Source organism: Streptomyces sp. NPDC026417 (assembly GCF_055567695.1).
The window spans coordinates 1-227476 of sequence record NZ_JBVHPY010000014.1 but is presented as its reverse complement, the minus strand read 5'-3'; the positions used below and the strand labels follow the sequence as shown (position 1 = coordinate 227476).

Genomic DNA, 227476 nt, shown 5'->3' with positions numbered 1-227476 from the left:
GGTGGATCTTGGACTTGAACATGGTGCGGAACATGGCGAAGCTCCCGGTTTGTCAGCTCCCTGCCTGCCTTTGCAGGTCAAGGGCGGTCTCCGGAGCGTACAACGGTTCGCATGCCCGGTCAGCTGTCCCCAGGTGTTCCGGGGCTCACACCGACCCGTCGGCGGTGGTCCCGCCGCCTGCCGCTGCACCGCACGGGGCAGCCTCTTCGCGCGCGCTCTCGCCGGACCCACTGATCCGGACTGCTCGGCGGGGGCCGGCGGCGTTCGGCCTTGGCTGCGCCCACCGCCGCCAAGCAGTCCGGCGCCAAGTCAGCCGGGTATGGGGTGGTGAGCCCGGGCGAACTGCTCCACGACGGCGGCGCAGAAGGCGGGCAGGTCGGCCGGGCCGCGGCTGGTGACCAGTTGGCCGTCGACGACCACCTCCTCGTCGGCGACCTCCGCGCCGGCGTTGCGCAGGTCGGTGCGGATGCTGGGCCAGGACGTCAGGCGGCGGCCTCGCACGGCGTCGGCTTCCGCCAGGGTCCAGGGGCCGTGGCAGATCGACGCGACCGGTTTCCCGCCGGCCATGAAGTCCTTGACGAACCGCACCGCGTCGCGGTCCATGCGCAATTGGTCGGGGTTCATGGTGCCGCCGGGCAGGAGCAGGGCGTGGTAGTCGTCGACGGAGGCGTCGGCGACCAGCCGGTCCACGGGGAAGGTTCCGGCCGGGTTGAGGTCGAACTGGCGGGCCTGGATCTCGCCGGGGTGGAGCGAGACGATCTCGGTCTCCGCCCCTGCGCCCTGCAGCGCACCGCGCGGCTGGTCCAGTTCCACGCGCTCGACGCCGTCGGTGGCCAGAATCGCCACCCTCATCCCCTGGAGTTCCCGTGTCATGGTCGGGCTCCCTTCACGAGTCGCTGGTCGTGCGATGCGAGCGGCTCCGTGGATCACCACGGTGTCGCCGGGTCGAACGCGGGCGAGCCCGGTGGCGTACCGGCCGGGCCGGATGTCGGAGAGCCTCGCGCAGTCGGTCCGCCGCTCCGGGCGACACGCACGGGGTGCGACTGCTACAGCAGCCGGTCGAACACCGCAGTCACGCCCTCCCACTGGCTGGTCTGCGGGTTCTTTTCATCCGGATACACGATCTTGAACGTCTCGGCGAGGGCGACGCTGAGACCGCCGATGATCTCGGGGTAGCGCTGTTCGGTCTCCTCGGTGGGGGCCCGGTCGAGGGCCGGGTGCGCGGCGAGCTGTTCCAGGATCGGCTTCAGCTCGACCTCCTCGTCGAGCCGACGGAACCGGTGGATGCTCTCCTGGAGGCCCTTGGTGATCGGTAGGTCCCACGGTTCGACGGTGTCCCGGCCGTTGGCCTTGGCCGACGCCTGGCCGACGACCAGGAGGTCGTAGAGCTTGGCGTCGACGAAGTCGCCGTACCGCTTCAGGTCGTTCTTGTCCACGTCGAGGCCCGCGGCGGCGCGGAAGAACCTCTCGAACTTCGACACACCCATCACGGTCATGCCTCTCGCCTCCTCATCGGGAACCGGACGTCGTCGTTCGCTTCTGCCCGTGCCGCGATCGGCTGTTACCCGGTCGAGATTCGCAGAGCCCCCTGCTGAGCGCCTCCCCACCCCAGGCCGAAAAAGGGCTCCCCCTCTTCCCCTGGCAGAGCAGCATGGGTGCGCAGACATCCCGGAGCGGCGTCCGCACGCCCGGCGCCGGCGACGCGCGAGAAGCACGCCGTCCTGCGATGCCTTCAGAGCATCTCCAGGGGCGTGGGCCCGCCGGGCGGCGGGAACGCCTCGTCAAGGGCGTCGAGCGCCTCGGCGGGGAGGTGGAGGTCCGCCGCGCCGCGGTTCTCCCGGACGTGGTCGGGCGATCCGGAACGCGGGATCGCCGCCACCCCCTGTGCCAGCACCCAGGCGAGCGCCACCTGGGTCGGCGTGGCGTCGAGGGCCCGGGCCACGGCGCCCAGGGCCTCGACCTTCAGCAGCCGCCCCTGCTCGATCGGGGAGTAGGCCATGGCCGTCACGCCGGCCTCGCGGCACCAGGGGAGCAGATCCCACTCGATGCCGCGCCGGGAGAGGTTGTACAGCACCTGGTCGACGGCCACGGCGTCGCCGCCGGGGATCGCGGTGAGCTCGACCATGTCGGCGACGTCCAGATTGCTCACCCCCCAGTGCCGGATCTTCTCCGCCTCCATCAGGTCGGTGAATCCCGCGAGGGTCTCCTCGAGTGGCCACCGTCCGCGCCAGTGCAGCAGGTACAGGTCCAGCTGTTCCGCACGGAGCCGCCGCAAGCTGCGCTCGCAGGCGGCGACGGTACCCTTCCGGTCGGCGTGGCCGGGCAGGACCTTGCTGACGAGGAAGACCTCTTCCCGGCGTCCCCGAAGGGCCTCTCCGACGAGCTCCTCGGCTGCGCCGTCGCCGTACATCTCCGCCGTGTCGACGACGGTCATGCCCAGGTCCACGCCCAGCCGCAGCGCGGCGATCTCCTGTTCACGCCGGGCCGGGTCCTCGCCGAGATACCAGGTGCCCTGCCCGAGCGCCGAGATCTCCTCTCCGGAGGGGAGTGCGATCGTTCTGGCCGATTCCGCAGACATCTCGTGCCTCCCGTCGGCCGCGGAGCCGAGTCACGCGGACCCGCGCCGAGTACCCAGGTCCGCGCCGCCCAGACAGGACAACCGGGGTCGCATGCGTCGCAGGGAGTTCAGGAGGAGCGAGCTGACCGCGCCGAGCGCGCGCCGGGAACCGGTGCGCGGTCGCGCAGCGCGACGACGACCGACATGACGGCGCCGCAGGAGAGGACCGCCGCGAAGCCGATCATCGCGGTCTGCACGGCGAAATGCCGCAGGGCGATGCTGAACAGCACGGAGGGCAGGCCCATGCCGAGGTAGGCGACGACGAAGAACACGGCGAGGACCCCCGCGCGTGAGGCGGGCTCGGCCACTGAGACGGCACGTTCGACGCCTCCCTTGAACAGCAGCCCGGAGCCGGCTCCCGACAGGGCCACGGCGACCAGGTAGAGCCAGAGCACCGGGTGGTGGAGCGCGACGGCGCACAGGAGCAGGCCGACCGGGAAGACCACCGCCCCCACGGTCAGGACCCGGGGCAGCGGGAGGCGTCCCAGCACCAGCTGGGCGGCCGCCGCGGAACCGAACATGAGGAAGGCCGCCAGGCCGACCACGAGGTGCGAGTCGGTGTGCAGGGTGCCGTGGAGCACGCTGGCCCCGAGCGAGGAGATCAGGCCGAGGATCGCGAAGGCGAAGGCGCCCAGCGCGCCGGCCGCGCCGAAGGTCCGCCGGCCGCCGGGGCGCAGGGCGAACCTGCGGGGCGGTTCGGCCGCGGGCAGCTCAAGGTCCACGGTCTCCGGGGTGCACAGCACTAGCACCAGGCACACTGCCATGGCGAGCGTGAAGATCGCCTGGGTGGTGATCAAGGGCGTGGGGAGCCATTCGGCGGCGGCTCCGGCGACCAGGGGCCCCGAGGCCAGTCCGCCGAGGTTGGCGGCGGTGGCCACGATGCCGGGCAGCACCGAACCCGTCCGTTCCGGACGGGCCTCGTGGTGGAGGTCGTGCAGGTACGTCGTCGCGGTCGAGGCCATCAGCCCCAGTCCGACACCGTTCAGGACCCTGCCCGTGATCAGTCCCGGCAGGTCGCGCCACACGATCAGTACGACCGAGGCGATGATGCCGATCAGCAGCGCCGGGACGATGATGCGCCGCCGCCCGAGCCGGTCCGACAGGTGTCCCAGCCCGAGGAAGGCGACCGCCGCGCCCACGACCATCGAGGCGTACGCCACCGTGACCGTGGTCGCCCCGAAGTGGTCCCGGGCCTCGTACAGCGGCCACAGCGGGGTGGGCGCGGTACCGAAGGCCATCAGCACGGTGAAGGCCACCGCCACGAGCCAGAACCCGGTCGCGTGCGAGGCACGGCGCCGGGCGGGCGCACGGGGCGGCAGGCAGGCGGGAGCGGGTGCGGGGACCCGGTGGGTCGGGTCGCCGGAAGCCTCGGCTGTGGGACGGCACAACGGCGTCGGAACGGCAGGCAGGGGTACCCCTCCTCAAGTGGAAGTGAACGGCGCCTTCCATTGTCCTCACCAGCCAGAATCAGTGCCAACGAATGCTTTTGCTGGGCTTGAGCAGCATGAGTGATACTTCTCGGGTGGAGCTACGTCAGCTGGAGCACTTCATCACGGTCGCCGAGGAGCTGAGTTTCACCCGCGCCGCCCGTCGGCTGCACGTGGTGCAGTCCGGGGTGTCCGCCGCGATCCGTTCCCTGGAGCGCGACCTCGGCTGCGCGCTGTTCGAGCGCACGTCGCAGCAGGTTCGGCTCACCGGGGCCGGCGCGGCGCTGCTGCCGGAGGCTCGGGCCACTCTGCACGCGGCGCAGGCGGCCCAGGACGCCGTGCGCTCCGCGCAGGGCACGCTTCTCGGCACGGTGAACGTCGGTGCCATGGCCTCGGTGGAGGTGGTGGACCTGCCCGCACTCCTCGGGCAGCTGCACGCGCGGCATCCCGCGATCGACGTCCGGCTGCGGCTGGCGACGACCGGCTCGGCGGGGCTGGCGCACGCACTGCTCAGCGGGGACCTGGACGTGGCCTTCCTGTCGCTGCCCGAGCACAAGCCCGCCGGGATCGACGCACGGGAGCTGGCCACCGTGCCGCTCGTCCTGGTGGTGAGCACCGACCACCCGCTCGCGCAGCGGCAGGACGTGGCACTCGCGGACCTCGCGGCAGAGCCCTTCGTGGACTTCCCGCCGGGCTACGGCAACCGCGAGGTGGTCGACCGGGCATTCGCGGCGGCGGGCGTCGTACGCCGGGTGGCACTGGAAGTGCCCGACATCGACATGGGGGCGGCCCTGGTCCGGCACGGTCTGGGCATCGCCTTCCTGCCCGCGTTCGCCGTCGACCGCACCCCCGGCCTGCACGTCCTGGACGTCCGGGGCACCGTGCTCCGCTGGAGCATGCATCTCGGCACGTCGTCGACCAGGCGGCCCGGCTCGGCCCTGCGGGCGCTGCTCGACCTCGTCGACCTTCACGTCATCGCCCTGTGACGTCCCGGCCTGCCGAACTCCGAGGGCGCCCGGCAGGTCGGGACGCCACGGGACGCCGGCCCGGGTCCCCGGCGACGCTGCGGCGGCGCGGTAGCGCAGATGACGGCTCCCGGTGCCGCGACCCGGGTCCGTGAGCGGACCAGAGGGGCACTCGCCCTTTCCTCGAACGCGTCACCCGGCTCCTCGGCCGCCCGCTCCCCGCCCGCCGGCCCCGTTCCGGTGACGACCGGGGCACGGCCCGCGAGGTCCTCGACCAGCCTCCGCGCCCCGGTGCGCGGCGAGGACGACGGCGCGACGACCGTGCCGACGCCCCGCGGGTGACCGGCCAGCCCGAGTCCGACGACGCCATCGCCGGTTTCCGGGAGGCTCACGCCACCGCCGTCTCCGTCGCGTCCTCGGGGACCCTCTCCGAGGTCTCGGTCCCGGCGTCCCGCGCGCTTCCCGTCCCGGGCGCGAACTGGGTCCGGTACAGCTCGGCGTACCGGCCCCCCGCCGCCAGCAGTTCGTCGTGCGTCCCGCGCTCCACGATCCGGCCGGCCTCGACGACGAGGATGGCGTCGGCGGCACGCACGGTCGACAGGCGGTGCGCGATCACCACGGCGGTCCGTCCCTCCAGCGCCTCGGTCAGCGCCTCCTGGACGGCAGCCTCCGAGGTGTTGTCCAGGTGGGCGGTGGCCTCGTCGAGGATGACGACGCGCTGGCGGGCGAGCAGCAGCCGGGCGATGGTCATCCGCTGGCGCTCACCGCCGGACAGCCGGTAGCCGCGCTCGCCGACCACCGTGTCGAGGCCGTCGGGCAGGGACCGCACGAGGTCCTCCAGGCGGGCGCGGCGCAGGACGTCCCACAGGTCGTCCTCGGTGGCGGAGGGGCGGGCGAGCAGCAGGTTGGCCCGCACCGAGTCGTGGAAGAGGTGCCCGTCCTGGGTGACCATGCCGAGGGTCTCGCGCATCGACTCGGCGCTCAGGTCGCGCACGTCGACGCCGCCGATCCGGACGGTGCCCTCGTCGGTGTCGTACAGCCGCGGAAGCAGCTGGGCGATGGTGGACTTTCCGGCTCCGGACGACCCGACGAGTGCCACCGTCTGGCCGGGTTCGGCGCGGAAGGAGACGCCGTGCAGGACCTCGGCGCCGCCGCGGGTGTCGAGGGCCGCGACCTCCTCCAGCGAGGCGAGGGAGACCTTGTCGGCCGAGGGGTAGGCGAAGCGGACGTTCTCGAATTCCACGGGCACGGGGCCGGCCGGGACGTCCCGGGCGTCCGGCTTCTCCTCGATGAGGGGCCGCAGGTCGAGGACCTCGAAGACACGCTCGAAGCTGACCAGGGCGCTCATGACCTCCACACGCGCCCCGGCGAGCGAGGTGAGCGGCGCGTAGAGGCGGGTCAGCAGCAGGGCCAGGGAGACGACGGCGCCCGGTTCCAGGCTGCCGCGCAGGGCGAACCAGCCGCCGAGTCCGTACACGAGGGCGAGGGCCAGGGCGGAGACGAGGGTCAGCGCGGTGATGAACGCGGACTGCGCCATCGCCGTCCGCACGCCGATGTCCCGCACCCGCCGGGCCCGCACCGCGAACTCCGCGGACTCGTCCCCGGGCCGGCCGAAGAGTTTGACGAGGGTGGCGCCGGGCGCCGAGAAGCGCTCCGTCATCCGGGTGCCCATCGCGGCGTTGAGGTCGGCCGCCTCCCGCTGGAGTCCGGCCATCCGGCGGCCCATGCGGCGGGCGGGGATCACGAACACCGGGAGCAGCACCAGCGCGAGCAGGGTGATCTGCCAGGACAGGGTGAGCATCACGGCGAGCGTGAGCAGCAGCGTCACAACGTTGCCGACGACACCGGACAGGGTGTTGCTGAAGGCCCGCTGGGCACCGATCACGTCGTTGTTGAGCCGACTGACCAGCGCGCCCGTACGGGTACGTGTGAAGAACGCGACCGGCATGCGCTGCACATGATCGAAGACAGCCGTCCGCAGATCGAGGATGAGGCTCTCCCCCAGCGTCGACGACAGCCAGCGGCCGAGGATCCCGAACCCGGCCTCGGCCACCGCGATGACCGCGATGAGGACGGCGAGGCGCACCACCGTGCTCTCGTCGCCGCCGGACACGATGACGTCCACGACGTGTCCCGCGAGCACCGGCGTGGCCACGGCGAGCAGGGCGCTCACGACGCTGAGCAGCACGAAGTAGGCGATGTGGCGGCGGTGCGGGCGCGCGAAGTCCCTGATCCGGCGCAGGGTCGCACGGGAGAAGGGGTGACGCTTTTGCTGCGCGTTCATGACGCTGTGCAGCTGTGTCCAGGCTGTGGTCTCCATGCTCATGGGAGAGACGTTAGGACCTCAAGCAACCTTGAGGTCAACGCTTCGCGGGTTCCGCTCCCGTCCGGGACGGCATGTGCCCACCTCTCCCGCACGCCGGCTGCCCGCCCGGCCGCCCCTCGGACGGCTCGCGGCGGGGCGACGGGAGCCGCTTCCTCCGCCCCTTGCCCCGCGTGTCAGCCGGCGTCCTCGCGCCCGCAACCCCACGTTGGTGCGGTGTGGAAAACCTCTCCGGATGTGACGGCCGTACCCCTTCCCCCCTCCCTTCCCCGCCGCCTGCCGGTCCGCAGGGTCCTGTGCCTGCTCCCGCTCGCCCTGGTGCTGTGGGCCGCGCTGCGCCACCGCTCGGTCCTCCAGGAAGGCTTCGGGCATCTGCGCGGCGCCGCGTGGCCGTGGCTGGCGGCGGCCGCGGGGGCGACATGCCTCACTTGGGTGGCCGCGGCCCTCACCCGTCAGGGAGCCGTCGTCCAGCGGCTGCCCGCGCGCCGGCTGCTGGCCGCGCAGTTCGCGGCCGGCGCGGCCAACCATCTGCTCCCCACCGGGCTCGGCGCGGGCGCGGTCAACCTCCGTTTCATGACGGTGTGCGGTGTGCCGCCGGCCCGTGCGACGGCGGCACTCGCGCTGTATCTGCTGGCCGAGTCGGTGACCCGGGTCGGCCTCCTGGTCGCGCTGCTCCTCGTGTTCCCGGACGCCCTGCGCCCGGGAACGCTCGTGCCGTCGGGTGCGGCCGGCCCGCTGCTCCTCGCCGTGGCCGCGGCCCTCTGCGCCCTCGTCGCGGTGGTGTTCCTGGTCCCGCGACTGCGCTCGGCGGTGGGGGCCTTCCTGCGGACCGCGCTCGGGGAAGCGCGCTCGGTCCACGTACGTCCGGCCCGGGTGTGCGCGCTGTGGGGCGGCTCTCTGGCGTTCCCGGTGCTCCAGGCGGCCGGACTGGCGGCGGTGGGGCAGGCGTTGGGCCTGCCGGTGCCGCCGGCGCACATGGCGGTCGCGTATCTGGCGGCCACGGTCGCCGTCGCGCTGGTACCGGTACCGGGCGGCATCGGTTCCGTAGAGGCCGCGCTGATCGTCACGCTCGTGGCCGCGGGCAGTCCGGCGGCCCTGGCGACGGCCGCGGTCCTCGGGTACCGGATCATCACCGTCTGGCTGCCGCTGCTGCCGGGCGCGCTGACGCTGGGGGCCCTGGTGCGGTTCAAGGTCATCTGAGCACGGGCCGGAGGTCGCGCGGATACGCCTCCCGTAACCCGCGGCCGGACCCGGGAGTAGTCTGCGGGGCCTCTGGGGTGCGGGCACGGACGGAAGAGGGCGGCGGATGCCGGTACGGATCGAACGTCGGGGACACGTCACCACCGTGGTCCTGTCCCGGCCGGAGGCGCGCAACGCCGTGGACGGTCCCACCGCCGCCGCCCTCGCCGACGCCTTCAGGGAGTTCGAGGCGGACGAATCGGCCCGGGCCGCGGTGCTGTGGGGCGAGGGCGGGACGTTCTGCGCGGGCGCCGACCTGAAGGCGATCGGAACCGGACGGGGCAACCGGGTGGCGGAGGACGGTGACGGCCCCATGGGGCCGACCCGGCTGCGGCTGTCGAAGCCGGTCGTCGCGGCCGTCGCGGGGCACGCCGTCGCCGGCGGCCTGGAGCTGGCCCTCTGGTGCGACCTCCGGGTGGCCGAACAGGACGCGGTCTTCGGCGTGTTCTGCCGCCGCTGGGGTGTGCCGCTCATCGACGGCGGCACGGTACGGCTCCCCCGGCTGATCGGCACGAGCCGGGCCATGGACATGATCCTGACCGGGCGTCCGGTGCCCGCCGCTGAGGCGTACGAGATGGGCCTCGCCAACCGACTCGTGCCGCCCGGGCGGGCCCGCGAGGAGGCCGAGTCCCTGGCCGCGGCGATCGCCCGCTTCCCGCAGTCCTGCCTGCGGGGCGACCGCGCGTCCGTGCTCGACCAGGAGGGCCTGGACGAGGCGGCGGCCCTGCGCGGCGAACTCCGGTACGGCATGGGCGTCCTGGACGAGAGCCTGGAGGGCGCCGCCCGTTTCGCGGCGGGCGCGGGGCGGGGCGGCTCGTTCACCGAGCTGTGAGCCCCGCCGGGCGCCGGAGGAACCGGAAGCCGTGACGTTCGCGTCCTGCCCCGGCGTGCCCACCGCGTCGTCGCCGGAGGAGCCGGTGAGCGTGACGCTCCCCTCCCGGCGCGCGGCGCCCGCCCCTCGTCGCCGGAGGAACCGGAGGGCGTGACGCTCCCCTCCCGCCCCGAGGGCGCCCGCCCCAGCACCGCCGGAGGAACCGGGGGCATGACGCTCGCATCCCGCCCCGGAATGCCCGCCCCGGGGCGCCCGCCCCGTCATCCCCGGCGCGCGTCCGGCGCCGCCGCACGGAAACGTCGTACGAGGTCAGCCGCCTGACGGCCGCTCGCCGGGACCGTACACGCCGCGGCGGGGGCAATGGCCGTTTTCCACAGGCCTGGTGACGGAGGGACACCCGGATGCGGCAGGATGAGCGGTCGTCCCGGACGGCGCACATCCGTCCGGCGTGATCGTGCATTCCCGGATTCGAGCAGGTGGCAAGTGACGACACATCACATCGGGCCCACGAGCCCTTCCCTCGGCCGCACGGGAGGCGACCGGTGAACCGCGCTCTCACCCTGGACGATCTGGTCGTCGCGGGCATCGCCCTGGCCGCGGGTCTCGCGACGGCCGTCCTGCTGCGCATGCTGCTGCGCTGGCTCGGCAAGCACGCGCTGCGCACCCGCTGGAGCGGGGACGACGTCATCGTCGACGCGCTGCGCACCCTGGTGCCGTGGGCGGCGGTGTCCGCGGGCGTCGCGGCGGCGGCCACGGCGCTGCCCCTGACCGCGCCGGTCGGGCGGAACGTGAACCGGGTCCTGACCGTGGTGCTCATCCTGGTCGCGACCGTCACCGCCGCCCGGGTCGTCACCGGTCTGGTCCGCAGTCTCGCCCAGTCCCGGTCGGGGGTCGCCGGCTCCGCCACGATCTTCGTCAACATCACGCGGGTCGTGGTGCTGGCCATGGGCTTCCTGGTCATGCTGCAGACGCTGGGCATCTCGATAGCCCCGCTGCTCACGGCCCTCGGCGTGGGCGGCCTCGCGGTCGCGCTGGCTCTGCAGGACACCCTCGCCAACCTCTTCGCCGGCGTCCACATCCTCGCCTCGAAGACGATCCAGCCCGGCGACTACATCCGTCTCAGCAGCGGTGAGGAGGGTTACGTCGTCGACATCAACTGGCGCAACACGACCGTGCGCCAGCTCTCCAACAACCTGGTCATCATCCCGAACGCCCAGCTCGCGGGCACGAACATGACCAACTTCACCCGGCCCGAGCAGGAGATGACGCTCCTCGTGCAGGTCGGCGTGGGGTACGACAGCGACCTGGAGCACGTGGAGCGGGTGACCACCGAGGTTGTCGCCGAGGTGATGACGGAGATCACGGGCGCGGTTCCGGAGCACGAGCCCGCCGTCCGCTTCCACACCTTCGGCGACTCCCGGATCGGCTTCACCGTGATCCTCGGTGTGGGCGAGTTCAGCGACCAGTACCGGATCAAGCACGAGTTCATCAAGCGGCTGCACCGGCGCTACCGGGACGAGGGCATCCGCATCCCGGCGCCCACCCGGACGGTGGCGCTCCAGCAGGGCGCGACGGCCCTGCCCGACGCCGTGACGCCCGACACCGTCCTTCCCGAGCCCGGCATCCCGCACCAGCGGGAGGCCCGGACGCGGCTGCCGTAGGTCCCGACGCCCCGGGCGGACGGGGCCGGGCGGCCCACCGGAGGGGGAGGGCCCGCTCGCCCGTCCGTCCGGGCGGTGCCGGAGGGGGCGGGGTCCGGCCGGATCGGGGTACCGGCGGCGGGCAGGGTCCTGTCGAGTGGGGGTCGGTCACGAGATATCTTGATGTCGAGCAATGTTGCAGACGTGGAGCGGAGCACCGGTGACTGACTCGACCATCATCTATACGCACACTGACGAGGCCCCGGCCCTGGCGACCCATTCGTTCTTGCCGGTGGTCCAGGCATACGCGTCGCAGGCCGGTGTCACTGTGGAAACCCGTGACATCTCGCTTGCCGGGCGGATCATCGCCCTCTTCCCGGAGTACCTGGAGGAGGGCCAGCGCATCCCCGACGCCCTGGCGGAGCTCGGTGAGCTGGCCAAGACGCCCGAGGCCAACATCATCAAGCTGCCGAACATCTCGGCCTCGATCCCGCAGCTGAAGGCCGCGATCGCCGAGCTCCAGGAGCAGGGCTACGCGCTGCCGGCCTACCCGGACGACCCCAAGAGCGACGAGGAGCGGGAGATCCGCGCCCGTTACGACAAGGTCAAGGGCTCCGCCGTGAACCCGGTGCTCCGCGAGGGCAACTCCGACCGGCGTGCCCCCGCCTCGGTGAAGAACTACGCCAAGGCCCACCCCCACCGCATGGGCGCCTGGTCCGCCGACTCGAAGACGAACGTCGCCACCATGGGCGTCGACGACTTCCGCTCCACCGAGAAGTCCACCGTCATCACCGAGCCGACCGCCCTGCGGATCGAGCTGGTGGGCGACGACGGCTCCACCACCGTGCTGCGCGAGTCCGTACCGGTCCTCGCCGGCGAGGTCGTGGACGCGTCCGTGATGCACGTGGCGCCGCTGCGCGAGTTCCTCACCGCGCAGATCGCCCGCGCCAAGGCCGAGGGCGTCCTGTTCTCGGTGCACCTCAAGGCCACGATGATGAAGGTCTCGGACCCGATCGTCTTCGGTCACGTGGTGCGCGCCTTCTTCCCGAAGACGTTCGCGAAGTACGGCGAGACCCTCGCCGCGGCGGGCCTGTCCCCCAACGACGGTCTCGGCGGCCTCTACAAGGGCCTGGAAGCGCTGCCCGAGGGTGCCGAGATCAAGGCCTCCTTCGACGCCGAGCTCGCCGAGGGCCCGGAGCTGGCGATGGTCGACTCCGACAAGGGCATCACCAACCTGCACGTCCCCTCGGACGTGATCGTCGACGCCTCCATGCCGGCGATGATCCGCACCTCCGGCCACATGTGGGGTCCGGACGGCCAGGAGGCCGACACCCTCGCCGTCCTCCCGGACAGCAGCTACGCCGGCGTGTACCAGGTCGTCATCGACGACTGCCGGGCCAACGGCGCCTTCGACCCGTCGACGATGGGCTCGGTCCCGAACGTCGGCCTGATGGCGCAGAAGGCCGAGGAGTACGGCAGCCACGACAAGACCTTCGAGATCCCGGCCACCGGCACGGTCCGCCTGGTCGACGAGGCCGGGAACGTCGTCCTGGAGCAGACCGTCTCGGCCGGCGACATCTTCCGCGCCTGCCAGACCAAGGACGCGCCGATCAAGGACTGGGTCAAGCTCGCCGTCACCCGTGCCCGCGCGACCGGCGACCCGGCCGTGTTCTGGCTCGACGAGACCCGTGCGCACGACGCCCAGCTGATCGAGAAGGTCAAGCGGTACCTGCCCGAGCACGACACCGAGGGCCTGGACATCAAGATCCTGTCCCCGGTCGAGGCGACCGCGTTCTCCCTGGAGCGGATCCGCCGCGGCGAGAACACGATCTCGGTCACCGGCAACGTCCTGCGTGACTACCTGACCGACCTGTTCCCGATCCTGGAGCTGGGCACCAGCGCCAAGATGCTCTCGATCGTGCCGCTCATGAACGGCGGCGGCCTCTTCGAGACGGGTGCCGGCGGTTCCGCGCCGAAGCACGTGCAGCAGCTCGTCAAGGAGAACTACCTGCGCTGGGACAGCCTCGGCGAGTTCCTCGCGCTGGCGTCCAGCTTCGAGCACCTCGCGACCACCACGGGCAATGCGCGCGCCCAGGTCCTCGCCGACACGCTCGACCGTGCGACGGCCTCGTTCCTGGAGAACGACAAGTCGCCGACCCGTCGCGTCGGCGGCATCGACAACCGCGGCAGCCACTTCTTCCTGTCCCTGTACTGGGCCCAGGAGCTGGCCGCGCAGACCGAGGACGCCGACCTCGCCAAGGCCTTCGGCCCGCTCGCCGAGACCCTCTCCGCCAAGGAGCAGACGATCGTCGACGAGCTGATCGCGGTCCAGGGCAAGCCGGCCGAGATCGGCGGCTACTACCAGCCCGACGTCACCAAGGCCTCGACGGTCATGCGTCCGTCGAAGACGTGGAACGAGGCGCTGGCGATCCTCGCCTGACGCACCACCGCGGACCCGCCGTCCGCGACCGCCGCCCCGGCCGGAGCCTTCCGGCCGGGGCGGCGGCGTTCCCGGGAGCGGGCGGCGGCTCCCCGCGAGCAGGGAGGGGGTCCGGCCCGCCCCTGACCGGGCGGGGCGGCGCCCGGAGGGCCACCGAGCGCCGCCCCGCCCCGCCCCGCGTCGCGGCAGCGGACGGCGCCCGCCGCAGCCCGCGCCGACACTTCCGCGCCGACGGGCGAACGGTGGCCACGAGCGGGCGGGTACGCGTTCGAACGGTCCCTGGCCGGGTAGCGATCGGACCGGGCAGCGGCCCCCCGCGCCGGGCGCGAGGGCGCCGACGGATGCGACGGAGCGGAGACAGACGTGACCACGGAAGCCGGTATCGACGTACGGCCGGCCTCGGGCCACACGGGCGCCGAGATCAGCGGCGTCGATCTGGCCGGGCCCCTGGACGACGCGGTCGTCGCGGCGATCCGGGCGGCGGTCCTGCGCTGGAAGGTGGTGTTCTTCCGGGAGCAGCGCCTCGACCACGCCGCCCACGTGGCGCTGGCCCGCCGCTTCGGCGAGCCGGTCGCCCTGCGCTCCCGGGGCAAGGCATCCCCCGAGGACTTCCCGGAGGTGGAGACCACGGCCGACCGCCTGGAGCTGGCCGGGCGCTACGGCATGGAGCGCGACGAGTGGCTGGAGCGGCGTCACACCCTGCTGCGGGGCTGGCACTGCGACCACGGCGCCCGGATCGATCCACCGGCGGCGACCATCCTGCGCGCGGAGACCGTGCCGCCGTACGGCGGGGACACCACCTGGTCGAATCTGGCCGCCGCCTACGCGGGCCTGTCGGAGCCGGTGAGGCGGTTCGCGGACGCCCTGCGGGCCGAGCACCGGCTCGGCGTCGGCTACCAGGCGCGGCCGGGCCAGGACGCCTACGTCCGGCACCTCCAGGACCACCAGGTCGCGACGGTGCACCCCTTGGTGCGGGTGCACCCGGAGACGGGTGAGCGCCTGCTCTTCGTCAACGGGTACTACGTCGAGCGGATCCTGGACGTGTCCCGGGCGGAGAATCTGCGTCTGCTGGAGATGTTCGTCGAGCAGGCCACCCGCCCCGAGTACACGGTCCGCTTCCGCTGGGAGCCGGGAAGCGTGGCGTTCTGGGACAACCGGGCGACGGTCCACCTGGCCCCGGCCGACACCGGCCACCTCGACTTTCCGCGCGTGATGCACCGCGTGATGCTCGCGGGCGACATTCCCCGCGGCGTGGACGGCGTGCCCTCCGAGGCCCTGACGGGATCCCCGCTGCACGGGTGAGCCCAACCCCCCGTCCCATATGAGGCATTTTTTCACCTCTGGTGCGATTAACGGTTGATCGTTCTATTCTGATGCGGGGAGGGCTCGGACAGTCGACAGCCGGTCCCGTGCCGGTGGGAAGTGGGCTTCCATGGCTGAGCGGTTCAAGAGGCTGGGGCTGGTCGGCGAGATGTCGGCCGAATTCCTCGGCACCATGATTCTCATTCTTTTCGGTTGCGGTGTGGTGGCCCAGGTGGTCGCCGGCGGAGCGCTCACCACGCCTGCGGGCGGTCTGGGAAACCATGACAGCATCGCCTGGGCCTGGGGTCTCGGCGTCACCCTCGGCGTCTATGTCGCGGCCCGTCTGAGCGGCGCGCACCTCAACCCCGCGGTGACCGTCGCCCTGGCCACGTTCAAGGGCTTCCCGTGGAGCAAGGTGGCACCGTACGCGCTGGCCCAGCTGGCCGGCGCCTTCGTGGCCGCCCTCCTGGTGCGCTGGAACTACTCCGAGGCGCTGGCGAAGGCGGACCCCGGCCACACGATCAAGACCCAGGGCGTGTTCTCGACCCTCCCGGCGAACGGCAACCCGAACCTGCCGGTCCACGAGTGGGGCGCGTTCCGCGACCAGATCATCGGCACCGCCATCCTGCTGCTGCTGATCATGGCCATCACGGACCTCCTGAACACCCCGCCGGGCGCCAACCTGGCCCCGTTCATCATCGGCCTGGTCGTGGTCGCCATCGGTATGGCCTGGGGCACCAACGCCGGTTACGCGATCAACCCGGCACGTGACCTCGGACCCCGCCTCGCCAGCTTCTTCACGGGGTACGGCGGAGCGTGGCGAGATCAATACGGGAATTTGTACTTCTGGGTGCCGATCGTCGGCCCCCTGATCGGCGGCGTGCTCGGTGCGGCGATCTACAAGTTCCTGATCGGCCGGTTCCTGCCGACGGCGGAGCCGGAGCCCCCCGGACGCGTCCCCTCTCCGGACGAGTCCTGACCCCCACGAAGGAGGCGGATCCCCATGGCGGACTTCGTGGGCGCAGTCGACCAGGGAACCACCAGTACCCGTTTCATGATCTTCGACCACTCCGGCAACGAGGTGGCGAAGCACCAGCTGGAGCACGCCCAGATCATGCCGAAGTCGGGCTGGGTCGAGCACGACCCGGTGGAGATCTGGGAGCGCACCAACTCGGTGATGCAGAACGCCCTGCGGCACGGGAATCTGTCTCCCGACGACCTGGCGGCGATCGGTATCACGAACCAGCGGGAGACCACGGTCGTCTGGGACCCGCGCAACGGCCGCCCCTACTACAACGCCATCGTGTGGCAGGACACCCGCACCGACTCCATCGCCGCCGCGCTGGAGCGGTCGGGCCAGGGTGACGTCATCCGCCGGAAGGCGGGCCTGCCGCCGGCGACGTACTTCTCCGGGGGCAAGATCCAGTGGATCCTGGAGAACGTCGACGGTGTCCGTGAGGCCGCCGAGCAGGGCCACGCCCTCTTCGGCAACACGGACGCCTGGGTCCTGTGGAACCTGACGGGCGGTCCCGACGGCGGCATCCACGCCACCGACGTGACCAACGCCAGCCGCACGATGCTGATGAACCTGGAAACCCTCGACTGGGACGACGAGCTGCTGGGCTTCTTCGACATCCCGCGGGCCATGCTGCCCACCATCAACCCCTCGTCCCACCGGGAGGCCTACGGGGTGACCCGCACCTCCCGTCCGCTGCGTGCCGCGATCCCCATCACCGGGGTGCTCGGGGACCAGCAGGCGGCCACCGTCGGACAGGTCTGCTACGCGCCCGGCGAGGCCAAGAACACCTACGGCACCGGCAACTTCCTGGTGCTCAACACCGGTACGGAACTGGTCCGTTCACAGCACGGCCTGCTCACCACCGTGGCGTACCAGTTCGGCGACAGCCCGGCGATCTACGCCCTGGAGGGTTCCATCGCGGTCACCGGGTCCGCGGTGCAGTGGCTGCGCGACCAGCTGAAGATCATCAGTGACGCGGCCGAGAGCGAGACCCTGGCCCGTACCGTCGAGGACAACGGGGGCGTCTACTTCGTCCCCGCGTTCTCGGGCCTGTTCGCCCCCTACTGGCGTTCGGACGCCCGCGGCGCGATCGTCGGCCTCGCCCGGTACAACGACAACGGCCACCTGGCCCGGGCGACCCTGGAGTCGATCTGCTACCAGAGCCGCGACGTCGTGGAGGCGATGGAGCAGGACTCCGGTGTCCACCTGGACGTGCTCAAGGTCGACGGCGGCGTGACCGCCAACGACCTGTGCATGCAGATCCAGGCCGACGTGCTCGGCGTACCGGTCAGCCGTCCCGTGGTCGCGGAGACGACCGCGCTCGGCGCCGCCTACGCGGCGGGACTGGCCACCGGCTTCTGGCGCGACACCGACGAACTGCGCACCCACTGGCAGGAGTCCAAGCGCTGGGAGCCCCAGTGGTCCGACGACCGCCGGGCGCAGGGCTACACGGACTGGAAGCGTGCGGTGGAGCGCACGCTCGACTGGGCCAAGGTCGAGTAGCCGCACCCGGTCGATCACGGCCGAAGGCCGTACCGGATGCTCCGGTACGGCCTTCGGCCTGCGACTCGCAACGTCGGGACGACAGGATTTGAACCTGCGACCCCTTGACCCCCAGTCAAGTGCGCTACCAAGCTGCGCCACGTCCCGCTGCGGTTCCCGTGGTGACCCACGTGATCGCGCAGGTGAACCCTACCGCACGCGCACGGCCGGTCTCGCCTCCGTCCGGTGCCGTCAGGCGTCGGGGTCGAACGGGATGCCCGCCGGCTTGGCCTTGGCGAGGTGCGAGGCGAAGTTGCCGTCCTTGAGGCCGAAGACGGCGCTGCCCCAGTTGGCCTGGCTGAGCTTGTCGCGCAGGCCCGCGGGATAGCCGTTCCAGCCGACGAGGCTCGGGTACTGCCAGGTGTGGCGGTGGTTCTCCGGCGGCTCGTCATTGGTGTTGGCCGGGCGGAAGCAGTGCGTGCTCAGGCCGTCCTTGTGATAGACGATCTTGGGATGAGTCCCGTCCCAGCGGATCCGGTCGCGGCCGTACACGCTGAAGCCGCCGTGGGCGGAGGTGGAGACGTACTGGGCCTGATCGTTCTGCACCCACACCACGACGTGCTCCCAGTCGTGCCGGTGCCCGCCGAGCCCGCTGCCGGCCACGGCCTGGTCCTTCTCGAAGTAGAGCCCGTACAGGATCGCGCACCAGCCGTTGTTGCACTTCTCGCGGGAGTAGCCGTTGGTGCTGTCGAGGTCCCAGGAGTCGCGGCACTGGCCGTTGAGGGCCCCCGACGGGTTGAGGCCGGCGTTCAGCGTTCCGTCGGGGCCTATGGCGGCGGTCGGGTAGCAGCCGTCCGTGTCGTAGTCGTAGGCCGGCTGGAACGTCTGCTCCAGTCCGTCCGCGGCGGCCGGCAGCGCCCGGGGCGGCTCGGCGAGGGCGCTGCCCGGAAGGGCGAGAACCAGGGCGAGCGCGCCGCCGAGGATCACGGGAACTCGGCGGATGCGCGGGGTCGGCTTCACTTGCGTCCTCCTGGTCGACCGCGGCGTGGGGGGTGGAGCGAGCGGTCGTGTTGGCATGCCCAGATCAGCTTTCCGGGCCGTCGCCGAAAACACCAGGGCCGGCGGGTGTCGGAGTGATGAAGGACCAACCAAGGCCGGGAGCGCGGACGTTGGGGCGGTACCCACCGGGCTGCCCGGCCGGAGGCGTCCGACCGGGCGGTGGGGCTCGGCCGGCTACCGCGGGGGAACCGGGCGGTCGTAGATGTTCTTCGGGGTCACGATCTCGGTGATCGCCCGGGCGACGAGGGAGGACGGCTCCTGTCCGTCGACCATGCTGTCGGTGTTGAGCAGGACCACCAGCGTGGCCTTCTTCGACGGCAGGTAGACGGTCACCGTCTCGTAGCCGGGGATGGAACCGTTGTGACCGAGCCATCCACCGGACTTGAAGATGCCGAGCCCGTACGTCGTTCCGGGGTAGCCGGTCGGCAGCGTCTTGAGCCGCTGCGCCTGGGTCTGCGGGCTGAGCAGCTTGCCCGTGGCGACGATCTTCGCCCAGCGGTGCAGGTCGTGCAGGTCGGAGATCATCTGTCCGGCGGCCCAGGCCCAGCTGGGGTTCCAGTCGGTGGAGTCCTCGACGTCACCGCTCAGCGTCTGATCGGTGTACCCGCGCGCGTGCGGCGCGGGGTACTCCTCCTCCTCCGGGAAGAGGGTGTGGCGCAGGTGTGCCGGTCGCAGGACCCGCTTCTCGATGAAGTCGCCGAGGCGGTGGCCGCTGACCTTCTCGATCACCAGGCCGAGGAGGACGAGGTTGCTGTTGGAGTACTGGAATTGCGTTCCCGGCGCGAAGGTGTTGTCGTGCCGGTAGCCGTACTCGAGCAGTTCCTCGGGGCTGAACGACCGGTACGGGTCGCTCATCAGATCGTGGTCGAAGTCCGGGTCCTCGCTGTACGGGAAGAGACCGCTGCGCATCTCGGCCAGGTGCCGCAGAGTGATCCGGTCGCCGTTCGGTACGCCGTCGATGTACTCGGAGATCGGGTCGTCCAGCCCGATCCGGCCGTCGTCGACGAGTTCGAGCAGCGCGGTGACCGTGAAGGTCTTGGTCTCGCTGCCGATCCGGATGAACTGGCGGGTGCGCATCGGTGCGCCGGTGTTCTTGTCGGCGATCCCGGTCGCCCGGACGTAGTCCCCCTTGCCGGGCATCCGCAGGCCGACGACGAGCCCTGGAATGCCGGCCTGTCGGCGGACCTTCTCGATGGCCTTGTCCAGCCGGGCGGTCAGCTTGGGGCCCAGTCCGCCCGGTGGCGTCTTGTCCTCGTCGTGCCGGTCGGCTACCACGGCGTGGTCGGCCGTCGCGGGAATCGCCGTCATCGGGGCCAGGACGGAGGCCACCAGCAGTGATGCGGCGAACAGGCGGCGGGAGGGGATACGTCGCACGGGCACCTCTTCCGGGTCGGGGTTCGAGGGGCAACGTCACCATCCGGATCCGGGGCGGGGCCGCCGGGCCGGTTCGCGTCCCTGAGAGTCCACCCGTTCGGAGCCACGCCGGATCCGGGGGCGGCCGCGGCCCGGATCGGAGCCCGCCGCGGCCCGCTGCGGGTCGGGGCGCGGCCCCCGGACCGCCGGGGCAGGTCGTCCGCGCGGACCGGTTCCGGGCGGACCCGGCCCCCCCCAGGCGGTCCGGGCGCTGCAGCGGGCCATGGAACCCGACCGTGAGCGGCGCCGGCCCACCGCGGGGCGCTGCGCGGACGAGCCGGACCGGCCGGCGGCGCCGCAGCCACGCGGGGGCATCGCCCCTCCGCCACGACACCGGCGCCGGGCGCCGGCCGGGGCCGCGGCCGCGGCGGTCGTCCTCGGCGCGGCCGGTCTCACGGCCGCGCCGGTGGCCCGGCAGTCCCCTCCCGGGAGCGTCCGGGTCGAGGACGCCTCGGGGCGGCTCTCGCCGGAGGTGCCCGCCGGCTGGGACCGGCGGCTCCGCGACGCCGGCTGGAATCCGGGCAGTGTCGGGCTGCGGGACGGCCGCGCGCCCGGCCTGCCGCCGCGGACGACCTCACCGACTGGGCGGACTCGACGCCGGGGTGGACGGGGCGCCGGCGGGCCTCAGCGAGCACGGCGACATGGGGGCCGGGGTCGCCCGGATCGCCGGCCCCGAGTGCCGCTGCGCGGGCAGCCGCGTTCACACCGGCAGGCGCCGGCACGGGGTGCTGCGGACGTGGGACGGCTGTCCGGGGAGGCGGGGGCGCGCTCGCGGAGGCGGGGCCGGCCCCGGCGGGCGGTGGCGGCGGGCCGCAGGTGTACGTGCAGATCCGCCGGCACGCAGCGGAAGCCGACGGCGGCGACGCCGTCGACCGGGTGCTCGACTCCGTACGGGTCGGAGACCGGCTCCCGCGTCCGCCGTTCCCGCGAACTTTTCCGCCTCCCGGTGCATCGGACAGGGGTGACGGGGCACAACGCGCCCTGTGCACGCGTCGGGACGCGTGCGACGACGACCGAGGAGTTGTGGCATGGCGACCTTCCTGCGCGGCGACGCGGACCCGGACGGCACGGCCCCCGCACGGCGCACCCCCTCCCCCGCACGCGGGGTGTCCCTGCTCGCGGGCCTCGCGGTGCTCGGGCTGCTGACCGCCTGCGGCAGCGACGACGGGGCGAGCGGCGCCCCGACGAAGCTCTCCGCCACGGCCGGACCGGCCTCCGGTACGCGCACGACGGACGCCGGCTCCGGGAGCGACACAAGTCCGTCCGGCGGCGCGACACCGACCGGGGCGGCGAAGACCTCGGCGTCCGCCTCGGTCCCGGCCGCCGAGGGGAGCGCTCCCCCGGGCGGCCGGTGCCACACCCCTGAGCTGCGCGCCTCGGTCGGTGACAACGACCCGGGCGCCGGGCAGGAGAACTTCGCGGTCGTCCTCACCAACCGTTCCTCGCGCACCTGCACTGTGCGCGGCTTCCCCGGCGCGGCCTTCGTCGACGCGTCCGGCAAGCAGCTCGGGCCCGATCCGAAGCGGTCCTCGGAGAAGGCGACGACCGTCACCCTGGCTCCGGGACAAAGCGCCTGGGCCGGTCTGACCTTCTCCAACCCCGAGATCAGCGGTGCCGGGACGGCGACTCGGGCCACCCTCCTCGTCACCCCGCCGGACGAGAAGGCGCCGCTCAAGGTGAAGTGGACTCAGGGCGAGGTGCCGGTGTCCGGCAACGCCTCCACGGTCTCCCTGACGGTCCTGCGCGCGGGGTCCGGCACCTGACCGGTCGCCGTGGCCGCGGACCTGCCTCCCGGGGTCAGCGGTCCACCCGCAGCCGCCAGCCGTGGTCGACCGGGCCCAGGCCCGCGCCGAGAGGGAAGCCCGCCGCTATCGCGCCCGTGACGTAGTCCTTGGCGCGGCGCACCGCGTCGGGCACCTCCCGGCCCCGGGCCAGGCCCACGGCGATCGCGGAGGCCAGGGTGCAACCGGTGCCGTGGGTGTGGCGGTTGTCGTGGCGGGGCGCGCGCAGCCAGTGCTCCTCGCTGCCGTCGGTGAGCAGGTCGACGGCTTCGCCGGGCAGATGCCCGCCCTTCACCAGCACCCAGCGCGGCCCGAACGACAGCAGTCGCCGGGCCGCCTCGGCCATGCCCCGGTCGTCCGTGGCGCGGATGCCGGTGAGCTGCGCCGTCTCGTCCAGGTTCGGCGTCGCCACGGTGGCGACCGGCAGCAGCACCGTGCGGACGGCGTCCAGCGCCTCGTCGGCGAGCAGCCGGTCGCCGTGCTTGGACACGCTGACCGGGTCCACGACCGCGGGGGCGGCGGTGTCCGCCAGCAACTCGGCGACGGTCCGCACGAGTTCGGGCGAGGCGAGCATGCCGGTCTTCACCGCCTGCACACCGATGTCGTCCACGACGCTGCGGTACTGCGCCCGGACCGCGTCGGCCGGCAGTTCCCAGGCGCCCTGGACGCCGACGGAGTTCTGGGCGGTGACCGCGGTCAGCACGCTCATCCCGTGCGCGCCCAGCGCGAGCATCGTCTTGAGGTCCGCCTGGATGCCCGCGCCGCCGCCGGAGTCCGATCCGGCGACGGTCAGGACACGGGGCGGCGCGGGGGACGCACCCGCGGGGGTGGTGGACGGTGTCATACCTGGTTCTCCCTGAAGGCGTGGGGACGCGACGGCGGGGTGCGGCGTCAGCGCCGCGTGCGCAGGCGCAGCGGCGCGTAGACCACGAGCGCCGCGACGAAGGCCGCCGGGTAGGCGAGGTCGGCACCGTGCAGGGCCTCGGCGACCGGACCGACGTACAGACCGGTGCTCATGAACGGCACCGCCGCTGCGAAAGCGGCGACGAACGCGACGAGCGCCGGCCACCAGGAGCCCGGCCGGGCGGCCTCCGTGGCCGGGTCGACGGGCGCGCCGCCGCGCGCCCGGGCCCGCCCGATCCAGTCGACCACCACGACGGCGACGAAGCCCGGAATCCAATAGCCGACGAGGAGCAGTACGTTCTGGAAGCGGGTGGTGGTGTCGGCCGCGTGCATCCACAGCACGAGCGGGAAGCCGAGAGCGGCGGCGAGGGCGGCGGCGACCGGGCGGGGCAGCCGGACCCCCATGGTCTGCAGCGCCAGGGAGCCGCTGTAGTCGTTCATGGCGTTGCTGCACAGGGCGGCGAGGGCGACGGAGAGCAGGCCCAGCGCGCCGGGCACGCCGCCGCCGAGCAGCCTGTCCACGCCCCTGGCGGTCTGGTCGGTGAAGACGGCCGCGCCCCACAGGCCGAGCGCCTGGACGGCGACGAAGGAGGCGCCGAGCCCGAGGAGGGTGCACCAGAACATCCGGGTCCGGGACGCGGTGCGCGGCAGATAGCGGCTGAAGTCACTGGCGTACGGGGCCCAGGAGAGGGCGAGGCTGAGCGCGACGGTGCAGGTCAGGACGAAGGCGCCGGCGCGGTCGGCCCCGTGCGCGGTGGCCTCGGCGGTGTGCTGGGCGCCGGTCGCGAGCTTGGCGGTGAGGGCGGCGAAGGCGGCGGCCAGGGCGAAGGTCATCACGGTCTGGAGCCGGTGGATCGCCTCGTACCCGAGGACGCCCAGGGCCCCCTGGGCGGCCATCACGACGAGGACGCCCAGCCAGAACGGCCAGCCGCACAGCCGGGCCAGCGCGTCCCCGCCGAACAGGCCGATGAGCGCGTCCCAGGCGATGGAGGACAGCCACTGGAGGGCGCCCGGCAGCACGACGGCACGTCCGAACGCCAGCCTGGCGAGCGGGAGTTGGCCCGCTCCGGTGAGACTGCCCCAGGTGCCCAGGTACGCGGTGGGCACGGCTCCGAGAAGGGTGCCGAGGACGACGGCGGTGAGCGCGGTGGCGAAGTCGAGGCCGAGCGCGATGCCGAGGGTGCCGGTGAACACGCCGGTCATGGTCAGGTTGGGCGCGAACCACACCGTGAACAGCCGGCCCGGGCCGCCGTACCGGGCGCTCTCGGGAACCGGTGCGATGCCGCGCGCCTCGACGCGCAGGTCACCGGGAGCGGCGGGCATCCGCCCGTCGAAGACGCGCTCGGGGCCGCCGAGGGCCACCTCGCCGCGGGCATGCGGCAACGACATGAGACATCCCTCCGCCAGTGCTAACTGGTTCAGGTTCGACGGGTGTGATCTCAGCCCTCGTGCGGGGCACCCCGTGTCCGGTACGGCGCACAGGATAGCCCGAGCCGTGGAGGCGGTGCCGCGCGGCCCTCAGAGTTCGAAGCCGGCGAACCCGTCCTCGGCACCGGGCGCCGGGACCGTCACCGTGTAGCCGAAGTGGTCGCGGAGTGCGGGGTCGTCCCAAGTGGCCGCGCGGTCACGGTAGTTGAAGACCAGCTCTTTCTCGGCGCCGCCGTGCCGGAGGATCCGGGCGACGGCGGTCTCGTCGGGGTGGTGGTGCCGGGCGCCGCTGGTCGAGATCAGGTAGCGGTCGCAGTCGATCAGCCCGAGCAGGTCGTTCGACAGGTTGTGGCCGCTGCCGTGGTGGGCGACCTTCAGGGCGTCCAGGTGCAGCCGGCCGCCCGCCGCCTCGGCGCGCGGCCGGATCGACTCCACCAGCCGCCCGTCGTCGGCGTCGCCGGTGAGGACGATGCGCCGGTCCTCGAACTCGAAGAGCAGGCCGATGCTGGTGGCGTTCGTGGGCGAGGCGTCGGCGCGGAACGGGGAGGCGGCGAGCTGCTCCACGTTCACGGGGCCGAAGTGCTCGAAGTCCGGCACCGGGGGGTTCTCCTCCGGGTCCCGGCCCGGGATGAGGCCGTGCCTGGCGCATTCCGCGGTCCACAGCGGGGCCAGTCGCTCCAGCCGGCCGCGGTCGGGTGAGAGCACCTCGATCGCGGACCCGTCGTCGAACCAGGCGAGCGGGCGCCCGACCTCGACGCTGCGTCCGCCGAAGGCGTCGTTCCACGGCATGCGCTGCCCGAGCAAAGTACTGGTGAGCCTCTCGCCGTCCCGGGCACCGAATCCCTCGGCGTCGAGGAGGTGGTCGAAGCCGTTGAACCACACGTCCGCGAACTCGACGGTGCGGTCGGGGTCGTCGAGCAGGGCGAGGACTCCCAGGATGTGGTCCTGGTCGACATGGGTGACCACGAGGACGTCGATCAGTCCGTCGAGGCCGGCGAGTGTGGACTTGATGCGCGGATAGGTGCGGGCGCGGCCGCCGTCGACCAGGATCCGGCGGACGAAGGTGTCGTCCCCGTACTCCAGGAGCAGGCAGTCGCCGTCCTCGCCGGGCAGCATGGTGAAGCGGATCACGGCGACCTCCTGCGCAGGGCGACGATCACGAACGGCTCCCGGGTGTCGACCCGCCACGACAGCCGGCGGGCCCGGTCGAGCCGGTCGGCGCACGCGGGGTCGTCCGGGAACTCGGAGAGGCCGTGGATGAGGCGGCTCAGGCCCAGGGTGAAGAGGGGGACGCCGCGGTCGAAGGCCTCCACTAGGGCGCCGCGGGCCGCCGCCCGCTCGGTCTCGCTGTGGGCCCGGCGCAGATGCCGCATCGCCCACAGCACGGAACCGTCGCTCATCCAGTCGAACTCGTGCCGCAGCCGGTCGAGCCACGGGTCCCAGCGGTGCGGCTGGTCCGTCAGCTCACTGCCGACCAGGACGTACGCGCCCGCCACGGCCGCGAGCGGATTGGTGATCCGGTCGTAGAGCATGGCCTCCGCGTCGCGCACGAGCGTCGCCGCCGCGTCGAAGGCTCCGCGTGCCATGTACCCCAGGGCGGGCCCCACCCGGCTGTCGCGGACGGTCACGGAGACGGCGCTGCCGGTGGGACTCTGGCGTTCGTTGACCAGGACCTCGATCTGCGCGGCCCCCCAGGGTGCCGGCAGCGTGACGACGTACTCGTTGCCTGCCAGGCAGACGACGAGGAACTGGCACGGGCCGGTGGGCTCGTCCATGGTGGGGCTGCCGTCCTCGTCGAGCGGGCCGTGCGGTCCGAACCGGTAGAGCCGGGCCGCCTCGTCGCCGAGGTCGAGGCTGGCGACGGAGTGGGGCGAGGAGCGGGCGAGTTCGAACACGGCGGAGCGCCGCACCTGTCCGTCGGCCAGCGGAAGCATGGTCGCGAAGTGCCGGCTCTCCGGTTTCGGGTCGCCGATCCAGGCCGCGTGGCCGGGTTCGACGACGGAGTCCCACTCCCAGACCCCGGACCGCGAGCCCTGGGACCGGGGCACCGGCACCGGCTCGCCGTCGTGGTACGCGCCGTAGGACTCGATGTTGCCCATGAGGTACTGCCAGGAGTGCGACTCGTAGGGCGAACCGGCGGTGCAGAGCGTGACGACGGTGTGGGCGCCCTCCCGGACCTGGGCGTCCTTGGACAGGACGACTCCCGAGGGCAGCCGGGCGGAGACGACGTAGTGGCCCGGAGCGACCTCGTAGCGGGCCGGCGGCCCCGAAGTACCGCAGGGGAACAGCACGTTGCGGTGGGTGGCCCCGCCGTCCGCCGCGAAGATGTTGCCGACGACCCGGGCCCCGTCGGGCAGGTCCGTCTCGTGCAGGCTCAGCGCGACACTCACGCTCAGGCCGGTACTCATTGCTTCACCAGCTGCACACGGCGGAAGACGGGTCGGACGGTGACGGACTTGCGCTGTACGTCCCGGTCGCCCAGCCTGGCCTCGAAGTCGTAGTCGCCGAAGCGCAGTTCGATGGCCCATTCACTCGCCGGGTCCGCTCCGCCGCCCTCCCCCGGGGCGCGCCGCAGACGCTCGCAGCCCGCCTCGCGGCAGACGAACTCCGCGGCGGCGTTGTCCTGGGCGGACGCGCAGCTCACGTACACCGGGACGACCGGCGGGCCGGGAAGTTCGTGCAGGACGAAGACGGGCAGTTCACCGACCGAGGGCACCTGGACGCCGGCGACCGCTCCGGCGAACTGCGGCTGGTGCATGAAGTGGTCGATGGCCTCCAGCAGATGGGAGGTGTTGACGCGCCACTCGCCCTCGGGGTCGTCGCTCGCGGCCCCGGCGAGACTCCGCAGCAGCGCCTCGGTGAACAGGCTGACCTGCCCGGGCCGGGCGTGCGACCGGTCCCCGGACAGGGTGGCGTAGTACGGGATGTGGAACCGCCGGGGCAGGTCGAGCGGGCGGGTACCCGCGCCCAGGGGGAGCCGACCGGCGAACCGGGTGCCCGAACTCTCGATCAGCACGTCGGAGTTGGACCGGCAGGCGTCGACGAAGAACACCTGCTGGGCCGCCTTGCAGCGCTTGAGTCCGTTCATCAGTCCCGCGAAGTCCAGCGCGCCGTTGAGCGGGTTGTGCCGGTCGGCGAAGATGTCGGCGGCGAGCAGCGCCATGTCGTCGCCCTGCGAGACGCCGTGCCCGCAGAAATAGAAGACGAGGCGGTTGTCGACGTGGCTGTCCCCCCGGTCGTACCACCGGGTGACCGCCGCGCAGATGTTGTCGATGGTGGCGACGTCGACGGCGCGGGACTCGCCGGTGCGCGGGTTCACGAACGGCGCGGGCGCGTCCTCGCTCAGGAGCAGGGCCAGACTGCCCAGCGGCCGCTCCCGGTCGTGGTACTCGGCGAGCAGCCAGGTCGCCAGGGCCCGGGCGGACAGCGGCGGTGAGCTGAGCTGCCGCATGCCGTCGGGGTCCGCGACCGGGGTCTCGCCGCCGGCGAGGTGGGGGTACTTCCCGACGCCGACGACCAGGGCGTGGGTGCGCGGGGAGTCGGCACTCGCGTCGAGGTGGATCACCGAACCGGCCATGGATCCTCCGGAACCCCACTGTGCCGGAGCATGCCCGCAGGCAGCATTTCTTTTACTATATTCCTGTACGTCAGATGTGTCCCGGTATGCCCACCGAGGCTTCCCCGACCACCGGCGATCGTCTCCGTCAGGGAACGCGAGGCCCGACATGGCCAAGAATCTCGTCGTCTGCCTGGACGGCACGGGCAACCAGTTGAAGGCGAAAGGGAACACCAACGTCGTCCGGCTCTACGAGATGCTGGACCTCGCCGTCCCCGCCCGGCAGATCGCCTACTACGACCCGGGCGTCGGCACGTTCTCCGCCCCGGGCACCTGGACTCCCGTCGGCCGCCGCCTGTCGAAGCTCCTCGGCCTGGCCTTCGGGGCCGGGATGAGGGACAACCTGGCCGAGGCGTACACGTACTTGATGAGGCATTACGAGCCGGGCGACCGCATCTACGTGTTCGGCTTCAGCCGCGGCGCCTACACCGCCCGTGCGCTCACCGGCATGCTCAGGGCGGTCGGCCTGCTGCGCCCCGGCATGGAGAACCTCGTTCCGTACGCCGTCTCCGTGTACGCGAGGAACAAGGACTGGACCGCCGAGGACTGGGACCAACTGCACCATTTCGCGGGCGCTTTCAGCAACGCGGTCGAGGGCCGGGTCGGCATCCCCGTCGAGTACCTGGGGATCTGGGACTCGGTGAAGGCCGCCGGTGTGCTGCGCTGGAACGTGCGGTGGCCGTACACCCGGCAGGCGCCCGCCGTCCGCCGCGTCCGCCACGCCATGTCCATCGACGAGAAGCGCAGGCCCTACCGCGAATACCTCGTCAGGCCGGGCGAGCGGAGGCGTTCCGCACCCGCGGCGCCGGTCGAGCAGGTGTGGTTCGCCGGCGTGCACTCCGATGTCGGCGGAACCTTCGACGACGATCCCCGGCTCGCCACGGTCGCCCTCAAGTGGGTCGTGGACGGCGCCCTGGAAGCAGGGCTGCGGCTGAGGCCCGGGGCGTACGCCCGCGAAGTGGCGCTGGTGCCGGAGGACGCCCTCGGCACGGTGCACCGGATGGGCTGGGTCTGGGCGCTGCTCACGTACCGGCGCCGCCGGCTGCCCCCGGACGCCCACGTGCACGCGAGCGTCCGGGCGCGGGTCGAGAAGGACCCGGGCTACGCGGGGCGCCTCCCGCCGACCGCGGTCTGGTCCGACGAGGACTGGCTCACGGCACGCACCACCCTCTGAACGGCCGGCACGCCGCGCGTGGGAACAGCCCGCCGCGCCTGTGCACGGCCGCCGCGCGGCATGCCGGGTCCCCGTTGCCGGGCCGGTGCAGGACCGGCGCGGCACGGGGACCCGGTGCCTCAGACGATCTCGACGAGCAGATCGCCGCCCTCCACCTGCTGGATTTTGTTGATGGCCAGCCGCGACACCGTGCCCGTCTTCGAGGCGGTGACGGAGGCCTCCATCTTCATCGCCTCGATGGTGGCCACCGTGGCACCGGCCTCCACCTCGTCGCCCTCGGCGACCGCCAGGGTCACCACTCCGGCGAACGGCGCGGCGACGTGGCCGGCGTTGGCCCGGTCGGCCTTCTCCGTCGCCGGGATGTCGGACGACACGGCGGTGTCGCGCACCTGGATCGGCCGCAACTGGCCGTTCAGGGCGGACATCACGGTGCGCATGCCGCGCTCGTCGGCCTCGCCCACGGCCTCCAGCTCGATGAGCAGGCGGACACCCGGTTCCAGGTCGACGGCGTACTCCTTGCCCGGGCGCAGCCCGTAGAAGAAGTCCTTGCTGTCCAGCACGCTGGTGTCGCCGTAGGTCTGGCGATGCGTCTCGAACTCGCGGGTCGGGCCGGGGAACAGCAGCCGGTTCAGCGTCGAGCGCCGGTCCTTCGCCAGCCCGGTGCGGTCGTCCGCGGTCAGCTCCTGCTGCGGCTTCGGAGCGGCCCGGCCCTCCAGGGCCCGGGTGCGGAACGGCTCCGGCCAGCCGCCGGGCGGGTTGCCCAGCTCGCCGCGGAGGAAGCCGATGACGGAGTCGGGGATGTCGAACCGGTTCGGGGCGGCCTCGAAGTCCTCCGGCGCGACACCGGCGCCCACCAGGTGCAGCGCGAGGTCGCCGACCACCTTCGACGAGGGGGTGACCTTCACCAGGTGCCCGAGGATCCGGTCGGCGGCGGCGTACATCGCCTCGATGTCCTCGAACCGGTCGCCGAGGCCCAGCGCGACGGCCTGCGTGCGCAGGTTGGACAGCTGACCACCGGGGATCTCGTGGTGGTAGACGCGGCCGGTCGGCGAGGCCAGGCCCGCCTCGAAGGGCGCGTAGATCCTGCGGACGCTCTCCCAGTACGGCTCCAGGTCGCCCACGGCCTTCAGGCTCAGCCCGGTGGGCCGCTCGGAGTAGTCGGTCGCGGCGACGATGCCGGACAGCGAGGGCTGCGAGGTGGTCCCCGCCATCGATGCCACCGCGCCGTCGACCGCGTCCGCCCCGGCCTGGACGGCGGCGAGGTAGGTGGCGAGCTGGCCGCCGGCGGTGTCGTGGGTGTGGATGTGCACCGGCAGGTCGAACTCGCGCCGCAGCGCCGACACGAGGGTCGCGGCGGCCGGGGCCCTCAGCAGTCCCGCCATGTCCTTGACCGCCAGGACGTGGGCGCCCGCCTCGACGATCTGCTCGGCCAGGCGGAGGTAGTAGTCCAGGGTGTACAGCCGCTCGGACGGATCGGACAGGTCGGAGGTGTAGCACAGCGCGACCTCGGCGACGGCGGTCCCGGTCTCCCGCACCGCGTCGATGGCGGGCCGCATCTGACCCACGTCGTTCAGCGCGTCGAAGATCCGGAAGATGTCGATGCCGGTGGCGGCGGCCTCCTGCACGAAGGCGTCGGTCACCTCCGTCGGGTACGGCGTGTAGCCGACGGTGTTGCGGCCTCGCAGCAGCATCTGCAGACAGATGTTCGGCACGGCCTCGCGCAGGGCCGCCAACCGCTCCCAGGGGTCCTCGGCGAGGAAGCGGAGCGCGACGTCGTAGGTGGCACCGCCCCAGCACTCCAGGGACAGCAGCTCGGGCAGGGTCCGCGCCACCACGGGGGCGACGGCGAGCATGTCCTTGGTGCGGACGCGGGTGGCGAGCAGCGACTGGTGGGCGTCGCGGAACGTGGTGTCGGTGACGCCGATGGTCGGTGACGCCCGCAGCCACCGGGCGAAGCCCTCCGGGCCCAGTTCGACGAGCCGCTGCCGGGAGCCGGCGGGCGGTTCCGCGGCCGGCACCGGCGGGATCTTGGCCGCGGGGTCGATCAGCTCGGGGCGTTCGCCGTGCGGCTTGTTCACGGTGACGTCGGCGAGGTAGGTGAGCAGCTTGGTGCCGCGGTCGGCGGAGTGGCGTGCCGTGAGCAGGTGCGGCCGCTGCTCGATGAACGACGTGGTGACCCGCCCCGCCCGGAAGTCGGGGTCGTCGAGCACGGCCTGCAGGAACGGGATGTTCGTGGCCACACCGCGGATGCGGAACTCGGCCACGGCCCGCCGGGCCCGGCCGATCGCGGTCGGGAAGTCACGGCCCCGGCAGGTGAGCTTGACCAGCATCGAGTCGAAGTGCGCGCTGATCTCCGTGCCGGCGTGGGTGGTGCCGCCGTCCAGCCGGATGCCGGAGCCGCCGGGCGAGCGGTAGGCGCTGATCCGGCCGGTGTCCGGGCGGAATCCGTTGGCCGGGTCCTCGGTGGTGATACGGCACTGCAGGGCCGCGCCGTGGAGGGTGACGGTCTCCTGGGAGAGACCGAGGTCGGCCAGCGTCTCGCCAGCGGCGATGCGCAGCTGGGCCTGGACGAGGTCGACGTCGGTGACCTCCTCGGTCACCGTGTGCTCGACCTGGATGCGCGGGTTCATCTCGATGAAGACGTGGTTGCCGTCGCGGTCGAGGAGGAACTCCACGGTGCCCGCGTTGCGGTAGCCGATCTCCCGGGCGAACCGGACGGCGTCGGAGCAGATCCGCTCGCGCAGCGCCGGGTCGAGGTTCGGCGCGGGGGCCATCTCGATGACCTTCTGGTGGCGGCGCTGCACCGAGCAGTCACGCTCGAAGAGGTGGATGACGTTGCCCTCGCCGTCGGCGAGGATCTGCACCTCGATGTGACGGGGCTCGACGACGGCCTTCTCCAGGAAGACCGTCGGGTCGCCGAACGCGGAGGCCGCCTCGCGCGATGCCGCCTCGATGGACTCGCGCAGCTGGGCCGGGTCCTCGACGCGGCGCATGCCGCGCCCGCCACCGCCCGCGACGGCCTTGACGAACACCGGGAAGCCGACGTCCTCGGCGGCGCGGACGAGCTCGTCCACGTCGGTGGAGGGCGCCGAGGAGCCGAGCACCGGTACGCCGGCCGCGCGGGCGGCGGCCACGGCGCGGGCCTTGTTGCCGGTCAGTTCGAGCGTCTCGGTGCCCGGGCCGACGAAGGTGATGCCGGCCTCCTCGCACGCGCGCGCCAGGTCGGGGTTCTCGGACAGGAATCCGTAGCCCGGATAGACCGCGTCCGCTCCGGCCCGGCGGGCGGCGCGGACGATCTCCTCGACGGAGAGATACGCCCGCACCGGGTGTCCCGGCTCGCCGATCTCGTAGGCCTCGTCGGCCTTCAACCGGTGCAGTGAATTGCGGTCCTCGTGCGGGAAGACGGCCACGGTCCGCGCGCCCAGCTCATAGCCGGCGCGGAACGCGCGAATCGCGATTTCACCTCGGTTGGCGACCAGCACCTTGCGGAACATTCGGGATCCCTTCAGCCTGCCGGTGACGCGCACCATGGTGTCGGCCCTGCCCGCTCCGCGCCATGTGAAGCGGCCCACTCCCCCGATGTGAGGCGGGCCACTCCCTTGGTGTCCCTCCCGGTCGGGGCCGCGCGGGCGCCGTCCGGCCGGCTCGTGTTCAGAGCAGATCGGCCCCCGCGGGGGTGTCGTCGAGGAACCCGCCCGACTGGTGCTGCCACAGCTTCGCGTAGGTGCCGTCCCCGGCGAGCAGCTCCTGGTGGGTGCCCTGCTCGACGATCCGTCCGCGGTCGAGGACGACGAGCCGGTCCATGCCCGCGACCGTGCTGAGCCGGTGGGCCACCACCAGTGCCGTCCGCCCCTCCATGAGCCGCCACAGCGCCTCCTGCACGAGCAGCTCGCTCTCGGAGTCCAGAGCGCTGGTCGCCTCGTCGAGCAGCAGCACCGGCGCGTCGCGCAGGATCGCCCGGGCCAGCGCGACCCGCTGACGCTGGCCGCCGGAGAGCTTGACGCCCCGCTCGCCGACCATGGTGTCGAAGCCCTCCGGCAGCGCGTCGGCGAACTCGGTGACGTGGGCCGCCTCGGCGGCGCGGCGCACCTCGGCGTCCGTGGCGTCCGGCCGGGCGAAGGCGATGTTGGCCCGCAGCGTGCGGTGGAACATCGCCGGGTCCTGCGGGACATAGGCGATCAGACTGCGCAGGTCGGCCTGGCGCAGCCCGCTGATGTCCTGCCCGCCGATCAGGATGCGGCCGCCGTCGACGTCCGTCATCCGCAGCAGCAGCCGGGTGAGCGTGGTCTTCCCTCCGCCGGACCGGCCGACCAGCCCCACCTTCGTACCGCTGGGCACGGCCAGGTCGAGGCCGTCGAACAGCGGCCCGGCGCCGGCGTGGGCGAACGCCACCCCCTCGAAGCGGACGTCGGCGGGCCCCGGCAGCAGCGGCTCCGGGCAGGGCGGGTCGAGCACGGTGGGTGCCGTGAGCAGCAGCTCGGTGAACTGCGCGGCCTCGGTCATCGAGCTCTCCAGACGCCGGTAGATCTGGTTGAACTCGAACATGATCCGGGTCGCGTTGGTGTAGTACATGAAGGCGACCACCACCGCCTCCACCCCGAGCCTGCCGCCGCCGAGTGCCACCGCGAGCAGCAGGCCGAGCGCGTTCGTCAGGACCGACATCGGCGCGACGAGGGTGTCGATGCGCAGGTTGCCGTAGTCCCACGACCTGAGCGTGAGCCGTCGTGACTCCGCGACCCGGGACCGGTGCTCGGCGGCCTCGCCCTCCTCGGCGGCGAAGGCCCGCACCGTGTCCATGTTCATCAGGCTGTCCGCCACGTGGCCGGAGACCCGGGCGATCGCCTCCTCCCGCTGGTCGACGAGCGCCTGGCGGCGCCGGATGAGGGGCGCCACGCACAGGGCCGTCACCGCGATCATCACGAGGAGGCCGACCACGAGCAGCGGTTCATAGCGCCAGAGCACCACCGACCCGAAGACCAGCGGCACGAGACTGCCCAGGACCGAGAACGTGAGGGTGTCGACCGCCTCCTCGAAGCGGGAGGCGAAGCTCAGCACCCGTTTGGTCAGCGATCCGGCGAAGTTGTCGTGGAAGAAGGCGGCGTCCTTGGCGAACAGCTCGTCCATGCCGACGACGTACAGGTGCTCGATGCCGAGGGCGTCCAGCCGGTTCAGGCAGTGCAGCCCGAGACGCCACAGCAGCTCCGCGAGCAGCAGGATCCCCGCGAAGCCGAGCACGTACGGCAGCGTCGCGCCGAGCCCGGCACCGCTGTCGCCGGCGATGCGGCCCACCAGCTTCGCGACCACGAGCGGCGCGAGGTAGTTGATGCCGATGTTGCCGAGCGCCGGCAGCAGCATGGCGGGTACGGCGAGCCGGCGCAGGCGGGCCAACTCCCGTCCGTAGAAACGGAGTGCGAGGAACACCGCCCCTTTTCCGGGTGGCACCTCGCGTGACTTCGACCGTCCCATCCCACCCCCCGTGTCGGCGTGCGGCCCACCCGGGTCGGCCTCCGGCGGTGCGGGGCGCGACGACGGCATCGCGGTCGGCGTCGTGAGGCCGACACGCGTGCTCGGGCAGGCCGGGAACCGAAGTGTCGCGCGAGGGCGAGGGCGCGGTCCAAGCGTTTTCCCGGCCGGCGGCACCCCACGCACGGTTTCGGGCCACGCCGCGGAAGAGGCGGCGCGGGCGCCCGTCACCGGCTCGTCGCACGCCCCGCAAAAGCAGACCAGCGGGCCTGCCGTATCGGCAAACCCGCTGGTCACAACCGTCGGGACGACAGGATTTGAACCTGCGACCCCTTGACCCCCAGTCAAGTGCGCTACCAAGCTGCGCCACGTCCCGGTGCGCCTTCCGCGATGACCCGCGAGACGGCGCGAACAGAACTTTACCGCACGTCGGGAGCTGGTCCGAAGGGGGCGCGAGGGCGGTGCCGGGTCCCGGGCGGGACAATCGGAGGATGACCGGGACTTCTGCGGGGCGGACGGACGACGGGCGCGACCGGGACACGGAGGGACGGGCCCGCAGTGCCCGGCCCCGGGACGGGCTGGGCCGCCCCCTCCCGTACGGCGCGGACGGGGTCGAGCGGCAGCCGGAGGGGATCGTGCGCGACCCGGCGGAGACGATCGCCGAGGCGCAGGCCCTGCTGGACGCGGGGAAGCCGTTCCACGCGCACGAGGTCTTCGAGGACGCCTGGAAGTCCGGCCCCGAGGACGAGCGTGCCCTGTGGCGCGGGCTGGCCCAGCTCGCGGTGGGGCTCACCCACGCGGCCCGCGGGAACAGGACGGGCGGCGTCCGGCTGCTGCGTCGCGGTGCCGGGGCCGTCGAGCAGTGGGGCGCCGACTCCGGCCGGACCCGGCCATACGGTGTGGACCTGCCGGAACTCGCCGACTGGGCGCGGCGGTTGGCGCAGGCCGTGGAGCGGGACGGGCAGGCGGTGGACGCCGGGGAGTGCGCGCCGCGGCTGGCCGGAACCGCGTAGCGGCGGAGCCGCACCGGCCGGGAGTGAGGCGGAGCCGCCCCGGGGCGGGCAGTGCCCGCGAGGCGGGCGGATCCCGTACCGCGGACGCGGTGCGCCGGGCGCCGGGGGCGTGCGGCAGACTCGGGGCGTGCGAAAGATTCATGTCATCGGTATCGGGGCGGGCGACCCCGAGCAGCTCACCCTGCAGGCGGTCAAGGCGCTGCGGAGCACGGACGTGTTCTTCATCCTGGACAAGGGCGAGGTGAAGTCCGACCTCGTCCAGCTGCGCCGTGACATCCTCGACGCACATGTGCCGGAGGGGACGTACCGGCTGGCCGAGGCACGCGACCCGGACCGCGACCGGACGGCCGGGGGCGCCGCGTACTCCCCCGCCGTGGGTGACTGGCGCAGTGCCCGCGCGGAGATCTACGAGCGCCTGATCGCCGACGAGCTGGACGAGGACGAGAGCGGTGCCTTCCTGGTGTGGGGCGACCCCGCCCTGTACGACAGCACGCTCGGCATCCTGGAGGAGATCCTCGACCGGGGCGCGGTGACGTTCACGTACGACGTGGTGCCCGGCATCAGCAGCGTCTCGGCGCTCGTCGCGAGGCACCGCACCGGACTGAACCGGGTCGCCCGGCCCGTCCAGATCACCACGGGACGGCGGCTTTCGGAGGGCTTCCCCGAGGAGGTCGACGACGTCGTGGTGATGCTCGACGCCCACCAGGCCTTCCGGGCGTACGCCGACCAGGACATCGACATCTACTGGGGCGCCTACATCGGCACCCCGGACGAGATCCTCGCCTCGGGGCCGCTGGCCGAGACGGCACCCCGGATCGAGCGTCTGCGCGCCGAGGCCCGGGAGCGCAAGGGCTGGATCATGGACACCTACCTGCTGCGCAGGCACCCGCGGGAGTAGGCACCCGGGCGGATCGTCCCCGCATGCACCCGTGCCGCCCCGGTGTGAGGGTGGCCTCGTGACGATCACGCAGGAATCCGCGCCGTCCGCCGCCCCGGGGTACCTCACCCGTCACGACTCGCTCTTCTCGCACACCGAGGCGGGGCGCCGCGAGGCGGAGGTCGTCAGCGGAGCGTGGGGCGCGTGGCTGGCCGCGCGGGTGGAACAGGACATCGGCCGTCCTCGGGCGCGGACCTGCGGGCCGCCGTCGACAGCATCGCCAAACGGCTGCTCGCCGAGGACCTGGGGAGCGGTCTGCCCGTGAGGGCCCGGGCCCTCACGGCCGCCCCCGCGCCGGACTGAGCGACCGGCGTCCGGGGTGCGCCCGGGGCGGCCGCCGCACGCCGGGGTCCGTCACCGCGTGCCGAGGTCCAGCCGGTCCAGTACCGCCTCCGCGTCCGGGACGGCCGACACCCCGTCGGGCAGGGCCGGGCGGCGCACGACGACGACCGGAAGGCCCAGTTCGCGGGCGGCCGTGAGCTTCGCCGAGGTCGCCTCTCCCCCGCTGTCCTTCGTCACCAGGACGTCGATGCGGTCTCCGCTCAGCAGGGCCTTCTCGCCGGACACCGTGAACGGGCCGCGGGCCAGCAGCACGCGCGTACGGGGCGGCATCGGCGGCTCCGGGGGCTCGACCGAGCGGACGAGGAAGTCGAGTGCGGTCAGCTCCGCGAAGGCCGCGAGGCCGAGCCGGCCCGTGGTGAGGAAGACCCGGCTGCCGAGCCGGGGCAGCACCTCGGCGGCGGCGTCCAGGGAGGCGACGGGATGCCAGCGGTCGCCGGGGCCGGGCCGCCAGCCGGGGCGGCGCAGGACCACGGCCGGCACCCCGGCCGCGGCGGCCGCCCGCACCGCGTTCGCGGTGATGCCCGCGGCGAAGGGGTGGGTGGCGTCGACCAGGGCGTCCGCCCGGTGCTCGCGCAGCCAGGCGGCAAGACCGTCCGCGCCGCCGAACCCCCCGATGCGCACGTCCCCTTCGAGCGCGCCCGGCCGGGACACGCGCCCGGCGAGCGAGGTGGTCACCCGGACATCAGGGCGCTCCGCCAGGCGGGCGGCGAGCTCGCGCGCCTCGGTCGTACCGCCGAGGACCAGGATGTGCCGGGACATGGCGTCGAGCGTACGGGGACGGCGCGGGCGGCGGTCCGCCAGGTCGGGTGGCGCGGCACGGGCCCGGTGCGGGCCCGTCAGCGCAGCAGCAACTGGACCCCGCCGAGGACCGTCGCGGCGATCACGAGCCGCTCGAACAGGCGCTGGTTGATGCGGTGCACGGCCCAGGTGCCGAGCAGGGCGCCCGGCAGCACGAAGAGCGCGAGCGCCGCGTCGAGCAGCAGCGACGTCCCGTCGATCAGGCCCAGCCCCACGCTGAAGGGCACCTTGGACACGTTGACGACGAGGAAGAAGAAGGCGGAGGTGCCGAGGAAGCCGAGTTTGCGGAAGCCCGCGGACAGCAGGTACATCGACATCACGGGGCCGCCCGCGTTGGCGACCATCGTGGTGAAGCCGCCGAGCACCCCGTACGAGCGCGCCTTGGTCCGCCCCGTCCGCGTGGCGACCGCGTCCGGTTCCTCGTCCGTCCCGGCGGTCCGGCGGCGCCACAGCGTGACCGCCGCCATGAACAGCAGGATCGCGCCGATGGACGTGCGGACGATGCCGTCGTCGGCCCACAGCAGGAACAGCGTGCCGAGGACGACACCCGCGGCGACCGCGGGGAACAGCCGCCACAGCGTGGGCCAGTGGGCGTGCCGCCGGTAGGTGAGGACGGCCAGGACGTCGCCGACGATCAGGACGGGCAGCAGCACGCCGGTGGAGGCGCGGGCCGGCAGGACGGCGGCGAAGACGGCGAGGCTGACCGTGTTGGCCCCGCTCACCGCGGTCTTCGAGAAGCCGACGAGCAGGGCCGCCGCGGCGAGGGCGGCGAACTCCCAGAGGGATATGTGCCAGAGGGTCATCGTGTTCATGCGGGGACCGATGCTAGGCGCACCGATCTTGCCGCGTCAGGACCGTCTCGCCAGGTGGCCCCTGCGGCCTCGCTCAGCCCGCGTACTGCACCCGCAGCTCCCGCTTCAGGACCTTCATGCTGGGCCCGAGCGGCAGTTCGTCGGCGAACTCCACCCGCCGCGGGTACTTGTGGCGACCCAGGTGCTTCTTGGACCACTCGGTGATGTCCGAGGCGTCCGGGGCGGCTCCCGGCGCGCGGACGACGACCGCGCACACCTCCTCGCCGTGCAGTTCGTCCGGCAGGCCGATGACCGCGACCTGGGCGACGCCGGGGTGGCGCATCAGCACCTCCTCGACCTCCCGCGGGTAGACGTTGAAGCCGCCGCGGATGATGACGTCCTTCTTGCGGTCGACGATCCGCAGGAAGCCCTCCTCGTCCTTGGTGCCGAGGTCGCCGGTGCGGAACCAGCCGTCGACGAGGGCCTCGGCGGTCGCCTCGGGCCGCCCCAGGTAGCCGGAGAAGACGTTGTGGCCGCGGATGACGACCTCGCCCAGCTCCCCCGGGGGCAGCAGTTCGACGCGTCCCTCCACCTCGGCCCGGGCGATCTCGACGTCCACACCCCACAGGGGGTGCCCGATGGTGCCGGGCTTGGTGCCGAACAGGGGCTGGTTCACGGTCGCGGTCGGCGAGGTCTCCGACAGCCCGTACCCCTCGTAGACCGTCGCGCCGAAGGCCGCCTCGAAGCGCTCCAGGACGGCGACGGGCAGCGACGCGCCGCCGGAGATGCACACACGCAGGTCGGGGAGGGCGTCCAGGGAGGCCGCGGCCGCGGCCAGCGCGACGAACATCGTCGGCACGCCGTGGAAGGTGTTCACGCCCTCCTTGACCATCAGCTCGACGGCGCGGGCCGCGTCGAAGCGCGGCAGCAGGACGAGGGTCGCGCCCGCGCGCCAGGTGGAGTTCATCGAGACGGTCTGGCCGAAGGCGTGGAACAGCGGGAGTGCGCCGAGGGCGATGTCGTCGGGCCGGATGTCATTGGCGTCGAAGGCGTTGACCGTCGCGTTCATCACCAGGTTGAAGTGGCTCAGCACGGCCCCCTTGGGGACGCCGGTGGTGCCGCTGGTGTAGAAGACGACGGCGGGGTCGTCGGCCTGCCGGGTGACGTACGAGGGCAGCGGCTCGGCGTCCGCTGCGAGCCGCTCGAACTCGGTGCCGAGGGTGACGACCCGGACGTCCGTGGCGTCTGCGGCCGCCGTCCCGGTCTGCGCCTGCGCCGGGTGACACAGCAGCAGGGTCGCGCCGCTGTCCCTGAGGACGTGCTCGACCTCGGTGGCGGACAGCAGCAGATGGACGGGGACGACCACGCCACCCGCCGCCGCGATCGCGTAGTAGGCCTGCGGGAACTCGGCGGTGTTGGGCGCCATCAGCGCCACCCGGTCCCCGGGCCGCACACCGAGTCCGGCCAGGGCGCCGGCCTGGGCGAGGGCGCGCTGCCACACCTCGGCGAAGGTGAGGCGCAGATCGCCCTCGACGAGCGCCGTCCGGTCGGGGCGGCGCCGGGCGTTCTCGGCGAGGATCGCGGCGAGGGACAGGGTTGCCATGGAGGAGTACTCCGTTTCCGTGCTGGTGCGGCTCTGGACCAGGTCGTTCTGCGGTGTCGTCGGCGAAGGCTCTCAGGCCCGCTCGACGAGGACCGCGCTGCCCTGCCCGACGCCGACGCACATCGTGGCCAGGCCGCGTGCCGCGCCGGTGCGTCGCATGCGGTGGAGCAGGGTGGTGAGGATGCGGGCACCCGAGCATCCCAGCGGGTGGCCGAGCGCGATGGCGCCGCCCGTCGGATTGACGAGTTCGGGGTCGATGCCGAGCCGGTCCACGCAGGCGAGGGCCTGGGCGGCGAACGCCTCGTTGAACTCGGCCTCCGCGATGTCGTCGATCGTCCAGCCGACGCGGGCGAGCGCCTTCTCGGTGGCGGGCACGGGTCCGATGCCCATGACGTCGGGGTGGACGCCCGCCGAGGCCCCGGCGACGTACCGCCCGAGGGAGGTGAGCCCCAGCTCGTGGAGTGCGTCCTCGCTGACCAGGAGGAGTCCGGCGGCGCCGTCGTTCATCGGTGAGGCGTTGCCCGCGGTGACCGTGCCGCCGGGACGGAACACCGGCTTGAGCCGGGCGAGCTTCTCGTACGAGGTGTCCTCGCGGACGCATTCGTCGGCGTCGACGACGACGCCGTCCGGCCGGGTCACCGGCAGCAGCTCGGCGTCGAAGTACCCGTTCTTGCGGGCGTCCGCGGCCTGCCGGTGGCTGCGCAGCGCGAAGTCGTCCTGGCGTTCGCGCGGGATGCCGTGGCGCTCGGCGACCTCCTCGGCGGTCTCGCCCATGGACAGCACGCCGTGCAGGTCCTTCATCGCCGGGTTGACCAGGCGCCAGCCGAGCCGGGTGTCGACGGTCTCGATCCGGTGCGGCAGGGCCTCGTCGGGGCGCGGCAGGACGAACGGCGCGCGGCTCATGGATTCCGAGCCGCCGGCGAGCACGATGTCGGCCTCGCCCGCGGCGATCGTCCGGGCCGCCGTGGTGACGGCCTCCAGGCCGGAGGCGCACAGCCGGTTCACGGTGGCGCCGGGCACGCTCTCGGGCAGTCCGGCGAGCAGGGCGGCCATGCGGGCGACGTTGCGGTTGTCCTCGCCCGCCTGGTTGGCGGCGCCCCAGTAGACGTCGTCGATCCGGGCCGGGTCGAGGGCGGGCGTGTCGGCGACGAGGGCACGGAGCACGGCCGCGGCGAGGTCGTCGGGGCGTACGGCGGAGAGGGCTCCGCGCAGCTTGCCGATGGGCGTGCGGCGGGCGGCGGCGAAGTGGACGGGACGCACGACAGGACTCCTGACGGACACCGGACTATGACGGGCACCACATTAATTAGCACTGCTAGTTTTGGACTATAGACCGCCGCCCCGCCCGCTGGGAAGACCTCCCGGGAACGCCCGCGCGGCCGCTCGAGCCCGGTGGCGGCCACCGCCGGTTTCCGCCCATCCGTCCTGGGCACCCGCGCGTGGGGAACGGCACGTACCGCCAGGTCCGACCGGGGACCGGCGGCGGCCGGGACCGCGCACGGAGACGGGCAGCAACGGAAGGACCCGCACATGACCGACGCCCTCGAACTCGACGCCCTGTGGGACGAATTCCATCGCGTGGTGAACATGACGTCGCAGGAGCTGGCAGCGTGGCTGCGGGTCCGCGACGCCGACGAGAACGCCGAGCCGCTGCCGGAGCACGCGGGCACGCCCACCGGACAGCACGTGCTCGCGATCCTGCAGAAGCGGCGCACGGACCTCACCGAGGACGACGTCCGCGTCATGTACGAGGTGGTGGACACCGTCACCGCCGAGACGGACGCGGAGAAGGAGCCCGTGGCCGACGACGAGCGGCGGCGCCACCGGCTGATGACCCTGGGCCACGACTCGCTCAGGCCGCCGCAGTGAGGTGAGCCATGACCAACAGGCAGCGACGCGTGACCGAGGAACTCCTCGCCTCGTACGGCCGCACCTACGCCGACGAGGCGGGCATCGCGCTGCGGAACACCCCGCAGCCGCTGTACCGCACCCTGGTTCTGGCCTGCCTGCTGAGCGCGCGGATCCGCGCCTCCGTCGCCGTGGCGAGTGCCCGTGCGCTGTACGACGCGGGACTGGGCGATGCCCGCCGCATGGCCGACGCGGACTGGCAGGAGCGGGTCGACGCGCTGGGCGCCGGCGGCTACCGGCGGTACGACGAGCGCACGGCCACCCAACTCGGCGACGGGGCGCGGTTGCTGACGGAGCGTTGGGGAGGCGACCTGCGCCGCATGCGGGACGAGGCGGACGGGGATCTCTCCCGACTGCGGGGACTCCTGCGGGAGATACCCGGGATCGGGCCCGCGGGTGCGGACATCTTCCTGCGCGAGGCACAGCGCGTCTGGCCCGAGGCGGCGCCGTATCTCGACGGCAAGGCGCTGTCGGGCGCGCGCCGGCTCGGCCTTCCGGAGGAGCCCGGCCGGCTCGTCGCACTCGCCGGGGACGCCGAACCGGCCGTCCTGGCCGCCGCGTTGGTCCGCTCGGCCCTCGACCGGAAGATCGCCGACGAGGTCCTCGCCGCCGCCTGAGGGCGGCGCCTGCGCCCACGGGCCGGCGTCGCCGTCGGGCGCGGGCGGCGCCTCCGGGGAGCCGGGTGACCGCCGTGAACGCCGCCACGGCGGCCCCCGTGCCCAGGGCGAAGGCGGCACACCGGGCCCAGGCCGAGTCCGCGGGGACCGGATCGGCCACGAGGACCAGCCCCAGGACGGACCACCCGACCGCGAGCCACCGTCACGAGGGCCCACCACCGGAGCCGGACACACTCGACGTCGTCGTCGGCCTTGGCCAACCGCGCGGCGAAGGCCGTCAGCTCGACCGCGTCCCGCAGACCGGGGGCGGCGGCGCCCGCCCCGAAGGCCGGACCGAACAGCCGGACCCGCGCCAGGGGGACGATCGGGCGCGCTCGGCACAGGCACGGCTCACGCCGGTCCGGACCCGCGAACGGAGCGCCGGGTTGTACGTGCCGCGGGTCCCGGCCGCGCGGGGGGGGGCGCGCGGTCGGCCCTGCCGCGCCCGGCTCCTCGCCGGCCCCGTTCTCCCGCAGGTCCGGGGACGACCCGCCTGGGCCCCCGCCCGTGCCCGCGGCTCACGGGGCGCGGCAGGTGCCGGGGCGCGCCCCGGGTCGTCCCGCACGACCCGGGTACCCGTCGCCCATGACCACCAACAGTGCACCCCTGCGCGCCGTCGGCACGGACCGCCGGACCACCCGCACGGACCTGCTCGGCATCTACCTCAACGACCATCTCAGCGGTGCCACCGCGGGGGCCGAGCGCGCCCGGTACATGGTCGCGTCGCTGAAGGGCTCGGCGACCGGCACCGCCGTCGAACCGATCGCGGCGGAGATCGCCGAGGACCGGGCCGCCCTGCTCGGCCTCATGGAGCGGCTCGACGTCCCCGTGCGGCGGTACAAGGTCCTCGCGGGCCGGCTGGGCGAGCGGGTGGGCCGCCTCAAGACCAACGGCCGTCTCGTACGGCGTTCCCCGCTCAGTTCCCTGCTGGAGCTGGAGGTGCTGCGGCTCGGGGTGGAGGGCAAGGCGGCGGCCTGGCGGCTGCTGCGCCTGCTCGCGGAGAGCGACGACCGGCTGGACCCGCGGCAGCTCGACGTGCTGCTGGAGCGCGCGGAGCGGCAGCGGGACACTCTGGAGGCCCTGCGCGTCCAGCAGAGCAGGACGGCGTTCCGGAAGCGCTGAGACGGCCGGGGCCCGGGGAACTCCGGCCCGCACATGCGTCGCCCCCGCGCCTGCCGCCCCGGTCGCCGGCCCCTCCGCCTCGGCCCGCGCGCCCTCCGCCTCTCCTCCGCCCGGACGGTCCCGCCCGCCCGGACGGTCCCGCCCGCCCGGTCGGGCGGGACCGTCGTCGGGTCAGCGGGCCGGGCTCGGGCGGGACGCCGGGCCGGGGGCCGGGGCGTATCCCGCGGGCCGGGTGGTGAAGACCCCGCGGCCCTGCGTCCGGCTGCGCAGCCGCGTCGCGTAGCCGAACAGCTCGGCCAGCGGCACGGTGGCGGTGAGCACCGCCGCTCCCCCGCGCGTGGTGGAGCCCGTGACCCGGCCCCGGCGTGCGGCCAGGTCGCCGAGTACACCGCCCACGGCGTCGCCGGGCACGGTGACCGTGACGTCGGCCACCGGTTCCAGCAGCACCATCGTGCTCGCGCGCAGGGCCTCCCGGAGGGCGAACCGGCCGGCGGCCCGGAACGCCATCTCCGAGGAGTCCTTCGGATGCGTCGCCCCGTCGGTCAGCACCACGCGCAGCCCCGTCACCGGATGGCCGCCCAGCGGTCCCTCCGCGAGCGCGTCCCGGCAGCCGGCCTCCACCGCGCGGACGTACTCCTGCGGCACCCGGCCGCCGACGACGGCCGACCGGAACGCGAAGCCCGTGGCGCCGCCCTCGCCGTCGGGGGCGGCCTCCAGCGGTTCCACGTCGAGGACGACATGGGCGAACTGACCGGCGCCGCCTTCCTGTTTGACGTGCCGGTACACCAGGCCGCCGACCCCGCGTACGACGCTCTCCCTGAGGGCCACCCGCGGCCGGCCCACCCGGACGTCCAGACCGTGCGCCCGGCGGATCTTCTCCACGGCCACCTCCAGATGCAGCTCGCCCATGCCCGACAACGTCGTCTGGCCGGTCTCCGGGTCGGTCCTGAGGACCAGCGAGGGGTCCTCCTCCACCAGCCGCGCCAGCGCCGCCGACAGGCGGTCCGTGTCCGTGCTCGCGCAGGCCTCGACCGCCGTCGAGACCACCGGGTCGGCCACGGCCGGCGGTTCGAGCACCAGCGGAGCCCCGGCCGCGCACAGGGTCGAACCGGCCCGGGCCGACTTCGGGCCGATCACCGCGACGATGTCACCGGCCACCGCGGTGCCCAGCTGGGCATGGCGGTCCGCCTGCACGCGCAGGACCCGGCCGACGCGCTCGGTGCGCCCCGTGCTCGCGTTCCACACCGTCTCTCCCTTCCGGATCGTTCCCGAGTACACACGGATGAAGGTCAGCCGTCCCCGCGCCGTGGCGTCGACCTTGAACGCCAGTGCCGCGAGCGGCGCCTCCGGGTCGGCCGCCCGTTCCTGTTCCGTGCCCTCCCAGGTGCCGCGCGCCGCGGGTACGTCGAGCGGCGAGGGCAGATAGGCCACCACGGCGTCCAGCAGCGGTTCGATCCCGCGGTTGCGGTAGGCCGAGCCGCACAGCACGACCACCCCGTCACCACTGCGGGTCAGGTCGCGCAGCGCGGACCGCATCGTGTCCGCGGAGACCGTGGAGCTCGTGCAGAACTCCTCCAGCGCCCGGGGGTGCAGCTCCGCCACCGCCTCCTCCAGCAGCCGGCGACGGCGCAGCGCCTCGTCGCGCAGCGCGTCCGGCACGGGCCCCTCCTCCACGGCGCCGCCGCCGTCGGGCCAGACCGAGGACCGCATCCGGACGAGATCGACGACACCGGTGAAGCCGTCCTCCGCGCCGATCGGCAACTGGACGACCAGCGGGGCGGGATGGAGCAGTTCGCGGATCGACCCGACCGCCGAGTCGAGGTCGGCACCGGCCCGGTCCAGCTTGTTGACGAAGGCGATCCGCGGCACGCCGTACCGGTCGGCCTGCCGCCACACGGCCTCGCTCTGCGGCTCGACACCCGCGACGGCGTCGAACACGGCGATCGCGCCGTCGAGCACGCGCAGCGAGCGCGTCACCTCGTCGGAGAAGTCGACGTGCCCAGGGGTGTCGATCAGGTTGATGCGGTGGGCGTCCCAGTCACAGCTCACGGACGCGGCGAAGATGGTGATGCCCCGGTCGCGTTCCTGGGAGTCGAAGTCGGTGACGGTCGTCCCGTCGTGGACCTCACCGCGCTTGTGGGTGGTCCCGGTGAGATACAGGATCCGCTCGGTGACGGTGGTCTTGCCGGCGTCGACATGGGCGAGGATGCCCAGATTGCGGACGGCGGCAAGCGGGTTGACGGGATGACGGTGCAGGTCGGTACGCACGGCCCGGGCCTTTCGGAGCGTTGCGGAAGAAGGGCGGGCGCGATTCCCGGACGGCATCACCCGCGGACGGCCCGGGTTCGGGGCCCGGCGAGCCCGGCGCGGGCCCGCGGAGGGTTTCACGCCGAGTGACGCACCGTCAGATGTGCAGGGTTCAGACGTCCTTCGGGAACATCCGGTACCGGCCGCGCAGCGGGCACCGGACGGACGAGGACACGAGGATCACCTCGTAGCGTGACCGGGGGACGACGACAGCGGTGCAGCAACGCACGGCCGGCTCCCCTCGTTCGTCACGGCGTGCTGCGACGGTGTGCCGCGCACGGTGTGGGGCGAGTGTAGGGAACCGGACCCGTCGGGAGCACCGTATTTTCCTCCCCCGCACCCGCGACGGCACGGCGGGCCGAGCGGATGCACGGCCGCGCCCCGCGACCGACCATGGACGGGGAGGTACGGGGGCGGATCAGCGGGAGTTCCGGATCAGGAGGCGTCCATGCCACGCAACGACACCAGCACCGACGTCCTGGTCGTGGGCGCCGGTCCGGTCGGGCTCACCGCGGCGGGTGCGCTGCGGCGGCGCGGCATCGGGGTCCGCCTCGTCGACCGGCTGCCGGCCCGGCTGCCGTACGCCAAGGCCGTGGGCATCCAGCCCCGCACCCTGGAGATCTGGGACCGGATGGGTCTCGTCAGACCGGCGCTGGAGGCGGCGGTCCCGATGCGCGGGCAGCTGCTGTACGTGAACGGCGCCGAGCAGCCCGGCTTCGACCTGGTGCTGCCGCCCGAGGTGCCGTACGGCTTCGCCGCGCTGCCGCAGTACGAGACGGAGCGGATCCTCGAGGAGTTCGCGGCCCGGTTCGGCACCCGCGTCGAGCGGGGCACGGAACTCGTGGGGTTCCGACAGGACGAGGACGGCGTGACCGCCCGCCTCGTCACCGCCTCCGGTCCGGTCGGAGCCGCGGCGGCGGTGACCCACGAGGAGGAGATCCGGTGCCGCTACCTGGTGGGCTGCGACGGGGCGCACAGCGTCGTCCGCAAGGGGCTCGGCCTCACCTTCGAGGGCGGAGCCTTCCCCGACACGTACATGCTGGCCGACGTGGAGGTCGACTGGGACCTGCCGCCCGGCTACGGCGTGCGCGCCGTGCACCGGGGTGCGGACGGCACGATCGACGACCTCCTCGTGTGCATCCCGCTGCCCGGCCGGGGCCGGTACCGGATGTCGACCACGGTCCCGCCGGAGCTCTCCGGGGCCCCGCAGACCGCCGGCGGGGATACCGGCGGGGACGCGGTGCTGCACGGACTGGGCACCGGGCAGGGGCCCGCACTCCCCGACGTCCAGAAGGTGCTCGACCGGCTGTCGCCGCAGCCGGTGACCGCCTCCGCCCTCCGCTGGTCCTCGGTGTTCCGCATCAGCCACCGGATCGTGGACCGGTACGGCGAGGGCCGCGTCTTCGTCGCCGGCGACGCCGCCCACATCCACCCGCCCACCGGCGCCCAGGGCATGAACACCGGCATCCAGGACGCGTACAACCTCGCCTGGAAGATCGCTCTCGCGGTCGAGGGGGCCGCCGGTCCGGCCCTGCTCGCCAGCTACGACGCCGAGCGCCGCCCGGTCGGCGAGGAGGTCGTCGGGCGCACCGTGCGCCATGCCGCCGAGGGCGTCCAGGCCGATCCGGACGACCCGGCGACGCTGATGCTGCGCGAGGCGCAGCTGCTCGTCGGCTACCGCGACAGCCCCGTCGTGGGCCCGCCGGACCCCGCCCTGGACGGTGCCGGTCCGCAGCCCGGCGACCGGGTCCCGGACTGCGGCGGGCTGGTCGGCCGGATCGCGACGACGCCGCAGCGGCTGTACGACGTGCTCCGCGACCGCGCGCACGTCCTGCTGCTGTACGGGGCCGGTGCGCCGGGCGAGGACTTCGAGGAACTCGCCCTGGCGGCGGCCGAGTCGACGCGCGGCAGGGTGGAGACATGTGCCGTCGCCCCGGCGGCCGACGCCGCGGCCGACGCGGGTCCGCTGCCCGTGTACCGGGACGTACGGGGCGAGTTCGCCCGCGGCTTCGCGGCCCAGGCGCCGACCGCCTTCCTCGTACGGCCCGACGGGTACCTCGCAGCCCGGCTCCATCCGCCCACCGCCGAGGCACTCCGCGCCTGCCTCGCACTGGTCTTCCGCAGCTGAGGGACGGCGGCCCCGGCCGTCCGCGGAGCGGCCTGCACGGTGCCGCCTGCCCGAAAGAATGAATCAGCTCCGGATTGCCGCGTGTCCCGAGGGCGCACCCCGCACTGTGCCAAGCGGATATGCCGGACGAGTCGAGGGGTGGGAGTGGGCGGAAAACGGCTGGAGGGGCGGCGGGTGTCCTTGCCGGACCGGGCGCGCTACCGGTTCGACCGGACGCTGGCCAGGAGCACCGGTTCCCTGATGGGCTGGCTGGTCGTCGGCTGTCTGGCCGTCGTCGTCCCGGTGAGCGCGCTGCTGGTGTGGACCGATCCCGGCTCCCCGCGGTCCGTGTCGGGCCGGCTGACGGCGGTGTGGCGGACCAGCGCGGAAACCCTGCGTCTGGGAGCGGTGAGCGGCACGCCGCTGCGCATGCTGCTGTCGGCCGTGCTGGGGCTGGTCGCCCTGCTGTGCGTGTCGACCCTCGTCGGGGTGATCACCACCGGCCTGGCCGAGCGGCTTGCCGAGCTGAGCCGCGGCCGCTCGACGGTGCTGGAACGGGGTCACGCGGTCGTGCTCGGCTGGTCGGACCAGGTGCCCACGGTGGTGGCCGAGCTGGTCGCCGCGCAGGCTCCGCACCGGCCCAGGGCCGTCGTCCTGCTCGCCGACCGGGACAAGACCGAGATGGAGCGGGCGCTGGCCGCGCAGCTCGGCCCGGCCGGCCGCACGAGGCTGGTCTGCCGCAGCGGTCCGGCGAGCGACCCCGGCGTCCTCACGCTGGTCAGTCCCCGGACGGCGAGCACCGTGCTGGTGCTGCCGTCCGGGGAGCCGACGGCCGACGCGGAGGTCCTGCGCACCCTGCTGGCGCTCCGGGCGGTCCTGGGCGAGGGGACCGAAGGACCACCGGTGCTGGCCGCGGTCCGGGACGACCGGTTCCGGGCGGCGGCGCGGCTCGCCGCGGGCCCCCGCGGGACGGTGCTGGAGACCGACACCGTCACGGCCCGGCTGATCGCGCAGTGCGTCGGCCGCCCCGGCCTCTCGCTCGTCCTGCGCGAGCTGCTCGACTTCGCGGGCGACGAGTTCCACCTGGCGGACGCCACGCCGTTCCACGGGGGCCCGTTCGGCGCGGCCCTGCTCGGCCACGCCACCGCCTGTGTGGTCGGACTGCTCACCCCGGCGGGACGGACGCTGCTCAACCCGCCCGCCGGCACCGTCGTGGCTCCGGGGAGCCGCCTGATCGTCCTCGCGCGGGACGAGGGCGCCGCCGAGCCGGAGGACTGCCGTCACCTCGTGGACCCGTCGGCGGTCACGACGGCGGAGCCGCCGCCCGGCGGCGCCGCGCATCTGCTGCTCCTCGGCTGGAACCGGCGGGCGCCGCTGGTCGTGGACCAGTTGCGGCGCACGGCCCGGCCGAGATCGGTGCTGGACGTGGTGACGGACCGGGCCGTACCCGCTCCGGCGCGGGAGCCCGGGCCGGACCCGGCGGTGGCGGCCCGGCTGTCCGTCCGGTTCCAGTCGGCCGCCCTGTCGCGCCCCGAGACCCTGCTCGGCTTCGACCTCACCCCGTACGACGGGACGGTCGTCCTCGGGCCGGACCCGGGGGACGGCCCCGACCGTCCGGACGACCGGACCCTGGTGACGCTGCTGGCCCTGCGGCTGCTTCAGGAACGCACCGGCCGTGAGCTGCGGGTGGTCACCGAACTCACCGACGACCGCAACCGGCCCCTGGCCCCCCTCGATCCGGGCTCCGACGTCATCGTCAGCGGCGAACTGACCGGCCTGCTCATGGCGCAGATCGCCCAGAACCGGCATCTGGCCGCCGTCTTCGACGAGTTGTTCTCGGCCGACGGCAGCACGATCTGCCTGCGGCCGGCCGGGCACTACGTCGGCCCGGACGGTGCGGCCACCTTCGCGACCGTCGTGGCCGCCGCCCGCGACCGCGGCGAGTGCGCCATCGGATACCGCCGCCACGACCGGCGGGCGCTGCCCCCGGACCACGGGGTCCGCCTCAACCCCCACAAGGGCGAGCGGCGCGTGTGGCATCCCGCGGACCAGGTGATCCTCGTGGCGACCGAACCCGCGGGCGACGCCGGTGCCGCCGACGGGCGCCCGCACGCCCTGCCGGAGCCGGCCCCGCACCCCCGGCCGCGCGCACCGCAGTGACCGGCGTCACGGGCTTGCGACGACGGGGCGGCGAGCGGTGCGCCGTCCCGCCGGTGAGACACCCGGGCGCGGGAGCGGGACGCCGGGCTAAGGTCGCCGCATGCGCCTGGCCCTCTTCGACCTGGACGGAACCCTGGTCGACCGACGTTCCGCGTTCGCCGATGCCGTGGCCGAGCTGGCTCGGACCCACGGGTACGGGCCGGACGTCGAGCACTGGATGCTCACGCACCTGGCCGACCGGGGACGCCCGGAGGACTTCGCCCGCCTCCGCGAGGTCTTCAACCTGGACGAGACCGCCGGGGAGCTGTGGCGCGCGTACATCGACCGCATGGCGGCCGCCGTCACGTGCCGGCCGGCCGTGCTCGACAGCCTGGCACGGCTCAGGGCCGCCTCCTGGACCATCGGCGTCGCGACGAACGGGCCCTCCGACATCCAGCGCGCCAAGATCCGCGCCACCGGCCTCGCCGACCTGATCGACGGGATCGCGGCCAGCGGCGACATCGACGTCCGCAAACCGGATCCCCGCCTGTTCGAGCTGGCGGCGGCCCGCTGCGGCACGCAGCTGTCACGCGACGACTGGATGATCGGCGACGACCCGGAGAACGACATCGCCGGCGGCTACAAGGCGGGCCTGCAGCCCGTCTGGGTCCGCGGACGGCCCTGGCCGGACGATCTCGCCGTCCCCCACCACAGCGTGGACGACGTGACCCAGGCGATCGACTACCTGCTCACGCACTCCGCGGGCTGACCCGCACCCCGCGCGGCCTACGGTCCGCCGGTGGAACGCTGCCGGCGCTCCGTCTCGCGCATCCGCCGGGTACGGCGGCCGATGTCACCGACCCGGTCCGCGAGCTCGGGATGCGCGGGACGCAGGTGGGGCCCGGCCGCCGAGAGCGGGTCCAGCAGCCGGGCCGGATCACTGTGGCCGAGGGCCGCCCGCAGCGCACCCAGCGCGTCCGTCGCCGCGGCCGGGAGGTCGGGCAGGGCGGTGATCGTCCCGGCGAGCTGACGCAGGGCGGCGGCGTTGTCGTGGGCCCAGGACGCGACGGAGCGGTCCGCCGCGCGCCGGTCACGGGTGGCCTGCACCCGCTGCTCCTTGGTCGTGCCGGCTTCCCCGGGGCGTACGCGCAGATACCGCCGCTCGGCCGCCTGGCGGCTGGAGACGCCGAGCGGACGGGCGAGGTCCGCCCAGCTGGCGCCCGCCTCCCGCGCCGTCTCGATCAGGCCGGGTTCCCAGTCGGCGAGCTGCTCGCGCACCTCGCGCAGGAGCAGCAGCGCCGCCATCGCCTGCTCGGGGTCGTCGGTCGACGACGCGTCGGCGGTGCGCGCCGTCCGCATGGCCTGCGCAATGGACTCGAGCGCGGCGGCGGCCGCCATGAAGGAGGCCGGGGCCGGTGTGCCGTCGTCGTTCATCGCCTCTCCTTCCTCTCCTTCGCGGGAGGGTCGGGACCCGGTCCCCGGGGTCCGTGCCGGATCGCGGAGCACTCCGGGACCGGTCGTCATCCACTGGATGACATCTCGCTTGTCGTCGAATGGATGACATGCTACAACGGAGTCAGGTGAAGCGCATTGGCAGCAACTGCCTGAACCTTCTGGAGGTGTTTTCCGTGTTGATGCGCACCGACCCGTTCCGTGAACTCGACCGGCTGGCCCAGCACCTGATGGGTCCGGGAACGTGGTCCCGCCCCTCCGCGATGCCGATGGACGCCTACCGCGACGGCGACCAGTACGTGATCGCGTTCGACCTGCCGGGCATCGACCCCGACGCGCTGGACATCGACGTCGAGCGGAACATGCTCACCGTGCGCGCCGAGCGGCGCCCCCTCGCCCGCTCGGAGAACGCGCAGACCGAACTGTCCGAGCGGCCCCTCGGCGTGTTCTCCCGCCAGGTCGTGCTGGCCGACACTCTCGACACCGAGCACATCACGGCCGACTACGAGGCCGGTGTGCTGACCCTGCGCATCCCGATCACCGAGCGCGCCAGGCCCCGCAAGATCAGTGTCCGCGCCGACGGGCAGCGCAAGGAACTCGACAGCTGATCGGCCGGTCGGCCGCCCGCCGTTCCGGCCCGGGGCGGTCCCCCGCGGCGCCCACGAGCCACCGCGGCACGGCCCGCCCCCGCCGGGACGGCGGCCCCGACCGGAACCGGCCACGCCCAGATATCGGTCCTCGCAAGGAAAGACGTCGCAGCTCCCATGACCCTCCTCACCCCCGCCGCACCCCCCGTGCCCGCGCCGGCCGTCACCTACGAGCAGCTGCTGGAGAAGGTGCGCTACGAGGGCGCGTATCCCACCCGCCGCCGGGCGGAAGACGTCGTGCGCCGCGTGCTCCAGGCTCTCGGCCGGCAGTTGACGGGGGACGAGCGCGTCGAGCTCGCCGCCCGCCTCCCCCGGGAGGCCGCGGCCTTCCTCGCCTCGCAGATCCCTTCCGGAGAACCGCTCAGCGGGTGGGGTTTCGTGAAGGACCTCGCCGAACGCACCGGCGGCACCCCGGCGACGACCCGATGGGACACAGGATCGGTCCTCGGCGTCGTCGCCCGCCTCGCCGGTGACGAGCTGATCTCCCGCGTCATCCGCCGACTGCCGGACGGATACGCCCTGTTGTTCGGACGGGCACAGCTCGTGCAGGCCGCCTGACGAACGCCGGCGCTCCGCTCCCGGCCCACCGTTCACGACGGGAGCCCGCTCCCCGAAAACAGCCGTACGCGGTGCCACCCCTGTCGTGGGGGCGGGCACCGCGTACGGCTTCCTGCTGCGGGTCACGCCGGCGGACTCCCGGCGCGGCCGGTCCGGGTCAGCTCACCGGGACCGGGTACGTCGGGTACTCCACGCCGGACACGTGCTGGACGACACGGATCACCTGGCACGAGTAGCCGAACTCGTTGTCGTACCAGAGGTAGAGGATCGCGTCGTCGCCCTCGACCTTGGTGGCACCGGCGTCGACGATCGAGGCGTGGCGCGAGCCGATGAAGTCGCTGGAGACCGCGTCGGGAGCGCTGATGAAGTCGATCTGACGCTTGAGCGGCGAGGTCAGCGACACGTTGCGCAGGTAGTCGAGGACCTCCTCGCGGGTCGTCTCGCGCCCCAGCCGCAGGTTCAGGATCGCGATGGAGACGTCCGGCACGGGCACGCGGATCGAGCTGCCGGTGATCCGCGCCTTGAGGTCGGGCAGCGCCTTGGCGACGGCGGAGGCGGCGCCGGTCTCGGTCAGCACCATGTTCAGCGGCGCCGAGCGGCCACGGCGGTCGGAGTTGTGGTAATTGTCCAGCAGGTTCTGGTCGTTGGTGAACGAGTGGACCGTCTCCACGTGGCCGCGCAGCACGCCGTACTCGTCCGCCATCGCCTTCAGCGGCGGGACGATCGCGTTGGTGGTGCAGGACGCGCAGGACAGGATCTGCTCGTCGGGCTTGATCGTGTCGTGGTTGACGCCGTGGACGATGTTGGGGACGTCGCCCTTGCCCGGAGCCGTCAGGACGACCTTGTCGATGCCCGGGCGCAGGTGCTGCGACAGGCCCTCGCGGTCGCGCCACTTGCCGGTGTTGTCGATGAGGATGGCGTCCTTGATGCCGTACGCCGTGTAGTCGACCTCCGACGGGTCGCTCGCGTAGATCACCTTGATCTCGTTGCCGTTGGCGATGATCGTGCTGTTCGCCTCGTCGACGGTGATCGTGCCCTGGAACTGGCCGTGGATGGAGTCGCGGCGCAGCAGCGAGGCGCGCTTGACGATGTCCTGGGCGCCGCCCTGCCGGACGACGACGGCACGCAGGCGCAGGCCGTTGCCCGAACCGGCCTTCTCGATCAGCAGGCGGGCGACGAGCCGGCCGATGCGGCCGAAGCCGTACAGGACGACGTCGCGGCCCTCGCGGCGCTCGATCTTGTTCGCGCCGGTGGCGCCGGCGACGGCCTCGGCCGTGAAGTCGGCCACGGAGAGGCCGCGGTCGTCCGACTTGTAGGTCGCGGCGAGCATGCCGATGTCGATCTGGGACGGGCCGAGGTCGAGCGTGGTGAGCGTCTGCAGGAAGGGCAGGGTCTCGGTGACCGAGAGCTCCTCGCCGGCCATCTGCCGGGCGAATCGGTGGGTCTTGAGAATGCTGACCACCGACTTGTTCACCAGGGAGCGGCTGTGCAGCAGGACCGTGACGTCCCGCTCACGGTGCAGCTTCCCGATGATCGGGATCATCGACTCCGCGATCTCCTCGCGGTTCTTCCAGTTGGTGAACGAGTCGTCGTTGACAGTCACAGGTTTATCTTTCGAGCTAGGCGGTGCTCAGATGTTAACGCTCCCGTTCGCCGGGTCGAGCAGGGGGTGCCTGTTGGCCCGGATGCCCTGGCCTGACCGGGGAAACGGCGGCCCGTGCCCGGAGCGCGGCTGCCTCCCGGATCTCGCCCGGGCCGAGGAGCGTCCGCGAGGTCAAGGGGAGCGACATCCTGGCGGCGCCGCCGCGCGAGACCCCGCGCCGCTGCACGATCCGGCCGACGACGAGGGCGCCGCGCGCCGCCCGTTCCTGCGCCGCCGCGTTCTGGCGGTCAGGGCGGCGAAGTCCTTCTGCCCGCCGGAGAAGCAGCCGACGAGCACGACCTCCGCGCCCTCGGAGACGAAGGCGGGCGTGCGTCGACGGGCCCGGTGCGGCCCCGCGCGCCGGGGCGGACGCCGTCCGCGTAACGCGGTGCTGGTGCACGACCGGAGGCTGGAGGCGGCGTCCTCCTCGGCGACACGCATTGTCCGGAGGCCGCGCGGGCCGGGGGCGACGGCGTGCCGTGACGCCGTCCCGGCTACTTGGGCGCCTTCTGCCTGCCGTGCGCCGCCCCCTTCTTGGCGGCCTTGTGCTTCGGCGACTTGAGCGGCCGCTCGGCGCGGGCCGACGCGGCGACCTGACGGCCCTCGGGGGCGTGTCCCCGAGCGGCGGGAGCCGAGGAAGAGGACGTGTCGGGGCCGCTCCGCGACGACGGCTCCGCGGAGGCGGACCCGGCGCCCGGGTCCGGGTCCGGGTCCGGGGCGGCCGCGGGGGTGTCCGACGGCTTCACGCGCGGAGCGGCCGAGGCATGACGGTCGGGGGCCGCGGCGGTGTCCGGGCCGTGGCCGGGCAGGCCGGCCATCCCGGTGAGGGTGACGCCGACGAGCGTCGCCAGCGCCGCGCCCGCCGTGGCCAGGGTGCGCCCGCTCGCCCGGCGGGCGGGCGAGGCGTGGTGGGTGCGGAGCGTGCCGGCCGCCCCGAGGGTGGAGTGGGGTGGCGTGTCGTGGCCGCCCGGCACGGGGACGGGGACGGGGCGGGACGGCGGTCCGGTGGGGCTCTCCGCCGCGCTCAGGGCCGCCAGCACGTCCGCACACGTACGGGCGTCGGGACGCCGGTCCTCGTCCCGTGCGGTCATGGCGCCGAGGAGTGCGGCCAGTTCGTCGTCCAGGAAGGGCGGGAGGACCGGGGGGCGGTGGACGCGCGCGATCGCGGCCTCCAACGGCGCGCCGTCGTATTCCAGTTCCCCCTTGAGGCACTCCAGGAGGGTCAGACCGAGGGCGTACACGTCCGCGGCGGGGCCGACCACCCGGCCCAGGACCTGCTCGGGGGCCAGATAGGCGGCGGTGCCCACCAGGGCTCCGGTGGCGGTGTGCGCGGTGCTGTCCATCAGCCGCGAGATGCCGAAGTCGGTGAGATGGGGAGCGCCCGCCTCGTCCATGAGTATGTTCGACGGCTTGACGTCGCGGTGCACCACTCCGGCCGCGTGCACGAAGTCGAGGGCGTCCGCCAGGGCCGCGCCCACCGCGCACACCTCGCCGGGGGTCAGCACACCCGAGGCGACGCGTTCACGGAGCGTCTGCCCCGTGATGAGCCGCATCACGAGGAACGGGCTGCCCGCCTCACGTCCGGAGTCGAAGACCGTGACGAGTCCGGGGTGCTGGAGGCCGGCCAGCGTCACGGCCTCCTCGGTGAACCGTTCCTCCGTCTGCGCGTCCCCGCCCGGCCTGAACACCTTGACCGCCACCGGTCGCCGGAGCCGGAGGTCGAAGCCGCGGTACACGTCGGCGGCGCCGCCCCGGCCGAGGAGGCCTTCGAGGTGGTACCGGCCCGCCAGCACGTCGTTCCTGCCGAAGCGGGTGTCCGTCCGCAACGGCCATTGCTGTACAGGCATGCGCCCTCCTCGGACGGACAGGTGGGGGATTCCCGGTCTCCGGTTCATCCCGCGGCAGCCGTCCGCGTTCCCACAATGCGCCGCGCTATCCCTTTCCGGGCCGAGACCGACGACCCCGCACCGCTCCCGGAAAGCCCGCACGTGTGCCGTTCGCTCCCCGGTGACCAGGGCTTTCCGGGCCGGAGAGGGGGCGGCGGAACGGCCGCGGATGCCGGGGCCGGTGCGGGGTACCTCACCGGACCGGACCGTGCGTCGGTGACCACCGGGGCGCCCCGGCCGGGTCACCCGAACAGCACGGCCCCCGCGGGCCCGCCGCGCGGGCCGGGACAGGCGATGTCACGGTGGGCTCTGCTCCCTGGGCCGAGGAGGATGGTGTGGAAACCGACCTGACGAAGACCGCTCTGGTCGTCATCGACATGATCAACACCTATGAGCACGAGGACGCCGAGGTGCTGGTCGAGTCCGTCCGCGAGGCCCTGCCGGCGATGCGCCGGCTGATCGGGCAGGCGCGGGACCAGGGCGCGGACGTCATCTACGTCAACGACAACTTCGGACGCTGGCGCTCGCACCACGACGAGCTCCTCGACGCCGCCCTGCGCGGACCGCACGCGGATCTCGTCGAGCCGATCCGGCCGGACGGGGAGTCGCTCTTCGTCGTCAAGGCCCGCCACTCGATCTTCTACCAGACGCCCCTGGAGTACCTGCTGGGCGAGCAGGGCATCGGGCACATCGTGCTCTGCGGCCAGGTCACCGAGCAGTGCGTGCTGTACTCGGCCCTCGACGCGCACATCCGGCACTTCCGGGTGACCGTGCCGAGCGACGCGGTGGCACACATCCACGCGGACCTCGCGGAGGCCTCGTTCCGCATGATGGAGCGGAACATGAACGCGGACGTCGTGCCGTCCGACCGGATCGACTTCGCCAAGGGATAGCGGACGGCTCCGCTGCTCGGGGGACGGCGGGCGGATCCGCCGAAGCCCGGGGCGCGTTCAGTCAGTGCGCCTCCACCCAGCCGTGCCGGACCGCATGACCGCCGAGCTGCATCCGGGTCCTGACCCCGGCCAGGTCCATCAGGCGACGCAGGTGCCGGTGCAGCGTGCGCGGCGACAGACCGAGCTGCGTCGCCACCGTCTGGTCCGTCACGCCCGCCAGGAGCAGCGCGAGGATCCTGCGGTCCAGGTCGGTCGGGCCCTGCGCGCCGACCTCGACGCCGGCCTCGGCACCCTTGCCGCGGCCGGACAGCTCCAGCGGGTGGGCGGCGCGCCACACCGCCTCGAACAGCGCGTCCAGCGCGTCCAGCAGTCCGCTGCGGTGCAGCAGTACCGCGCCGGGCTCCCCGGCCGGCGTGACGGCGAGCGGGACGAGGCCGAGGTCGGCGTCGGCCAGTACGAGCTTCATGGGCAACTCGTCGGCGACGCGCAGCTGTACGCCGTTGCGCAGCGAGTCGATCGCGTCGTGGACGATGCCCGGCTCCGCCAGCACGGCCCGGTCCAGGACCGCCCGGAAGCGCACTCCCCTGCCGAGGGCCATGGGTTCGGCCGTGTTCTGGTCGGGGGGCAGGGCGACGAACGGCGCGGTGATGAAGGAGCGGACCTCCGTGCGGGCGGCCTGCTGCACCTGGAGGAAGCGATGGCGGATGGCGTCGACTCCGGTGACGACCTCGATCAGGTCGCTGATGCTGCTGCCGGTCATCGCCGCGCGGTGTTCCTCGGCGAACGTCACCAGGGCCTGCTCGGCCAGGCGCAGCCCGTCCCGGCGCTGGCCGATGAGGGCGCCGAGCGCCATCGCGGGCGGTGCGGCGGTGAACCGCTCGTCCGCCGATCTGGTGGCCAGTCCCCAGTCCGCCAGCCGCGACAGGGCGTTGCCGACGTCGGCTCGCGGCAGGGCGACCACCTCGGCGAGGAGGAGGGCGGTGGAGTCGGGTCTGCCGAGCAGCGCCCGGTAGACGCGCTCCTCGTCGGGTGCGAGGCCCAGTACATCCAGCATCGGCGACCGACTCTCCTCCGCTTGCCGCAGCGGGGCGAGTATGGGCCACGGCGGCAGATCTTGAAAAGTCCCTGGCTGGAGGGCTTGTGCGGGGAAGGGCCCCGGGGAGTCGGCTCCCCGGGGCCCGACGGTGCGGCTCATCGCAGGCCGTACGCCCGGATGATCTCGTTCTCGACGCCGAAGCCGCGGTCGGTCTCGGCGCTCGCGCGGACCGAGAGGAAGCCGCCGGGCTTGCCGGCCGTCCTGAACGAACCGGTCCAGGAGCCGTGGGCGCCCCTGGTCAGGGTCACCTTCTGCCAGGTCCTTCCGTCGTCGTGGGAGACGTCCAGCCGCACCCTGGTGACGGTGCCCGGGACCTTGCCCAGGTCGGACGATACCGGCTTGAGCGTGATCCGCTGCGTCGCCCGGGCCCGCACGTCGCCGTGCAGGTCCGACTCCAGCCCGTAGTCCAGGTTCAGCACCGAGAACGGCTTGAAGAAGTCCGTGTCGGTGGTGTCGGACACGAAGGTCCACTCGGTGTGGGTGCGCGTCGACAGCCGGAAGGCGTCGCCCGGCCGTTCCACGTCGAGGACGGCACGGTAGGGAAGCTTGCCCGCGGGCACCTCCTGCCACTGCATGTCCCCGCTGACCGGGTTGTCGTGGATCAGCGTGTCGCCCTGGAAGACGCGCAGGTGTGACGGGGTCTCACCCCACGGGAGGTAGCCGCCGAGCCGCTGGGTGCCGCTGGCCGAGGCCCACGCCTGGACGTTCCACGTCATGTAGTTCTGCCAGCGGGAGTTGTAGACGCCGAACGACTCGCTCTGGCCCGGGCGGGTCAGCGGGGCGAACCAGTCCTGCCGGGTGGTGCTGCCCCGGGTGTAGGTGTTGTCGCCGGAGACCATCGTCCACGGCAGGGCCGTGTCGACGCCCTGCGTGTGGAACTCCCGCCAGACCTGACCCGGGGTCACGTACTCGATGCGGGTGCCCGGGTGCCGCTCCCGCTCGGGGATGTTGAACGACGGGCTGAGCGTGAAGTCGGAGCGGTAGCCCTCGGCCGCACGATCCCCCGCGGCCGCGTAGTAGCGGGCGTCGATCCGGGCGAGGTCGGCCTTGGCCGGCTCGTAGACCAGGGGCCGGTCGGGCACCCGGCCGGGGTAGTCCCGGGTCAGGTCGTAGACGTACGGCGAGTACTCGGTCTGCTTCACGGTCAGCTTCAGGGTGCCGGACCTGGCCATCGCGGCGAGGGTCCGGCCGGCGTCCCGGTGCACGGCGGCGACGGGGATGGCCGACTCTCCGACGTACTCCATCAGGGACCCGGAACCGTCGTTGACCACGATGAGCGCCTTCGCACCGGCCGCTGCCGCGGCCTCGGCGCGCTCCTGCGGCGAGACCTCGTCGCTGCGGTCGACGACGACGACCTTGCCCTTGGCCCGGATCCTTCCGTAGGCGGTCGCGGCGCCGTCGCCCGCGTGGACGGCCTCCAGCCGGTCCTCGCCGGTGTGCAGGGTGCTGCCCGACTGCACCTGCGTGTCGAAGCGGAGGCGACCGCCGGGCGTGCTCAGACCGAGCTGCGGCTCACCCTTGCGCCAGCGGGTGGTCAGGATGAACTCGCCGTGCTTCATGGGCTCCGTGGGCGCCACGTAGACGTCGTCGTACATGGGCGGCAGCACGTACGCGCTGCGGTAGTCCGTGTACGGGTCCTGGCCGTCGTAGTGGACGTTGAAGTCGACCTTGCGCTGCCGGTCCTCCGTGCGCTGCGGCGCCTCGGTCCGCAGCAGACGCGCCTTGCCCGCGTCCAGCACCACCTCGGCGGAGCCGTCCTCCAGCACGGTCTCCGGGTCGACCAGCACGGCCAGCCCGGAGCGGTCCGCCTTCTCGCCGGAGACGTCGAGGTAGCCCGCGACGGTGTAGACGCCGGGCGCGGTGCGCAGGGTCGTCGAGCCCTCCACGTAGAGCGAGTAGGGCCAGACGTCGCCGGCCAGGTTGACACCGACCCAGCCGGCGGCGGGCTTGCCGTCGCGGCCGACGAGCTTGATGGTCAGGTCGTAGCGCTCCTCCTCCTTGAGCAGCGCCACGGACGTGCGGGTCACCGGCTTGCCGGTGGCCGCGTCGGTGGCGGTCACCCAGCCGACGTGCCGGCCCGGCGGGACGGTCCGCGGGTCACCGGTCACCGGGACGACGGCGGTGCCGCCCGCGGGGACCGTCACCTCGGCGGCTCCCAGGGTGAAGGGGCCGCCGTCGTCGCTCAGCGCCAGGTCGAGCGTGGCGTCGCGGGAACCGGTGTTGGTGAAGGTGAGCTCCTTCGTGACGGCGCCGTCGCTCGGCCGGTGCGGCCACGTGTGGTTGCCGAAGAAGAGCGAGCCGGTGCCGCGGACGGGGGTGCGCACGGCGGCGGCCACGTCGAGCCGGCCGGTCCCCACCTCGTACGGCGAGTAGCCGTCGTCGAGGCGCTTCGCGGTGCTCATCAGGTGTTCCTTGAGCTGCGCGCCGGTCCAGTCCGGGTGCTGCTGCGCGAGGATCGCCGCCGCGCCGGCCACGTGCGGGGTGGCCATCGAGGTGCCGCTGAGGGTCCGGTAGAAGCCCTCGCCGCCGTCGGTCATCGCCTGGGAGCGGGGGGCGGTGATGTCCACGCCCGGCGCCGCGATGTCCGGCTTCATGGCGCCGGAGGAGGCGAGCGGGCCGGTGCTGGAGAAGGACGCGAGACGGTCCTCCTTGTCCGTGGCGGCCACCGTCAGCGCGGCGGCCGCCGCGCCCGGCGCGGAGATGGTCTCCGGGCCCGAGTTGCCCGCGGCGGTGACGAACAGCGTGCCGTACCGCTCGGACAGGGAGTCGACCAGCTGCGACATCGGGTCGCTGCCGTCCGTCGGGTAGGAGTCGCCGAGGCTCATGTTGACGACGTCCGCACCGGACTCGGCGGCCCACTGCATGCCCGCCATGACCCAGGAGTCCTGGCCGTAGCCCTCCGCTCCCCCGAGCACCTTGCCGACGAGCAGGTCGGCGTCCGGTGCGACACCCTTGTGGTCGCCCCCGGAGGCGGCGCCCGAACCGACGATGGTGCCGGCCACGTGCGTGCCGTGCCCGTTCACGTCGGTGACGCCCTCGTCCGGCACGAAGCTGGCGGTGTCGTCGATCAAGCCCGCGAGGTCGGGGTGGCCGGCGTCGACACCGGTGTCGAGGACCGCGACCTTGCTGCCCTTGCCGGTCCAGCCGGCCGCCCAGGCCTCGGGTGCGCCGATCAGCGGCACGCTCTCCTTCAGGTCGGGCTCGACCCGGCCGTCGAGCCACAGCTTGGCGACACCCGCGCCCAGCCCGGCGCTGCCGCGCGGTGCGACGGCGGTCCAGAAGGTGCGGGCCTGCCGCTTCTTCGTGCTGAGCACGGCGGCCCGGATGTCCGTGAGCTTGCGGGTCATCCGGCTGCCGCGGGGCGCCGTCGGCTCGACGGCCTTGCGGGTCTTCGACTCGGCGTACGTCGCGATCAGCGGCACCGTGGCCGACTTCGCGTCGTCGTAGCCCATCTCGATCAGGTCCGTGACGTTGAAGAGCCGCCGGTCCAGCCTGCCCTTCCCGAGCAGCGCCGCCGCCTCGTCGGGGACGACGAACAGGTCCCCCTTGATCTGCTGGAGTTTCACGCCGCCGACGGCGCTGTCGGGCCGGTCGACCTCGGCGGTCTGTCTGCCGTCGGCGGACGTGGTGACCGTGACGACATCGCCGGTGACCAGGGTGACCTGATGGGTCGCCGAGGGCTTGGCGGGTACGGCGGGCTTGCTCGGAGCGGCCTGTGCGGGCACCTGCAGGACCACGAGGACCGACGCCAGCAGCGGCACGGCGGTCGCGGCCGCGGTCAGCCGTCGGCGTCTGCGCCGGGAGGCGGAAGCCTGGGAGGGGGAGGACATGCCATGGGTCTATCGACCGGCGAACACCGCCGTGAAGGCCTGTCGGCGGCAAGTCGCCGCCATGGCAAGCACTTGCCAGTCGTAAACCACGCGAAGCCGTACGAGACCAGGTCAGTCCCCTCGTCGAGGGCCCCCGGTCGCGCACGCCACCGCCGCACCGGTCGCCGCCACCCCGGCGGGGCCGCGGCCCCGCGCACGTCCGGGACGCCGTACGGCGCTGCCGCGCGCGGTCCACGGAATCGCCTTAGTGTGAGATCACGGCGATCCCGTCGGGGGAGCCCGCCGTCCCGTGTGCCCGAAAAGCACCCGACTCCTCCGGTCGAAGGGGGCGTGACGTGGGTGTCCCGACGTCGTGGGCAGCCAGGTTCCGGCTGCGGCAGTACGCCAAGGCCAGCCTGTGGATGGTGCCGACGGCCGGTCTCGTCCTCGGCGCCCTGCTCGCCGAATTCGCCCTGACCGCCGACAGCACGAACGTGCCGCCGAGCGGCTGGCACTACTCCTCGACGACGGCGAGCGGCGTACTCACCGCCATCGTCGGGGCGATGGTGGCCCTGCTCGGATTCGTCGTCACCATCGGCGTCCTGGTGGTGCAGCAGGCCACGGGAACCCTCTCCCCCCGCTACATGCGGCTGTGGTACCGGGACCGGCTGCAGAAGGCGGTGCTGGCGACCTTCACGGGGACGTTCGCGTTCGCCTTCTCCCTGCTGCGCAGCATCGAGTCCGATTCGGTTCCCGACCTGGGCGTCACCCTGGCCGGCGCGGCGGTCGCGGTCAGCCTGGTGCTGCTGCTGATCTACCTCAACCGGTTCACGCACAGTCTCCGGCCGGTGGCCATCGCCGAGTTGGTCACGAACCTGGGAGAGCAGGTCTTCACGAGCGGTGCGTCCGTACTGCGGGGAGCGGCGCCGCGCGGGGACAGGGGCCTGCCGCCCGCGGGAGCGGTGACGCGGATCCGTACCGAGCGCGGCGGGGCGATCCAGGCGTTCAACGTGGCCGGGCTGGTGGCGGAGGCCGCGCGCCACGACTGCGTCTTCGTGGTGACCCGGCTGGTCGGGGACTTCGTGCCGCCGGGCGCCGTCCTGGTCGAGATCCACGGCGGAACGTCCCGGCCGTCCCCGGAGCGGGTGACCGGCCTCATCGCCCTCGGCGCCGAGCGCACGATCGAACAGGACCCCGCCTTCGCGCTGCGGGTCCTCGTCGACATCGCCATCCGGGCCCTGTCCCCGGCGGTGAACGACCCCACGACCGCGGTGCAGGTCATCAACTACATCGAGTGGTTCCTGCACACCGTCGGCGGCGTCCACCTCCCCGGCCGGTACGTGCTGGCCGACCGCGACGGGGATCCCCGGCTCGTGCTCCCGGGACGCGACTGGGACAACTTCCTCGAACTCGCCGTCTGCGAGATCCGCGACTACGGAAGCTCGTCGGTGCAGATCTGCCGCAGGCTGCGCGCCGTGCTGGACGGCCTGCTCGACGCCCTGCCGCCGGAGCAGCACCCCGCGGTGCGGGCCCAACTGGGCCTGCTCCGGGACGCCGTGGAGCGGCAGTTCACCGATCCGGCCCGGCGGGCCGTCGCACAGCAGCCGGACCTCCAGGGCATCGGCGGGCGGAGCCCCTCCTAGCTCTCCCCCGGGTCCGGCGGTAGATCCCCCCTCACAACGGAGCGCCACCATGAGCACACCTCGGTTCGAGGACACCAAGGACTTCGAGAACGCGGACCGTGGGTTCATCGCGGCCCTCACCCCGGGCAGGATCGAGAACGCCGAAGGCCGCGTCGTGTACGACAGCGACAGCTACGCCTTCGTGGACGGCGCGTGCCCGGACACCGCGAACCCGAACCTGTGGCGGCAGGCGCAGTTGGTGTCCAAGCAGGGGCTCTACCGCGTCACGCCGAACATCTACCAGGTCCGGGGCCTCGACCTGTCCAACATGACGCTGGTCGAGGGCGAGCGGGGTGTCGTCGTCATCGACCCGCTGATCTCCACGGAGTGCGCCGCGGCGGCGCTGGCCCTGTACCGCGAGCACCGGGGCGACCGGCCGGTCACGGGCCTGATCTACACCCACTCCCACGCGGACCACTTCGGCGGTTCCCGGGGCGTGCTGCCCGCGGGCACCGAGGACGGCGTCCCGGTCCTCGCGCCGGCGGGCTTCATGGACCACGCCATCAGCGAGAACGTCTACGCGGGCAACGCGATGACCCGGCGGGCCGTGTACATGTACGGCGACCGGCTGCCGCGCGCGGCGGACGGGCAGATCGGCGCCGGGCTGGGCATGGCGATGTCCACCGGCACGATCAGCCTGATCCCGCCCACCGTGGACATCACCGAGACCGGGCAGGAGGAGGTCGTCGACGGCGTACGGATCGTCTTCCAGCTCACCCCCGGCACCGAGGCGCCCGCGGAGATGAACTTCCTCTTCCCCGAACTGCGTGCCCTGTGCCTCGCGGAGAACGTCACGCACACCATGCACAACATCCAGACGCTGCGCGGCGCGATGGTGCGGGACGCACGCAACTGGTCGCGCTACATCGACGAGGCGATCGAGTACTTCGACGGCCGCTACGACGTCGGCTTCGCCTCCCACCACTGGCCGACCTGGGGCCACGACGAGGTGGTCCGCCTGCTGAGCGAACAGCGGGACCTCTACGGCTACCTGCACGACCAGACCCTGCGGATGCTCAACGAGGGGCTGGTGGCCGCGGAGATCGCCGAGGCGATCCAACTCCCGCCCGCCATCGAGTCGGCGTGGAACACGCGCGGCTACTACGGCTCGCTCAGCCACAACGTCAAGGCGGTCTACCACCGTTACCTGGGCTGGTTCGAGGGCAACCCCGCCACCCTCTGGGAGCACCCGCCCACCGAGCAGGCCAGGCGCCACGTCGATCTGGCGGGAGGCCGGGACAGCGCGCTGGCCAAGGCGCGCGCCTACGTCGAGGAGGGCGACCTGCGGTTCGCCGCCACGGTGCTCAACTACCTGGTCTTCGCCGACGCCGGGGACACGGAGGCCAGGGAGCTGCTCGCGTCCGTCTACGACCGGCTCGGGCACGGCTCGGAGAACGGCACCTGGCGGAACTTCTACCTGACCGCCGCTCTCGAACTGCGCTCCGGCGTCGGGGGCGAGGTCGCCGACGTCACCAACCCGGAGATGGTGATGGCACTCTCCACCGAGCAGCTGTTCGACTCCCTCGCCATCAGGATCGACGGGCCGCGGGCGTGGGACGAGGACCTGGTCATCGACGTGAACGTCACCGACGAGGGGCGCAGGCACCGGCTGACCCTGCACAACGGGACGCTCACGCACCGGGTCCCGCGCTCCGAGGGCGCCGGCCGCTCGCTCCCGGAGGCCGGACTCACCCTCACGCTGACCAGGCCCGAGCTGGTCGGCCTCCTCGGCGGCCGGGGCATCGGCGAGGTCGAGCACACCGGCGACCCGGCTCTGCTCGGGCGGCTCTTCGCCCTCGTCACCTCCCCCGACAAGCAGTTTCCCATCGTCACGCCCCGGACTCCGTAGGCCGCGGGCCCCGGCCGTAAGCTCGGGGCATGGTGGGTACGCAGCCGGACGGGTCCGGACGAGGGCCGGGCCGGCCGCGCGAGGAACGGGTCACGGGAGCCGTCCTCAAGGCGGTCGTGGACATGGTCCACGAGCAGGGGATCGGCGCCGTCACGATGGACGCCGTCGCGGCCCGGGCCGGGGTGAGCAAGCCCGCCATCTACCGGCGCTGGCCCACCAAGCAGGATCTGATCATCGCGGCGGCGGAGACCCGAATCGGCATCCTGTCGGTGCCCGACCTGGACGATTTCCGCGCGGAGCTCCGCTTCGTCCTCACCGCCCGCCTGGACGCCTACCGGCTGCCGGGCACGGACCGGCTGATCGCGGGCCTCATCGGCGCGGCGGCCGAGGCGGGTGCGGTGCGCGGGCAGTACGCGGAGTACACCGAGCGGATCACCGGTGAGACGCGGCGCATCCTCGAACGCGGCATCGCCCGGGGCGACGTGGCGCCGGACACCGATGTGCGGGCCGCGGCCACGCTGGTGGCCGCCCCGCTGATCTTCCGGCTGATCGGCGAGCAGGAGCTGCCGGACGCCCGCTTCGTGGACACGCTGGTCGATCTGGTCGCCCGGGCCGTCGCCCCCGTCGGCTGACCTACCTCCCCGCGGCGGCGGTTCACGGCTCCCCATTTTCGTGCCGTCAGGCTCTTGCCTCGCCCCACCCCAATAACGATACTCCGAGTAACGATTTTCGCCGCCTCGTTCCGGAGGACTCATGGACACCGTCGTCTCCGCCCCCGCTCTCGACAAGCCGCTGATGCACTACGGCAAGCGCACGCTCGACCGCATCGCCCCCGACGCGCCCCAGCCCGACTACCGGCTCCTGGGTGTCTCCCCGCTCACGCCGCACATCGGCGCCGAGATCGGGGGCGTCGACCTCTCCCTGCCGATCGGCGAGGACCTCGCGGAGGAGATCAGGCAGGCCCTGCTGGAGTGGAAGGTGCTCTTCTTCCGCGACCAGCACGGCTTCGACCCGCAGTCCCAGCTCGCGTTCTCCGCCCTGTGGGGCCGGCCGGAAGCGAACCCCTTCTTCCCCAAGGGCGACACCGTGGGGGTGTCGCGGCTCGCCAAGGACGCCATGGCGATGGGCACCGAGAACATCTGGCACAGCGACCACTCGTTCATGGCCGCGCCGGCACTCGGCTCCGTCCTGCGCGCAGTCGAGGTCCCGTCCGCGGGCGGCGACACCATGTGGGCCGACATGGGGGCCGCCTACGACAACCTCACCGAGGACATGAAGACCCGGATCGCCGGGCTCACCGCCGTGCACGACTGGGTGCCCAGCTGGGGTGCGCTGATGACCGAGGCCCAGGTCGCGGCACACCGCGAGAACCTGCCGGCCGTGGAGCACCCCGTCGTCGTACGCCACCCGCGCACCGGCCGCCGACTGCTCTACGTCAACGAGCCGTTCACCACCCGCATCGTCGGGCTGCCGGACGCGGAGAGCCGCGAGCTGCTCGGCGAACTCGTCCTGCAGGCGCGGATCCCCGAGTACCAGGTCCGCTTCCGCTGGCAGCCCGGCTCGGTCGCGATCTGGGACAACATCGCCACCCAGCACTACGCGATCAACGACTACTTCCCGCAGCGCCGGGTCATGGAACGCATCGCCATCGCCGGCGTGCCCCTCTCCTGACCGAGCACCCGCCCCCTCCTCCCCCGACCAGTCTCCGCGGAGTCCCTGTGACCGACACCGATGTCGCACCCGCCGTGCCCGCCGGCACCCTGAAGGCGCCGAACGGGACGCGCCGCCGCGCCTGGACCGTCACGGCGCTGCTCGTCGTCTTCATGATGATCAATTTCGCCGACAAGTCCGTGCTCGGTCTCGGCGCGGAGGAGATCCGGAAGGACCTCGGCCTGTCCGCCTCGGCCTTCGGACTCGCCAGCAGCGCCTTCTTCCTGCTCTTCTCGGTCTCCGGGGCCGCGGTCGGGCTCCTCGCGGACCGGGTACGGCCCAGGTGGCTGCTCCTCGGGATGGCCCTGCTCTGGTCCGTCTCCCAGGCGCCGCTGGCCGTGGGCGGCGGGCTGGCGGTGCTCATCACCTCGCGGGTGCTCCTCGGCGCCGCAGAGGGCCCGGCCTTCCCCGTCGCGCAGCAGGCCACCCTGTCCTGGTTCCCCAACCACCGGCGCAATCTGCCCGGGGCGCTGATCGTCCTCGGCATCACGCTCGGAGTCCTGGTCGCCGCCCCGGTCCTGACCTGGGTGATCGAGAACCACGGCTGGCGCTCGGCCGTCGCGGCGGTGGCGCTGGTCGGGGTGCTGTGGGCGCTGCTGTGGATCCCGTTCGGCGGGGAGGGCCCGTACGCCACCGCGTCGGACACCGCCGCGCCGGCCGCCTCCGGGGAAGGGGCGGGCGCGGGGGCGTCGGAAGCCGGACCGGGCTCCGCGCCGACGAGGATGCCGTACCGGCGGATTCTCGCCACCCGCACCTGGATCGGCGCCACGGCCGCCTACTTCGGCACCTACTGGGTGATCGCCTTCTCGCTGGTGTGGCTGCCCTCGTATCTCCAGGACGCGCTCGGCTACTCCTCGGCCGGGACCACCCGGGTGCTCATGCTGGTCTGGGGGCTGGGCGGCGTCGTGGTCGTCGGCCAGGCGGTGCTGAGCGGATGGCTGCTGCGCCGCGGGACGGCGAGCCGGTGGGCCCGCGGCGGGGTCGGGGGCGTCCTGCTGCTCGTCGGCTCCGCGGCCTGCTTCGCGCTGCCGCTCGCTCCGGCCGGTGCCGTCACGGCCCTGCTGCTGGTCGCGGGGTTCGGACTGTCCGGGGCGATGAGCAGCGTCGCCGTCACCACCGTGACCGAACTCGCCCCGGCCGACCGCCGCGGCGGCGCCCTCGGCATCATGAACGCCGTGGTGACCACCGCGGGTCTGATCGCCCCGACGCTGATCGGCCGCCTCGTGGACACCCGGGGGCCGGACGGCTACCAGTACGCGGTCCTCGTCACCGCCGCCGTGCTGCTGCTGAGCGGAGCGGCCGCCCTGACCCTGATCGACCCCGACCGCGACGCCCGCCGGCTGTCCGCGTGACCCCGTGGGCCCGCCCCTCGCGCGTCCCGGATCGGGCCCGCTCTCCCCGCCCCGACCTCTCCCAAGGACCGACGTGAACTCCACCGACCTCGACACCTCCCTCCTCGACCGAGCCGTGGCCGACGTACGCGCCAACGCCGCTTCCTGGTCGGCGACTTCGCTGCCGGACCGCATCGCCCTGCTGGAGCGGCTGCAGCCCAGGGTGGCCTCCCGCGCCGCCGACATGGCCGGAGCGGGGGCCCTGGCGAAGGGGTACGGGCCGGACTCCCCCTGGGCGGCCGAGGACTGGATCGGCGGTCCCTGGGCGCTGGCCCAGAACATCGCGGCGCTGCTGCACGTCCTGCGGCGGCTCGCGGCGGGCCGGGACCCGCTGGACGGCGGACAGGTGCACGAGGACGACGGCCGCACCCGTGTGGACGTCTTCCCGGCCACCGGCTGGGACACCCTGCTGCTCAACGGGTTCAGGGCCCAGGTGTGGATGCGCCCGGGCGTCTCCGCGGCGCAGGCGCGGACGAGCGCCGCGGGCGAGTACCGGGGACGGCGGGGCGGCCCCGCGGTGGCCCTGGTGCTCGGCGCCGGCAACGTCGCCGCCATCACCGCACTGGACATCCTGCACAAGCTGTACGCCGAGGGCCAGGTGGTCGTCGCCAAGATGAACCCCGTCAACGCCTATCTGCGCCCCCACTTCGAGTACGTCTTCGCGGAGTTCGTCGAACGGGGCTGGCTGCGCTTCGTGGACGGCGGGGCGGCCGAGGGCGGCCATCTCACCCGCCACCCGGGCGTCGACACCATCCATGTCACCGGCAGCGACCGCACCCACGACGCCATCGTCTGGGGCACCGGCGAGGACGCCGAGCGGCGCCGCCGGGAGGACCGCCCGCTGACCGACAAGCCGTTCAGCAGCGAACTCGGCGGTGTCAGCCCCTGCATCGTGACGCCGGGCCCGTGGAGCGGCGCCGACTTCCGCTTCCAGGCCGAGCACATCGTCACCAGCAAGATGAACAACTCCGGCCACAACTGCATCGCGACCCAGATCCTGGTCGTGCCCCGCGACTGGGACGGCACGGAGCGGCTGCTCGACGAGATCCGCACCGTTCTGCGCGAACTGCCCGCCCGCGGCGACTACTACCCCGGCGCCGCGGACCGTCTCGCCTCCGTACGAGAGGCCCATCCGGCGGCGGAGTCCCACGGTGACGGCGGCCGGCTGCTGGTGCCCGACATCACCGACCACGGCGACCTGCTCGTCATCGACGAGGTCTTCGGCAGCGCCCTCGGCGTCGTACGGCTGCCCGGTTCGGACCCGGCCGCATTCCTGCGCCGGGCGGTCGACTTCGCGAACGACACCCTGCCCGGCACGCTCGGCGCGACCCTCCTCGTCCACCCGAGGACCGAGAAGGCCCACCGGGAGACCGTGCGCACCGCGATCGCCGACCTGCGCTACGGCACGCTGGGCGTCAACTGCTGGTCGGCGGTGGGCTTCCTGCTCGGCTTCACGCCCTGGGGCGCCTTCCCCGGTCACACCCGCCAGGACATCGGCAGCGGCATCGGCTTCGTGCACAACGCGTTCCTGCTGGAGGACGTCGAGAAGACCGTGCTGCGCGCCCCGTTCACCCCGGCCCCCCGCGGCCTGGTCACGGGTGACCCCTCGCTGTCCCCGCGCCCCCCGTACTTCGTCACCCACCGCACGGCGCTGACCACGGTGGAACGCCTCACGCGCTTCACCGCGGCGCCGGGCCTGACGAAGCTGCCCGCCCTGTTCGCGGCCGCGCTGCGGGGCTGACCCCGCCCCGGGGCCCGTCCGGCCGTTCCCGTATCCACCGCAGACCCACGGAGACCCCATGCTCAATCTCGCCACCCTGCTGGAGAACAGCGCCCGCACCGTGCCCGGGCGGACGGCGGTCGTCCTCGGCGTCCAGCGGATGACGTACGCCGAACTGGACGCCGCCGCCCGCCGCGTGGCCGGCCTGCTGCACGCGCGGGGCATCGGCCCGGGCGACAAGGTCGCGCTGTCGTGTCCGAACGTCCCGTGGTTCCCGATCGTCTACTACGGCATCCTCAAGGCCGGTGCGGTGGTCGTCCCGCTCAACGTGCTGCTCAAGGGCCGGGAGATCGCCTATCACCTGGCCGACTCCGACGCGCGGGCGTACTTCTGCTTCGAGGGCGGCGCGGATCTGCCGATGGGGCAGGAGGGCTGGGCCGCATTCGGCGAGACCCCCGGCTGCCGGGACTTCTTCCTGATGACCGCCGCCCCCGCGGAGGACTCGCCGATCGCGGGTGCCGAGACGCTGACCGCGGCGCTGGCGGGCCGGAGCGCGGACTTCGAGACGGCGGCCACCGGCTCCGACGACACCGCGGTCATCCTGTACACCTCCGGCACCACGGGCCGGCCCAAGGGTGCGGAACTCACCCACTCCAACCTGATGCTCAACGTGCTGACCTGCCACAAGCTGTTCGGTGAGGTCGACCACGACGTCCACCTGATCACCCTGCCGCTCTTCCATTCCTTCGGCCAGGTCGTGCAGATGAACGCGGGCCTCGCCTCCGGGGCGACGCTGGTCCTGCTGCCGCGCTTCGACGCGGCCTCCGCCCTGGCCCTGATGCAGCGTCACGGGGTCACTTTCTTCGCGGGTGTCCCCACGATGTACTGGGCCCTCCTTGAAGCGGAGGCGCCGGAGGTGGATCTGCCGCAGATCGCCGCGAATCTGCGGATGGCGGGGTCGGGCGGTTCGGCGCTGCCGGTCGAGATCCACCGCAGGTTCAGCGAACGCTTCGGGGTCACCATCATGGAGGGGTACGGGCTGTCGGAGACCAGCCCGGTGGCCACCTTCGCGCCGCGCGGCGAGGAGGTCCGCGCGGGCTCGATCGGACGCCCCGTCTGGGGCGTCGAGGTGGACCTGGTGGACGACGACTGGGCGCCCGTCCGGGGCGCCGACGCGATCGGCGAGATCGCCGTCCGCGGCCACAACGTCATGAAGGGGTACCACAACCGGCCCGAGGCCACCGCGGAAGTGATGCGCAACGGCTGGTTCCGCACCGGTGACCTGGCCCGGCGGGACGCCGACGGATGGCTCTACATCGTGGACCGGGCCAAGGACCTGATCATCCGCGGCGGGTTCAACGTCTACCCGCGCGAGATCGAAGAGGTGCTGCTCGCCCACCCCGCCGTGAGCATGGCGGCCGTGGTCGGTGTCCCGCACGACCGCCAGGGCGAGGAGGTCAAGGCCTACGTGGTCCGCGCGCCGGGGGCGGAGCTCACCGGGGAGGAACTGATCGCCTGGTGCAAGGAGCGGATGGCGGGCTACAAGTACCCGCGCCTCGTGGAGTTCCACGCGTCCCTGCCCACCGGCGCCACCGGGAAGATCCTCAAGCGCGAGCTCCGGGACGCGGCGAGCGCGTGACGGGGGCGGGCCGTCGGTCACTCACGCCCGACGCAGTCCGCCGCGCCGTCGCGCCCGCCGCGCCGCGCGCCGTCGCGTCCGACCGGGGCGCGACGGCCGGCCCTCCCCGACCTCCCGCTGTCGGCACTCCCGCGGCCTGCATCACCGCGGCCCGCACTCCCGGGGATACACGAAAGGCCGCCCTCTCGGATGAGAGAACGGCCTCCGACCTGCGTTTCGGCAGAGTCGGGACGACAGGATTTGAACCTGCGACCCCTTGACCCCCAGTCAAGTGCGCTACCAAGCTGCGCCACGTCCCGGTGCCCGTCTGACCTGGGGTTTCCCCGGGCCGAACGTGCACGGAAACAATACCGCACTCGGACCCGTGACCGCGCCCCGCTTTTCGGCGGGCGACGCTCGGCCACGGGCGCGGCGGGACGCGTCGTCCGACGGGACCGGGGCCACCCCGCCGACCGTCCCGTCCGAGTCACTTGACCTCAAGTTTGCTTGAGGTTGCACGATCGACGGCATGACGATCACAGCAGAACGCGCGCACACGCGGTACCGGTACGAGGACCTCCCCGGGCTCATGGGGCTGATGACGGGGGACGAGAAGCACGGACCCGCGGCGACGTCCACCCTGGACGCGCTGTGGGTGCTCTACGACCGGGTCCTGCGCGTGAGCCCGGAGCGGATGGACGATCCGGGGCGGGACCGTTTCCTGCTGTCCAAGGGGCACGGACCGATGGCGTACTACGCCGTCCTCGCCGCCAAGGGCTTCGTGCCCGTCGACTGGCTGCCGGGCTTCGGCTCGTACGCCTCGCCGCTGGGGCACCACCCGGACCGCGTGCTGGTGCCGGGCGCGGAGATCGGCAGCGGCTCGCTCGGACACGGCCTGCCGATCGCCGTCGGCACGGCGCTCGGGCTGCGCGCCCGGGGGCTCGCCGGACCGCGGGTCTGGGTGCTGGTCGGGGACGCCGAGCTGGACGAGGGCAGCAACCACGAGGCCATCGCGTACGCCGGCCCCGCCGGGCTCGACCGGCTGCACACCGTCGTCATCGACAACTCCTCGGCCAGTCACGCCCGGCCGGGCGGCATCGCGGCCCGCTTCGCCGCCGCCGGGTGGTCCACGGAGACCGTGGACGGCCGTGATCACGAGGCGCTGCACGCCGCGTACGTCGCGCCGCACCCGGGACGGCCCCGGGTGGTCGTCGCGCGAGTGGAGCCCAAGGACGCGTGAACCGGCCCGGCCGCACCGCTGACAACCCTCACCTCTCCCCCTCTCCGAGCCCGCACGTCCGACGTCGCGCGGCCCGTCCGGCTTCCTGGAAGGACACCCAGCCCATGGACACCCACACCATGCGTGACCGCTTCGCCCCGGTCGTCTCCCGGCTCCTCGACGAGGAGCCGCGGGTCGCGGTCGTCCTCGCGGAGATCGGCAAGGACGGCTTCGCGGAGGCCCGGCGCAGGCACCCGGACCGGGTGATCAACGTCGGCATCCGCGAGCAGCTCCTCGTGGGAACCGCCGCGGGTCTCGCGCTCACCGGGCTGCGTCCCGTCGTGCACACCTTCGCGAGCTTCCTGGTGGAGCGGCCGTTCGAGCAGATCAAACTCGATCTCGGGCACCAGGACGCCGGCGCGGTCCTCGTCAGCGCCGCCGCCTCCTTCGACTGGCCTGCCGGCGGCTTCACGCACATGTCGCCCGGCGACGTCGCCCTGCTCGACACGCTGGACGGCTGGACCGTGCACGTCCCCGGCCATCCGGACGAGGCGGAGACACTGCTGCGGCACGCGGTCGCCGCCGGGGACGACAAGGTCTACGTCCGGCTGTCCGTGCAGGCGAACGCGGAGCCGCTGGCCGTCGACGGGGCACGGCTCCTCACGCTCAGGGAGGGACGTGCCGGTGTCGTGGTCGCCGTGGGGCCGATGCTCGACGCCGTGCTCGACGCGACGGACGGGCTCGACGTGACGGTGCTGTACGCGGCCACCGTCCGGCCGTTCGACGCGGCGGGACTGCGACGGGCCGTGGGGACGGCGGCCGCCGATGTCGTCCTGGTCGAGCCGTATCTGGCGGGCACGTCGACGGCCGCGGCCAACGACGCACTCGCCGACCTGCCGCACCGGGTCCTCGGCCTGGGTGTCGGACGCCGCGAACTGCGCCGCTACGGCGGCATCGACGAACACGTGGCCGCCCACGGACTCGACGCCGGGGCGTTGCGCGAGCGGATCGACGGGTTCCTGGGTGCGGCCGCCGCGGTGCGCGGGTGAGCGTGCGGGCCCGGGTCAGCCGGTGGCCGGGTGGCTCAACTCCGGGTGGGAGTCGAGGAGTCGGGGCGGGGCCGCCTGGCGCCAGGAGTCGGTGAGGATGTCGCGGAGCTCGTCCTCGTCGTCCAGCGCGGCGAGACGGGCGCGGACCCAGGCGAAGTTCGCCTCGTGGTCGGCGATCCAGAACTTCTCCGGCTCGGCCAGGGCCAGTTCGTCGCGCTCCTCCTTGGGGCAGCGCACGGCGATCGAGGTCTCGTTCTCGGGCAGCGTGGCGAACATCTTGCCCGCGACCCGGAACGTGGGCATGCTCCAGGCGGTCTTCTCCGTCGTGTCCGGCAGGGAGAGGGCGATTCGGCGTACGTCTTCGGCATCCGGCATGGACCGCACCGTAGCCAATGCCACTGACAATCTCCCGCCCGGACGTCAGCCGGGTGAAACGGGAGGTCCCAGGTGTTTGTAGAAGATCGTCGTGCCGTGCAGCACGCCCTGGGGTGTCGCCGCGTAGTCGGGTATCCCGCCGGCCCGGGTCCAACCGGCGGAACGGTAGAGGGACTCGGCCGGGCTGCCGGTCTCGGTGTCGAGGTGGAGCAGTGTCACGCCCGCCTCGGCCGCCGCGTGCTCGGCGGTGGCCAGGAGCCTGCGCCCGAGGCCCTGCCCCCGCCCGTCCCGGTGCACCATCAGCTTCACCAGTTCGGCGCGATGGCGGCCGTTGGGCAGGCCGGGGAAGACGAGACCGACGGTGCCGGTCACCCGGCCCCCGGCCCGTGTCACCCAGACGGCGGCCTCACCGGCGGCGACCGCGTCCGCGCGAGCCTGCCACCAGGCGACGGCCGCGGCACGGCCGAGCGGTGCGAGGAACCCGACGGAGGCCCCGCCGTCCACGGTGTCGACCAGCAGCTCCGCCAATGCGTCCGCGCTCGCGCGCAGTTGCTCCGCGGTCAGGCGGCGGACGGTCACGGCAGCACCACCGCCAGCGCGTACCGCACGTCCTCCGGGCCGGGGCAGCGGAAGCGCGTCGGCCCCCAGACCCGCATCCGGAGGCAGTCACCCGTGGCGAGGCGGTGCTCGACGTCCTGGGCGGTGACGTCGAGGGCGCCGGCCAGGACCCAGATGTGCTGTTCCAGACCGGGCACGGGCGGCCGGTCGTACGCGATGTCGGCGCCGGCCGCGAGCCGGCCCTCGACGAGTTCACCGCGCAGGCCGGCATGCGGCGGGGACACCGAGCGGCGGACGAACCCGGAGGCGGCGTCCTGCCAGACCGCCTGGTCGGCGGCCCGTACGACCGGGTCGGGTGCCGCCTCGACCTCGCTGAGCAGCTGGGACATCGTGCGTCCGTACACCCCGCACAGGCGGTTCAGCAGCGACGCGGTGGGACTGATCTCCGCGCGCTCGGCCCGCGAGAGCGTCGAGCGGCTCACGCCGCTGCGCTCCGCCAGCTCCCCCAGGGACCAGCCGTGTTCGGACCGCAGCTCGGCCAGCCTGGTGGCGAGCCGGGCGTCGGCGGCGTCGCCCGCATGGTCTCTCATATTTGGGATGTTATCCCAAATATGAGAGACGGTCGATGCCCTTCCGGCCGCTACGCCGTCGCGGCCTGCGACAGCGCGTCCAGCACCGGCCGGATCAGCGGGTGGCCCTCCGCGCCGCGGCGGACGGCGGCGAAGACGCGGCGGGTCGGGGCGGTGCCGTCGACGGGGCGCACCACCACGCCCGTGAGGTCCATGCCGCGCAGGGCCGAGCGGGGCACCAGGGCGACCCCGGCGTCGGCCGAGGCGAGGGCGACGACGGCCCGGAAGTCGTCCGAGGAGTGTTCCAGGCGGGGCTGGAACCCGGCGTTCTCGCAGGCCAGGACGACCACGTCGTGGCAGGGGTTGCCGGGGTAGGGGCCGATCCAGGGGTCCTTGGCGAGCTCGGCGAGCGGCACCTCCCGGGCGTCGGCCAGCCGGTGGGCGACCGGGACGACCGCGTCGAAGGGCTCGGCGTACAGCGGGACGTGGGTGAGCCGCGGGTCGTCGGCGGCGGGCGCGCCCCGGTACTCGACGGCCACCGCGACGTCGACCTGCCGGTCCAGGACCATGGGCAGGCTCGCGTCGCCCTCGGCGTCCTGCACCCGGAGGCGGATACCGGGGGCCGTGAGCGCCAGACGGGCCAGCGCCGGGGCCACGACCAGACCGATGCCGGTCGCGAAGGCGGCGACGGTGACCGTGCCCGCGGCGCCCGAGCTGTACGCCGCCAGCTCGGCCTCCGCCCGCTCCAGCTGGGCGAGGACCTCGTTGGTGTGCGTGAGCAGGATCTCGCCGGCGGGAGTCAGGCGCACCCCACGAGCGCCGCGCTCGACGAGCCGGTGGCCCGTCTCCTGTTCCAGGGCCGCCAACTGCTGCGACACGGCCGAAGGGGTCAGGTAGAGCGCGGCGGCAGCCGCCGTGACCGTACGGTGGTCCGCCACCGCACGGAGGATGTGGAGCCGCCGCGCCTCGATCATGCGACCGATTCTCTCAGGTCGAGCGAACCGGTACGTCCCTCGCTCAGACGCCCAGCTCGGCGCGGGCGGCGACGAACGCGTCGACGGCCCGGTTCACGTCCTCGGTCGAGTGGGCGGCGGACAGCTGCACCCGGATCCGGGCCTGGCCCTGCGGGACCACCGGGTACGAGAACCCGATCACATACACCCCCCGCTCCAGCAGCAGCTCGGCCAGCCGTCCGGCGACGGCCGCGTCGCCGATCATGACGGGGGCGATGGCGTGGTCGCCGGGCAGGACGTCGAAGCCCTCGGCCGTCATCCGGGAGCGGAACAGCGCCGTGTTGGCGGCGAGCTTCTCGCGCAGGTCACCGGCCGACTCCAGGAGGTCGAGGACCTTCAGGGAGGCCGCCGCGATCACCGGGGCGAGCGTGTTGGAGAAGAGGTACGGGCGCGAGCGCTGGCGCAGCAGCGCGACGATCTCGGCACGGGCGGCCACGTAACCGCCGGACGCGCCGCCGAGCGCCTTGCCGAGGGTGCCGGTGATGATGTCGACGCGGTCCATGACGCCGTGCAGCTCGGGGGTGCCGCGGCCGCCGGGGCCGACGAAGCCGACGGCGTGCGAGTCGTCGACCATGACCATGGCGTCGTAGCGGTCGGCGAGGTCGCAGATCTCGCGCAGGGGCGCCACGTAGCCGTCCATGGAGAACACGCCGTCGGTGACGACGAGGCGGCGCCGGGCGCCGGACGCCTCCTTGAGCTTCTGCTCCAGGTCGGCGAGGTCGCGGTTGGCGTACCGGAAGCGGCGGGCCTTGGACAGCCGGATGCCGTCGATGATCGACGCGTGGTTCAGGGCGTCGGAGATCACCGCGTCCTCCTCGCCGAGCAGCGTCTCGAAGACACCGCCGTTGGCGTCGAAGCAGGAGGAGTACAGGATCGTGTCCTCCTGGCCGAGGAACGCGGACAGGCGCTGCTCCAGCTCCTTGTGCACCTCCTGCGTACCGCAGATGAAGCGCACGGAGGCCATGCCGTAGCCCCAGCGGTCGAGGGCCTCGTGGGCGGCGGCGACGACCTCGGGGTGGTCGGCGAGGCCGAGGTAGTTGTTCGCACAGAAGTTGAGGACCTCACCGGGGCGGCCGCCCGCGGTGACGGCGACGGTCGCGGACTGCGGGGTGCCGATGACGCGCTCGGGCTTGTGCAGTCCGGCGGCGCGGATCTCGTCGAGGGTGGCGCGGAGGTCGTCGCGTACGGAGGTGAACATGAAGGGCTCCTGAAATGCTTGCGCGGTAAGGGGGTTACGCGGTCCAGTCGAGGATGACCTTGCCGCCGCGGCCGCTTGCCGCGTCCGCGAAGGCCGCCTCGAAGTCGCGGTATCCGTACCGCCCGGTGATGACGGGAGCGAGGTCGAGGCCGCCTTCGAGCAGGACCGACATCGCGTACCAGGTCTCGAACATCTCCCGGCCGTAGATGCCCTTGATGGTGATCATGGACGTCACGATCCGGGACCAGTCGACGGGGAACTCCTCGGCGGGCAGCCCGAGCATGGCGATCCGTCCGCCGTGCGTCATGTTGGCGATCATGTCGCGCATCGCCTCGGGGCGGCCGGACATCTCCAGGCCGATGTCGAAGCCCTCGCGCAGACCGAGCTCGCGCTGGCCGTCGGCGATGGTCGCCTCCCGGACGTTCAGGGCGAGGCTCACGCCGATCTTGCGGGCGAGCTCCAGACGCTCCTCGCTGACGTCCGTGATGACGACGTTGCGGGCGCCGGCGTGCCGGGCGACGGCCGCGGCCATCAGGCCGATCGGTCCGGCACCGGTGACCAGGACGTCCTCGCCGACCAGGGGGAACGAGAGCGCGGTGTGCACGGCGTTGCCGAACGGGTCGAAGATCGCGGCGATGTCGAGGTCCACGGGCACCCGGTGCACCCACACGTTGGCCGCGGGCAGCGCCACGTACTCGGCGAACGCGCCGTCGCGGCCGACACCGAGGCCCACGGTGGCACGGCACAGGTGGCGCCGGCCGGCGAGACAGTTCCGGCACTTGCCGCAGACCAGGTGCCCCTCTCCGCTGACCCGGTCGCCCACCTTGATGTCGGCGACGTCACGGCCGGTCCCGACGACCTCGCCGGCGAATTCGTGGCCGACGACGAGCGGGGTGCGGATGGTCTGCTGCGCCCAGCCGTCCCAGTTGCGGATGTGCAGGTCGGTGCCGCAGATCCCGGTCCTGAGGACCTTGATCAGCACGTCGCCGGGGCCGATGGACGGCTCGGGTACGTCCATGAGCCGCAGGCCCGGCTCCGCCTTGTCCTTGACCAGCGCCTTCAACGCAACGGCTCCCGTATGTGAGGTCCCGGAGCAGGGCACGCCGAAGGAGCCCGTACCGGGGAGAAGGGTGAAATCACCTAGGAATCTGCCGTACGCCGGCGCCGTTGGTCCATCGAGGTTTTCTTAACCGCCGCCGCAGCTTTCCTTCACGCCCTGCGCGGCCCTTCCCCGGAGCGGCCCGGGGTCAGATGCCGTCGGGCTCCCGGCGTTCGATCTGCGCGACCAGTTCCGACGCCATCGACTTGATGGTCTCCAGGCCCGCTCTGCCCCACGGGCGGGGCTCGACGTCGACGACGCAGACCGTGCCCAGCGCGATGCCCGTGCGGTCGATGAGCGGGGCGCCGAGGTAGGAGCGGATGCCGATCTCGTCGACGACCGGGTTGCCGGCGAACCGGGGATAGTCGCAGACGTCCTCCAGCACCAGGGCCTTGCGCCGGACCACCACGTGGGGGCAGAAGCCGTAGTCGCGGGTCAGATGGCGGCCGAGGCCCCGGGTGCCGCCGTCCGCGGTCACGGCGGTGATCAGCCGAGCGCCCGTACCCGTCCCGTCGGGAGTGTGCAGGCCCGCGAAGAACTGCCGTCTCTCGTCGATGAAGTTGACCATCGAGTACGGCACCGCGGCGACCTCGGCGAGCCGGTCCGCGAACGCGTCGAAGGCCGGTTCGGCCCGCTCGCCCAGGCCCAGCCGGCGCAGCCGCCGCACCCTGGTCGGCGCGTCCTTGTCCTCCGGGGTCAGCAGCAGACGACCTGCCGGCCGCGGCGGGTCGTACCTCATGTGTGGGCTCCGTGACTCGGGGCGCGCGTCGGCGCGTGGGCGAGGAGGTGGCGGACCAGCGTGAGGAGGGTCTGCACGCCGGAGCTGGAGATCCGGGCGTCGCAGCGCACCACGGGGACCTCCGGATCGAGGTCGATGGCGGCGCGCACCTCGTCCGGGTCGTAGCGGTACGAGCCGTCGAACTCGTTGATCGCGACGATGAAGCCGAGGCCGCGCTGCTCGAAGAAGTCGACGGCGGCGAAGCAGTCCTCCAGACGGCGGGTGTCGGCCAGGATCACCGCGCCGAGCGCGCCTTCGGACAGCTCGTCCCACATGAACCAGAACCGCTCCTGTCCGGGCGTACCGAACAGGTAGAGCACGTGTTCCGGGTCCAGGGTGATGCGCCCGAAGTCCATCGCCACGGTCGTCTCGACCTTGTTCTCGATCCCGTCGAGGTTGTCGGTCGCGGCACTGACCGTGGTGAGCAGCTCCTCCGTGCTGAGTGGCGCGATCTCGCTCACCGCGCCCACGAAGGTCGTCTTGCCCACCCCGAACCCGCCCGCCACCAGGATCTTCAGCGCGGTGGGGAAGGGGTCAGAGCTGTCGTCGTAGTCCATCGAGCACTGCCTCCAGAAGAGACCGGTCAGTGGGGTTGTGGTGGAACTCGGGCGGCTTCGTGGTCAGGGCCCCGCAGTCGACGAGGTCGGACAGCAGCACCTTGGTGACCGCCGCGGGCAGCTTCAGGTGCGCGGCGATCTCCGCGACCGAGAGCGGCCCCCGGCACAGGTCGAGTACCTGGGTGTGCTCCGGGCCGAGGTAGCCGAGGGGGGTCGCTCCGGTGGTCATCACCTGCGAGAGCAGGTCGAGCGAGGTCGTCGGCCGGGTCCGCCCGTTGCTGACCGTGTAGGGGCGCACCAGCCGCCCGGCCGCGTCGTCGAGCCAGGGCTCGTCGCCGGCCGCGGCCACCCTCAAGGCCTCATCGCCGACGGTTCGACGGCGGCCTGCCGGGGGGCGGTCATCAAGTACGGCCGCACGCTCTTGACCAGCATCGCCATCTCGTATCCGAGCACCGCCGCGTCGGCCTCGCGCCCGGCGAGCACGGCGAGACAGGTGCCGGAACCCGCGGTGGAGACGAACAGCAGCGTCGAGTCGAGTTCGACGACGACCTGGCGTACGTCGCCTCCGTCGCCGAAGCGGTGACCGGCACTGCGGCCGAGGGAGTACAGGCCGGAGGCCAGCGCGGCCATGTGGTCGGCACTGTCCGTGTCGAGGCCGTGGACCGACTTCACGAGGCCGTCGCAGGACAGGAGGACCGCGCTCGTGGTGTGCGGCACGCGCTGGACGAGGCCGCTCATCAGCCAGTCGAGGTCGGATACATGACCGGTCGGCGCATCGCTCGCCATGGTGGATCGACTCCTTGGAATAAGCAGGTCTGCGGGAGCGGTGGGGGTTGGGGTGGTCATCCGGCCGGTGCGCTCCCGTCGTGCCGGGTGGTGAGGTCGTGTCCGGGCGCGGGCGCGATCTCGCGGGCTCCCTGCGGTGCGTGCCGCGCGGACGCGTGAGCCGGGTGCTCCTCGGCTATGTGGGGGGCGTCGGGTGAGGCGTGGGCGTCCATGGGCCGGTCCCCCATGAGGTGTCCGTCCGTGCCGTGCTCCGCGGCGGCCCCCTCCCGGTGGGCGTCGGGACCGGCCGGTACGTACCTCAGGGGGTCCGCGCCGAGCGAGGCGTGCGGTGCGGGAGTGTGTTGTACGCCGGACGCGGAGGGTTCGTCGAAGGGGGAGGCGGGGACGGTGGCCGACGGGCCGGGGTACGGCAGGGCGTGCTGCGGCGCCTCCCCGGCTGGGATGCCGGCGAGCAGCCCGTCGGTGTGCGGCGCGCCCAGGTGCAGGGATTCCAGCATGGGCGGTGCGTCCGTGTGGGCTCCCTCCAGGTGGCCCGTCTCCCGCTGGGCGGCCTCGGCGAGTCCGATGCCGCGCTGGAACGCGGCCATCAGACCGGGGTCGTGGCCGACGAGCGGGTCGCTGTCCGAGCGGGGCGGGGTGACCGGGCCGTCCCGGAGCTGGGGCGCGAGGTGCTCCTGTGCCCTCCGCCGGGGCAGTTGGGGCGGCAGGCCCATCGTGCCGCGTACCGCGCCGTTGCGGGGGGTGGGCGGAGTGTGGGCGTTCTCCGCGACGGTCCGCCGGTCCTCCGGACGGACTCCGGGCACGGCGTCCGCGGGAGTGGGCCGTTCGCGGCGGGCGCTCCGCAGGGGCAGCGGCGCGGGGCCGCCCGCGGCGTCGGGACCGGGCCGGCCGCCCCGGCGCGGCTCTTGGGTTTCCCGCGTCTGCCGCGGGAGGGAGGGCGACGCGGCGTGCCGGGGCGCCTGCGGGTCGGGCGGCGGGGCCGGGGCCGTGAGTTGCTCGGGCCGCTGCGGGGCCGGGGCCGCCGACGGCTGGGTGCGGGGTACGGCCCCGGGGATCTCGGGGTCCCTCCCCAGCAGTGCCTGCGGTACGACGAGGACGGCCTGGACGCCGCCGTAGATGTTGGTCTGGAGCCGTACGTGGATGCCGTGCCGCCGGGCCAGCTGCGAGACCACGAACAGACCGATGCGTCCGTCCTGCAGCAGGCTGGCGACGTTGACCTGGTCGGGGTCGGCGAGCAGGGCGTTCATCTTGTCCTGCTCGGCGACCGGCATGCCGAGGCCGCGGTCCTCGACCTCGACGGCCAGGCCCGAGGTGACGAGGCTGGCGCGCAGCAGCACCTGGGTGTGGGGTGCCGAGAAGACGGTGGCGTTCTCGACGAGTTCGGCGAGCAGGTGGATGACGTCGGCGACCGCGTGCCCGCGCAGGGTGCCGTCGATGGGGGGCACCAGCTTGACCCGTGAGTACTGCTCGACCTCGGCGATCGCGGACCGCAGCACCTCCGTCGTGGAGACGGGGTTGCTCCACTGGCGGCGCGAGACGGCCCCGCCGAGGACGGCGAGGTTCTCGGCGTGGCGCCGGATGCGGGTGGCCAGGTGGTCGACGTGGAAGAGGCCCTTGAGCAGATCGGGGTCCTCGATCTCGTTCTCCAGCTCGTCCAGGATGGAGATCTCCCGGTGCACGAGGGACTGCAGGCGCCGGGCCAGGTTGACGAAGACCTCGACCTTCTGTTCGCTGCCCGCGTGGCTGGAGAGCTGCGCGGCCTGGACGACCGCGGCCGCGGCCCCGTCCTGGGCGCGGACCAGGTCGGCGGCGAGCAGCTCGAACTCGTCGGCGTCCGCGGGAGGCCCGCCGCGCGGCTTGCGCGCGGGCGCCGCCTCGCCGCGGCGCAGGGCCTCGACGAGGGCGCGCAGGTCGGCCTCGCCCCGGGCGCTGGAGCGGCGCAGCGCGCCCACGCGGTCGCGTACGGACCGGGCGGCCCGGTCGGCGGCGACGGCGGCGATCACGATCCCGGCGAGGGCCACGCCGACGGCTCCGGCGAGGACGGCCCACAGGGTCGGGCTCGGCCGGGCTCCGGCGGTGCGGACGATGAACAGCACGGCGGCGCAGGCACTGAGGGCGACCGCGATCGGCGGCAGGACGGCCAGGCGCAGCAGCTGGGACCGTATGTGCGTCTCGGGCAGCGGCGGGGTGGCGCGGGCGGCCGGTCGCCCGTGCCGCCCGCCCTCGCGGCGGTCTGCGCGTGCGGCCGGTGCGCGGAGGTGAGACATCGGCGTCCTCGTACTGGTGCGTCGGGGGTACGGGACCCCCGCGGGTCTGCGCGACTCGGGCGTGCGCCATCGCGATGCCGGCCGGCGAAGCGAAGAAATCGACGCCACGTCGCCCGACGGCCACTCACAGTAGTCGGCAACGCATCAGGTGCGATGGGCAGTTGACAAAGTCCCGCGGAGAGCGTCCCGCTCTGGTATGAGGCGTCGTACGACAGACCGACAAGCACCTCGGACATGCGTTCCCGTCGGCCATGAATCCGATCAGGGCTGGCCGGAAGTGGTCACGAACAAACGGCGAGGGCCGGGGAGCGGTGCGCTCCCCGGCCCTCGCCGTCCGTCGGCCGCGTCCCGCGCGGTCACCCGGCGGAGACGGTCTCCGGCTCGCCGGTGCCCTCCGTGGACTTGGCCGGAGGGTTACTCGGCGTAGTGCTCGTGACGGTGGCTGCCGCCTCGGCCGGAGCGCCCCAGCCGCCTTCGGGCTGCACGGCGACTCCGCGCCACCAGGGCTCGGACGGAACCGTCTCGGCCGTGGGTTCGAACGGCTCCCCGACCTGCGGCACGGCGACGCGGGCACCGGCCGCGCGGCCCGCGCCGATCGTCCCCTCGCCGGGCTCCACCCAGGGGTGGGTCGCCAGGTTGAACGTCGCCCAGTGGATCGGCATGATCACGCCGCCCGGCTCGCCGCCCTGGAGGTCCAGGTGGGCGCGCATGCCCTCCTCCGGCGTCATGTGGATGTCCGGCCAGAACTCGCTGTAGGCGCCGACCTGGATCATCGTCAGGTCGAACGGGCCGTGCTCGGCGCCGATGTCCCGGAAACCCTCGAAGTAGCCGGTGTCGCCGCTGTGGTAGATGCGGTGCTCGTCGCCCGCGACCGCCCAGGAGGCCCAGAGCGTGTGCTGCACGTTGCGCAGGCCGCGGCCGCAGAAGTGCCGCGCCGGGGTGGCGGTCAGGGACAGCCCGCCCACCTTGGCCGACTCGTTCCAGTCCAGCTCGCGCAGGCGGTCGGCGGAGACGCCCCAGCGCTCCAGGTGCGCGCCGACGCCGAGCGGCACCGCGAACACCGTGTCCGTGCCGGCCAGGGCCTTGATGCTGGGCATGTCGAGGTGGTCGTAGTGGTCGTGCGAGATGACGACGACGTCGACCGGGCCGAGGGCGGCCAGCGGCAGGGGCACGGGGTGCAGCCGCTTGGGCCCGGCGAACGCGAACGGGGAGCAGCGCTCGCCCCAGACCGGGTCGAAGAGCACCCGGTGCCCGTCGATCTCGGCCAGCACGCTGGAGTGCCCCATCCAGGTGATCCGCAGTCCGCTCGCCGGCGGCCGGGCGAGGTCCGCGAGGGTCGTGGGGTGCACCGGCACCGCAGCGGCCGGGGAGCGGTGGACGCGCTCCTCCCGGCGGAAGAAGACCTTCGCGAACTCGATCATGGATCCGTCGGGGCGGATCCGGGCGCTCTCCGGGTTCTTGAAGACACCGTCGGCGAAGTTCGGCGATCTGCGGATGCGCGCGAGGCGCTCGCCGCTCGGATCCGCGCCGAAGGCGGCGGGCCGCAACGAGCGGAGCCCGGAGCTCAGGGGACGGGAACCGGTCACGGCAACCTCCAGGTGGAGTCGGTCTGGCTTTCCATTATGGTCCGCCCGTCCGACCGGCCCGGGTCGAACGGGTGACGACGCGGTGTCGGGCACCCGTGGGAGCGGCCCGCCGGAGCCCGCCTGATGCGCGGCCCCGCCCGGCCCACGCGTCGCGGACGGGGCCCGTGGCACCTGGACCGCACGCCCACCGGACTGACCGACCGTTCAGTAGACCGGGTCACGCCGATATCATCCCAGCGGATCCCGGCCGAGGTTTCGGCCCGGCCGGGCCGTCGCCCCTGTGCGCAGCCTCGCCCGTACGCCGTGACCGCCGCGCATCCGCCCGCCCCATGACGACCGCCGCCCCCAGGAGCCCGTATGACCGCCCGCGACGACGCCCCGCTCATCAAGCTGACCTGGACGGACCACGTCACCGGACGCACCGGCCATCTCGTCGTCGACCGGCTGGTCCGGGGCGTCGCCAGCGGCGGGCTGCGGATGCGGGAGGGGTGCACGGCCGACGAGGTCGCGGGGCTCGCACGCGGCATGACCATGAAAGAGGCGCTCCACTACGACCCGACGGGCCGCTACATCCCCCTGGGCGGCGCCAAGGGCGGCATCGACTGCGACCCCCGGCACCCGGAGGCGTACGGCGTGCTCGTGCGGTACCTGCGCGCGATGCGCCCCTACCTGGAGAACGTCTGGGCCACCGGCGAGGACCTCGGGCTCGGCCAGGACGTGATCGACCGGGCGGCGGCCGAGGCGGGGCTCGTCTCCTCCATCCAGGCGGTGTACCCGCTGCTCGACGACGAGACGGCGGCCCGCCGCCGGCTCGCGGAGGCGTTCGCGGTCGAGGTGGACGGCATCGGGCTCGACGAACTGGCCGGCGGCTGCGGTGTCGCCGAGTCCGTGCTCGCGGCGCTGGACCGGGCCGGCGTGCCGTACCCCGGGACCCGGGTGTCCGTGCAGGGCCTGGGCACCATGGGCGGGGCCACGACGCGGTTCCTCGCCCGCGCGGGGCTCACCGTCGTGGCGGTCGCCGACGTCAAGGGCACCATCGCCAACCCCCGGGGACTCGACGTCGACGCCCTGCTGGCCGCGCGGGACGCGCACGGGAGGGTCGACCGCGGTGCGCTGCGTCCGCAGGACCGCGAACTGCCCGGTGACGCCTGGCTGTTCACCGACGCCGAGGTGCTGGTCCCGGCGGCCGTGTCGTATGCGATCGACTGCGTCAACCAGGACCGGGTCACGGCCCGTTGGATCGTGGAGGCCGCCAACATGCCCGTCCTGCCCGAGGCCGAGGAACTGCTCGCCGCGCGCGGGGTCACCGTGCTGCCCGATGTGGTGGTCAACTCCGGTACGAACGCCTGGTGGTGGTGGACGCTGTTCGGCGACATCGGCCCGGACGCGGGCGAGGCGTTCGCGCACACCCGGCGCTCGATGCGCGCCCTCGTCGGGCTGATGCTGGACCGCGCGGAGGCGGACGGCACGACGCCCCGGGCCGCGGCCCACGCCATCGTCGCCGACCGGCTGCCGGTCATCGCGGAACGGTTCGGCTGGTACCGGTGACGGCCGGGCGTTGCGTCCCGGACGGCGGTCCGCCGCCCGCCTCCGGGCCAGGGTCCGTGTCCGCCGTGTCCCGGGCGACGGATTAGGGTTGCCGCGTGGCGAGAGTGCGGTTGAGTGTGGTCCAGCGGCGGGAGGAGCTGCTGCGGGCTGCCATCGGGCAGATCGAGGAGCGCGGCGTGGCGGCGGTGCGCATCGCCGACGTGGCCACGGCGCTCGGCGTCAGCAACGCGCTGGTCCTGTACCACTTCTCGACCAAGGAGAAGCTGGTCGCCGAGGCGTTCACGTTCGCCGCCGAGGACGATCTCGCCCGGCTGCGCAAACTGCTGGGCCGCCGCACCTCGGCGCTGAAGCGGCTGCGCGCGGCGGTCCGCTGGTACGCGCCGACCGGGCAGGCCAAGGGTTGGCGGCTGTGGATCGAGGGCTGGGCCGTGGCCCTGCGCGAGCCGGGTCTGCGGGAGGTCACCCAGGATCTCGACCGGCAGTGGAAGGCCGCGATCGCCGAGGTGATCGCGGAGGGCGTGGCCGCGGGCGAGTTCCGGTGCCCGGACGCCATGGGCGCGGCCCTGCGGCTCACCGCCCTGCTGGACGGTCTCGCCGTGCAGATGACCGCGTACCCCGGTGCGGTGTCGCGGGCGCGCACCCGGGCCTGGGTGGACGAGGCCCTCGCACGCGAACTGGGCCTGGAGCGCGAGGCGCTGACTTCCCCGCCCGGCTGAACCCCGGCAGCCGAGAACACCGGCCCCCCCGTCCCTGCCCGGCCACCTCCGCCCGTCCGACCCCGGACGAGCGGATCGGACGGGACCGGCTCGGACCCGGCTCGGCGCGGTACGGCCCGGCTGGGGCGCTGCTCGGCACGGCTCGGCGCCGCACTGCGAAAGGACCACACCCCGGCCGACCTCGCACACGCCGGGCCGGCACCGGAGTCACCGGGACCCCGGCCCGCCGCCCCTCACACCGCCGGTGCGATCCGCAGCTTGATGTCGTCCGGCGACAGGCTGCCCTTGGCCGCCACGTGGTCCCCGGAGGACTCGCCGCGCAGCCGGCGTCCGATCCACGGCACCAGATACTCCCGGGCCCACTGGATGTTGTCGCGGCGCATCTCGAAGGTGCCCCGCGGCGGCAGCGGCGGCCAGGGCTGGTCGGGGTCCGCCGGGACCTCCAGGCCGAGGACCTGGCCGGCCCGCAGGGCGACCCGGGTGTGGCCCTCGGGCGAGAGATGCAGCCGGTCGCCGTCCCAGGCACGCCGGTCCTGGATGGTCCTCAGGGACCACAGGTCGAGCACCGGGCAGCCGTAGCGGTCGGCGATCGCCCGCACATGCCCGTTGTACGTGGCGATCTTGCCGCGCAGATGCTTGAGCACGGGCACGCCGCGGGTGTCGAACCCGGTGGTCACGAGGACGGTGCCGACGGCCGACGTGAGGTCGGCGACCGCCCGCTCGAAGCGCTCGGCGACCTCGTCGGGGTCGGTGCCCGGCCGGATGATGTCGTTGCCGCCCGCGCAGAAGGAGACCAGGTCCGGGGCCAGCGCCTTGGCCTGCTGGAGCTGGCTCTCGACGATCTGGTCCAGCAGCTTCCCGCGTACGGCGAGATTGGTGTAGCCGAAGTCGCCCTCGGGGCGCCGGTCGGCGAGCAGCACCGCGAACCGGTCGGCCCAGCCGACGAAGGCCCCGTCCGGACCGGGATCGCCGACGCCCTCGGTGAAGCTGTCCCCCACCGCCACGTACGACCCGATCACTGCTCTGTTGTCACTCTTCGAATCGTCTGCCACATCGGCCCATGATTCACCGTGCGATGTGAGCTACGCGACCGTAGGAAGGGGTTGACGGGCGGTGAGATAAGCCACTCGTCAAGTATTGGTCAATCCCGGAATAAGGCGCCGTACAGGGGCGGTTGACGAGCCTCAACGCCCGCGCACGCGTGGCACGCCGAAGGCCGGACCCCGGGGATCGGGGGTCCGGCCTTCGGCGGCGGTGCGGGCGTCAGCCGATGGAGACGCCGTGCGCGCGGAGGTACGCGATCGGGTCCACGTCCGAGCCGTAGTCCGGGCTGGTGCGGATCTCGAAGTGCAGGTGCGGTCCGGTGACGTTGCCGGTCGCGCCGGACAGGCCTATCTGCTGGCCGCCGGTCACGGTCTGCCCGGCCGAGACGGACAGCGAGGACATGTGGGCGTACTGGGAGTACTGGCCGTCGGTGTGCCGGATGACGACCTGGTTGCCGTAGGCGCCGCCCCAGCCGGCCGAGACGACGGTGCCCGGGCCCACGGACTTGATGGAGGTGCCGGTCGGGACCACGAAGTCGACGCCGGTGTGGTAGCCGCTGGACCACATGCTGCCCGCGGTCCTGTAGGAGGTGCCGACCGTGGCGCCCTCGACGGGCAGCGTGTAGCCGGAGGTGTTGGCGGCCGGAGCGGCCTGGGTCTTGGTCGTCTGGGTGCTCGTGCCGGACGACGGGGCGGCCTTGGCCGCGGCCTTGCCGCCGAGGGTCAGCTTCAGGCCGGGGTGGATCAGCGCGGGGTCGCCGCCGATGACCTTGCGGTTGTCGGCGTAGAGCTTCTTCCAGCCGCCGCTGACGTGCTGCTCGTCAGCGATCTTCGCGAGGGAGTCGCCGGACTTCACCGCGTACGTCTTCGTCGTGGCCTTCTGGGCGGCGACGGGAGCGGAGGCGACGGTCTTCTCCGCGGCGGAGGAGACGGCGGCCGTCGGGGTGGCGGCGTGGGCGCCGGCGGCTCCCATCAAGGGCAGCGCGAGCGCGGCGCCACCGGTTCCGGCGACGGCGATGGTGCGGGAGAAGCGCAGGGACTTCGGACGGCGGTGCTTACCCTTGGCGGGCATGGCGAATTCCTCTCCGGCGCCTGCGAGGTGAGCTGTCGGGTGCGAGCTGGAGATGCCCGGCCGCGTTGCGCGCGGCTTTACCCCAAGCCTGTTCCGGAGACCGGAACAGGCGTCGTGCCTGTGGGTCCCCCGCTCCTGCCGTGTACGGGTGAGTGTGCGGGATTCCGGGCGGCGGCAGGATTGGGCGTCCGTCCGGAGTGAGGGTGAACGTAAGCGACATGAGAGTGCGTCGACAAGCTTGTGGGGTTTCTGTGCACACCCCTTTCTTGATCCATGCCCGAATTGGCGGTCACTGTCCGTGGATAGGCGATCTTTCCTGGTCCGTAATCCCCCCGGAAATGCTGCGGATTTGAGAATCCCGGAACGCCACGCATTGTCACCGTTATGACGCTGCTCACTCGACCGCACGCCACCAGGCCCTAATTCATTGCTAGTTGGCCGCTTTGCAGGCAAAACGGGCAGAACACCCAGAAGCGACAGGGGGGACGCGCGACGCGGCGAGGCGTCACCCCGGTCCGGGTGACGCCTCGCACCGGAGGCGGTGCGGACGCCGTCAGGCGAGGGCCCGGAAGCCGCGCAGCCGCAGGGAGTTGCCGACCACGAAGACCGAGGAGAGCGCCATGGCGGCTCCGGCGATCATCGGATTGAGCAGGCCCGCCGCGGCGAGCGGCAGGGCGGCGACGTTGTAGGCGAAGGCCCAGAACAGGTTGGACCTGATGGTGCGCAGGGTCCTGCGGGCCAGCCGGATCGCGTCGGCCGCCGCCCGCAGGTCGCCGCGGACGAGGGTGAGATCGGCGGCCTCGATGGCCGCGTCGGTGCCGGTGCCCATCGCGAGGCCGAGGTCGGCCCGGGCCAGGGCGGCGGCGTCGTTGACGCCGTCCCCGACCATGGCGACGCTGCGGCCTTGGCCCTGAAGGCGCTCGACGACACCGGCCTTGTCCTCGGGCATGACCTCCGCGATCACCTCGTCGATGCCGACCTCGGCCGCCACGGACGCGGCGACCGTCCTGTTGTCCCCGGTCAGCAGCACCGGCGTGAGGCCGAGGCCGCGCAGCCGCCGGACGGCCTCGGCACTGGTCTCCTTGACCGCGTCGGCGACCTCCAGGACCGCGCGGGCCTCCCCGTCCCAGGCGACCACGACCGCGGTGCGCCCGGCGGCCTCGGCCCCGGCCGCGGCGCGCTCCAGTCCGGCGGGCAGGCTCACCGCCCTCTCCCGCAGGAGGCGGACGCGGCCGGCGAGGACGGCGTGTCCGTCCACGACGCCCTGCACCCCCAGTCCGGCGATGCCCGCGAAATCCTCCGGGACGGGCAGGGCGAGGTCCCGCTCGGTCGCCGCGGCGACGACGGCCCGGGCGACGGGATGCTCCGAGGCGTGCTCCAGGGCTCCCGCAAGCCGCAGCACCTCGGCCTCGTCGGCCCCGTCGGCGGTGTGGACGGCGAGCAGCGTCATCCGCCCGGTGGTGACGGTGCCGGTCTTGTCCAGGAGGATCGTGTCGACCCCGCGGGTGGTCTCCAGCATCTCGGGACCCTTGATCAGAATGCCCAACTGCGCGCCGCGCCCCGTGCCGACCATGAGCGCGGTGGGGGTCGCCAGGCCCAGGGCACAGGGGCAGGCGATGACCAGGACGGCCACCGCCGCGGTGAACGCGGCCGTGAGGCCGGCCCCGCTGCCCAGCCAGAAGCCGAGGGTGCCGAGCGCGAGGGCGATGACGACGGGCACGAACACGGCGGAGATCCGGTCGGCCAGGCGCTGGGCCGCCGCCTTTCCGCTCTGCGCGTCCTCCACCAGCCGGGCCATGCGGGCCAGTTGGGTGTCGGCGCCGACGCGGGTGGCCTCGACGACCAGTCGGCCACCGGCGTTCAGGGCGGCCCCCGTGACCGCGTCACCGACACCGGTCTCGACCGGCACCGATTCGCCGGTCAGCAGGGAGGCGTCCACCGCCGAGGCGCCCTCGACGACGACGCCGTCGGTGGCGATCTTCTCCCCCGGCCGGACGACGAAGCGGTCCCCGGCGCGCAGCTCACCGACGGGGATCAGCCGCTCGCGGCCCTCCCGCAGGACGGTGACCTCCTTGGCCCCCAGCTCCAGCAGTGTCCTGAGGGCGGCACCGGCCCGGCGCTTGGAGCGTGCCTCGAAGTACCTGCCGGCCAGGAGGAACGCGGTGACACCGGCGGCCGCCTCCAGATAGATGTTCCCGGCCCCGTCGACGCGGGCGATGGTGAGCTCGAAGGGGTGGGTCATGCCGGGGGTGCCGGCGGAACCGAGGAACAGCGCCCACAGCGACCATCCGAAGGCGGCCGACGTACCCACCGAGACGAGCGTGTCCATGGTGGCGGCGCCGTGGCGGGCGTTGGTCCAGGCGGCACGGTGGAAGGGCCAGGCGGCATAGGTGACCACGGGGGCGGCGAGGGTGAGGCTGAGCCACTGCCAGGAGGTGAACTGCAGGGCCGGGATCATCGCCATCGCGACGACCGGGACCGCGAGCACCACGGCGGTGATCAGCCGCTGCCGCAGCGGCCGCAGTTCGTCGGCACCGGCCGGCGCGGTGGCGTCGGGCGCCACGCCCGTGCGCGGCGGGTCCGGTTCGGTGGCGGTGTAGCCGGCGGCCTCCACGGCGGCGATCAGGTCCGCCACGGACACCGACTCGCCGCGGTACGCGACCCTCGCCTTCTCGGTGGCGTAGTTGACGACGGCATCGACCCCCTCCATCCGGTTGAGCTTCCTCTCGATCCTGGCGGCGCACGAGGCGCAGGTCATCCCGCCGATCGCGAGTTCGACCCGGTTCTCCGTCCCGGCCACGGTGACAGTCATCGCTACTCCCCGACATATACCCCCCAGGGGTACCTGGGATGCCGTCCAAGATATACCCCTCCCCCGTACCTTCCACAAGCAGCTCGCCGCGCTTTCCAGATACCCCACGGGGGTATACGCTCGCCCTGGGAGCACCACTGGGACCCGCCTGACAGGGGAGAGCCGTCATGAACACCGCCGTGAAGATCACCGCGTTCGGCGCCGCACTCGCGGCGTCCTTCACCGCCGCCTACGGCGTCGGCGGCGCCGTGGGGCCGGCAACCGACGGCGCCGAGCCGGCCACGCACTCCGCACACGCGGAAGCGGCCCCCGGCGACCGCGAGGACGGCGAGCCGGCCGCGGGAGGACTGCAGGTCTCCGAGGCCGGCTACACCCTCGACCTCGACACACCCACCGTGCGGGCCGGGCGGAGCAGCGAACTGCGCTTCGCCGTCCGCGACCGGTCGGGCAAGCGGCTCACCGCGTACCAGCGCGAGCACGCCAAGGAGCTGCACCTGATCGTGGCCTCACGCGACCTGGCCACCTACCGGCACCTGCACCCCGTCCGGGCCGCGGACGGCACCTGGTCCACCCCGGTCGACCTGCCCGCCGCGGGCGCCTACCGGGTCTTCGCCGACTTCACCCCCGCGGCGAAGGGAGCCGGAAACCTCACCCTCGGCGCCGACCTCGCGGCCTCCGGTGCCTACCGGCCGGCCGAGCCGCCCGAGCCGTCCCGCACCACCACGGTCGACGGCTACACCGTCACGCTCGACGGCGACCTGCGGCCGGGCAGGCCGGGAGCGCTCGATTTCGAGGTCAGGAGGAACGGCCGCCCCGTCCCGGACCTGCAGCCCTACCTCGGCGCGTACGGCCATCTCGTCGCCCTGCGCTCGGGTGACATGGCCTACCTGCACGTGCACCCCGACGGCGAACCCGGCGACGGCAGGACCGCGCCGGGCCCCGTCGTGTCCTTCGGCGCCACCGCGCCCAGTTCCGGCACCTACCGCCTCTTCCTGGACTTCCGGCACCACGGCACCGTCCGCACGGCCGCCTTCACCGTCAGGGCCGGGACGACGGACGGCGTCACCCGGTCGTCGGAGGAGACGGCGCCCTCCGAGAGCACCGAGGGCCACCGCCACTGAGCGGCTGCCGGGCCCCCGTCACGGCAGCAGCCGCAGTACGGGACGGGTCCCCCGGTGCACCAGCGCGGCCGCGGCAAGGCCGATGGCCGCCCCCGCGGCGACGTCGGAGGGGTAGTGCGCGCCGGTGTGTACGCGCTCGACGGCCACCAGCACGGCCGGTACCGCGCACACCGCGCCCGCCCAGGGCGACACGGCGGCCACCGCCGCGGCGAACCCCACACCCGCGGCGGTGTGCCCGGAGGGGAAGGAGGACGAGTCGGGCCGGTCGTGGACGTCCTCGTGCGCGATCCATTCCTTCGGCGGCCGGTGCCGCCCGCAGACCTGCTTGAGCACGCCGTTGGACACCAGCTCCGCGACGGCCATGCTCACCAGCCCCGCGGCCGCCCCTCGGCGGGCTCGCCCGCCGATCACCGTCAGGACCGCGGCGGCGCCCCACCAGAGCTTGGTGTTCTCGGCGGCGCTCTCCACCGCGGGCAGCATGCGCCGCGCGCAGTCCGACCGCCACGCGGCCACCCGCCGCGTCAACCGGTGATCACGTTCACGAAAGGCCGCAGGTACGTTCATGGCCTGCGACTTCCCGCCAGGGACCGCTCGTAACGGGCAGCGGCCCTGCCGGTCCGGGACAGCCGGGGCGGCACTCCCGGACCCGGAGCACCCGGTGCCCGAACACCACCGGCTTCACCGGTCCCGAGCAGACCGCGGTGTCATCGCTCCTGGCGCGCCGGGACGGTGCCCGACTCCGCCTCCGCGGTCGCCTGCGCGGGGAGGACGGGCAGCGGACTCGTACAGGAGGCGCAGCGGCGGGCCTCGGTCGGCACGGGGCTGAGGCACTCGGGGCACTCGCGCTTGGGCGCCTGCACGTCGTGGCTCGGTGCGAAGCGCTGGTGCAGCTTGTTCACGGGCAGCACGACGAGGAAGTACAGGGCCGTGGCCACCAGCAGAAAGCTGATCGTGGCATTGATGAACTCGCCGTAGGGGAAGTCGGTCCCGCCCGCCGTGAAGTTCTTGCGGCTGAGGTCACCGGTGATGCCGGACGCCAGCCCGACCAGCGGGGTGAGGAAGGCCCGTACGAAGCCGTTCACCACGGCGGTGAAGGCCGCCCCGATGACGATGCCGACCGCCAGGTCGACCACATTGCCGCGCAGGATGAATCCGCGGAAGCCCTTCACCTGTCACTCCTCCATCTGCCTGGGTCGCCTCCCGCGGGCGCGGGAGGTCGCAACGCGGCCCGACGGCCCCGGTGAGCGACGTCTTACCGGGTTCGGCCCGGGCAACCTTCGCTCGGGTCGTCACGGGCCGCCGCCCCCGGAGGGACGCCTGTGGACAACTCATTGCCCCAGGAACCCATGTCGTATCGTCGAGAGCGCATCCCGTCGGCGGGCGAAGAAGAGCAGCGCCGGCGGACGAATGGGAGGAGCCCCCGTGACGCAGCAGGTCCCGTCGACCGAGCCCCAGCTGGCCGGAGTGCGCAACTTCCGTGACGTGGGCGGCCTGCCCACCACGGACGGACGGCGAGTGCGGCACGGGCGGCTGTTCCGCAGCGGCCACCTCGCGCACGCGACCGGTGAGGACACCGCGTTCCTCGCCTCGCTCGGTCTGCACACGGTCTTCGACTTCCGCAATGCCGCGGACCAGAAGCTGGAGGGGCCCGACGTCGAGCTGCCGGGCGTGCGGAACGTGAACCTCCCGCTGACCGACCCGGCGGACGGCGCCGAGTTCTGGAAAATGGTCCGCGACGGCGACCTGGACCAGCTGCGCGCGATCCTCTCGGACGGCAAGGCCGCGAACCGGATGATCGGCTCCTACCGCATGATCATCAAGGAGCGGACCGCCGAGCACTCCCACGTGCTGCACGCCCTGGCCGAGGACAGCGTGCCCGCCCTGATGCACTGCGCGGCGGGCAAGGACCGAGCCGGCCTGTCGATAGCCGTGACGCTGCTGGCCGTCGGCGTCGAGCGCGACGCGATCCTCGCCGACTACCTGGAGTCGAACGCCACGCATCGCCGCTACAAGGTCCACCGCAACAGCTCCGCCGCCTCCGCGTACTCCCCCGAGGTGATGGAGCTGCTGAGCCCCCTCTTCGACGCGCGCGCCGAGTACCTGACGGCGGCCTTCGAGACGATCGAGGAGATCTGGGGCGGCGTCGACCCCTATCTGGAGCAGGGCCTGCGGGTCACCCCGGAGTTGCGGGAGCGGCTGCGCGACCGCCTGATCGACTGACGGCGGCCGAGGGGGCCGGACCCGGCCGTCACTGGTTCTGCGCGCCCAGCGTGAAGAGCAGATAGACGAAGGCCGCGAACAGATGGCCGACGGCCACGTAGATGATGAGCCGCACCCAGAGCCCGCGGGGGAACTTCTCCTCCATCGACCGCCGGTTTCCGGGCTCGGTGGGTTCGTTCATGACGTTTCTCCCGGGGTCTCGTGGCCCGTCCGCGGGCCGAGGCACAGGGCCGCGGTGGGGCTCTGCAGCAGTGTGTGGACGAAGAGCAGCTCGGCGCCGTCGTGGTCGGCGGCGGCGAGGCGGTGCGGGGTGAGCGAGTCGAAGTGAGCGCTGTCGCCCGGTGCGAGGACGTGCACGGTGTCCCCGAGGCGCAGGCGCAGCCGCCCGGTGAGGACGTACAGCCACTCCTCGCCGGGGTGGACGCGCACGACATCGCCCTGCGCTCCGTACGGGACGTGTACGCGCAGTGCCTGCATCCCGCGGCCCGGGGCGCCGGCCTGCCAGTAGGTCCAGCCGCCCGCGGTACTGGGCTCCAGGTCGGCGGCGCGCATCACGGCGTCCCGTTCGGCGACGGTCTCCCCGAGCAGCTCCGAGACGGTGGTCCCGTAGATGCGGGCCAGCGCGAGCAGCATCGGCAGCGACGGCTGGCGCTGACCGGTCTCCAGCCGCGAGAGGTGCGCGGGCGAGAGCCCGGCGGCGCGCGAGGCCGCCTCCAGGGTCAGGGAGGCGCGACGGCGCAGCGCGCGCAGCTGAGGGGCGACGGCGGGCAGCTCGTCCCCCGGTTCGGGAGGGTGGGTACCCTCGGTAGGACTCATGTTCTCCATTGAGCCCCAGGTCTTGCCTCCAGGGCAAACTTGTTGCCCCGGAGGCAAAAGGGCTCAGCGGTGGGCGACCGCCTGCTTCACCAGGGTCCTGCCGAAGTCCCACATCAGTCCGCCCCCGCTGTGCGCGTCGTCCATCACGGCGGTGAAGGCCTCCACGAACCGGTCCACGTCCCGCTCCCCGATGATCAGCGGCGGGATCAGCTTGATCACCTCCAGGTGGTCCCCGGACACCTGGGTCAGGATGCGATGCCTCTGCAGCAGGGGCACGACCACCATCTGCGCGAAGAGCCCCTTGCGCGCCGCCTGCAGCATCGCCCAGCGGCTGCGCAGTTTGAGCGACTGCGGCCGGCCGAACTCGATGCCGATCATCAGGCCCCGGCCGCGTACGTCGCTGAGCAGCTCGTACCGGTCGATGAGCGCCGAGAGCCGGGACTTGAGCTGCTCCCCGGTGGCGCGGGCGTTGGCGACGACCTGCTCGTTCTCCAGCACGGAGAGCACGGCCAGCCCGGCTGCCATGGCCTGGGCGTTGGAGCCGAAGCTCGCCGAGTGGACGAGGACGCGGTCCATCGACGAGTAGACCTTCTTGAAGATCCAGTCCCTGCCGAGCGTGGCCCCGACCGGCACGTAACCGCCCGACAGCGCCTTCGCCACGCAGACCAGGTCCGGCTCCACCCCCGCCTCGTGCTGGTAGGCGTAGAAGTCGCCGGTCCGCCCGAGCCCGGTCTGCACCTCGTCGGCGATGAGGAGCGCCTTGTGCTTGCGCAGCAGCTCCTGGGCGGCGAGCAGATAGCCGGGCGGGGCCTCCAGGACGCCCTTGCCCTGGATCGGTTCGACGATCAGGGCGGCGACGTCGCCCTTCTTCAGCTCCCGCGCCAGCGCGTCGAGATCCCCGAGCGGCACCGCCGTGTCGGGCAGCAGGGGCGCGAAGCCGTCCCGGAAGCAGTTCTCGCCGTTCACGGAGAGCGAGCCGGTGGTGAGCCCGTGGAAGGCGTGCGAGCAGTACAGGACGCGCGGCCTGCCGGTCGCGTAGCGGGCGAATTTGAGGGCCGTCTCGACGGCCTCGGTGCCGCTGTTGCCGAAGAACACCCGGTCCAGGTGCGGGCTGTGGGTGAGCAGCTTCTCGGCGAGCAGGCCCGGCAGCGGCTGGCAGTCGAAGCGGGTGAGGTCGGCGAGCGAGGCGTCCAGGACGTCGTGCAGTGCCTTGCGGACGACGGGGTGGTGGCGGCCGAGGCCCATCACCCCGAATCCGGCGAGCATGTCCAGGTGGTCGTTGCCGTCCGCGTCCCAGAAGTGGGCGCCCTCGGCCCGCTCGTAGACCTTGTCGAAACCGATGGTGTGCAGCATGCGCGGGAGCTGGTGGTTGAGGTGCTTGGCGTGCAGCTCGTAGCGCTCGGCTCCGCGCTCGGCCAGGAGAGCGCCGAGATCGAACTCCGGCCCCCCGGAGGGGGGTTCCCCGGGGCGGGTCGTCCGGGAAGGGGACGCGTCCGACAGCGGCTTCCCGGTGACGGGCTCCTCCGAGGGAGCCGTCCCTGAAGGGATGGTCATTCCTGTTTCTCCTTGGCGAACTGGTCCTTCGCCGCCAGGCCGGCGCTGATCCGCCCGGCGATCTCGACGGGCGTGAGTCCGATGTCCGCGAGCACCTCGCCGCGCTTGGCGTGCGCGAGGAACTGCTCCGGGATGCCGAACCTCCGTACGGGGACGTCGACTTCGGCGTCGCCGAGCGCGAGGGCGACGGCGCCTCCGACACCGGACGCCCTGCTGTTGTCCTCGACGACGGCCACGAGGCGGTGTGCCGCGGCGAGACCGGGCAGGGCGTCGTCGACCGGCTTGACCCAGCGCGGGTCGACGACGGTGCAGCCGATCCCGCGGGCCTCCAGCAGCTCGGCGGCCTGCAGGCACACCGGCGCCATCACGCCGACGGCGACCAGCAGCACCTCGGACCGGTCGGCGCGGTGCAGGACGTCCATGCCGCCGATCCGGCCGAGCGCGGGGAGGGACGGGCCGACCGACTCCTTGGGGAACCGGACGAGCGTGGGGGCGTCGTCCACGGCGACCGCCTCGCGCAGCTGGGCCCGCAGCTGGTCGGCGTCGCGCGGGGCCGCGATCCTGAGTCCGGGCACCACCTGGAGGATCGACATGTCCCACATGCCGTTGTGCGAGGCGCCGTCCACACCGGTGACGCCGGCCCGGTCCAGCACGAACGTCACTCCGCACCGGTGCAGCGCGACGTCCATCAGCAACTGGTCGAAGGCGCGGTTCAGGAAGGTCGCGTAGACGGCGACGACGGGATGCAGCCCGCCCGTGGCCAGCCCCGCCGCGGACACCGCGGCGTGCTGCTCGGCGATGCCGACGTCCCACACCCGCTCGGGGAACCGCTCGGCGAACCTGCCGAGCCCCACCGGGTGGAGCATGGCCGCGGTGATCGCCACGACGTCCTCGCGCTCCTCCCCGATCCGGACGATCTCCTCACCGAACACGGAGGTCCAGGAGGGGCCGTTGGCAGGCGCCAGGGACTCGCAGGTGAGCGGGTCCATCACGCCGACCGTGTGGAAACGGTCCTCCTCGTGCGCGAGCGCGGGCTCGAAGCCGCGGCCCTTCTCGGTCAGGCAGTGGATGAGGACCGGCCCGTGGAAGCCCTTGGCCCGCCGCAGCGCGGACTCCACGGCGGGCATGTCGTGGCCGTCGATCGGCCCGACGTACTTGAGCCCGAGATCCTCGAACATGCCCTGCGGCGCGAACGCGTCCTTGAACCCCTTCTTCGCGCCGTGCAGCGACTCGTACAAGGTGTTCCCGACGACGGGCGTCCGCAGCAGGACGTCCTTCCCCCAGGCCAGCGCCTTCTCGTAGCCGTCGGTCGTGCGCAGGGTGGCGAGGTGGTTGGCGAGCCCGCCGATGGTCGGTGCGTACGAGCGCTCGTTGTCGTTGACCACGATGATCAGCGGGCGGTCCTTGGCGGCGGCGATGTTGTTGAGCGCCTCCCACGCCATCCCGCCGGTCAGGGCGCCGTCCCCGATGACCGCGACGACGTGGCCGCTTCCGCCGCGCACCTCGCGCGCCTTGGCCAGGCCGTCCGCCCAGCCCAGCACGGTCGAGGCATGACTGTTCTCGATGACGTCGTGCTCGGACTCCTCGCGCGAGGGGTAGCCGGAGAGGCCGCCCTTGCCGCGCAGCTTGGAGAAGTCCTGGCGGCCGGTGAGCAGCTTGTGCACATAGCTCTGATGGCCGGTGTCCCACAGGATGCGGTCGACGGGCGACTCGAAGACCCGGTGCAGGGCGATGGACAGTTCCACCACCCCCAGATTGGGCCCGAGGTGACCGCCGGTCCTCGCGACCGCGTGCACCAGGAACTCGCGTATCTCCGTGGCCAGTTCGCCGGCCTGCGCCTCGGACAGCGCCTTCAGGTCGCGTGGTCCCCGGATGCTCTCCAGAATCGTCACGCTCGGGCCCCCTCTCGGTCCATGCGTTCTTCAGATCACCGTCACCGCGGGTGTCCCCGTGACGGCGGGGGCGTCCGGTGCGACGCCGTCCTGCTCCATCTGCTCGGCGAGCTTCATCGCCTCTTCGATGAGGGTCTCGACGATCTTCGACTCGGGGACGGTCTTGATGACCTCGCCCTTCACGAAGATCTGGCCCTTGCCGTTGCCGGAGGCGACCCCCAGATCCGCCTCCCGCGCCTCTCCGGGACCGTTCACGACGCAGCCCATGACGGCGACGCGCAGCGGGACCTCCATGCCCTCCAGACCGGCCGTGACCTCTTCGGCGAGCTTGTACACGTCGACCTGGGCGCGCCCGCAGGACGGGCAGGAGACGATCTCCAGGCCGCGCTGACGCAGGCCCAGCGACTCCAGGATCTGGATGCCGACCTTGACCTCCTCGGCCGGCGGGGCGCTCAACGACACCCGGATGGTGTCGCCGATGCCCTCGGAGAGCAGCGCGCCGAAGGCGACCGCCGACTTGATGGTGCCCTGGAACGCCGGACCGGCCTCGGTGACACCGAGGTGCAACGGGTAGTCGCACGCCGCGGCGAGCTGCCGGTAGGCATTGACCATCACGACCGGGTCGTTGTGCTTGACCGAGATCTTGATGTCCCGGAAGTCGTGCTCCTCGAACAGGGACGCCTCCCACAGCGCGGACTCCACCAGCGCCTCGGGAGTGGCCTTGCCGTACTTCTGCAGCAGCCGCTTGTCCAGCGAACCGGCATTGACGCCGATACGGATCGGCGTGCCGGTGTCCTTAGCGGCCCGCGCGATCTCCTTCACCTGATCGTCGAACTGCTTGATGTTGCCCGGATTCACCCGCACCGCCGCACAACCCGCCTCGATCGCCGCGAACACGTACTTCGGCTGGAAGTGGATGTCCGCGATCACCGGGATCTGCGACTTGCGGGCGATCGTCGCCAGCGCGTCCGCGTCGTCCTGCGTCGGACACGCCACCCGCACGATCTGGCACCCCGACGCCGTCAGCTCCGCGATCTGCTGCAGCGTCGCCCCGATGTCCGACGTACGCGTCGTCGTCATCGACTGCACCGAGACGGGTGCGTCCCCACCCACGGCCACCGTCCCGACCTGGATCCGCAGCGAGACGCGGCGTTCGGCGATCGGCCGGACCGGTACCTCCGGGAGGCCCAGGGAAACGGCGGTCATGACGTCAGCCCCGGCTTTCCGTGAAGGTCTCCCGGGCGGCGCGGATCGATTCCCTGAGGGATCCCATGGTCGCCAGGACGGCGGTCGGCTCGTAGCCGCAGTGCGCCATGCAGTTCGCGCACCGGTCGTCCTTGCCGCGGCCGTAGGAGTCCCAGTCGGTCTCCTCCAGAAGCTGCTTGTACGTCTGCACGTAGCCGTCGCTCATCAGGTAGCAGGGCCGCTGCCAGCCGAAGAGCGAGTAGCTCGGGATCGCCCACGCGGTGCACGGGAAGTCGACCTTGCCCTCCAGGAAGTCCAGGAAGAGCGGACTCTGGTTGAGCCGCCAGCGGCGGCGGTTGCCGCCGGCGAAGGCCTTCTTGAACAGTTCCCGGGTCTGCTGGACGCCCAGGAAGTGCTCCTGGTCGGGGGCCTTCTCGTACGCGTAGGCGGGCGAGAGCATCATCTCGTCCACCTTCAGGTCGTCGTTGAGGTAGTTCAGTACCTCGACGATGGTCTGCGGGGTGTCCGTGTTGAAGAACGTCGAGTTGGTGGTGACCCGGAAGCCGCGGCGCTTGGCCTCCTTGATGGCCTCGACGGCCTCGTCGAAGACACCCTCCTTCGCCACCGACGCGTCGTGCCGCTCGCGCAGCCCGTCGATGTGCACGGCCCACGCGAAATAGGGCGAGGGCGTGAACTTGTCCATCTTCTTGCGCAGGAGCATCGCGTTGGTGCAGAGGAAGACGAACTTCTTCTTCGCCACCAGCTGCCGCACGATCTCGTCGATCTGCGGGTGCATCAACGGTTCGCCACCGGCGATCGACACCATCGGCGCGCCCGATTCCAGCACCGCGCCCACGGCCTGGGCCACGGGCATGCGCTGCTTGAGCACCCCGGCAGGATGCTGGATCTTGCCGCAGCCCTCGCAGGCGAGATTGCACGCGAAGAGCGGTTCCAGCTCGACCAGCAGGGCGAACTTGTCCCGCTTCCTGAGCTTCTGTTCAAAGAGATATGCGGCGACCTTCATGGACTGACGAAGCGGCATGGCCATCTGGCTCTACCTCCGTGGGAGCAGCAAAGAACGGTGCCATTCGAAAAAAGCGGGAAGTACCGAACGAAGAACGCGGAATGCCGATATTCCACCGCGGACCGTGCCGATACGGACCAGTTCATGTTCCGGAGCGTCCACCACCACCCGTACGGCCGCAACCGGGCGGGCACCCGTGCGCACGGCGCTGTGGAGCGTGGCCGCGGACTCCATGTCGACCGCGATCGCGCCGGTCGCGGCGAGAGCGGGCCGCTCGGGGCCGCGGACGACGTGGTCGGAACCGTTCAGCGGGCCCCGGTGGACGGTACGGCCGGGCAGGGCGCGGGTCAGTTCCTTGACGAGGAGATCGGTGCCGACGCACGGGGTGGTGCCGCGCGGGTCCCGGGTCTCCTCGGCGACGACCAGGTCACCGGGGTGCATGCCGGGGGCGAGGCCGGCGCAGAACCCGGTGGCCAGGACGGCCGCCCCGCGCAGCGCCGGGTCGGCGAGCACCCTGCCGACCGCGCGCTCGGCGGCCTTCGGCCCCATGCCCGTCCGCAGCACGGTGACGGGCCCGTCGGCGCCCGCCCGCTCGCCGCTGCGCAGGGCGAGGTGCTCGATGCCGAGCGCGCAGGCGATCAGCAGCGGTGCCGGGGCGGGGGCGGCGCTCATCCACCCGCCTTGAGTTTGGCGAACGGCTCACCGTGGACGTAGCGGCCGAGCGCGGTGAGCGGGAAGACCTGCCGGTAGAGGTGGTAGTTGATCGAGAAGTCCCAGGGGAAGCCGGTACCGGTGAAGTACGGCTCGTCCCAGGAGCCGTCCTCGCGCTGGGTCCGGGCGAGCCACCGGACCGCGCGCTCCACGCTCCCGGACTCCCGCTCCCCCGCCGCGAGCAGCGCGAGGAGCGCCCACCCGGTCTGGGACGCGGTCGAGGCGCCGCGTCCGCTCCACTCGGCGGCGTCGTCGTAGGAGCGCAGGTCCTCACCCCAGCCGCCGTCGTCGTTCTGGACGGTCTCCAGCCAGGCCACGGCCCGGCGGATCGAGGGGTGCGAGGCGGGCAGACCGGCGGCGACCAGTGCCGGGACCACCGAGCCCGTGCCGTAGATGTAGTTGACGCCCCAGCGGCCGAACCAGGCGCCGTTCGGCTCCTGTTCGGCGAGCAGCCACTCGATGCCCCGGCGGGTGCGCGGATCGTGCGCGAGTCCTTCCACGGCGAGCATCTCCACCACGTGCGCGGTGACGTCCGCGGACGGCGGGTCGATGACCTCCCCGAAGTCGCAGAACGGCAGCCGGTTGGGGAAGGCGCTCGTGTTGTCGACGTCGAACGCGCCCCACGCCCCGTTCCTCGACTGCATGCCGAGGTTCCAGCGCACACCGCGTCCGATGGCCTTCTCGATCCGCTCCGGGTCGTGGTGCTTCACCCGGCGCAGCGCGAGGACGACCTCCGCGGTGTCGTCGATGTCGGGGTAGTTGTCATTGTGGAACTCGAACGCCCAGCCACCCGGCGGCAGTTCGGGACGTTTCACGGACCAGTCACCGGGCCGGACGATCTCCTCCCCGAGCATCCAGTCGGCGGCCCTGACGAGCTGCGGGTGGTCGGCGGGCAGGCCCGCGTCGGCGAGCGCGATCGTCGCCAGGCAGGTGTCCCACACCGGCGACTGGCAGGCCTCGACCATCCGGGCCCCGTCCTCGCGCCAGACGGTGAAACGCTCCAGCGACTCCAGCCCCGCCCGCGTGACCGGGTGTTCGAGGTCGTAGCCGAGCAGGTGCAGCGCGATGACGGAGTACACGGCGGGCGGCTGGATGCCTCCCCAGCAGCCGTCGTTCTCCTGCCGCTCGATGATCCAGCGCGCGGCCGTGTTCATCGCGGCCTTGCGCAACCGGCGCGGAGCGACCTTGCGGTAGAGGTGCAGGGCCCGGTCGAGGCGCTGGAAGACTCCGTCCCAGCTCGCCATCGGGGCGAAGGGGGCGACGGGGCAGGGGTTCTCGGGGTCGACGTGCAGCTCGTCGAGCGCGAACGGCGCGGGCCGTACCGGACGCTTCGCCGAGACGATGGTGAGCGGCACGATGGTCTGCCGTGCCCAGCACCCGAAGTCGTAGATGTTGAGCGGCATCCACTTCGGGAAGTAGATGAGCTCGGGCGGGAGTTCGGGCAGGTCCTCCCACTTCCACCAGCCGAAGAGGGCGAGCCAGATCCGGGTGAAGACCCGGGCCGAGGCCATCCCGCCCTTGCTCCGGATCCACGCGGAGGCCTGCGCCATGTGCGGCGCCTCGGGGCTGTCGCCGGCCAGGCGCAGGGCGACGTACGCCTCGATGGTGGTGGAGAGTTCGCCCGGGCCGCCGTAGAACGTGCCCCAGGTGCCGTCCTCGCGCTGCTCTCCGCGGATGAACAAGGCGGCGGCGTGCGTGGTCTGCTCGTCGCGGATGCCCAGGAACTGACGGAGGAGCAGGTCCTCGGCGTCCATCGTGACGTTCGTCTCGAGGTCGCCCTTCCACCAGCCCTGGGCGTCCTGCCGCGAGAGCAGGAAGTCTGTGGCGCGCTGCATCGCGCGCGCGGCGGCATCCTGAACCCCTGCCGCCTCTGGGGCGTCGAGCTGAGTTTCGCTGGCCGAGGCAGCGCGGGGCGGCAGGGCCCCGGTGCTTCCGTCGGTCGTCGCTGTCATGGCTTCCCCTTCGTGCAGTGATCGTCTCTGCTGTGGGTCCGCCGTCGGCCGGTGCTCGTTCTCCCGCGGCACCGGCCGGCGACTACGCGAGGCTTATTCGACCGATAGTGATCATCTCTTCCGTACGACGACGAAGTCGGCGAGCGCCACGAGCTGCGCCCGCACCTGGTCCGGCATCTGGACGGTGTCCAGGGCCTCGATGGCGACGGTGTGCTGGCGACGCGCCTCCTGGGCGGTCCACTCCCGGCCGCCGGCCTGCTCGATGAGCGCGGCGCGGGCGGCGAACTCCTCCTCGGAGAAGCTCTCGAAGTCACTGCTCTTGGCGTCGGCCGCGAGCAGCTCCCCGAGCTGCTCGGAGGCGGCGCCGCCCGCGGCGAGCGCGGCCACCACCGGCAGCGACTTCTTGCGCTGGCGCAGGTCGCTCCAGGTCTGCTTGCCGGTGGCCTCCGGGTCGCCCCAGATGCCGAGGAGGTCGTCGACGGCCTGGAAGGCGAGACCGAGGTGGTAGCCGTACGTCTCCAGGGTGTCGGCGGTGCGGTCGTCGGCGCCGCCGAGCACCGCGCCGATGGAGCAGGCGCAGGCGAGCAGGGCGCCCGTCTTGTTGCCCTCCATCTCCAGGCACTCCTCGACGGTGACCCGCTCGCGGTGCTCGTAGGAGATGTCCTGGGCCTGGCCGTCGATCAGGGCCCGGGTGGCCGAGGTCAGGCGGCGGGTGGCCCGGCCGGCTTCGGCGGTGCCGAGCTCCAGCAGGATCTCGTTGGCCAGGGCGAACAGGGCGTCGCCGACGAGGATGGCCTGGGCGGGGCCGTGCACCTTCCAGACGGTGTCGCGGTGCCGGCGCTGTTCGTCGCCGTCCATCAGGTCGTCGTGGAGCAGCGAGAAGTTGTGCACCAGCTCGACGGCCACCGCGCCCGGCACGCCCACCTCGGGCTCGGCGCCGGCGGCCTGGGCGGACAGCACGGCGAGGGCGGGGCGCACGGCCTTGCCGCCGTCGCCGTCGGCCGGGTTGCCCGCGGCGTCGATCCAGCCGAAGTGGTAGGCGGCGACCGTGTCCATGGGTGGCGCCAGGCGGTCGACGGCCGCCCGCAGCACGGGGGTGGCCAGGGTCCGGCCGCGCTCCAGGAGCGCGGTCACGTCCACCGCGTCGGCAGCCGCTTCGGCCGGGGGCACAGTGGGCACAATCTCTCCTCTTGTTGCGGTACCGGGGGTGCGGGGTCCGGTCCCGTGCAGATCCAGCTTCACGCCGCCTCCTCGAAGAGTTCGAAGAGGTGGTCGCGGGGCCGGCCCAGGGCGCCCAGCGCGGCGCCCGCCGCACCGACGCCGCTGCGGACCGCGCTCTCCATGGTCGCGGGCCACCCTGTGGCGGTCCACGCTCCGGCCAGGTACAGGCCGGGTGCCTTGGTGCGGGCGCCGGGCCGCAGCCGCCCGACGCCGGGGGTGGGGGCGAACGTCGCCGTGCGCTCCCGGGTGACGAAGAAGTCCCGTACCTCGGCGGCCCGCGCGCCGGGCAGGAGCCGCTCCAGCTCCGGCAGGTACCGCGCGCGCAGCGCGGCGACGGGCTCGTCGATCTCGTCCTGGGCGGCCGACTGCGAGAGGGCCAGGTACTGGCCGTCGGTGAGACCGGACGCCTCGGTGCGGTCGAAGACCCACTGCACCGGGGAGCCGATCGCGGCGAAGAACGGCCGCCGGAGGACCGTGCGGTCGTAGACCACATGGACGTTGAGGATCGGTGCCGTGCCGATGTCGAGCAGCCGCTCGGGGGCGTCGAGCGCTCCGCCGGGCAGCAGGTCGTGGGCCTCACGCTGCGGTACGGCGAGGACCACCGCGTCCGCGTCGATGCTCTCGCCGGGCACCTGGACGCTCCAACGCCCGTCCATCTGCCGGGAGATGGAGGTGACGCGGGTCCGGACCTCGGTGCGTACGCCCGCGGACTCGAGTGCCTTGCGGGCGAGCCGGTCGTGCAGTTCGCCCAGCGGAACGCGTGCCCAGCCGATGTCGGCCGCACCCGGAGCGGACAGCAGACCGGTCTTGAACACCATCGCGGCGAGTCCGAGCGACGCGTCGCCGGCCACCGCGTTGAGGGTGGCGACCCCCACGAGGTCCCACAGTGCCTCGATGGCCCGTTGCGACTGACCGTGCCGAGCCAGCCAGGTGCCGAAGTCCTGCGCGTCGAGTGCGGGGTCGGCGGGGTCGAGCCTCTTGAGGGCCAGCGCGGCCCGCCCGACGGCGGCGCGCTCGGCGAGCGAGAGGTGGGGGTAGGTGGCGAGGCTCTTCGCGAGGTGCAGCGGGACGGGCAGGGCCGTGCGGCCGATCCGGCCGAGACGCCGGCCCGGGGTGCCCTCGGCGTCGAGGACGGGCACGTCGAGACGATCCTGCAGCGGCGCGAGGGCGGCGGCGTCGATGCGGTCGAGGAACCAGCGGTAGGCGGTGCAGCAGCGCAGATACACGTGCTGGCCGTTGTCGATCGTCAGTGCGCCGCGCCGGAAGGAGAAGGCGAGTCCGCCGAGGCGCGGCCGGCTTTCGAGGACGGTCACCCGCACCCCGGCGTCGGCGAGCGCGAGGGCTGCCGTGATCCCGGCGAGCCCGCCGCCGACCACGACGGCACTCGCGCCGCCGGGCAACCCCGGGTCGCCGGGCCGCGGCCCCTCGGTCCTCGTCCCGTCGGTCATCGTGCTCCCTCCCCCGCGACCGGAGCGCGGTGCTTGAACACTGCACTGCCGGTCGTCGCAGTCAGGGACGCGACGCGCCGCCGGAGGGTTGCGTGCCGTTTTTCGTCTGTGGAATCACCTTGGCCCAGAATGTCCATCAGGGCCGCCTCCTGACGGCACGACGGGACACATGGCGGGCGTCGAGACCCGACAGTCCGCGTACGGCGACGTACGCCTTCTCCCGTCCCGGCAGCGAGACCCGCCCGCGCAGCACCGCCTCGGGCTCGCGCTCGATGCGGTCCAGGAGGCGGCGGTAGATGCCGGCCATCGCGGCCACACAGGCGCCGCTGCGCCGGTCGAGCAGCGGCAGCAGCCGGTAGCCCTCGGCGAAAAGGGCGCGGGCCCGACGCACTTCGAAGTGCACGAGGCCCGCGAAGTCGGAGCCGGACGGTGGCGTGGGTCCGCTGAACCCGGCCGAGCAGCCGAACTTCGCGAGGTCGTCGGCCGGCAGGTAGGTGCGCCCGCCCTCGGCGTCCTCGCGGACGTCCCGCAGGATGTTCGTGAGCTGCAGCGCCAGCCCGAGCGTGTCGGCGTACTCGGGCGCGCGTTCGGCACCGCGCGCTCCCGGCTCGGTGCCGAAGACGCCGAGCGAGAGCCGTCCGATCGCGCCCGCCACGCAGCGGCAGTAGACCTTCAGGTCGTCCCAGGTCTCGTAGCTCTCCCCGCGGACGTCCATCAGGACGCCGTCGATGAGTTCGTCGAGGCCGCCGAGCGGAACCGGGAAGTGCTGCGCGGTGTGGCTGAGCGCCACCGCCACGGGGTCGGTGTCGTCCTCCTCCACCGCACCCTCGCGCACCCGGGTGAGCAGCGCCCGGGTGTCCTCGAGCCGAGCCGCCTTGACGTCCGGCGCCAGTGCGCCGTCGCCGATGTCGTCGACCCGCCGCGAGAACGCGTAGAGCGCCGACATCGCGCGGCGCTTCGGCGTCGGCAGCAGCCGGATGCCGTACGCGAAATTGCGGGCCTGCTGTCCGGTCACTGTCTCGCAGTAGCTGTAAGCGGCGAGTACCGGTGCGGACGCGTGTTGTTCCGACTCCACGCTCCGGATCACCCCTCTCCTCGCAGAGTCACTCCCACCTCGCGCAGCAACTGGAGCTTGCCGGGCTTGGGCGGGCCGGGAAGTACGTCGTATTCGGCGGCGGCGATCGCTCGGACCGCCGCCCTTCCCCCTGCCACGAACCCCGCGAGCAGCAGCCTCAGCCTGCCGTGGACGCTACCCACGAGGGGGGTGCCTTCATTCAGGAGGTGCAAGGCGCGTTCTGCTTCGTATGCAACCAGTGCGCGCACCGATGCGCCTGCTGTGGGCGCGGCGAGATCCGCCTCCCGGACGTGAAAACGCTTCATGTCCTCGGCGGGCAGGTAGATGCGGTCGCGGCCCAGGTCCTCCGCGACGTCCTGGAGGTGCTCGACGATCTGCAGCGCCGTGCACACGGCGTCGGAGCGGCGCACCCGCTCGGGGGTCGAGGTACCGGTGACGGAGAGGACGAGGCGGCCGACCGGGTTGGCGGACAGCTCGCAGTAGGCGAGCAGGTCGCCGTAGGTCTCGTACCGCTTGACCTGCTGGTCCTGGCGGTTGGCCGCGATCAGGGCGAGGAAGGGCTCGGGGGTGAGACCGGCGCGGCGCACGGTGGGCAGGAGCCTGCGCAGGAGGGGGTGACGGGGCGTCGCGTCGAAGACGCGGTGGAGGTCGGCCTCGAGGGCGTCCAGCAGGAGCAGCCGGTCCTCGGCGTCACCGGGAGCGACACCGAGCAGGCGGGCGTCGGCGCCGCCGGGGGCCAGATCGCCGTCACCGATGTCGTCGACCAGACGGGCGAATCCGTATACGGCCATCAGGTCGTCGCGCCACGCCCGGGGCAGGAAGAACGGTGCCACCGGGAAGTTCTCGTCGGCCGCCTTGTCGAGGGTGCCGCGCTCCGGATGGCCGGCACGTGCCGTCCCGGCTTGGGTCACCGCTCGCCGCCCGGCGCGGGGACGGCGCATGCATCGGGGAGCCGGAGCGTTTCCGTAGCCATTGCCGTCACATCTCCCGTTCTACACTGCGGACCCAATACATCCTATTTCGGACACGCCGCCCGGCGGGTGCGCAGTCCGCCGGTGTCGGTGTCGCGCGGTATCGCCCTACTTGCCGCGAATCAGCACCGGTACAGCTTACGTTGTACAACGCGGTATGCCTCGCCGGGGTGTCCTGCACATCACAACAACACACCGATTGGCCTCAAGATTCCTTGGAACAACCAGAGTTGGCCCGCCCTTTGCACGGTGGATCTTCTCCGGCGCGCCCCCTGCCCGTCAGGACACCGCCGGCGGCGCCGCGGTTGCACGGCAGAACCCCGCCGGAGACGCTCCGGCGGGGTTCTGTCATGTGCAGATGAAAAGGGGACGGACTACTTCCCGGTGAACTTCTCGTACTCCTTGAGGACCTCTTCGGTCGGCCCGTCCATCCGCAGTTCGCCGCGCTCCAGCCACAGCACGCGGTCGCAGGTGTCGCGGATCGACTTGTTGTTGTGGCTGACCAGGAACACCGTGCCCGCGTGCTTGCGCAGCTCCCGGATGCGCGCCTCGGACCGCTTCTGGAACTTGCGGTCGCCGGTGGCCAGCGCCTCGTCGATCATCAGGACGTCGTGGTCCTTGGCGGCGGCGATGGAGAACCGCAGCCGGGCGGCCATGCCGGAGGAGTAGGTGCGCATCGGCAGGGTGATGAAGTCGCCCTTCTCGTTGATGCCCGAGAAGTCGACGATCTCCTGGTACCGCTCGCGGATCTGTTCCCGGGACATGCCCATCGCGAGCCCGCCCAGGATGACGTTGCGCTCGCCGGTCAGGTCGTTCATCAGCGCCGCGTTCACCCCGAGGAGCGAGGGCTGGCCGTCGGTGTAGACCTTGCCCTTCTCGGCGGGCAGCAGTCCGGCGATGGCGCGCAGCAGGGTGGACTTGCCGGAGCCGTTGGAGCCGATCAGGCCGATGGCCTCGCCGCGGTACGCCGTGAAGGAGACGCCCCGGACGGCGTGCACCTTGCGGACCCCGCGCTCCTCGCCGCGCTTGACGATACGGCTGAGGGCGGCGGTGGCACTGCCCTTGCCGGTCTTGGCGCCGTTCACCCGGTAGACGATGTGCAGCTCGTCCGCGATGACGGTGGGGATGTGGGAGTCGGTTCTCTCAGCCACGGCCGTACCTCTCTTCCGCCTTCCAGAAGTACACGAAACCGCCGACGGCGACGAGGACGGCCCAGCCGCAGGCCACGGCCCAGACGTGCGGGGGGAGGTTGTCGGAGCCGTACCCGTCGATGAGCGCGAAGCGCATCAGGTCCATGTAGATGGCGGCCGGGTTCCACTGGAGGACGTCGGCGATCCAGGCGGGCTTGTCCTTCAGCATCTCCGGGATGGAGAACATGACGCCGGACGCGTACATCCACGTCCGCATCACGAAGGGCATGAGCTGGGCGAGGTCCGGGGTCTTCGAGCCCAGCCGCGCCATGATCATCGCGAGGCCGGTGTTGAAGAGGAACTGCAGGGCGAGGATCGGGAGGATCAGCAGCCAGGACAGCTGCGGGTAGCTGCCGAAGCCGACCGCCACCAGGAACAGCACGATCATCGAGAAGAGCAGCTGCTGGAGCTGCTGCAGCGAGAACGAGACGGGCAGCGCGGCGCGCGGGAAGTGCAGCGCGCGCACCAGGCCGAGGTTGCCGGAGATGGCGCGGACACCGGCCATCACCGAGCTCTGGGTGAAGGTGAAGACGAAGACACCCGTCACCAGGAACGGGATGTAGACCTCGCGGGACATCCCGCGGTCGGCCTCCAGGATCAGGCCGAAGATCAGGAAGTACACGAGCGCGTTCAGCAGCGGGGTCGCCACCTGCCACAGCTGGCCGAGCTTGGCCTGGCTGTACTGGGCGGTGAGCTTCGCCTGCGAGAACGCGAGGATGAAGTGACGGCGTCCCCAGAGCTGGCCGACGTACTCGGCGAGCCCGGGCCTGGCACCGCTCACCGCGAGCCCGTACTTGGCGGCCAGCTCGCCCGCGGAGAGCCCGTCGTCGGGCGACGGCCGGTCGCTCACCGCGACGGTGCCGTCATGCGTTGTCTCACTCACAAGTGGAAACTTTCGTCCTCAAAAGTACGCAGCCTGGTCGGGACCGGTCGGAAGCCAGGGACCGGGGTACGGCCGAATGCTCTCAGATATCGAGCTTGTCAGATGACGGGAGGTCGGCCCAGTCGGGTCAGCCGCCACACCGTACGCCACTTCATGGGGCGGCGGGGCCCGCACGGGCTGGTCCAGCCCTCCTTGAAACCGCCGAACCACGCCTTGAGCGCCGGTCCCGAGGGACGCCGGGCCAGCGTCAGGAGCATCCACACCCCGAGGTAGACCGGGACGAGGAGAGCGGGCAGGTTGCGGCGGGCCAGCCAGACCCGGTTGCGGGCCACCATGCGGTGATAGACCGCGTGCCGGGAGGGCGCGGTCGTGGGGTGGAACAGCACCATGTCGGACCGGTAGTCGATCATCCAGCCCGCGTCGAGGGCCCGCCATGCCAGGTCGGTTTCCTCGTGGGCGTAGAAGAATTCCTCCGGAAGCCCGCCGACTTCGGCCAGCACCTTCGTACGGACGGCGTTGGCGCCGCCGAGGAAGGTGGTGACGCGCGAGCTGCGCATCGGGTCGGCGGCCCGCAGCCGGGGCACGTGCCGGCGCTGGGTCTCGCCGGTCTCCGGGTCGGCGATCCGGAAGCTGACGATGCCGAGGCGCGGGTCGGCAGCGAAGGCCTGGCGGCAGAGTTCGGCGGTGTCGTGCCGGGCCAGCAGCCCGTCGTCGTCCAGGAAGAGCAGGACGTCGACGTCGGTGCCGCCCGGGCCGAAGGCCTCGATGCCGACGTTGCGGCCGCCGGGGATGCCGAGGTTCTCGGGCAGTTCGACCGTGCGGACGCCCGCGGGGACGTCCGGGACGGGCGAGCCGTTGCCGACCACGACGACCTCGACCGGGTCGCCGTCCTGCTTGGCGACCGAGTCGAGGAGGGCGCGGAGTTCGTCGGGGCGGTTGCCCATCGTGATGATGACCGCGCCGACCTTCATGGACGTGCTCACTTCAGCCTGCTCGACGCGAGGATGGACACCAGGTGCAGCAGCGTCTGCAGGATCGCGATGCCCGCGAGCACGGCGACGCCGAGCCGCGAGAAGAACAGGTCGCCCCGAACGGTGTCGAGGACGGCCAGGACCAGGATCAGCAGGGACGCCTCGACTCCGAGGACGAGCCGGTGGAACTTCAGCGCGGCGGCGGCCTTGCGGGCCAGTGCCATGCCGGAGGAGCGCGGCTCGGAGGCCGACTCCTGGACCGGGGGCTTGCCCGTCTGGTGCCGGGCCACGCCCACCAGGTCGGTCTCGGCCTTGATCAGAATGGCGCCGAGGGCGGCCAGGGTGCCGAGGAAGGCCCACAGCCAGTCGATCCGCCCGGTGCCCCACAGGTCGGCGGCGCGCAGGCCGAAGCCGACCAGCACCGCCGCGTCGCACAGGTAGGCGCCGACGCGGTCCACATAGACCCCGGCGATCGAGAACTGCTTGCGCCAGCGGGCGATCTCGCCGTCGACGCAGTCGAACAGCAGGTACAGCTGGACCATCAGGACGCCGAGGACGGCGCCCGGTATCCCCGGCACCAGCAGGGCCGGGGCGGCGAGGACGCCGAAGACGGTCATGAGGTAGGTCAGCTGGTTGGGCGTGACCCGGGTGTTCACCAGGTGCCGGTCGATGCGCAGCGAGATCTCGCGCATGTAGAGCCGGCCGGCCCAGTGTTCGCCGCTCCGCCGGTCCTTGACACCCGGGGGGTGCACGACCGGGCGGAGCTCAGCTACCGATGGCTTTTGCATAGTCGGCGTATGCGTCCCTGATCTGGTCGGTGGTCAGGTCGAGGTGTTCGAGGATGGTGTAGCGGCCGGGGCGGGTCTGCGGGGCGAACTCCACGACCCGGACGAACTCGTCCGCGGTGAAACCGATCTCCTCCGGCGTCACCGGCAGCCCGTGCCGGCGCAGCACCTCGGCCATGTACGCGGACTCCTCGCGGGCACCGCGCAGGTGCATCGCGAAGGCCGCGCCCAGTCCGCACTGCTCGCCGTGGCTCGCGGCGCGCTTGGGGAAGAGCAGGTCGAAGCCGTGGTTGATCTCGTGGCAGGCGCCGGAGGCCGGGCGGGAGTCGCCCGCGACCGACATGGAGATGCCGGTGAGGACCAGCCCCTCCGCCAGCACCTGGAGGAACGCGTCGTCGCCGACGCCGCCCGGGTGCCGCAGCACGGCCTCGCCGGCCTGGCGTGCCATCGCGGCCGCGAGGCCGTCGATCTGCTCGCCCTTCTCACGGTGCGCCAGCTCCCAGTCCGCCACCGCGGAGATGTTGGACAGGGCGTCGCCGATGCCGGAGCGCACGAAGCGGACCGGTGCCTCGCGGATCACGTCGAGGTCGATGACGACGGCGATCGGGTTGGGCACACCGTAGGAACCGCGGCCCGCGTCGTTGTCGAGCGTCGCGACCGGCGAGCACAGACCGTCGTGCGAGAGGTTCGTGGCGACGGCGACCAGCGGGAGGCCGATGCGTGCCGCGGCGAACTTCGCGCAGTCGATGATCTTGCCTCCGCCCAGGCCCACGACCGCGTCGTAGTGCCCGGACTTCATCGCGTCCGCGAGTTTGATCGCGTCGTCCAGCGTGCCGCCGTCGACCTCGTACCAGGTCGCGCCGGGCAGCGCCGGGGCGAGCCGCTCGCGCAGCTTCGCCCCGGAGCCGCCGCTGATCGCCACGGCGAGCTTGCCGCTGTGCGAGATGCGCTGGTCGGCGAGGACACCCGCCAGGTCGTCCAGGGCACCCGGACGGATGTCGACGACGACCGGCGAGGGGATGAGCCTCGTCAGTACTGGCACGCGATCTCACGTCCCTTGGCGAGGTCGTCGTGGTTGTCGATCTCGACCCACTTGACGTCACCGATGGGCGCGACGTCGATGCGGAAGCCGCGGTTGACGAGCTCCTGGTAGCCGTGCTCGTAGAACTGCTGGGGGTCGGTCTCGAAGACCGTCTTCAGCGCGTCCGCGAGCTCGTCGGCCGCCTCGCCCTCGATGAGGGTGACGCCGATGTACTCACCGGTGGCCTCGGCCGGGTCCATCAGCTTGGTGATCTTCGTCATGCCGCCCTCGGGGCCGACGACGACCTTCATCTCCTCGTCGGCGAGGGACTTCACCGTGTCGAGGGCCAGGATGATCTTCTTGCCGTCGCCGCGGGCGGCGAGGAGGGTCTTCTCGACGGAGACCGGGTGCACGGTGTCGCCGTTGGCGAGGATCACCGAGTGCTTGATGGCGTCACGGCCGCACCAGAGGGAGTAGGCGTTGTTCCACTCCTCGGCCTTGTCGTTGTCGATCAGAGTGATCTTGACGCCGTACTTCTGCTCCAGCGCCTCGCGGCGCTCGTAGACGGCCTCCTTGCGGTACCCGACGATGATCGCGACCTCGGTCAGGCCGATCTCGGCGAAGTTGCCGAGGGTCAGGTCCAGGACGGTGAGGCTGTCCTCGTTCCCCTCGGGGCCGACCGGCACCAGAGCCTTGGGCAGGGTGTCGGTGTAGGGGCGAAGACGCCGTCCGGCGCCGGCCGCCAGCACGAGGCCGATCATGCGGGTTCTCCTTCATCGTGTACGGCGGGTGCATGGGAGGACACCCAGAAGCGGATGCTCTCGAGGAGCACCACGAGTGCCACGACCACGGCGAGAACCGTGAGCGCGACCTTGAAATCTGTGGCGGCGAGCAGCGCGGCCAGGACGGTGACCAGCAGCGTCCTGCCTTCGTGTCCGCCGATCGCCCGCACCAGCCAGTGCGGCGGCGCGCCGGCGTTGCCGCGGATGCGGTACACCGTGTCGTAGTGATGGTAGGCGACCGCGGCCACCAGCCCGAAAGCCGCCGGAAGGGCGCCGTTCACGTCGGCCTTGGCCGCCAGTACCAGCACCGTGCCGTATTCGGCCGCGCGGAAGAACGGCGGAACCAGCCAGTCCAGCGCGCCTTTGAGAGGCCGCCGGAGGGCCACCGGGGAGAGCAGGACGTAGACGGCGGCGCCGAGCACGGGCCACCAGCTGCCGTACGGGGCCAGTGTGGCGCAGACCACCACGACGACCGTGGCGGCGAGGGCGACGACCGCCGGGGCGGGGGCCGGGACCCGGCGGGTGAAGCGGGTCAGCAGCTCGGCGAGCGGGCCGGAATCCGTCAGGTCGGCGAGGGCCTGGGCGGCCCGGTCGGTGCGCTGCGCCTTGCGCGTCAGGGACCTGAGGACGCGGCCGGCGGTGGTGTACGTCGCCGCGAACGCGCAGCCGGCGAGCAGGGCGTAGAAGGTGATGCGGGGCGTGGTCAGCGCCGTCAGGACGGCGATCATGGCCCAGCGCTCACCGATGGGCAGGACGATCATGCGGCGCAGCCAGACCGTCCAGCCGACGCTGTCGAGCTTGTCGGAGAGGGCGGCGGTGGGGCTGGTGTTGGCGGTGGCGTCGTGGTTGGCCTCGTTGAACGAGAAGTCGACCACGTGCCGGCAGGTCTGCAGCACCATCGCGCCGAGGGCGAGCGCCCAGACGTCGTCGCCGCCGCGGGCCGCTCCGAGCGCGAGGCCCGCGTAGTAGGCGTACTCCTTGGCGCGGTCGAAGGTCGCGTCGAGCCAGGCGCCGAGCGTGGAGTACTGCAGGGAGTAGCGGGCGAGCTGCCCGTCCGTGCAGTCGAGCACGAAGGAGAAGAGGAGGAGCAGGCCCGCGGCGACGTAGCCCGCGCGGCTGCCGGTGGCGGCACAGCCCGCCGCGATCAGCGCGGTGACCAGCGAGGCGGTCGTGACCTGGTTCGGGGTCAGGCCGCGACGGGCGCACCAGCGGGCGATGTAGCGCGAGTACGGGCTGATGAAGTGGGTGGTGAAGAACCCGTCCCGGGACTTCACGGCGGTGCGCAGCCGTACCGCCTCGTCGTCCACGGCGGACACGGCCTGCCGCGCCTCGTTGCGGGTCTGCGGGTCGGCGGGCACGACGGCGACGAGCGTGCCGAGTTCGGGCCGGTGCACCGGGACGGCGTCCGCGTCCAGGGCGGCGGCGATCCGGTCGGCGAGGTCGTCGATGACCACGGTGGCTCCGCCGCCGGCGGCGGAGCTCTCCCGGGCCACCGCGCGCGTCAGTGCCTGGCGGGCGCCGGGCTGCACGGTGACCGCGCCGGGCAGCGCGGCGGCCGGGAAGCGGGGGTCGGTGAGGCCGAGGCGCAGCGCGTGGACGTGGCCCACGAAGCGGGCGTCGACGATCGCGACCCGCTGCCCCGCGGGCACCTGGGCGAGGAGCGTCTCGGCGTCACCGGCGTCCGAGGCGATCCGCACGTCGAAACCGAGCGTCCGCAGATCGCCCTCGAGCGACGATCCGGGGACCGGCTGGCCGGTGAGGATGGCGGTCGACAGACGAACTCACTCCCTGGGTGCCGACGCGTCCGCGCCGGGCATGTGCGTGGTGGGATGGCCCTGCCTGAGGCGGCGGGCGGCATGTCGGCAGAGGCTATCGGATGGATGGAAGCGGGCGTTCACCGCCCGTTCACGGCCCGATCAACCCGGTCTGAGCGGCCGCCTCGCCGCGATCATCATCGGTGATCCGGGGCCCGCGCCACAAACCGCGGCCCCAGACCGGCGCATTCACGGCATCGCGCGCGGTCCCCGCCGCACCGGGGCGCACCGGGGCGCACCGGCACGCGGCGGACGGACCGCGGTCGGGCCCGCGGGGCGGGGGCCCGGCGGCAGCGGCACCGGACCGGCATAGGGTGGGCGTCCATGACATGGCTGATCACAGGCGGGGCTGGATACATCGGGGCGCACGTGACGCGTGCGATGGCGGCGGCCGGGGAGCGCGTGGTCGTGCTCGACGACCTCTCCGCCGGGGTGCGGGGGCGGCTGCCCGAGGACATCCCGCTGGTGCAGGGTTCGTCGCTGGACGGGGAGCTGCTGAAGCGGGTCCTCGCCGAGCACGCGGTGACCGGTGTGGTGCATCTCGCGGCGCGCAAGCAGGTCGGTGAGTCCGTGGCGCAGCCGACGCGCTACTACCAGGAGAACGTGGGCGGTCTCGCGACGCTTCTGGACGCGGCCGCCGGGGCGGGTGTCCGGAGCTTCCTCTTCTCCTCGTCCGCCGCCGTCTACGGCAATCCGGATGTGGACCTCATCACCGAGGACACCCCCTGTGCCCCGATGAGCCCGTACGGCGAGACGAAGCTCGCCGGGGAGTGGCTGGTGCGGGCGGCCGGCCGGGCGCACGGCATGTCGACCGTGTGCCTGCGCTACTTCAACGTGGCGGGGGCGGCGGCTCCCGCGCTGGCCGACACCGGTGTCTTCAACGTGATCCCGATGGTCTTCGACCGGCTCACCCGCGGCGAGTCCCCCCGGATCTTCGGCGACGACTATCCGACGCCGGACGGCACCTGTGTCCGCGACTACATCCACGTCGCCGACCTCGCGGACGCGCACCTGGCGGCGGCCCGGCGGCTCGCGGGCGGTGCGGCAGGCGACCTGACCGTCAACATCGGTCGCGGCGAGGGCGTCTCGGTGCGTGAACTCCTGACGCTGGTCGCGGAGATCAGCGGCGACACCCGGCCCGCGCTGGTCGAGCCGCGCCGCCCGGGCGACGCCCCGCGCGCGGTCGCCTCGGCGGCGCTGGCCGAGCGGGAACTGGGCTGGAGCGCACGGCGCGACGTACGCGAGATGGTCGAGTCGGCCTGGCGGGGTTGGCAGGTGCACCGGCCCGCGAGCACCGGCGCCTGACCGGCTCGGCGCACCCTGACCTGCGGATCGTTTCTGCAGGTCAGGCCACATGACAACGGTGTTCAGTGCCGCGTTGCCCGGTACCCCCTGCCCGTAGTTCACTGGCACTCCGGGGCAGATCACGGGAGGCGGCTTTCATGGGGGCAGGGCACGACCACGGACACGCGCACGGTGTCCCGCCCACGGGTACCGCCGCGGCGGCCTACCGCGGGAGGCTCCGGGTCGCCCTGTGCATCACGCTCACCGTCATGGTGGTGGAGATCGTCGGCGGGACGCTCGCCGACTCCCTCGCGCTGATCGCGGACGCGGCCCACATGGCGACGGACGCGCTCGGGCTGGGCATGGCGCTGCTCGCCATCCACTTCGCCAATCTGCCGCCGAGCGGGAACCGCACGTACGGGCTGGCGCGCGCGGAGATCCTCGCCGCGCTCGCCAACTGCCTGCTGCTGCTCGGCGTGGGCGGCTACGTCCTGTACGAGGCCGTGCAGCGCTTCGTGACGCCCGCGGACACCGAGGGCGGGCTGACCGTCGTGTTCGGCCTGATCGGTCTGGTCGCGAACATGATCTCGCTGACCCTCCTGATGCGGGGCCAGAAGGAGAGCCTCAACGTGCGGGGCGCCTTCCTGGAGGTCGCCGCGGACGCGCTGGGCTCGCTCGCGGTGCTGATCTCGGCGACCGTCATCCTGACGACCGGCTGGCAGGCCGCCGACCCGATCGCCTCGCTCGTCATCGGCCTGATGATCGTCCCGCGCACCTGGAGGCTGCTGCGCGAGACCCTGAACGTGCTGCTGGAGGCGGCACCCAAGGGGGTCGACATCGCGGAGGTACGGGCCCACATCCTGGCGCTGTCCGGGGTCGAGGACGTCCACGACCTGCACGCCTGGACCATCACGTCCGGCATGCCGGTCCTCTCGGCCCACGTGGTCGTCAGCAGCGACGCCCTCAACGCCATCGGGCACGAGAAGATGCTCCACGAGCTCCAGGGGTGCCTCGGCGACCACTTCGACGTGGAGCACTGCACCTTCCAGCTGGAGCCCATCGGGCACGCCGAGCACGAGGCGCGGCTCTGCCACTGACGCCCCACGGGTGCGGGTGCGGGAGGTGAAGGGTCGAACACACGACGCCCCCGGCCGCCCACGGTTCCCCGTCGGCGGCACCGGGCACGATCAGGTATCCGGCCGCTTCGGCGTCCGGCCCGCCGCCGGCCGCCCGTCGCCGCGCCGCGGGCTCCGCCCGGGGGACGTGCGGGGGACATGCGGGGACGCCGCGAGTGCCCGGAGTGCCGGTTTCGTACGGCAGACTTGGGGTTCGAAGACCGATGCGAAGGATGGGTATGCCGATCACACCTGCCACCGCGACGCACAGTTCGTCGAACGGCACCGCTGAAGCGATCTTGCTCGAACTGGTCGACGAGGACGGGGCGACGATCGGCACGGCGGAGAAGCTCGCCGCGCACCAGCCGCCCGGGCAGCTGCACCGGGCGTTCTCCGTCTTCCTCTTCGACGAGCGCGGCCGGCTGCTGCTCCAGCAGCGGGCCCTCGGCAAGTACCACTCCCCCGGTGTGTGGTCCAACACCTGCTGCGGCCACCCGTACCCGGGCGAGGCCCCCTTCGCGGCCGCGGCCCGGCGGACGCACGAGGAGCTCGGGGTGTCCCCGTCGCTGCTCGGCGAGGCCGGCACGGTCCGCTACAACCACCCGGACCCGGAGTCCGGTCTGGTGGAGCAGGAGTACAACCACCTCTTCGTCGGGCTGGTCCAGTCCCCGCTGCGCCCGGACCCGGAGGAGGTCGGTTCGACCGCGTTCGTGACCGCCGAGGAGCTGGCGGAGCGGCATGCGAAGGAGCCGTTCTCGGCGTGGTTCATGACGGTCCTCGACGCGGCGCGTCCGGCGGTGCGGGAACTCACGGGGCCGTCCGCCGGCTGGTGAGACTCACTGCACGGTGACCGGCTTCAGGGGCAGGGCGGCCCAGATCACCTTGCCGCCGCTCGCCGTGTGCTCGACGTCGCAGACCCCGCCCGCCTCCTTGGTGACCTCCCGCACGAGCAGCAGACCGCGGCCGCCGGTCTGCGCGTGGTCGGCCTCCAGGGCGGTCGGGCGGTAGGGGTGGTTGTCCTCCACGGAGACCCGCACCCACTCGGCGCCGACGGCGACCTCGACGGCGAGCGTGGGCGAGAGCAGCGCCGCGTGCCGCACCGCGTTGGTGACCAGCTCGGAGACGATCAGCAGCAGCCCCTGGACCAGGTCCTCCGAGACGGGCACACCCTGACGGACCAGCAGATCACGGACGGCATGACGGGCCTGCGGCACCGAGGCGTCCACGGCGGGAGCGGTGAACCGCCACACCCCCTCGTACGGCAGCGGGCCCGGGGGTCTCCGGTCGGAAGGCACGTCCTCGCCGCCCTCCGGGCGTGAGTCGGACCCCCGCCCACCGTTCTCCATCGTCCGGTCGCCACCCTCGCGCTCGATTGTCACCACACGTCGAGTGTTGATAACGCGCTGGTCCGTACCGGATGACTGAACACAAGTCAGCGGGTATCGACAGCTTCTGACCGTTCGTGTCCGATTTCGACATGCCGGGGACTGTTCCTGTCGCAGCAGTGCCGCCTTCGGGAACTATTCGGGTTGTACGGGTTCACCGCCGGTCTCGTCCCATTCGTACCCTCCGCCCGCCGCACCTCGGCGCCCGCCCGGTCCGGCGGTGCACGGGTCCCGGACGGCCGGGGCGGAGGCGTACCCCTTCTTGATCGATTGAGAGACGGTCCGGATAGCATCCGGCGCATGGAGCCCCAGCTGCTGCACGCGGTCGCCGATCAGGTGGCCACCGTCGTCATCCACCACCCCGCCAAGCGCAACGCGATGACGGCCGGGATGTGGCGGGCCCTGCCGCCGCTGCTCGACGCGCTGGCCGCCGACCCGGCCGTGCGCGCCCTGGTGCTGACGGGCGAGGGCGGGACGTTCTGCGCCGGGGCCGACATCTCCACGCTGCGGGGTTCGCCGGCGGAGGCGCAGGGACTGGCCGTGCGCGCGGAGGAGGCGCTCGCGGCGTTCCCGAAGCCCACGCTCGCGGCGGTGCGCGGCCACTGCGTGGGTGGCGGCTCCCAGCTCGCGGCGGCCTGCGACCTGCGGTTCGCCGAGGAGGGGTCGCTGTTCGGGGTGACGCCGGCGAAGCTCGGGCTCGTCTACCCGGCCTCCTCCACCCGGCGACTGGTGTCCCTGGTGGGCCCGGCCACCGCCAAGTACCTCCTGTTCTCCGGTGAGTTGATCGACGCGGAGCGGGCGCTGCGCACCGGGCTGCTGGACGAGGTGCTGCCGGAGGGCGGACTCGGCAAGCGGGTCGCGGAGTTCACCCGGGTGCTGGCCGCGCGCTCGCAGCTGACCCAGGCGGCGGCGAAAGAGTTCGCGGACGGGCGCACCGACCGTGACGCGTACTGGTCCGGCCGGGCGCTGGAAAGCGGCGACACCGAGGAGGGGGTCGCCGCCTTCCTGGAGCGCAGGCAGCCGCGGTTCACCTGGACCGTGGACGGGGCCTGACGGCGCCGTCCGGACCCGGGTGATCCGAGCGACACCGCCTAGTCGAGCTTGAAGCGGCTGTTCCTGCGGAACTCCTCGACCAGGTGGGCCGGAGCCTTCCGCGGGGATCCCGCGTCGTACGGCGGCTGCGGGTCGTACTCCGTGAACAGCTGCACGGCCCGGGCGTGTTCGTCGCCGGCGATCCGGCCGACCAGGGTCAGCCCCATGTCGATGCCGGAGGAGACTCCGGCCGCCGTGACGTACTTGCCGTCCGTGACGACCCGCTCCTCCGTCGCTTCGGCGCCGTAGTGGGCGAGGAAGTCCAGGGCCAGCCAGTGGGAGGTGGCGCGCCGCCCCCGGAGCAGCCCGGCGGCGGCGAGCAGCAGGGAGCCGGTGCAGACGGACGTCGTCCAGGTACTCGTCGCGTCCGCGGTGCGCAGCCAGTCCAGGAGGGCCCCGTTCTCCATCTGGGCCCACTGCCCCGGACCGCCCGGGACCACGACGATGTCCGGGGCCGGGACGTCGGCGAGGGTCCGGTCGGCGGTGAGTGCCAGATTGCCGGTCTCGTTGCGGACGGGGCCCGTCCGCTCGGCCACGAAGACGGTCTCCGCGCCGGGCAGGCGGCCGAGGGTCTCGTAGGGGCCGACGGCGTCGAGGGCGGTGAAGCGGTCGTAGAGGACCAGGGCGATCTGCATGGGGTTCCCCCTCAGTGGACGGGTACGGGTCGGAAGCGTCGCCGGTACTCGGCGGGTGCCGAGCCGAGCGCCCTGACGAAGGCCCGGCGCATCGCCTCCGGAGTGCCGTAGCCGCAGGCACGGGAGATCTCCTCGACCCCGTCCGCGGTGTCCTCCAGAAGGCGCCGGGCGTGTTCGAGCCGGGTCCGTTCGACGAACCGGCCGGGTGTCACTCCGGTCTCGGTCCGGAAGGCACGGGCGAAGTGCCGGGGCGAGAGCCGGGCGCGGGCGGCCAGCGACTCGACGCTCAGGTCGCCGCCGGGATGCTCGGTGATCCACTGCTGGACCTCGCGCAGGGGCGCACGCTGAGCGGTCTGCGCGGCCAGCTGGGCGCTGAACTGGGCCTGGTTGCCCGGGCGGCGCAGGAAGACGACCAGCCCCCGGGCCACCCCCAGAGCGGTCTCCCGGCCGAGGTCCTCCTCGACGAGCGCGAGCGCCAGGTCGATGCCCGCGGTGACGCCGGCCGAGGTGGCGACGTGGCCGTCCCGGACGTAGATGGGATCGGCCGCCACGTCGACGGCCGGGTGGTCGCGGGCGAGCTTGTCGCAGAACGCCCAGTGGGTCGTCGCGCGGCGGCCGTCCAGCAGTCCGGCGCCGGCGAGCAGGAGCGCGCCCGTGCAGACCGAGACCAGCCGCTCGGCGCGCGGTGCGTGCCCGCGCAGCCAGTCGAGGAGGGCGGGAGCGGGGCCCCGGGTGCCCGGACCTCCCGGGACGAGCAGGGTGTGCGGCGCGGGGGCGTCGGCGAGCGCGTGGTCCGGCACCAGGGTCAGACCGCTGGAGGTGCGCACGGGAGCGCCGTCCAGGGAGGCGGTGACGATGCGGTACGCGTCCCCGGCCGCCGCGAACACCTCCACGGGGCCACTGACGTCGAGACTCTGCACGTCGTCGAAGAGGACGACCAGAACGGTGCGCATGCCTTCGATTTTCGGCGCGGTGCGGAGTGTCCGCAATGACGGGCACCCCACCTTTCCTGCCATGAGAGGCCCGGCGGTTCCTCACGTACCGACCAGTCGGTAATGTGCCGGGCATGACCTCAGCCTTGCCGGAGCGCGCCGGACGGCGCTGCCACAACGTCCTGAACCCGCTCCACTCGACGCACTACTTCTCCCCGGACCTGGGCCGGGAGCTGGCCGCGATCGGGATCACCGACGAGCGGGGCGCCTACTTCGCCGTGCGGTCCGCGGCGATGGGCGCCGTCGGCCCGGGGACGGTCACCGCGACCTTCTACAACTTCCGCCACGCGCTCGTGGCGAAGCATGTGCCCGCGGTCTGGCGGGCCGCGTCCCCGGAGGCGGTCCTCGCGGCACGCGCCCGTGCCGTCGACACGACGCTGCGGCGGCTGCTCGGCGAGGAGCTGATCGCCTCCAAGGAGGTGGCCGAGGCCGCCGAGCTGGCCCTGCGGGCCGCGGAGGCGTGCACCAGCACCGCACGCCCCCTGTACGCCGCGCACGCCGACCTGCCGGTGCCCGAAGCACCGCATCTGGCGCTCTGGCACGCGGCGACCCTGCTGCGCGAGCACCGCGGCGACGGTCACCTCGCCGTCCTGCTCGCCGCGGAGCTCGACCCGGTCGAGGCGCTCGTCAGCCACACCGCGACCGGCAAGGGCATGGCCCCGCGGTGGGCCCTGGGGACGCGGGGCTGGTCCCGGGACGACTGGGAGGCGGCGGCGTCGAGGCTGCGCGACCGCGGGCTGCTCGACGCGGAGGGCGAGCTGACCGAGGCCGGCACGGACCTGCGGCAGCGCATCGAGGCCGACACCGACCGGCTGGACCTGGCCCCCTACGCGCACCTGGGCGCGGCGGGCGTGGAGCGGCTCACCGAGCTGGCCAAGGGGGTGCTGATGACGGCTCTGGCGAACGGGGCGTTCCCCGAAGGCATGATCGGCAAGGACTGAGGTACTCGTATGTCACCCGGCCTCGTCGAGATTGACGGGAGTCCATGTGCCGGGAGACGAAAGGGGAAGCGCGTGTTTCGTGCGATCGCAGACGTGTTGCGGCAGATCGGTGGAGCCATTGCCACGGTGGTGACCCTGCCGTTCCGGGCGGTGGCCCGGTTGTTCGGCGGCGCCTCGCGCTCCGGCGGGGCACGCAGGGCCTGAGCGCCACCCGGGCCGCACGGCCCGTTCACGATCCTCGTACCGGGAGCCGGACGCGTCAGACCGCGTCCGGCTCCCGGCGCGCTGCGGGGCCGCCCTGATCCCCCGCTGTCGGTGTCACCTGCCACAATTGCCGCGCAACCCCAGTGGAGAAGGCGGTACGGGATCGTGACGACACCCCTCGTAGGGTCCATCGAAGGCAGGATCGCCGAGGAACTCGGCGTACGGGAGCGGCAGGTCAAGGCCGCGGTCGACTTGCTCGACGGCGGCTCGACGGTGCCCTTCATCGCCCGCTACCGCAAGGAAGCGACCGAGATGCTCGACGATGCGCAGCTGCGCACGCTCGAGGAGCGGCTGCGCTATCTGCGGGAGCTCGAGGACCGGCGCTCCGCGATCCTCGACTCGGTGCGCGAGCAGGGCAGGCTCACCGAGGAGCTCGAGGCGCGGATCCGCGGCGCCGAGACGAAGGCGCGCCTGGAGGACATCTACCTGCCCTTCAAGCCGAAGCGGCGCACCAAGGCCCGGATCGCCCGTGAGGCGGGGCTGGAGCCGCTGGCCGACGGGCTGCTCGGCGACCCGTCGGTCGAACCGCTCGCCGCCGCCGCGGCCTTCGTCGACGCCGGCAAGGGGGTCGCGGACGCGCAGGCCGCGCTGGACGGCGCGCGGGCCATCCTCACCGAGCGCTTCTCGGAGGATGCCGACCTGATCGGCGAGCTGCGTGAGCGCATGTGGGTGCGCGGCCGGCTGGTCGCCAGGGTCCGGGAGGGCAAGGAGGAGGCCGGCGCCAAGTTCGCGGACTACTTCGACTTCGCCGAGCCCTTCACCAAGCTCCCTTCGCACCGCGTCCTCGCCATGCTGCGCGGCGAGAAGGAGGAGGTGCTGGACCTCGTCCTGGAGCCGGAGGAGCCCTCGGAGCGGCCCGGACCGTCGTCGTACGAGGGGATCGTCGCCCACCGCTTCGGAATCGCCGACCGCGGCCGCCCCGGTGACAAGTGGCTGACGGACACGGTCCGCTGGGCCTGGCGGACCCGTCTGCTCGTCCACCTCGGCATCGATCTGCGGCTGCGGCTGCGCACGGCCGCCGAGGACGAGGCCGTCAACGTGTTCGCGGCGAACCTGCGGGACCTGCTGCTCGCCGCCCCCGCGGGCACCCGGGCGACGCTGGGGCTCGACCCCGGTTTCCGTACGGGCGTCAAGGTGGCCGTGGTCGACGCCACCGGCAAGGTCGTCGCCACGGACGTCATCCATCCGCACGTCCCGGCGAACAGGTGGGACGAGGCCGTCGCCAAGCTCGCCCGACTGGCCAAGGAGCACGCGGTCGAGCTCGTCTCCATCGGCAACGGCACGGCCTCCCGCGAGACCGACAAGCTCGCCGGTGAACTCATCGCGAAGCACCCGGAGTTGAACCTCACCAAGGTGATGGTCTCCGAGGCGGGCGCGTCCGTGTACTCGGCGTCCGCGTTCGCCTCGCAGGAGCTTCCCGGCATGGACGTGTCCCTGCGCGGCGCCGTCTCCATCGCCCGCCGGCTCCAGGACCCGCTGGCGGAACTGGTGAAGATCGACCCCAAGTCGATCGGCGTCGGGCAGTACCAGCACGACCTGTCCGAGGTGAAGCTGTCGCGCTCGCTGGACGCGGTGGTCGAGGACTGCGTGAACGGCGTGGGCGTCGACGTGAACACGGCCTCCGCGCCGCTGCTCTCCCGGGTCTCCGGCATCACCTCGGGCCTCGCCGAGAACATCGTGGCCCACCGCGACGCGAACGGCCCGTTCCGCTCCCGCAGGGCGCTGAAGGACGTGGCCCGGCTCGGCCCCAAGGCGTATGAGCAGTGCGCTGGCTTCCTGCGCATCCGTGGCGGCGACGACCCGCTGGACGCGTCGAGCGTGCACCCGGAGGCGTACCCGGTGGTGCGCCGGATGGTGAAGACGGCGGGCGACGGCGTCGCGTCCCTGATCGGCAACACGGGCGTGCTGCGCTCCCTGAGGCCGGCCGACTTCGTGGACGACACGTTCGGTCTGCCGACCGTGACGGACATCCTGAAGGAACTGGAGAAGCCGGGGCGCGACCCGCGGCCCGCCTTCAAGACGGCCACCTTCAAGGAGGGCGTCGAGAAGCTCTCCGACCTGTCCTCGGGGATGGTGCTGGAGGGCGTCGTCACGAATGTCGCGGCCTTCGGCGCCTTCGTCGACGTGGGCGTCCACCAGGACGGTCTGGTCCATGTGTCCGCGATGTCCAAGACGTTCGTCAAGGATCCGCGCGATGTCGTGAAGCCCGGAGACATCGTCAAGGTGAAGGTCCTCGACGTCGACCTCCCGCGCAAGCGGATCGCGCTGACGCTGCGGCTGGACGACGAGGCGGCGCCCCAGGGCGAGCAGCAGGACGGCGGGCGTCCCCAGCGGGCGGGCCGACCGCCGCAGCAGCGTCAGCAACGTCAGCAGCAGCCGCGCCAGGGCCGCGGGAGCGGCGGAGGCGGCGGAGGCGGGTCGCGTCAGGCGCCGGCACCCGGCAACAGCGCGATGGCGGACGCCCTGCGGCGTGCGGGGCTGGTGGATCCCAAGCGGGGCCGCTGACGGCGGGTGCCGTCCGGGGCCGGGTCACGCGCGGTGGCCCGGCCCGGCCGTCCCGGCTGTCCGTGAGGCCCGCTCAGCGCTCGGTGACCTTGCCGTCGGCCACTTCGAGCCGACGGGTCGTGCTGACCGCGTTCAGCATGCGGCGGTCGTGGGTGACCAGGAGCAGCGTGCCCTCGTAGGAGTCGAGGGCCGACTCCAGCTGCTCGATGGCGGGCAGGTCCAGGTGGTTCGTCGGTTCGTCCAGGACCAGCAGGTTCACCCCGCGGCCCTGGAGCAGCGCCAGCGCGGAGCGGGTGCGCTCGCCGGGCGAGAGGGATGCCGCCGGGCGCAGCACGTGGTGCGACTTGAGACCGAACTTGGCCAGCAGGGTGCGCACTTCGGCCGGTTCGGTGTCCGGGACGGTCGCGCTGAAGGCGTCGAGCAGGGACTCCGAGCCGTGGAACAGCTTGCGGGCCTGGTCGACCTCGCCGACCACGACGCCGGAGCCGAGGGCGGCGTGGCCCGCGTCCAGCGGGACCCGGCCCAGCAGGGCACCGAGCAGCGTCGACTTGCCCGCGCCGTTCGCGCCGGTGACCGCGACCCGGTCCGCCCAGTCGATCTGGAGGGTCGCCGGCCCGAACGTGAAGCCCCCGCGCCGCACTTCGGCGTCCCGCAGCGTCGCGACGACCGCACCCGAACGGGGCGCCGACGCGATCTCCATCCGCAGCTCCCACTCCTTGCGGGGCTCGTCGACGGTGTCCAGCCGCTCGATCATGCGCTGGGTCTGCCGGGCCTTCGCGGCCTGCTTCTCGCTGGCCTCGCTGCGGAACTTGCGGCCGATCTTGTCGTTGTCGTTGCCCGCCTTGCGGCGGGCGTTCTTGACGCCCTTGTCCATCCAGGAGCGCTGCATCTGGGCGCGGCCTTCGAGCGCGGACCGCTTGTCGGCGTACTCCTCGTAGTCCTCGCGGGCGTGCCGGCGGGCGGTCTCGCGCTCCTCCAGGTAGGCCTCGTATCCGCCGCCGTAGAGGGTGATCTCCTGCTGTGCCAGGTCGAGTTCCAGCACCTTGGTGACGGTGCGGGTGAGGAACTCGCGGTCGTGGCTGACGACGACGGTCCCGGCGCGCAGCTGTCCGACGAAGCGTTCCAGCCGCTCCAGTCCGTCCAGGTCGAGGTCGTTCGTGGGCTCGTCGAGCAGGAAGACGTCGTAGCGGGAGAGGAGCAGGGAGGCGAGACCCGCGCGGGCGGCCTGGCCGCCGGACAGGGAGGTCATCGGCTGGTCGAGGCCGACGCCGAGCCCGAGGGAGTCGGCGACCTCCTCGGCCCGCTCGTCCAGGTCGGCGCCGCCGAGTCCCAGCCAGTGCTCCAGGCTGTCCGCGTACGCGTCGTCGGCGCCGGGTGTTCCGTCCACGAGTCCCTGGGTGGCCTCGTCCATCACCCGCTGCGCCTCGGCCACGCCCGTCCGGCGTGCCAGGAACTCCCGCACGGTCTCGCCGGGCCGCCGCTCCGGCTCCTGGGGCAGGTGTCCGACGGAGGCGGTCGGCGGGGACAGCCGCAGCTCGCCCTCCTCCGGGGTGAGGAGCCCGGCGAGCAGCCGCAGCAGGGTGGACTTGCCTGCGCCGTTGGCACCGACGAGCCCGATCACGTCGCCGGGTGCGACGACGAGGTCGAGCCCGGAGAAGAGGGAGCGGTCCCCGTGTCCGGCGGCGAGGTTCTTGGCGACGAGAGTGGCAGTCATCAGACCGCCGATCCTACTGGCCCCGCCCTCCCGGACCCGCCCCGGTTTTCCGGGCGCCGCGACCGGCCCGGAAACCCGCGGCCGGTCGCGGTCCCGTCAAGGGGCCATCGCCTCCACCAGCACGCTTCCGGGCGTGCGCGCGACGAGGAAGGACCGTCCCCGCACCGCCGCGGCGTCCAGCGGGAGCCGGTGGTGGCCCGCCTCCAGGACGCCGTCGAAGACCTCGTGCGTGCGGGTGCGGTACAGCCGGTCCAGCCGGTGGGCGGTGAGCCGGACGCGGCACGCGGAGGTGACCTCGATGCCCGCCTCGCCGCCGGCGGCGGCCAGCCCGACGAGGCGGCGGTGCTCGGGGGGACTGCGGTCGAGGGCGCCCTCGATCTGGGCGACCAGGAGCGGGACGATCGGTGCGAGCCCGTCCACATAGGCGACGTCGGCGCCCGCCCGCTCGAAGGACCGGCGCACGGCGGCGCGCTCCGGCTCGCCCACCGCGCGGCCGAAGGCCACCGCGCCGTACCGGCGCAGCTCGTCGGCGGTGACGTCGGAGGCATCGTGCGTGATGTCGGCGCCGATGCCGATGGCGCGCAGGGCGGCGGCGAGCCTGGCGAGGACGGCGACGCGGGCACCGATCAGCAGGACCCGGCGGCTCGCCGTGGACCCGCCGTCGAGCAGGGTGCTCAGGGCGTTCCGGTACTCGGTGCCGCGGAAGCGGAACGGACCGATGCCGTGGTAGCCGTTCCGCTCCAGGTCCACGTGCCCGCCGGTCTGCCAGGCGAAGTCGCGCCACACGTAGTCGTCGCCGGCGCGCTCGATGACCGCGGTGACGGCGCCGCACTCGATGCCGCGGCACTCGGGGCAGCCGTAGACGACATGGCGGCCGCCGTCCAGCGGCGCCTCGTCCTCCAGCAGGAGTCCCCGCACCTGGGCGCCGAGGAGCGCGGGCGGCACGTCGGAGGCGAGCGGGGAGACGGCGTCGAGGTCGGTGAGCCGGAACATCAGCGGACGCCCGTCGACGATGAAGTCGACGAAGTCCCGGTGGACCTGCACGTCACCGCCTGCGAGGACTTCACCGGCACGCATCGCCGGTGCCAGGCCGAAGGTCGCGTACTCGGCAGACATGCTGTGAGTATCCCCAGAGCGACGGCGCGGTGAGCACGGCATGACATATTCCGCTAGCGTCCCCGCGTGACGAGAGCCCCGAGCGGTGACGTGGTCGTGGTCGGCAGCGGCGTGATCGGGCTGACGACCGCGGTGGTGCTGGCCGAGAGCGGGCGCCGGGTCCGGGTGTGGACGCGGGACCCCGCCGGGCTGACCACCTCGGCCGTTGCCGGCGCCCTGTGGTGGCCGTACCGCGTCGAACCGGCGGCGCTCGCCCGCGCCTGGGCCCTGCGGTCGCTGTCCGTGTACACCGAGCTCGCGGCGCGACCCGAGGAGACCGGCGTACGCATGGTCGAGGGCGTACTGGGCGAGACCGGACTGGACGCACGGGACCCGTGGACCGCCCGGGTGCCGGGGCTGCGGGCGGCGACGGCCGAGGAGTACCCGGGCCCGGCGCTGTGGGCGCGGCTGCCGCTCCTCGACATGCCGGTGCATCTGCGGTGGCTCACCGAGCGCCTGCTGAGGACCGGCGGGACGGTCGAGAAGCGCACGGTCACGGACCTCGCGGAAGCGGCGGCCGCGGCGCCGGTCGTCGTCAACTGCACGGGGATCGGCGCCCGTGCCCTCGTGCCGGACCCCGCGGTCCGGCCGGTGCGCGGGCAGTTGGTGATCGTCGAGAACCCGGGCCTGCGCACGTACGTCGTGTCGACCGGCGCGGCGGCCGGGACGACCACGTATCTCTTCCCGCAGCCGGACCGGCTGGTCCTGGGCGGCACGACCGACGAGGACGACTGGTCGCTCACCCCGGATCCGGCGGTGGCCGAGCGGATCGTCGAGCGGTGCACACGGCTGCGTCCGGAGATCGCCGGGGCTCGTGTCCTCGGCCATCGCGTGGGCCTGCGGCCGGTCCGCGACGCCGTGCGGCTGGAGCGTGAGGAACTGCCCGGCGGACGGCTGCTGGTGCACAACTACGGTCACGGCGGCGCGGGCGCCACCGTGGCCTGGGGGTGTGCACGGGAGGCGGCCGGGCTCGCCTCCCGCTGACACCTCAGCCGTGGTCGTGCCCGAGCGGGTCGCCCTCCGTGTCCGTGCCGACGCCGGGCCCGATCCTGATCTCGAAGTCGCCGTCGTACTTCCTGTGCCCCTCCATCACGGCGAGTTCGACGGCCTCGGAGCCCATCACGCCGCGCACGATGACCGGGTCCTGGCGCAGGTCGCGCATGAGGGCCACACACATCCCGATCATGACGACGACGAAGGGCGCCGCGGCGAGGATCGTGAGGTTCTGCAGACCGGTGAGCGCGTCGCCCTGGCCGCTGCCGACGAGCAGCATGATGGCGGCGACGGCGCCGGTCACCACACCCCAGAACACCACGACCGTGCGCGCCGGTTCGAGCGCTCCCTTCTGCGACAGCGTGCCCATCACGATGGACGCGGCGTCGGCGCCCGAGACGAAGAAGATGCCGACCAGGACCATCACGAGCAGGCTGGTGGCGGTCGCGATCGGGAACTCCTGCAGCACGCCGAAGAGTTGCCCCTCGGGGGTGGACTCGCCGCGGAGTGCGCCGCCCTCCTTGAGCTTCATCGCCGTCCCGCCGAAGACGGCGAACCAGACCAGGCTGACGCTGCTGGGGACGAGGATCACACCGCCGACGAACTGGCGGATGGTGCGCCCGCGGCTGATGCGCGCGATGAACATGCCGACGAACGGCGTCCAGGAGATCCACCAGGCCCAGTAGAAGACGGTCCAGCTGCTCAGCCACTCCGCGACGCCCTCGCCGCCGCTGGCCTCGGTGCGCCCGGCGAGCTGGGGCAGGTCACCGAGGTAGGCGAAGATCGAGGTGGGCAGCAGGTCGAGGACGATGATGGTCGGGCCGGCGACGAACACGAAGACGGCGAGCACCAGCGCGAGCACCATATTGATGTTGGACAGCCACTGGATGCCCTTCTCCACGCCGGAGACGGCCGAGGCGACGAACGCCACGGTGAGGACGGCGATGATGGCGACGAGCAGTCCCGTGCTCACCGAGTCCATCCAGTCGAGTTCCTGGAATCCGGAGCCGATCTGGAGTGCGCCGAGGCCCAGTGAGGCCGCGGAGCCGAAGACGGTGGCGATGATCGCCAGGATGTCGATCACCCGGCCGGCGGTGCCGCTCGCGTGCCTCTCGCCGATGAGCGGGGTGAAGACGGCGCTGATGGTCTGGCGCCGGCGCTTGCGGAAGGTGCTGTAGGCGATGGCGAGGCCGACCACCGCGTAGATCGCCCACGGGTGCAGTGTCCAGTGGAACAGGGTGGTGGCCATCGCCGTCTGCATGCGTTCGCCGGAGTCCGCGGGCGAGGTGCCCGGCGGGGGCGTGGTGTAGTGCGACAGCGGCTCGCTCACTCCGTAGAACATCAGGCCGATGCCCATGCCGGCGCTGAACATCATCGCGACCCACGACACCGTGCGGAACTCGGGCTCCTCGCCCTCGGCGCCGAGGTGGATCCTGCCGTAGCGGCTGATCGCGAGCCACAGCGCGAAGACCACGAAGCAGGAGGCGGCCAGCATGAAGGCCCAACCGCCATTGTGGATCAGGCCTTTGAGCATCGTGGTGGAGACGCTCTCCAGGGAGTCGGTGGCGACCGAGCCCCAGATCACGAAGGCCAGGGTCAGGACGGCGGTGACACCGAACACCACCCGGTCGGTGTGGTGGCCGGAGCCACCGGGGACGTCGGACGGATCCCCCCGGCCTCCCCGTTCCTTCAGGTCGTCTGTCATCCGCCGCACCTTCCCCTGGAAGTCGTATGGGCGTTATTGCCTCATTACGCCCATACGACCTATCACAGGTACCACCGAACGCAAGGGGCTCAGCAGTCGGTGTCGGGTTCCGCGCTCGTGAGGTGGTACGGCGCGCGCCCGTCCAGGAGCAGCGGAACGAGGGCGCGCATCGGCTGGCGGAGGCGGACGAGGACCCCGTCGCCGTCGCGGTCGGCCCGCACGCCGTGCAGGGCGAGCTCGTCGCGCAGGTCCGCGTACCGGTCCGCGGTGAGCCGGTAACCGCAGGGCGGGTCCTGGATCACCTCGGCGGGTTCGGCCGGGTCGTTGTCGGCTCCGCCGAGGTACACCGGGCCGCTGTCCCGGAGGCCGGCGCGGCGGGCGGCGGCCGTGGCGGCGGCGAGGCGGGGGCCGCGCTCGCGGGCGTACGCGAACAAGCCGCCCAGGGCGGCCAGCTGGGAGTGCACACGGCGCCGGTGGTTGAGGGCCGGGTCCGCCCGTTCGGCCTCCGTGAGCGGGTCGACGCGGCTCTCGACGAGCAGTCCGGCGGCGTGCTTGACGCCGGACATGTTCCGCAGGATGCGCTCCTGGCCGTCGCCCGCCGTCTGCTTCACCGGGTCGCCGGTCGCCGGGTCGGTCCAGATGCCGTAGGTGCCGGTCGAGTACCCCGCCCGCTGTGCCGCGGGCCGTACGTGGTCCAGCGACAGGGAGTGCGCCTCGTCGTGCACGGCGCGGTCCGTGTTGAGGTTGCGCGGCCAGAGGTCGAAGAGGTCCTTGTCGTAGTACGGGGGCGTGGCTCCGTACTCGTGCAGGTCGTGGACGACGTCGGGCCGCCGGTCGCGCAGGACGGCCGCCATGGCGCGGGCCTCGGCCGTGTGCAGGGCGAGGTGGTCGCGGTTGATGTCGACGCCGTCGCCGTTCCCCCGGGTGTCGGCGGCGCGGCCGTCGGGGTTGGCGGTGGGCACCACAAGCAGCGTGGTGTCCTTCAGGAACCGCCGGGTCCGCCCGTCCTCGGCGTACGCGAGGTCGCGGATCGTGGTGAGGCATGCCTCGCGGCCGGACGGCTCGTCGCCGTGCTGGCTGCACACCAGGAGCAGGGTGGTGGCCGCGTGCCGGGCGCCGACGCGGGCGAGTCGGAGCGGGCGGCCCTGTCCGGTGGTGCCGATCCGGGTGACCAGGACCCGGTCGCTCCCCCGGTCGACGGCGGCGAGGAAGTCCTGCTCCTCGGGCTGGGTGGTCCAGCGGGCTCCGTTCGTCCGCTCGAATCCGGTGCGCGGCGGGGCCGCGGTGGCGTGCGCGGGCGCGGTCACGAGGGGGGCGGCCAGGGCCGTGGCGGTGACCGCCACGGCCAGGGCGCGCAGACGGGGGACCATCAGTGGCCGCCTCCCGGGACACGGCTGGGTGCGCTCGGGTCGCGCAGGCCGTCGAGGACGGACGGGTGCGTGATGCCGGTGGGGTTCGCGGTCGCCGCGGCGAAGGCGCGGGTGCCGCCGGCCAGCGGGACCCGGGCCGACGTGCGCGACAGGTCGATCGCAAGCGTCGGCGTGCTCGACGGCGGGTCGATGAGGTCCTTGTCGGTGCCCGCGACGACGAGCGCGAGGCGGTGGCCCCTGGGGACGACGTGGTCGGTGGCCGCCAGGTCCAGCGTGATGGTGTAGGCCCGGCCCGGGGTGAGCGGGACACCCTTCGCGTCCGAGGCGTGGTTGCCGAGGTCGGCCCAGCCCCGGCTGATCACCGTGTACTCGACGTCCGCCGTCCTGGCCGCCGTCTCCTTGAAGCAGGAGCTGTCGCCGGCCGTGCTCGGTCCCCAGCAGGTGCGGCCCGTGAGCGTCGTGATGCCCTCGCCGGAGGCGGCGTAGTCGCGGATGGTGTCCGGGCCCAGGTCGACCAGGACCGCGGAGAGGTGCGCGGTCGAGGTGGTCGGGGTGGCGGTGACGGTCACGCGGGAGGAGCCGGACAGCCGGAGGTCGCGCGTCAGCACCGGGGTGGTGAAGCCGGCCTTCTCGGGAGTCGGCCGGTCGATCCGGGCGGCCCAGTCGGTCTCGCTCGCCCGCGGGTCGTCGGTGAAGGTCTCGGTTCCGGACCCGGCGCGCAGCCCGAGGGTGCCGACGCCGGCCTGGGCGCCCTTGCCGGGACGCAGGCGTACGGCGTCCGTGCCGCGCGGCGGCCAGACGCGCGAGGTCTCCCAGGTGCCGGGGCCGCGCTCGATGTCGGCCATCGGCTCGTCGTCGACGCCGTTGTCGTAGCCGAGGAGTTCGTGGTCGAACCAGCGGTGCAGCGTGTCGACCCAGGCGGTGCGGCGGAAGTCGAAGGGGTCGACGTGGCCGGTCTGGGAGAGCCAGATCCTGCGCTCGACGCCGTTCCTCGCGAGGGCGCTCCACCACTGGCCGAAGTGCTTGGTGCGGACGTTGAGGTCCTGCATGCCGTGGACGACGAAGACGCTCGCCCGCACGCGGTCCGCGTGGCGCACGTAGTCGCGCTCGGTCCACAGCGGGGTCAGGTCACCGGTGCGCGGGGCCTGGTCGACGAGCTTCTGCTGGACGGCGGCGCACCGTGCGCGGGCGTCGGGGCTCTCGACATAGTCGGAGAGCCATTCGGGGCCGGAGTCGTACAGCGGGGCGCCCTTGGCGAAGTAGTAGTCGTACCAGGAGGAGATGGCGCTGATGGGGACGATCGTCTCCAGGCCCTCGACTCCGGTGGCGGCGACGCCGTTGGCGATCGTGCCGTCGTAGCTCTTGCCGATCATGCCCGTGCGGCCGTTGGTCCAGCCGGCCTGGGCACGGTCGGCGCCGGTGCGGGTCGTGTAGCCCTTGGCCCGCCCGTTGAGCCAGTCGACGACGGCTTTCGCGGACTGGACGTCGGAGCGGCCGCCCACGTCCACGCATCCGTCGGAGCGGTTGGTTCCGGCCAGGTCGACGCCGACGAAGGCGTAGCCGCGCGGCACGAAGTAGTTGTCGTAGAACAGCGGCATCTGCACGACGTCGCCGTTCGCGTCGTACGTCTTCTTCTGGCTCTCGTTGCCGCGCCCGCAGCAGGAGTAGTACGGGCTGGCGTCCATGATCACGGGTACCTTGCGGCCCCGCTGGGCGGGTTCGCGGGGGCGGACGATGTCGACGGCCACACGGTCCGTCCTCCCGTCGGCGTCGCCGTCCAGGCCGGTGTCGACCCATACGGACTCGCGGACGGCGTTCTCGTAGGAGTAGACCGGTGTGCTCTCCCGTGGCGCGGTGTGTGCGACGGCGGGGGACACGAAGGAGGCCAGCAGGGCGGCGGTGGCCGCGGTCGCGAGAGATCTCCAGGCGGTGAGGCGCACACGGCGCGCACGTTTCGGCATGCGCGGAAGGTACCCCGGTCAACTCCCGTGCAAAAGGGGGCTCTTGCAAGGTGCGTACGGCGTCGTGGCTCATGTCGGCCGAATGGCGATCGTGTGACAGGCGGGGCCGTGGACATGACCGGGGCGGCGGCGACTGAATAGTCTCCGGACAGACTCCCTGACCCTACGACTTGGAGCTCTCGTGCACCGCAGACTCATCGCCCCGGGCGCGCTCGCGGCCTGCCTCCTGCTGGCGATCCCGGCATCGGCGGCCGACGTCTCCCCCGGGGCACCGGGGATCGGCGACCCCTACTACCCGGCCTACGGCAACGGCGGATACGACGTCTCGCACTACGACCTGCGGCTGAAGTACCAGCCCCGGACGGACGAGTTGGAGGGGACGGCGACCCTCCTGGCGACGGCGGAGCAGGACCTGTCGCGGTTCGATCTGGACTTCCTGCTCGATGTGAGCGAGGTGCGGGTGAACGGCGCGAAGGCGTCCTTCGCGCGTTCGGGCGAGCACGAACTGGAGATCACTCCGGCCCGGCCCCTCGCGAAGGGCACCCCGATCACCATCGTCGTCCGCTACGCCGGAGTGCCGTCCACGAAGACCGCCTACGGCTTCTCGACCTGGCACCGCACCCCCGACGGCGCCGTCGCGGCGGACGAACCCGAGGCGGCGTGGTGGTGGTATCCGAGCAACGACCACCCGCGGGACAAGGCGACGTACGACGTGTCGGTGTCGGTGCCGGACGGGACCCAGGCGATCTCCAACGGCACCCTGCAGTCGACGAGTTCGCGGCTGGGCTGGACCCGCTACAACTGGCGGTCCAGCAAACCGCAGGCCACGTACCTGACCACGCTCGCGGTCGGGAGGTTCGACATCACCACGGGGGCGACGTCCGACGGCGTCCCCGTGATCAACGCGTACAGCAAGGACCTCGGGGCCGACGCCGGGGCCGCCCGGGCGAGCGTCGAACGCACCGCGGAGATCACCGACTGGCTGACGGGCTACTTCGGCCCCTACCCGTTCAACTCGGTCGGCGGCTACGTCCCGAACACCACTACCGGATACGCCCTGGAGACCCAGACCCGGGTGTTCTACAGCCCCCGCCAGTTCGCGAGCGGGTCGAACACGTCCGTCGTCGTGCACGAGCTGGCCCACCAGTGGTACGGCGACGACGTGTCCCTCTCGGCGTGGAAGGACATCTGGATCAACGAGGGTTTCGCGCGGTACGCGCAGTGGCTGTGGTCGGAGCACGAGGGCGAGGGCACCGCGCAGGAGCTCGCGGACTACGTGTACGCGTCGCATCCGGCGGACGACGCCTTCTGGACGGTCGCGCCGGGTGACCCGGGTGCGGAGCACCAGTTCGACATCGCGGTCTACGACCGGGGCGCACTGGCGGTGCAGGCGCTGCGCAACGAGATCGGGGACGACGCGTTCTTCGCCGTGCTGAAGGGCTGGCCGAAGGAGCACGCGTACGGCAACGCGTCCGTGGACGACTTCCGGGCGTACGCGGAGAAGGTGTCCGGCGCGTCGCTCGCCACGCTCTTCGACACCTGGCTGTACCGGCCCTCGAAGCCGGACGCGCCCGCGGCGCGGGGTGCGTCGATCGCGCGGGAGACGGGGACGGACGGTGTGCCCGCCCGGCCCAGGTCGTGGAGGAAGATCGCCGCGACCGACACGGTGCACTGACACCGGGCCCCCGGCGGAAGCCGGGGGTCACCCGTCCGTCCGCCCGCGCCGTGGCGGGCGGACGGCCCGCCGGAGGGGCTCGTCCGGGCCGTCAGTGCCCGGATTCGGCCGGGGCCGCGACAGGCTCGCCCACGATGCGGCTCGCCAGCTCCGACGCCAGCTCGGAGACCGACATGCGCAGTTCGGCGTCGGCGGCCGCCCGCTCGGACGCGATGCGGGCCGCGGCCCGGGCGACGAGCGCGTCCCGCTCCCGCCGGCCGTCCTCGCGGGCGGCGGCGATCAGGGCGACACCCTCTTCCCGGGCCCGCTGCCGGACGCGGGCGGAGTCGTGGCGCGCCTCGGCCAGGAGCCTGTCCGCCCGGTCGCGCTCGGCCGCGGCGGCGGCCCGGACGGCGTCCGCCCGCTCCGCGGCGCCCTCGATCGCGTCGTGCCGGGCGTCGAGCGTCCGGTGCAGCCGCGGCAGCACGCGGGCGATGTAGAGATACACCACGGCGAACAGCGGCAGCGCGAAGAGGAGGTCGGTCACCTTCGGGTTGAGCGGGCCTATGGGGTACGGAATCAGTTCCATGACCGGGATCTACCCGCTCACATGTACGGAACTTACCCACATCTACGCCAGAGTTGACCGAAAGTCACCGTCTCGGGACGGGAAGGGACGGGGCCGCCGCCGGCGCCCCGTGCCCGCCGGACGGGGGCGGGGCGCTAGTCGGTGAGCCGGGTCAGCTCCTGGTCCGTGGACTGCGAGACCCGGCGCCGCACCGCGAACCAGCCGCCGACCAGCAGCGCCGCGACCAGCGGGATGAGGAGCAGCGTCTTGCGGCCGACCTCCGGGTCGTTCCACATCAGGCCCAGCACGGCGACGAGGAAGGCGATCGTGACGGTCTCGGTGACCGGGCTGCCGGGGAGCCGGAAGGAGGGGCGGGTCACCAGGCCTTCCCGGGCGCGGCGGACGAACACCAGATGGCAGATCATGATGATCACCCAGGTGCTGATGATGCCCAGGGACGCCACGTTCAGGACGATCTCGAAGGCCTGGCTCGGCATGAGGTAGTTCAGGACGACACCGAGCACGCACACCGCGCAGGTCAGCAGGATGCCTCCGTACGGGACCTGGCTGCGGTTCATCCGGGCGGTGAACCTCGGTGCGGAGCCCGCCATGGCCATGGACCGCAGGATGCGGCCGGTGGAGTACAGGCCGGAGTTCAGCGACGACATCGCCGCCGTCAGGACCACCAGGTTCATCACGTCGCCCGCCGCCGGGACGCCGATCTTCGACAGCACGGTGACGAACGGGCTCTCGCCGGCCGAGTAGAGCGAGCCGGGCAGCAGCAGGGCGAGCAGGACGACCGAGCCGACGTAGAAGACGGCCACCCGCCACATGATCGAGTTCACCGCGCGCGGGACGACCTTCTCCGGCTCGGCGGTCTCGCCCGCCGCGACACCGACCAGCTCCAGGGCGGCGTAGGCGAAGATCACGCCCTGCATCACCAGGACGACGGGCATGACCCCGTGCGGCAGGAATCCGCCGTGGTCCGTGATGACGCCGACACCCGGCGTGCTGCCGCCGACCTCGTGCCGGGTCGCCAGCAGGAAGATGCCGACCAGCATGAACGCCACGAGCGTGGCGACCTTGACGATCGCGAACCAGAACTCCATCTCACCGAAGATCTTGACCGAGATCAGGTTCACGGCCAGCACCACCGCGAGCGCGACGAGGGCGAGGACCCACTGCGGGATGTCGGTGAAGAGGCTCCAGTAGTGCGTGTAGAGCGCGATGGCGGTGATGTCCGCGATCCCGGTCGTGGACCAGTTGAGGAAGTACATCCATCCGGCGACGTACGCGCCCTTCTCGCCGAGGAACTCGCGCGCGTACGACACGAAGGACCCCGAGGAGGGCCGGTAGAGGACCAGCTCGCCGAGGGCGCGCACGACGAAGAAGGCGAAGACGCCGCAGACCAGGTAGGCCAGGGCCAGCGCGGGGCCCGCGTCGTGGAGCCGGCCGCCGGCTCCGAGGAAGAGTCCGGTGCCGATCGCCCCGCCGATCGCGATCATGTTGACGTGCCGGGCCTTGAGGTCCTTGCTGTAACCGGCGTCGCCCGCGTCGGCGGGGGTGCCGGTGGCGTCGGTGCGGGAAGCAGCCCTGGCCGTGTCTACGGCGTCCTTGCTCACGGGTGGATCAACTCTCTGGTGCCCCCGCGTACCGCGTACACGGGTGTCCGGATGTGTCTGGCCTGCGCCGTTCCTGTCGTGGCACGGACCAAGGCGCCACCTTCCCGCGCGGATCCGCCCGCATGCGATGGCCCATCTCACACAGCGGCGCATCTCACATGCTGATCAAGGGCTGTACACGGCGCCCGGAACGTGCATGAGGAGGCTCCCGGTCAGGGCGGATCCGGGCCGTCGCGTCCGCTTTCACAACACTGGTGAGACAGCAATACTGTTGCACCGGATCACCGCACCACCCGGAGAGGCGAGGGGCTGCCATGACGACGGACACCGAGGAGCCGACGCTCACGGTCGACGAACTGGCCGCGCAGGCGGGCGTCACGGTCCGTACGGTCCGCTTCTACAGCACCAGGGGCCTGCTGCCGCCGCCCGTGATCGGACCGCGGCGGGTGGGCCACTACAGCCGCCGGCACCTGGGTCGGCTGGCACTCATCGAGGAGCTGCAGCACCAGGGCATGACGCTGGCGGCGATCGAGCGCTATCTCCAGCAGCTGCCGCCGGACCTGAGCGCCCAGGACCTCGCCATCCACCGGGCCGTGGTCGCCTCGTGGGCGCCGGACACCGCGGAGGAGGTCTCCCTGGAGGAACTTGAGCGGCAGGCGGGCCGGCCGCTGGACGAGGCGGACCTGGACCGGCTCGTCGCCATGGACCTGATCGTCCGCACCTCCGGAGGGTTCCGCGCGGACCCGGGGCTGCTGCGGCTCGGCGTCCAGCTCCTCGACGTGCCGATCGCGCACGAGGCCATCCTCGCGGCGCGCACCGTCCTGCTGGAGCACTCGCGGGCGGCGGCGCACGAACTGTCCACGCTGCTGCGGGAGGCGGTGGGCGGGCGCGAGTCCGTCGCCGCGGTCAAGTCCCTGTCCGCGCACATGCAGCCGCTCGTGGTGCAGGCCCTGCTCACCAGCTTCCAGCGCTCCCTGAAGGAGGAGCTGCGGGAGTGGCTCAAGGAGACCTGAGCCACGGGTGCACGGCGGACCCGGGCCACCGGTGCACAGCATCCGGACGCGGTACGGCGGGGCGGGGAAGTGTCCTCGGCTCCCCCGCCCCGCCGTCCCGTCGCTCCGTTCCTACCGGTCGCCGAACCGCTCGCCCTTCTCCGCCTTCTCGACGAGCAGCGCCGGAGGCGTGAACCGGTCGCCGTAGCGCTCGGCCAGCTCACGGGCGCGCGTCACGAAACCGGCGGGGCCGCCCTCGTACCCGTTGATGTACTGGAGCACGCCGCCCGTCCAGCCCGGGAAGCCGATGCCGAGGACGGACCCGATGTTGGCGTCGGCCACGGAGGTCAGGACGCCCTCCTCCAGGAGGCGGACGGTGTCCAGGGCCTCGGCGAAGAGCATGCGCTCCTGCATGTCCTCGAACGGGATGCGGTACCCCGGCTTCGTGAAGTGCTCGCGCAGTCCGGGCCACAGCTTGCCGCGCCTGCCGTCCTCCCCGTACTCGTAGAAGCCCGCTCCCCCGCTGCGTCCCGGGCGGCCGAACTCGTCGACCATCCGGTCGATGACCTCCTCGGCGGGGTGGGCCGCCCAGGTGCCGCCCGCCTCCTCGACGGCGCGCCGGGACTCCTGGCGGATCTTGCGCGGCAGGGTGAGGGTCAGTTCGTCCATGAGCGAGAGGACCTTGGCCGGATAGCCGGCCTGCGCCGCCGCCTGCTCGACGGAGGCGGGCTCGACGCCCTCGCCGACCATCGCGACACCCTCGTTGATGAAGTGCCCGATGACACGGGAGGTGAAGAAGCCGCGGGAGTCGTTCACCACGATCGGGGTCTTGTTGATCTGCCGGACCAGGTCGAAGGCCCGGGCCAGTGCCTCGTCGCCGGTCCACTCGCCCTTGATGATCTCCACCAGTGGCATCTTGTCGACGGGCGAGAAGAAGTGCAGCCCGATGAAGTCGGTCTGCCGCTCCACGCCCTCGGCGAGCACGGTGATGGGCAGGGTGGAGGTGTTGGAGCACAGCAGCGCGTCGGGCTCGACGATGTGCTGGATCTCCTGGAACACCTTGTGCTTGAGCGACGTGTCCTCGAAGACCGCCTCGATCACGGCGTCACAGCCCGCCAGGTCCTGCGGGTCGGCGGTGGCGGTGATGCGGGCCAGCAGCGCGTCCGCCTTCTCCTGGGTCGTACGTCCCTTGGCGACCGCCTTGGCGCAGAGCTTCTCCGAGTAGCTCTTCCCCTTGGCCGCGGCGTCGGCCGACACGTCCTTCAGGACGACGTCGATGCCGGCGCGGGCGCACGAGTAGGCGATGCCCGCGCCCATCATGCCGGCGCCGAGGACGGCGACCCTGCGGACCGGGCGCGGCTCGATGCCGTCGGGCCGGTTGGCGCCGGAGTTGACCGCCTGCAGGTCGAAGAAGAACGCCTGGATCATGTTCTTGGCGGTCTGCCCGGTGACCAGCTCGGTGAAGTAGCGCGCCTCGATGGTCAGCGCGGTCTCGAAGTCGACCTGCGAACCCTCGACGGCGGCCGCGAGGATGTTGCGCGGGGCCGGGTAGGGAGCGCCGTTCAGCTGCTTCTTCAGGTTCGCCGGGAAGGCGGGCAGGTTGGCGGCGAACCGCGGGTTCGAGGGCGTGCCGCCGGGGATCTTGTAACCCGGCTTGTCCCAGGGCTGCTGGGACTCGGGGTTGGCGTCGATGAAGGCGCGCGCCTTGGCGAGCATCTCCTCGGGCGTGGCGGCCAGTTCGTGGACCAGGCCGTTGTCCAATGCCCGCTTCGGCGCGTACTGGGTGCCCTGGAGCAGCACCTTCAGCAGCGCGTCGGCGATGCCCATGAGGCGTACGGTGCGGGTGACGCCGCCGCCCGCGGGCAGCAGGCCGAGGGTGACCTCGGGCAGGCCGATCTTGGAGCCGGGGGCGTCCAGCGCGACGCGGTGGTGGGAGGCGAGGGCGATCTCGTAACCGCCGCCGAGGGCCGCGCCGTTGATGGCGGCGACGACGGGCTTGCCGAGGGTCTCGATGCGGCGCAGGGAGGACTTGATGGCCGTGCCCGTCTCGAACGCCTGCCGGGCGTCCTCGGGGCCGACCTTCATCATGTCCTTCAGGTCGCCGCCCGCGAAGAAGGTCTTCTTGGCGGAGGTGTAGATGATGCCGCGGATGGAGTCCTTCTCGGACTCGGCGCGCTCGGCGACCGCCGCGATGGAGTCCCGGAAGGCCTGGTTCATCGTGTTGGCGGACTGGTTGGGGTCGTCGAGGACGAGGGTGACGACGCCGGTCTCGTCCTGTTCCCAGCGGATGGTGGTGCTCTCGGTCATGAGGAGGGTCTCCGTGTAGGTCTCGTGGGCCGCTGGGGAGTTACAGGCGCTCGATGATCGTGGCGATGCCCATGCCGCCGCCGACGCACAGGGTGGCGAGGCCGTAGCGCTTGTCCTGGCGCTCCAGTTCGTCGACGAGGGTGCCGAGGATCATCGCGCCGGTGGCACCGAGGGGGTGACCCAGCGCGATGGCACCGCCGTTGACGTTGACCTTGTCCAGGGACAGGCCCATGTCCTTCACGAAGCGCAGCACGACCGCCGCGAAGGCCTCGTTGATCTCGACGAGGTCGATGTCGTCGATGGTCAGACCGGCCTTGGCGAGGGCCTTGCGGGTGGCGGGCGCGGGACCGGTGAGCATGATCGTCGGCTCGGAGCCGGAGACGGCCGCGGAGACGATCCGGGCGCGCGGGGTGAGGCCGTAGCGCTCCCCGACCTCGCGCGAGCCGACCGCCACGAGCGAGGCCCCGTCCACGATGCCGGAGGAGTTGCCCGCGTGGTGGACGTGGTCGATCTCCTCGACCCAGTGGTACTTCTGCAGGGCCACCGCGTCGAAGCCGCCGAGTTCGCCGATGTCGGCGAAGGAGGGCTTGAGCCGGCCGAGCGAGTCGGCGGTGGTGCCCGGGCGCAGGTGCTCGTCGTGGTCGAGGACGACCAGGCCGCTGCGGTCCCTGACCGGCACGACGGACCTGCCGAAGCGGCCGTCCTTCCAGGCCGCGGCGGCGCGCTCCTGGGAGAGGGCCGCGTACTCGTCGACGTCGCGGCGCGTGAACCCCTCGATGGTCGCGATCAGGTCGGCGCCGATGCCCTGCGGCACGAAGTTGGTCTCGATGTTGGTCATCGGGTCGGCGAACCAGGCGCCGCCGTCCGAGGCCATCGGCACCCGCGACATCGACTCGACGCCACCCGCGAGCACCAGGTCCTCCCAGCCCGAACGGACCTTCATGGCGGCCAGGTTGACCGCTTCCAGGCCCGAGGCACAGAAGCGGTTCTCCTGGACGCCGGCGACGGTGTCGGGCAGTCCGGCGGCGATCGCGGCGATGCGCGCGATGTCGGAGCCCTGGTCGCCGACCGGGCCGACGACGCCGAGCACGATGTCGTCGATCGCGGCCGGGTCGAGGCCCGGGAACCGGTCGCGGATCTCGTGGATGAGTCCGACGACCAGGTCGATGGGCTTGGTGCCGTGCAGGGCGCCGTTCGCCTTGCCGCGGCCGCGCGGGGTGCGGATCGCGTCGTACACGTACGCTTCGGTGCTCACTGATAAGCCTTTCGGAAAGGGCCAGGAGGGTTGGGGGCTTCTAGCCGAGCAGGGAGCGGCCGATGATCTCCTTCATGATCTCGGTGGTCCCGCCGTAGATGGTCTGGATGCGTCCGTCGGTGAAGGCCCTGGCGACGCGGTATTCCGTCATGTAGCCGTATCCGCCGTGCAGTTGCAGGCAGCGGTCGGCGACGCGCTTCTGCAGTTCGGTGGCCCACCACTTGGCCATCGAGGCGTGCACGGCGTCGAGTTCGCCGTTCGCGTGGTCGACGATGCAGCGGTCGAGGAAGGTGCGGGTGACGGCGCACTCGGTCGCCATCTCCGCTATCTCGAAGCGGATGTGCTGGAGCTTGGAGAGCGGCCGCCCGAAGGCCTCGCGCTCCTTGACGTACTCCGTGGTGATCTCCAGCAGGTACTCCGCGGCCGCGATCCCGGCGACGGCGATGCCCATGCGCTCCTGGGCGAGGTTCGTCATGAGATGGAGGAAGGCGCCGTTCAGTTCGCCGAGCAGGTTCTCCTTGGGCACGCGCACGTCGTGGAAGAACAGCTCGGCCGTGTCCTGCGACTTCTGGCCGATCTTGTCCAGGTTGCGGCCGCGTTCGAAGCCCTCCGCGCCGCGCTCGACGACCAGCAGGGACAGGCCCTTCGCGCCGCCCTCCGGGGTCGTCTTCGCGACCACGATCACCAGGTCGGCGAGGATGCCGTTCGAGATGAAGGTCTTGGAACCGTTGAGCAGCCAGTGGTCGCCCCGGTCCTCGGCGTGCGTCCTGATGCCCTGCAGGTCGGATCCGGCGCCCGGTTCGGTCATGGCGATCGCCGTGATCAGCGTGCCGTCGCAGAACCCGGGCAGCCAGCGCCGCTTCTGCTCCTCGGTCGCGAGGTCCGTCAGGTACGGCCCGATGATGTCGTTGTGCAGACCGAGGGCGAGCCCGGCGGCACCGGCGCGGGTGAACTCCTCGGCCAGGACGGCGCTGTAGCGGAAGTCGGGGTTGCCGCCGCCTCCGTACTCCTCCGGCACGGCGAGCCCGAGGAGCCCCTGCTTCCCGGCCGCCCGCCAGGCCTCCCGGGAGACGATGCCGTCCTTCTCCCACTGCTCGTAGTACGGCAGCACCTCCTTGGCGAGGAAGGTGCGGACGGTCTCGCGGAACGCGTCGTGCTCGGCGGAGAAGATCTGCCGCTTCATTGCTCCAAGCCCCCTAGAGCCAGTTCTTGACGGTCTCGACCAACTTCGCCGGCTCCTCGCCGACGGGTGTGACGTTCAGCATGGTGACTCCTGCCTCGCGGAACGCCTCGACGCGCTCGCGGACGTAACCCTCGGGTCCGCAGAGCGACATGAGCTCGCAGAACTCGTCCGGCACCGCCGCCTCGGCCTCCCGCTTCTTCCCGGAGAGGTACAACTCCTGGATGAGGGCGGCCTCCTTCTCGTAGCCGTACGCCACCGCGAGGTCGTTGTAGAAGTTCTTGCCGGGCGCACCCATGCCGCCCACGTAGAGGGCGATCCTGGGGCGCGCGAGGTCGCGCAGCGCCGTCGCGTCGTCGCCGATGGCGAGCAGGCCGCCGGCGACGGTCTGCAGCGGGCCGAGGGCCGGGTCCCGGCGCGCCGTGCCCTCCGCGAGGGCGGTCCCCCACACCTGGTGCGCCTTCTCCGGGATGAAGAGGGTGGGCAGCCAGCCGTCGGCGATCTCGGCGGTCATCCGCACGTTGGCGGGCCCCAACGAGGCGACGTAGAGCGGCACTTCGGAGCGCACCGGCCTGGTGAGGATCTTCAGCGGCTTGCCGAGGCCGCCGGGGCGGGGCATGTCCGTGATGCCGTGGTGGTCGATGGTCTCGCGGCGCAGGATGCGCCGGGTCAGCTCGACGGCCTCGCGGGTGCGGCCCAGCGGCTTGTCGTACGCCTTTCCGTGCCAGCCCTCGACGACCTGGGGGCCGGAGGCGCCGAGGCCGATGAGCGCGCGGCCGCCGGAGACGGCGTCCAGCCCGGCCGCCGTCTGGGCGATGAGGGCGGGAGTGCGGGAGTAGACGTTGAGGATCGCGGCACCGATCTTCATGCGCTCGGTGCGGGCGGCGAGGTAGCCCATGACCGTGGGCGAGTCGAAGCCGTAGGCCTCGGCGACCCAGACGGCGTCCAGCCCGGCGGCTTCCAGGGCGGCCACCTCGTCGGCGGCCTGCCGGGGGTCGCCCGCGTAGTCGAGCGGGAGGGAGAGCTCCATCAGTTGCCGTCCTTCGTGTCGACGTCCGCCGTGTCGCGGTCCGTCATGGTGTCGCCGTTCCCGGCGAGCCGGGGAAGGTCCCAGTCGCGGGCCACGTCCGCGGTGCCCGCGCCCGGCCGGGCGGGTCCGCCGCGGACGGAGGTCGGGGTGGCGGAGAAGCGGGGCGCCGGGGCCGGCTGGGTGATGCCGCCGTGGTCGGTGAAGGTGCCGCGGGCGGCCAGATGCGGGTGGGCCGGGGCCTCGCGCAACGACAGCACGGGCGCCACGCAGGCGTCGGACCCCTCGAAGACCGCGGTCCACTCGTCGCGCGTCCGGGTCCGGAAGCGGGCCGCGACCGTCTCGCGCAGGTCGGCCCAGCGCGTGAGGTCCTTGCGGGGCGGTGCGTCGGCCCCGATGCCGAGCAGGGTCACGAACTCGTCGTAGAACTGCTGCTCCAGGGCGCCCACCGCCATGTACCGGCCGTCCGCCGTCTCGTACGTCCCGTAGAAGGGGCAGCCGCCGTCGAGCAGGTTGGCGCCGCGCCGGTCCTGCCAGCCGCCGGCGGCCAGCATGCCGTGGATCATCGCGGACAGGTGCGCGGTCCCGTCGACGATGGCCGCGTCCACAACCTGCCCGGCGCCGGTCGCGCGGGCGTGGTGCAGTGCCGCGAGGACACCGACGACGAGGTAGAGCGAACCGCCCGCGTAGTCGCCGAGGAGGTTCGCAGGGACCTGGGGTGCTCCGTCGGGGTCCCCGATCATGCCGAGCGTGCCCGTCAGCGCGATGTACGCGATGTCGTGGCCGGCCCGCGGGGCGAGCGGCCCCTCCTGGCCCCAGCCGGTCATGCGCCCGTAGACGAGCCGGGGGTTGCGGGCGTGGCAGTGCGCGGGGCCGACGCCCAGGCGCTCGGCGACGCCGGGGCGGTAGCCCTCGATGAGCACGTCCGCGCGCTCCACCAGGTCGAGGACGAGGCCCGGCCCGTCCGCGGCCTTCAGGTCGACGATCACCGACCGCTTGTTCCGGTTGGTGACGTCGTACGCCGGGTCGATCGCGAGACCCGCGCCGCCCGGCCGGTCGACGCGGACGACGTCCGCTCCGAGATCTGCGAGGAGCATGGCGGCGAACGGGCCGGGCCCGATGCCCGCCAGCTCGACCACACGCACGCCGGCGAGCGGGCCGTGCCCCGCCGTTCCTGCCGCTGCCATCGGGCCCCCAGCACTGTGACACCACTGATGTGACATCAGCGATGTTAAAGAACGTGTTCCACACCGGACAAGCCCTTGACGAGCAAGCGCTTAGTTAAATTCTGGGCACGGACCGGCCCCTCGTCGTTCAGCTCCTCGCACCTCACGCTAGCCTCGGCCACCGGGAACGGCGCGGAACGAACGGCTGAGAGGTGTCATGACCATGCAGGACAGGGCGGAACGCGCGTACGACATCGTGCTCTTCGGAGCCACGGGCTTCGTCGGCACACTCACCGCGGAGTACCTCGCCGCGCACGCGCCCGAGGGCCTGCGCTGGGCCATCGCGGGACGCAGCACGGAGAAGCTCGAACAGCTGCGGAAGCGGATCGCGGGGTCCTCGGAGATCGGGGTGCTCCGGGCCGACGTGTCCGACCCGGCATCGTTGCGCGCTCTCGCCGGGAGCGCGCGCGTGGTCGCCACGACGGTCGGGCCGTACATCAGCTACGGCGAGGAACTGGTCGCCGCCTGCGCGGACGCCGGCACCGACTACGTGGACCTCACCGGCGAGCCGGAGTTCGTGGACCTGATGTACGTCCGCTACGACGCGCGGGCGCGGGAGACCGGGGCGCGGCTCGTGCACGCCTGCGGATTCGACTCGGTCCCGCACGATCTCGGCGCGTACTTCACGGTGCGGCAGCTGCCCGAGGGGGTGCCGCTGACCGTCGACGGTTTCGTCCGCGCCCGGGGCATGTTCTCCGGCGGCACGTTCGCCTCGGCGCTCGGCCAGCTCGCCCGCGGGCGGCACGTCCTGGCCGCGGCACGGGACCGCAAGCGGCACGAGCCGCGCCTGGTGGGACGGCGGGCGTACGCGCCGCCGGCCGCGCCGCGGTTCGCCAAGGAGGTCGGGGCGTGGGCGTTGCCGCTGCCCACGATCGACCCGCAGGTGGTCCAGCGTTCCGCGCGGGCCGTGGAGCGCTACGGTCCCGACTTCCGCTACCGGCACTACGCAGCCGTCGAGCGGCTGCCGATCGCGCTGGGCGGGGTCGCGGCGGTCGGCACCCTGTTGGCGGCGGCCCAACTCCCGCCCGCCCGGCGCTGGCTGTCGGACCGGGTCAAGCCCGGTGAGGGGCCGAGCGAGGCGAAGCGTGCGAAGAGCTGGTTCTCGGTGCGGTTCGTCGGCGAGGGCGGCGGGCGGCGGGTCTTCACGGAGGTCGCGGGCGGGGACCCTGGGTACGGCGAGACCGCGAAGATCCTCGCCGAAGGAGCACTGTCGCTCGCGTTCGACGACCTGCCGAAGACCGCGGGTCAGGTCACGACGGTGACGGCCATGGGCGACGCCCTGACGGAACGCCTCCGCCGGGCGGGCATCGTCTTCCGGGTCGCTGCCACGCGCTGACGACGCGGACAGGGCGCCGGGCGGGACCGCTGCCCCGGCCACGGACGGGCGCCTGCCACGCCGACCGGGGGCGGGGGTTCCGGATGCCGGGCCGCGACCGCCCGCCGACCGCGCGGACCGGTCGCCCGGTCCGGGTGGGGCTGCGGTGTCCTTCCGCGGCCCCACCCCGGGTCACCGGCGGCTACAGCGGCCAGCCCAGGACCGTGTAGATCATTCCGCCGATCCAGCCGAGTCCGGCGATGACGGCCAGGACGAGGGCGGCCGTCACGGCGCGCTCGACGGGCTGGCCCGGGTGGGCGGGGGCTCTGTGGGACCGGTGCGTCGTCATGCGGGCAGCCTGCCGCCGGGGCCGCGGCGGCCGCATCCGTACAGGTACTCAGATCCCGCCCGGCGACGGCCCGGCGTACTCAGATCCCGCCCCGCGACAGCCCGGCGTACTCGGTTCCGGCGCCATGGAGGCCCGGCGTACTCGGTTCCCGCCCCGCGACGGCCCGGCGTACTCGGTTCCCGCCCCGCGACGGCCGGAACTGGCGGCTCGGCGTACTCGGCTCTTCCGGCCCGGTGTCGGCACGGCGTGCGGCCTGCCGGCTTCCGGGGCGAGGCGGTTCGGGACCGGTCGACCGGGCGGCCCGAGCCCGCTTCACCCCGTGGCCTCCTTCAGGGCGTGCCGGCAAAGGGCGTCCGCCCTGCGGGTGGACTCCGGGAGCCGGTACTTCGGTGTGAGCGCGAGTGTGTGCGCGCAGGCGGTGTCCAGATCGACCCGGTGGCCGACGGAGACGAACACCGGCTTCGTGCCGTCCCGGGTGCGCAGGGCGCGGCCGACCTCCTCCTCGTCCGCGAGCAGTGGGGACACACTGCCTCGGCGGACACCCGGCTCCTCGTAGGAGAACGTGAACGGGTTCTTCGCGACGCCGATCGTGGGCAGCCCGGTCAGCACCCCGAGGTGGCTGGCGAGACCGAAGCGGCGCGGGTGGGCGAGTCCGTAGCCGTCGCAGACCACGAGGCCGGGCCCGCAGGGCAGGGCGTCGAGCGCGGCCAGGACGGTCGGGATCTCGCGGAAGGCGAGCAGACCGGGCACGTACGGAAAGGAGACCTGTCCGACGGCGGTGGCCTCCGCGACCACGTCGAGGGTCGCGGCGTCCAGCACGACGGCGGCGGCGGCCACGACGTCCCGCTCGTCGTCGTAGGCGACGTCGACGCCGGTCACCCGGCCGCCGCCGGGCGGCGGGCCCGGCTCGTCGCGCACCACCCGGGCCCGCAACTCGTCCTGCACGGCGCGCGCTTGCTCCTCGGTGGCGGGCCAGCCCGCCGGAATGCCTACGGTCGTCATGGTCCTGCCGAGGGTACGGTCCTCACCGGACCGGCCGACCGTCCGGGGCCCGTCGTCGGGCGTACGAGGCTCTCGGCACGCGGCGTCGTCCCGCAACCGGCGGCACCGTCCCCGCCGTTGCGGGGCCTTCCTCCCGTCGGGGGCGGCAGACGGGGCCGCTACCGTCGTCGGGCGCGCGCCGCGGCTGCTCCTTGTTCCTGTCCGAAGGGCCGAGGAGGTTGTGCCGCCCGGCCTCCCCCCGTACGGCTGGTCCTACGTGGGCCCCTGGGCGCCGTGGTGCGAGCGCCTGCCACCGCGCTCGCCGGACGACATGTCCTCGATGGACGTGCCCGGCGTCAGCGCTCCAGCCGGGCCACCCGGCCCTTCTCGCCGGAGGCCCAGCAGCCCCGGTCCGGTGCGCAGTCCACGGTGTCGTACGAACCCGTGTCGACCGTGCGCCAGGTGCGTCCGCCGTCCGTGGTCAGGTCGGTGCCCGTGGGCCCGACCGCGAGAGCGGCGGAGCGGCTGTGCGGGAGCCAGGCGACGCCCGAGCGGTAAGCGGGCGGGGGCTGGGCGGCGGTCGTCCAGTCGCGGCCGCCGTCGGAGGTGACCGCGGCCGCCCGGGGTGACGCCTGGTCGGCGCGGTAGTCGCCGCCGACGGCGAGCCCGTGGGCGCGGTCGCGGAAGGCGAGGGCGAAGACCCCGCGGGCGGGATCGCCGGCCGGGAGGGGCGCGTCGGCGGCCGTCCAGGTCAGTCCGCGATCGGCGGAGTGCAGCACGCGCGCGCGTGCGGCCCCGCCGGTGGCCAGCCAGGCGTCGCGCGGGCCCGAGGCGACCAGGCACTGGCCACCGGCCGCGAACCCGGCCTCGCCCTCCAGCGCCGCCGGCATCCCGGCGCTCGGCAGCACCTTCCAGGAGCGGCCCCCGTCGCCGGTCGAGAGGATGCGGAACTTCCCGTCGACCGGGTCGCTCATCGCCAGCCCGTGGCGGCGGTCGAAGAAGGTGACGCAGTCGTAGAAGGCCTTGGCGTCGGTGTTGCGGAAGGACTCGGTCCAGGTCGCCCCGCCGTCGTCGGTGCGCAGGATCCGGGACGCCTCGCCCTCGCCGATCGCCAGCACCACCGCGCGGCGCGCGTCGAACGCCTCGACGTCACGCAGTTCCAGGTCGGCGGCACCGGACGGTGACACGTTCCGCCAGTGCGTACCGCCGTCGGTGGTGCGCAGCACTGTGCCCTTGGACCCGGCCACCCAGGCGGTGCTCCGGCCGACCGCGGACAGCCCGCGGAACCGTACGTCCGTGCCGCTGTCCTTGAGTGCCCAGTGCGTGGAACCCCCGCCTCCCGGTGTCCCGCTCCGGGACTGCTGCGCCTGCGCGGGCGCCGCCGACCCGGCGGCGAGCGCCACCGCGCTCAGCCCCACGGCGAACAAACGGCTCGTGCGTCGCGTCTTCCCCAAGCCCCTCATGGCGGGTGAAGCTAGCCCACTCCCCCGGTGCCGTCCAGATGGCCTCCGGGGGAACCCGGAGAGCCCGACCGGGTGTCCGGAGACGACGGGGTGAGAAATGGATCACCCAGCGGAACGTCAGCCACTCCGAATGAAGTCGGTGACAGAGGTCACTCGGGTTTCATGTGCACGGATTGGCTCATTCCATCGTCTCCTCAAGTACCAGATCTCGTCCGTCCGGAGTCCGTCCAGCCGTCACAAGGGAGCAAGGCGTTGTCCACCGTCATCGAGCAGCCCGTAGAGGCCCGCCTCGTCGCCGCCGCGCCGCGGATGCCGAGCATTCCCGCAACGCTCCACTACGACCGGCAGGACCCCTTCGCCGTCCGCATGACCTTTCCCGCCCCCGCCACGCTGGAAGGCGTCGAGGTCTGCTGGACCTTCGCCCGCGAACTGCTCGTGTCCGGCTTGGAGGGGCCGGAGGGGGACGGCGACGTACGGGTGCGGCCGTACGGATACGACCGCACCGTCCTGGAGTTCCACGCCCCGGAGGGCACCGCGGTGGTGCACATCCGCTCGGGCGAGGTGCGCGGTTTCCTGGAGCGTACGACGGAGCTGGTGCCCTTCGGTCTCGAACACCTCCAGCTCGACCTGGACCACGATCTTGCGGAGCTGATTCGGGACGCGTGCTGACGGCTGCCGGCGGCCGCCTCGGGTGCCGTCCTAGCGGCTGCCGCCGATCAGGCCGTTGAGCTCGCCGTAGTCGAGGCCGTCGGCCAGCTCGTCGTAGGTTCCCTTGCCCAGCAGCTCCCGCGCGGCACGGCGGACCACGGCGTGCGCCGCCTGCGCGATGCCCGCGCCCGCGCTGATCCGGGCGACACCGAACGAGGCCAGCTCGGAGACGGTGGACGGCATCCAGTGGCCGACCATGACGTTCAGCGGTGCGTCGATGCCCTCGGCCAGCGTCTTGACGACCGCCGGGTCCACGGCACCGGGGACGAAGATGCCGTCGGCCCCGGCGGCGAGGAAGGCGGCGGCGCGCTCCAGCGTCTCCTCGACCGAACCGCCGCCGCGGAGGAAGGTGTCGGTGCGCGCGTTGACGAACAGCGGCACCCCGGCCTCGTCGGCCGCGGCGCGTGCCGCGGCGATGCGCTCCGCCTGCTCGCCGACGGGCCGCAGCACCCCGCTTCCGTCGTGCAGCGCGTCCTCGATGTTCACGCCCACGGCCCCGGCGGCGAGGACCGCCCGGACGGTGTCCTTGACGCCCTCGGCGTCGTCCGCGTAGCCGCTCTCGATGTCCGCCGTGACCGGGATCCGTACCCGGGCGGCGATCTGCTCGACGGCGGCGATCGCCCGGTCCCGGTCGACATGGTCCCCGTCGGCGGCGCCCAGCTCCCAGGCGATGCCCGCGCTGGTGGTCGCCAGAGCGGCGGCGCCCGCCTCCTCGACGAGCAGGGCGCTCACCGTGTCCCAGGCGTTGGGCAGGACGAGCGGGCGGCCGGGGACGTGCAGGGCGCGGAAGGCGGTGGCCGTGGCGTGGAGGGTGGTGTGAGTGGTCATATGCACGAGCCAACCATCGTGCGCTCAAGCGTGGCTAGCGAGAACCGGACAGGTACGTGGGACGGTCTCGGCCTGCGGTGACGGGCGGGTCGGCGGAACTCCGCCGCGACGGCCGACTCCCTTCCGGGGCAGCCGTGTTCAGCGGTGCGCGGGCCGACTCCGCGCCGTACGGGGGACGTTCGGGTGAGAGCCGGTCAACTCCCCGTTCCCGCACCGGCGGTCGAGGCCGCGGTGACCGCGACGATCATCGCCGTCCGCACCTCCTGGATGACCTTCTTCAGGGCGGGGGCGGCAGCCCCGCTCCGCTCCGTGAGTTCCTCGATGCGCGCCTTGTACTGCTTGCGGTCCTTGCCGGACACGAACGGGCGGAGTTCGGCCGCCGCGGCCAGCGCGACGAGGGCCGCGTCACGGTCGGAGACCTCGGCGACGGGCCGGTGCCCTTCCAGCACGAGCCGCGCCTCCTCCCGCAGCGCCGCCACCACCGGCACCCGGGCCAGCTCGTACTCCACGGACGGGAAGAGGCCGAGCACCCGCTTCTTCCGCGCCCGCAGATAGCCGTCGGCGGCGAGTTGCGCCCGCAGCGCGTCCAGGGTGACGCGCGCCCGCAGCGTCACCCATGTCTTCCACTTGCGGGGGCGTGACTCCTCGACGAGCTCCAGCAGGCCGTCGAGCACCAGGTCGCCGGTGCGGCCGTCGGCGTCGGCCGGGGTGGCGATGCCGTCCACGTCGGTGAGCAGCCCGCGCTGGGCCAGCTCCGTGAGAGCGCCGGCCCGGACCAGGTGGTGGAGGTGGGTCGCCCCGCTGACCTTGAGTTTCGTGGTGTCCCAGGCCAGCAGGTAGAGCCGGGCGGGCAGCGAGAGCGAGCCGTCGGGCACGGGGTCTCCTTCACGTCGTCGGGGGCGGGGCCCACCGTAGGCGGCGGGGCCCGGTGCCGTGTCGGCTCGGCTCCGGCGCCCCCTCCTTTTTTATTCCGTTGACAGCCCCGGGACCCCTTCCTACGGTGGAATGGTCCTGTTGCCGTCGATTGGAGAAGGACGTTGCTCGTCTGAGGTCCTGAGACACCGCGTCACTCGCGGCCGGCCCTGCCCGGCCTCCGTGTGCGCAGCGTGCGACCTCGGCGTTTCGAGCCGTCCTCCCGGCACGGGCCTTTTCTCTTGAGCCCCCTCCCGGACTGTCGTCACCTCGCGGTGTCCCGAACGCATTCCCCCGACCGCACCCGGCAACCGCGAGGCTCCATGTCCACCTTCCCCACGTCCATCACCTGTACCTCCCTGTCCTTCTCCTGGCCGGACGGCACCGCCGTCCTCGACGATCTGCAGGCCTCCTTCGGTCCCGGCAGGACCGGGCTCGTCGGTGCCAACGGCGCCGGCAAGTCGACCCTGCTGAAGTTGATCGCGGGCGATCTCACCCCGGCCGGCGGCACGGTCCGCGTCGCGGGCGAGGTCGGTCACCTTCCGCAGAACGTCACGCTCGACACCGCCCTGCGCGTCGACGAGGTGCTCGGCATCGCCGCGACCCGCGCCGCACTGCACGCCATCGAGGCGGGCGACGCGGCGGAGGAACACTTCACGGCCGTCGGCGACGACTGGGACGTGGAGGAGCGCGCGGAGGCGATGCTCGGCGAACTCGGTCTCGGCCACATCGGGTTGGACCGCACGATCGGCGAGCTGTCCGGCGGGGAGTCGGTGCTGCTGCGGCTGGCCGCGCTGCTGCTCCGGCGCCCCGACGTACTGCTCCTCGACGAACCGACGAACAACCTCGACCTGTACGCGCGAAGGCGGCTGTACGCGGCCGTCGAGGCCTGGTCCGGCGTGATGGTCGTGGTCAGCCACGACCGCGAACTCCTCGACCTGGTCGACCAGATCGCGGAGCTGCACTCCGGGGAGGTCACCTGGTACGGCGGCAACTTCTCCGCGTACGAGGAGGCGCTCAGCGGTGAACAGGAGGCGGCGGAGCGCATGATGCGCGTCGCCGAGTCCGATCTGCGGAAGCAGAAGCGCGAACTGGCCGACGCGCAGGTCAAACTGGCCCGCCGCAAGCGGTACGGGCAGAAGATGTTCGAGCAGAAGCGCGAGCCGAAGATCGTCATGGGGGCACGCAAGCGCGCGGCGCAGGAGTCCGCGGGCAAGCACCGCCTCCTGCACGAGGAGAGACTCGCCGAGGCCAGGGAGCGGTTCGACGAGGCGGCGAGCGCCGTGCGGGACGACGACGAGATCCGCGTCGACCTGCCCCACACGGCCGTGCCGCCCGGCCGTACCGTCCTCGGCCTCCGGGACCTGGAGCTCCGGTACGGCGCCCGGGTGGACGGGGCGTTCGAGTTGCGCGGGCCCGAGCGGGTGGCGCTGATCGGACGCAACGGCGCGGGCAAGACCACGTTGCTGCGGACGATCGCCGGAGAGCTGGCGCCGGTGTCCGGAGAGGCGGAGGTCCAGGTGCCGATGCGTTTCCTGCCGCAGCGGCTCGACGTCCTCGACGAGGAGCTGACGGTCGCGGAGAACGTGGCCCGCTTCGCGCCGGGCGCCACGAACAACCGGATCCGGGCGCGACTGGCCCGCTTCCTGTTCAAGGGCGCGCGGGCCGATCAGCTCGCGGCCACGCTCTCCGGCGGCGAGCGCTTCCGCGCGGCGCTGGCCGCTCTGATGCTGGCGGAGCCCGCACCCCAGCTGCTGATGCTCGACGAGCCGACGAACAATCTCGACATGGCGAGCGTCCGGCAGCTCACGGCGGCCCTGGAGTCGTACGAGGGGGCCCTGATCGTGGCCGCCCACGACGTGCCGTTCCTGGAATCGATCGGCATCACGCGCTGGCTGCTGCTGGAAGGGGGCGAGCTGACGGAGACCACGGCGGAGGCGGTCGCGGACCCCGCCTAGGCCGCGTGGCGGGGCAGGAGGGACGGTGCGGACTCCCCCCGGGGCCGTGCGGCCCGGTGCCCGGCGGAGGGGCCCCTGCCCTCCGCCGGGCCCCCGCGCCCGTCCGCACGGCACGTGGGGGCTTCTGTCCGCGCGGACGACGCTGCATGATGTGCGCCAGACCCCTGCCGATTCGGAGACCCGCACGTGCCCAGCAAGAAGGCCCTCGTCCGCCGCCCCGGCCCCCGCCTCGCGGAGGGCCTGGTCACGCATCTCGAGCGGGCGGAGGTCGACGTCGACCTCGCGGTCGAGCAGTGGGAGGCGTACACGGAGGCCCTGCGCACACACGGCTGGGAGACCGTCGAGGTGGACCCCGCCGACGACTCCCCCGATGCGGTGTTCGTGGAGGACACGGTCGTCGTCTTCCGCAACGTGGCGCTGATCGCCCGCCCGGGAGCGGAGTCCCGGCGCGGCGAGACCGCCGGGGTGGAGGAGGCCGTGGCCCGCCTCGGCTGCTCGGTGAACTGGATCTGGGAGCCGGGCACCCTCGACGGCGGGGACGTCCTGAAGATCGGCGACACCCTGTACGTGGGACGCGGCGGACGGACCAACGCCGCGGGCGTCCAGCAGATGCGCGCGGTCTTCGAGCCGCTGGGGGCCCGTGTGGTCGCCGTCCCGGTGAACCGGGTGCTGCACCTGAAGTCGGCCGTCACCGCGCTGCCCGACGGCACCGTTCTCGGACACATCCCCCAGGTGGACGCCCCGTCGCTGTTCCCCCGCTTCCTGCCGGTGCCGGAGGAGTCCGGCGCGCACGTGGTGCTGCTCGGCGGCGGGAAGCTGCTGATGGCGGCCAGCGCGCCGAAGACCGCGGAACTGCTCTCCGACCTGGGGCACGAGCCCGTGCTCGTCGACATCGGCGAGTTCGAGAAGCTCGAAGGCTGTGTGACGTGCCTCTCGGTGCGCCTACGGGAGCTGTACGTCTGAAGCCGTCCGGAAGCCGTCGGTTCGGCCCTCTGGCCTGCACCTCCGCGCATGGGCGGACGCTCAGCGGGAACCCGCTGATCAGCGGCCTTTACGGAGTTCTTAACCTACGGTCTCGTAACCTACGGGTACGTAGCCTACGATGCCGTAGGTTATCTCCGCTCGTACGTCCCCCTGGAGCCCCCGTGACGACCACCACTCCCCGACTCGACAGCCCGTCCAACGTCTGGACCGACGCTCGACTGCTGTACGCCTTGGAGGAAGTGGTCGAAACGGAACTCAACCGCCACCTCAAGGTGGCGAAGGACTGGATGCCCCACGAGTACGTGCCGTGGAGCGACGGCCGCAACTTCCCCGGTCTGTTCGAGGACGGCGAGGCCTGGGACAAGGAGCAGTCCAAGGTCACCGAGATCGGCCGGATCGCGCTGGTCGTGAACCTGCTGACCGAGGACAACCTGCCGAGCTACCACCACGAGATCGCGTCCCTCTTCGGACGCGACGGCGCCTGGGGCACCTGGGTGCACCGCTGGACCGCGGAGGAGGGCCGGCACGGCATCGTGATGCGCGACTACCTGCTCGCCTCGCGTGCGGTGGACCCGGACAAGCTGGAAGCGTTCCGCATGGCCCACATGAGCGAGGGCTTCGAGTCGGACAACCGCCACTCGATGCTGCACTCGGTCGCGTACGTCGCCTTCCAGGAACTGGCCACCCGCATCTCGCACCGCAACACCGGTCACCAGTCGGGCGACCCGGTCTGCGACCGCATGCTGGCGCGTATCGCGACCGACGAGAACCTGCACATGGTCTTCTACCGGAACCTGCTGAAGGCCGCCTTCGAGCTCGCCCCCGACCTGACCATGCAGGCCGTGCGCGACGTCGTCGTCAACTTCCGGATGCCCGGTCACGGCATGCCCGGCTTCGAGCGCGCCGCCGCGCAGATGGCCATCGGTGAGGTCTACAACATGCGCATCCACCACGACGACGTGCTGCAGCCGGTGCTGCGCCACCTCAGGGTCCTGGAGATCGACGGTCTCGGCCCGGAGGGTGTGCGCGCGCAGGAGGAGCTCGGTCTCTACATGCGCGGTCTGGACTCGGAGGCCTCGAAGTTCGACGAGAAGCTCGCCGCACGCAAGGCCCGGATGGCGGCGCGCGCCGCCGGCTGACCCGCTGCGGGCCGGCTCCCCCGGCCGGCCCGCACCACGGGGGCCCGGACAGCGGGCCCCCTTCTTTCGCTCCCCGCCCCCTCAGGGCCCGCCCCGGCGGACCACCGTGAGTCCCTGCCGGGCCCCGCGGCGGTCCGCCGCGGTCATTCCCGGGCCCGCCGGAGACCGAGCCGCTCCTTCTCGGAGAGACCGCCCCACACTCCGAAGCGCTCGTCGTGGTCCAGCGCGTAGTCGAGACAGGCGGGACGCATCTCGCACATGGCGCAGATGCGCTTCGCCTCCCGTACCGAGCTGCCCGGCTCGGGAAAGAAGAAGTCGGCCCCGGTCTGCGCGCAGAGCGCCTGCTCCTGCCAGGCCGTGTCGGGCTCGATGATCGTGTCGATGTGCATGGCGAGATCGTGCCCCGCGGCGAAAAACGTTCGATCAACGCCGGATCAACGGCTCGTACCGGAGCCTCGGCGGACCCCTGATGATGGCCCCGTCCGGCGTGCCGACGCACAGCGGCGCGCGGAAGGACGAGCCGATTCCCCGGACACCGCCCACGCACACCGGGCCCGCGCCGCGCGGCCGGCGGGCTCGCGATCCCGCTCCGCGGGGGCGTCCGCCCGTCCGGCGGCGATTGTCGGTGGGCGGTGCCAGACTCGGCAGTGCAGGCAACGGGACCCCGCAGAGGAGGGCACACCATGCTCACCACCCGTTTCGTGAACGGCGCTCCGAACTGGCTCGACGTCGGCACGTCCGACATCGAGGGCGCCTCGTCCTTCTACGGGAGTCTCTTCGGCTGGCGGTTCACGTCGGCGGGCCCCGACGCCGGTGGCTACGGCTTCTTCCAACTGGACGGCAAGACCGCCGCCGGCGGCATGCAGACCACTCCCGAGCAGGGCCCGCCCTCCTGGACGGTGTACTTCCAGAGTCCCGACGCCGAGGCCACGGCCAAGGCGGTCGAACAGACCGGGGGCGCGGTGCTCATGCCGCCCATGGCCGTGATGGGCGAGGGTCACATGGCCGTCCTCGCGGACAAGGCGGGCGTGCCCTTCGGCATCTGGCAGCCGGCCCGGCTCAAGGGGCTGGACGTGGCCGGAGACCCCGGCTCCGTGTGCTGGATCGAGCTCTACACCCCGGACGTCCCCGCGGCCGCCGCGTTCTACCACTCCGTGTTCGGCTGGAACACCTCGGCGATGCCCTTCCCCGGCGGCACCTACACCTGCGTCAACCCGGCCGGCACCGAGGAGGAAGCCATGTTCGGCGGCGTCGTCCCGCTGTCCTCCGCCCCCGCGGAGACCGGCGCGTACTGGCTGCCGTACTTCGAGGTCGCCGACACGGACGCCACGGTCGCCCGGGCCCGGGAGCTGGGTGGCACGGTCCGCATGCCGGCGACGGACATGGAGGGCGTGGGCCGCATGGCCAAGCTCGCCGATCCGTACGGGGCCCGCTTCGCGGTGATCAGGAGCACGGCACCCCAGCAGGGCTGAGGCGCACCGCGGCGGCGCCGGTTCCCGACGGACCCGGCCGCCCCGGCACGCTCGGGGCGGCCCGCCCGTCCCGCGAGCGGCGGTCGGCACCGGAGCGGCGTGCCACACCGGGCCCCCGGGCGACCCTCCCAAGGGCAGCCACGCCCCCGCCGCACCCGGGACCGGCCGATCACCGCTGTGCACGGCATCCGCCTCGCGAGAGGCGTCCCGCCCGGTCTAGGCGGAAGCCCGCCGCACCAGTGTCGTCGGCAGGACCACGCTCGACGGCGCGCTCTCCGGCCGGGCCTTCGCGCCGCCGCGATCGAGGTTGCGCAGCAGCATCCGTGCCATCAACCGGCCCATCTCCTCTATGTCCTGACGGACCGTCGTGAGGGGCGGGTCGGTCTGTTCGGCGACCGGCTGCATGTCGTCGAAGCCGATCACGGCGACGTCCTCGGGCACGCGGCGGCCCTGGGCGCGCAGGATCCGCAGCGCGCCCGAGGCGGTCAGGTCGTTCGCGGCGAACACCGCGTCCACGTCGGGCCGGCGCCGCAGGAGTTCGCGCATCGCGCGCTCGCCGCCGCCCGACGTGAAGTCGCCCTCCGCGACCAGCCCGGGATCGGCGTCGACCCGGCCGTCCCGGAACCCGTCCAGCCGGTCCACCGCCGAAGTCTGGTCGAGGGGGCCGGTGATGTGCGCGATCCGGGTGCGGCCGAGCCCCACCAGATGACGTACGGCCTCCCGGGCGCCACCCCGGTTGTCGCTGTCGACGTACACCGGGGAGGCGGAAGCGGTCGTCCCCTCGCCCCAGCCCGGCCGTCCCCCGAAGACGGTCGGGACGCCGGCGCCCAGGATCAGCTCCGGCAGCGGGTCGTCGAGGTGCAACGAGAAGACCAGAGCGCCGTCGACATGACCGCCGGCGAGATAGCGGCCGACGCGTGTGTGATCGTCGCGCCCCTCGGTGAGCAGCAGGACGAGCTGGGTGTCGTGGGCCGTCAGTTCCTTGCTGATGCCCCGGAGCTGGAGTCCGAAGAAGGGGTCGGCGAAGACTCTCGTCTCCGGTTCGGCGATGACCACGGCCACGGCGTCGTGGCGCCGGGTGACGAGACTGCGGGCGGCCTGGTTGGGCACGTACCCGAGTTCCTCGACGGCCCGTCTGACCCGCTCGACCAGCGGCTCGCGCACGCCGTCACCGCCGTTGACGACACGTGACACGGTGGCCCGGGACACACCGGCACGGGCGGCCACGGCCTCCAGCGTGGGGCGCGGCTCTGTCGTCGGCTCGGTCACCTCAGGGCTCCTCCTCGGCGGTTGCCGATCAGGATAGCCGCGCCGCTCCGACGCCGTGCGGGCGCTCCCTGACGGGGCGTCCGGTGCGCGAGAACCCGCGGCCGACCACGCCGGAAGCCGGGTACGCCCGCGCCGGGCCCCGCCAGCGCCGGGCCGTGTCCGCACTGTCCCCGCTGCCCCGCGACGCCTGGCACGCGCTCCGGGCCGACGGCGGGACTTTGCGGGCACGGCCTAAGGGGTGTGCTTGGCCCGGCTCGGCTGTACGCGTTTGGGCTCGCCCGGCATCTTCGGGTACTCGGGCGGATACGGCAGGTCGCCCAGCCCGTGGTCGTGCTCGTCCCGGCTGGCGAGTTCCAGCAGCGCCTCCAGGGAGAAGGCGTGATCGTCCATGTCGGCGTGCACGTCGCCGAGTTCGGCGAAGCGTCCCGGCATGGTCGCCAGGTCGAAGTCCCGGGGCACCGCCTGCCCCACCTCCTCCCAGCGCAGGGGGGCCGACACGGGGGCGTGCGGGCGGGGGCGTACGGAGTAGGCCGAGGCGATGGTGCGGTCCCGCGCGGTCTGGTTGTAGTCCACGAAGATCTTCTCGCCCCGCTGCTCCTTCCACCAGGCGGTGGTCACCTGCTCGGGCATACGGCGTTCCAGCTCGCGGCCTGCGGCGATGGCGGCGCGCCGCACCTGGGTGAACGTCCAGCGCGGCTCGATGGGCACGAAGACGTGCAGGCCCCGCCCGCCGGACGTCTTCGGCCAGCCGCGCAGCCCGCCGTACTCGTGGAGCACCTCGCGCAGCTCGTGGGCGGCGCGCACGGCGTCGGCGTAGTCCGTGCCGGGCTGCGGATCGAGGTCGAGGCGGAGTTCGTCGGGGTGGTCGACGTCGCCGCCGCGCACCGGCCACGGATGGAAGGTGAGCGTGCCGAACTGCGCCGCCCACACCACGGCGCCGACCTCGGTGGGACACATCTCGTCGGCGGTGCGGCCACTCGGGAAGGCGATGTGGGCGGTCGGGATCCAGTCGGGCATGTTCTTGGGCGCCCGCTTCTGGAAGAACGACTCGCCGGTCACGCCCTCGGGGTAGCGCTCCAGGGTGGTGGGGCGGTTGCGCAGGGCGCGCAGGATGCCGTCGCCGACCGCGAGGTAGTACCGGGCGAGGTCCAGCTTCGTGAAGCCGCGCTCGGGAAAGAAGATCTTGTCCGGGCTGGACAGACGCACCGTCCTGCCGGCTGCCTCGAGTTCCACCGCTTCGCCCATGCGAGCCACGGTAGGCGTATGGCACATACCTCGCACACCGGGCGAAGCGGTGCGCGACCGCGCAGAATCGGACCATGGACCTGCCGGTGATGCCGCCCGTGAAGCCGATGCTCGCCAAGTCCGTGGCGACGATCCCGCCGGGCATGCAGTACGAGGCGAAGTGGGACGGGTTCCGCGCGATCGTCTTCCGCGACGGCGCCGAGATCGAACTCGGCAGTCGTACCGGAAAGCCCCTGACCAGGTACTTCCCCGAACTGGTCGAGGCGTTGCGGGAGCGGCTGCCGCAGCGGTGCGTGGTGGACGGCGAGATCGTGATCGCCCGGGACGGCCGCCTGGACTTCGACGCGCTGACGGAGCGCATCCATCCGGCGGACTCGCGCGTGCGGATGCTCGCGGAGCGGACTCCGTCGTCCCTGGTGGTCTTCGACCTGCTGGCCCTCGCCGACGAGTCGCTGCTCGACGTGCCGCTCACGGACCGGCGCTCGCTCCTGACCACGGCCCTGTCCGGCGTGGCCGCCCCGGTCCACGTGGCCCCGGCGACGGCGGACATCGAGGTCGCCCGGAACTGGTTCGAGCAGTACGAGGGCGCGGGCCTGGACGGCGTGATCGCCAAACCGCTGACCGGGCACTACCGGCAGGACGAGCGCGCCATGTTCAAGATCAAGCACGAGCGCACCGCGGACGTGGTGGTCGCGGGCTACCGCTTCCACAAGAGCGGACCCGTCGTCGGCTCGCTGCTGCTCGGGCTGTACGACGACCGGGGCGCACTGCAGCACGTCGGGGTGTCCGCCGCCTTCACGATGAAGCGGCGCGCGGAGCTGGTCGAGGAGCTGGAGCCGCTGCGGATGGCCGACATCGGCGAGCACCCCTGGGCCGCCTGGGCGCAGGAGGCGGCGCACGAGTCCGCCCGGCTGCCCGGGGCGCCGAGCCGCTGGTCGTCGAAGAAGGACCTCTCGTGGGTGCCGCTGCGCCCCGAGCGGGTGGCCGAGGTGGCCTACGACCACATGGAGAACGGTGCGCGGTTCCGGCACACGGCCCGCTTCCGCCGCTGGCGCCCGGACCGCGCGGCCGAGAGCTGCACGTACGGCCAGTTGGAGGAGCCGGTGCGCTACGACCTCTCGGAGATCCTCGGTCCGCCCGCCTGACCGGGCCGGCACTGCCGTCGACCGAGGGGGACCTTGCCCGCCGGCGACCACCCCGCGGGTGTCCGCCCCCGTCGGCGTCCTCCGCTGAGCCGTTCGGCCCACTGCGCGCGCACCGTGGCACGAGATCGGGTATGGCCACCGATGAACGTATGAGCGCACAATCGACAGCACAGGACATGGTGGCCACGGTGGGCATGGGACAGATGACGCGAACGCGGCGCGGCGTGATGACGGCGGCGCTGCTGACCGCCGCGGTGACGGGTTCCCTGATGACGGGCTGCACCGCGGGCGGCGGCCCGCTCGACGACGGACGCGGGCGGCACGACGAGCCCTCCCCCACGGACACGACGCGGAGGACCGCCGACCCGGTGCTCGCCGTGAAGATCGACAATGCGGGGGCCGCGCGGCCGCAGACGGGTCTGAATGCCGCGGACGTGGTCTACGCGGAGCAGGTCGAGGGCGGACTGAGCAGGCTGATGGCCGTGTACGCCACCGAACTGCCCGAGGTGGTGGGGCCGGTGCGCAGCGCCCGCGAGTCGGACCTGGAGCTGTTGCGCCAGTTCGACGAGCCGACGCTCGCCTTCTCCGGCGCGCAGCACAAGCTGCTGCCGCTGATCGACAAGGCGCCGCTGCGTGCCGTCCGCCCGGAGGAGAACGAGGGCGCCTACTACCGCGGCACCGACAAGGCGGCGCCGCACAACCTCTATCTGCGCCCCCGGAAGCTGATGGACGCGACTCCGGGTGCGGACGCCCTGACGACGGGTTTCCGCTACGGCGCGGCTCCCGCGGGCGGCAGCCCCGAGACCCGGCGGACGGTCCGCTTCCCGGCGGCCCGCTTCACGTTCACCTGGTCCGCGGAGCGGGAGCGCTGGCTGGTGGCGATGGACGGCAGGCCGACCCGGACGACGGACGGCGCGCAGGTGGCGCCCGCGACGGTGGTGGTGCAGCACGTGACCGTGCGGGAGTCCCGGTTCCACGACGTCCTGGGCAACAACACGCCGTACACGCAGACCCTCGGGTCGGGCAAGGCCGAAGTACTGCGCGACGGGCAGGTGTTCGACGTCGACTGGCATCGGCGCTCGGCGGCGGACGGCACGGAGTTCACGACGGCGGACGGGACGCGGATGAACTTCGCGAAGGGCCAGGTGTGGGTGGTGTTCACCAAGGCCTGAGGCCGTCGCCCCGGACCGCCCGGTCAGGCCTTGGCCGCGAGGGGTTCCGTCGGATGGCGGAGCCCCTCGGCGGCGTCCGCGACGCGCTGGATGAGGTCGAAGAACCGGGTCTGCTCCTCGGCGGTGAGCGGGCCGAGGAAGACCTGGTTCATCCGGGCCGTGCGCACGGTCAGCTTGCGGTGGGTGCGCATGCCCTCTTCGGTGAGGCGCAGCAGGAAGCGGCGGCCGTCCTGCGGGTCGCGCACCTTGTCCAGGAGATCCCGGCGGCCGAGCCGGCTGATGACCTCGGCGATGGTGGAGCGGTCCAGCCCCACCCGCTCCCCCACGGTGCGCTGGTCGAGGCCCGGTTCCGCGACGAGCGCGTTCAGGACCGCGAACTGCGGCGAGGTGATCTCCTCGGACACCATCGTGTTCCACAGCAGGTAGTGCGCCTGCTGCAACCGCCGGGCCAGGTGCCCGGGGTGGGTGGAGAGGTCCACCGCGGCCATGTGCGCTCCTCGGTCCGCGCCCCCGCGGGGTTCCCGCGACGTGGCACCGTCATTTTGGTTGGTGCACTGAACGATACCCCGACGCCGGTTCACCCGTCTCCTGGCACGTCAACCTCCCCAACGTTCGATATCGGGGGCCTTGACGGCTCGGGGATCGGCTGGCAGCGTGTCTGAAACCTCGAATAAATAATCAGTGCCCTGACTATCTGAGGCACTGGGCGCTCGGGAGAGAGGGGGCTTCACGGATGGACAAGGTGGTCGCCAGCGCCCTGGAGGCGGTGGCCGATGTGCCGGACGGCGCGACCCTGGCGGTCGGCGGTTTCGGACTGAGCGGGGTGCCGACGGCGCTGATCGGGGCGCTGTACGAGCGCGGGGTGTCCGGCCTCGGCGTGGTGTCCAACAACTGCGGCGCCATGGAGTCCGGGCTCGCGGTCCTGCTCGCGGCGGGCCGCATCGCCCGCGTCACCGGCTCGTACATCGGCGCGAACAAGGAGTTCGCCCGGCAGTACCTGGGCGGAGAGCTGGAGGTCGAGATGATCCCGCAGGGGACGCTCGCCGAGCGGCTGCGGGCCGGAGGCTCCGGCATCCCCGCGTTCTACACCCCGGCCGGGGTGGGCACACAGGTCGCGGACGGCGGACTGCCCTGGCGCTACGACGGCTCCGGCGGCGTCGCGCTGGCCTCGCCGCCCAAGGAGGTGCGCGAGTTCGACGGCACCGAGTACGTGCTGGAGCACGGCATCCGCACCGACTTCGCACTGGTACGGGCCGCGAAGGGCGACCGGCACGGGAACCTCGTCTTCAACAAGTCGTCGCGGAACTTCAACCCTCTCGCCGCGATGGCGGGACGGGTGACGATCGCCGAGGTGGAGGAGCTGGTGGAGCCGGGCGCGATCGATCCGGACGCGGTCCATCTGCCGGGCATCTTCGTCCAGCGCGTCCTCGCGCTCACCCCCGAGCAGGCGAGCGCCAAGCCGATCGAGAAGCGGACGGTCTCGTCCCCCGCCGCCGGCGGCGGAACGGTGGGCGCGTGATGGCCTGGAGCAGGGAGGAGATGGCCGCCCGCGCGGCGCGCGAACTGCGGGACGGCCAGTACGTGAACCTCGGCATCGGACTGCCGACGCTGATCCCCAACCACCTCCCGCCGGGCGTGGAGGTGGTCCTGGAGTCGGAGAACGGCATCCTCGGCACCGGCCCCTACCCCACCGAGGAGCAGGTCGACCCGGACCTGATCAACGCGGGCAAGGAGACCGTCACCGTCCTGCCCGGCGCCTCCTACTTCGACTCCGCTCTCTCCTTCGGGATGATCCGGGGCGGGCACATCGACGTCGCCGTCCTCGGCGCCATGCAGGTCTCCGCGGGCGGCGACCTCGCCAACTGGGCGATCCCCGGCAAGATGATCACCGGCATCGGCGGCGCCATGGACCTCGTGCACGGCGCCCGTACGGTCGTCGTGGTGATGACGCACACCGCCAAGGACGGCTCACCCAAGATCCTCCAGGAGTGCGCGCTGCCGTTGACCGGGAAGGCCTGCGTCGACCGGATCATCACCGACCTCGGCGTCCTGGACGTCACCCCGGACGGGCTGGTGCTCGTGGAGACAGCCCCGGGCGTCACCGCCGAGGAGATCACCGCCAAGACCGCCGCCAAGGTGCGCCTGCCCGAGGAGGTCTCATGAGGGACGTCTACATCGTCGACGCGGTCCGCACGCCGGTCGGCCGCTACAACGGCGCGCTGGCCGGCGTCCGTCCGGACGACCTGGCCGCCCACGCCATCCGCGCGCTCCTCGCCCGTACTCCCGCCCTGGACCCCGCACGGATCGAGGACGTGTACCTCGGGAACGCCAACGGCGCGGGCGAGGAGAACCGCAACGTCGCCCGGATGGCCGCCCTGCTCGCCGGGCTGCCCACCTCCGTGCCCGGCGTCACCGTCAACCGGCTGTGCGCGTCCGGCCTGGAGGCCGTCATCCAGGCCGCGCGGGCCATCGCGCTCGGCGACGCCTCCATCGCCCTGGCCGGCGGGGTCGAGTCGATGACCCGCGCCCCCTATGTGCTGCCCAAGAGCGACAAGCCGTTCCCGGCCGCGCACACCGAGCTGTACTCGACCACGCTGGGCTGGCGCATGGTCAACCCGCGGATGGAACCGCAGTGGACCGTCCCGCTGGGCGAGTCCGCCGAACTCATCGCCGAGAAGCACAGGATCACCCGTGCGCAGCAGGACGAGTTCGCGCTGGCCAGTCATCGCAAGGCCGCCGCCGCCCAGGCCGCGGGCCTCTTCGACGCCGAGATCGCGCCCGTGCCGGTCCCCCGCCGGAAGGGGGACCCGGTCGACTTCGCCGTCGACGAGTCCGTCCGCGCGGACGCGTCCCTGGAGGCGATGGCCCGGCTGAAGCCGTCGTTCCGTCCGGAGGGCGGGACCGTGACGGCGGGCAACGCCTCCCCGCTGAACGACGGGGCCGCCGCACTGCTCCTGGCCGACGAGGCGGGCCTGCGGGCCACCGGCCGCGAACCCCTCGCCCGGGTGAGCGCGTCCGGTGTCTCGGCGATCGACCCGCACTACTTCGGACTCGCCCCCGTCGAGGCCGTCAACCGCGCTCTCGCCAAGGCCGGCAGGGGATTCGACGACCTGTCGACACTGGAACTCAACGAGGCCTTCGCCGCGCAGGTCCTCGGCTGTGTCGCCGAGTGGCCCGCGTTCGACCCGGCGATCCTCAACCCGCGGGGCGGCGCGATCGCGCTCGGCCATCCGCTCGGCGCGTCCGGCGCCCGCCTCGCGGGCACCGTCGCCCACCAGCTCCGGGCCGCCGGCTCCGGTGTCGGCGTCGCCACCCTCTGCATCGGCGTGGGCCAGGGCCTCGCCCTCGTCCTCGAACGATAGGAAGTCGCCCCATGGCTCTCACCCAGTCGGACATCGACATCGAGGTCGACGAACTCCAGGACGCGTACGACAAGGCCGTGGCCGCCGGAGCACCGGTCCGGCACCACCCGCCGCGCGGGTACGCGCCGTACCGCAGCTCGGTGCTGCGCCATCCCAAGCAGCCGCTGGTCGCCGTGAACGGCGGGGACCCGGAGACGGTCGAGCTGTCGGGCCCGGTCTTCGGCGCCACCGACACCACCGAGATCGACAACGACCTCACCGTCCAGCACCAGGGCGAACCGCTCGGCGAGCGCATCACCGTCTCCGGCCGCCTCCTGGACAGCGACGGCCGTCCCGTACGCGGGCAGCTCGTCGAGATCTGGCAGGCCAACGCCTCCGGGCGCTACGCCCATCTGCGCGACCAGCACCCGGCACCGCTCGACCCCAACTTCACCGGGGTGGGGCGCACCCTGACGGATCATCAGGGTCGCTACACCTTCACCACCATCAAGCCGGGCGCGTACCCGTGGCGCAACCACACCAACGCCTGGCGGCCCGCCCACATCCACTTCTCGCTGTTCGGGACGGCGTTCACCCAGCGGCTCGTGACGCAGATGTACTTCCCGAACGACCCGCTGTTCCGCCACGACCCGATCCTGCGGTCGGTGACCGACGAGTCGGCCCGCAACCGCCTGGTCGCGGCGTACCACCACGACCTGTCCCGGCCCGAGTTCTCGCTCGGCTACGAGTGGGACATCGTCCTCGACGGCCCCTCCGCCACCTGGATCGAGGAAGGACGTTGACCGCCATGAGCGAGAAGCTTCTCCCCACCCCCTCCCACACCGTCGGGCCCTTCTACGGGTACGCGCTGCCGTTCCCCGACGGCGGGCAGGTGGCACCCAAGGGGCACCCCGACACCCTCACGCTGCACGGGTACGTGCTCGACGGCGCCGGCGCCCCGGTCCCCGACGCCCTGTTGGAGTTCTGGCAGGCGGACCCGGACGGTTCACTGAAGGGGGCGCCCGGTTCCCTGCGCCGCGACCCGGTCACCGGGGGGTACCTCGGCCGCAACGGCACCGACTTCACGGGCTTCGGGCGGGTCGCCACCGACGCCGACGGGCACTACGCCCTGCACACGCTGCCCCCGGGCAACACCGGACTGCCGTACATCAGCGTGTGCGTGTTCGCCCGCGGTCTGCTGCACCACCTCTTCACCCGCGCCTACCTCGCCGACGGCGCGGACCCCCTGCTCGACTCGTTGCCGCCCGAGCGGCGCGCCACGCTGATCGCCGCCGAGGGGGCACATCGCACGTACCGTTTCGACATCCGCCTTCAGGGCGAAGGCGAAACGGTCTTCCTGGAGTTCCAGTGACAGCTGCCGACCCTGCCGAGCACGACGCCGGTCTCCTCGCCCCCGGACGGGCGGGCTCCGCGGCGGAGGCCGCGACCGGCGACACCGCGTATCTGCAGGCGCTGCTCGACGCGGAGGCCGCGCTCACCCGTGCGCAGGCGTCGCTGGGCCTGGCCCCGGCGCGGGCGGCCTCCGCGGTGGACGCGGTGGCCGACGCGGCGCTCTTCGACGTACGGGCCCTCGCGCTGCGCGCCGGGGCCGGCGGCAACCCGGTGATCCCCCTGGTCGGGGAGTTGACCAAGGCGGTCGGCGAGGAGTTCGGCCCCTACGTCCACCGGGGCGCCACCAGCCAGGACATCCTCGACACGGCGGCCATGCTGGTGGCGGTGCGCACCCTCGGCCCGGTCCTGGCCGACCTGGACCGTACGCAGGCGGCGCTCGCCCGGCTCGCCGCGCGGCACCGGGACACCGTGATGCCCGGCCGGACCCTCACCCAGCACGCGGTGCCGACCACCTTCGGCCTGAAGGCGGCGGGGTGGCGGTCGCTGGTGCTGGACGCCCGGGACCGGCTCTCGGCCGTACGGGCCTCGCTGCCCGCCCAACTCGGGGGCGCGGCAGGTACGTTGGCCGCGTTCACGGTGTTCGGCGCGGAAGCGGGCCCCGAGGGCACGACTGCCGGGTCCGTCGACACCCGGGCGCTGACGGCCGCGTACGCCCGGGAGCTGGGCCTCGCCGAACCGGCGCTGCCCTGGCACACCCTGCGCACGCCCGTCGCGGACCTCGCCGGGGCCCTCGCGTTCACGGCCGGTGCGCTCGGCAAGACCGCCGTCGACGTGCTCACTCTCGCCCGTACGGAGATCGGCGAGGTCGCGGAGGGCACGGGCGGCGGATCCTCGGCGATGCCGCACAAGGCGAACCCCGTGCGGGCCACGCTGGTGGCGGCCGCGGCCCGGCGGGCACCGCATCTGGCGGCCTGCCTCCACGCGTCCATGGCCGCCGAGGACGAGCGTCCCGCCGGTGCCTGGCACGCCGAGTGGGAACCGCTGCGCGATCTGCTGCGGCTGGTCGGCGGCGCCGCCCGCGACGCCGCGGAACTCGCGGAGGGACTGCGGGTGAACGAGGACGCCATGCGCGCGCACCTCGGCCTCACCCACGGGCTGATCGTCTCCGAGCGGCTCGCCGCCGCGCTCGCCCCGGTGCTCGGCCGGGCCCGCGCGAAGGAACTGCTGACCCGGGCCGCACAGCGGACCGCCGCCGAGGACCGGCCGCTCCTCGACGTGCTGCGCGAGGAGCCCGAGCTGAAGGAACTCGACCTGGCGGCCCTCACCGATCCCACCCGCTATTCCGGCTCCGCCGGAGCCCTGACCGACCGCGCCCTGGAGCGACCTTGACCACCGAGCCGTCCGGCAAGCTGCTGCACCACCGCGCCGAGGGGCCCGCCACGGCTCCCCCGCTGCTTCTCGGCCCGTCCCTCGGCACCTCCGCCGCCCTGTGGGACGAGGTCGCGCCGGAGCTGTCCGTCACCCACCGGGTGATCCGCTACGACCTGCCGGGGCACGGCGGCTCCCCTGCGGACCTGATCGGCGCCGGCGCGACGGTCGCCGACCTGGCGGAGCTGGTCCTGTCGCTCGCCGACTCCCTCGGCATCGGCCGGTTCGCGTATGCCGGCGTGTCCCTGGGCGGCGCGGTCGGTCTGCACCTCGCCGTGCACCACCCGCAGCGGGTGTCGTCCCTCGCGGTCATCTGCTCCTCGGCGCACTTCAACGGCGCGAAACCGTGGGAGGAGCGGGCCGGGCTGGTCCGCCGGGACGGCCTGGAGCAGCTCGCGGCGACCGCCGACAGCCGCTGGTTCACCCCGGGGTTCACGGTGCCGCGACTCGTCGAGGACCACCGGCGGGCGGACCCCCTGGCGTACGCCGCCTGCTGCGACGCGCTGGCCTCCTTCGATCTGCGCGACCGGCTGGCGTCGATCACCGTGCCCACCGTGCTGATCGCGGGCCGGGAGGATCCGGCGACACCGCCGGCGCATCTGCGCGAGATCGCGGACGCGGTGCCGGGCTCCTCGCTCACCGAGATCGCCGGCGCCTCGCATCTGGCGCCCGCGGAGCGCCCCGAGGCCGTGATCACCGCGCTGCGCGGGCACTTCGGGGCCGAGGCGCGGCGCGGCATGGAAGTGCGCCGCCAGGTCCTCGGCGACGCGCACGTGGACCGAGCCCAGGCCCGGCAGACTCCCTTCACCGCCCGCTTCCAGGACTTCATCTCGCGTTACGCGTGGGGCGAGATCTGGACCGACCCGACCCTGGCCCGCCGCGAGCGCAGCATGATCACGCTGACGGCACTGGTGGCGCACGGGCACCTCGACGAGCTGGCGATGCACGTCCGGGCGGCCCTGCGCAACGGACTGACACCGGAGGAGATCGGCGCGGTCCTGCTGCAGACCGCGGTCTACTGCGGTGTCCCGGCGGCCAACGCGGCCTTCGCGGTCGCCCAGCGGGTGCTGGCGGAGCAGGAGGCGGGTGGGGAGGAAAGTTCCTGACCGCGCCCGGGGTTCCCGCGGCGGGCCGGGTCGGCGGCCCGCCGCGGGGCGGGGCCGGGCGCACGGCGCGGGAGCGGCCCGTGGGGTGTCGTCGGGATCGCGCCCGATCAGGCCGCGGCGCATGGTGCGGTGCCTCGTACGGCGGCGCACGACCCGCGGGCCGGGGGCGTTCTCGGGGGATGCGGCAACACGGCGAGGTGCCGTGCCGGGCGCCGCGGACCCGGGCTGATCCGAACGCCCCCTACAGTCCCCCGAGCGCCTGTTCCGCCGTCTGCACCCATCCGTCCGCCCCGCACGAACGGGCGAGGGTCAGGCCCTTGTTGAGCTCGGCGGCCGAGCGGGACGCGATCCCGTACTCGATGCGGGCCGCCGCGTGTTCGTACTGGCAGGGAGACGCCTCCAGGTAGGCGACCGCCTGGGCCGCCAGCCGTACCGCGCGCTGCCCCGACTCCAGGGCGGCCGCGCAGCGGAGCGCCTCGCCGATGGCGGTGTCCGTACCGAACCGCTCCGCCTGACGGCGGGCCTCGGCGGCAAGCGCGGCGGCGCGCACCGGGTCGTCGGTGGCCAGCGCCCTGGCGAGGTCGACGGCCCACGGGGCGAGCACGGTGTTGTGGTGGCCCCGCGAGGTGGCCGCCTTCTCCGCGGCCTCCAGTTCGTTGATGCCCTCCTTCGTGCGGCCCACGGCGAGCAGCAGCCGCCCGCGCACGGAACGGGTGTCGGGAAGCACGATGGTCGAGGGGTACGGCGGCGCGAAACCGTAGCGCTCGGCGATCTCCTCGGCCTCCTCGACATGGCCCCGGGCGAGCAGGGTGTCGATGAGCCCGCAGGTCGCGGACCAGTACAGCGGCAGTCCGCGCCCGACGCGCTCGGCGAGGCGCAGCGACTCGCGCTGGGAGGCCTCGGCATCGACGAGACGGCCCCGCCTGCGGTGCGCGAGGCCCAGGTAGGCGTGCGCGAGCGCGAGATGGCCGCCGCTCCAGCCGGCCGACTCGTAGGCGCGCAGGGCCTCGCTGAACAGGCTCTCCGCGCGGTCGAGCCGGTCCGCGTAGGCGTACGAACTGCTCAGCATCATCAGGAGCTCGATGCCCCACTCGGTGTCGGTCCAGCCGAGGCCGGGGGCGAGACGGCCGTTGACGAGGGCGCGGTCGCAGAGTTCCGCGACCTCCTCGGCGTTCTCGCCGTGCATCATCGCGTCGAAACCGCGCAGGATGAGCAGGGCCCGCTCGGAGTTGTCCCGGCCGGTGCACGTCCTGACCAGTTCGGCGAGGCCGTGGGAGCCGCCGGAGGCGCCGTCCTCACCGGCGTGGATGCCTTCCCACATGTAGTGGACGGCCTGCAGCCGCATCCGGGCCGGCCCCGGTTCCAGGCGGGCGACCTCGGCGTCGACCGTGCGGACGGCCTCTTCCAACTGGTCGTTGTGCAGCAGGGCCTGGGACAGGCGGTAGACGGCGTCGACGCGCAGTTCGCCCTCCAGGCCCTGCATCTCCAGGGCGGCGCGCAGATGGCGGATGGTGCGGGCGGGCGCGGTCAGCAGCGTGGCGCAGCCGAGTTCGTAGAGCACCCGGGCATGGGTGTCCGGCAGCGGAGGCTCCAGGAGGGCCCGCTCCAGGCATCGGCGGGCCGCGTCGGGTGCGCCGACCGCGAGGTGTTCACGGGCGGCCTCGCGGAGTTGTTCGACCAGCTCCGGGTCGTCGTCCGGGTGCACTTCGAGGAGGTGGCGGGAGGCAGCGGCGGCTCCGCGTCCGGAGTCGGTGACCGCCCACGCGGCCTGTCCGTGCATCGCGGTGCGCAAGGCGTCGGGGATCGAGCGGTAGACGGCGCTGGCGATGAGCGGGTGCACGAACTCCAGCTCGCCCTGCGGCACTTGGCCGTTCCCCGCGGACTGGGCGGTGGTGAGGATACGGGCGGCGCCGAGCAGTTCGGCGCAGCGCACCGCCTCGTCGCGCGGCATCCCGGCGAGCTGGGCCGCGAGGTCCAGGGAGATCTGGGTGCCGAGGATCGCGGCGGCCCACGCGAAGCGGGTCGCGTCGATGCCGAGCCCTTCGAGGCGGGCGACGAGACCGCGGCCGCGCGCGGAGCGGTTCAGGGCGCGCAGTTCGGCGGCCGACGCCTCGACCGGGTCCAGATCGCTGTCCTGCACCTTGGCGAGGAGCTCCACGGTCTCGTACGGGTTCCCGCCGGTGACCGCCCAGACCTCCCGGCAGAACGGCGCGTCGGCGTGCTCGCCGAGGGTGGCGCGGGTGAGTCCGGCCGTCGCGTCGGGGGTCAGCGCGCTCAGCGTGGTGACCGGGCGGGCCGCGGCGGCGACCGTGTCGAGGAGGCGGGCGCTCTCGCCGCTCACGTCGCCCGGACGGCGGGCGACCACGACGAGGACGGACAGGTCGTCCAGCCGCTCGGCGAACGCGGCGAGCCACCGCAGCGTCTCCTGGTCGGCCCAGTGCGCGTCGTCTATGAGCAGCACGAGCGGCCACTCGCGCTTGGCGAGCCGCCGCACCGCGGCGACCAGGCCGTCGCACACGCCCTGCGGGTCGGGCTGCCGGTCGCCGGGCTCGGTCACCCCGAGCGCGGGTCCCGCGATGTCGTACCAGTCGCCCAGGTACTCGCGTGCCTCCTCCGGCATCAGCGAGACGAGGGCGGGCTGCAGCAACTGGCGCACCACGTTGAACGGGACGGACGTGACGGTCTCACCGCCGCGTGCCGACCACACCGTGCAGCCGCTGCTCTCCGCGAGGCGGCGGGTCTCGGCGAGGAGTGCGGTCTTGCCGAGCCCCGCCTCGCCGGTGAACACCAGCAGACTTCCCGAGGACGCCGAGTCCGCGCGCAGCGCCGCGACCGCGCGCCGGACCGTGGCGACTTCCTCGTCGCGCTCCCACAAGGAGGCCGAGGCGGCCACCTCGGGCCGTGCCTCCGTCATCCCGCTACCTCCCCAGGTCGCCCAAACGACGTACAGACATCGAGCCTAGCCGTCCGGCAGCCGAAACGGTGGCCGGTCCGGGCACCCGTTGCCTTCACGGGTGACGGCCGGTGTCCGAAGGCGACGCCGCGGGGCCCCGACCAGCCCCGGTGAAAGTTATTGACAGTCGACAGCGGTGAAACTGAAGCTGACTTTCCCTCAGGGAGGGTGCCGGTCCGCTTCGAGGGGCCGGTCCGTATCGAGCCACGGGAGGACCCGCGATGACCGTCCCCGTGCACGGCCCGGAGGAACGCACCGCGCGGCACCCGCACTCCCGCAGGGCCCTGTTCGCGGGCTCGGTCGGCAACTTCATCGAGTGGTACGAGTTCGGCGTCTACGGCTACTTCGCCACGATCATCGCGGCCCGGTTCTTCACGCCCGAGGGGGGCGGCGAGGCCGAGGCGCTGGTGAAGACGTACGCGTCCTTCGCGCTGGCGTTCTTCTTCCGGCCCGTGGGCGCCGCGCTGTTCGGCCGGCTCGGCGACCGGATCGGCCGTCGTCCCGTCCTCGTCCTGGTGATCGTGCTGATGACGGCGGCGACCACCCTGATCGGCGCGCTGCCGACGTACGCCACGGCGGGTGCGCTCGCCCCCTGGCTGCTCACCCTGCTGCGGGTGCTCCAAGGCCTGTCCGCGGGCGGGGAGTTCGGGGGCGCGGTGTCGGTGATGACGGAGTTCGCCCCGCCGGGCCGGCGAGGGCTCTACGGGGCGTGGCAGTCCTTCACCGTCGCGCTGGGCCTGCTGGGCGGGGCCGCCGTGGCGGCGCTGCTGGCCGGCGTGCTCACCGAGGGGCAACTGGGCGACTGGGGCTGGCGGCTGCCGTTCCTGCTGACGCTGCCGCTGGGACTCGGCGCGCTGTGGCTGCGGTTGCGGCTGGAGGAGACGCCGGCCTTCCGCCGTGCGGAGCGGGGGCAGGAACCCGAGACTCCGTCCGCCGCCGAGGTCACCCGGGCGATCGTGCTGGGAGCCGCCCGGATCATGGGGTGGGCGGCGGCCGGATACACCTTCCTCGTGGTGCTGCCGTCCTATCTGCAGAGTTCGCTCGACGCCACGTTCCAGCAGGCCCTGCTCGCCACCGTCCTCGCCAACCTCGGCTTCGCCGCCACGATCCTGCCGGCGGGCCTGCTCAGCGACCGGATCGGACGCCGCCCGGTGATGCTGGCGGGCGCGGTACTGGTCGCCGTGGCGGCGATTCCGCTGCTCGACCTGCTCCAGGACCAGGGGGCTTCGCACGCGGTGAAGGGCGCCGCGGTGTTCGCGGCGGGCGCCGTCGTCGGGCTGATGGCCGGGCCGGGACCCGCGATGCTCTCCGAGATGTTCCCGACACGGGTGCGCCACACCGGCCTGGGACTCGCCTACGCCCTGTCCAACGCGGTGTTCTCCGGCTGCGCCGGCCTCATCATCACCAAGACGATCGAGCGGACCGGAAACGTGGACGTTCCCGCGTACTACGCGGCGGCGGCCTGTGCCGTCAGCGTCCTCGCGCTGGCCACTCTCCGCAACGAGAAGGGGAGTTGAGCGGGTGCGGGTGATCGGCCTGATGTCCGGCACGTCGTACGACGCGATCGACGCGGCGGCGGCCGAGCTGACCCTCGACGGGGACGCGCTCACGCTGCGGCCCCTCGGTCTCGTGAGCGAGGGCTACGACAGCGGTCTGCGGGCGGCGCTCGCGGGAGCGCTGCCCCCGGCCACCACCAGCCTGGCGGAGGTCTGCCGCCTGGACACCCGGATCGGGCAGGCCTTCGCCCGGGCCGCCGTGCGCGCCGATCGGGAACTGTGCGACGGCACGGCCGAGTTGGTCGCCTCGCACGGCCAGACCGTCTACCACTGGGCGGCGGACGGGCAGGTGCACGGCACGCTCCAGCTCGGGCAGCCCGCCTGGATCGCGGAGGCGACCGGGCTGCCGGTGGTGGCCGACCTGCGGTCCCGCGACATCGCCGCCGGCGGTCAGGGGGCACCGCTGGTGAGCCTGGTCGACCGGTGGTGGCTGCGCGGTCGGCCGGGCACCCCGGTGGCGCTGAACATCGGCGGCATCGCCAACCTCACCGCACCCGACGGGACGGCCTTCGACACCGGGCCCGGGTGCGCGCTCCTCGACGCCGCCGCGCGGGGCCTCAGCGACGGCCGCCTCGACTGCGACGTGGACGGCGCCCTGGCCGCCCGGGGCACGGTGCACGAAGGGCTCCTGCGACGGCTGCTCGACGAGCCGTACTACGCGGCGCCGGCGCCCAAGACGACCGGCAAGGAACTCTTCCATCCCGGCTATCTGCGGGACGCGCTGGCGGGCTTCGGGACGCTGACCGCCGAGGACCTGATCGCGACACTGACCCGGCTCACCGCCCGGACGGTCGCGGACGCGGTGCGCGCGGTGCGGGCCACCGAGGTGATCGCGTCCGGCGGCGGCACCCGCAACCCCGTCCTGATGGCACAACTCGCCGCCGAACTGCCGGGGGTGACGCTGCGCGGCTCCGACGAGCTGGGCCTGCCGTCGGCGGCCAAGGAGGCGTACGCCTTCGCCGTCCTGGGCTTCCTGACCCTGCACGGGCTCCCCGGCAGCGACCCCGCCGCCACCGGGGCCCGGCATCCCAGCGTGCTCGGCTCGCTGACTCCCGGGCGGCACGGCCTGCGGCTGCCCCCGCCTCCGGACCGGTCCCCGGTGCGGCTGGTCGTGGTGCGGTGACGCCGTCCTCGGCCGTCGTGCCACGCGTTCCGGGGGCCGGAGCCCGGCGGGTGGGACGCCGGCGAGGTCACACTTCGGGAGCCCTCTCATCCGCCTTTCACCCGGGGCTCATACGGTGGGTCCCATGACGCAGGCGACTCCTCCCGGCTGGCATCCCGATCCGGGTCAGACAAGTGACGGTCCCCCCACCGAGCGCTGGTGGGACGGCAACGCATGGACGGACCAGACCCGCCCCGCCGGGTCGGCCGCTCCCTGGGGTCCCCCGGCGTACCCGCCGGCGGCCGGGGCCCACCCGGGAACCCCGGCGCGGCGCGGCGTGCGCACCGGGATAGCCGTGGCCGTCGCGGTCGCGGTCCTCGCGGGCATAGGCGGCGGCGTGTACGCGCTCACGAAGGGCGACGGCGGCAGCAACAGCGCCGACTCCCGGGGCTCCGGCGGGCAGAACGGCCGGGGCGGCACCGACGGGGGCCAGGGCGGCTCCGAGGGCGGCCGGGACGGTGCTCCTCCCGGCGGTTCGGGCGGTCCCGGCGGCGGGACCCCGGCCCCGGACGGGTCGGGGCAGCCGCCCACCGAGGACGGCTTCGCCACCGACGCCCTGAGCGGCATCGCGCTCCCGGTGCCCGACGGCTGGTCCGGCAAGAGCGGCCTGGGAGCGTCGGTGACCTCCGACGACTCCTACAAGTGCCCCGGCGACACCACGCAGGACTGCACGAAGGGCGGCGCCTACTCGGCGCCCGCCCTGGCGCTGAAGCTGAAGGCCACCACGGCCGAGGCGGCGGCCAAGGAGGACATCTCCAAGAACGCCGAGGAGTCCTACGGCGGCAAGACCTACGGCAGGATCACCTCGCACGAGGAGCTCGCCTCGAAGGCGGTCACCGTGGCCGGGCAGAAGGGCTACCTGGTCCGCTGGAAGGTCGTCACGAGCAAGGGTTCCGACGGCTACGTCGAGTCGCTCGCCTTCCCGGCGCCGGCCCGTTCCGAGCAGCTCGTCGTGGTCCGCTTCGGGGTCGACGTGAGCGAGAAGACGTCCGTCATCGACCGGATCACCAAGGGCATCAAGGAAGCCGCGGGCACCGGCAGCGGCGAGGACGTCTAGGCAGCCCGCCCGGCCGCACACGATGATGCGGCCGGGTGGGGCGCCCCTCCGCTCAAGAGGAACCCCACCCGGCCGGGGGGTGCGCGCCGCCCCCGTCCCCACGGTGCGGCGCGGACAGGCCGTCGTCCGGTCATCCCGCGGACGGCGGCCTGGGTCTCAGGTCAGGCCGAGGGCCGGGATCACGACCGCCTCCACGAAGCCCTCCAGGTAGTCCCCGTCCGCGTACCGGCCCTCCAGGACGGGGCGCACGCGCATGACGCCGAGCAGCTGAGCCGGGATGTAGTCCAGCGCAGGGTGGTCGGCGGCGATCTCACCACGCTCCACCGCACGCGCGATCATGTCCCTGAGCTCGGCCACCTCGGGTTCGACGAGGGCGTCGCGCAGCGCCTTCTGCAGCTCCTCGTCCTGCATCACGGCGTGCCCGAGCGCCTGCAGCAACTGGGTGTCCCCCGACCGGTCGCCCGCGGTGCGCGCCGCCGCGCGCAGGTCGCCCGCCAGTGAGCCCGTGTCGATCCCGCTGAACCGCGGACACCGGCTGGCACGCAGGGCGGCCGCCACGAACTGGGGCTTGGTCTTCCACTGGCGGTACAGCGTGGACTTGCTGCAGCGCGCGCTCGCGGCCACGCCCTCCATGGTCAGTGCCTCGTACCCGCACTCGCGGATCTGGTCGAGCACGGCGTCGTAGAACTCCTGCTCACGCTCGGGCGTGATCTTGGAGCGGCGCGAGGCGACGACCGTCTCCGGTCCCTCCGCTGCCTGCGACGTCATGGCTCTTCTCCTCGCTCGTGTCGGCGGTCCACTGCACCTGCTCGTCCAGTGTATCGATACGCCAGTGTACCGGTACGCAGACGTATCGGTACACTGGCGTACCGGTACGCAGACGTATCGGTACACTGGCGTATCGATGAGTCCTGGACAGGTCCCACTCCCGGCGAGTGGGCCTTGTCCTGGGCTCACCACGCACCACCCCACGCAAGACCGTCAGCAAAGGGGCCGGGGGATGGAATCCCAGACCGAGCCTGCAGACCGGCCGCCGGACGCGGCCACCCGCCTGCCGCAGCCGCGGCACACCCCCACCGGAACGGCGTCTCCCGCAGCGTCGGAACCGCGGGACACCCCCGCCGCACCGCCGTCGCGGGAGCCTTTCGCGCGCCCGCCGCTCGTCCGCGAACTCCTGCTCGTCGTCGGGCTCTTCGTCGTCTACAAGGCCGGCCGCGGGCTGGCCACCGGCCACACCGGTGAGGCCTTCGCCAACGCCCACCGCGTCTGGGACTGGGAGCGGGCCGCCCATCTGCCGGGCGAGGGCGCCGTGCAGGACGCCCTGCTGCACGGCGACACGCTCGTGCACCTTGCGAACACCTACTACGCGACCGTCCACTTCCCGGCCACCGCGGCGTTCCTCGTCTGGCTGTACCTCAGGCGCCCGGCGCACTACGTGTGGGCCCGCCGGGTCCTCGCCGCGGTCACCGCCGCGGCCCTCGTGCTGCACCTCGCGTTCCCGCTCGCCCCGCCGCGGATGCTGGGCGGCACGGGACTCCTCGACACGGGGCAGGTGTACGGACCGACGGTGTACGGGGCACAGCCCGCGACCGACTCGATGGCGAACCAGTTCGCCGCGATGCCGTCCCTGCACTTCGGCTGGGCGCTGATGGTCGCGATCGGCCTGATCGCGGCGACCCGGTCCCGGTGGCGCCGGCTCTGGCTGCTGCACCCGCTGCTGACCCTGCTGGTGATCGTCGGCACGGCGAACCACTACTGGCTCGACTCGATCGTGACCGCCGCACTGCTCGGCGTCGCCCTCGCCGTGATCCCGCTTCCGCACCGGACGCTGTCGACCGCCGGCCGCAACCGTGCGCCCGCCGGCGCCGGTCAAGCGGAGTCCGCGCCGGAGCTCGTGGGGGCCGGACGATGAGCGCCACCCTTGCCGCGGTCGTCCTGTCCCTGTTCTCGGCGGTCGCGTACGCGGCGGCCGCGGTGGCCCAGGAGCGGCTGGCCGCCCGGGCCGCCGACACCGGCGTCCTGCGCCTGCTCCGCGACGGCGCCTGGTGGTGGTCGGTGACCCTGAACGCGTCCGCCGCGCTGCTGCACGTGGCGGCCCTCAAGTACGGGCCGCTCACTCTCGTGCAGCCGCTCGGTGCGCTCACCCTGGTGGCCGCGGTGCCGCTGGGCGCCCGGGTGGCCGGGCGCCGCGTGAGCCCGGTCGAGTGGCGGGGCACCGCGCTCACGCTGATCGGGCTGGGGGCCCTGCTCGTCACGGCCTCGGGCCCGGCGCCGGACGACATCCTGAGCGTGCCGCAGGCCCTGGGCGTGGCCGCGACGACCGCGGTGGTCATCGGCGCGCTGTCCCGGCCCGGCGCCCGGCCCGGGCTGCGCCACGCGAGCGCGTCCGGCTTCGCCTCGGGAGTCGCCTCGGCGCTCACCCAGACGGTGACCGTCGCCGCGACCGACCGCACCGGACCGCTGCTCAGCGCCGAGGTCGTCGTGGTGGCGCTGCTGGTGGCCGCGTTCGCGACGGGCGGTCTGCTGCTCTCGCAGACCGCGTACCGGGGCGGACTCGGCGCGCCGCTCGCCGTGGTGACGCTGGCCAACCCGCTGGCGGCCGCCGCGATCGGGCTGTCCCTGCTGGGCGAACGGCTCCAGTACGGCGCGGCGGGTGTGCTGCTGGCCGCGGCGGGAGCCGGGGTCGCCGCCTGGGGTGTGGTGACGCTGTCCCGTTCGGGCCCCGAGCCCGCGGCAGCGGAGGACCACCCGGTCGCCGCGGTACTGGCCCTGGAGCCCGGGTCGGCGGCGTCCGAACCCGCGCTCGTACCCCGTCAGCCGGCTCGACGCGCGAAGCGGCACCTCACCCGGCTGTGACCGGCGCGGGCCGCCGCGGCCGACATGCGGCTGCCCCCGGACGCCTCACGTCCGGGGGCAGCCGAAGACCGGCGTCGCGGGGGTCAGCCCAGTCCGCGGGAGTCCTGCTTCAGCGCCGTGTCGACCGTCAGCGCGGTCGCCACGACCAGGCTCAACAGGGGCTCGGGGAGCTGGTAGTGGATCTGCAGGACGTAGTTGTCGGCCGTCGTGAAGAGCGTCTTCGCGAGGCCTTCCCAGGTCTTGGTGATCCGGGCGACCTCGTTGTCCGCGTGGTCGACGATGGCGAAGTTCCAGGCGCGCCAGTTCTCCGCCTTGATGGCGCCTATCTGCCGGCCGTCCGCGTTGATCGCGAAGTTGATCTTCCCGATCATGTTCTGCTGCACGATCTCGCCGACGGGCTGTCCGTCCGGACGCGCCACGAGCACCCGCGACTTGAGGAACTTGCGGGGCCGCGTCAGCAGCAACTGCGGCTGGCCGTACGCGTCGCGGATCTCCAGCTTGTGCGTCATGAACTGGTCGAGGCTGGAGACGAATCGAAGGATCTTCTTCAGCGCGTTCTGGCCGACCTGGACGACCGAACCGAGCTGGTTGCCCTGCTGGTCCATGACCTTGTACTCGTTGGTCAGCTCGATCAGCTTGGCCTTCTGGTTCACCACCAGGACCGGCTCGGAGAACAGGGTGCCGCCACCGGCACCGCCGCCGGCCACCCCGGCCTGCTGCTGCACCTGACGCTGCACGCGTGCGTCCGCGCCCGCGGCGGGCTGCTGGACCGGCGGGCCGCCGTACGCCTGCTGCGGCTGGTGGGCAGGCTGCTGCGGAGCCGCCTGCGCCTGCTGCGGAACCTGCGGGGCGCTCTGCCCCTGCTGGTCGGCGTTGGTGTGCTGGGTCCACTGGGAGCCGTCCCAGTACCGCAGCGTCTGGGCCGCCCCATGGGGATCCGGGTACCAACCTGCAGGTGTGTTCGAATGCGTGGTCACCGGGGCACACTACCTCGCTGGAGACGGAAAGGAACGGGGGGCCGGGTAACCATCAGGCGGTCAGGATCGCAGGGTCGCTGACACCCGGTCGGCCGTTCTCGACATGTCCGGCGAACCGGCGCAGAAACGCCGGATCCGCCTCGGACGTGACGCTCAGGTCGTACCAGCGTCGGCCGGCCCGGAGGTCGACCGTGTGCTTCACCGTCGCACCGGCCCGCACCCGGATCGACTGCGCCCGTCCGCCGTAGCCGTCGGTGAGCCGCAGACCGACCGTGCCGGAGCCGTGGTTGGTGAAGGTGAGCTGCAGGTCGTCCCCCGCGTGCCGCGCGGTGACCTCGGGTCCCGCCGTCCGGCCGGGTCCCCGGAATGTGCGCAGGAAGCCGTTCGGGCCGTGCACCGTGAGGTCGTACGAGCCGCCCGAGTAGGCCGAGTTCCAGGTGTCCGCGACGGTCCTGCCGGCCTCGGTGGTGTAGGTCCAGGGCCCGTCGGTGCGGTTGCCCGACGTGACGAGGAAGGCGGCGCCGGCCTTGGCGCCCGAGGCGAAGGTGAGTGTGAACTTCCCGGCCGCCACGTCCGCCGAACCGTCCACCACCGGTGCGTACTTGAGCGGGCGCGCCGGGCGGGAGCCGCGTTCCTGCCTGGGCAGGGACGGGGTGGCGGGGGGCGTCGGAACGTAGTCGGGGTGCCGCTCGCGGTCCGGCGGCCGATAGCCTTCCGTGTCCGGCAGGGCGACCGGGGCCGTGTCCTTGCGGGAGAAGTCGAACGCGGAAGTGAGGTCGCCGCAGATCGCGCGCCGCCAGGGCGAGATGTGCGGCTCGTGCACCCCGAAGCGGCGCTCCATGAAGCGGATGACGGAGGTGTGGTCGAGGGTCTCGGAGCAGACGTAACCGCCCCGGCTCCAGGGCGAGACCACGATCATCGGCACGCGCTGGCCGAGCCCGTACGGCCCCGCGACATGGCCCGCGTCCCCCGGGTGGAGGTCGGGGCCGACGTCGACCGTGGACCGGCCCTGATCGGCGGACTGCGGCGGGAACGGCGGCACGACGTGGTCGAAGAACCCGTCGTTCTCGTCGTACGTGATGAACAGCGCCGTCCGGCCCCACACCCCGGGGTCGGAGGTCAGGGCGTCCAGCACCTGGGAGATGTACCAGGCCCCGTAGTTGGCGGGCCAGTTGGGGTGCTCCGTGAACGCCTCCGGCGCCACGATCCAGGAGACCTGGGGCAGCTTCCCGCCCTTGACGTCGGCCTTCAGCTGATCGAAGAAGCCCTCGCCCCTGCGGGCGTCGGTGCCGGTGCGGGCCTTGTCGTACAACGGGTCGCCGGGCTCGGCGTTGCGGTACTTGTTGAAGTAGAGCAGCGAGTTGTCCCCGTAGTTGCCCCGGTAGGCGTCCGGGATCCAGCCCCAGGAGCCGGCGGCGTCGAGGCCGTCACCGACGTCCTGGTAGATCTTCCAGGAGACCCCGGCCTTCTCCAGGCGTTCGGGGTACGTCGTCCAGTCGTAGCCCACCTCGTCGTTGCCGAGGACCGGCCCGCCTCCGGTGCCGTCGTTGCCCGTGTAGCCCGTCCACATGTAGTAGCGGTTCGGGTCGGTGGAGCCGATGAACGAGCAGTGGTAGGCGTCGCAGATCGTGAACGAGTCGGCGAGCGCGTAGTGGAACGGAATGTCCTCACGCGTCAGGTACGCCATCGTCGTGGCCGACTTGTTGGGCACCCACTTGTCGTACCTGCCCCGGTTGAAGGCGGCGTGGCCGTCGTTCCAGCCGTGCGGGAGGTCCTGGATGAACTGCAGCCCCAGGTCGTCGGCCTCGGGCCGGAACGGCAGCACGTCCTTGGTGCCGTCCGACTGGTACCAGACGGACTTCTTCCCCGACGTGGTCGCCACCCGCGGGTCGCCGAAACCGCGAACACCACGCAGCGTTCCGAAGTAGTGGTCGAAGGAACGGTTCTCCTGCATCAGGACGACGATGTGCTCGACGTCGTCGATCGTGCCGCTGCGGTACCCGGCGGGTATCGAGGCGGCCTTGGCGATGCTGTCGGACAACGCGGTGAACGCCGCGGTACCGCCCGCGAGTTGCAGAAAACGACGCCGATTCACTGGAGGCATGGGGGGAGGACCTCTGTCCTGACGGGGCACGGATGGCCGGCTGCTGAAGGAACGTGCGCGAAAGGAGTGTTCCAAGAGCACCAAACGTCAGGGAAGGGCTCTGTGGCTTCCACGTGAAAGTCGTCGGTACGTGAGACCAACGGGTTTCGGCCACCGCGCCCCGCCGGCCGCCGGATCGCCCCGCACGCGGGCGGGACCGGCTCCCGCAGCTACCGATCGCCGGACGTCGGCGGACACAGGGGCCTTCGCGCGACGCCTGCCCGAAAACGTCGTCGTTCTGTCCATCGTCGGCTTGGATCAGGTGCCCGAGCTCGACTACTACCGCGCCAAGACCCTTCAGGAGGACCTGCTCAAGGCCGGCCCGGTCCCGTACTCCATCGTCCGCGCCACGCAGTTGGTGGAGTTCACGGACGCCGTCCTCCCCTGGACCGCCGACGGGGACACCGTCCGGCCCGCCGCGCACCCCGGTCCAGCCGATCGCCGCGGCGGACGTCGCCCCCGCAGTCACCGACGTCGCCGCCGGACCGCCGCTCGGCGGCACCCTCGACGTCGCCGGTTCCGACGTGTACCCGCTGGACGAGCTGGGCCGGATCACCCTCGCCGCCCGGGGCGACGGGCGGACGGTGACCACCTACGAGACCGCGGGCATGTTCGCCGCGGTCCACGGCGACGTCCTCACCCCGAAGGGCGGTGCGCGCATCGCCCCGACGTACCACACGGACTGGCTGAAGTAGCCGCGGCGTCGCGCCCCGCCCGCCGAACCGCTATGCCATCCGGCCCGCAAGCTCTCCGGCGATCTCGTGGCCGAACAGCCCGGGCAGCCCGCCGGTGTGCACGAACACCGTGCGCCGGCCGGGCCGGATGTCGCCGTCCGCCACCGCCGCCGCGAGGCCGGCCAGGGCTTTGGCGGTGTAGACCGGATCCAGGATGACGCCCTCGCACCGGGCCGCCGCCTCCAGCGCGGAGGTGGCGGCGGGGGTGAGCACGCCGTACCCGGCGCCGGCCTGGTCACGGCGCAGCCGCAGCGCGGACACCTCGACGGGCTTGTCCGCCACCGCCCCCACCAGCCCGGCGACCCGCGCGGGCAAGTCGTCGACGGCGCCGACGTCGACGCCCAGGACCCGCTCCGACCCGAGTGCGGCGACCAGGCCCGCCATGGTGCCGCCGGAGCCGCCGGCGACGACCACGTGCTCGACGTCGGGCAGCTGCTCGCGCAGTTCACGGCCGCCTTCGAGATACCCCAGCGCTCCGTTGCGGTCGCTGCCGCCGAAGGGCAGCACCTCGACGCGTTCCCCCTCCTCCGCCAGCTCCCCGGCCGCGGTGGCGACGGCGAGGTCCAGGCCCGCGGCGTCGACGTCTCCGGCCCAGACGACCCGGGCGCCGAGCAGCCCCTCCAGCGCCAGATTGCCGGTCCGCCCCTGCGGGCCGTTCCCGCGCAGGACCAGTACGGCGCCGAGCCCCAGCCGCCGCGCCGCCGCGGCCGCGAGGCGCGCGTAGTTGCTCTGCCCGCCGCCGCTCGCCACCAGGACGGTCGCTCCGCGGCTCACCGCCTGGCCGCAGCCGAATTCGAGCTTGCGCACCTTGTTGCCACCGCCGCCGAGACCGCTCAGGTCGTCGCGCTTGAGCCACAGGTCGCCGGGATCGAGCCCGAGGTGCGCGGCCAGCCGCGGAGCGGACTCCACCGGAGTGGGCCAGGTCCCGAGAAGCACCCGGGGAGCGGAGCCGCTTCCCCCCTCTTCGCCGATGGTCATGATCGTCCTTCCTCGCGCGACGCCGTCCGCATGTACCCGAGCCGGAGGATACGGCCGCCGGCCGCGCGTCCCGTGCACCGGCGGGGTGGTGGACGGGATGCACGGCCGGACGGCTTCGACCTCGCTACGGGCAGCTCTCCTCGAACTTGACCGCGGTGAACTCGACGGGCCTGCCGCCCAGGGAGGCGCCGGCGGACGGGGTCTGCGTGCACACCTTCCAATTGGACTCCATCAGCACCCAGCGGTCCTCCGGCAGGGCGTCCTTCACGGTGATGGAGGTGCCGGAGTCGAGCGCGGCGCGAGCCGCCTTCACCGACTTGCCCGCGAAGTCCGGCATCGTGCCGCCCTTCACGGCCGGCGGCTTCTCGTCCTTCGCCGGGCAGGTCTCCGCCAGCTTCACCGCGCCGAAGTCCAATTCCGTGTCCGTGGGCTCGGAGGTACCGGCCTTCACGTTCTGGCTGCACACCTTCCAGTTACGGTCGAACGCCTGCATCCGGTCCCGACCGAGCGCGTCGTGCGAGGTCAGCGCGTGGAAACCGGCCTGCTGCGCCGTGTCCTGGGCGGATTGGAGGCCCATTCCGACGAAGTCGGGCACGCTCGCCTTCTCGTCCTTGTCGGCGACGGGTTTGTCGTCGCTCGCCTGCTTCCCCCCGTCGCTCTCGGCCGGCTCCGGCGCGACGGTCCTCGTGACCGTGACGGTGGGCTGCGGCTCGGCCCGGCCGGCGGCGCCGGTCTTCTCCTGCTCGGCGTTGCCCGAGGTCCCGATCCCGACCCCGACGAAGAAGACGAGAAGCGCCGCCGGGACGGCGATCCGCTTCCGCGCCCATCCCGGCTTGCCGCCCGGCGGCCCCATCGGCGGTCCGGCGAACGGCGGCCCCACGGGCGGCGGCTGACTGTACGACATGTATCCCCTATACGTCGGTTGGTGCCAGATGACCGTAAGGGGCGGGATGCCTCGCCAGGAAGCTCCGGGAGAGGAAGTGATGCAACCGTGACGGACGTGTGAACATTGAACGATACAGCGATCCCGGTCGCCTCCATCGACCGCCACGGCAAGGCGCCGACCAGCACATCCGCCAAAGTCCTTCCGCCTGGCAGAAGTTGCCTTGCGTGCCGACGAGGGATGTCAGGAACCTGATGTCCACCACGGCACCCCGGGGCGACGGCGCCCCGCCGACAGGGACGGGAACGCCATGCCGCACATGACCGCCTTCGCCAGGAACCAGTGGTACGTCGCCGCCTACTCCGCCGAAGTGGGACGCGAGTTGCTCGGACGGACGATCCTGGGCGAGCCGCTCGTGTTCTACCGCACCGAGGAGGACGGCACCGCGGTGGCGCTGGTCGACCGCTGTGTGCACCGTCGTTTCCCGCTCTCGGCGAGCAGGCTCGACGGCGACCGGATCGTGTGCGGCTACCACGGATTCACGTACGACACCACGGGCACCTGCGTGTACGTGCCCGGGCAGAAGCGGATACCGCGGACCGCCCGGGTCGCCGCGTACCCGCTGGTGGAGCAGGACTCCCTGGTCTGGGTCTGGGTCGGCGACCCGGGCCTCGCCGACCCCGCGGCGATCCCGCGTGCCGCCCACCTCGACCACCCCGACTGGGTCACCGTGCGCGGCATGGAGCCGATCGACGCCGACTACGGCCTCCTCGTCGACAACCTCCTCGACCTCTCCCACGAGACCTACCTGCACAGCGGTTACATCGGCACGCCCGAGGTCGCCGAGACGCCGATCACCACGGAGGTGGACGAGGGGGCGGGCATCGTGCGGGTCAGCCGGCACATGGACGACGCCGAGTGCCCGCCGTTCTACGCCCGTTCGACCGGCATCGAGGGCCGCATCACCCGCTGGCAGGACATCGAGTACCACGCGCCGTGCCTGTATCTGCTGCACAGCCGGATCGCGCCGGTCGGTGTGCTGCCCGGCGCGGACGGCCACGACCCCGACGCCTTCCACACCGAGATCACGTACGCGATCACGCCGTCCGGCGACGGCCACGTCCACGACTTCTGGGCGGTGTCCCGGGACTTCGCCCGGGACGACGAGGACGTCAGCACGTTCCTGCGGGACTTCAACCACACCGTCGTCATGCAGGACGTCGACGCGCTCAACCTGCTGCAGCGCACGCTGGGTTCGGAACGGGCCGGCTACCAGGAGCTGAGCGTCAACATCGACACCGGAGGCCTGGCGGCCCGCCGCATCCTCGCCCGACTGGTCGAGGAGGGCGACAAGCCCGTGGAGGGGGTCCGATGACCTCCCCGGCCGGCGAGGTCTGTCGCGTCGACTGGCTCCCCGGCACCGACGCGCTGCGCGGCACCTGTCACTGCGGTGCCGAGCACACGGCCGAGGACCCGGTCGAGATGTGGGCGTGGATGCTCGCCCACCCCGAAGGACACGTACTCCGAGGAAGCGGCCGATGACCCCGTACGAGAGCGAACTCGTCGTCGGGCAGCGCGTGCCCGCGGCCGACGGGGTCCTCGCCCTGACCCTGCGCGACCCGCTGGGCGGGACGCTCCCGCCCTGGGAACCGGGCGCCCACATCGACGTCGTCCTCGGCCCCGGCCTGGAACGCCAGTACTCCCTCTGCGGTGATCCGGCGGACCGGCGCACCTGGCGGATCGCAGTCCTGCGCGAGCCGGACGGGCGCGGTGGCTCCGACCATGTGCACACCCGGCTCGATCCGGGGAATGCCGTGCGGGTACGTGGTCCGCGCAATGCCTTCCGGCTCGAACCCGCGCCCCGCTACCGGTTCGTCGCGGGCGGCATCGGCATCACACCGATCCTGCCGATGCTGGCCGCCGCCGAGGCGGCGGGCGCGGACTGGACCCTCCTGTACGGCGGCCGTACGCGCGCCTCCATGGCGTTCACCGAGGAGTTGCGACCGTACGGGGACCGGGTCCGGATCGTCCCCGAGGACGAGTCGGGGCTCCTCGACCTCGCCGCGGAACTCGCCCGGCCCGCCGCCGGCACACTGGTCTACTGCTGCGGGCCCGGCCCGCTGCTGGACGCGGTGGAGGACCTCTGCCCGGCCGGGCTGCTGCGCGTCGAACGCTTCCGGCCGAAGGACGAGAAGGCCCGCGACGACGAGGAGTTCGAGGTCGTCCTGGAGCGCAGCGGACGGACGCTGACCGTGCCGGCCGGAGTCTCCGTGCTGGACACCGTCCGGGCCGCGGGGGTCGAGGTGCTCTACTCCTGTACGGAGGGCACCTGCGGGACCTGCGAGACGGACGTCCTCGACGGCACGCCCGACCACCGCGACTCCGTGCTCGACGACGCGGAGCGGGCGGCGGGCGAGACCATGCTCATCTGTGTGTCCCGGTGCCGCGGGAGACGGCTCGTGCTCGACCTGTGACGTGCTGGTCCGCCTCGATGCGGGCCACCGTCGCCGGCAGATGCGGCAGCAGGTCCCGGCGCACGGACTCCACCGGATTGCGGCCGGCGTGCACCGGGATGTTCACCGCCGCCACCACCGCGCCGTCCCGGTCCCGTACCGGGGCGGCGACCGCGCGCCCTCCCTCCTCCAGTTCCTGGTCGACGAGGGCGCGGCCCTGACGCCGTACGCGCCGCAGTTCGGACCTCAGGAGGTCGGCCGAGACGAGCGTGCGGGCGGTCGGGGGGCGCAGTTCGGCACGGTCCAGCCGGGCGTCGACGTCCTCCTCCGGCAGGTGCGCCAGGACCACCCGGCCCACGGAGGTCACCAGGGCCGGGAAACGGGTGCCGCCCGTGACGGCGACGGCCATGATGCGCCGGGTGGGGACCCGGGCCCCGTACACGATGTCGTCGGCGTCGAGGTCGCGGAGCGAGGAGGACTCCCCCACCTGCGCGACGAGTCGCTCCATGCGGGCTCGCGGCCCGCAGGTCGATCTGCCGCCCGACCGCGACCAGTTGCACACGCGGGTCGCCCCGCGCTTCGCCGAACTGCGGACCCCTGTGTACGAGCAGATCCAGGCGGCGAAGCGCGGGGCATCCGCGAAGGTCACGACAGATAAGCCTCCACCTCGCTGAACTGGGCGGCGGGCCAGCCGGTGTTGGCGGTGACGTGGAGCCTGAGGTGGCGCAGGCTGGTCCCGCCGGGCAGGGTCACGGTCACCGTGTTGCCGGTGGCCGGGTCGAAGCGGTAGTCCTTCGCGGCGACCACGGTCGTGTAGGCGGCGCCGTCGGTGCTGCCCTGCACGGACAGGGTCTGGGTACGCGCCTGCCAGGCCGGGGCGGGCGGCAGTTCGAGCACGACCCGCCGGACCGCCTGCGGGGAGCCGAGGTCGACGGTCCAGTTCTGCGGGAAGGCGTTGTTGGACGACTCCCAGTAGGTGCCGGCGTCACCGTCGACGGCCTTGCCCGGGGTGTAGACGTCCTGGGAGCCGCTCGCCGTGGCGGGGCGGCCCTTGGCCAGGTTGCGGGCCGGATCGGGGTCCGGATTGCCGGAACCCGGCTGCGGCCAGGCCGAGCAGTTCGACCAGGTGCTGTCCCAGCCGGAGTTGCCGCCGCCTCGGGTGAGCGTGAAGGTGCCCGATCCGGCCGGGTACGGGCAGTTGTAGACGCCCGCCGCGCCGACCCCGGTGGCCCGGACGTTGCTGAAGCGGGCCGCGCCCGGCGTCTCGGCCTGGACCACGACGGTGCCGACCTTGTCGACGGTGGCGCCGTCGACGGTGATGTTCCCGGCGGCGTACCCCCGGCCGCCGCCGGACACGAACTCGAAGGCGCTGTACGGGCTGTCGGTGATGGTGGTGTCGGTGATATCGACGGTCGCGTCGATGGCGCTGTCGTAGGAGTCGACGCGCAGCGCCCCCATCGGGTGGTTCCAGTTCGGGTTGATGGCGCCGGTGCGCACCAGGGTGTTGCCCGAGACGGTGATGGTTCCGGCGAGCGGGGAGAAGGGGTCGAGGAACTTCTGGTTGGAGATGGCGATGCCGCTGCCGAGGGCGTTGGTGTCGGCGATCAGGTTGTTCCTGACGGCGATGTCGGTGCCGCCGTAGATCGCGATGCCGTTGGCGAGGTTCGGCTGGGTGATGGTGTTGTTGTCGAAGCTGCTGTTGGTGTCCGGCCCGTTGAGCGACCACATGGCCAGCGCGTCGTCTCCGTTGTTGCGCAGGAAGTTGTTGCGGACGCGGACTCCGCGGGCGTTCCCGTTGAGGTTGAGTCCGTCGGCGGTGGTGTCGAGGATGCGGTTGTTCTCCACGACCAGGTTGTCGTTGTTGCCGGTCAGCCAGAGCCCGACCTTCAGGTGCTGGATCCACATCCCGGAGACGCCGGAGTTCGGCCCGAGGGAGCCGTTGACGAAGTTGTCGGGGCTTGAGTCGACCCGTTCGGTCACCTCGCCGATGACGGCGAAGTCCTTGATGCGGACGTTTCCGGAGGAGGTGGTCTGGTCGATGAACCGCGAGGTGTGGACGACGGAGTGCCAGCTGCCGGCGCCCTGCAGGGTGACGTTCGCGACGCCGCTCAGGGACGACGTGACCCGGTAGTCGCCCGGCGGGATCCAGACGACTCCGCCCTGCGCGGCGGCGATCGCGGCACGGAAGGCCTGGGTCGAGTCGCCCTGGCCGCTGGGGTCGGCGCCCTTGTCGGTGACGGACACCGATCCGGCGGGCCGGGTGCCGGCCGCGGCCACCTGCTCGAAGTCGGCCACGTCCACGGTGACCTGGGTGGAGGTGGCCTGCAGGGCGATCCGGTCGCCGGCCTGCACGTTCCGGCCGAGGAGAAGACGGGCGTTGTCGAAGAGGTGGTGGGTCCTGGCGCCCGCGATCCAGGAGGTGTCGACGTAGGAATACTTGGAGGTGACGGCGAGGGACTTGGCGAGCTTCGTGCCGTTGACGTAGACGTCGAGGGTGCCGGACTGGCCGTCGGGAACGTTGTACGCGACGTTCACGGCGTTGGCCGCGCGCGGCACGGTGAACTCGACGCGCTGTCCCGCGCCCAGCCGCACGGCCTGGCGTCCGGAGGCCTCGGAGGCGAGGGTGCCCTGGGTGTGGTCGGGGCCGATTCTGGTTCCGGTGGAGGCGGCGGACTCGGCCTCGACCGAGGTGAAGGGCAGGTCGGCGCCCGCGGCGGCGGCCGCGGAGTGGGCGGCGGTGGCACTGAGCATGCCGGCCGCGAGGGCGACGGCCACGGAGGCCGCGGCGGCCGGCATGCGCCGGACGGATCTGGGCATGTGCTGATCCCTTTCGTGTGGGGGTGCCGGGATAGCGGGTGGTGCGGCGGCCGGGCTGCGGTGTCAGGCGCGCAGCCAGGCCGCCGTGTCCTGGGGAAGGCGCCCTTCGGTGTCCAGGGCGCCGCTGGCGAGCAGCAGTTCGCGGTGCGGGGGGAGTTCGGCCGGGGCTTCGGACAGGTTGACCACGCAGAGCGTGTCCTGCGCGCGGGCGAAGGCGAGGACGCCCTCGGGTGCGGGCAGCCAGGTGAGCGGCCCGTCGCCGAAGCCGGGCTCGGTTCGGCGGATGCGCAGCGCCTCCCGGTAGAGGCGCAGCATCGACTCCGGGTCCTCGCTCTGGCGGTCGGCGGCGTAGGCGGGCCAGTCCGCGGGCTGCGGAAGCCAGGGTGCGCCGCCGAATCCCGCGTGGGGGGCGTCCGCCAGCCAGGGCAGCGGCACGCGGCAGCCGTCCCGGCCCGGGTCGGTCCCGCCGGAGCGGTGGTGCATCGGGTCCTGGATCCGCTCGCGCGGTATCTCCGCCTCGGGCAGCCCGAGTTCCTCGCCCTGGTAGACGTAGACGGCGCCCGGCAGGGCCAGTGAGAGCAGGGCGGCGGCGCGGGCGCGGCGGGTGCCGAGCGCCAGGTCGGTGGGGGTGCCGAAGGCCTTGGCGGCGAAGTCGAACGCGGTGTCGGCGCGGCCGTAGCGGGTGACCGTGCGGGTCACGTCGTGGTTGCACAGCACCCAGGTGGCGGGCGCGCCCACCGGGGCGTGCTCGGCGAGGGTCTCGTCGATCGACGTGCGCAGCCGTCCGGCGTCCCACGGGCAGGAAAGGAAGGAGAAGTTGAAAGCGGTGTGCAGCTCGTCGGGGCGCAGGTAGCGGGCGAAGCGCTCGGTGTCGGGCAGCCAGACCTCGCCCACGAAGATGCCGCCGTAGACGTCGGCGACGGCGCGCCAGGAGCGGTAGATGTCGTGGAGTTCGTCCCGGTCGACGTACGGATGCGGCCCCGGGCCGCCCTCGACGTGGTCGGGGAGTTCGGGGTCCTTGGCGAGCAGGGCGGCCGAGTCGATGCGCACGCCCGCCACGCCCCGCTCGAACCAGAAGCGCAGGACGTCCTCGTGCTCCTGGCGGACGGCGGGATGGGCCCAGTTGAGGTCGGGCTGCTCGGGGGTGAACAGGTGGAGGTACCAGTCGCCGTCGGGCAGCCGGGTCCACACCGGTTCGGCGGAGCCGGCGAACTGCGACGGCCAGTCGTTGGGCGGGAGTTCGCCGTGCTCGCCGCGTCCGGGCCGGAAGTGGAACAGGTCCCGCTCCGGGCTCCCGGGCCCGGCGGCGAGTGCGGCCCGGAACCAGGGGTGCTGGTCGGAGACGTGGTTGGGCACGATGTCGACAAGGGTGCGGATGCCCAGCTCGCGTGCCTCGGCGATGAGCTTCTCCGCCTCGGCGAGGGTGCCGAAGGCGGGGTCGATGACCCGGTAGTCGGCGACGTCGTAGCCGCCGTCGGCCAGTGGTGACAGGTACCACGGGTTGAACCAGAGCGCGTCCACGCCGAGTTGGGCGAGGTAGGGAAGTCGGGCCCGGACGCCCGCGAGGTCGCCGGTGCCGTCGCCGTCGCCGTCCGCGAAGCTGCGGACGTACACCTGGTAGATGACGGCGGAGCGCCACCACTCGTCCTGCGTGCGGGCAGGGGAAGGCTGTCCCACGGTGCCTACCTTTCTGTGAAGCCGTTCAGGGGGTGGCGTCAGCCCTTGGTGCTGCCCGCGCTGATACCGGCGATGATGTGCCGCTGGAACACCAGGAACATCAGGACCATGGGGATGCTGGCGATCACCATGGAGGCGATCAGCACGGTCAGCGGGATGTTCTGCGACAGCTGGACGAGGGCCACGCTGATGGGCTGCTTGTCGGTGTCGGAGAAGACCATCAGCGGCCAGAGGAAGTCCTGCCAGACGGCCACCAGGGCGAAGATCGACACGACTCCCAGCACCGGCCGGGACATGGGCAGCACGATCGACCGGAGGGTGCGCAGCCGGCCGGCGCCGTCGATCTCGGCGGCCTCCAGCACGTCGCGCGGGATCTGGTCGAAGAAGCGCTTGAGCAGATAGAGGTTGAAGGCGTTGGCCACGGCGGGCAGCCAGATGCCGAGCGGGTCGTTGAGCAGGCTGGTGTGGATCAGCGGCAGGTCGGCGACCGTGAGGTACTTCGGTACGACCAGGGCCTGGGCGGGGACCATCAGGGTGGCGAGGATCCCGCCGAGGATCACGTTGCCGAAGGCGGGCTTCAGTTTGGAGAGCGCGTACGCGGCGGCGGTGCAGAACACCAGTTGCAGGACCCAGGCGCCGGTGGCCTGGACGACCGTGTTCCACAGGTGCGTGGGCAGGTCCATCAGGTCCCAGGCGTCGGTGTACCCGCTCAGGCTCCAGTGCTCGGGCACGAGCGTGGGCGGTGTGCGCACGACCTCGTCCGGCGACTTCATGGCGCCGGACACCATCCAGTAGACGGGGAAGAGGAAGGCGACGGCGAACAGCAGGACCACGCCCGTGAAGACGGCCCAGTACAGGGTCTTGCCGCGGCGGCGGGCGAGGGTGAGGGGCGAGACCAGGGTGCGGGTGCTCATGAGTCCTCGCCTCCCGAGCGGGTCAGCCGCAGGTACACCGCGGAGAAGACGCCGAGCAGCACGAGCAGCATGACGCTGAGCGCGCAGGCGCCGCCGAAGTCGTTGTAGAGGAAGGCGTACTTGTAGATGAGGTAGAGCACGGTGACGGTCGCGTTCTCGGGGCCGCCGCCCGTGATGACGAACGGTTCGGTGAAGACCTGCATCGTGGCGATGATCTGCAGCAGCATCAGCATGAGGATGATGAAGCGGGTCTGCGGGATCGTCACGTGCCGGATGCGCTGGAGCAGGCTCGCGCCGTCGAGTTCGGCGGCCTCGTACAGCTCCCCCGGGATGCCCTGCAGTGCGGCCAGGTAGACGAGGACCGTGCCGCCCATGTTGGCCCAGGTGGCGACGATCACCAGCGAGACGAGTGCGGTGTCGGCGCCGTTGGACCAGTTCGAGGTCGGCAGGTGCAGGAAGCGCAGCGCTTCGTTGGCGAGGCCCGCCCCGGGGTCGTAGAACCATTTCCACAGCAGCGCGCTGACCACCGGCGGAATCATCACCGGCAGGTAGACGACGACCCTGAAGAAGGCCTTGGCGTGCCGCAGTTCGTTGAGGACGAGGGCCATCACGAAGGGGACGGCGAAGCCGATCAGGAGGGCGATCACGGTGAAGGTGAGCGTGTTGCGCCAGGCGGCGGCGAACTCCGGGTCGTGGAAGACCCGGGTGAAGTTGTCGGTGCCGACCCACTCCGCGCCGGCTCCCGGCGTGTACTTCTGGAAGGCGATCACGACGGCGCGGATCGCCGGGTACCAGGAGAACAGCGCGAAGCAGAGCAGGCCGCCGATCAGGAAGGCGTACGCGCGGGACTGGTCGGCCAGGCGCCGGCGCCACGGGCTCCCCGTCCGGCGCCCGGCCGACCGCGGCACCTCCGGCACGCCGACGGCGGCCGGAGGTGAGACGGGAGGCTTCGATGCTGTCTTCATGAACGGTGTCAGCCTCGGGCCAGGATGGAGTCGATCTTGCCGGAGGCGTCCTTGAGCAGCTTGTCGACGTCGGCGTCCTTCTTGGTGAGCACCGCGGAGACGGCGCCGTCCAGGACCGAGTAGATCTGCTGGGCCTGCGGCGGCTCGATCTTCATCTCCAGGCTCTGGTTGCCGTCGAGGAAGGCCTGGTAGTTCTCCACCGGCACGTTGGCGTTGGCCTTCTTGACTTCCTGGTCCTTGGCGTCGGCGGCGCCGGTGAAGAGCCGGGGCTCGGGCAGGCCGACCGGGGCGTCGTTCTTCTTGGCCCGGGCGTAGTCGCCGAGGAAGCCGTCTCCGGGCGTCAGGAACATGTGGTCGAGCCACTTGAGGCCGGCCTTGATCTGCGCCGGGGTGTCCTTCTTGTTGAACATGTAGCCGTCGCCGCCGATGAGCGTGCCCTTGCCGCCGGGCATGGGCGCCAGCGCCAGGTCCTTGTAGTTGCCGCCCTTCTCCTTCACCAGGATCGGGATGTTGTCGGGCGCGGAGAGGTACATGCCGAGCTTGCCGGAGCCCATCAGCTGCTGGACGTCGTTGATGACCAGGAGCTGCTTGCTGCCCATGGAGTCGTCCCGCCAGCGCATGTCCTTGAGGTTCTGCAGGACCGCCTTGCCCTCGGGGGTGTCGACGGTGGCCTTCTTGCCGTCCTCGCTGACCACGTTGCCGCCCTGGGAGTACATCTCGGCGGTGAAGTGCCAGCCGCCCTGGTTCTGGGCGCTGTAGTCCGCGTAGCCGACGGTGCCGTTGCCGAGCGCGGCTATCTTCTTGGCGGCGGCGCGCAGCTCCTCCCAGGTCGCCGGGGGCGTGTCGGGGTCGAGGCCGGCCTTCTCGAAGAGCTTCTTGTTGTAGATCAGCCCCATCGAATAGCCGGTGCGCGGGATGCCGTAGATCTTGCCGTCGACGGTGTAGATGTCGCGCAGCTGCTGCTGGATGGTGTCGTAGCTCTTCAGGTCCTTCACGTACGGCGTCAGGTCGGCGGCCTGGTTGATGTCGACGACGTGCTTGGCGTCCGTGAAGTACGTGTAGAACACGTCCTCCATCTGACCGCCGGCGAGCTTGGCGTCGAAGGTCTTGGGGTCCTGGCAGGGGAAGGCGTCATGGGCGACGACGTCGATGTCCGGGTTCTGCTTCTCGAAGGCCCTGATGTCGGCCTCGAAGAACGAACGGTCGACCTTGGCGCTCTTCGGCGGCATGCAGTTGACCGTGATGCGGGTCTTGCCGCCCGCGGCGTCGTTGTCGTCGTCGGAACCGCAGGCGCTCACGGCGGTGAGCGTCAGGGCCGAGGCCACGAGTGCGGTACAGGTACGGCGGAACCCGGTGCTTCTCATCGGTGGACCCCTTTGGGCAGGCGCGTGGAAGGCCCACGGCGGCACACCGGGCGGCGTGCGGCCGTGTCTGGCGCGGCACACTCAAGCACCGCCGACAGCTGACCGCAATATCTCGCGCAGAATCTGTAATTATTTGACAGCGAAGTGGATCGCAGAGGTGTGCGGCTTGCACAACGGCCGGTGGGGTCGGTACGGCGTTTGCACCACGACGCGTCGGCGTTTGCGCACCGCCTGAACCGGCAAGCGGAAGCGCGCACCCCGCAGGCCCGGCACCGTCGACGGTCGCGCCGGCGCCGGGGGGCCGCGGGAGAGGCCGGCGTCAGTCGCGCGGCGCCTGCGCGGTCGATCCGCGGACGACCAGCTCCGGCTCGAACAGCAGCTCCTCGGCGGGCACGGAGCTGCCGCCGATCTGGGCGTTCAGCAGCTCGACCGCGGCCCGCCCCATGGCCTCGATGGGCTGGCGGACCGTGGTGAGCGGGGGCTCGGTGCAGTTCATGAAGGCGGAGTCGTCGTACCCGACGACCGACACCTGCGACGGGACGGCGAGTCCCTTGCGGCGGGCGGCCCGTACGGCTCCGAGGGCGAGCGGGTCGCTGGCGCAGATGATGCCCGTGACCCCGCGGTCCAGCAGCCGGGTGGCCGCCGCCTGCCCGCCTTCCAGGGAGAACATGGCGCGGGCGATGTGCTCGTCCGGCAGGTCGGCGCCGAACGCGCGGGCGGCCGCCAGTTTGCGCTGCGAGGGCATGTGGTCGGCGGGGCCCAGCACGAGCCCGATCCGCTCGTGCCCCAGCGAGGCCAGGTGCCGCCAGGCCTGCTCGGTGGCGACGGCGTCGTCGCACGAGACACCGGGGAAGCCGAGGTGCTCGATGGACGCGTTGACCAGGACCACCGGAATCCTGCGGTCCGCGAGACGGCGGTAGTGGTCGTGCGGGGCGTCGGCCTGCGCGTAGAGACCGCCGGCGAAGACCACGCCGGAGACCTGTTGCTGCAGCAGCAGGTCCACGTAGTCGGCCTCGGAGACGCCGCCCTTGGTCTGCGTGCACAGCACCGGGGTCAGACCCAGTTGGGCGAGCGCCCCGCCGATCACTTCGGCGAACGCCGGGAAGATCGGGTTCTGCAGTTCGGGAAGCACCAGGCCGACCAGGCGCGCCCGTTCACCGCGCAGTTGCGTCGGCCTCTCGTAGCCGAGGACGTCGAGCGCGGAGAGCACCGCCTGCCGGGTGGCGTCGGAGACCCCGGGCTTGCCGTTGAGCACCCGGCTGACCGTGGCCTCGCTGACCCCGACCTTCTTCGCCACCTGTGCAAGTCGTCGCGTCATGCGCGCAAGAATAGCGCAAGAAGCGCAAGCCGCTTGCGTGCCGCGGCGAACTCGTCATGCCGAGGTCGTCGCGGCGGCTCCGGGACCGGCCCACAGGCCCCGCACGTGCCCGAGGTGACGGATCATCACGGCGCGCACGGCCGCCTCGTCGCGGTCGAGCAGCGCGTCGAGCAGTTCCAGATGCTCCCGGGCGGAGTCCTCCAGGCGGCCCGCCTCGACCAGGGCGTGGAGCCCGTAGAGCCGGGAGCGCTTGCGCAGGTCCCCCACGACCTCGACGAGATGGGCGTTGCCCGCCAGCGCCAGCAGACCCAGGTGGAAGCGGATGTCCGCCTCGACGTACGCGATGAGGTCCCCGGCCGCCGCCGCCGTGACGATCTCCCGGGCGGCCGGGCGCAGTGCCTCCAGGGAGACGGGGTCCGCCGTGCCGGCCAGCGCCACCACGGTGGGGATCTCGATCAGCGAGCGGATGTGGGTGTACTCGTCGAGCTGCTTCTCGGAGACCGCGGTGACCCGGAACCCCTTGTTGGGCACGGTGTCGACCAGCCCCTCCTTGACCAGGTCGAGCATGGCCTCGCGCACCGGGGTCGCCGAGACGCCGAAGCGGGCGGCGAGCATCGGCGCGGAGTAGACCTCGCCGGTGCGCAGCTCCCCCGCGATCAGCGCGGCCCGCAGGGCGTCGGCGACCCGCTCGCGGTAGCTGCTCTTCCGCCCGCCCAGCGTCGGCAGAACGGGCGCGGCGGGGGGCGCGCTGCGGCGCTGGGCGGGCATGGTCGTCTCCTCGTACGGCAGGCGGGCACCGTCAATGCGAGTGCTATGTCACGTGCCACCAGTATCCACGGCCCGGCGGACGGTCCGGGACCGCCCGCCGGCGGCCCGCGGGACGGCGGTCCGCCGCTCTCGCGCGGGCCGGGGCCCCGTCCGGGTTGGCGCCTAGAGGACGAATCCGGCCGGGAAGGGATCGGTGGGGTCGAGCAGGTACTGGGCCGTGCCCGTCACCCACGCGCGGCCGGTGAAGCTCGGCAGCACGGCCGGGACACCGGCCACCTCGGTGGTGCCGAGCAGCCGCCCGGTGAACCGCGTCCCGATGAGGGACTCGTTCACGAACTCGGTGTGCAGCGGCAGTTCACCGCGCGCGTGCAGCTGCGCCATCCGCGCGCTGGTCCCCGTCCCGCAGGGCGAGCGGTCGAACCAGCCGGGGTGGATCACCATGGCGTGCCGGGAACGGCGGGCGGTGGCGTCGGGCGCGTACAGATGGACGTGATGGCAGCCGCGCACGGACGGGTCCTCGGGATGGACCGGGCCGCCGTCGGCGTTGACCGCGTCCATCAGCGACAGCCCGGCCGCGAGGATCTCGTCCTTGCGGGCCCGGTCGAAGGGCAGCCCGAACTCCGCGAGCGGCAGGACGGCGTAGAAGTTGCCGCCGTACGCGAGGTCGTACGTCACCGTCCGCCCGTCGGCGAGCGTGGCGGTGCGGTCCAGGCCGGCCGAGAAGGACGGCACGTTCCGCAGGGTCACGGCTCGGGCCGCGCCGTCCTCGACCGCGACCTCGGCGACGACGACGCCCGCCGGGGTGTCGAGCCGGACGGTGGTGACGGGCTCGACGACCTCCACCATGCCCGTCTCCACGAGCACGGTCGCGACGCCGATGGCACCGTGCCCGCACATCGGGAGGCAGCCGGAGACCTCGATGAACAGCACACCGTAGTCGCAGTCCGGGCGGGTGGGCGGCTGGAGGACGGCACCGCTCATCGCCGAGTGGCCGCGCGGTTCGTTCATCAGGAACTGCCTGACGGTGTCGCGGTGCTCCATGAAGTGGAGCCGCCGTTCGTTCATGGTGGTGCCGGGGAGCGTGCCGATGCCCCCGGTGACCACCCGGGTGGGCATGCCCTCGGTGTGCGAGTCGACGGCGTGCAGGACGAGCTTGCTGCGCATGGGACTCCCGACGTCGGTGGGGGTGCGGAGGTTCCGCCGGAGTGATGCCCGGGGCCTCGACCGAGGCCGCGGGCCTGCCGGAGCGGCGGGGACGGGTCAGGCGAGGCCGTCGGCCACGGCCCGCTCGGTGGCCGCGCGCACGGCCGCCTCCTGCTCCGGCAGCAGGGGAACGCGCGGCGGCCGCACCGGACCGCCGCGGCGTCCGACGACGTCCATCGACACCTTGATGGCCTGCACGAACTCGACCCGGGAGTCCCAGCGGAGCAGGGGGTGCAGTTGCCGGTAGAGGCCGCCCGCGGTGCGGAGGTCGCCCTCGACCGCCGCGTGGTAGAGCGCGACGCACGCCGCGGGCAGGGCGTTCGGGTATCCGGCCACCCAGCCCTTGGCGCCCGCGACGGCCAGTTCCAGCAGGACGTCGTCGGCTCCGGCCAACAGGTCCAGTGCCGGGGCGAGTTCGGCGATGCGGTAGGCGCGCCGCACATCGCCCGAGAACTCCTTGACGGCATGGACGCTCCCCTCGCGGTACAGCTTCGCGAGCAGTTCGGGCACCAGGTCGACCTTGGTGTCGACGGGATTGTTGTAGGCGACGACGGGAACGCCCGCCTCGGCGACCGCCGCGTAGTGCGCCAGCACGGAACGCTCGTCGGCGCGGTACGCGTTCGGCGGCAGCAGCATCACCGCCTGGCAGCCCGCGTCGCGCGCCTGCTCGGCCCAGCGGCGGGCCTCGGCGGAACCGTACGCGGCCACGCCGGGCATCACCCGGGAACCGCCCACGGCGTTCACGGCCGTCTCCACGACCCTCGCGCGCTCCTCGGGCGTGAGGACCTGGTACTCGCCGAGCGAGCCGTTGGGTACGACGCCGTCGCAGCCGTTCTCGACGAGCCAGGCGCAGTGGTCGGCGTACCTGCCGTGGTCCACGGAGAGGTCGTCGTGGAACGGGAGTGCGGTCGCGACGAGCACGCCGTGCCAGGGGCGGCGGCTCCCGGCGGTCGGGAGCGGTGTGGCGGTCATGGGCGTCCCCTTTCAGTGAGGTGTGACATTGCACTGTGCCTGCTCCGAAGACCACGGAGGGCGAGGAGGCGAGGTCCGGGCCCCGAGGTCCGCTCGCCCGGACGCCTCCCGTCGGCCGGGCGGTCATCCGTCCTCGGACTCACCCGCACGGGCCAGGGCCCCGAGCGGTACGGGCCGCGCGAACGGGCTCCGGGACGGCAGGAGCGGGCAGCCGGCCAGCCCCGCCACGCCGGGACCGCACATCCGGCCCTGGCACCAGCCCATCCCGGCCCGGGTGAACAGCTTGACGGTGCGCAGGTCCGTGGCGCCGAGGGCGGCCACGGCCTCCCGGACGGCGCCGGCGGTCACCTCCTCGCAGCGGCAGACGACCGTGTCGTCGGTGACCTGCTCCGCCCAGTGCGCGGGCGGTGCGCAGACCGAGTCCAGGGCGGCGAAGAACTCCCGCGCCGCCGCACGGGACTCGGCGGCGCCGGCCCACCGGCGCGGGTCGGGTTCCGCACCGGTGAGGCGGGCGGCGGCCGACCGTCCTGCGATATGGCCCTCGGCGAACGAGAGGGCGGCTCCGCCGACCCCGGTGGTCTCCCCCGCCGCCCAGACGCCGGGCACGTCGGTGCGCTGCTCGTCGTCGACGTGGACCCCCGGTCCGCGGAGCCGGCAGCCGAGCGTCTCGGCGAGGTCGGTGTGCGGGAGCAGGCCGTGCCCGACGGCGAGGGTGTCGCAGGGGATACGCCGTTCGCTGCCGGGCCGGACCCGGCCGTCGGCGTCGAGAGCGGCGACGGTGACCGCCTCGACCCGCAGCGTGCCGCGCGCCTCGACGACGGCATGCCGGGCCAGGAAGGGCGTGCGGTGCCACAGGAGCCGGGCGGCGTACCCCGCGCCCTCGGCGAGGGTGCCGGGCCGGGCCGACAGGGCCCGTGCCCGCCGCGCGAACGCCCGCGGACCGGCGGCCTCGACGAGGGCGACGACGTCGACGCCCGCCCCGGCGAGCCCGGTGGCCACGGGCAGCAGCAGCGGCCCGGTCCCGGCGACCACGGCGGTCCTGCCCGGCGTGACGAGGTCTCCCTTGAGCATGGCCTGTGCCCCGCCTGCGGTCACGACACCGGGCAGCGTCCAGCCGGGGAAGGGCAGCACCCTCTCGTAACCGCCGGTGGCGAGCAGGACGGCGTCGGCGCGCACGGCGACCGACTCCTCCTGGAGGGGGCCGAGGAGGGCGTGGACGGCGAACCGCCCCGGCCGCTGCGCCCCACCGGGCTCCAGGCGCTCGACCAGCCAGACGTGATGATCCCTCAGAAACTTTATGGCGCCGTTCTTTTCGTACGCGGCGAGACCGTGAGCGAGTCTCCGCCGGGTGCGCCCGTGGTGACGCGGCCCCCGGTTCTCGGCCGGCCCCGCCGAGAGCCCGCGGTGGAGCTGGCCGCCCGCCTGGCGTGCCGCGTCGACGAGGGTGACGCGGACGCCGCGGGCCGCGGCGGCGAGGGCGGCGGCCAGGCCTGCCGGGCCGGCGCCGATCACCGCGAGGTGCGGTCGCTCAGCCATCGTGGCCCGTCCCCTCCTGGGTGCGGATGACGTCGCCCGGCCGGACGGGGACGAGACAAGCACGCCGATTCGGGCGGCCGTTGACGGTGACGAGGCAGTCGAAGCAGACGCCGATGCCGCAGAAGACCCCCCGTGGCCCGCCTCCTCTCCGGGTGGTCCGCCAGGAGGTGACGCCCGCGTCCCACAGGGTCGCGGCGACCGTCCGGCCCGGCAGCGCCTCGATCGGACGGCCGTCCAGCCGGACGGTGAACCGGCTCTCCGGCCGGTCCGGGGGCGGTTCCGTGGGATTCACTCGTCCTCCTCGGGGAAGCGGTCGGGCCGGAAGGGGAAGAGGTCGAGGTCGGGTGTCCGGCCGGTGAGGGACTGGGCGATCAACCGGCCGGTTCCGGTGGCCAGTCCGATGCCCGCGCCCTCGTGGCCGCAGGCGTGGAAGAGGCCGGGCACGCGCGCGTCCGGTCCGAGGGCGGGCAGGTGGTCGGGCAGATACGGGCGGAAGCCCTGGTAGGCGCGCAGGACGCGGACCTCGGCCAGGAACGGGAAGAGCCGGATCGCGCCCGCGGCGAGGGTGCGTGCGGTCGGCAGCGAGAAGGAGCGGTCGAAGCCGACGCGTTCCCGGCTGGCCCCGATCAGCACCGGCCCGGCCGGTGTCCCCTCGACGACGGGCGAGGTGCGCAGCGCGGCCGAGTCGCTCGCCACGTCGGCCACGTAGTCCGCGGCGTACACCTTGTGGCGCACCCGGTGCGGCAGCGGCTCGGTGACCAGGACGCAGCCCCGCCGGGGCAGTACCGGCAGCGTGACGCCGGCCAGTGCGGCGACGGCGGCGGCCCCGGTCCCGGCGGCGTTCACCACGGCCGGTCCGTGGATGTCCCCGCGGTCGGTCCGCACGCCCCGTACGGCGCCGTCGGCGGTGCGCAGCAGCCCGGTGACGGCGCGGCCGGTGCGCAGCCGGGCGCCCGAGACGCGGGCCAGGTGCGCGGCGGCCAGCGCGGGCATCACCTGGGCATCCTGCGGATAGTGCACGGCTCCGGCCAGCCCCGGCGCCACGTGCGGTTCCAGCTCCGGGAGTTCCTCCGGGCGGACCGGTTCGGCCGTGACCCCGGCGGCCCGCTGCCCCGCCGCGAAGGCCTCCAGGGCGGTCAGTTCCCCGGGCGTGGAGGCGACGACGACGCCGCCCTTCGCCTCGTACTCGATCGCCGTACCCGGTTCGGCCGCCAGGTCGGCCCACAACCGCAACGAGAGCAGGGCGAGGTCGAGTTCGGGCCCGGGTTCCTTGTCGGAGACGAGCAGGTTCCCCTCGCCCGCACCGGTCGTGCCGCCGGCCACCGGGCCCCGGTCCACCAGGACGACGTCCAGACCGGCCCGAGCGGCGTACAGGGCGCAGGCGGCGCCGACCACTCCGGCTCCGACCACCACGACATCGCAGGTCAGTCGCTCGCTCACGCCAGTACTATGTCACATAGCGCTTGTCGGCGGAATGGTGCCGCACGGCACGTTCGGGGTGGGCGGGCGGATTCGCCAGGCGGTCCGGCGGGGCCGGGGTGGCGCCGCTAGACGACCCTGAGATGCGTGGCGCCGTGGCGGGTCGTACGGGTCCGGCGCGGTGCGACCGGGGCGCGGCGGGCCTCGCGCGGGACCAGGGTCAGGCGCGTGTAGCCCATGTCCTGGAGGGTCTTGGGGGTCTCGCCGATGATCCGGCAGTCCGTGCGGCCGTAGCGGGGATCGGGGTGCACGAGGGGGCGCACCGCGCCGTCCTGCTCCACGCCCTCCGGGCCGACCGCACGCATCCAGTGCGGCAGTCCCTGCCGGTAGGCGGCCTCCATGATGGGGTCCTGGGCGATGTCCCGGCGGATGGCCTGCAGTCCGCGGTCCTGCCCGTGCCGCTCCACGGCGGCCGCGAAGTGGGCCAGCATCGGCAGACACCAACTCGACTCGTGCTCGCCCAGGACGGTGCCGGCGTCGGGGTGGAACAGGACGAACCGCAGGAAGTTGTCGCCCGGCATGGCCGTCGGATGCGACCCGACACCCCGGAAAAGTGTCTCGAACGCGGCGTTGGACAGGACGACGTCCCACCGGTGGTCGAACACGACCGACGGGAAGGGGAGGGCCTCGAGAAGCGTCGCGTAGTCCTGGAGATACGCCTGAGCCTCGAGACTCTCGGGGACGGGCCGCGGCTGTGACCGCTGCCCTCCTGCCTGGTACGCCATCGGGAGGTCACCCCTCTTGCCTATGCGGCCTTCACGCGGCGCCCCGATCCTGGTGCCCGGGGCGGAGTCGTGTCAACTATCGTGGCATTTGGCGCCTGTTGACGGCTGAATCTCGCCACAGTTGTGGCGAGACCTGGATGCGGGTTCGAACAAGCGGCTAGTCTCCGGGTGGTTCCTGAGCATCTTGTGAGAGACCTGAGAGAGACGTAGGAGATCTGTCGGTGACGGATGGCTTCGAGGGTCCGGGCGCCACGGCGACGGTTCTGCTGCCGGCCGTCGTGGCCCGGGTCACCGCACTCGCCGACCGGCTCGGTGTGCCGCACGGCGAGCTCTTCGACGTGCGCCGGCTGTCGGCCGAGTCCGGCGTCTCCGAACCGGTGGTCAAGGCACTGCTGAGCGGCCGGCCCGCCGGGGAGCCCGACCTGCAGACGCGTTTTCTGCAGCGTTTCGACCTGTTGCGGCGCACCCGGCTCAAGCCCAACGGACGCAAGTACACCCAGCAGGAGATCGCCGACGGGGCGGGCATGTCGCGGCAGCAGGCCGGTGCCCTGATCAATGGCGACCGGCGCCCCACCATGGAGCACTGCGACGCGATCCAGCGCTTCTTCCGGGTGCACGCGGGGTTCCTCACGGCCGAGGATCCCGAGGCGCTCGCGAGCGCGCTGCAGCGCTGCGAGCAGGAACTGCTGCAGCAGCTCGCCGACCGTGAGCGCGCGGCGGCCCGCGCCGCCGACGACCCACTGGAACGGCTGCTGCAGGACCACGGTGTCCGCGGAATCGCCTGGCGGGCCGCACAGCTGCCCACGGACCAGCACCGGGACAAGGTCGCGGAATGGCTGGACATGCTCCTGGAAAGCGTCAAGCGGCCCGAGTCGTGATCCTGGGGAGAACAGTGGGCATTGGCAGGGAGATGCGCCGCCTGTGCGGCGAGTTGGTCGCGGAACTCTCGCTCCCGGCACCGGCGGAACCCGCCGACCTGTACGCCGCCCTGTGCGGCGCCATGAGCAGACGCCGCGGCCGCCCCGTCCAGTACCGCACGGCCGCCTTCCCGCCCGGCACCGCCAGCGGACTCTGGCTCGACATGGCCGACCAGGACCTCGTCGTGATCGAGCAACGCACGGCGCCGGACCACCAGTTGGTGATCCTGGGGCACGAACTGTGGCACATGAAGGCCGGGCACTGCAGCCACCACGTGGAGGGTGCGGCCGTCGCGGCCCGGCTGCTCTCCGACGACGCGGACCTGCAGGCCACCGTGCTCAGGGTGGCGGCCCGTACCCGGTTCGACCTGGGCGATGAGAAGGACGCCGAGAGCTTCGGGCTGCTGCTCGCCAGCAAGTGCCGCAGGTGGCTGGCCGGTTCGGCGCTGCGCGGGCCGGTGCAGCGCGACGACCTGGCGGGCCGGATCGAGGCCTCCCTCGGCTATCGCGGCCCACAGGGCTAGCGCACGACACCGACGACCATGGACGGAACCAGCTACTACATCCCCGCCGTGGCCATGGGCGTCGCCCTCGCCTTCAAGGCACCCGCGCTCCTGCGCGGCTGGCGTGACCCGCTGCTGCGGTCGGTGGGCGTGCTGCTCGCGCTGGCCGGCCTGGTCTTCCTGTTCGCGGCGCCGCCGACCATCGCCGAGGTCAACGAGATCACCGGCGTCCCCAACATCTCGGCGCCGCTCGTCTACTGCCTGCTGAGCGCCTTCAGCGCCTCCTGTCTGGTCCTCATCGTCAACTGGCGGGGCGGGCCCACCGGAACGACCCGCCGCATCTCCCGGCGCTGGACGACCGGGTACACCGTCGTCAGCGTGACGCTCGTGGTCCTGTTCGCGCTGGGCGACGCCCCCGAGGAGCGACTGCGGGACTTCGACACGCACTACGCCAACACGCCCTTCATGCGCGAGATGATCGTGCTGTATCTCGTGGCGCTCACCGTCGCGGGCGTCGCCATGAACATCATGTGCTGGCGCTGGGCCCTCCAGGTGCACGGCTGGCTGCGGGCCGGACTGCTCACCATCGCGGCCGGCTTCCTGTGCAACATCCCCTACGCGGCGGCCAAACTGACCGCCGTGGTCGCCCGGTGGAACGGCGGCGACCTGGATGACCTGAGCACCTACGTGGCCCCCGTACTGGCCTCCCTGGGAGCCCAGTTGAGTGCCGTCGGGTTCTGCCTTCCACTGGCCGGACGGCGGGTCGGGGACCTCTGGAGCACCTGGTCGACGTACCGCCGGCTCGGGCCGCTGTGGCGGGAGCTGAACTCGGTCGCCGCGCACGGGGACCGGGCGGTGCGGATCGCCTGGTGGTCCCCCGCCGAACTCCAGGTCACGCAGCGGGAGTCCGACATCCACGACGGCATGCTCGGCCTGTACCCCTATTTCGACACCGGGGTGCGCACCTCCGCCTACGAGGCCGCGGTGGCAGCCGGTGCGGAGCCCGAGCAGGCGCGGGCCGAGGCCGACGCGGCGATGGTGTCGGCGGCGGTGCGGGCCAGGGCCGCCGATCCGGAGGGCCGGGTCATCAGCTCGGCGGCGACCGACGACCCCGGACCGCCCGGCGCGGGGGCCGCGGACGCGGACGGGCCCCGCGACCTGGTGCGGATGTCGGTCGCCCTGCGCCGGTCGCCCGTCGTGGCGGCCGCCCGGGAACGGGCCGCGGCCGGACCGGAGCGGAACCCCCGCGGGCGGATCCGGTAGCAGGCGTCGTCCCTCCCCGCCCGGCCGCTGCTCGGCAGCACGTACCCCCGAAGCCGCGTCCGGATCCCGGCCGGACCCACAGCGGGCCGCCGTATGAAACCGCGTCAGGTCGCGCTGCGTTCGCTCGCGTTCTTCAGGTCGCGCTCCACCGCCCTGCTGCGGGCGGTGTCCGGCCGGCCCGCGGCGCTGCCCGGCCGGCCCGCCCGCAGCACCTCGCGCCAGTGCTCGCGGCTCCAGTCGGCCGGGCGGGTCGTGCTCGTGAACTCCCCGACCAGGGCGAGGAAGCGGGCGGGGTCGCTGTGGAAGGGGAAGTGCCCCGCACCCTCGAAGATCTCCAGGCGGCTGCCGGGCATCGCCTCGTGAGCGCCGTGGGCGTGCCGCACCGGCACCACACTGTCCCGGTCGCCCCACAGCAGCATCGTCGGCATGCCCTCGGTCAGATAGCAGCGGTCGAGCATGGTGACCGCCTGTCCGCGCCAGTCGACCACCGCGCGCAGCGTACGGATGAAGGCACTGCGGGACGTGGCGTCGGGCAGCGCGTCCACCAAGGTCAGCAACTCGGGCGCGTCCTGGCCCAGATCGGTGTCGAGCAGCCGCATCAGGTGCGCGAACAGGCCCACCTGGAGCCGCATACCGGGCAGCCGCAGCGTGGCGAGCAGGAGATGGGCGCCCGGCAGCGACACGGCCCGCAGTACGGGGTTGACCTCGCGGCCCACCCCGCCCGCGCTGACCAGGATCAGCCGCTCGGTGCGCTCGGGGAACTGGTAGGCGAACTGCATGGCGACCCCGCCGCCCAGCGAGTGCCCCAGCAGCGTGGCGGATTCGATGCCGAGCGCCGTCAGCAGATCGCGCACTCCGTTGGCGTAGGCCGCCACCGAGTAGTCCGCCCGCGGCTTGTCGGAGGAGCCGTGACCGAGCAGGTCGGGTGCGATGACGGTGTGGGTGCGGGCGAGGTCCGGGATCAGCTCGGCCCAGGTCGCCGACGAGTCGCCGATGCCGTGGATCAGGACGAGCGCCGGGCCCTGGCCCGCCATGCGGTAGGCGCGCCGGTAGCCGTGCACGACCTTGTGGTGGAGCCGCAGTTCTCCGTCGCCCACCGAGCGCAGCCGATGGCTCCGCCGCGGGCGCCGGGACGGTGTGTCGGCCATGGCTCGCCTCCCGGTCCCCGGGCCGCCCGGTGGACGGCTCCGCACTCTCCACTTCAGCGTAGAGCCCTTGTCCCACAAGGGATTTCGGGAAGGTTTCGCCTCGACTAACCAAGGCGCCGCGCCCCCGCAGGCGCCGGATTGTCAGTGGCGGACGGCAAGCTGGAGTCACGTAGCGCTTCGACCAGCCGACCCGGGGAGAGCCGTCCGATGCCGACCGCCGTACTGACCGACCACGAACGCGCCGCCGTGCAGGCCTATCTGCGGCTCCTCCAGACGGTCCGCGCCGCTTTCGACGGCGCGCCGGACGGCCGGCGACCACCCGTGGTGCCGCCGGCCGCGCTCGCGGAGGCGGAGCGTGCCCTGACGGCGGCCGGACTCGCGGGCAACGAGGAGGCGTTCTTCCGTCTGCTGCGGAGCTGGTGCCCGGAGCCCGGCTGAGACCGCGACCGGTACGGACCGCCTCGCCGCCGCCCGGCTCGGGGCTGCGGCACGCCTCGCGAGTACGGTGCGGCTCTCGCGGGGGAGGCACGCCTCAAGAGGGCGGCAGGCGCCTCGGATGCGGCCCGGCTTTCACGGCCGGCACCCTCACGCACGCGGCGGGCGCCGCGGATGCGGCTCGGTTCCCGAGGGCGGCGCCGCTCTCGCGGGCGGCACGCCTCACGCGTACCGCGGGCGCCTCGGGCCGGCACGCCGCACGGATGCTGCTCTCGCGGGCGGCACGCCGCAGGAGGGCGGCCGCATCCGGGCGCGCTGCCCGGATCAGGGGCGCGGCGCGCCTCACGGATGCGGCACGGTGACCGCCGTGGCCAGCAGCCCCTGCCGGACGGCCCAGCGCCCCTCGAAGACCCCGACGCGCGTGCCGTCCCCCAGCCGCGGCCCCGGGACCAGGAGGGTGGCGCGCAGTCGGCCGGTCCGGCCCGCCGCGTCCCCGGCCGGGACATCGGGGACGAGGTCGATGTCCGCCTCGGAGAAGTCCAGCCACTGCCCGGTCAGGGGGAACCACGCCTTGTAGACGGACTCCTTCGCGCTGAACAGCAAGCGGTCCCAGTGGACGGAGGGTGCGTGCCCCGCCAGCCGGCCGAGGCGCTCCCGCTCCGTGGGCAGCGCGATGGCGTCGAGGACCCCCTCGGGGAGTTCCAGGTGGGGCTCCGCGTCGATGCCGAGCGAGGCCAGCTCGGTGGCGCGGACCAGCGCGGCGGCGGCGAAGCCCTCGCAGTGCGTCATGCTGCCGGTCAGGCCCTGCGGCCAGCGGGGCGCTCCGCGCTCACCGGTCAGCACGGCCTGCGGGGCCACACCGAGCTTCTCCATGGCGCGGCGGGCGCAGGTCCGCACCGCCGTGAACTCCCGGCGGCGCTTGTCCACGGCCCGCGCTATCAGCGCCTCTTCCCCGGGGTACAGCGCGGCGCGCCCGGTCCCGTCGTCACCGTAGGTCTCCACGGCCACGACCGACTCCGGGAGCAGTTCCTCGATCACCTGCTCCGACCTCCATCGGCAGAATGCGGCGCAGCGTCCCGGGCGGTCCCGGGCGCTTGCTCCACTCGCGGGGGTAGCCCACGGACACCTCTTCGAAGCGGACGCCCTGGTGCCAGGTCGTCCGCGGGATGTGGAGATGCCCGTAGACCATGACGGCCGTGCGGAATCTGTGGTGCCAGTCGGCGGTCAGCCGGGTGCCGCACCACATCGCGAACTCGGGGTACCGCAGGATGTCCGTGGGGTGCCGGTCCAGCGGGTAGTGGTTGACCAGCACCGTGGGCAGCTCCTCGGGCAGCGCGGCGAGCCTGCTCTCGGTCTCGGCCACCCGGGCCCGGCACCAGGCGTCGCGGCTGGGGTAGGGGTCGGGGTGCAGGACGTGTTCGTCGGTGCAGACGATGCCGGTCGACTCGGCGTAGGCCAGCCCCTGGGCCTTGGTCGCGCAGCCCCGCGGCAGGAACGAGTAGTCGTAGAGCAGGAAGAGGGGGGCGATCACCGCGGGCCCTCCGGCCCCCTCCCACACGGGGTAGGGGTCCTCGGGGGTGATGACACCGGCCTCTCGGCACACGGCGACGAGATGCTCGTAGCGGGCGACGCCGCGCAGGGTGACGGTGTCCTTCGGGTGGGTCCACAGCTCGTGGTTGCCAGGGGTCCAGATCACCTTGCGGAAGCGTCCGGCGAGGGTTTCGAGGGCCCAGCGGATGTCGGCCACGGTCTCCGCGACGTCCCCGGCCACCAGGAGCCAGTCCTCGTCGGACGTGGGGCGCATCCGCTCGACCAGGGCGCGGTTCTCGGCGTAGCCGACGTGCAGATCGCTGATGGCCAGCAGGTGCCCCGGACGGCCGGCCGTCGACTCCACTCCCCGCTCCCTCCGCGAACCGAATGGCACCACGAGAACACATCCCCGAGGCGCCGACAAGGGCGGCTCCGGTGGGCCTCGAGGACGACAGTCCGGCCCACCGGGAAGGCCTCCGGTCAATCCGTAACACGCCCGTAGCGTCACAGGGGCCCCGCGCCCCCTATGATCGGGCGAACACGGCTGCCACGAACCTTCTTCGGCGTACGGCGGCTCGGTGTACCTCCCTCCACCCCTGGCCGGGCACGGCCTGCTCCGCCGTGCCCGCGCACCCCGAAAGGCGGCCTGCATGGGCTCTCGCGTACGCGTCTGGCTCAACCGCACGTACGCGGAGAACGTGTTCTTCATGGATCAGCTGCGGCGCAATCCGCACGACCGGACGGTCGAGTTCCATGCCACGCACGGCGACGCCGACTCCCCCGTCCTGGCCGCGGCCGACACCGCCGCCTTGGAGCCGGAGGGCCTCTCGCAGGCCGCGTACGTCGAGTACGCGCTGGACCAGTGCGCGCGGCACGGGATCGACGTCTTCGTGCCCGTCCTGCACCAGTCGGCGATCGTCGCGCACCGCGCGGAGTTCGCCGCGCTCGGCACGGCCCTGCTCGCGCCGCCGCGCGAGGCGGTGGCCGTCTTCCACGACAAGGTGACGGCGTACGAGGCGGTGCAGGCTCAGGGGGTGCCCGTGCCGCCGTGGTGGCGGGTGCGGACGGAGAGCGAACTCGTCGCGGCCGTCGAGGAATTGGAGGCAGGAGGCCACAAGGCGTGCTTCAAGCCCGCCGCGGGCGCGGGCGGCGTGGGCTTCCGGATCATCACCCGTGCGCCCTTCTCGCTCGCGCACCTCACCGGTTTCCCCAGCGCGCACGTGCCGCTCGACCTGGTCGCGGAGGCGGTCCGGTCGGCCGAGGAGCCGGTCGACTGGTTGGTGATGCCGCTCCTGGAGCAGCCCGAGGTGTCCGTGGACTGCCTCACCGGGCCGGACGGGCGGGTGCGGATGGCGGTGGGCCGCACCAAGAACGGGCGGCGGCGCGGGTTCACGTTGCACCCCTCGTGGATCGAACCGGCGCGCCGGATCGCGGAGGCGTTCGACCTGCACTACCTGACGAACATTCAATTCCGGATGTTCGGGGACGAGCCCGTCCTCATGGACGTCAACACACGGCCCGCGGGCGGGCTGCACCAGCTGGCCCTCTGCGGCATCAACGCGCCGTATGCCGCTGTGCAGTTGGCGCTGGGCGAGGAGCCGGGCGAGCTGGTTCCGCCGCGACTGGCGCAGGACTACACGCTGGTGGCGGGGCCGCGTCCGCTCCGCCCGGTCTCGTTGCCCCTGCAGCGGACCGAGGTGCCCGTCCAGCCGCTGCCCGCGGTGCCCTCACCCGCGTCCCCGGCCGCCGTCGAGGACGCGAACGCGGCGGCGACGGCGGCCGTGGCGCCCGCCTGAGCGAACCCTCGTCGATCACCGGTCTGGACCAATTCGCGCCGAACTCTTGACACTCGCATTGGTCCATACCAACTTGGTTGCGCACTCCCCTGCACTCCCCTGCACTCCCGAACACCCCCATTCCCCAGGGAGATCGCGTGCGCATCACACCGTTCAGACGCTCCAGACGCCGTTTCCTCGCCCTGCTCGGCACCGCCGCCCTGGCCCTGACCGGGGCCGTCGCCCTGCCGGGGACGGCCCAGGCGGCCAACGTCCTGGCCAACCCCGGCTTCGAGTCGGGCAGCCTCTCCCCCTGGAGCTGCACCGGCAATCTGGGCTCGGTCGTCTCCAGTCCCGTGCACGGCGGCGCCAAGGCCCTCGCGGGGGCCGCGAGTTCGAGCGACAACGCCAAGTGCAGCCAGACCGTCCAGGTCCAGCCGAACACCACGTACAGCCTGTCCGCCTGGGTGCGCGGCAGCTATGTCTACCTGGGTGTCGACGGCGGCACGTCCACGTGGACGACCTCGACCTCGGCGTACGGCAAGCTCAGCCTGTCCTTCACGACCGGCGCCTCCCAGACCAGCGCCACGATCTACACCCACGGCTGGTACGGCCAGGGCACCTACTACGCCGACGACGTCTCCCTGGACGGTCCCGGCGGCGGCGGTTCGGACACGCAGGTGCCGACGGCTCCGGCGAGCCTGCGCTCCACCGCCAAGACCTCGTCGAGCGTGTCGCTCGCCTGGAACGCGTCGACGGACAACGTCGGTGTGACCGGGTACGACGTCTACAGCGGCTCCAACCAGGTGCTGAGCGTCTCCGGTACGAGCGCGACGGTCACCGGGCTCTCGCCCAGCACCGCCTACTCCTTCACCGTCAAGGCGCGCGACGCGGCCGGGAACACGTCGGCGGCGTCCAACGCCGTCGGCGTGACGACCGACGCCGGCAGCGGCGGCGGCACCGGCTTCAAGCAGGCGGCGCCCTACCTCTACCTCGGCTGGGGCGACCCGCCGAGCGCGACCTCCGTGATGAGCTCGACCGGCGTCAAGTGGTACACGATGGCGTTCATGCTCGACCAGGGGGGCTGCAACCCCGCCTGGGACGGCAGCCGACCGCTCACCGGCGGCAACGACCAGAGCGTCATCAACTCCATCCGCTCCGCGGGCGGTGACATCGTCCCGTCGTTCGGCGGCTGGTCGGGAAGCAAGCTGGGGGCCAACTGCTCCTCCGCGAGCGCGCTCGCCGCGGCGCTGCAGAAGGTGATCGACGCCTACAGCCTCAAGGCGATCGACATGGACGTCGAGAACACCGACGAGTTCGAGAACGCCGCCGTCCAGGACCGCATCCTGACCGCACTGAAGACCGTCAAGGCCAACAACCCGGGTCTGCGCACGATCGTCACCTTCGGCACCACGACGACCGGGCCCACGTACTGGGGCAACCGGCTCGTCGAACAGGCCAAGGCGCTGGACGCCGGCATCGACGTCTTCACGATCATGCCGTTCGACTTCGGTGGCGGCTCCGACATGTACGGCAACACGGTGGGCGCCGCCGAGGGTCTCAAGACCAAGCTCAAGTCGACCTTCGGCTGGGACGACACGACGGCGTACTCCCACATCGGCATCTCCGGCATGAACGGTCTCAGTGACCAGCAGGAGAACACCACCCCGGCGATCTGGACCCAGATCCGGGACTGGTCGAACACGCACCACATCGCCCGCCTCGCCTTCTGGGCGGTCAACCGTGACCGTCCCTGCCCCGGGGGCGGCGTGACGAGCAACTGCTCGGGGATCAGCCAGAACACCTGGCAGTTCACCTCGATCACGGCCGGCTTCACCGGCTGACGCACGGGGCGTGGGGGTACCGGGCCGGCGGCCGGGTGCCCCCACGCGCGTGCCCGTGCCGCCGGTGCCGCTCCGTGCACCGCGGCGGGTGGGGCGAGAGCGGCCGGAGCACCGCTACGACAGGTAGGCCAGACCCGGGTGCGCTGCCGTGTAGCCGTCCACCAGGCGGCGGGCCACGGACACGGAGTCGACCAGCGGGTGCAGGGCGAAGGCCTTGACGGCCGTGGTCCGTGAGCCCGACTCGGCCGCGGAGAGGATCTCGCGCTCGACCGCCTTGACCGCGCACACCAGGCCGGTGGCGTGGTCGGGCAGCGGGTCGACGGCGACCGGGTGCGCGCCGTTCGCGTCGACCAGGCACGGCACCTCGACGACGGCCTCGGCGTCGAGGACGGCGAGGGTGCCGCGGTTGCGGACGTTCAGGATGAGCGTGGTCCGCTCGTCGCGGGCGATCGCCCGCATCAGGGCGAGGGCGACCTTCTCGTAGCCGCCGGACAGGTCGTCGGCGTCGCGCTCGCCGGCGCCGGCCGCGTCCCGGTTCTCCGCCATGTAGGTGGCTTCGCGCTCGGCCCGTGTACGGTCCCAGGCCGCGAGGGCCGACGCCTCCGGGCGCCGCATCTCCTCGTAGAAGGCGGCCTGCTGGTCGCGGAGGAAGGCGCCGCGGGTCTTCTTCGCCGCCTGGTAGGCCCGTACGGCCTCGCGGTTGAAGTAGTAGTAGTGCAGGTACTCGTTCGGAACGGCGCCCAGGGACCGGAGCCAGTCGGCGCCGAAGAGCTTGCCCTCCTCGAAGGAACCGAGCAGCGCGGGGTCGGCGAGCAGGCGCGGGAGTTCGTCCCGGCCCGCCACACGAAGACCGCGCACCCAGCCCAGGTGGTTGAGACCGACGTAGTCGATCCAGGCCTCGCCGGGGTTCGCCCCGAGCACCCGGGCGATACGGCGGCCGAGGCCGACCGGGGAGTCGCAGATGCCGATCACCCGGTCGCCGAGGTGGCGGGACATGGCCTCGGTGACCAGGCCCGCGGGGTTGGTGAAGTTGATGACCCAGGCGTCGGGGGCGAGCCGCGCCACCCGCCGTGCGATGTCGTCGGCGACCGGCACGGTGCGCAGCCCGTACGCGATACCGCCGGCGCCCACGGTCTCCTGGCCGAGGACGTCCTCGGCCAGGGCGACCCGTTCGTCCGCGGCCCGTCCTTCGAGTCCCCCGACGCGGATCGCCGAGAACACGAAGTCGGCGCCGCGCAGGGCGTCGTCGAGGTCGGTGGTGACGGTGACGACGGGGGCACCCGCGTGTCCGGCCGCCTGTTCGGCGAGGACCCGGGCCACGGCCGAGAGCCGCTCCGCGTCCAGGTCGTGCAGCACGACGTGGGTGACCCGGCCCTCGGCCCGGTCTCCGAGGAGCGCCCCGTACACGAGCGGCACGCGGAATCCGCCGCCACCCAGAATCGTCAGCTTCACGTGCGCGCCTGCCTTTCCCGGCTCTCCTGCCACGACCACTTCCACGCCCGCTCCCGCCGAGCGGGACCGGGTCGGCGTCGACCGGCGTGTCCGCCCCCACGTGCGCGCTTCCCGGAACCGCGGGAGCGCCGGGGACCTCGCGCTGCCGGCACGCCGCGAACAGTACCCCGCGTTCGCGGGCCGCTCCGCCCCCGGTTCCGCCGGGCCGCTCCGCCCCGGGGCGGCCGGAGCGCGCAGGTGCACGGACGGCGGACCGCGCGCCCGGCCACGGCGTCGGCGGGCGTGTCGTGGCCGCTCGGCCGGGTCCGCGGAGCCGAGGCGTGGCACTCCACCGGCCCCGCGGAGCTCAGGCGTAGAAGCGGGACAGGCTCCGCAGGACCGCCGCCGGCTTGGCACCGCCCTCGATCTCGATCGTCCCGTCCACGGCGATCTGCACGCCGCCCGGCACATCCTCGACGGAGGCGAGCCGCGCGGCCAGCCGGATGCGCGAGCCGGCCTTCACGGGCGCGGGGAACCGCACCTTGTCCAGGCCGTAGTTGACCTTCGTCGACACGCCCTCGACCTCCAGCAGCCCGGTGAACAGCGGGATGAAGAGCGACAGCGTCAGGTAGCCGTGGGCGACCGGGGCGCCGAAGGGGCCGCGAGCGGCCCGCTCGGGGTCGACGTGGATCCACTGGTGGTCGCCGGTGGCGTCGGCGAACGTGTCGATCCGCTCCTGTGTGACGTCGAGCCACTCGCTGGTGCCGAGGTCGCCACCCGCGAGCTTCCTGAGTTCGTCGAGACCGTTCACGGTGATGCTCATGTGCCGTTCCTTCGCTGGGGGTCGGTGCCGTACCGGGTGCGGACACGGGCCTTGAGGAGCTTTCCGGAGGCGGTGCGCGGGAGTTCGTCCGCGACGACCAGCGACCGGGGGATCTTGTACTTGGCGAGGCGTCCGGACAGCGAGGCGAGAACGGCCTGCGGGTCCGGGCGCACGCCTTCGCGGGGCACCACGACGGCGCGCGGCACCTCTCCCCACTTCTCGTCGGGGACACCGATGACCGCGCACTCGACGATGTCGGGGTGGGCGAGGAGCAGGTTCTCTATCTCGGCCGGGTAGATGTTCTCGCCGCCCGAGATGATCATGTCCTTGATCCGGTCGACGATGTAGACGTAACCGTCCTCGTCGACGCGGGCGGCGTCGCCGCTGCGGAACCACCCGTCGGCGAGGACGGCGGCCGTCTCGTCCGGCAGCCCCCAGTAGCCGGGCATGACGTGCGGTCCCCGCACCACCACCTCGCCCGTCTCGCCGACGGCGGCCGGCGTCAGGTCGGGCCGCACCACCCGGACGTCGCTGAAGAAGTGCGGCACCCCCGCGGAACCCGCCTTGCCGACGGCGTGCTCGGCGTCCAGGAAGAGCGTGCCGGGCGCGGCCTCGGTCATGCCGTAGCCCTGGAGGAAGGTGAGCCCGCGCTCCTGGTAGGCCGTGATGAGCGGGGTCGGCACGGGTGAGCCGCCGCAGGTGAGCAGACGCAGGGACGACAGGTCGGCGTCGGCCCAGCGGGGCTGGCGGGCCATCTGCTCGAACATGGTCGGCACTCCGAACATGAAGGTGATCCGGTGCCGCTCGACCAGGTCGAGGGTGGCCGCCGCGTCGAAGGAGTCGACCAGGACGCAGGTACCGCCCTTGAGCAGCACCGGCAGGGTGAGCATGTTGAGTCCCGCGGTGTGGAACAGCGGCGCGGAGACCAGGGCGCGTTCGTCGGCGGTCAGGTCGTGGTCGACGAGGACGTTGACGGCGTTCCAGGTGAGATTGCCGTGGGTGAGCATCGCGCCCTTGGGGCGGCCCGTGGTCCCCGAGGTGTACATGATGATGCAGGTGTCGTTGGCGGCGACGGGCTGGTCGATCGGCTCCTCGGCGCCGGAGCGGATCAACTCCTCGTACTGCGCGCCGACTTCGATGTACGTCCGTACGTCCGCGTCGCCCGGAAGACCCGCGACGAGCCCGGCCGACGAGGGTGCGTACACCAGGACCCCGGCGCCCGAGTCGACGAGCTGGTGGGCGATCTCGGGCCCGGCGAGGCGGGGGTTGAGGGGGACGAAGACCGCGCCCAGGACGCCCGCCGCGAAGAGCGTCTCCAGGTACGCCGGATGGTTGGGGCCGAGGTGGGCGATCCGGTCGCCGCGCCGCAGGCCCAGGGCGCGCAGGGCGTGCGCGAGACGCGTGGTGCGGCCGTGCAGTTCGGCGTAGTCGACGGTCCTGTCGCCGTGGATCAGTGCGGTGCGGTGCGGTGTCTTGCGGGCCCGGCGGGCGGGCCAGGAGCCCAGTCCGTCATTGCGCATCCGTCCGCCTCCGTCCGTCGTCGCAGGGGGGAGTGCACATGGGGTGCCCCTTCACGGTTTCGTCAGCCCGAGCAGGCGGGCGGCGTTCTCCTTGAGGATCTTCGGCCTGACCTCGTCCTTGATGGCGAGCTTCGCGAAGTCGGCCAGCCAGCGGTCCGGAGTGAGCACCGGATAGTCCGAACCGAACAGGACCTTGTCCTTGAGCAGGGTGTTCGCGTACTGGACGAGCTGCGGCGGGAAGTACGTGGGCGACCAGCCGGACAGGTCGATGTACACACCGGGCTTGTGCGTGGCGACGGCGAGCGCCTCGTCCTGCCACGGGAAAGAGGGGTGGGCCAGGATGATCTTCAGATGCGGGAAGTCGGCGGCGACGTCGTCCACGTGCAGCGGGTTGGAGTACTTCAGGCGGATCCCGCCGCCGCCCGGGACCCCGGCGCCGATGCCGGTCTGGCCGGTGTGGAACAGCGCGATGGCGCCGGTCTCCTCGATCACCTCGTACAACGCGTAGGCCACCGCCCGGTCGTTGGGGAAGAAGCCCTGGATGCTGGGGTGGAACTTGAAGCCCTTCACCCCGTACTCCTCCACCAGCCGGCGGGCCTGCCGGACGCCGGCCCGGCCGCGGAAAGGGTCGATGGACGCGAACGGGACGAGTACGTCGGGGTTGGCGGCGGCGGCCTCGGCGACCTCCTCGTTCGGCACGGGCGGCGTGCCGGTGGCGGACTCGGCGTCCACCGTGAAGACGACGGCGGCCATCTTCCGCTCGCGGTAGTACGCGGCCGTCTCCTCAAGGGTGGGCTTCCGCTTTCCCTCGACCTTGAAGTAGGCGGAGGAGGCCGCGTGCAGGTCGTCGTCCAGGGAGGCGTGTCCGCGGGAGGAGACCTCGGCGTGGGTGTGGACGTCGATCGCGACGAGCTCGTCCACCTGGAGGGTCGTCATGGTCACGCCTCCGGAAGTGTTGGAGCGGGGATGCCGACGGTCTGCGGTGCGGCGCCGAACGAGGCGGGCCAGACCGCGGCCAGGGTCTCGGGGGTCCAGCCACCGTCCGCGTACGCGGCGCCGATCTCCTGCGGGTGCGACCAGAGCGCCACCTTGTCGCCGCCGATGCCGATGGCCTGGCCCGTGACGCCGCGCGCGGCGTCGGAGGCGAGGAAGGGGACGAGTGCGGCGCAGTCCTCGGGGGTGCCGAAGCCCTCGCCCTTGCGCAGGACGTCGGGCAGCGGTTCGCCGCGCTTCATCGCCTCGACGTAGGGCGCGAAGGCCGGGACGGTCTCGGTCATCGCGGTCGCGGCGACCGGCACGATCGCGTTCACCGTGATGCCCGCGCGGCCCAGCTCCATCGACCAGGTGCGGGCCATGGCGGCGATGCCCGCCTTCGCGGCCGCGTAGTTCGTCTGGCCGAAGTTGCCCCGCTGTCCGGCCGGTGAGCCGACCAGGATCAGGCTGCCGCCCTCGCCCTGGTCGCGCATGCGCACGGCGGCGGCGCGGGCACAGGTGAAGGTGCCCCTGAGGTGCGTGGTGACCACCGCGTCGAAGTCGTCGTCGGTCATCTTCCAGAGCACCCGGTCGCGCAGGATGCCCGCGTTGGCGACCAGGACGTCGAGGCGGCCGAACTCCGCGACGGCGCGGGCGACCAGGCGGTCCGCGGTCTCGGCGGTGCCGACCGCGGCCACCTCGGCCACGGCCCGGCCGCCGGCCTCGATGACGGACTTCACGGCCTGCTCGGCCACCGCCTCGTCGATGTCGTTGACGACCACGCGGGCGCCGGCGGCGGCCAGGGCGTGCGCGTAGGCCAGGCCGAGACCGCGGCCGCTGCCGGTGACGACGGCGACTTTGCCGGTGAGATCGATGGGGGGCACGAGGGGTCCCTTCGGGGAGGCGGGTCGGCCGCGGGATGCCGGGCGGCCTCGAGATTGAAGTTAAGGACAATCATTGTTGACGTCAATAGTTGTTCCTGCCGGACCCGTGCGTCATGCTGGACCCGTACACGTATCTCCGTGCGCCCGCCCGGGGGACGCCCCCGTGCGCCCCTCCCGGCCCGGGCCACACCCGCGCAGCACCGTCCCGCCCGGGGCCACGACCAGGGAGCCCGCCATCGCCGGCCAGCCGCACACCACCGACCCCGCCCCCATCGACGCGCAGGAACCGTGGATGCGGGGGCTGCACGCGGACACCGGATACCTGCTGTACCGGCTGGGCCTGCGCTCCGGGCAGCTGTTCAACGCGTTCCTGCAGGAGTCGGGGCTGCGGCTGCGGCACTACGCGCTGCTGCGCTTCCTGGCCGGCACCGACGGTGCCCTGCAACGGGAGCTCAGCTCGCGTCTCGGCTACGATCCGAGCGCGATCGTCGGGCTCGTCGACGACCTGGAGCGGCTCGGTTTCGCCGAGCGCCGCCCCTCCCCCGACGACCGCCGCAGCCGGATCGTCGTCCTGACCGAGGACGGCCGCGCGTTCCTGCGGGACACCGACGAGGCCGGGCTGCGGGTGACGAACGACCTGCTCGACCCGCTGTCCCCTGCCGAACGGGAGCTCCTGCACACGCTGTTGCAGCGTGTCGCCGAGAACGGCCTGGGCTGACGCCGCCGCCATGGCCGCCGCCGAGGCCGTCCCGCCGCCGGCCGCGCGCTCGGCGCCCGGCCGGCTCCTCGCCGTGCTCGCCGCCTTCGACCACGGGCATCCGGCGCTGAGTCTGACCGAGATCAGCCGCCGGGCCGGGCTCACCCTCACCACCGCGCACCGGCTCGTGGGCGCGCTCACCGAGTGGGGCGCCCTGGAACGGGACGCGGCGGGCGTCTACCACGTGGGGCTGCGGCTCTGGGAGCTCGCCGCGCTCGCACCCCGGGGACCGGCGCTGCGGCAGATCGCGCTGCCGTTCCTGGAGGACCTGTACGAAGCGACGCACGAGAACGTCCAGTTGGCGGTCCGGGACGGTTCCGAGGTCGTCTACGTGGAGTGGATCTCGGGGCGCTCCGCGGTCGGCGTACGCATCCAGGTCGGCGCCCGCTGGCCGCTGCACGCCACCGGGGTGGGCCTCGCCCTCCTCGCACACGGCGACCCCGCCTTCCAGGAGGCGTACTGCGACGGTCCGCTCGCCGCCTTCACCGCGCACACCCTCACCGACGCGGTACGGCTGCGCCGGGTCCTGGCCGAAGCACGGCGCACCGGTGCGGCGGTGAGTGACCGTCAGATCACGGACGACGCGCTGTCGGTGGCCGCTCCGGTGCGCGAGCGCGGGGGGTCGGTGATCGCGGCCGTGTCGGTGGTCGTACCCCAGCGGGACGCGCAGGTCCCGGTGCTGATCCCGGCGGTGCGGCTCGCGGCGCGGGGCGTCTCGCGGGCCCTGGGCTGGCGGCCGGACGAAGAGGCGGGCGGCTGAGCACCGTGTACGGCCCCGGGCGGCCCCGCGGCCACGGCTACCGTGCCGTTCGGACCTTGTTCGCCGTCACGGCCACCGCGCCGCTCGTGCCCCGTCCGTCGTCCGGCGGGGCAGGCCGGGCGTGCCGTCGTGGGTGAGCGCTCCCGGGTGTCCCACCGTGCCGAGGGCGAGCAGGACATGCCGCTCGGCGACCTCCTCGGGGGGCAACGGGCCGCCGCTCCGGTACCAGTTGGCGACGCCCTGGCACATGGTGAGCACGGCGCGCACGGCGTCGTCGGGAATCGGCGTGGTGAAGGCGCCCCGGGCGATGCCCGCCTCGACGGTGTCCAGGAGCATGTGCTGCAGGTAGTCGCGCAGCGCCACGTACCGGGCGCGGTTCTGCGGATCGAGACTGCGGATCTCGGTGTCCAGGAACGCCAGGCCCTTGCGGTTGGCCATGTAGAGCACGATCGATTCGACCATGGCGCAGAAGCGGAGCAGGGGGTCGTCCCCGGCTTCGGCGGCGGCGGCCCGGCAGCGGTCGAGGACGTCCTTCACCGACGTCTCCAGCAGCGTGGAGAGCAGCGCCTGCTTGTTCTCGTAGTGATAGTAGAGAGCGGGGACGGTGACGCCGACCCGGCCGGCGATGTCCCGTACCGAAGTGCCGTGGTAGCCCTGCTCGTTGAAGGCTTCCATCGCGTGCAGCAGGATCGGGTGCAGGTCGAGCGGCCCGTACGTGCGCCAGTGCTGCGCGGGAACGGCGTCCTGGCTCGATGCGGTGCTCAACTGGGCTCCTGGAACAGGTCGGCGGCAGTGGACATCGTACGTCCGCGGGCCCCCGTACGGACTGTGCGGGGCACTGAACGCACGCTCAATGCGGTGCACCCGTCCGAGGCGCGGTAGGCCTGCCCGGTACACGCCATGACGGAATTGTGGCGCCAAGTACCGTGCAGGCGTACCTGTTTGAGACCCGGCGAACTGGGCCCGCCCCGGGCGTTGACCGTCCCGGACACCACTCCTAGTGTCTGAGCGAGCGCTAAGCAGGGTGCCCACGATGCCGCCGCAGTCCGCCAGGAGGCCGTCATGACGCAAGCCCCGCGCACACCCGGGGATCCGACCGAGCCGGGGACCGTGCCCGAGCTCGTGGAACGCAACGCCCGCCTCCATCCCGACCGGCCGGCCCTCTCCTGGCGGGAGCCCGGCGCCGACGGCTGGCACACCCTCGACTGGGCCGGCGTCCGGGAGCGCACCACGCGGCTCGCGGCGGGATTCGCGGCACTCGGCGTCGGCCGGGGCGACCACGTCCTGCTGATGATGGCCAACCGGCCCGAGCACTGGCTGTCCGACCTCGCGCTGGTACGGCTGGGCGCGGTGCCGGTCAGTGTCTACGGCACCTCGGCGCTGCCCCAGATGAGGCACATCGCCCGCAACTGCCGGGCCCGGGTGGCCGTCGTGGAGGGTGCCGCCGAGGCCGACCGCTGGACACCCCTGCTGGACGACGCGGACACCCCGCTCGCCCGGCTGGTCGTGGCGGAGCCCGGCGGCGAGGACGCCCATCTGCCGTACGCCGCCCTGGCCGAGGAGCCCGTGCCGGACCACCTGGGCAAGTCACTCGACGGGGCCCGCCCCGACGACCCGCTCACCGTCGTGTACACCTCCGGCACCACCGGCGAACCCAAGGGGGTCGTACTCACCCACCGGCAGGTGCTGGCGAACGCCCGCGCGATCGACGGGGTGGTCGAACTCCCGCCGCACGTCGACCACATCAGCTACCTGCCGTTCGCGCACATCGCGGAACGGATGCTGAGCATCTACGTGCCCTGCCTGCGCGTCTCCCACGTCTACCTGTGCCCCGACCCGCAGGGCGTCGCCGAGACGGTCCGGTCGGTGCGCCCCGCCCAGTTCTTCGGGGTGCCCAGGATCTGGGAGAAGCTGGCCGCGACCGTGCGCGCCGGGCTGGCCGCCCTGCCGCCCGAGCGGCAGGCCGCCGTCGCGGACGCCATGCGGGTGGCGCGGGAGCACACCGCCTTCCAGGAGCGCGGCGAGGAGCCGCCGGCCGAGGTCGCCGCGGCCTACGCCCGGTGCCGGGAGCAGGTCCTGGTGCCCTTGCTGTCCTTCGGAGGGCTCGACAGGGTCACCTGGGCGGCCAGCGCCTCGGCGCCCATGCCGATCGACGTGGTGCGCTTCTGGGCCGGTCTCGGGATCGTCGTCATGGACGCCTGGGGGATGACCGAGACGGCGGGCGTGGCCACCGCGAACAGCCCCCGCAGCGGCTTCCGGCTCGGTTCCGTGGGACGTCCCGTGCCCTCGGTGGAGATCAGGGTCGCCGAGGACGGTGAGCTGGAGGTGCGCGGCGAGTCCGTGTTCGCCGGGTACCTCCGGCCGGACGGGGCGGTGGAGCCCGCCGTGGACCCGGAGGGCTGGCTGAGCACCGGGGACATCGGCCGCGTCGACGAGGACGGTTTCGTCTGGATCACGGACCGCAAGAAGGAGATGATCATCACCTCGACGGGCAAGAACGTCTCGCCCGCCCTGGTGGAGAACGCGCTCAAGGAACACCCGCTGATCGGCCAGGCGCTCGTGCACGGCGACCACCACTCCTACCTGGTCGCCCTGCTGGTGCTGGACCCGGAGGCGGCACCGGCGTGGGCGGCGGCGAACGGCATCGACGCGGGGGCCGGCCTGGACGCGCTGGCCCGTCACCCCGCGGTACGTGCCGAGGCGGACCGCGCGGTCGCCGCGGCCAACTCCCGCCTGAACAGGACCGAGCAGGTCAAGCGGTACGAGCTGCTGGCGGAGGAGTGGGGACCGGCGACCGGTGAGCTGACCCCGTCGCTGAAGATGCGCCGGCGGGTGATCCGCGACAAGTACGCCGCGTCGCTGGCGGGCCTCTACGACGGCTGAACGCGGCCCGCCGTCCGGCCCTCGGCGGTCGGTGTGCCCGAGGGGCGTACCGACCGCCGTCGGCTGCCTCCGCTCGGTACCGCGCCGCCCTGCGGGGCTGCCGGGGCGCGTCACCGGAGAACGTGTGAAGGTGGGAGGTGAGCGTGGCCCCGTACGGTGGGCGCAGACACGGAGGCCGCCCTTCCGGGCCGGGGAGCACGCCGGCGCTCCGGACGCCGCCAGGAACCCGGAGAATCGGAGACGTCATGACCGGTCCGCCGCCCCCGCCCGCCGACCCGGCCCGGTCGCCCGTGGCCGTCGGCCGGGGTCGCTCGGAAATCAGGGCGCCGCGCAGAGGAGGCACGGCCTGGCGCTACTTCGGCGACATCCGCTCCACGCTCGTCGCCCCCCGGCTGCTCCTCCTCCAGGTCGCCCACCCCGTCGTCGGAGCGGGCGTGGCGGACCACAGCAACTTCCGCGCCGAGCCCTGGGCGCGCCTGGTCCGCACCGTCCTCTCGCTGAGCACGGTGATCTACGGCGGCCAGAGTGCCGCCACCGCCGAGGCCCGGCGGCTGATCCACCTGCACGCCTCCATCAGGGGCACGGACTCCACCGGGCACCGCTACCGCGCCCTCGATCCCGAGGCGTACCACTGGGTGCACGCGACGCTCGTCATGGGGCCCGTCGACGCGCAGCGCCTGTTCGGCAAGGGGCTCGACGAGTCCGAACTGGAGCAGTACTACCGGGAGATGCGGGACGTCGGCCGGGTGTGGGGGCTCAGGGACCACCATCTGCCCCCGGACTGGGCGTCCTTCTGCGCCTACTACGACGACATGGTCGCCCACCGGCTCGACTACAACCGCTCCGTGCAGGACGTCCTCGACGAGCTCGCCCGGCCCGCCAAGCCGTCCCGGTGGATTCCGGACGTCCTGTGGCGTCCGCTCGCCGGCGTCAGCGCGCACTACGCCCTGCTGGTCACCGTCGGCACGCTGCCGCCGGAGCTGCGGACACGGCTGCGGCTGACCTGGAGCGGGCGGCAGGAGCGCTCGCTGCGGCGCTTCGCCAGGCTCGTGCGGATCCTGGTGACCCCCGTGCCGCCCCCGCTCCGCATCGCCGTCTCACTCGCCCTCGCCCACCGGGCCACCAGCCACCCGCACCCCGGGGCCCCCGCGAGCCGCCCGCCCGCAGCGGGCTGAGGGCCCGGCCCGCCGGCTCCTACGGGGGTGTCGTCGGCCGACGGCCGCGGGGCGGCGACGGCGCGACGCCGGTGCCTTCGACGCCACATGCGAAACCGCCGCGGAAGCCGTCCATCCAGGCGGCTGTCGTGAGGCGGGTGACGGGGACGGGGAACGACTCGCCTCGGTACACGAGCACGGCCTTCTCGAAGCCCTCGGAGTCCGTGCCCTTGTGCGGGGCTTTGACGTCAACCCAGGCCGACCAGCTCCCGTCGCCGTGGACGCGCACGGTGGCGTCGGCCGGCAGCCGCTGCTCCTGGCCGAACTCCGGCCACGGGACGACGAGGGTGACGCTCTCCAGCAGGAACTGGTCCCTACCGAAAACGGTAGTGACGGCGTCAAGAGCGCTCCGCCGGCCATGCGCCCTCCGCGGCGGCCGAGCCCGCCGTTTCCGCGCGGACACCGCGGCCGCCCCGGCCCGGTTCCACAGGGCGGCGGAGTCGCCGTCCCGAAAGGCGGGAGCGGACTATCGTTGCCGCCATGGTCTCCCATCCGTCAGTACAACCCGCCATCTTCCAGGCGCCGTTCCGCGAGCAGTTCGAGGCGTTCCTCGACGAGCACCGGTCCGCGCTGCACGACAGTCTGAACGGGCTGACGGAGGAGCAGGCCCGCAGATCGCTGGTCACGTCCAAGACCACCCTCCTGGGTCTGGTCAAGCACGCCGCGTTCGTGGAGAAGGTCTGGTTCGACGAGGCGATCACCTGCCGGTCCCGGTCCGAGATCGGCATTCCCGGATCCCCCGACGAGTCGTTCGATCTCCACGAGGACGACTCGGTCGCCTCGGTCCAGCGCGCCTACCGGCAGGCGTGCGCCGAGTCCCGTCGGGCGACGGCGGAACTGACGCTGGACGACCTGCTGCTCGGAAACCGCCGGGGACCCCTGCCGCTGCGCTGGGTCTACCTCCACACGCTGCGCGAACTGGCCCAGCACTGCGGGCACGCCGACATCCTCCGGGAGCAGATTCTCGACGGGACGACGCACCAGGGCTGAACGCACCCCGGCCCCGCACACGGGCAGCCGCGGCAACCTCTCCCGGCGGCCCGGCGGCCCGACACCCCGAAGGCCCGGCACCCCGGGGTCCCGGCGGCCCGGGGTCCTGGAGGGCGGCAAGGACGCCCGAGTGCACCCCCCGTCCGGCCCCGCCGAGCAAAGGCGGGGCCTTCCTCCTTCACACCGTGAACTCCCCAGCGGCGTAAGGACTTTCTCGGCTTAACCTCTTGACGGTCGGGGTGCCGGAGAGCACATTGGCCGCGCAGTCGAATTGAGAGCGCTCTCAACCACACCCGCGCACCTCACTCCGTACCTGAAGAGGGCACCCCCATGAGTGAAACGTCCGGCACCTCCGGCAGACGCGCCCCACTGCGGCGCGTGCTCATCGCCGTGTTCAGCACGCTCAGCCTGGCGGGGGGCGCCGCCACGGCCGCCCCCCCCCCCCCCCACCCCCCCCCTCCCCCCCCCCCCCCCCGCTGGGTCCACGTGTTTTTTGCCAACCTCCCCCATGCAGCCCGCACGGGGGGGAACACAACCACCCCGCAAGA

The 227476-nt window shown here is 72.7% G+C and carries 194 protein-coding genes, 3 tRNA genes, 3 pseudogenes and 2 riboswitches (1 of these 202 cut by a window edge); of the genes and pseudogenes, 81 read left to right on the top strand and 119 right to left on the bottom strand.

Going from position 1 to position 227476, the window contains the following annotated elements; genetic code table 11:
• The 5 genes from panD to ACZ4NT_RS22895 all read right to left on the bottom strand — a co-directional run.
• Window positions 1–34, bottom strand: the 5' portion of a protein-coding gene (gene panD, locus ACZ4NT_RS22915; RefSeq protein WP_467727251.1) for an aspartate 1-decarboxylase. Its footprint begins 386 nt before the window's first position; 34 of the gene's 420 nt are visible here — the first part of the coding sequence; its start codon is at window positions 32–34; the stop codon falls past the left edge of the window.
• A 275-nt stretch (window positions 35–309) separates the two neighbouring features.
• Window positions 310–873: a type 1 glutamine amidotransferase domain-containing protein gene (locus ACZ4NT_RS22910; RefSeq protein WP_121407329.1), complete on the bottom strand. Its 564-nt coding sequence runs from the start codon at window positions 871–873 to the stop codon at window positions 310–312.
• 173 nt (window positions 874–1046) lie between these two features.
• Window positions 1047–1496, bottom strand: a complete 450-nt coding sequence (locus ACZ4NT_RS22905) for a DUF1931 family protein (RefSeq protein ID WP_121407328.1) — start codon at window positions 1494–1496, stop codon at window positions 1047–1049.
• Window positions 1497–1732: 236 nt separating this feature from the next.
• The gene (locus tag ACZ4NT_RS22900) at window positions 1733–2578 is read right to left on the bottom strand and encodes an aldo/keto reductase (protein WP_121407327.1); all 846 of its coding nucleotides are present in this window, start codon (window positions 2576–2578) and stop codon (window positions 1733–1735) included.
• Between the two features lie 107 nt (window positions 2579–2685).
• The gene (locus ACZ4NT_RS22895) at window positions 2686–3873 is read right to left on the bottom strand and encodes an MFS transporter (protein WP_467727248.1); all 1188 of its coding nucleotides are present in this window, start codon (window positions 3871–3873) and stop codon (window positions 2686–2688) included.
• A 266-nt stretch (window positions 3874–4139) separates the two neighbouring features.
• On the opposite strand from ACZ4NT_RS22895, the gene ACZ4NT_RS22890 reads away from it, so the two are divergent.
• Window positions 4140–5030, top strand: coding sequence for a LysR family transcriptional regulator (locus ACZ4NT_RS22890; protein WP_467727246.1), 891 nt, complete (start codon window positions 4140–4142; stop codon window positions 5028–5030).
• 367 nt (window positions 5031–5397) lie between these two features.
• Here the strand turns inward: ACZ4NT_RS22890 and ACZ4NT_RS22885 are convergent, their stop codons facing one another.
• Entirely contained in the window at window positions 5398–7329 is a 1932-nt protein-coding gene (locus ACZ4NT_RS22885) for an ABC transporter ATP-binding protein (protein WP_467727283.1), read from the bottom strand.
• Window positions 7330–7569: 240 nt separating this feature from the next.
• Between ACZ4NT_RS22885 and ACZ4NT_RS22880 the strand changes: the two genes are divergently transcribed.
• The 7 genes from ACZ4NT_RS22880 (at window position 7570) to glpK (ending at window position 17306) form a co-directional block, all read left to right on the top strand.
• Complete coding sequence (locus ACZ4NT_RS22880) at window positions 7570–8532, top strand: lysylphosphatidylglycerol synthase transmembrane domain-containing protein (RefSeq protein WP_467727244.1); 963 nt, start codon at window positions 7570–7572, stop codon at window positions 8530–8532.
• A 106-nt stretch (window positions 8533–8638) separates the two neighbouring features.
• Entirely contained in the window at window positions 8639–9403 is a 765-nt protein-coding gene (locus ACZ4NT_RS22875; protein ID WP_467727242.1) for a crotonase/enoyl-CoA hydratase family protein, read from the top strand.
• 542 nt (window positions 9404–9945) lie between these two features.
• A complete protein-coding gene (locus tag ACZ4NT_RS22870) occupies window positions 9946–11064 on the top strand; it encodes a mechanosensitive ion channel family protein (protein ID WP_121407323.1) in 1119 nt (372 codons plus the stop codon).
• A gap of 199 nt (window positions 11065–11263) precedes the next feature.
• Window positions 11264–13483, top strand: coding sequence for an NADP-dependent isocitrate dehydrogenase (locus tag ACZ4NT_RS22865; protein ID WP_467727240.1), 2220 nt, complete (start codon window positions 11264–11266; stop codon window positions 13481–13483).
• A 363-nt stretch (window positions 13484–13846) separates the two neighbouring features.
• On the top strand, window positions 13847–14785 hold the full coding sequence (locus ACZ4NT_RS22860; RefSeq protein WP_467727238.1) for a TauD/TfdA dioxygenase family protein: 939 nt from the start codon (window positions 13847–13849) through the stop codon (window positions 14783–14785).
• A gap of 130 nt (window positions 14786–14915) precedes the next feature.
• Window positions 14916–15764, top strand: a complete 849-nt coding sequence (locus tag ACZ4NT_RS22855) for an MIP/aquaporin family protein (protein ID WP_467727236.1) — start codon at window positions 14916–14918, stop codon at window positions 15762–15764.
• A gap of 24 nt (window positions 15765–15788) precedes the next feature.
• Complete coding sequence (gene glpK, locus ACZ4NT_RS22850; protein ID WP_121407319.1) at window positions 15789–17306, top strand: glycerol kinase GlpK; 1518 nt, start codon at window positions 15789–15791, stop codon at window positions 17304–17306.
• Window positions 17307–17379: 73 nt separating this feature from the next.
• Here the strand turns inward: glpK and ACZ4NT_RS22845 are convergent.
• The 3 genes from ACZ4NT_RS22845 to ACZ4NT_RS22835 form a co-directional block, all read right to left on the bottom strand.
• Window positions 17380–17453, bottom strand: a tRNA-Pro gene (locus ACZ4NT_RS22845).
• A gap of 84 nt (window positions 17454–17537) precedes the next feature.
• Complete coding sequence (locus tag ACZ4NT_RS22840; RefSeq protein WP_467727233.1) at window positions 17538–18305, bottom strand: NPP1 family protein; 768 nt, start codon at window positions 18303–18305, stop codon at window positions 17538–17540.
• Between the two features lie 213 nt (window positions 18306–18518).
• On the bottom strand, window positions 18519–19718 hold the full coding sequence (locus ACZ4NT_RS22835; RefSeq protein ID WP_467727231.1) for a serine hydrolase domain-containing protein: 1200 nt from the start codon (window positions 19716–19718) through the stop codon (window positions 18519–18521).
• A gap of 1067 nt (window positions 19719–20785) precedes the next feature.
• On the opposite strand from ACZ4NT_RS22835, the gene ACZ4NT_RS22830 reads away from it, so the two are divergent.
• On the top strand, window positions 20786–21520 hold the full coding sequence (locus ACZ4NT_RS22830; RefSeq protein WP_467727229.1) for a DUF4232 domain-containing protein: 735 nt from the start codon (window positions 20786–20788) through the stop codon (window positions 21518–21520).
• Between the two features lie 34 nt (window positions 21521–21554).
• On the opposite strand, the gene thiD is transcribed toward ACZ4NT_RS22830, so the two are convergent.
• The 5 genes from thiD to ACZ4NT_RS22805 form a co-directional block, all read right to left on the bottom strand.
• The gene (gene thiD / locus ACZ4NT_RS22825) at window positions 21555–22382 is read right to left on the bottom strand and encodes a bifunctional hydroxymethylpyrimidine kinase/phosphomethylpyrimidine kinase (RefSeq protein ID WP_467727227.1); all 828 of its coding nucleotides are present in this window, start codon (window positions 22380–22382) and stop codon (window positions 21555–21557) included.
• 47 nt (window positions 22383–22429) lie between these two features.
• Complete coding sequence (locus tag ACZ4NT_RS22820; protein ID WP_467727225.1) at window positions 22430–23830, bottom strand: purine-cytosine permease family protein; 1401 nt, start codon at window positions 23828–23830, stop codon at window positions 22430–22432.
• Window positions 23820–23914: riboswitch (TPP riboswitch) on the bottom strand. It overlaps the preceding gene by 11 nt.
• Window positions 23915–23959: 45 nt before the next feature.
• A complete protein-coding gene (locus ACZ4NT_RS22815) occupies window positions 23960–25000 on the bottom strand; it encodes a ComEC/Rec2 family competence protein (RefSeq protein ID WP_467727223.1) in 1041 nt (346 codons plus the stop codon).
• Window positions 24997–26277, bottom strand: coding sequence for a hypothetical protein (locus ACZ4NT_RS22810; protein ID WP_467727221.1), 1281 nt, complete (start codon window positions 26275–26277; stop codon window positions 24997–24999). The genes ACZ4NT_RS22815 and ACZ4NT_RS22810 overlap by 4 nt, the downstream gene beginning before the upstream one ends.
• Window positions 26274–27446: a caspase family protein gene (locus ACZ4NT_RS22805; protein ID WP_467727219.1), complete on the bottom strand. Its 1173-nt coding sequence runs from the start codon at window positions 27444–27446 to the stop codon at window positions 26274–26276. Before ACZ4NT_RS22805 ends, ACZ4NT_RS22810 begins: the two co-directional genes overlap by 4 nt.
• 148 nt (window positions 27447–27594) lie before the next feature.
• On the opposite strand from ACZ4NT_RS22805, the gene ACZ4NT_RS22800 reads away from it, so the two are divergent.
• Window positions 27595–28659 (top strand): T6SS phospholipase effector Tle1-like catalytic domain-containing protein, encoded by a 1065-nt coding sequence (locus ACZ4NT_RS22800; RefSeq protein WP_121407310.1) that lies wholly within the window; start codon window positions 27595–27597, stop codon window positions 28657–28659.
• Window positions 28660–28778: 119 nt separating this feature from the next.
• Here ACZ4NT_RS22800 and ACZ4NT_RS22795 read toward each other — a convergent pair whose 3' ends face one another.
• The 3 genes from ACZ4NT_RS22795 to ACZ4NT_RS22785 form a co-directional block, all read right to left on the bottom strand.
• Window positions 28779–32153 (bottom strand): pyruvate carboxylase, encoded by a 3375-nt coding sequence (locus ACZ4NT_RS22795; RefSeq protein WP_121407309.1) that lies wholly within the window; start codon window positions 32151–32153, stop codon window positions 28779–28781.
• A 157-nt stretch (window positions 32154–32310) separates the two neighbouring features.
• Window positions 32311–34125 (bottom strand): ABC transporter ATP-binding protein, encoded by a 1815-nt coding sequence (locus tag ACZ4NT_RS22790; RefSeq protein ID WP_467727216.1) that lies wholly within the window; start codon window positions 34123–34125, stop codon window positions 32311–32313.
• Window positions 34126–34424: 299 nt separating this feature from the next.
• A tRNA-Pro gene (locus ACZ4NT_RS22785) sits at window positions 34425–34498 on the bottom strand.
• Between the two features lie 115 nt (window positions 34499–34613).
• Here ACZ4NT_RS22785 and ACZ4NT_RS22780 point away from each other — a divergent pair.
• From ACZ4NT_RS22780 to ACZ4NT_RS22770, 3 genes and pseudogenes are all read left to right on the top strand, one after another.
• Complete coding sequence (locus tag ACZ4NT_RS22780; protein ID WP_121407307.1) at window positions 34614–35135, top strand: DUF309 domain-containing protein; 522 nt, start codon at window positions 34614–34616, stop codon at window positions 35133–35135.
• 127 nt (window positions 35136–35262) lie between these two features.
• Window positions 35263–36033 (top strand): precorrin-6A synthase (deacetylating), encoded by a 771-nt coding sequence (cobF, locus tag ACZ4NT_RS22775; RefSeq protein WP_467727214.1) that lies wholly within the window; start codon window positions 35263–35265, stop codon window positions 36031–36033.
• Window positions 36034–36130: 97 nt separating this feature from the next.
• Window positions 36131–36375 (top strand): annotated as a pseudogene (locus ACZ4NT_RS22770) (MFS transporter); the annotation flags it as partial.
• Window positions 36376–36426: 51 nt separating this feature from the next.
• Here the strand turns inward: ACZ4NT_RS22770 and ACZ4NT_RS22765 are convergent.
• From ACZ4NT_RS22765 to ACZ4NT_RS22750, 4 genes are all read right to left on the bottom strand, one after another.
• Window positions 36427–37173: a cobalt-precorrin-6A reductase gene (locus tag ACZ4NT_RS22765; protein ID WP_121407306.1), complete on the bottom strand. Its 747-nt coding sequence runs from the start codon at window positions 37171–37173 to the stop codon at window positions 36427–36429.
• Between the two features lie 77 nt (window positions 37174–37250).
• Window positions 37251–38024, bottom strand: a complete 774-nt coding sequence (locus ACZ4NT_RS22760) for a sulfite exporter TauE/SafE family protein (protein ID WP_121407305.1) — start codon at window positions 38022–38024, stop codon at window positions 37251–37253.
• Between the two features lie 73 nt (window positions 38025–38097).
• Window positions 38098–39606: a long-chain-fatty-acid--CoA ligase gene (locus tag ACZ4NT_RS22755; RefSeq protein ID WP_467727211.1), complete on the bottom strand. Its 1509-nt coding sequence runs from the start codon at window positions 39604–39606 to the stop codon at window positions 38098–38100.
• Between the two features lie 72 nt (window positions 39607–39678).
• Window positions 39679–40866, bottom strand: a complete 1188-nt coding sequence (locus ACZ4NT_RS22750; protein WP_467727209.1) for a thiolase family protein — start codon at window positions 40864–40866, stop codon at window positions 39679–39681.
• A gap of 270 nt (window positions 40867–41136) precedes the next feature.
• On the opposite strand from ACZ4NT_RS22750, the gene ACZ4NT_RS22745 reads away from it, so the two are divergent.
• The 3 genes from ACZ4NT_RS22745 to ACZ4NT_RS22735 all read left to right on the top strand — a co-directional run bounded on the left by ACZ4NT_RS22745 (window position 41137) and on the right by ACZ4NT_RS22735 (window position 43292).
• Window positions 41137–41475 carry a DUF3140 domain-containing protein gene (locus ACZ4NT_RS22745; RefSeq protein WP_121407302.1) on the top strand — a complete coding sequence of 113 codons (339 nt, stop codon included), beginning with the start codon at window positions 41137–41139 and terminating at the stop codon, window positions 41473–41475.
• Window positions 41476–41483: 8 nt separating this feature from the next.
• Complete coding sequence (locus ACZ4NT_RS22740) at window positions 41484–42131, top strand: HhH-GDP family DNA glycosylase (RefSeq protein ID WP_467727207.1); 648 nt, start codon at window positions 41484–41486, stop codon at window positions 42129–42131.
• 624 nt (window positions 42132–42755) lie between these two features.
• Window positions 42756–43292: a hypothetical protein gene (locus ACZ4NT_RS22735; RefSeq protein ID WP_121407300.1), complete on the top strand. Its 537-nt coding sequence runs from the start codon at window positions 42756–42758 to the stop codon at window positions 43290–43292.
• A gap of 171 nt (window positions 43293–43463) precedes the next feature.
• Here ACZ4NT_RS22735 and fusA read toward each other — a convergent pair whose 3' ends face one another.
• Window positions 43464–45560: an elongation factor G gene (fusA, locus tag ACZ4NT_RS22730; protein ID WP_467727205.1), complete on the bottom strand. Its 2097-nt coding sequence runs from the start codon at window positions 45558–45560 to the stop codon at window positions 43464–43466.
• A 487-nt stretch (window positions 45561–46047) separates the two neighbouring features.
• Here fusA and ACZ4NT_RS22725 point away from each other — a divergent pair, with 487 nt between their 5' ends.
• The 3 genes from ACZ4NT_RS22725 to ACZ4NT_RS22715 all read left to right on the top strand — a co-directional run bounded on the left by ACZ4NT_RS22725 (window position 46048) and on the right by ACZ4NT_RS22715 (window position 50614).
• Window positions 46048–47727 carry an FAD-dependent monooxygenase gene (locus ACZ4NT_RS22725; protein WP_467727203.1) on the top strand — a complete coding sequence of 560 codons (1680 nt, stop codon included), beginning with the start codon at window positions 46048–46050 and terminating at the stop codon, window positions 47725–47727.
• Between the two features lie 159 nt (window positions 47728–47886).
• The gene (locus ACZ4NT_RS22720) at window positions 47887–49866 is read left to right on the top strand and encodes a CASTOR/POLLUX-related putative ion channel (protein ID WP_467727281.1); all 1980 of its coding nucleotides are present in this window, start codon (window positions 47887–47889) and stop codon (window positions 49864–49866) included.
• Window positions 49867–49966: 100 nt separating this feature from the next.
• Entirely contained in the window at window positions 49967–50614 is a 648-nt protein-coding gene (locus ACZ4NT_RS22715) for an HAD family hydrolase (protein WP_467727202.1), read from the top strand.
• A 17-nt stretch (window positions 50615–50631) separates the two neighbouring features.
• On the opposite strand, the gene ACZ4NT_RS22710 is transcribed toward ACZ4NT_RS22715, so the two are convergent.
• On the bottom strand, window positions 50632–51279 hold the full coding sequence (locus ACZ4NT_RS22710; RefSeq protein WP_121407296.1) for a type III effector protein: 648 nt from the start codon (window positions 51277–51279) through the stop codon (window positions 50632–50634).
• 194 nt (window positions 51280–51473) lie between these two features.
• Between ACZ4NT_RS22710 and ACZ4NT_RS22705 the strand changes: the two genes are divergently transcribed.
• Together ACZ4NT_RS22705 and ACZ4NT_RS22700 are read left to right on the top strand one after the other, a co-directional pair.
• Window positions 51474–51905 (top strand): Hsp20/alpha crystallin family protein, encoded by a 432-nt coding sequence (locus tag ACZ4NT_RS22705; RefSeq protein WP_121407586.1) that lies wholly within the window; start codon window positions 51474–51476, stop codon window positions 51903–51905.
• Between the two features lie 156 nt (window positions 51906–52061).
• Window positions 52062–52502: a DUF2267 domain-containing protein gene (locus ACZ4NT_RS22700; protein WP_121407295.1), complete on the top strand. Its 441-nt coding sequence runs from the start codon at window positions 52062–52064 to the stop codon at window positions 52500–52502.
• A 157-nt stretch (window positions 52503–52659) separates the two neighbouring features.
• Here ACZ4NT_RS22700 and ACZ4NT_RS22695 read toward each other — a convergent pair whose 3' ends face one another.
• On the bottom strand, window positions 52660–54105 hold the full coding sequence (locus ACZ4NT_RS22695) for a glyceraldehyde-3-phosphate dehydrogenase (protein WP_121407294.1): 1446 nt from the start codon (window positions 54103–54105) through the stop codon (window positions 52660–52662).
• Window positions 54106–54638: 533 nt separating this feature from the next.
• Window positions 54639–55991: a serine/threonine-protein kinase gene (locus ACZ4NT_RS22690; RefSeq protein WP_467727201.1), complete on the bottom strand. Its 1353-nt coding sequence runs from the start codon at window positions 55989–55991 to the stop codon at window positions 54639–54641.
• Between the two features lie 386 nt (window positions 55992–56377).
• On the opposite strand from ACZ4NT_RS22690, the gene ACZ4NT_RS22685 reads away from it, so the two are divergent.
• Window positions 56378–56923 (top strand): cysteine hydrolase family protein, encoded by a 546-nt coding sequence (locus ACZ4NT_RS22685; RefSeq protein ID WP_121407585.1) that lies wholly within the window; start codon window positions 56378–56380, stop codon window positions 56921–56923.
• Window positions 56924–56984: 61 nt separating this feature from the next.
• On the opposite strand, the gene ACZ4NT_RS22680 is transcribed toward ACZ4NT_RS22685, so the two are convergent.
• Together ACZ4NT_RS22680 and ACZ4NT_RS22675 are read right to left on the bottom strand one after the other, a co-directional pair.
• Window positions 56985–57977, bottom strand: a complete 993-nt coding sequence (locus ACZ4NT_RS22680; RefSeq protein WP_467727199.1) for a helix-turn-helix transcriptional regulator — start codon at window positions 57975–57977, stop codon at window positions 56985–56987.
• A gap of 137 nt (window positions 57978–58114) precedes the next feature.
• Window positions 58115–61849 carry a S8 family serine peptidase gene (locus ACZ4NT_RS22675; protein ID WP_467727197.1) on the bottom strand — a complete coding sequence of 1245 codons (3735 nt, stop codon included), beginning with the start codon at window positions 61847–61849 and terminating at the stop codon, window positions 58115–58117.
• Between the two features lie 335 nt (window positions 61850–62184).
• Between ACZ4NT_RS22675 and ACZ4NT_RS22670 the strand changes: the two genes are divergently transcribed.
• The 7 genes from ACZ4NT_RS22670 to ACZ4NT_RS22640 all read left to right on the top strand — a co-directional run bounded on the left by ACZ4NT_RS22670 (window position 62185) and on the right by ACZ4NT_RS22640 (window position 71819).
• Complete coding sequence (locus ACZ4NT_RS22670; RefSeq protein ID WP_467727195.1) at window positions 62185–63471, top strand: DUF2254 domain-containing protein; 1287 nt, start codon at window positions 62185–62187, stop codon at window positions 63469–63471.
• Between the two features lie 49 nt (window positions 63472–63520).
• Window positions 63521–65359 carry an alkyl/aryl-sulfatase gene (locus ACZ4NT_RS22665; RefSeq protein ID WP_467727193.1) on the top strand — a complete coding sequence of 613 codons (1839 nt, stop codon included), beginning with the start codon at window positions 63521–63523 and terminating at the stop codon, window positions 65357–65359.
• A 29-nt stretch (window positions 65360–65388) separates the two neighbouring features.
• On the top strand, window positions 65389–65991 hold the full coding sequence (locus tag ACZ4NT_RS22660) for a TetR/AcrR family transcriptional regulator (RefSeq protein WP_121407289.1): 603 nt from the start codon (window positions 65389–65391) through the stop codon (window positions 65989–65991).
• Between the two features lie 121 nt (window positions 65992–66112).
• Entirely contained in the window at window positions 66113–67030 is a 918-nt protein-coding gene (locus ACZ4NT_RS22655) for a TauD/TfdA dioxygenase family protein (RefSeq protein WP_467727191.1), read from the top strand.
• A gap of 47 nt (window positions 67031–67077) precedes the next feature.
• Complete coding sequence (locus ACZ4NT_RS22650) at window positions 67078–68421, top strand: MFS transporter (RefSeq protein ID WP_220784191.1); 1344 nt, start codon at window positions 67078–67080, stop codon at window positions 68419–68421.
• A 73-nt stretch (window positions 68422–68494) separates the two neighbouring features.
• Window positions 68495–70201: an aldehyde dehydrogenase family protein gene (locus ACZ4NT_RS22645; RefSeq protein ID WP_467727189.1), complete on the top strand. Its 1707-nt coding sequence runs from the start codon at window positions 68495–68497 to the stop codon at window positions 70199–70201.
• Window positions 70202–70259: 58 nt separating this feature from the next.
• A complete protein-coding gene (locus ACZ4NT_RS22640; protein WP_467727187.1) occupies window positions 70260–71819 on the top strand; it encodes a long-chain-fatty-acid--CoA ligase in 1560 nt (519 codons plus the stop codon).
• 225 nt (window positions 71820–72044) lie between these two features.
• On the opposite strand, the gene ACZ4NT_RS22635 is transcribed toward ACZ4NT_RS22640, so the two are convergent.
• Window positions 72045–72118 (bottom strand) — tRNA-Pro (locus ACZ4NT_RS22635).
• Between the two features lie 209 nt (window positions 72119–72327).
• Here ACZ4NT_RS22635 and ACZ4NT_RS22630 point away from each other — a divergent pair.
• Window positions 72328–73038, top strand: a complete 711-nt coding sequence (locus tag ACZ4NT_RS22630) for a transketolase (protein ID WP_121407285.1) — start codon at window positions 72328–72330, stop codon at window positions 73036–73038.
• 104 nt (window positions 73039–73142) lie between these two features.
• The gene (locus tag ACZ4NT_RS22625; protein ID WP_467727186.1) at window positions 73143–74066 is read left to right on the top strand and encodes a transketolase family protein; all 924 of its coding nucleotides are present in this window, start codon (window positions 73143–73145) and stop codon (window positions 74064–74066) included.
• Between the two features lie 15 nt (window positions 74067–74081).
• Here the strand turns inward: ACZ4NT_RS22625 and ACZ4NT_RS22620 are convergent, their stop codons facing one another.
• The 12 genes from ACZ4NT_RS22620 to ACZ4NT_RS22565 all read right to left on the bottom strand — a co-directional run bounded on the left by ACZ4NT_RS22620 (window position 74082) and on the right by ACZ4NT_RS22565 (window position 84852).
• Window positions 74082–74441, bottom strand: a complete 360-nt coding sequence (locus ACZ4NT_RS22620; protein WP_183117091.1) for an MmcQ/YjbR family DNA-binding protein — start codon at window positions 74439–74441, stop codon at window positions 74082–74084.
• A gap of 45 nt (window positions 74442–74486) precedes the next feature.
• On the bottom strand, window positions 74487–75020 hold the full coding sequence (locus ACZ4NT_RS22615) for a GNAT family N-acetyltransferase (protein WP_467727184.1): 534 nt from the start codon (window positions 75018–75020) through the stop codon (window positions 74487–74489).
• Window positions 75017–75589, bottom strand: a complete 573-nt coding sequence (locus ACZ4NT_RS22610) for a helix-turn-helix domain-containing protein (protein WP_467727183.1) — start codon at window positions 75587–75589, stop codon at window positions 75017–75019. The genes ACZ4NT_RS22615 and ACZ4NT_RS22610 overlap by 4 nt, the downstream gene beginning before the upstream one ends.
• 50 nt (window positions 75590–75639) lie before the next feature.
• Window positions 75640–76542, bottom strand: a complete 903-nt coding sequence (locus ACZ4NT_RS22605) for a LysR family transcriptional regulator (RefSeq protein WP_121407280.1) — start codon at window positions 76540–76542, stop codon at window positions 75640–75642.
• A 43-nt stretch (window positions 76543–76585) separates the two neighbouring features.
• Entirely contained in the window at window positions 76586–77779 is a 1194-nt protein-coding gene (locus ACZ4NT_RS22600) for a glycine C-acetyltransferase (RefSeq protein ID WP_121407279.1), read from the bottom strand.
• A gap of 34 nt (window positions 77780–77813) precedes the next feature.
• Window positions 77814–78842 (bottom strand): L-threonine 3-dehydrogenase, encoded by a 1029-nt coding sequence (tdh, locus tag ACZ4NT_RS22595; protein WP_467727181.1) that lies wholly within the window; start codon window positions 78840–78842, stop codon window positions 77814–77816.
• Between the two features lie 184 nt (window positions 78843–79026).
• The gene (locus ACZ4NT_RS22590) at window positions 79027–79617 is read right to left on the bottom strand and encodes a GAF domain-containing protein (protein ID WP_121407277.1); all 591 of its coding nucleotides are present in this window, start codon (window positions 79615–79617) and stop codon (window positions 79027–79029) included.
• Window positions 79614–80213, bottom strand: a complete 600-nt coding sequence (locus ACZ4NT_RS22585; RefSeq protein ID WP_121407276.1) for an ATP/GTP-binding protein — start codon at window positions 80211–80213, stop codon at window positions 79614–79616. Before ACZ4NT_RS22585 ends, ACZ4NT_RS22590 begins: the two co-directional genes overlap by 4 nt.
• Window positions 80191–80562 carry a DUF742 domain-containing protein gene (locus ACZ4NT_RS22580; RefSeq protein ID WP_121407275.1) on the bottom strand — a complete coding sequence of 124 codons (372 nt, stop codon included), beginning with the start codon at window positions 80560–80562 and terminating at the stop codon, window positions 80191–80193. Before ACZ4NT_RS22580 ends, ACZ4NT_RS22585 begins: the two co-directional genes overlap by 23 nt.
• A gap of 2 nt (window positions 80563–80564) precedes the next feature.
• Window positions 80565–80999 (bottom strand): roadblock/LC7 domain-containing protein, encoded by a 435-nt coding sequence (locus ACZ4NT_RS22575; protein WP_121407274.1) that lies wholly within the window; start codon window positions 80997–80999, stop codon window positions 80565–80567.
• A 56-nt stretch (window positions 81000–81055) separates the two neighbouring features.
• Complete coding sequence (locus ACZ4NT_RS22570) at window positions 81056–83266, bottom strand: sensor histidine kinase (RefSeq protein ID WP_467727179.1); 2211 nt, start codon at window positions 83264–83266, stop codon at window positions 81056–81058.
• A gap of 356 nt (window positions 83267–83622) precedes the next feature.
• Window positions 83623–84852 carry an MBL fold metallo-hydrolase gene (locus ACZ4NT_RS22565; RefSeq protein ID WP_121407272.1) on the bottom strand — a complete coding sequence of 410 codons (1230 nt, stop codon included), beginning with the start codon at window positions 84850–84852 and terminating at the stop codon, window positions 83623–83625.
• Window positions 84853–85209: 357 nt separating this feature from the next.
• Between ACZ4NT_RS22565 and ACZ4NT_RS22560 the strand changes: the two genes are divergently transcribed.
• Both ACZ4NT_RS22560 and ACZ4NT_RS22555 read left to right on the top strand, forming a co-directional pair.
• On the top strand, window positions 85210–86400 hold the full coding sequence (locus ACZ4NT_RS22560) for a Glu/Leu/Phe/Val dehydrogenase dimerization domain-containing protein (protein WP_467727177.1): 1191 nt from the start codon (window positions 85210–85212) through the stop codon (window positions 86398–86400).
• A gap of 95 nt (window positions 86401–86495) precedes the next feature.
• Window positions 86496–87116, top strand: a complete 621-nt coding sequence (locus tag ACZ4NT_RS22555) for a TetR/AcrR family transcriptional regulator (RefSeq protein WP_467727175.1) — start codon at window positions 86496–86498, stop codon at window positions 87114–87116.
• A gap of 233 nt (window positions 87117–87349) precedes the next feature.
• On the opposite strand, the gene ACZ4NT_RS22550 is transcribed toward ACZ4NT_RS22555, so the two are convergent.
• The 3 genes from ACZ4NT_RS22550 to ACZ4NT_RS22540 form a co-directional block, all read right to left on the bottom strand.
• Window positions 87350–88135, bottom strand: coding sequence for an SGNH/GDSL hydrolase family protein (locus ACZ4NT_RS22550; RefSeq protein ID WP_121407269.1), 786 nt, complete (start codon window positions 88133–88135; stop codon window positions 87350–87352).
• 244 nt (window positions 88136–88379) lie between these two features.
• On the bottom strand, window positions 88380–89231 hold the full coding sequence (locus ACZ4NT_RS22545) for a M23 family metallopeptidase (protein ID WP_467727173.1): 852 nt from the start codon (window positions 89229–89231) through the stop codon (window positions 88380–88382).
• A 4-nt stretch (window positions 89232–89235) separates the two neighbouring features.
• Window positions 89236–89392, bottom strand: a riboswitch (cyclic di-AMP (ydaO/yuaA leader).
• Between the two features lie 392 nt (window positions 89393–89784).
• The gene (locus ACZ4NT_RS22540) at window positions 89785–92043 is read right to left on the bottom strand and encodes a heavy metal translocating P-type ATPase (RefSeq protein ID WP_467727171.1); all 2259 of its coding nucleotides are present in this window, start codon (window positions 92041–92043) and stop codon (window positions 89785–89787) included.
• Between the two features lie 167 nt (window positions 92044–92210).
• Here ACZ4NT_RS22540 and ACZ4NT_RS22535 point away from each other — a divergent pair, with 167 nt between their 5' ends.
• Window positions 92211–93164 carry a hypothetical protein gene (locus ACZ4NT_RS22535; RefSeq protein WP_467727169.1) on the top strand — a complete coding sequence of 318 codons (954 nt, stop codon included), beginning with the start codon at window positions 92211–92213 and terminating at the stop codon, window positions 93162–93164.
• Window positions 93165–93182: 18 nt separating this feature from the next.
• Here the strand turns inward: ACZ4NT_RS22535 and ACZ4NT_RS22530 are convergent, their stop codons facing one another.
• Complete coding sequence (locus ACZ4NT_RS22530) at window positions 93183–93728, bottom strand: phosphatase PAP2 family protein (protein WP_467727167.1); 546 nt, start codon at window positions 93726–93728, stop codon at window positions 93183–93185.
• A 140-nt stretch (window positions 93729–93868) separates the two neighbouring features.
• Window positions 93869–94333 carry a large conductance mechanosensitive channel protein MscL gene (gene mscL / locus ACZ4NT_RS22525; protein ID WP_121407264.1) on the bottom strand — a complete coding sequence of 155 codons (465 nt, stop codon included), beginning with the start codon at window positions 94331–94333 and terminating at the stop codon, window positions 93869–93871.
• A 253-nt stretch (window positions 94334–94586) separates the two neighbouring features.
• On the opposite strand from mscL, the gene ACZ4NT_RS22520 reads away from it, so the two are divergent.
• On the top strand, window positions 94587–95384 hold the full coding sequence (locus ACZ4NT_RS22520) for a tyrosine-protein phosphatase (protein ID WP_121407263.1): 798 nt from the start codon (window positions 94587–94589) through the stop codon (window positions 95382–95384).
• 28 nt (window positions 95385–95412) lie between these two features.
• Here the strand turns inward: ACZ4NT_RS22520 and ACZ4NT_RS22515 are convergent, their stop codons facing one another.
• From ACZ4NT_RS22515 to ACZ4NT_RS22420, 20 genes are all read right to left on the bottom strand, one after another.
• A complete protein-coding gene (locus tag ACZ4NT_RS22515; protein WP_183117122.1) occupies window positions 95413–95529 on the bottom strand; it encodes a DUF6126 family protein in 117 nt (38 codons plus the stop codon).
• 32 nt (window positions 95530–95561) lie between these two features.
• Window positions 95562–96200 carry a helix-turn-helix domain-containing protein gene (locus ACZ4NT_RS22510; RefSeq protein WP_121407582.1) on the bottom strand — a complete coding sequence of 213 codons (639 nt, stop codon included), beginning with the start codon at window positions 96198–96200 and terminating at the stop codon, window positions 95562–95564.
• Window positions 96201–96263: 63 nt separating this feature from the next.
• Window positions 96264–97754 (bottom strand): aspartate aminotransferase family protein, encoded by a 1491-nt coding sequence (locus ACZ4NT_RS22505; protein WP_467727164.1) that lies wholly within the window; start codon window positions 97752–97754, stop codon window positions 96264–96266.
• Complete coding sequence (gene dxs, locus ACZ4NT_RS22500; protein WP_121407261.1) at window positions 97751–99646, bottom strand: 1-deoxy-D-xylulose-5-phosphate synthase; 1896 nt, start codon at window positions 99644–99646, stop codon at window positions 97751–97753. Before dxs ends, ACZ4NT_RS22505 begins: the two co-directional genes overlap by 4 nt.
• Before the next feature lie 30 nt (window positions 99647–99676).
• The gene (ispG, locus tag ACZ4NT_RS22495) at window positions 99677–100852 is read right to left on the bottom strand and encodes a flavodoxin-dependent (E)-4-hydroxy-3-methylbut-2-enyl-diphosphate synthase (RefSeq protein WP_467727161.1); all 1176 of its coding nucleotides are present in this window, start codon (window positions 100850–100852) and stop codon (window positions 99677–99679) included.
• A gap of 4 nt (window positions 100853–100856) precedes the next feature.
• Complete coding sequence (gene hpnH, locus ACZ4NT_RS22490; RefSeq protein WP_467727159.1) at window positions 100857–101879, bottom strand: adenosyl-hopene transferase HpnH; 1023 nt, start codon at window positions 101877–101879, stop codon at window positions 100857–100859.
• 6 nt (window positions 101880–101885) lie between these two features.
• Window positions 101886–102527 (bottom strand): phosphorylase family protein, encoded by a 642-nt coding sequence (locus ACZ4NT_RS22485; RefSeq protein WP_121407258.1) that lies wholly within the window; start codon window positions 102525–102527, stop codon window positions 101886–101888.
• Complete coding sequence (gene shc, locus ACZ4NT_RS22480; RefSeq protein ID WP_467727157.1) at window positions 102524–104518, bottom strand: squalene--hopene cyclase; 1995 nt, start codon at window positions 104516–104518, stop codon at window positions 102524–102526. Before shc ends, ACZ4NT_RS22485 begins: the two co-directional genes overlap by 4 nt.
• Window positions 104519–104629: 111 nt before the next feature.
• Complete coding sequence (locus ACZ4NT_RS22475) at window positions 104630–105760, bottom strand: polyprenyl synthetase family protein (protein WP_121407256.1); 1131 nt, start codon at window positions 105758–105760, stop codon at window positions 104630–104632.
• Window positions 105757–107187, bottom strand: coding sequence for a hydroxysqualene dehydroxylase HpnE (gene hpnE, locus ACZ4NT_RS22470; RefSeq protein ID WP_467727155.1), 1431 nt, complete (start codon window positions 107185–107187; stop codon window positions 105757–105759). Before hpnE ends, ACZ4NT_RS22475 begins: the two co-directional genes overlap by 4 nt.
• Window positions 107184–107324: a DUF6380 family protein gene (locus ACZ4NT_RS22465; RefSeq protein ID WP_467727154.1), complete on the bottom strand. Its 141-nt coding sequence runs from the start codon at window positions 107322–107324 to the stop codon at window positions 107184–107186. Before ACZ4NT_RS22465 ends, hpnE begins: the two co-directional genes overlap by 4 nt.
• Window positions 107324–108274 (bottom strand): presqualene diphosphate synthase HpnD, encoded by a 951-nt coding sequence (gene hpnD / locus ACZ4NT_RS22460; RefSeq protein ID WP_467727152.1) that lies wholly within the window; start codon window positions 108272–108274, stop codon window positions 107324–107326. The genes ACZ4NT_RS22465 and hpnD overlap by 1 nt, the downstream gene beginning before the upstream one ends.
• Complete coding sequence (gene hpnC, locus ACZ4NT_RS22455; RefSeq protein WP_121407580.1) at window positions 108271–109173, bottom strand: squalene synthase HpnC; 903 nt, start codon at window positions 109171–109173, stop codon at window positions 108271–108273. Before hpnC ends, hpnD begins: the two co-directional genes overlap by 4 nt.
• A 434-nt stretch (window positions 109174–109607) precedes the next feature.
• On the bottom strand, window positions 109608–110384 hold the full coding sequence (locus ACZ4NT_RS22450; RefSeq protein ID WP_121407253.1) for an ABC transporter ATP-binding protein: 777 nt from the start codon (window positions 110382–110384) through the stop codon (window positions 109608–109610).
• Window positions 110377–111306, bottom strand: a complete 930-nt coding sequence (locus ACZ4NT_RS22445; RefSeq protein ID WP_121407252.1) for an ABC transporter permease — start codon at window positions 111304–111306, stop codon at window positions 110377–110379. Before ACZ4NT_RS22445 ends, ACZ4NT_RS22450 begins: the two co-directional genes overlap by 8 nt.
• 98 nt (window positions 111307–111404) lie before the next feature.
• Window positions 111405–112289, bottom strand: coding sequence for a glycosyltransferase (locus ACZ4NT_RS22440; protein WP_121407251.1), 885 nt, complete (start codon window positions 112287–112289; stop codon window positions 111405–111407).
• Window positions 112286–113065 (bottom strand): CDP-alcohol phosphatidyltransferase family protein, encoded by a 780-nt coding sequence (locus ACZ4NT_RS22435; protein WP_121407579.1) that lies wholly within the window; start codon window positions 113063–113065, stop codon window positions 112286–112288. The genes ACZ4NT_RS22440 and ACZ4NT_RS22435 overlap by 4 nt, the downstream gene beginning before the upstream one ends.
• Window positions 113043–114104, bottom strand: a complete 1062-nt coding sequence (locus tag ACZ4NT_RS22430) for an iron-containing alcohol dehydrogenase family protein (protein ID WP_121407250.1) — start codon at window positions 114102–114104, stop codon at window positions 113043–113045. Before ACZ4NT_RS22430 ends, ACZ4NT_RS22435 begins: the two co-directional genes overlap by 23 nt.
• The gene (locus ACZ4NT_RS22425) at window positions 114092–114844 is read right to left on the bottom strand and encodes a phosphocholine cytidylyltransferase family protein (protein ID WP_046913553.1); all 753 of its coding nucleotides are present in this window, start codon (window positions 114842–114844) and stop codon (window positions 114092–114094) included. The genes ACZ4NT_RS22430 and ACZ4NT_RS22425 overlap by 13 nt, the downstream gene beginning before the upstream one ends.
• Entirely contained in the window at window positions 114841–116640 is a 1800-nt protein-coding gene (locus ACZ4NT_RS22420; protein ID WP_467727278.1) for a DUF5941 domain-containing protein, read from the bottom strand. The genes ACZ4NT_RS22425 and ACZ4NT_RS22420 overlap by 4 nt, the downstream gene beginning before the upstream one ends.
• Window positions 116641–117003: 363 nt before the next feature.
• Between ACZ4NT_RS22420 and galE the strand changes: the two genes are divergently transcribed.
• From galE to idi, 3 genes are all read left to right on the top strand, one after another.
• Window positions 117004–117984, top strand: coding sequence for a UDP-glucose 4-epimerase GalE (gene galE / locus ACZ4NT_RS22415; protein WP_467727146.1), 981 nt, complete (start codon window positions 117004–117006; stop codon window positions 117982–117984).
• Window positions 117985–118121: 137 nt separating this feature from the next.
• Window positions 118122–119060, top strand: a complete 939-nt coding sequence (locus ACZ4NT_RS22410) for a cation diffusion facilitator family transporter (RefSeq protein ID WP_467727145.1) — start codon at window positions 118122–118124, stop codon at window positions 119058–119060.
• Between the two features lie 257 nt (window positions 119061–119317).
• Window positions 119318–119911 (top strand): isopentenyl-diphosphate Delta-isomerase, encoded by a 594-nt coding sequence (gene idi / locus ACZ4NT_RS22405; RefSeq protein ID WP_121407246.1) that lies wholly within the window; start codon window positions 119318–119320, stop codon window positions 119909–119911.
• A gap of 3 nt (window positions 119912–119914) precedes the next feature.
• Here the strand turns inward: idi and ACZ4NT_RS22400 are convergent, their stop codons facing one another.
• On the bottom strand, window positions 119915–120424 hold the full coding sequence (locus ACZ4NT_RS22400) for an ATP-binding protein (protein WP_121407578.1): 510 nt from the start codon (window positions 120422–120424) through the stop codon (window positions 119915–119917).
• 339 nt (window positions 120425–120763) lie between these two features.
• Here ACZ4NT_RS22400 and ACZ4NT_RS22395 point away from each other — a divergent pair, with 339 nt between their 5' ends.
• Complete coding sequence (locus ACZ4NT_RS22395) at window positions 120764–121516, top strand: enoyl-CoA hydratase-related protein (RefSeq protein WP_121407245.1); 753 nt, start codon at window positions 120764–120766, stop codon at window positions 121514–121516.
• A 38-nt stretch (window positions 121517–121554) separates the two neighbouring features.
• Here the strand turns inward: ACZ4NT_RS22395 and ACZ4NT_RS22390 are convergent, their stop codons facing one another.
• Both ACZ4NT_RS22390 and ACZ4NT_RS22385 read right to left on the bottom strand, forming a co-directional pair.
• Entirely contained in the window at window positions 121555–122190 is a 636-nt protein-coding gene (locus ACZ4NT_RS22390) for a DJ-1/PfpI family protein (RefSeq protein WP_467727143.1), read from the bottom strand.
• An 11-nt stretch (window positions 122191–122201) separates the two neighbouring features.
• On the bottom strand, window positions 122202–123143 hold the full coding sequence (locus ACZ4NT_RS22385) for a GlxA family transcriptional regulator (protein ID WP_467727141.1): 942 nt from the start codon (window positions 123141–123143) through the stop codon (window positions 122202–122204).
• 113 nt (window positions 123144–123256) lie between these two features.
• Between ACZ4NT_RS22385 and ACZ4NT_RS22380 the strand changes: the two genes are divergently transcribed.
• The 3 genes from ACZ4NT_RS22380 to ACZ4NT_RS22370 all read left to right on the top strand — a co-directional run bounded on the left by ACZ4NT_RS22380 (window position 123257) and on the right by ACZ4NT_RS22370 (window position 126892).
• Window positions 123257–124123: an SCO6745 family protein gene (locus ACZ4NT_RS22380; protein ID WP_121407242.1), complete on the top strand. Its 867-nt coding sequence runs from the start codon at window positions 123257–123259 to the stop codon at window positions 124121–124123.
• Between the two features lie 72 nt (window positions 124124–124195).
• A complete protein-coding gene (locus ACZ4NT_RS22375) occupies window positions 124196–124327 on the top strand; it encodes an LPFR motif small protein (protein ID WP_467727139.1) in 132 nt (43 codons plus the stop codon).
• A gap of 165 nt (window positions 124328–124492) precedes the next feature.
• On the top strand, window positions 124493–126892 hold the full coding sequence (locus ACZ4NT_RS22370; RefSeq protein ID WP_467727137.1) for a Tex family protein: 2400 nt from the start codon (window positions 124493–124495) through the stop codon (window positions 126890–126892).
• A 73-nt stretch (window positions 126893–126965) separates the two neighbouring features.
• Here the strand turns inward: ACZ4NT_RS22370 and ACZ4NT_RS22365 are convergent, their stop codons facing one another.
• Window positions 126966–128606 (bottom strand): ABC-F family ATP-binding cassette domain-containing protein, encoded by a 1641-nt coding sequence (locus tag ACZ4NT_RS22365; RefSeq protein ID WP_467727135.1) that lies wholly within the window; start codon window positions 128604–128606, stop codon window positions 126966–126968.
• A 96-nt stretch (window positions 128607–128702) separates the two neighbouring features.
• On the bottom strand, window positions 128703–129722 hold the full coding sequence (locus ACZ4NT_RS22360) for an oxidoreductase (protein ID WP_121407239.1): 1020 nt from the start codon (window positions 129720–129722) through the stop codon (window positions 128703–128705).
• Between the two features lie 66 nt (window positions 129723–129788).
• On the opposite strand from ACZ4NT_RS22360, the gene ACZ4NT_RS22355 reads away from it, so the two are divergent.
• Window positions 129789–130745, top strand: coding sequence for an FAD-dependent oxidoreductase (locus ACZ4NT_RS22355; protein ID WP_467727132.1), 957 nt, complete (start codon window positions 129789–129791; stop codon window positions 130743–130745).
• A gap of 4 nt (window positions 130746–130749) precedes the next feature.
• On the opposite strand, the gene ACZ4NT_RS22350 is transcribed toward ACZ4NT_RS22355, so the two are convergent.
• From ACZ4NT_RS22350 to ACZ4NT_RS22340, 3 genes are all read right to left on the bottom strand, one after another.
• A complete protein-coding gene (locus ACZ4NT_RS22350; protein ID WP_121407237.1) occupies window positions 130750–132459 on the bottom strand; it encodes a BCCT family transporter in 1710 nt (569 codons plus the stop codon).
• Window positions 132460–132548: 89 nt separating this feature from the next.
• On the bottom strand, window positions 132549–133829 hold the full coding sequence (locus tag ACZ4NT_RS22345) for a M14 family metallopeptidase (protein ID WP_467727130.1): 1281 nt from the start codon (window positions 133827–133829) through the stop codon (window positions 132549–132551).
• Complete coding sequence (locus tag ACZ4NT_RS22340; protein WP_467727128.1) at window positions 133829–135790, bottom strand: Xaa-Pro dipeptidyl-peptidase; 1962 nt, start codon at window positions 135788–135790, stop codon at window positions 133829–133831. The genes ACZ4NT_RS22345 and ACZ4NT_RS22340 overlap by 1 nt, the downstream gene beginning before the upstream one ends.
• Window positions 135791–135971: 181 nt before the next feature.
• Here ACZ4NT_RS22340 and ACZ4NT_RS22335 point away from each other — a divergent pair, with 181 nt between their 5' ends.
• Entirely contained in the window at window positions 135972–137465 is a 1494-nt protein-coding gene (locus ACZ4NT_RS22335; RefSeq protein WP_467727126.1) for a M1 family metallopeptidase, read from the top strand.
• A gap of 91 nt (window positions 137466–137556) precedes the next feature.
• On the opposite strand, the gene ACZ4NT_RS22330 is transcribed toward ACZ4NT_RS22335, so the two are convergent.
• Both ACZ4NT_RS22330 and ACZ4NT_RS22325 read right to left on the bottom strand, forming a co-directional pair.
• Complete coding sequence (locus ACZ4NT_RS22330; RefSeq protein ID WP_121407234.1) at window positions 137557–138033, bottom strand: F0F1 ATP synthase subunit B family protein; 477 nt, start codon at window positions 138031–138033, stop codon at window positions 137557–137559.
• 134 nt (window positions 138034–138167) lie between these two features.
• Window positions 138168–139634 (bottom strand): amino acid permease, encoded by a 1467-nt coding sequence (locus ACZ4NT_RS22325; protein ID WP_121407233.1) that lies wholly within the window; start codon window positions 139632–139634, stop codon window positions 138168–138170.
• A gap of 314 nt (window positions 139635–139948) precedes the next feature.
• On the opposite strand from ACZ4NT_RS22325, the gene ACZ4NT_RS22320 reads away from it, so the two are divergent.
• Window positions 139949–140647 (top strand): MerR family transcriptional regulator, encoded by a 699-nt coding sequence (locus ACZ4NT_RS22320; RefSeq protein WP_467727123.1) that lies wholly within the window; start codon window positions 139949–139951, stop codon window positions 140645–140647.
• Between the two features lie 111 nt (window positions 140648–140758).
• Here the strand turns inward: ACZ4NT_RS22320 and ACZ4NT_RS22315 are convergent, their stop codons facing one another.
• Genes ACZ4NT_RS22315 through ACZ4NT_RS22295 form a run of 5 tightly spaced genes read right to left on the bottom strand, consistent with a single transcriptional unit; the run spans window position 140759 to window position 147582 of the window.
• On the bottom strand, window positions 140759–142933 hold the full coding sequence (locus ACZ4NT_RS22315) for a 3-hydroxyacyl-CoA dehydrogenase NAD-binding domain-containing protein (protein WP_467727121.1): 2175 nt from the start codon (window positions 142931–142933) through the stop codon (window positions 140759–140761).
• A gap of 40 nt (window positions 142934–142973) precedes the next feature.
• The gene (locus ACZ4NT_RS22310) at window positions 142974–144188 is read right to left on the bottom strand and encodes an acetyl-CoA C-acetyltransferase (protein WP_121407230.1); all 1215 of its coding nucleotides are present in this window, start codon (window positions 144186–144188) and stop codon (window positions 142974–142976) included.
• A gap of 40 nt (window positions 144189–144228) precedes the next feature.
• Entirely contained in the window at window positions 144229–145371 is a 1143-nt protein-coding gene (locus ACZ4NT_RS22305; protein ID WP_121407229.1) for an acyl-CoA dehydrogenase family protein, read from the bottom strand.
• A 13-nt stretch (window positions 145372–145384) separates the two neighbouring features.
• Complete coding sequence (locus ACZ4NT_RS22300) at window positions 145385–146398, bottom strand: LLM class F420-dependent oxidoreductase (protein WP_121407228.1); 1014 nt, start codon at window positions 146396–146398, stop codon at window positions 145385–145387.
• The gene (locus tag ACZ4NT_RS22295) at window positions 146398–147582 is read right to left on the bottom strand and encodes a CaiB/BaiF CoA transferase family protein (protein ID WP_121407227.1); all 1185 of its coding nucleotides are present in this window, start codon (window positions 147580–147582) and stop codon (window positions 146398–146400) included. Before ACZ4NT_RS22295 ends, ACZ4NT_RS22300 begins: the two co-directional genes overlap by 1 nt.
• 196 nt (window positions 147583–147778) lie before the next feature.
• Between ACZ4NT_RS22295 and ACZ4NT_RS22290 the strand changes: the two genes are divergently transcribed.
• Window positions 147779–148957, top strand: a complete 1179-nt coding sequence (locus ACZ4NT_RS22290; protein ID WP_467727117.1) for a saccharopine dehydrogenase family protein — start codon at window positions 147779–147781, stop codon at window positions 148955–148957.
• A 181-nt stretch (window positions 148958–149138) separates the two neighbouring features.
• Here ACZ4NT_RS22290 and mmpA read toward each other — a convergent pair whose 3' ends face one another.
• From mmpA to ACZ4NT_RS22275, 3 genes are all read right to left on the bottom strand, one after another.
• The gene (gene mmpA, locus ACZ4NT_RS22285; protein WP_183117089.1) at window positions 149139–149285 is read right to left on the bottom strand and encodes a morphogenic membrane protein MmpA; all 147 of its coding nucleotides are present in this window, start codon (window positions 149283–149285) and stop codon (window positions 149139–149141) included.
• 312 nt (window positions 149286–149597) lie between these two features.
• Window positions 149598–150287, bottom strand: a complete 690-nt coding sequence (locus ACZ4NT_RS22280; protein WP_467727115.1) for an endonuclease V — start codon at window positions 150285–150287, stop codon at window positions 149598–149600.
• Between the two features lie 335 nt (window positions 150288–150622).
• Entirely contained in the window at window positions 150623–151729 is a 1107-nt protein-coding gene (locus tag ACZ4NT_RS22275) for a WD40/YVTN/BNR-like repeat-containing protein (protein ID WP_467727113.1), read from the bottom strand.
• Between the two features lie 252 nt (window positions 151730–151981).
• Here ACZ4NT_RS22275 and ssgD point away from each other — a divergent pair, with 252 nt between their 5' ends.
• Window positions 151982–152398 (top strand): spore wall synthesis regulator SsgD, encoded by a 417-nt coding sequence (gene ssgD, locus ACZ4NT_RS22270; RefSeq protein WP_121407223.1) that lies wholly within the window; start codon window positions 151982–151984, stop codon window positions 152396–152398.
• A 30-nt stretch (window positions 152399–152428) separates the two neighbouring features.
• Here the strand turns inward: ssgD and ACZ4NT_RS22265 are convergent, their stop codons facing one another.
• Complete coding sequence (locus tag ACZ4NT_RS22265; protein ID WP_121407222.1) at window positions 152429–153265, bottom strand: isocitrate lyase/PEP mutase family protein; 837 nt, start codon at window positions 153263–153265, stop codon at window positions 152429–152431.
• A gap of 194 nt (window positions 153266–153459) precedes the next feature.
• Window positions 153460–154140: a GOLPH3/VPS74 family protein gene (locus ACZ4NT_RS22260; RefSeq protein WP_121407221.1), complete on the bottom strand. Its 681-nt coding sequence runs from the start codon at window positions 154138–154140 to the stop codon at window positions 153460–153462.
• Between the two features lie 360 nt (window positions 154141–154500).
• Between ACZ4NT_RS22260 and ACZ4NT_RS22255 the strand changes: the two genes are divergently transcribed.
• From ACZ4NT_RS22255 to ACZ4NT_RS22245, 3 genes are all read left to right on the top strand, one after another.
• On the top strand, window positions 154501–156135 hold the full coding sequence (locus ACZ4NT_RS22255) for an ABC-F family ATP-binding cassette domain-containing protein (protein WP_467727110.1): 1635 nt from the start codon (window positions 154501–154503) through the stop codon (window positions 156133–156135).
• A 186-nt stretch (window positions 156136–156321) separates the two neighbouring features.
• Complete coding sequence (gene ddaH / locus ACZ4NT_RS22250; protein WP_467727108.1) at window positions 156322–157098, top strand: dimethylargininase; 777 nt, start codon at window positions 156322–156324, stop codon at window positions 157096–157098.
• Window positions 157099–157280: 182 nt separating this feature from the next.
• A complete protein-coding gene (locus ACZ4NT_RS22245) occupies window positions 157281–158258 on the top strand; it encodes an acyl-ACP desaturase (protein WP_121407218.1) in 978 nt (325 codons plus the stop codon).
• 143 nt (window positions 158259–158401) lie between these two features.
• Here ACZ4NT_RS22245 and ACZ4NT_RS22240 read toward each other — a convergent pair whose 3' ends face one another.
• On the bottom strand, window positions 158402–158647 hold the full coding sequence (locus ACZ4NT_RS22240) for a WhiB family transcriptional regulator (RefSeq protein ID WP_121407217.1): 246 nt from the start codon (window positions 158645–158647) through the stop codon (window positions 158402–158404).
• Window positions 158648–158941: 294 nt separating this feature from the next.
• Between ACZ4NT_RS22240 and ACZ4NT_RS22235 the strand changes: the two genes are divergently transcribed.
• A complete protein-coding gene (locus ACZ4NT_RS22235) occupies window positions 158942–159730 on the top strand; it encodes a VOC family protein (protein WP_121407216.1) in 789 nt (262 codons plus the stop codon).
• A gap of 216 nt (window positions 159731–159946) precedes the next feature.
• Here the strand turns inward: ACZ4NT_RS22235 and ACZ4NT_RS22230 are convergent, their stop codons facing one another.
• Both ACZ4NT_RS22230 and ligD read right to left on the bottom strand, forming a co-directional pair.
• A complete protein-coding gene (locus ACZ4NT_RS22230) occupies window positions 159947–160999 on the bottom strand; it encodes a LacI family DNA-binding transcriptional regulator (protein WP_121407215.1) in 1053 nt (350 codons plus the stop codon).
• A 231-nt stretch (window positions 161000–161230) separates the two neighbouring features.
• A complete protein-coding gene (gene ligD / locus ACZ4NT_RS22225) occupies window positions 161231–162244 on the bottom strand; it encodes a non-homologous end-joining DNA ligase (protein WP_121407214.1) in 1014 nt (337 codons plus the stop codon).
• 74 nt (window positions 162245–162318) lie between these two features.
• Between ligD and ACZ4NT_RS22220 the strand changes: the two genes are divergently transcribed.
• The gene (locus tag ACZ4NT_RS22220; RefSeq protein ID WP_121407213.1) at window positions 162319–163389 is read left to right on the top strand and encodes an ATP-dependent DNA ligase; all 1071 of its coding nucleotides are present in this window, start codon (window positions 162319–162321) and stop codon (window positions 163387–163389) included.
• A 149-nt stretch (window positions 163390–163538) separates the two neighbouring features.
• Entirely contained in the window at window positions 163539–164561 is a 1023-nt protein-coding gene (locus tag ACZ4NT_RS22215) for a DUF3048 domain-containing protein (protein ID WP_467727104.1), read from the top strand.
• 23 nt (window positions 164562–164584) lie between these two features.
• Here ACZ4NT_RS22215 and ACZ4NT_RS22210 read toward each other — a convergent pair whose 3' ends face one another.
• On the bottom strand, window positions 164585–165049 hold the full coding sequence (locus ACZ4NT_RS22210; protein WP_121407212.1) for a MarR family transcriptional regulator: 465 nt from the start codon (window positions 165047–165049) through the stop codon (window positions 164585–164587).
• Between the two features lie 245 nt (window positions 165050–165294).
• Here ACZ4NT_RS22210 and ACZ4NT_RS22205 point away from each other — a divergent pair, with 245 nt between their 5' ends.
• The 7 genes from ACZ4NT_RS22205 to pcaDC are packed head-to-tail and all read left to right on the top strand — an operon-like array spanning window position 165295 to window position 171789.
• On the top strand, window positions 165295–166080 hold the full coding sequence (locus ACZ4NT_RS22205; protein WP_121407211.1) for a CoA transferase subunit A: 786 nt from the start codon (window positions 165295–165297) through the stop codon (window positions 166078–166080).
• Window positions 166080–166724: a CoA transferase subunit B gene (locus tag ACZ4NT_RS22200; RefSeq protein WP_121407210.1), complete on the top strand. Its 645-nt coding sequence runs from the start codon at window positions 166080–166082 to the stop codon at window positions 166722–166724. Before ACZ4NT_RS22205 ends, ACZ4NT_RS22200 begins: the two co-directional genes overlap by 1 nt.
• Window positions 166721–167923 carry a thiolase family protein gene (locus ACZ4NT_RS22195; protein WP_467727101.1) on the top strand — a complete coding sequence of 401 codons (1203 nt, stop codon included), beginning with the start codon at window positions 166721–166723 and terminating at the stop codon, window positions 167921–167923. Before ACZ4NT_RS22200 ends, ACZ4NT_RS22195 begins: the two co-directional genes overlap by 4 nt.
• Before the next feature lie 11 nt (window positions 167924–167934).
• Window positions 167935–168705 carry a protocatechuate 3,4-dioxygenase subunit beta gene (gene pcaH / locus ACZ4NT_RS22190; RefSeq protein WP_121407208.1) on the top strand — a complete coding sequence of 257 codons (771 nt, stop codon included), beginning with the start codon at window positions 167935–167937 and terminating at the stop codon, window positions 168703–168705.
• Window positions 168706–168710: 5 nt separating this feature from the next.
• Window positions 168711–169274 (top strand): protocatechuate 3,4-dioxygenase subunit alpha, encoded by a 564-nt coding sequence (pcaG, locus tag ACZ4NT_RS22185; RefSeq protein WP_467727098.1) that lies wholly within the window; start codon window positions 168711–168713, stop codon window positions 169272–169274.
• Window positions 169271–170644 (top strand): 3-carboxy-cis,cis-muconate cycloisomerase, encoded by a 1374-nt coding sequence (gene pcaB / locus ACZ4NT_RS22180; protein WP_467727096.1) that lies wholly within the window; start codon window positions 169271–169273, stop codon window positions 170642–170644. Before pcaG ends, pcaB begins: the two co-directional genes overlap by 4 nt.
• Window positions 170641–171789: a bifunctional 3-oxoadipate enol-lactonase/4-carboxymuconolactone decarboxylase PcaDC gene (pcaDC, locus tag ACZ4NT_RS22175; RefSeq protein WP_183117088.1), complete on the top strand. Its 1149-nt coding sequence runs from the start codon at window positions 170641–170643 to the stop codon at window positions 171787–171789. The genes pcaB and pcaDC overlap by 4 nt, the downstream gene beginning before the upstream one ends.
• Window positions 171790–172030: 241 nt before the next feature.
• Here pcaDC and ACZ4NT_RS22170 read toward each other — a convergent pair whose 3' ends face one another.
• Complete coding sequence (locus tag ACZ4NT_RS22170; protein WP_121407205.1) at window positions 172031–174703, bottom strand: AAA family ATPase; 2673 nt, start codon at window positions 174701–174703, stop codon at window positions 172031–172033.
• A gap of 260 nt (window positions 174704–174963) precedes the next feature.
• Between ACZ4NT_RS22170 and ACZ4NT_RS22165 the strand changes: the two genes are divergently transcribed.
• The 3 genes from ACZ4NT_RS22165 (at window position 174964) to ACZ4NT_RS22155 (ending at window position 178517) form a co-directional block, all read left to right on the top strand.
• The gene (locus ACZ4NT_RS22165) at window positions 174964–176259 is read left to right on the top strand and encodes an MFS transporter (RefSeq protein WP_467727093.1); all 1296 of its coding nucleotides are present in this window, start codon (window positions 174964–174966) and stop codon (window positions 176257–176259) included.
• Window positions 176260–176263: 4 nt separating this feature from the next.
• Entirely contained in the window at window positions 176264–177421 is a 1158-nt protein-coding gene (locus tag ACZ4NT_RS22160; RefSeq protein ID WP_467727091.1) for an anhydro-N-acetylmuramic acid kinase, read from the top strand.
• A 124-nt stretch (window positions 177422–177545) separates the two neighbouring features.
• Window positions 177546–178517: a DUF2510 domain-containing protein gene (locus tag ACZ4NT_RS22155; RefSeq protein ID WP_467727089.1), complete on the top strand. Its 972-nt coding sequence runs from the start codon at window positions 177546–177548 to the stop codon at window positions 178515–178517.
• 156 nt (window positions 178518–178673) lie between these two features.
• Here the strand turns inward: ACZ4NT_RS22155 and ACZ4NT_RS22150 are convergent, their stop codons facing one another.
• Window positions 178674–179285, bottom strand: coding sequence for a TetR/AcrR family transcriptional regulator (locus ACZ4NT_RS22150; RefSeq protein ID WP_121407201.1), 612 nt, complete (start codon window positions 179283–179285; stop codon window positions 178674–178676).
• Between the two features lie 232 nt (window positions 179286–179517).
• Between ACZ4NT_RS22150 and ACZ4NT_RS22145 the strand changes: the two genes are divergently transcribed.
• A complete protein-coding gene (locus ACZ4NT_RS22145) occupies window positions 179518–180429 on the top strand; it encodes a phosphatase PAP2 family protein (RefSeq protein ID WP_467727087.1) in 912 nt (303 codons plus the stop codon).
• The gene (locus ACZ4NT_RS22140) at window positions 180426–181373 is read left to right on the top strand and encodes a DMT family transporter (protein WP_467727085.1); all 948 of its coding nucleotides are present in this window, start codon (window positions 180426–180428) and stop codon (window positions 181371–181373) included. Before ACZ4NT_RS22145 ends, ACZ4NT_RS22140 begins: the two co-directional genes overlap by 4 nt.
• A gap of 83 nt (window positions 181374–181456) precedes the next feature.
• On the opposite strand, the gene ACZ4NT_RS22135 is transcribed toward ACZ4NT_RS22140, so the two are convergent.
• Window positions 181457–182350, bottom strand: a complete 894-nt coding sequence (locus tag ACZ4NT_RS22135) for an LURP-one-related family protein (RefSeq protein WP_121407198.1) — start codon at window positions 182348–182350, stop codon at window positions 181457–181459.
• A 52-nt stretch (window positions 182351–182402) separates the two neighbouring features.
• Window positions 182403–184454, bottom strand: coding sequence for a phosphocholine-specific phospholipase C (locus ACZ4NT_RS22130; protein WP_121407197.1), 2052 nt, complete (start codon window positions 184452–184454; stop codon window positions 182403–182405).
• Window positions 184455–184725: 271 nt separating this feature from the next.
• Here ACZ4NT_RS22130 and ACZ4NT_RS22125 point away from each other — a divergent pair.
• Window positions 184726–185188 (top strand): annotated as a pseudogene (locus ACZ4NT_RS22125) (SDR family oxidoreductase); the annotation flags it as partial.
• Window positions 185189–185218: 30 nt separating this feature from the next.
• Here ACZ4NT_RS22125 and ACZ4NT_RS22120 read toward each other — a convergent pair.
• Both ACZ4NT_RS22120 and ACZ4NT_RS22115 read right to left on the bottom strand, forming a co-directional pair.
• On the bottom strand, window positions 185219–186205 hold the full coding sequence (locus ACZ4NT_RS22120; protein ID WP_121407196.1) for a pyridoxal-phosphate dependent enzyme: 987 nt from the start codon (window positions 186203–186205) through the stop codon (window positions 185219–185221).
• 124 nt (window positions 186206–186329) lie between these two features.
• Window positions 186330–187109: a hypothetical protein gene (locus ACZ4NT_RS22115; RefSeq protein WP_121407195.1), complete on the bottom strand. Its 780-nt coding sequence runs from the start codon at window positions 187107–187109 to the stop codon at window positions 186330–186332.
• A gap of 289 nt (window positions 187110–187398) precedes the next feature.
• On the opposite strand from ACZ4NT_RS22115, the gene ACZ4NT_RS22110 reads away from it, so the two are divergent.
• The 3 genes from ACZ4NT_RS22110 to ACZ4NT_RS22100 are packed head-to-tail and all read left to right on the top strand — an operon-like array spanning window position 187399 to window position 189562.
• Entirely contained in the window at window positions 187399–188463 is a 1065-nt protein-coding gene (locus ACZ4NT_RS22110) for an aromatic ring-hydroxylating dioxygenase subunit alpha (RefSeq protein ID WP_467727081.1), read from the top strand.
• Window positions 188460–188630 carry a hypothetical protein gene (locus ACZ4NT_RS22105; protein WP_183117087.1) on the top strand — a complete coding sequence of 57 codons (171 nt, stop codon included), beginning with the start codon at window positions 188460–188462 and terminating at the stop codon, window positions 188628–188630. The genes ACZ4NT_RS22110 and ACZ4NT_RS22105 overlap by 4 nt, the downstream gene beginning before the upstream one ends.
• On the top strand, window positions 188627–189562 hold the full coding sequence (locus ACZ4NT_RS22100) for a PDR/VanB family oxidoreductase (RefSeq protein WP_121407193.1): 936 nt from the start codon (window positions 188627–188629) through the stop codon (window positions 189560–189562). The genes ACZ4NT_RS22105 and ACZ4NT_RS22100 overlap by 4 nt, the downstream gene beginning before the upstream one ends.
• Here the strand turns inward: ACZ4NT_RS22100 and ACZ4NT_RS22095 are convergent.
• Window positions 189513–190049 carry an IclR family transcriptional regulator domain-containing protein gene (locus ACZ4NT_RS22095; RefSeq protein WP_121407192.1) on the bottom strand — a complete coding sequence of 179 codons (537 nt, stop codon included), beginning with the start codon at window positions 190047–190049 and terminating at the stop codon, window positions 189513–189515. The genes ACZ4NT_RS22100 and ACZ4NT_RS22095 overlap by 50 nt on opposite strands.
• A gap of 16 nt (window positions 190050–190065) precedes the next feature.
• Here ACZ4NT_RS22095 and ACZ4NT_RS22090 point away from each other — a divergent pair.
• Window positions 190066–190215 (top strand): annotated as a pseudogene (locus ACZ4NT_RS22090) (ABC transporter ATP-binding protein); the annotation flags it as partial.
• Here the strand turns inward: ACZ4NT_RS22090 and ACZ4NT_RS22085 are convergent.
• From ACZ4NT_RS22085 to ACZ4NT_RS22025, 13 genes are all read right to left on the bottom strand, one after another.
• Window positions 190187–192358 carry a discoidin domain-containing protein gene (locus ACZ4NT_RS22085; RefSeq protein ID WP_467727078.1) on the bottom strand — a complete coding sequence of 724 codons (2172 nt, stop codon included), beginning with the start codon at window positions 192356–192358 and terminating at the stop codon, window positions 190187–190189. The pseudogene ACZ4NT_RS22090 and the gene ACZ4NT_RS22085 overlap by 29 nt on opposite strands.
• Before the next feature lie 63 nt (window positions 192359–192421).
• Window positions 192422–194035, bottom strand: a complete 1614-nt coding sequence (locus tag ACZ4NT_RS22080) for a glycoside hydrolase family 13 protein (RefSeq protein ID WP_467727076.1) — start codon at window positions 194033–194035, stop codon at window positions 192422–192424.
• 38 nt (window positions 194036–194073) lie between these two features.
• A complete protein-coding gene (locus ACZ4NT_RS22075) occupies window positions 194074–194949 on the bottom strand; it encodes a carbohydrate ABC transporter permease (RefSeq protein ID WP_467727074.1) in 876 nt (291 codons plus the stop codon).
• Window positions 194946–195914 carry a carbohydrate ABC transporter permease gene (locus ACZ4NT_RS22070; protein WP_467727072.1) on the bottom strand — a complete coding sequence of 323 codons (969 nt, stop codon included), beginning with the start codon at window positions 195912–195914 and terminating at the stop codon, window positions 194946–194948. Before ACZ4NT_RS22070 ends, ACZ4NT_RS22075 begins: the two co-directional genes overlap by 4 nt.
• A gap of 8 nt (window positions 195915–195922) precedes the next feature.
• A complete protein-coding gene (locus ACZ4NT_RS22065; protein ID WP_121407188.1) occupies window positions 195923–197278 on the bottom strand; it encodes an extracellular solute-binding protein in 1356 nt (451 codons plus the stop codon).
• Window positions 197279–197597: 319 nt separating this feature from the next.
• Window positions 197598–198596, bottom strand: a complete 999-nt coding sequence (locus ACZ4NT_RS22060; protein WP_183117086.1) for a LacI family DNA-binding transcriptional regulator — start codon at window positions 198594–198596, stop codon at window positions 197598–197600.
• Between the two features lie 54 nt (window positions 198597–198650).
• Complete coding sequence (locus tag ACZ4NT_RS22055; protein WP_467727069.1) at window positions 198651–199364, bottom strand: GntR family transcriptional regulator; 714 nt, start codon at window positions 199362–199364, stop codon at window positions 198651–198653.
• Window positions 199365–199526: 162 nt separating this feature from the next.
• Window positions 199527–200528 carry a proline racemase family protein gene (locus ACZ4NT_RS22050; protein WP_467727067.1) on the bottom strand — a complete coding sequence of 334 codons (1002 nt, stop codon included), beginning with the start codon at window positions 200526–200528 and terminating at the stop codon, window positions 199527–199529.
• Between the two features lie 96 nt (window positions 200529–200624).
• Entirely contained in the window at window positions 200625–201539 is a 915-nt protein-coding gene (locus ACZ4NT_RS22045; protein WP_467727065.1) for a dihydrodipicolinate synthase family protein, read from the bottom strand.
• 123 nt (window positions 201540–201662) lie between these two features.
• Window positions 201663–203075 (bottom strand): FAD-dependent oxidoreductase, encoded by a 1413-nt coding sequence (locus ACZ4NT_RS22040; RefSeq protein ID WP_467727063.1) that lies wholly within the window; start codon window positions 203073–203075, stop codon window positions 201663–201665.
• On the bottom strand, window positions 203068–203367 hold the full coding sequence (locus ACZ4NT_RS22035) for a (2Fe-2S)-binding protein (protein ID WP_467727061.1): 300 nt from the start codon (window positions 203365–203367) through the stop codon (window positions 203068–203070). The genes ACZ4NT_RS22040 and ACZ4NT_RS22035 overlap by 8 nt, the downstream gene beginning before the upstream one ends.
• Window positions 203364–204515, bottom strand: a complete 1152-nt coding sequence (locus tag ACZ4NT_RS22030) for an NAD(P)/FAD-dependent oxidoreductase (protein WP_467727059.1) — start codon at window positions 204513–204515, stop codon at window positions 203364–203366. The genes ACZ4NT_RS22035 and ACZ4NT_RS22030 overlap by 4 nt, the downstream gene beginning before the upstream one ends.
• A 107-nt stretch (window positions 204516–204622) precedes the next feature.
• The gene (locus ACZ4NT_RS22025) at window positions 204623–205279 is read right to left on the bottom strand and encodes an MmyB family transcriptional regulator (protein ID WP_121407180.1); all 657 of its coding nucleotides are present in this window, start codon (window positions 205277–205279) and stop codon (window positions 204623–204625) included.
• A 221-nt stretch (window positions 205280–205500) separates the two neighbouring features.
• Here ACZ4NT_RS22025 and ACZ4NT_RS22020 point away from each other — a divergent pair, with 221 nt between their 5' ends.
• From ACZ4NT_RS22020 to ACZ4NT_RS22010, 3 genes are read left to right on the top strand one after another with little or no spacing between them, the layout of a single operon-like run.
• Window positions 205501–206157 carry a helix-turn-helix domain-containing protein gene (locus ACZ4NT_RS22020; protein WP_121407179.1) on the top strand — a complete coding sequence of 219 codons (657 nt, stop codon included), beginning with the start codon at window positions 205501–205503 and terminating at the stop codon, window positions 206155–206157.
• A 32-nt stretch (window positions 206158–206189) separates the two neighbouring features.
• Window positions 206190–206720: a toxin-antitoxin system, toxin component gene (locus ACZ4NT_RS22015; protein ID WP_121407178.1), complete on the top strand. Its 531-nt coding sequence runs from the start codon at window positions 206190–206192 to the stop codon at window positions 206718–206720.
• Window positions 206721–206738: 18 nt separating this feature from the next.
• Entirely contained in the window at window positions 206739–207962 is a 1224-nt protein-coding gene (locus tag ACZ4NT_RS22010) for an MAB_1171c family putative transporter (protein WP_121407177.1), read from the top strand.
• A 104-nt stretch (window positions 207963–208066) separates the two neighbouring features.
• On the opposite strand, the gene ACZ4NT_RS22005 is transcribed toward ACZ4NT_RS22010, so the two are convergent.
• Entirely contained in the window at window positions 208067–209110 is a 1044-nt protein-coding gene (locus tag ACZ4NT_RS22005; RefSeq protein ID WP_121407176.1) for an alpha/beta fold hydrolase, read from the bottom strand.
• A gap of 207 nt (window positions 209111–209317) precedes the next feature.
• Here ACZ4NT_RS22005 and ACZ4NT_RS22000 point away from each other — a divergent pair, with 207 nt between their 5' ends.
• On the top strand, window positions 209318–209548 hold the full coding sequence (locus tag ACZ4NT_RS22000) for a hypothetical protein (protein ID WP_121407175.1): 231 nt from the start codon (window positions 209318–209320) through the stop codon (window positions 209546–209548).
• 339 nt (window positions 209549–209887) lie between these two features.
• On the opposite strand, the gene ACZ4NT_RS21995 is transcribed toward ACZ4NT_RS22000, so the two are convergent.
• Both ACZ4NT_RS21995 and ACZ4NT_RS21990 read right to left on the bottom strand, forming a co-directional pair.
• Window positions 209888–210583, bottom strand: a complete 696-nt coding sequence (locus ACZ4NT_RS21995) for a 4'-phosphopantetheinyl transferase family protein (protein ID WP_467727055.1) — start codon at window positions 210581–210583, stop codon at window positions 209888–209890.
• Window positions 210531–211439, bottom strand: coding sequence for a metallophosphoesterase family protein (locus ACZ4NT_RS21990; protein ID WP_121407173.1), 909 nt, complete (start codon window positions 211437–211439; stop codon window positions 210531–210533). The genes ACZ4NT_RS21995 and ACZ4NT_RS21990 overlap by 53 nt, the downstream gene beginning before the upstream one ends.
• A 286-nt stretch (window positions 211440–211725) precedes the next feature.
• Between ACZ4NT_RS21990 and ACZ4NT_RS21985 the strand changes: the two genes are divergently transcribed.
• Both ACZ4NT_RS21985 and ACZ4NT_RS21980 read left to right on the top strand, forming a co-directional pair.
• On the top strand, window positions 211726–212871 hold the full coding sequence (locus ACZ4NT_RS21985) for an ATP-grasp domain-containing protein (protein ID WP_121407172.1): 1146 nt from the start codon (window positions 211726–211728) through the stop codon (window positions 212869–212871).
• A 137-nt stretch (window positions 212872–213008) separates the two neighbouring features.
• A complete protein-coding gene (locus ACZ4NT_RS21980; RefSeq protein WP_467727052.1) occupies window positions 213009–214694 on the top strand; it encodes a carbohydrate binding domain-containing protein in 1686 nt (561 codons plus the stop codon).
• A 114-nt stretch (window positions 214695–214808) separates the two neighbouring features.
• On the opposite strand, the gene ACZ4NT_RS21975 is transcribed toward ACZ4NT_RS21980, so the two are convergent.
• The 5 genes from ACZ4NT_RS21975 to ACZ4NT_RS21955 form a co-directional block, all read right to left on the bottom strand.
• Complete coding sequence (locus tag ACZ4NT_RS21975) at window positions 214809–216146, bottom strand: 6-phospho-beta-glucosidase (protein ID WP_121407170.1); 1338 nt, start codon at window positions 216144–216146, stop codon at window positions 214809–214811.
• 346 nt (window positions 216147–216492) lie between these two features.
• Window positions 216493–216948, bottom strand: a complete 456-nt coding sequence (locus ACZ4NT_RS21970; RefSeq protein WP_121407169.1) for a MaoC family dehydratase — start codon at window positions 216946–216948, stop codon at window positions 216493–216495.
• A complete protein-coding gene (locus ACZ4NT_RS21965; protein ID WP_467727049.1) occupies window positions 216945–218468 on the bottom strand; it encodes an acyl-CoA synthetase in 1524 nt (507 codons plus the stop codon). The genes ACZ4NT_RS21970 and ACZ4NT_RS21965 overlap by 4 nt, the downstream gene beginning before the upstream one ends.
• 51 nt (window positions 218469–218519) lie before the next feature.
• Window positions 218520–219404, bottom strand: a complete 885-nt coding sequence (locus tag ACZ4NT_RS21960) for an amidohydrolase family protein (RefSeq protein ID WP_467727275.1) — start codon at window positions 219402–219404, stop codon at window positions 218520–218522.
• A 2-nt stretch (window positions 219405–219406) separates the two neighbouring features.
• Window positions 219407–220324: an SDR family NAD(P)-dependent oxidoreductase gene (locus ACZ4NT_RS21955; RefSeq protein WP_467727047.1), complete on the bottom strand. Its 918-nt coding sequence runs from the start codon at window positions 220322–220324 to the stop codon at window positions 219407–219409.
• 292 nt (window positions 220325–220616) lie between these two features.
• Between ACZ4NT_RS21955 and ACZ4NT_RS21950 the strand changes: the two genes are divergently transcribed.
• Both ACZ4NT_RS21950 and ACZ4NT_RS21945 read left to right on the top strand, forming a co-directional pair.
• Entirely contained in the window at window positions 220617–221042 is a 426-nt protein-coding gene (locus ACZ4NT_RS21950; RefSeq protein ID WP_121407574.1) for a MarR family transcriptional regulator, read from the top strand.
• Between the two features lie 10 nt (window positions 221043–221052).
• Window positions 221053–221841, top strand: a complete 789-nt coding sequence (locus tag ACZ4NT_RS21945; RefSeq protein ID WP_467727272.1) for an IclR family transcriptional regulator — start codon at window positions 221053–221055, stop codon at window positions 221839–221841.
• A gap of 66 nt (window positions 221842–221907) precedes the next feature.
• Here ACZ4NT_RS21945 and ACZ4NT_RS21940 read toward each other — a convergent pair whose 3' ends face one another.
• Window positions 221908–222606, bottom strand: coding sequence for a TetR/AcrR family transcriptional regulator (locus ACZ4NT_RS21940; protein WP_467727045.1), 699 nt, complete (start codon window positions 222604–222606; stop codon window positions 221908–221910).
• Window positions 222607–222903: 297 nt separating this feature from the next.
• On the opposite strand from ACZ4NT_RS21940, the gene ACZ4NT_RS21935 reads away from it, so the two are divergent.
• Complete coding sequence (locus ACZ4NT_RS21935; protein ID WP_467727043.1) at window positions 222904–224724, top strand: AMP-dependent synthetase/ligase; 1821 nt, start codon at window positions 222904–222906, stop codon at window positions 224722–224724.
• Between the two features lie 245 nt (window positions 224725–224969).
• Window positions 224970–225899, top strand: a complete 930-nt coding sequence (locus tag ACZ4NT_RS21930; RefSeq protein ID WP_467727041.1) for an oxygenase MpaB family protein — start codon at window positions 224970–224972, stop codon at window positions 225897–225899.
• Between the two features lie 19 nt (window positions 225900–225918).
• Here ACZ4NT_RS21930 and ACZ4NT_RS21925 read toward each other — a convergent pair whose 3' ends face one another.
• On the bottom strand, window positions 225919–226341 hold the full coding sequence (locus tag ACZ4NT_RS21925) for a hypothetical protein (protein WP_467727039.1): 423 nt from the start codon (window positions 226339–226341) through the stop codon (window positions 225919–225921).
• Between the two features lie 77 nt (window positions 226342–226418).
• Between ACZ4NT_RS21925 and ACZ4NT_RS21920 the strand changes: the two genes are divergently transcribed.
• Window positions 226419–226928, top strand: coding sequence for a DinB family protein (locus ACZ4NT_RS21920; RefSeq protein ID WP_467727037.1), 510 nt, complete (start codon window positions 226419–226421; stop codon window positions 226926–226928).
• The last annotated feature ends 548 nt before the right edge of the window (window positions 226929–227476 follow it).

Bases quoted from the DNA above. Each gene is read 5' to 3' on its own strand.
- ACZ4NT_RS22280 (WP_467727115.1), bottom strand. From the start codon at position 150,287: ATGACGACCGTAGGCATTCCGGCGGGCTGGCCCGCCACCGAGGAGCAA.
- ACZ4NT_RS22900 (WP_121407327.1), bottom strand. From the start codon at position 2,578: ATGTCTGCGGAATCGGCCAGAACGATCGCACTCCCCTCCGGAGAGGAG.
- ACZ4NT_RS21965 (WP_467727049.1), bottom strand. From the start codon at position 218,468: ATGCGCAATGACGGACTGGGCTCCTGGCCCGCCCGCCGGGCCCGCAAG.
- ACZ4NT_RS22075 (WP_467727074.1), bottom strand. From the start codon at position 194,949: ATGAGCACCCGCACCCTGGTCTCGCCCCTCACCCTCGCCCGCCGCCGC.
- ACZ4NT_RS22435 (WP_121407579.1), bottom strand. From the start codon at position 113,065: ATGCAAAAGCCATCGGTAGCTGAGCTCCGCCCGGTCGTGCACCCCCCG.
- ACZ4NT_RS22360 (WP_121407239.1), bottom strand. From the start codon at position 129,722: ATGTCTGCCGAGTACGCGACCTTCGGCCTGGCACCGGCGATGCGTGCC.
- ACZ4NT_RS22340 (WP_467727128.1), bottom strand. From the start codon at position 135,790: ATGCCGAAACGTGCGCGCCGTGTGCGCCTCACCGCCTGGAGATCTCTC.
- ACZ4NT_RS22385 (WP_467727141.1), bottom strand. From the start codon at position 123,143: ATGCGCACCGTTCTGGTCGTCCTCTTCGACGACGTGCAGAGTCTCGAC.
- ACZ4NT_RS22515 (WP_183117122.1), bottom strand. From the start codon at position 95,529: ATGGAGGAGAAGTTCCCCCGCGGGCTCTGGGTGCGGCTCATCATCTAC.
- ACZ4NT_RS22295 (WP_121407227.1), bottom strand. From the start codon at position 147,582: ATGGCAGCGGCAGGAACGGCGGGGCACGGCCCGCTCGCCGGCGTGCGT.
- ACZ4NT_RS22660 (WP_121407289.1), top strand. From the start codon at position 65,389: ATGGTGGGTACGCAGCCGGACGGGTCCGGACGAGGGCCGGGCCGGCCG.
- ACZ4NT_RS21930 (WP_467727041.1), top strand. From the start codon at position 224,970: ATGACCGGTCCGCCGCCCCCGCCCGCCGACCCGGCCCGGTCGCCCGTG.
- ACZ4NT_RS22265 (WP_121407222.1), bottom strand. From the start codon at position 153,265: ATGACCACTCACACCACCCTCCACGCCACGGCCACCGCCTTCCGCGCC.
- ACZ4NT_RS22155 (WP_467727089.1), top strand. From the start codon at position 177,546: ATGACGCAGGCGACTCCTCCCGGCTGGCATCCCGATCCGGGTCAGACA.
- ACZ4NT_RS22105 (WP_183117087.1), top strand. From the start codon at position 188,460: ATGACCTCCCCGGCCGGCGAGGTCTGTCGCGTCGACTGGCTCCCCGGC.
- ACZ4NT_RS22055 (WP_467727069.1), bottom strand. From the start codon at position 199,364: ATGCCCGCCCAGCGCCGCAGCGCGCCCCCCGCCGCGCCCGTTCTGCCG.
- ACZ4NT_RS22755 (WP_467727211.1), bottom strand. From the start codon at position 39,606: ATGGCAACCCTGTCCCTCGCCGCGATCCTCGCCGAGAACGCCCGGCGC.
- ACZ4NT_RS22025 (WP_121407180.1), bottom strand. From the start codon at position 205,279: ATGGCGTACCAGGCAGGAGGGCAGCGGTCACAGCCGCGGCCCGTCCCC.
- ACZ4NT_RS22575 (WP_121407274.1), bottom strand. From the start codon at position 80,999: ATGGCGAGCGATGCGCCGACCGGTCATGTATCCGACCTCGACTGGCTG.
- ACZ4NT_RS21935 (WP_467727043.1), top strand. From the start codon at position 222,904: ATGACGCAAGCCCCGCGCACACCCGGGGATCCGACCGAGCCGGGGACC.
- ACZ4NT_RS22210 (WP_121407212.1), bottom strand. From the start codon at position 165,049: ATGGCCGCGGTGGACCTCTCCACCCACCCCGGGCACCTGGCCCGGCGG.
- hpnE (WP_467727155.1), bottom strand. From the start codon at position 107,187: ATGACCGACGGGACGAGGACCGAGGGGCCGCGGCCCGGCGACCCGGGG.
- ACZ4NT_RS22070 (WP_467727072.1), bottom strand. From the start codon at position 195,914: ATGAAGACAGCATCGAAGCCTCCCGTCTCACCTCCGGCCGCCGTCGGC.
- ACZ4NT_RS22530 (WP_467727167.1), bottom strand. From the start codon at position 93,728: ATGAACGTACCTGCGGCCTTTCGTGAACGTGATCACCGGTTGACGCGG.
- ACZ4NT_RS22560 (WP_467727177.1), top strand. From the start codon at position 85,210: ATGACCGCCCGCGACGACGCCCCGCTCATCAAGCTGACCTGGACGGAC.
- ACZ4NT_RS21985 (WP_121407172.1), top strand. From the start codon at position 211,726: ATGGGCTCTCGCGTACGCGTCTGGCTCAACCGCACGTACGCGGAGAAC.
- ACZ4NT_RS22605 (WP_121407280.1), bottom strand. From the start codon at position 76,542: ATGATCGAGGCGCGGCGGCTCCACATCCTCCGTGCGGTGGCGGACCAC.
- ACZ4NT_RS22240 (WP_121407217.1), bottom strand. From the start codon at position 158,647: ATGCACATCGACACGATCATCGAGCCCGACACGGCCTGGCAGGAGCAG.
- ACZ4NT_RS22540 (WP_467727171.1), bottom strand. From the start codon at position 92,043: ATGACTGTCACCGTGGCCGGGACGGAGAACCGGGTCGAACTCGCGATC.
- ACZ4NT_RS22235 (WP_121407216.1), top strand. From the start codon at position 158,942: ATGCTCACCACCCGTTTCGTGAACGGCGCTCCGAACTGGCTCGACGTC.
- ACZ4NT_RS22885 (WP_467727283.1), bottom strand. From the start codon at position 7,329: ATGGAGACCACAGCCTGGACACAGCTGCACAGCGTCATGAACGCGCAG.
- ACZ4NT_RS22625 (WP_467727186.1), top strand. From the start codon at position 73,143: ATGGACACCCACACCATGCGTGACCGCTTCGCCCCGGTCGTCTCCCGG.
- ACZ4NT_RS22170 (WP_121407205.1), bottom strand. From the start codon at position 174,703: ATGACGGAGGCACGGCCCGAGGTGGCCGCCTCGGCCTCCTTGTGGGAG.
- ACZ4NT_RS22040 (WP_467727063.1), bottom strand. From the start codon at position 203,075: ATGGCTGAGCGACCGCACCTCGCGGTGATCGGCGCCGGCCCGGCAGGC.
- ACZ4NT_RS22790 (WP_467727216.1), bottom strand. From the start codon at position 34,125: ATGGGACGGTCGAAGTCACGCGAGGTGCCACCCGGAAAAGGGGCGGTG.
- galE (WP_467727146.1), top strand. From the start codon at position 117,004: ATGACATGGCTGATCACAGGCGGGGCTGGATACATCGGGGCGCACGTG.
- ACZ4NT_RS22800 (WP_121407310.1), top strand. From the start codon at position 27,595: ATGGCCAAGAATCTCGTCGTCTGCCTGGACGGCACGGGCAACCAGTTG.
- ACZ4NT_RS22710 (WP_121407296.1), bottom strand. From the start codon at position 51,279: ATGAACGACGACGGCACACCGGCCCCGGCCTCCTTCATGGCGGCCGCC.
- ACZ4NT_RS22255 (WP_467727110.1), top strand. From the start codon at position 154,501: ATGTCCACCTTCCCCACGTCCATCACCTGTACCTCCCTGTCCTTCTCC.
- hpnH (WP_467727159.1), bottom strand. From the start codon at position 101,879: ATGGCCATGCCGCTTCGTCAGTCCATGAAGGTCGCCGCATATCTCTTT.
- ACZ4NT_RS22855 (WP_467727236.1), top strand. From the start codon at position 14,916: ATGGCTGAGCGGTTCAAGAGGCTGGGGCTGGTCGGCGAGATGTCGGCC.
- ACZ4NT_RS22275 (WP_467727113.1), bottom strand. From the start codon at position 151,729: ATGAGGGGCTTGGGGAAGACGCGACGCACGAGCCGTTTGTTCGCCGTG.
- ACZ4NT_RS22760 (WP_121407305.1), bottom strand. From the start codon at position 38,024: ATGAACACGATGACCCTCTGGCACATATCCCTCTGGGAGTTCGCCGCC.
- ACZ4NT_RS22290 (WP_467727117.1), top strand. From the start codon at position 147,779: ATGACCATGCAGGACAGGGCGGAACGCGCGTACGACATCGTGCTCTTC.
- ACZ4NT_RS21970 (WP_121407169.1), bottom strand. From the start codon at position 216,948: ATGAGCATCACCGTGAACGGTCTCGACGAACTCAGGAAGCTCGCGGGT.
- ACZ4NT_RS22535 (WP_467727169.1), top strand. From the start codon at position 92,211: ATGAACACCGCCGTGAAGATCACCGCGTTCGGCGCCGCACTCGCGGCG.
- pcaH (WP_121407208.1), top strand. From the start codon at position 167,935: ATGGCTCTCACCCAGTCGGACATCGACATCGAGGTCGACGAACTCCAG.
- ACZ4NT_RS22205 (WP_121407211.1), top strand. From the start codon at position 165,295: ATGGACAAGGTGGTCGCCAGCGCCCTGGAGGCGGTGGCCGATGTGCCG.
- ACZ4NT_RS22570 (WP_467727179.1), bottom strand. From the start codon at position 83,266: ATGTCTCACCTCCGCGCACCGGCCGCACGCGCAGACCGCCGCGAGGGC.
- ACZ4NT_RS22015 (WP_121407178.1), top strand. From the start codon at position 206,190: ATGCGCCGCCTGTGCGGCGAGTTGGTCGCGGAACTCTCGCTCCCGGCA.
- ACZ4NT_RS22050 (WP_467727067.1), bottom strand. From the start codon at position 200,528: ATGCGCAGCAAGCTCGTCCTGCACGCCGTCGACTCGCACACCGAGGGC.
- ACZ4NT_RS22060 (WP_183117086.1), bottom strand. From the start codon at position 198,596: ATGACGCGACGACTTGCACAGGTGGCGAAGAAGGTCGGGGTCAGCGAG.
- ACZ4NT_RS22380 (WP_121407242.1), top strand. From the start codon at position 123,257: ATGACCTCAGCCTTGCCGGAGCGCGCCGGACGGCGCTGCCACAACGTC.
- ACZ4NT_RS22465 (WP_467727154.1), bottom strand. From the start codon at position 107,324: ATGGACATTCTGGGCCAAGGTGATTCCACAGACGAAAAACGGCACGCA.
- ACZ4NT_RS22215 (WP_467727104.1), top strand. From the start codon at position 163,539: ATGAGCGCACAATCGACAGCACAGGACATGGTGGCCACGGTGGGCATG.
- ACZ4NT_RS22200 (WP_121407210.1), top strand. From the start codon at position 166,080: ATGGCCTGGAGCAGGGAGGAGATGGCCGCCCGCGCGGCGCGCGAACTG.
- ACZ4NT_RS22630 (WP_121407285.1), top strand. From the start codon at position 72,328: ATGACGATCACAGCAGAACGCGCGCACACGCGGTACCGGTACGAGGAC.
- ACZ4NT_RS22095 (WP_121407192.1), bottom strand. From the start codon at position 190,049: ATGGAGCGACTCGTCGCGCAGGTGGGGGAGTCCTCCTCGCTCCGCGAC.
- ACZ4NT_RS22345 (WP_467727130.1), bottom strand. From the start codon at position 133,829: ATGGTCCCCCGTCTGCGCGCCCTGGCCGTGGCGGTCACCGCCACGGCC.
- ACZ4NT_RS22505 (WP_467727164.1), bottom strand. From the start codon at position 97,754: ATGACCATCCCTTCAGGGACGGCTCCCTCGGAGGAGCCCGTCACCGGG.
- ACZ4NT_RS22315 (WP_467727121.1), bottom strand. From the start codon at position 142,933: ATGACCGAGAGCACCACCATCCGCTGGGAACAGGACGAGACCGGCGTC.
- ACZ4NT_RS22745 (WP_121407302.1), top strand. From the start codon at position 41,137: ATGACCGACGCCCTCGAACTCGACGCCCTGTGGGACGAATTCCATCGC.
- ACZ4NT_RS22820 (WP_467727225.1), bottom strand. From the start codon at position 23,830: ATGTCGTTGCCGCATGCCCGCGGCGAGGTGGCCCTCGGCGGCCCCGAG.
- ACZ4NT_RS22715 (WP_467727202.1), top strand. From the start codon at position 49,967: ATGCGCCTGGCCCTCTTCGACCTGGACGGAACCCTGGTCGACCGACGT.
- ACZ4NT_RS22145 (WP_467727087.1), top strand. From the start codon at position 179,518: ATGGAATCCCAGACCGAGCCTGCAGACCGGCCGCCGGACGCGGCCACC.
- ACZ4NT_RS22425 (WP_046913553.1), bottom strand. From the start codon at position 114,844: ATGATCGGCCTCGTGCTGGCGGCCGGCGCCGGACGGCGTCTTCGCCCC.
- ACZ4NT_RS22140 (WP_467727085.1), top strand. From the start codon at position 180,426: ATGAGCGCCACCCTTGCCGCGGTCGTCCTGTCCCTGTTCTCGGCGGTC.
- ACZ4NT_RS22150 (WP_121407201.1), bottom strand. From the start codon at position 179,285: ATGACGTCGCAGGCAGCGGAGGGACCGGAGACGGTCGTCGCCTCGCGC.
- ACZ4NT_RS22130 (WP_121407197.1), bottom strand. From the start codon at position 184,454: ATGCCTCCAGTGAATCGGCGTCGTTTTCTGCAACTCGCGGGCGGTACC.
- ACZ4NT_RS22905 (WP_121407328.1), bottom strand. From the start codon at position 1,496: ATGACCGTGATGGGTGTGTCGAAGTTCGAGAGGTTCTTCCGCGCCGCC.
- ACZ4NT_RS22590 (WP_121407277.1), bottom strand. From the start codon at position 79,617: ATGAGGTACGACCCGCCGCGGCCGGCAGGTCGTCTGCTGCTGACCCCG.
- ACZ4NT_RS22600 (WP_121407279.1), bottom strand. From the start codon at position 77,779: ATGTTCACCTCCGTACGCGACGACCTCCGCGCCACCCTCGACGAGATC.
- ACZ4NT_RS22805 (WP_467727219.1), bottom strand. From the start codon at position 27,446: ATGGCCGGTTCGGTGATCCACCTCGACGCGAGTGCCGACTCCCCGCGC.
- ACZ4NT_RS22620 (WP_183117091.1), bottom strand. From the start codon at position 74,441: ATGCCGGATGCCGAAGACGTACGCCGAATCGCCCTCTCCCTGCCGGAC.
- ACZ4NT_RS22795 (WP_121407309.1), bottom strand. From the start codon at position 32,153: ATGTTCCGCAAGGTGCTGGTCGCCAACCGAGGTGAAATCGCGATTCGC.
- ispG (WP_467727161.1), bottom strand. From the start codon at position 100,852: ATGACCGCCGTTTCCCTGGGCCTCCCGGAGGTACCGGTCCGGCCGATC.
- ACZ4NT_RS22485 (WP_121407258.1), bottom strand. From the start codon at position 102,527: ATGAGCGCCGCCCCCGCCCCGGCACCGCTGCTGATCGCCTGCGCGCTC.
- ACZ4NT_RS22100 (WP_121407193.1), top strand. From the start codon at position 188,627: ATGACCCCGTACGAGAGCGAACTCGTCGTCGGGCAGCGCGTGCCCGCG.
- ACZ4NT_RS22000 (WP_121407175.1), top strand. From the start codon at position 209,318: ATGCCGACCGCCGTACTGACCGACCACGAACGCGCCGCCGTGCAGGCC.
- ACZ4NT_RS22320 (WP_467727123.1), top strand. From the start codon at position 139,949: ATGACGACGGACACCGAGGAGCCGACGCTCACGGTCGACGAACTGGCC.
- ACZ4NT_RS22675 (WP_467727197.1), bottom strand. From the start codon at position 61,849: ATGTCCTCCCCCTCCCAGGCTTCCGCCTCCCGGCGCAGACGCCGACGG.
- ACZ4NT_RS22585 (WP_121407276.1), bottom strand. From the start codon at position 80,213: ATGGACTACGACGACAGCTCTGACCCCTTCCCCACCGCGCTGAAGATC.
- ACZ4NT_RS22830 (WP_467727229.1), top strand. From the start codon at position 20,786: ATGGCGACCTTCCTGCGCGGCGACGCGGACCCGGACGGCACGGCCCCC.
- ACZ4NT_RS22765 (WP_121407306.1), bottom strand. From the start codon at position 37,173: ATGTCCCGGCACATCCTGGTCCTCGGCGGTACGACCGAGGCGCGCGAG.
- ACZ4NT_RS22810 (WP_467727221.1), bottom strand. From the start codon at position 26,277: ATGAGTACCGGCCTGAGCGTGAGTGTCGCGCTGAGCCTGCACGAGACG.
- ACZ4NT_RS22690 (WP_467727201.1), bottom strand. From the start codon at position 55,991: ATGCCTGTACAGCAATGGCCGTTGCGGACGGACACCCGCTTCGGCAGG.
- ACZ4NT_RS22735 (WP_121407300.1), top strand. From the start codon at position 42,756: ATGACCACCAACAGTGCACCCCTGCGCGCCGTCGGCACGGACCGCCGG.
- ACZ4NT_RS22120 (WP_121407196.1), bottom strand. From the start codon at position 186,205: ATGACCATCGGCGAAGAGGGGGGAAGCGGCTCCGCTCCCCGGGTGCTT.
- ACZ4NT_RS22610 (WP_467727183.1), bottom strand. From the start codon at position 75,589: ATGAGAGACCATGCGGGCGACGCCGCCGACGCCCGGCTCGCCACCAGG.
- ACZ4NT_RS22165 (WP_467727093.1), top strand. From the start codon at position 174,964: ATGACCGTCCCCGTGCACGGCCCGGAGGAACGCACCGCGCGGCACCCG.
- idi (WP_121407246.1), top strand. From the start codon at position 119,318: ATGCCGATCACACCTGCCACCGCGACGCACAGTTCGTCGAACGGCACC.
- ACZ4NT_RS22725 (WP_467727203.1), top strand. From the start codon at position 46,048: ATGCCACGCAACGACACCAGCACCGACGTCCTGGTCGTGGGCGCCGGT.
- shc (WP_467727157.1), bottom strand. From the start codon at position 104,518: ATGACAGCGACGACCGACGGAAGCACCGGGGCCCTGCCGCCCCGCGCT.
- ACZ4NT_RS22545 (WP_467727173.1), bottom strand. From the start codon at position 89,231: ATGCCCGCCAAGGGTAAGCACCGCCGTCCGAAGTCCCTGCGCTTCTCC.
- ACZ4NT_RS22350 (WP_121407237.1), bottom strand. From the start codon at position 132,459: ATGACAGACGACCTGAAGGAACGGGGAGGCCGGGGGGATCCGTCCGAC.
- ACZ4NT_RS22390 (WP_467727143.1), bottom strand. From the start codon at position 122,190: ATGCAGATCGCCCTGGTCCTCTACGACCGCTTCACCGCCCTCGACGCC.
- ACZ4NT_RS22665 (WP_467727193.1), top strand. From the start codon at position 63,521: ATGAGCACACCTCGGTTCGAGGACACCAAGGACTTCGAGAACGCGGAC.
- ACZ4NT_RS21920 (WP_467727037.1), top strand. From the start codon at position 226,419: ATGGTCTCCCATCCGTCAGTACAACCCGCCATCTTCCAGGCGCCGTTC.
- ACZ4NT_RS22330 (WP_121407234.1), bottom strand. From the start codon at position 138,033: ATGGAACTGATTCCGTACCCCATAGGCCCGCTCAACCCGAAGGTGACC.
- ACZ4NT_RS22700 (WP_121407295.1), top strand. From the start codon at position 52,062: ATGACCCTCCTCACCCCCGCCGCACCCCCCGTGCCCGCGCCGGCCGTC.
- ligD (WP_121407214.1), bottom strand. From the start codon at position 162,244: ATGGGCGAAGCGGTGGAACTCGAGGCAGCCGGCAGGACGGTGCGTCTG.
- ACZ4NT_RS22875 (WP_467727242.1), top strand. From the start codon at position 8,639: ATGCCGGTACGGATCGAACGTCGGGGACACGTCACCACCGTGGTCCTG.
- ACZ4NT_RS22220 (WP_121407213.1), top strand. From the start codon at position 162,319: ATGGACCTGCCGGTGATGCCGCCCGTGAAGCCGATGCTCGCCAAGTCC.
- ACZ4NT_RS22115 (WP_121407195.1), bottom strand. From the start codon at position 187,109: ATGTCGTACAGTCAGCCGCCGCCCGTGGGGCCGCCGTTCGCCGGACCG.
- ACZ4NT_RS22655 (WP_467727191.1), top strand. From the start codon at position 66,113: ATGGACACCGTCGTCTCCGCCCCCGCTCTCGACAAGCCGCTGATGCAC.
- ACZ4NT_RS22110 (WP_467727081.1), top strand. From the start codon at position 187,399: ATGCCGCACATGACCGCCTTCGCCAGGAACCAGTGGTACGTCGCCGCC.
- thiD (WP_467727227.1), bottom strand. From the start codon at position 22,382: ATGACACCGTCCACCACCCCCGCGGGTGCGTCCCCCGCGCCGCCCCGT.
- ACZ4NT_RS21960 (WP_467727275.1), bottom strand. From the start codon at position 219,404: ATGACGACCCTCCAGGTGGACGAGCTCGTCGCGATCGACGTCCACACC.
- ACZ4NT_RS22195 (WP_467727101.1), top strand. From the start codon at position 166,721: ATGAGGGACGTCTACATCGTCGACGCGGTCCGCACGCCGGTCGGCCGC.
- ACZ4NT_RS22910 (WP_121407329.1), bottom strand. From the start codon at position 873: ATGACACGGGAACTCCAGGGGATGAGGGTGGCGATTCTGGCCACCGAC.
- ACZ4NT_RS22780 (WP_121407307.1), top strand. From the start codon at position 34,614: ATGACCGGGACTTCTGCGGGGCGGACGGACGACGGGCGCGACCGGGAC.
- ACZ4NT_RS22300 (WP_121407228.1), bottom strand. From the start codon at position 146,398: ATGGAGCTCTCCCTCCCGCTCGACTACGCGGGCGACCCCCGGCAGGCC.
- ACZ4NT_RS22410 (WP_467727145.1), top strand. From the start codon at position 118,122: ATGGGGGCAGGGCACGACCACGGACACGCGCACGGTGTCCCGCCCACG.
- pcaG (WP_467727098.1), top strand. From the start codon at position 168,711: ATGAGCGAGAAGCTTCTCCCCACCCCCTCCCACACCGTCGGGCCCTTC.
- ACZ4NT_RS22005 (WP_121407176.1), bottom strand. From the start codon at position 209,110: ATGGCCGACACACCGTCCCGGCGCCCGCGGCGGAGCCATCGGCTGCGC.
- glpK (WP_121407319.1), top strand. From the start codon at position 15,789: ATGGCGGACTTCGTGGGCGCAGTCGACCAGGGAACCACCAGTACCCGT.
- ACZ4NT_RS22740 (WP_467727207.1), top strand. From the start codon at position 41,484: ATGACCAACAGGCAGCGACGCGTGACCGAGGAACTCCTCGCCTCGTAC.
- ACZ4NT_RS22365 (WP_467727135.1), bottom strand. From the start codon at position 128,606: ATGACTGCCACTCTCGTCGCCAAGAACCTCGCCGCCGGACACGGGGAC.
- ACZ4NT_RS22085 (WP_467727078.1), bottom strand. From the start codon at position 192,358: ATGCCCAGATCCGTCCGGCGCATGCCGGCCGCCGCGGCCTCCGTGGCC.
- ACZ4NT_RS22680 (WP_467727199.1), bottom strand. From the start codon at position 57,977: ATGCTGGATGTACTGGGCCTCGCACCCGACGAGGAGCGCGTCTACCGG.
- ACZ4NT_RS21945 (WP_467727272.1), top strand. From the start codon at position 221,053: ATGGCCGCCGCCGAGGCCGTCCCGCCGCCGGCCGCGCGCTCGGCGCCC.
- ACZ4NT_RS22640 (WP_467727187.1), top strand. From the start codon at position 70,260: ATGCTCAATCTCGCCACCCTGCTGGAGAACAGCGCCCGCACCGTGCCC.
- ACZ4NT_RS22010 (WP_121407177.1), top strand. From the start codon at position 206,739: ATGGACGGAACCAGCTACTACATCCCCGCCGTGGCCATGGGCGTCGCC.
- ACZ4NT_RS22395 (WP_121407245.1), top strand. From the start codon at position 120,764: ATGGAGCCCCAGCTGCTGCACGCGGTCGCCGATCAGGTGGCCACCGTC.
- ACZ4NT_RS22045 (WP_467727065.1), bottom strand. From the start codon at position 201,539: ATGACCGCCACACCGCTCCCGACCGCCGGGAGCCGCCGCCCCTGGCAC.
- ACZ4NT_RS22510 (WP_121407582.1), bottom strand. From the start codon at position 96,200: ATGAGTCCTACCGAGGGTACCCACCCTCCCGAACCGGGGGACGAGCTG.
- ACZ4NT_RS22065 (WP_121407188.1), bottom strand. From the start codon at position 197,278: ATGAGAAGCACCGGGTTCCGCCGTACCTGTACCGCACTCGTGGCCTCG.
- mmpA (WP_183117089.1), bottom strand. From the start codon at position 149,285: ATGACGACGCACCGGTCCCACAGAGCCCCCGCCCACCCGGGCCAGCCC.
- ACZ4NT_RS21950 (WP_121407574.1), top strand. From the start codon at position 220,617: ATGCGGGGGCTGCACGCGGACACCGGATACCTGCTGTACCGGCTGGGC.
- ACZ4NT_RS22305 (WP_121407229.1), bottom strand. From the start codon at position 145,371: ATGAAGCGGCAGATCTTCTCCGCCGAGCACGACGCGTTCCGCGAGACC.
- ACZ4NT_RS22400 (WP_121407578.1), bottom strand. From the start codon at position 120,424: ATGGAGAACGGTGGGCGGGGGTCCGACTCACGCCCGGAGGGCGGCGAG.